This is a genomic window from Cupriavidus sp. F041, assembly GCF_057814235.1.
Genome location: NZ_JBVASY010000004.1, coordinates 56,172 through 285,781, shown reverse-complemented (window position 1 = coordinate 285,781; position 229,610 = coordinate 56,172). Strand labels below are relative to the sequence as shown.

The window sequence follows — 229,610 nt, the reverse complement described above, 5'->3', positions numbered from 1 at the left end:
CCAACCTCAAGCTCGGCAGTGTGCTTTCGGATGTGCTCGGGTGCAGCGGCCGTGCCATGCTCAAAGCCATCGTCGATGGCGAGGCCGACCCCGAGCGACTTGCCGCGCTCGCCCAAGGCAACGCCCGAAAAAAGCACGCCGAATTGCGCGAGGCCCTGAACGGACGCATTACCGAGCACCACCGCACGATGCTGAAACTGCACCTGGATATCATTGGCGCACTGGAGCACACGCTGGCCGAGCTCGACGTCGTCGTGGGAAAAGCGCTGGCGCCGATCCAACAGCGCGCCCGCCTGCTGACCACGATCCCCGGGGTTAGCGACCTGACCGCTCAGGTCCTGTTGGCGGAGATCGGCGTCGACATGACGCGCTTTGCCGATGCCGGCCATCTGGTGTCCTGGGCAGGCCTGTGCCCGCGCAATGACGAGAGTGCTGGCAAGCGGCGCAGCACCCGAGTGCGCAAGAGCGGCACCTGGCTCAAGACCGCCCTGGTGACGGCTGCCTGGGCGGCTGTGCGGGTCAAGACCAGCTATCTGCACGCCCAGTTCCTGCGCCTCAAGGCGCGCCGCGGCGCCAAGAAGGCCATCCTCGCGGTGGCTGCTTCCATGCTCACGGCCGCCTACCACATGCTCCGGGATGGCGCTGAGTATGCCGACCTTGGCCCCGATTACTTCGACCGTCACGACGTCAACAAAACCATCCGTCGCCTGCTCAAACGCCTCGCCGACCTCGGGTGTCAAGTGGATCCCATGGCTCATGCTGTCTAACGCTTCCTAGTAGGCCGTCACCAGGTGACCAGCAAGCGGTTCGTCAAACGCCAGCAGATGGCTTGGCGGCCGCGGCACGCGCACGCACTGCTACGAATCCGGACTGCCGTGCTCAATGACCAGCTCCGATCGCACGTTGAACGATGCTACCTGTTACGTCTCGGGCTGTATGAGGTTCGGTTTCGCGAGCTATTCGAGGTGAGACGGCGGAGGTCGTCGCGCGCTGCGGCAGGAGACGGGCAATCTTGTGCAGCGTGAGATGGAACGCGGCGGCGTCAGGAAGCCGTCGCGCGATGTAGGTGCCGGAGTGCAAACAGCCCCGGCGGTTTGGGCCGGGGCTGTCGATTAGAACGGATCGTCGATACGGTGTCGCGGCGGTACGTAGTGCCATGGTTCATAGTAGCGCCGGATCTGATCGCGGTACGTGGCGCTGAACCACAAGAACCACTCGGAGAGGAAGTGCTGGATCTGGGCCGCGGCTTCGTCCGAGAGTTCCGGCGGCACTGGTAGGTGAGGCATAGCAAGACGGACGGTGCTGGTCTTCTTTTTCTTCTTTGATCGCATACTGGAAGCCTCTTTGTGCGGGTTGGTGGTCATCGCAATTCCTCGATGGCCTGTTGCAGCAGTTCGTCAGGCAGGTGATTGAGACCTTTGGGAACAGCCAGTTGCATGGCGGTGCGCAGGATGCGCCCGGCCTGCCGGGGGAGGCCACGCGAGGCCTGCCGCAGCAGTTCGAGCCCGGAGTCGGCCAGCAGCGTGTGGGTGCAGCCGGCGCTCTTGAGCGCGTGCGCGATGAGTTGCGCGAAGCGTTCGCGCTCGATCACCGGTTTGAATTGCACGCGCGCTTGAATGCGTCCATACAAGGCGGCGTACGGCGCGCGCTCGAGCGTACTGGCCAGACTCGGATGACCGGCGAGCCAGACGGTGAGCAGGTCACGGGCATCGAAGGCGAAGTTCAGGAACGATGGGAAGTCACGGAAGAACTCGGGCGGCAGGTTCTGGGCTTCGTCGATGATCCATACGGGCAGCAATTGTTTGCTGTCGGCGAGCTCGGTGATGCGCAGCTTCAGGTCGCGCCACAGGTCGGCACGCCGATAGCTGGGTTCGAGGCCCAGCGCGCGGGCCAGCGCCCGGTACAGATCGACGCGGCCGAACTCGGTTTCGGCCAGATAGATGACCAGATAGCGATGCGGGTTGAGTGTGCTGGCGATGTGGCGTAGCGCGGCGGTCTTGCCCACGCCTGGCTCGCCAGTGAGCAGGCCGATGCCGGGGCTGCTCAGCAGCCACTGGAAGCGCTCGGCCAACTGGGCGAGCGCGCCATCGTCCCACAGTTCGGTCGAATCCTTGTCCAGCGGCGCGCGACGCAGGCCGAAGTGTTGTCGGTACATGTCATTCTCCCTGCTGATAGTGACGCTGGTGGACCATCTCGATCAGGTTGGGCCCCGGCGCGGCGGACTCGCCGGTAGACGGTTCCGGCTGGGGTCTGCGGCGTTGCCGCGTGCGGTTCGCGACGGCGTCGAGTTCGGTGGCGGCGCCCAGCGGCTGTCCGGATTCGTTCTCGACGCGCTTGACCGTCGCGGTGTGGGGATCGACGACGAGCATCACCGTCTTGCCGGTGAGTTCGTACGGGACCTCATAGCGCTTGCCCTGGTACGACACGGTGCCATCGCGGCGCACATGGCGCGCGACCCGATGGAGGAACAGCTCATCGAGTTGCGCGGCCAGCGCGCCCAGCAGGCGGATCCTGGGCAGGTCCTGCTGATAGCGGGCCAGCGGCGTCTGGTCGCCGAGCGCGCTGTGTTTGCTGCGGTGATAGACCTCCTCGACCCAGGCCCACAGACGGGCGTTTAGGTCGGCCAGGTCGTGCAGATGGGTGATGTCGAGCTCGCCGAGGAACTGGTCGCGTAGGGTCCGGTGCCAGCGTTCCAACTTACCCTTGCCTTCTGGCGCGTATGGCCTGCAATAAACCAGTCGGATCGACAGGCGTGCGCAGATGGCTTGCAGCGTCGAGGCGCGATAGGCCGCGCCGTTGTCGACGACGATCATCTTGGGGACGCCGCGTCTCAAGAGCGCCTGCTTGAGCACGCCCTCGATGTCCAGCGCGGTCTCCGACAGGCAGAACGCGCTATGGGCGATGAGCCGCGAGGCGTCGTCCATCAGCGAGACGAGATAGGTCTTCATACGCCGGCCGCCGAGCGACAGCGTGGGGCCGTGCATGACGTCGCCGTACCAGATGGAGCCGGCGTGTTCGGCGACAAAGCTGCGCTTCTCGTCAGGCACGACGGTTGGGCCGGCAATGCGCGACAGGTCGTGCGCCTGGAGCAGACGGTGCACCGCGCAGCGCGAGAGCGAGTCGCGCGGCACGACGCCGGCGGCCTCGAGCAGCAGGCGGATCTGGCGAATCGAGCGGCGCGGGTTCTCGCGCTTGGCGGCCAGCACTGCGGTTTGCACCGGCTCGGGGAGCTTGGAGCGGCCAGTATCGGCGCGGGGCTTATCGGCCAGGCCTGCCAGGCCCTCGCGTCGCCAGGCGTAATACCAGGCCTGTAGCGTCTTCTCGCCGATGTGGCGCCGTCGGCTGCCGGGAATGGCGTACTCCTGCTGGGCGAGTTGCCGCAGCATCTGCTGCAGCTCACCGCGGCCGAGCTTCTCTCGGCTGACCAGCGGGCCGAGCACGGATAGGCGAAACAAGGCCTTCGGATCGATGTCGTTCATGTACGTTCCTAGTCAAAGAAGGAGCCGATATGAGACCTGCAATCCGAATCTGGCGGCAGTGGGCAAACTGTGTGTAGCGCTGGCTACAGCGCGGATTGGCCTATCGCGCACCACGCTGGAGTCAGCGCATCATGGGACATCCAGGCCATCTTGCTCGAGCCAGGCCATGGCTTCGCACAACGGCATTCGCGCGAAGCAGGTAAGCCAGAACGCGGCGGTGTCGGTGGTGCGTCCCAGTTCGGCAAAGCGGCTGCGCAGATGGAACATGCTGGTCGCGCTGTGGGTCTGGAGCCAACGCCACCAGCGCTGCACGGTGTCAAAGCTCAGTGCGAACACGGCGCTGACACGGCGTAGCGGCGCGCCGATGAGCAGGAGCAGCAGGACTTGCTGCTGTAAGGCCCAGTCGTACCAGCGGCGTGGACAGATGCACAACGGCAAGCGCGAGCATGTGCGGCGACATGCCGGGCAACGAAAGCGCAGCACCGGCACTGGATTGAGCGTGGCGACGGCGCTGCGGTCGGCCTTGCGGTGATAGCAGCCGTGGCACCAGAGGCAGGTGCCACCGCAATGGCCGCAGGCCTGGGGCCGATACGACTGCGGCGTGGACCTGACGGCGCGAAGATGTTGTTCGAGCGTGGGGAATGCGAATACAATCCGATGCATGGGCCGGTCTGTTCTAATGTTCGTGTGAGGTTGGCAAACATCTCACGATATCAGAGGAGTACTGGCCCTCTTTACGTCCGTCGTGTCTCGCGTTACTCAAGGCGACGTTCCTGAACTTGCTCTCGCCGAAACCGCGATGAATCCCCCTTGCTAGGCCTCAAATTCTGCGGGACGTAACACTACCCCTCCATCGCCAGAGCAGAAAACCACCGCATTGCCGCTTAGTCAGCCCCCGCTTTGGCGCGGCCTCCTGAACCAGTGCAACTTCCAAACGAGCTGCAGACACAGCATTATTCGTAGCTTGCGTATTGGCGTTTTTCTGCAACAGGCACCGCGCGGCGCATAGGCACCATGCGATGCTGCGCAGGCGCGTGTTCGTCACACTGCAGCCCGTCTATACGTCGTAGCCGCCACATCCTGGAATTTGGGTTTTCCTAACCCGCTGCTTATTTGACTTTTGGTTAAGCGTTTGCTGACTTGCATGGCTAGAATCACGCGGTTGTACAACCTCTCGAATAATTTCTCCCGTCCGTATGAGCATTACCGACATCACGCTAGGCTCGATCCTGGCCGACCTACGCCTGACCTCGCGCTCGCTGACGACAGCCGAATACTCGTACCTTGCCGAGCTTCGGCTGCAAGTTGTGACGGGGGACGCGGATCTCTGGACTACGCTTGAGACCGCTGGGGTACCGTGCAATGAGCGGCGATTGTCGCCAGAGGTGTTGTTGGCATTGACGACTCTTGGACAGTTGCCGGTCCATTGATATTTGGATTTCCTGGTCGGAGGATTGGAGGCGTCGACCGACGTTTTCGGCACCGTTGCCGTCAGCGGCTCGATGTGTTAGCACGTTGACGATGTCGGGTAATTCGACCTTGGTGTGCGCCGCATCGGTTGCGAGCGCCTCCAGCCATTTCAGCGTGTTGGCGTCGACCGGCCGAATGTGGAGATACCCGCGTTCGTCAAACGCCAGCAGATGGCCTGGCGGCCGCTGCACGCGCACGCACTGCTACAAATCCGGACTGCCGTGCTCAATGACCAGCTCCGATCGCATGTTGAACGATGGTATCCCTCCATCGCCAGAGCAGAAAACCACCGCATTGCCGCTTAGTCAGCCCCCGCTTCGGCGCGGTCTCGCGGCGGCAGTTGCCCCGTGCCTGCAACCCACCCGGTGCGCCGCCTCCGCTACGCTAAAAATCCTCTGCATTATCACGATAGCGTTGTTGGTCCCCAAACCGCAACCGGCGATTTTCGGGGGACCGGGTGCGCTTCCTGCCGGCATGCACTACACTAGCTAGGTGAATTAGCTAGGGGGACGCATATGCTGACCATCAACATGCACGATGCCAAGAGCCAGCTCTCGAAGCTAGTGGAAGCGGCCTGCGCGGGTGAGGAAGTGATCATCGCGCGCAACGGCCATCCGGCCGTCAAGCTGGTCCCGATCAATGTGGTGGACGTGTCCAAGCGCATCGGCGGGGGCAGGGCCATCCTGGGGAGCCTCGACAGCATGTCGCTGGAGGAATTCAACGCCAGTGACGCCGAGATTGAGGCGTCGTTTTTCGAGGACGATAAGTGAAGCTGCTATTGGACACGCACATCGCGCTTTGGGCGGCCGCAGGGTCGTCCAAGCTACCCGCAAAGGCAGCGGAGCTGATCGCGGACGCCAAGAACGATATCTGGATCTCTGCAATCGTCCCGTGGGAAATCACCATCAAGCATGCCACCGGTAAGCTCGACACTAGCGGCTGGGAAGCGATGCAGGCGTTCAGGGATTGCGGCTACAAGGTGCTCGCGGTGAACGAGAACCACGCCAACGCGCTCTTCATGCTGCCCACGTATGCAGACCACAAAGACCCGTTCGACAGGATGATGATTGCCCAGGCGTCTCTGGAGGAAGCGCTACTGATCTCTGCTGACGAGAAGCTGGCCAGATTCACCCCCTACGTCGTCCACGTCTGAAAATAATTTACATGCGGCGAATTTTCAGGATAACTGCGATTCCGGGAAGTTCTCCCGCAGCAGGAGAGTCTCATAGGCAGAGTGGGCCGGTCTCTTGTTTAGAAAGACCGGCGTACGGCGTACCCAATTCTCGCCCGAGCGTGGAACTCGGCATGAGCAGGGGATATTGGTGCAGCGAACGGGCCGCTGTCTATAGCTCGGGAGTTCGATGGGCCGGCCGGAAGCTCGCACCTTTACCTTCCGCGCATGCGGACATCAGTGTCGGCGTGACCACCCATGCGATACCCGGGGTAAAAACATAGGGAGAACCGTTGTTGGCCTCGTCCTCTGAAAGCGCAAGAATTGGCCGATCGTGCAATATGCGCAACGAAGGCTGCCGCTGCCAGTTCCGCCGCCTTGGCGGTGCTGGGAGCTGCTGGCTCGTCGGACTCGGCGAGTCCGACGGCCAAGGCCAAGATCACCGCGTCGGCGAACGCGGCCTGCCGAGGTCCTTTGCCCGCTGGGCGTCGCCTAACGCCGACCATTCACTGGGCGGCGGTGTTCACAACCATGCCGTCGGCGGCCAGCTTGTCCCGCAGTGCCTGCGCCTTGAGCGGATCGCCCCCGATAATGACCACCTTGCCGACGTCCAGGCGGCGAATCTGAGTGGCCAATGCCTCCACGGGCGTGGTCGGACATTTTGTTAGCGGAAATATCAAGCTATTTGGCGGCATAACCAGTTCTCATCGTTGCAAGCGATTGTCCGGTCGCGCCATGGCGCGTCGGCGTACACACATCGATGATAGCGTCGCGCGGCCGCAAGATCACCCCACTGCCGGGGGGCTGGGAGTTTCGGTGCCGGTTGCCTGGGAGAAGCTGGCGCAATATTCTCGGAGCGCATTGAACCATCGTTACGGCTTCCAATCGCGCTGGGGAGACTGCGATTCGCGGCAGGATTTCCCGCAGCAGGGGAATATCATTGACGGAGTCGCCCAATTTGTTGTCCAGATAGACCTGCGTACCCATTTCTCGACTAAGGCTGGAGCCCGGCAAGCTGGTGAGGTTGGCGAAACGAAGGGACCGCTACCGTGGGCGTCAAAGGCAACACATGGGCGATTGTTAATTTCATGATCATGAAACTATGTTGGTGGCCGCGTAGAGACCAACAACACCGACGATGGGCATTGATGCAAAGAGGTCCGGAGGCAAGTCTTCCTGAGTGAGGGCGATGCTACGGCCCATCCGCTCCGCTCTGGAGGAGGAAATCCTGTCCGGAAAGCTGCCTGGCGGCGCACAGATCGACGAGCAGCAACTCGTGGAGCGGTTTGATGTATCGCGCACACCGGCGCGAGAGGCCTTGATCCATCTTGCCGCGGCCGGTCTGGTGACACTTGTGCCCCGGCAGGGGGCCGTCGTCTCGTCCATCACCTTGCGCGACTATGTCGCGTTGAGCGAAATCCTCGTGCAGCTGGAGGCCCTGGCAACGCAGCTTGCCACCCGGCGAATGTCGGGGGAGGAGCGCCAGGCCTTGCGCGATGCATTCGAGGCCGGCGAGGCTGCCGCCCAGCGTAGCGACGCGGACCAGTATCGCGTCGCCAATGACAATTTCCACGGCATCCTGTACGACGGCAGCCGCAATGAAATCCTGAGCCGCCAGATCCGCACCATGCGCGCTCGCATGCGCGGCATGCGTGATTTTCGCTTCGAACAGCCCACCCGTATCCGCGCGTCGCTCGAAGAGCATAGGGCTGTCCTCGATGCCGTGCTGCGTGGCGACGAAGAAGCCGCCGCGCAGGCCATGATCCGCCATATTTCCGCCGGCGGAAACGTCTATGCGGACATGATCGCGGCAATGCCCGGCGACGATGCCGGTGGCCGGGCCCGCGCCAAGCGCCCATGAATGCCGGGAGCGCCCCCGCGCGGGGGCGGGGCGATCCCCCGGTTAGGTTAGGCCACGGCGCCGGTTGCGTGAATGACGCTATTACGGTGTCGTGTGAGAGACAGAGATCCAGCGACTGCCCCTCGGGGTAATCGAATGCAAGCCCACAAGGCTTAGCTGCGCATACTTTGCGCGGGTAGTGACTCGAGGATTCACGTCCGGTGCTGGCGCCGCGGATATGGCTCACATGAGCAGCCGTGCCAATCGCTGTATGCACCAGCCCCCCTAATCTGCGCCGTGCGCTCCGTCATCGTCTCACCCCCGCTGTCGCACGCCTCGGGTTGACCACGTTGCCGCTATCCCAACCGGTGATCGGGGCGATGTGGAGTTTCCGAGGTCGACGGCCTCCCGGCTCGCCGGCCAGGGCCTTGCCTTGCGTGGCGACGTCGATCTGGTGGCGCGCTAGCATTTGCTGGGCGCTGGCGTGAATGTTTTCGAGAAGGATTGCGCTGGCCATGATGGCCTGCCGAGGATCGGAGCAGTTGGAATGCGGAAGGCGCGGGGCCAGTCCAGGCCGGCGCGCCGATGGACAAACCATAACACTGTCTGTAACCCGTGCTCGCGACCTGGGCATGGCGCGCCACGCGGGCCGCAGGGGCCGCAGGGGGGCCGTAACCCGGGATATTGTCTTCCGGGCAGGATCATGCCAGCATCGACCATGCGCTCCGGCGCTCTTCATACGACTGGAAGTGAGCATACATGGGTCATTCGCAGGCCGCCAAAGCATCCACCCGTCAACGTATTCTCGAGATCGCCGCGCGACGCTTTCGGGAACGCGGATTTTCTGGCGTCGGACTAGCGCAGATCGCACGCGAGGCGGGCATCACACCGGCCGCGTTTTACCGGCATTTCGCCTCGCGCGAGGCCATACTGGCCGAGGCGGTCCATGAGGCCGCGCGCAGCCTCGATACCTGGGCGGCCGCATCGCAGGATATTGCCAGTGCAGTGCGAAACTACCTTAGCGTGGCGCATCGCGACACGCCAGGCATTGGGTGTCCGCTCGTCGCACTGGTGCATGATGCCGCGCGCGCGGACGACGTGACCCGCGATGCCTATACCGCTGAGGTCAAGCGCGTGCTCGACTTCCTAGAAGGTTTGCTGGCCGCGCAGGGGCATGCCAACGCGCGCGCGATGGCCGTCCTGCAGCTCTGTGCGAGCGTCGGCGCGATGGGCCTGGCACGTGCCGCTGACGATCCCACGCTGTCACGCGACCTGCTGGACCAAGTGGCAGACGGTCTTGTCCGCCTGGGCACGCCACAGCCCTGAAGCCTAAAGCACCAGCTCGCGCGTTGCGGGGTCTTCGGGCACGGCCGTCCGACGCAGCGCTTCGCAGCCATCAACTGCCGCCATCCGCGGGCAGTCCTGGAAGATCTGCGCCACCCAATCGACAAAGACGCGTACCTTCGGCGCCAGATGCCGGCTTTGCGGATAAATGGCGGCGATTGGAATCGGGCGTGGCCGCCATTGCGGCAGCAGTTCCACCAGTGCGCCGGTATGTAGATATTCCTGCACCATGAAACGGGGCGGCTGGAAAATGGCGGCGCCGCTGAGGCCATAGGCCACGTAGGCATCGGCGTCGTTGAAACTGATATGGCCGCGCATGCCAACCTCGACCGGATTGCCATCGATGATGAAATTCAAGTCCAGCGTGCGCCCGGTGCGGTTGGAGAAGTAGTGGATCGCGGTGTGATGCTGGAGGTCCGCCAGTGTGCGCGGCAGGCCATGCCGCGCGATATAGGTCGGGCTGGCTACGGTGACCATGTGCATGTCGCCCAGGCCACGCGCGATCAGGCTTGAATCCTGTAGCGAGCCCGCGCGTATCGCGCAGTCCACACCGTCCTGGATCAAGTCCACCATCCTGTCGCCAAAGCCCACCACCAGTTCGATGTCGGGATAGCGCTCGTGGAACGCGTGGAGCCGGGGCATGAGAATGGTGCGCCCGATCGACGCCGGCATTTCCACGCGCAGCTTGCCGATCGGCCCCTGGCCCGAGCGCGTCAGCGCCACCTCGGTCTCGGCGATCTCCGCCAGGATCCGCATGCAACGCTCGTAGTAGTCGGCGCCTTCTGGCGTCAGCCGGAGCTGCCGCGTGGTCCGGTTGATGAGCCGCACGTGCAGATGCGCTTCGAGGCTCTGGATGATCGTGGTGGCGGAGGTGCGTGAAAGCCCCAGCGCCTCCGCCGCGCGCGAGAAGCTGTTCATCTCCACCACGCGGGTGAAGACTTCCATGGCCTGTACCTTGTCCATCGTACTGCCCTTCTTTAGTGCGCCGCGCGGAACCTGCAGCCTGTTTCGCGGCGGATTGTTTGGTGACGCCAAATTGTGTTCTGGATTATAGGCGTTTACCAGATGGCGGCAATGTACCAGACTTCGTGCATCACAGCATTTGCACGTCAGCGCAATCAGTCATGGCCCAGAAGGCATCCAAGGCATCCTCCTCCACGTCATCGGTCCACGTGGACTGCGTGAGCATCATTGGCCACGCGCAGCGCATTCCCCTGCACGTTCACGTCCCTGACGGGATCACCGAGGCGTTGCCCGTGATCCTTTACCTGCACGGCGGCGGCTTTGTCGAGGGCAACCTCGACTGGGCCGAGGTGGCTGCCTCGACCCTTGCACGCGCCACGCCGGCCGTGGTGGTGGCCGTGGGCTATTCGCTCTCGCCGCGCTTCCCGTTCCCGGTACCGCTCGAAGACGGCTATCTGGCCGCGCTCTGGACACAGGCCCACGCCAGGCAATATGGCATCGACGCGCGCCGCATGGGTATCGCCGGTCACGATGCTGGCGGGAACCTGGCCGCGGGCATTTCCGCCATGGCGCGTGACCGCAAGGACTTCACGCTGCGCGCGCAGGCCTTGCTGGCACCGTTGCTGGATCCCAGCATGACGCGGCTGGCCGATATCGCACGCCTGCATGACGTGGACCTGTCAGCCAGCGACTGCGCCATGGCGTACCGCGCCTACCTGCCCGACGTGCTGCAGCAACTGCATCCGTATGCGGCGCCACTTGAATCGCGCCGCTTGTCGCGCCTGCCGCCCACGCTGATCGTCAGCGCCGCGCAGGACGTCTGCCATATCGAAGCAGAAACCTATGCGAGCGAGTTGATCGCCGCGGGCGTCCCGACCGAGACCACGCGCTACGCGGAAGCCTCGCATTGCTCGATTGCCACCCACGCTCCCGCACTCGCCGACGTGGCGGTGTTCTTCGCGCGCAGGCTCGATGCATCGACGTCCGCGCCTGTCCCGCGCCGCCCCCAGCGCCCCCCCGAATCACGCTAATCCCACTAATCCCAGAGATCCCAGAGATCCCAAACAGGATCTTCGCAGGAGTGAAGTCATGGAACATCGCAGATCAATCTTCCGTCGCCCCTCGGTGGTGGCTGGCATCGGCGCCGCCGTGGTGGCGGCGGGCTTCACCGCAAGCGTGGTGCTGAACGACACGCGCGCGGCCGCGCCCACCGCGCCGCCGCCCACGCAGGTGACCGTCCAGTCGCTGCAACTGGAGGACGTGCGCGTCTGGACCAGTTTCTCGGGCCGGCTGAAGTCCGTGGACGAAGCACTGGTGCGGCCCGAGGTGGGCGGGCGCATTGTCGAGGTCAGGGTCCGCGATGGCCAGACCGTGCGGGCCGGCGACATCATGTTCGTGATCGACCCGCGTCCCTATGACGCGGCGGTGGCGCGCGCCAAGGCCGATCTGGCCGCCGCGAAGGCGCGGGCGGAGTTTTCCACCACCGAGTACGAGCGGGCGAAGGGGCTGATTGCGGATGATGCCATTCCCAAGAGCCTGCACGACCAGCGGGCCAACGAATACCGGACCGCGCAGGCCGCGGTGCTGGCCGCGGACGCCGCCTTGCGCCAGGCCGACATCAATCTGGACCATGCCTACGTCAAGGCGCCCATTCCGGGGCGTATCAGCCGCGCGGAAGTCACGCTCGGCAACCTGGTGCAGCCGGGGCCCAACGCGCCGGTGCTGACCCGCATTGTCTCGAATGACGGCATCTATGCCGACTTCGAGGTCGACGAGCAAAGCTACCTTCGCTCGATCCGCGCCAAGGCCGACACGCTGAGCAGGGAGCAGCAGATTCCCGTTGACATGAAGATCCAGGGCGATACCGATCACGTGTATCAGGGAAAGATCCACACGTTCGACAACAGCATCGACGTGAATACCGGCACGATCCGCGCCCGGGCCAAGTTCGCCAATCGGGATGGGGCGCTGCTGCCGGGCATGTCCGTGTCGATCAGCCTGGCCGGCAGTGCCGACACGCGCGCGCTGATGGTGCCGGACGTGGCGGTGGGCAGTGACCAGAGCAAGAAGTTCGTCTTCGTGGTGGGTCCCGACAACAAGGTCGCATATCGCGAGGTCACGCTGGGCGCCGGCATCGACGGCCGCCATATCGTGCTGGCCGGGCTCAACGCGGGGGACCGCGTGGTGACCAAGGGCGTGCAGTTCGTCCGCCCCGATGTGGTGGTCGCGCCCACCGAGGCGGCGTCGGAAACGATAAAAACCGTATCCGCGCGGCTCGCCGCACCGGCCCCGTTGGCGGAGTGACACCATGAATCTCTCGAAATTCTTTGTCGACCGGCCAAACTTCGCGGCCGTGATCTCCGTCATGATCTTCCTGGCCGGGCTGATCGCCATTCCGAAGCTGCCGGTCTCCGAGTATCCCGAGGTCGTGCCACCGTCCGTGGTCGTGCGTGCGCAGTTTCCGGGCGCCAATCCGAAAGTGATTGCCGAGACCGTCGCCACGCCGCTCGAGGAACAGATCAACGGCGTGGAGAACATGCTCTACATGTCGTCGCAGGCGGCCAGCGACGGGGTGATGACGCTGACGGTGACGTTCAAGCTCGGCACCGACCCGGACCTGGCCACGCAACTGGTGCAGAACCGCGTGAACGAGGCATTGCCCCGGCTACCGGACGTGACGCGCCAGCTCGGCGTCAGCACGATCAAGAGCTCGCCGAACCTGACCATGGTCGTTCACCTGGTCTCGCCGAACGACCAGTACGACAATCTGTACCTGCGCAACTACGCGCGCCTGAACGTGAAGGACGAACTGGCGAAGATCAGCGGTATCGGCCAGATCAACCTGTTCGGCTCGGGCAACTACGCGATGCGTGTCTGGCTCAATCCGCAGAAGGTGGCCGAGCGGCACATGAATCCCGAGGAGGTGGTGGCCGCCATCCGCAAGCAGAACATCCAGGTGGCCGCAGGCGTGATCGGCGGGGCGCCGTACAAGGACAACGTCGAGATCCAGCTGCCCGTGAACGTGCAGGGGCGGCTGGCCGATGTCGACCAGTTCGAGAACATCATCGTCAAGCGCGATGGCGGCGTGGTGACCTACCTGAAGGACGTGGCGCGGATTGAGATGGGGGCCAGCGATTATGCGTTGCGCGCCCAGCTCGATAATAAGCAGGCCCTGGCGCTGGTGATCTTCCAGTCGCCTGGCGCGAACGCCATCGAGATATCGAACAACGTGCGGGCCAAGATGGAGGTGTTGAGCAAGCGGTTTCCGAAGGGGCTCGAGTACCGCATCGCCTACGATCCGACCACATTCGTGCGCGATTCCATCAAGGCCGTTACCCACACGCTGCTCGAAGCCATCGTGCTGGTGGTGCTGGTCGTGATCCTGTTCCTGCAGACCTGGCGCGCCGCCATCATCCCGTTGCTGGCCGTGCCGGTCTCGGTTGTCGGCACGTTCGCGGTGATGCATGTGTTCGGCTTTTCGATCAACGCGCTGTCATTGTTCGGGCTGGTACTGGCGATCGGTATCGTCGTGGACGACGCCATCGTCGTGGTGGAGAACGTGGAGCGCAACATCGCCAGCGGCCTGGCGCCACGTGAAGCCACGATCAAGGCCATGAGGGAAGTGACCGGGCCGATCATCGCCATCGCGCTGGTGCTGTGCGCCGTTTTCGTGCCGATTGCGTTCATCAGCGGGCTGACCGGGCAGTTCTATCGGCAGTTCGCCCTGACCATCGCGTTCTCCACGGTCATCTCCGCGTTCAACTCGCTGACGCTGTCGCCGGCGCTGGCGGCGCTGCTGTTGCGCGGCCACGATGCGCCGAAAGACCAGTTGACCCGCGCAATGGACTGGCTGCTGGGCGGCTTCTTCACGCGCTTCAACCGGTTCTTCCAGCGAAGTTCCGACGCCTATAGCGGCGGCGTGAAGCGCGCGCTGCACCGCAAGCGCGGATCGATCCTGATCTACGTGGTCCTGCTGGGTGCCACGGTGCTCGGGTTCAGCAAGGTGCCCGGCGGCTTCGTGCCGATTCAGGACAAGGGGTATCTGGTGAACCTGATCCAGCTGCCCGATGGCGCCACGCTGGACCGCACCGAATCGGTCGTGCGACAGATGACCGAGATCGCCGCAAAGGAACCCGCCTTCCGCAACGCGGTACAGTTCCCTGGGCTGTCGTTGAACGGCTTCATCAACAGCTCGTCGTCGGCAACAGTGTTCCTGGGCGAAAAGTCTTTCGAGGAAATGCGCGAGATCGGCGCATCGGGACCCGCGATGGCGGGCAGCCTGCAGCAGAAGTTCGCGGGTATCAAGGATGCGTTCATTGCAGCGTTTCCGCCGCCCCCCGTGCAGGGGCTCGGCAATACCGGCGGTTTCAAGCTCCAGATCGAGGACCGCGGCGACGCGGGCTACGTGGAACTGAGCAAGACCGTCAGCGCCGTGCTAGACAAAGCGCACAAGGCGCCTGAACTGGCCAGGGTGTACAGCACCTACAACGTGACCACGCCGCAGCTGTTTGCCGATGTGGATCGCACCCGGGCGTCGCAGCTGGGCATCGACGTGGACGACATCTTCAAGACCATGCAGATCTACCTGGGGTCGCTCTATGTCAACGACTTCAACAAGTTCGGGCGCACGTACCAGGTGATCGCGCAGGGCGACAAAGACTTCCGCTCGTCGCGGGACGACATCCTGAAGCTGAAGGTACGCAACCACGAAGGCGAGATGGTGCCGCTGGGCGCGGTGGTCAGGATTAGCGATACGAGCGGGCCGGAGAGCGCGTCGCGCTACAACGGCTATCGCTCGGCGGACATCAACGGCGGTCCCGCACCGGGGTACTCCACGGGACAGGCCCAGGCGGCCATCACCCGGATCCTGGACGAGACGCTGAGCGGCGAGATGACGTTCGAATGGACCGAACTCGCCTACCAGCAGATCCTGGCCGGCAATACCGCGCTGATCGTGTTCCCGATCTGCATCCTGCTGGTGTTCCTGGTGCTGACGGCCCAGTACGAGAGCGTATTCCTGCCGCTGGCGATCATCATGATCGTGCCGATGTGCCTGTTCTCGGCCATCACAGGCGTGTGGCTGACCAAGGGCGACAACAACCTGTTCACACAGATCGGCTTCTTTGTGCTGATTGGACTCGCGTGCAAGAACGCCATCCTGATCGGCGAGTTTGCACGCGAACTGGAGATCCACGGCAAGTCGACGTTCGCCGCGGCGATAGAGGCCGCGCACCTGCGGCTGCGGCCGATCCTGATGACGTCCATCGCATTCATCATGGGCGTGCTGCCGCTGGTGCTGTCACATGGTGCCGGCGCGGAGATGCGGCACGCGATGGGTGTGGCGGTGTTCTTCGGGATGATCGGCGTGACGTTCTTCGGCCTGTTCCTGACACCGATTTTCTATGTGATTGCGCGTGCATTGGAGAAGCGCATCACCAAGACCGAGAAGGTACATCACCATGTTGAAGCTTGAGCGAATCATCGCGCTGGCCGCGGTGGCGCTGGTGGCGGCATGCACCGCGCCCGTGGGGCCGCAATCGTCGGGCATCGATGCCGCGCCGCAATGGGCGAAGCTGGCGGACGGGCAGGGCGGCGGCTATCTGGCCGGCGATGCCGGCGCCAGCGTGGACCAGACCTGGTGGGCGCGGTTCCGCGATCCCGCGCTCGACAGGCTGGTCGCCGAGGCGCTGGCCAACAACAAGTCGCTGGCGATTGCCAAGGCGAGGGTGGAGGAGGCGCGCGCGGGGCGCCTGCTGGCGCAGTCAGCATTGGCGCCCCAGGTTAATGCGACGGCCAGCAGCGAACGCAGCAACCGTGGCTTCTTGACCAACGACCATCCCGTCACGATCAACCAGGTTGCCATCTCAGCCGCGTGGGAGGTCGACCTGTTTGGGCGCAACCAGGCGCGCACCGCGCAGGCAACGGCAATCCTGCAATCGGCCGATGCCAGCCAGCAGGCGGTACGCGTGGCGCTGCTGGCCGAAGTGGCACGCACGTACTTCGATCTGCGCGACTATGCGCAACAGATCGACATCACGCAACGGAACCTGGACAGCCAGCGCCGCACACTGCAGCTGATCCAGGCGCAGATGCGTGGCGCGTTGGCCAGCAACTTCGACGTGCAGCGTGCCGCCGCGCAGGTATCGGCCACCGAGTCGCTGCTACCAGCATTGCGCACTGGGTACGACGGCGCAATGAACCGGCTGTCGAACCTGCTTGGCCGCACGCCCGGTACGCTGGCCCCGTCGCTGTCCGATGCCCATGCATGGCAGCCGATCGACCAGGACATCGTGGTGTCCGCGCCGGCAACGGTGCTGAGGGAGCGGCCCGACGTACGCGCGGCCGAGCGGCAGTTCGCGGCCAGCATCGCCGCGCGCAAGGCTGCCGTGGCGGAGCTGTTCCCCAATATCTCGCTGACGGCCTTCTTCGGCGCGCAGAATGCCACGCCGTTCTCGTCCACGCCATGGGGCATCGGGGCCGGGCTGATCCAGCCGGTGCTCAATTTCGGTCGTATCCGCTCGCAGATCGACGCGGCCGATCAACGACAGACCCAGGCATACCTGACCTATCAGCAGACCGTGCTCGATGCGCTGGAGGACATGGAGAACGCGTTATCCGGCTACATCAACGAGAATGCGCGCAATATCTCGCTGACCGCCGGCGTGGCGCAGAACCGCAAGGCCGCCGAGCTGGCGCAGAAGCAGTTCCGCCAAGGCTACGTTGGCCTGCTCGATGTCCTGGTGGCGGAGCGCGACCTGCTCGATGCCGAGTCACGCCAGGCCGCATCGGATGCGAACCTGCGCAAATCGCTGGTGCGGATCTTCGCCGCGGCCGGCGGCGGATGGCAGGCGCAATAACGAAAAGATCGGGGGAAACGGGGCGGGGCGAACGAGCGGCCTCAGGCGTCGGGAGGCGCGGTGTCGCGCGGTGCGACCAGCGCCATGAGCTGAGCGGCCACCGTGTTGAGCAGTTCGCGCGACAACTTCGGGTCCGACACCGCACGCGACATCGTCAGGGCACCGACGCAGGCGCTGTAGATCAGCATCGCCCGGGCGTCCCGGTCGCGAGCGTCGGGCGGCAGCCCCGAGGCGATCAGCGCGAGCAGGCGTCGTAGCCGCTCGGTGTAGAGCGCGCGGGCCTCGCTGCCGCTTGCGCCCGCCTCGTTGAGAAACGCCGCGATGCCGCAACTCGTTGCCGGCGCATCGCGATGCGACTCGCTCAGGTAGACGCGGATGGCCTGCCGCAAGTCGGCGCGGGCGCGTTGCGTCCAATGGTCGGTGTCGAGAAACGCCTCGGCCATCGCTTCGCGCACGAACGCCTCGCGCGTGGCGAAGTGCTTGTAGAAACCGCCCACGGTCAGCCCGGCTTCCTCCATGATGTCCGCCACGCCAATGCCGCGCAGACCGTGCATGCGCAGGCGCTGCGCGGCAATCGTGACGATGCGCGCGTGCGTGGCCTGCTTCGAGGCTTGTGAGTGTCCCATTGGCGTTGCGGGTCAAGGCAGCAATACACGTACTCTAACGGATATTCTGAAGGCCCAGTGCGATACCCGAGGCCGTTCGCGTGACGCGCGGCGCGCCACCCAGTGGCTCGACGCCCCGACATCGATCCCGGCCGCGTTCGGGAACACTTCGTCGTCTCGCTTGCGCGTGGACATGGCTTGCTCCATCATCGTTGATGAACGGCAGCGCCATGGGGAGCGTCGAATTCGACTCGATCTCCCAAACGGGATGTGGCTCGCGCCGCTCGCCACGGTCGCCGACGATTCCCGGACCAGGCTCAGAAGCGGGCTCACACTGTGGCGCTCAGTAATGCCATGGGCTCGCACCAATGACGTGTCGGTCATCGCGGCGCTGCCGTTCCGTTTATAGGGCAGAACCGTTTCTTTGCGAACGCCGGGCGCATCCATGGGCTTGGGAGGCTCAGAACGGCCCATCTCTGCCGCTAGCGAACTTCACAGTGAATGACTGATGTCGGCGCCGTTCCGCCGTAATGCACGTAGGAACGGTATCAGTCGATACCGGCGTTTCCCAGCCGGAATGTGTTGTATACGAATTGCCAAGTTCGGTCGCGCGGCATGACAGCACTGGTCTTGCGACGAAACGCATCGGGGTGTCTAATTCGCTGCAGGAAGTCCAGGAGGAGGCTCCCATGGTGCACTGCGCAAACTGCGGGTTCGAGAATGCCGTTGGAGCCAAATTCTGCGAGCAATGCGGCGCCAGGCTGGCGCGAATCTGTGCGCGTTGCGGCGAAGAACTGAGCCCGACGGCGCGCTTCTGCAGCGCATGCGGCGCACCCGTCAGCGAGTTGCTGCAGGCAGCATCCGCCGCTCCCGTTCATTACACCCCATCGCACCTCGCCGAACGCATCCGGGCCGAGCAGGCGGCCCTGGAAGCCCGTGGCGAAAACGCCGGCGAACGCAAGACCATCACCGCCCTGTTCGCCGATATGGCAGGCTCAACCGCCCTGATCCACGACCGCGACCCGGAAGACGCTCACCGCCTGATCACGCCGGTCATCGAACTGATGATGGAGGCCGTGCATTACTACGAGGGCTATGTGGCCAAGTCGTTGGGCGACGGGATCCTTGCGCTCTTCGGCGCGCCCATCGCCCATGAGGACCACCCCCAGCGCGCCTTGTACGCCGCGCTGCGCATGCAGGTAGCAATGCAGCGTCACAGTGACAGGCTTCGGCTGGAGCAAGGCATTTCCCTGCAGATCAGGGTAGGCATCCACACGGGCGAGGTGGTCGTGCGCTCAATCCGTAAGGACGACCTGCACACCGACTATGACCCAGTGGGGCACACGATTCACATTGCCTCGCGGATGGAGACCATGGCGGCGCTCTCTTCCATCCTCGTGAGCGAATCCACCCACAAGCTCGCGGAGGGCTATTTCGAGTTCAAGGCGCTGGGAATCGCGCAGGTCAAGGGCATCCCCAAGCCGCTCGCGGTCTATCAGCTGCTCGGGCTCGGCGCGCTGCGCACACGCTTGCAAGTGGCAGCACATCGCGGGCTGGCTCGCTTCGTGGGCCGCGAGGCCGAGCTGGAGGCGCTCCACCGCGCGCTGGAGCAGTCCACGGCCGGACACGGGAAAATCGTCGCGGTGGTGGGGGAGGCCGGTGTCGGCAAGTCGCGACTGTTTCACGAGTTCAAGGCGCGCGCGCCGCGCGGTTGCCTGGTGCTGGAGACCTTCTCGGTATCGCACGGCAAGGCCTTTGCCTACTTGCCGCTCATCGAACTCTTGCGGAACTATTTTCAGATCACTGCCCAGGACGACGAGCGGCATTGCCGCGAAAAGATCGCGGGCAAGGTGCTCACGTTGGACCGCAGCCTGGAAGACCACCTGCCCTACCTGCTCCATCTTCTGGGCATCAGCGATGTCGACGCGAAGCTGGTGGACATGGGCGCCAGCCTTCGGCGCGAGCGCACGTTCGATGCCATCACACGCCTGCTGGTGCACGAGAGCCGCAATCAGCCCGTGGAGGTCCTGTTCGAGGACCTGCAATGGCTGGATGGCGAGACTGAAGCGTTCCTCGCCTTCCTCATCGAACGCGTGGCGGATGCCCGGATCCTCCTGCTCCTGAACTACCGGCCAGAGTATCAGTCCGCATGGAGAGAAAAGGACAATGCCACCGAAATGCGGCTCGATCCCCTTGGCCCAGCCGAGGCGCAAGGCCTGCTCAGAGCGTTGTTGGGCGATGCCCCCGGGCTCGGGCCCCTCAAGCATCTCATCCTGCAAAAGACCGAGGGCAATCCCTTTTTCATGGAAGAGGTCGTCCAGACCCTGGTCGAGGAAAAGGCACTGCTCGGCGAACCTGGTCATTACCGCATCGAGACGACCCCGGCCGCGCTGCATATTCCGACCACGGTACAAGGCGTGCTCGCAGCACGCATGGACCGGCTGCCGCTGGCGCAAAAGGAACTGCTGCAGACCTTGGCGATCATCGGCAAGGAGTTTTCCTTGAGCCTGGTCCGGCAAGTCGCCGGGCAGTCCGATGAGCGCCTCTATCCCTTGCTGACCGGCCTGCAGGCGGGAGAATTCATCTACAGTCAGCCTGCCTTTCCGGAGGTGGAGTATGCGTTCAAGCACGCCCTGACCCAGGAAGTCGCCGGCAACTCCCTGCTCTCGGAACAGCGCGGCGCGCTGCATGAACGCACTGGCCGGGCCATCGAGGCTCTCTTCCATCACCAGTTGAAAGACCGCTGCAGCGAACTGGCACACCACTACAGTCTCAGCGGCAACATCCCCAAGGCGGTGGAGTACCTGCACTGCGCCGGGCGTCAGGCTGTTGACCGTTCGGCCCATCTTGATGGAGTCCGTCAGCTCAGTAAGGCTTTGGGACTGCTCACCGGGCTGCCTGACACGCCGCAACGCGCGCACCTGGAACTGACACTGCGCGTCACCCTTGGTCAAGCCCTGATTGCCGCGCGAGGCTATGCCGCGTCCGAGGTGGAGGCAAACTATGCGCGGGCGCTGACTTTGTGTGAAAAGGGTGGAGATAATTCGCAGCTCTTCCAGGTGAAGCTGGGATTGCGGATGTTTTTCCTGATTCGCGCACAGCACGTGACAGCGTATCAACTAGGTGAGGCGCTGCTCGGCCTCGCTGAGAACACGCAAGATCCGGTTTGGCTCGGACAGGCGCATATTGCACTGGGCGGAGCCGCACTCTTCATGGGCGATTTCGGCACCGCCAGGGAGCACCTGGAGCAGGGGATTGCCTGCTATAGGCCTGAACAGCATCCCACCCATGCCGCGCTTTACGGGCAGGACCCTGGGGTCCGCGGACTCAGCTTCCTGGCATGGGCCCGGTGGTATCTGGGCTTCCCGACTCAGGCCATCAAACGCAGCCAGGAGGCGCTGGCATTGGCCCGGGAGGTCTCTCACCCTTTCAGCATGGCATTAGCCTTAGTCTACGCGGCTCAGTTGCATCAGCTCCGGCATGAGGCGGAACTGACCCGCGAGCACGCCGAAGCAGCCATCGCGCTGTCGGTCGAGCAAGGGTTTCCGTTCTGGCTGGCATGGGGAACCATCCTGCGGGGTTGGGCAATGGCCGAGCAGGGAAGCCGTGAGGAGGGCATCGCTCAGATATGCCAGGGCGTCACCGCTTACCAGGCCACCGGCGCCGAGTTCGGACGGCCCTATTACCTGGCCCTGTTGGCCCAATCCTACATGAACGCGGGCCAAGCCCAGGCGGGACTGAACGTCCTAGCCGACTCGTTCGCCACCGTGGACATCACCAGGGAGCGCAACTATGAAGCGGAGTTGCATCGGCTCAAGGGAGAACTGCTCCTCCAACGTTCGAAGGTGCAGCCCGACCTGTCCTCCGAGCGCGAATCAGCGGAAGCGTGTTTTCATCGGGCAATCACGATTGCCAGGCAGCAAAGTGCGAAATCGCTTGAGCTGCGTGCCGCGGTGAGCCTCGCGCGGCTATGGCAGCTTCAGGGAAAGACGGAAGAGGCACGGCAGATGCTGGCCCGGGTCCATGGAGCCTTCGTGGAAGGGTTCGACACCGCTGACTGGCAGCAGGCAAGGAATCTGCTGGACACGTTAGATGCTACAGGAATTCCACCAACGGCTCCTGGAGATAGGGGCATCACCCACCCATAGCCGCCCAGGAGCGTCGAGGTTCGGCGCTTCGGCGATGCGCAGGCCGGTGACGCTGAGCAAGCTGGCAATCGACTCGTCTTCGCCTCCAGCTCGGCAGGTTGCGTGCGATCGGCTGTCTCCAGCGCGTTCAGACACCGCTGGATGCTTTCGTCGATTTGCCACTGACACTTGCCAATCTTTCCCGCCGTGAAATGGCGCGGTGTAGCACGCGGTCGATCAGCGCCCGCAGCCATAACTTCATGGCCGAACACATAGCCCCAGTTGCTTATGCGCTATTGGCGGGAGCGGTATGTCGCAAGCTTCGAAAGGTTGCCACATCGGCTCATGGAACACCACTTTCGCCTTAGACCTTGCGAGTCATCCAAAAATAATATCGGGCATTTCGGATTTGCGCGCGACTTCGATCGCGTAACTGCGGCCGGCGCTGGCCGCATGTTCCAAGCTCGGCGCTTATGCCGTGCTTGGCCGAGTTCCTGCATTCGGCATGGGAACGAACCCCGGCAAAGCTTCGATACGCTGGATCCAGGTTCGGATTGCCGGATACCCTTCGAGCGACAGACCGCCCTCCGGGGCATGGGCGATATAGGTGTACGCCGCGATATCCGCCAGCGAAAGACAATCCCCGATGGCAAACTTTCGCTTTGACAGAATGGACTCCACGACCGTGAATAGTCTTTGGCTGATATGGATTGCACTGGCCATTGGCACAAGTTCTTCGTCGTAGACAACGAGGCGGCGTGCCGCACATGGGCCAAATGCGATTTGTCCAGCAGCTAGCGAGAACCATTGCTGCACAAGTGCATTGCCTTCCGGATCTTCAGGGAGCCAAGAGGGCTCGCCATACTTCTTAGCCAAGTACACCAGAATCGCGTTTGAATCGTAGAGCGTCGTATCGCCATCAATGATGACGGGGACCTCCCCGAAAGGGCTCCGTACAAGAAATTCTGGCGTTTGCAGGTTGCCACTGTGCGGCTCGATATCGAACTTCTCGTAAGGCAGGCCGAGCAGCGACAATAGCAATTGAACGCGATGGCCGTGGCCCGAGTACGTCATCGAGTACAGTCGAATCGGAACCAAGTCTGTAGGTCTTTTGGTTGTCATGGTGTTCGTCCTCATCAGATCGCGGCGACGATCTTTCCCCATGCGTGGGCAAAACGGAGCAAGCCGGTGCCGGCGTGACAGTTCACGTACTCAAAAGACGGCGTCGTACCGAGAACGAAGACTTCGTGCCAGGTGACAACGCTGCGTGCGGCCCGATACTTCCGGCGCATCGCGAGCGCGTGCTTGAAGATGTCAAGATGACTCTTGTGTCCAGCAGCCCATTGTTCAAGTTGTCCAAGCGAAAGGAAGTATCCGTGCTTTGACGTTTCCTTCAGCTCGTTGCCCTCTTGATCCAACGTAACCAGTGCACGCAGTGACAAACAGCCTGTCGTTGCGGCATGGTCCTTAAGGTAGGCCATCCCCGTCTCAAGCTTGGGCTGAAGGTTGGTGTAGTAGTCGTCAAGTTGGTCGCCTTCTGCCTTCTCCCAGTACTGGCCAGAGCGAATGTTCACGACGTTGGGCGGAACATCAATCCGGATGCGGGCCCGCGAAGCGCCCAAGAACTCGCCCTGGGGGACTGATTCGCCGTAAGGAGACGCGAGAGGATCGATTGCAGAAATCGGCAGCCGGTCGCGCATCGCACCGAAATAGCCAGCGATATACATGGGTTCCAGTTCGCTGCCCTTTGTGCGAGCGATCCCGGCCCGATAGTACGGCTCTGAAAAGATGGTTTCGATCCGGTCATAAGGCACCGTAAGCGTTTCACGCCAGTAGCCTACATTCTCCTTTTCTCGCTCTGGAGAGGCGAACCAGGTGTTAAAGGCATCCTGGTGCTTCCAGATCGCGTACCGTGTAATGTCGGTCCAGTACGCAATAACAATCGAATTGGTAGACCCGGCCTCGTCGGTATGTCGCACCTCATCGAAGCAATCCGGGCCCCAGGCGCTTGCAAAGGCGTCGCGAGTCCTGTTGAAGAATGCGCGTTCCGTACCGAAGTCCGCCGGAGTACGTTGCACTGCGATGTAGTCCGACACAACGGTCGTATGGGGGGCGTTCCACCGGACGTGGAACTTCGGGGCGGCCGGTGCAAACTCTCCCGGCCGTTGGGCTGGGATCGTGCGCGGATACTCGATATGAAAGCTCATTTTGAATCGCTGGCAGGAAAGAGGGAGTAGCCACTATCGATTGACGGCTGGCTGTTTTCGTTTACCAGAAGACGGAAGACGTCTGGCCGTGAATAGTGGCCGACTGCGTCAAGGTCGTACTTTGCTCGAGGGATATCGTCTAGATCAATCTCGGCTACCAGGATCGTCTCTTCAGTAAAGTTGGGGCCCGCGATCACGTTGCCGAACGGGTCGACAATGCAACTACCTCCCACCGATACGATGCCGTCTTGTGGCTGGTCCTGGAACGCGGGGTAGTCCGCTGGATAATCAGAGCGGCGGGCGAACTGGTTGCTCGACAGAACGAAGCAACGGCCTTCGAGTGCGATGTGGCGCATGGTGGGTAGCCACGTATCTCGGCCGTCCGCCGTCGGCGCACAGTAGATCTCGACACCCTTGGCATACATGGCCGTGCGGAACAATGGCATGTAGTTTTCCCAGCAGATGGCGGCGCCAACGTTGCCAACCTCGGTCTTGTACACGGGCATGGTGGAACCGTCGCCACGTCCCCAGACGAGACGCTCTGCGCCGGTCGGACCTAGCTTGCGGTGCTTGCCCAGATAGCTACCGTCCGGGCCGAAAAACAGCGCCGTGCAGTACAAGGTGCCGCCATCGCGCTCGATTACGCCAATCACGATATGCAGTCGAGTCTCCCTGGCGATGTCTGACAGGGTGTCGACTGCGGGACCCGGGATATCCACCGAGCTGTCCCAATAGCGTCGGTACCATTCGCGGCCTTCCGGGCCACGATGGCCTACGACGGTATCGAAGCTCAGGCCGCGTGGATAGGCCGACAGGAACGCCTCAGGAAAGACGACGAGTTGTACGCCTTTGGCACTGGCCTCTTGAGCGAGGTCGTGTACCTTGGCGAGGCTGGCCTGCAGGTCAAACGACACGGGTGCCGCCTGAACAACCGCGACGGTCAATTTCTTTGCCATTTTTAGCTCCAAATTCATGTTACTCACGCGTGAGTGCGCGCAGCGTTTGCCGGGGAGGCCATCTCTTCATCCGTGCGGTTTTCACGCAGGAACAAGCCTCCGATCACTACAGTCAGAGCTGCGAAAATGACCGGATACCAGAGACCAAAGTAGATATCGCCGGTGAATGTCACCATTGCAAACGCGACAGCGGGGAAGAAGCCACCGAAGATCCCGTTTCCGACGTGATACGGGAACGACAGGGCGGTGTATCGAACACGCGCGGGGAACATTTCAACCAGTGCGGCGGCGAGCGGGGCGTACACCATCGCGAAGTAGACGCACAGGACGACCAGAAGGAGTATCACCATGCCGTGATTAATGCGGGAAGGATCCGCCTGGTTGGAATAGCCTGCCTGTTCCAGCGTTGTCTTCAGTGTGGCGGCATCAAAGCCGGTAAGCGTTGTGCTGCCGATTTGAGTAACCGGGCTCGTGGCGGCGGGATCAACGACATTGGCGTAAGGCACGCCGGATTTCGCGAGCACAGCCTTGACCTTGTCGCATTCCGTCGCTGGCGGATTCCTGCCGAGCAGGTCGATCTGGACGCTGCACGTGGAAGGCGCTGAGCGGACCGTCACCGGATTCGTGGCCGTGGCGACCTGGAGGCCAGGGTTGGCATATTGCGTGAGTGCCTTGAAGATGGGGAAGATCGTCAGCGCGGCCAGCAGGCAGCCCGTAAGGATTACCTTCCTGCGGCCAATCTTGTCGGAGACGGCAGCCGCGAGCCAAATCGCCGGCAGGCAGATGGCGAGCGCGACGGCATTAAGCAGACTCGCCGTGCCGATGTCCAGACGCAGCGTTTGCGTGAGGAAGAAGAACGAGTACGTTTGACCCGTGTACAGCACCGTCGTGACGCCCATGACCAGGCCGAAGAGGGCAATCAGCATGGCCTTGATGTTGGCCCAGCTACCGAAGGTCTCCTTGATCGGTTGCTTTGATGTTTTACCTTCCGCCTTCATCTTTGCATACACGGGCGACTCATGCAGAACAGTACGAATGTAGATGGAGACCGCCAGCATGAGTCCCGATAACAGGAACGGGATGCGCCAGGCCCACTGCTCGAATTCTTGGTCGAAGGTAGAGCGGCAGATATAGACAATGGCGAGCGAGAGGATGGAGCCGCCTGCGCCCGTCATCTGGATCCAGCTCGTATTGCGGCCCTTTCTGCCGGGGCTCGCGTGCTCGGCTACGTAAATGGCAGCGCCGCCATATTCACCACCCAGTCCAAGGCCTTGAACCACGCGAAGCAGCAGCAGAAGGATTGGAGCGAGAATCCCGACCTGTTCGTACGTCGGAAGCAGGCCAACGCAGAATGTGGCTCCCCCCATCAGGACGATCGTAATGAGGAAGGTGTACTTACGGCCGATCAGATCGCCCAAGCGGCCAAAGAGCAGTGCGCCCAGCGGACGTACGGCGAAGCCCACACCAAAAGCGATGAGGGCGAAGAGATAGGCACTGGACGGGGAAAGTGGGGCAAAGAAAAGTCTGGAGAATACCGACGCAACAGCACCGAACAGGAAAAAGTCGTACCACTCGAAGAGCGTCCCGAGGGTAGATCCGACGATCACAAGGCGCTCGTGCTTCTGCGACCGCTGAATAGTTGACGATTGTGTTGACATGGTCATCCTCTGCACAGTCCCAATGGATATTGGTGACTGAAGTCTAGAAGGCCGGTATTTTCACGTCAAAATTATGCGACCAAAATTTTCAAAAAACGTACTAAATAGATGATTTATAAGAAGAAATATTGTACTATCATAGCGAACGAAAGCGGTTTAAGTAATTCATGAGGCGCTTGATAACAAGCAACTTTCAGGTCGCTTCGGATTAAGCGCCTCTGCGTCCTCCGCAGAGTGCTCGTGTCGTCTTGGATAGTGGGACGTGTCTGATTTGACGATGAATCGTCCGATCCCTTAGTGACTATGGGCCAGGAGCGGCAGTGGGCTCCCGCCAAGTGCCTCGCTTGCGGCCGAGATTGCGCGGATCCACTGCCCTGTCAGGGCGGCGGCCGCTGCGGCAGGTGTAATGCACGCATCCCACGATGCGTGTTGCCGGAAGAGCGAGCGCTGGCTCGAGTCAAACCTTGGGCTTAGCTCGCACTAACTGGAGCGCTAACGCTCCAGAGTATTTCGAAGAGGCTCATCTGAAAAGCAAAGAACTCCGGGCTTTGGATCGACAGTGCATAGTGTTCGGCACGTGAGGAAATGATGGACACTTTGTCGTCGAATAGATAAGTTGTCACACCCATTTCAAAGTCCTCCGGTGCGCACCGAAGTTCTCGCCGGTCCTTTTTTGACGATCGCCATAAATCCCGAGAATCGCCCGGCCCAGTACGAATGACGCGCAGATTGATCCCTGCCTTCGCGCGACGGGCTATAAGATCATTGATGAAGTCAAAGCCTGGGGTACGGAACAGCTCGCTGTTAGACATGATCGCGCTGACTTCTTTCGATTGACATTCCAGCGTTTCACTCATGACAGTCTTGATGCCCTCCAATCCCGAGAAAAATCGGACTTTCGGTTTTCCTCCAGAGGAATTGTGAATGGAGCGGAGTTGAGGGAGAACCTCCTGAATGATTTGACGCTGAGATTCGATCTTGCGTAGCAGCATGATCGGATCCTGTGGAATTACATAAGAGCGTGCGCCTTTCTGGACCGTCGATACGAAGCCCGACGCTACGAGCCTGTCCAGCACTTCGTAGGCATTAGTTCGCCCGATACCCGCTTTTTGTGCGATCGCAGCAACAGTTGCTTCGCCCAGTTCCAGTGAGGCGAGGTAAAAGTCGGCCTTGTGGCCATCAATGCCCGCTGCTTGCAGCATTTCAACCATGTTCATGGATCGGATCCTCTTCTAGTCGATGCTCCAGATTTGAGGCGAATGGTACACGTGGCTCGCACGGGGTGCCGCGCCGACCCCAAGAGGGACTACTGCCATTACCGGATCGCAAGCTAGACAAAATGTTCACGTACCGTGGAAAGTGGCCCACTACCAGCCGTATTTTAGCTCCACCCCAACGTAGTCCGAATTGCGTCCGCCGATGTTACGAATCGAGTCGCCCACCTGGAAATGCACGGCTTCGACCGCTCCAGTCAGGTGCGCGGTAATGGCCCAGTCAGCACGCAGTTGCAGATAGGCGCCTGTCCATTTGCTGCCTCTTCCGGCCGTACCGGGCACAGGAACATTGGGCTGCTGGTACACGGCGTCCGCCGTCGTCTGACGCCACTGGAATCCGACTGCCCCCAGGATTGTCAGGTTACTCTTCGGTTTGACCCTGACCGATGGCTTGACGTGAAGGATGTTTGCATAGCCCGTATAGCCGGCAAGCGTGAAGTAGTAGCCATTGGGGAACAGGGGATTGAACGTGCCCAGGCTTCCGTCCCCTGGATGCTTGTCACCCGAAGCCCCATCGACCTGCAGCGCCAGGCGCGGTGACCATGGCATGTCAAGCGTGTAGCCGACGATGGAGCCCACGGCCCACGCATTGATGGATTTGTTTCCGACATGACCGGACTGGTACATCGTCTCGACATCCCAATCGATGCGGCCGGCCGTTCCAGAGTAGCGGAGATCGAAAACATTGCGATGCTCACCGCCCGCCGCATCCAGATAATTGGCGCTGGAGCGGTTATAGGCGGAGTAGTAGCCGGACAGGTCGCCGGGTCCGACATCCTTGCGTTCGAATCGCGCGCCACTAAAGGTCAGGCGACGGTTGGAGACATCGTCGAATCCCTCCGCATCGCGATATTGAACGGGCTGCGTCAGGTAGCCGATAAAGCGCCACTTTCCGTCTTCGTAGTCTGCCCAGACCGCATCGTAAGCCTGCCGTACATTCGGACCATCGCGCACGGAAATGAACCGCTGCAGATCGAACGCCATTTCCTGGCGTCCGACGCGAAACTTGAATGTGCCGGGACCCAACGGGCTGACCCATGCCACGAAGGCCTGCTCCAGGTCCACCGGATTCTTGTCGACGGGCGTGACCGCATCTTTGCCAAACGGCCTCGCATCTTCGATCTGGGCAAAAACCTGCAAATACGGACCAATACGCGCATCGGCGCTGATCTGCGCGCGTTGGATGACATAGGTGTCGTTGCGTGCCGTACCGAGTCCGAAGAGCGGCGCATTGTTGACCTCCATGCGCTCCCGCAAGTTCGCGCCCAGCGACAGATAGGATTTGGGATCCCCGCCAAGCGGGATGTACTTCAAGCCGTCGAGCGGCTCTCGTGGCACGCATGGATCCGCAAGCACCGACCAATCTTCCTGCCAGCGATTGAAAAGCACCTCGGGGCGCCTGGCGGAACAAGCAGGCACACTCTCTATGCTCGCTTCTTCGGCTTTCTCCGCATACGCATTTCCAGCGAATGCTAGCGTCAGAACAACACAGTTCATGACCAGGCACGAGAGAGCATTCAATTCGTAGAGGGGGCGGAACAATGCGCGAGCCATGGCGTTCACTCCTGTGTCACTTTTTGGTGCGCGCCAAGTGTTGGTCGCCGCAGGTAGTACTCGTTGCGAAGCTAGTGGCCGGCTGGGCTTGCCGTCCGACTTTGCTGGCTGCCGCCATCCATGAGGGTCTGAGGAGCGGTCACGACTTGTTGCCGTCTTGAAGCATTGAACGTCAGCCACAAGAGCGCGAGGACGGGCAGCAGTAGTGCCCAGAAGCCCACATTGCCGTAACCTATTGCGCCGCCCACAGCTCCGCATGCGAACGACGAGACCGCGGGGGCAGTTCTTTCCAGGCGTTCGCGCGAAGTGGTTTTCGTGTCGGATGAACTCGCTGGCGACAGCAGTTCAAATAGGTCCAGCACTATCTGCGTCACGTGTTCCGCCTTGACGGTGTTGGGCACATGTCCCTGCCGCGACATCAAACGGTCGCGTGCGTTTTGTACTCCCATCGCCGCCGCACCGAGCATCCCGCAAACGATGACCAGTGTGTCGTCGGGGTGAACGATGGGAGCGGCGGCAATGCCGGCGGCGCAAAAGGCAAGCATCAGCGCAGCCTGCATCGCGTAGACACGCCATGCCGCGTTTTGCGGTGCCACGGCTTCGCTACTCGCAACCAGACTCGTGATAACCACGCCGGCCAGGAAGGCGGGAATGGCCATCAGCTTCATCAGCACGAAGTCCTTGCCCATGGCGTGGGCAGTGAGCAGCCCGAAAAGTGCCACGACACTGAGGGTGTCGACGTAGCCAGCTATACACGCGAGCAGGGTGTCATCACATCTCATCATTCACCTTCCGTAATACGCCGTCCGTCACCGGACCGTTGCATGGATTTCTGCGATGTATCCGCCTGGGAACTGAACCAGCGCAGACTCGCGCCGGTCCGACGTAAACGGCCGCACCAGCACCGTTGCTCCGGCGCCTTTCGCCTTCGCCAGCGTGGCGGCGAGATTCTTGACTTCATAGCCGGTCATTTCGTAGCCGAAGGGGTACGGCAAATGCCCGTTGGTCACCAGTATCGTCATCTTGCCGAAGCCGGAGTCGAGTCTCACACGCCTATACGTGCCTGCCGGATTGCCGATCTCAACGCCGGCCGCATGCGGATCATCAGACACGACTTTACTGCGGGAGAAGGCAACAAAATCACGAATCAACGCATCGGCGCGCTCGGGTGACACATAGACGCGATTCTCCGGGACGGTTTCGAGGGCGTCATACTTGGGTGCCTGGCTGTGCCAGTAGAGTTGCATGTTGACGCCGCCAGGCCACGTAATGATGGCGTCGCGGCCGATCGGATCCGGGAACGTCGCAACCTTGACGTCCGCACCGTGCTCCCGGGCGGACCTGACGGCTGCGTCCATGTCTTTTACAAGATAGCCGGTTCGCTCGCTTCCGAAGGGATACGGGACGGGCGTCTTGAAGCCGAACACGGACACCGTGCCAACCGGGGTAAAGACGAGCTGCGACATCGTCTGACTGGGCGTCGGCGTAACCTGGAACACGCCCTGTTGTGACTTGTGGCCCCCAAAGGTTGCCACGAAGCTGTCCGTAAACTTGTCGAAATCTTCCGGCGCCACGTAGACGTGGGTCGTGTCGTACTGGGGGCCAACAGCGAGCGGTGGCGCGCTGGCGGACGCTGCCGACGCAACAGACGGCACAAGAGAGGACACAGCCAGGCCCGCGACGAGCGCCGCCGTGACAACGGCGGAACGAAGATTCAGGTTCATTGATGAAATTCCTTCCAGTTTTGGTGGAGGGCGGAATTGCCGATGAGGGGCGCCGCTCCAGCGAGGATGGTCGCCATGACCAGCGCGGCTATGAGGCCGAGGTGCTCGAAGAATCCATTCAACGCCATAAACCTCGCGTCTCCTGCCAGATTCCAGAAATCATTGGCCACGAGCATGGCGACCAACGTCAGCACGCCCAGCCCACCGGCGCCCAACCACAGCCATCGATTGAAGATTACGCAGACTGAGCCGCCAAGTTCGACAACGATGGTTGCCACGGCCCACAACCCCCCCGGGTGCAATCGGAAGTGTTCCATCTCGAGCGCGGCGGCGTGGAAGCCGAACAGCTTGGTCAGACCGCCTATGACGTAGGCGGAGACAAGCATGGCACGGGCAGCTGGCAGCAGCCTTGGCTGCGTGAGCAGGGCGGCAACCCAAGGCGGATTGACTTGCGCACGATAGTCCATGTCACACCGCCCAGCAGGCACAGCCCAGCGCACCCCAGAACGAGCGCAGGTTGGATGTCGGCGCATTGCTCGCCCAGGCGCGGGCATGGTCGTGCCCATGGACCGCACAGGTTTTTGCACACGCGCAGGACGCCGCGGCCACCTGCTGCAATGCGCGTTCGCGCTTGCCGTCCGAGTCCTTCCAGGCGCCAAAGCCACCGAATATGCGGACGGGAGACCAGTCAGGCATCGCCGGCGGTGGCGCATTGCGGTCAAGATGCTGGAAATCGCCGGCCCCGTAGACAACGCGGCCGCCAACGAGCGTCAGGTCCGACGTCGTGTTCACAATCTCGTCTTCAGGACAGGTGAAGAAGTCGCGGTCCGGAACGATCAGGTCAGCCAATTGACCGGCCATGACTTGACCCTTGGCGCCTTCCTCGTTCGAGAACCACGCCACCTTCTCTGTCCACATGCGCAGCGCGGTATCACGGTCAAGGAGATTCCGATGCGGATACAGGCGCAGGCCTCCGACGGTCTTGCCTGTCACCAGCCAGGCTAGAGACACCCAGGGGTTGTATGACGCCACGCGCGTCGCGTCGGTCCCGGCCGACGTTCGCACGCCTTTCTCCAGCATCCGCGCAACAGGCGGCGTCGCCTCCGCAGCCTTGGCGCCATATCGTTCGACGAAGTATTCACCTTGGTACGCCATGCGATGCTGCACCGCGATGCCGCCGCCGAGGGCGGCGATACGGTCCATCGATCGCTCCGAGATGGTCTCGGCATGATCGAAGAACCAGTTCAGTCCGCTCAGGGGAATGTCGCGATTCACCTTTTCGAACACATCCAGCGCTCTGCTGATGGTTTCATCGTAGGTGGCATGCATGCGCCATGGCCAGCGATTCTCGGCGAGCACGCGTACGACGTCTTCCAGATCCGCTTCCATCTGCGGCGGCATGTCCGGCCGCGGTACGCGAAAGTCTTCGAAATCTGCTGCTGAGTACACCAGCATTTCGCCGGCACCGTTATGACGGAAATACTCGTCGCCTTGCTTGTACTTGGACGATCTGGTCCAGTTCAGGAAGTCCTCTTTTTCCGCTTTCGGCTTCTGCGTGAACAGGTTGTAGGCCAGACGAATCGTCATTTGTCCCTCGTCTGCAAGCTTGCGGATGACTTCGTAGTCTTCGGGGTAGTTCTGCGATCCGCCGCCCGCATCGATGACGCTCGTCACGCCCAGCCTGTTCAGCTCGCGCATGAAATGACGGGTGGAATTGAGCTGGTACTCGAATGGCAGTTTTGGGCCCTTGGCCAGCGTAGCGTAGAGGACCGTCGCGTTTGGCTTGGCAAGAAGAAGGCCCGTTGGGTTGCCGTCGCCGTCTCGCATGATCTGCCCGCCCGGGGGCTCGGGCGTGTCCTTCGTGTAGCCCACGGCCCGCAGGGCGGCGCCATTCAGCAACGCGCGGTCGTAAAGATGAAGGATAAATACAGGCGTATCGGGCGCGACGGCATTGAGTTCGACGATGGTGGGAAGTCTCTTTTCGACGAACTGATTCTCCGTGAAGCCACCTACCACCCGAACCCATTGGGGTGGCGGCGTAATGGCAACCTGGCGCTTCAGCATGTTCATCGCATCGGCAAGCGAGCGCACGCCGTCCCACCGCAGTTCCATGTTGAAGTTCAGGCCACCGCGCACGACGTGCGTATGGTTGTCGATCAGCCCTGGCAAGGCGGACCGTCCCTTAAGGTCGATCACGTTCGTTGCCGGTCCTGCAAGAGACAGGATTTCGGCGTCGCCGCCAATAGCTGAAAATCGTCCGTCGTGGATGGCAACGGCAGTTGCGACTGGCTTCGCCTTGTCAAGCGTGGTAATCCGGCCGTTGTGCAGGATCAGGTCGGGGGTTTTGGCGGAGGTAATCATGAGCGGGTCTCCTCGTTCTTTGCAGTCTTGCGCACAGCCGTAGTGCCGGAGACGCCGTGCTGCAATGTGCCGGACGCTGCGGTTGCGTCATCTGATGCGCGCTTCACCGTTGAGTGGATGGCGCCACGGAAATATTGCTGACTGATCGGCATGAACTGCTCTCCGGCAAGAATGCCGAGCAGGCCGACCAGTGCAACGAGCGGCGGAGCCGGCGACCGCACGCCGATCAGGTAGTAGATGACGCCGACCAGAACGCCGGCACCTAATGAGAACAGATAGATCTTCATCGGGACATCTCTCTTGCAGCTTCTGGGCACGACAGTCCGGCCACACCGTTACGCCGTATGGGGCCGGACGCGGGCCACCAAATGAGACGGAGGGCCGCCGATTACTTTGCCGGAACCGGAGGCACGATCTCGTGAGAGCCGACCGCTCGCTGTGGGGCTTTGTGCACCATGGTGTAGGCGTAGTCGACGCCCATCCCGTATGCGCCGGAGTGTTCCCTGACCACACTCATGAGGGCGTCATACGTATCGCGACGCGCCCAGTCGCGCTGCCATTCGAGCACCACCTGTTGCCACGTCACGGGTACGACGCCGGCCTGGATCATGCGCTGCATGCCGAAATCATGTCCTTCCTTCGTAATGCCACCTGAGGCGTCGGCCACCATATAGATTTCGTACTCGGCATCGGCCATGGCGCTGAGTGCGAAGGTGTTGTTGCAAACCTCCGTCCACAAGCCCGAGACCACGATCTTCTTGCGACCGTTCGCTGCCAGCGCGTCACGAACCTTCTGGTCGTCCCACGAATTCATTGAAGTGCGATCGAGCAGGGGCTGGCCGGGGAAAACGTCGAGCAGTTCCGGGTAGGTGAATCCCGAGAAGCTTTGCGTTTCCACGGTCGTGATGGTGGTCGGGATGTTGAAGATCTTCGCTGCCTTGGCGAGGCCAACGACGTTGTTCTTCAGCACCTGCCGGTCCATGGACTGGACACCGAATGCCATCTGCGGCTGGTGGTCAATGAAAATCAGCTGGCTGTTTTGAGGGGTCAGTACTTCAAGCTTGGGATTGCTCATGATGGGATCCTGTCAGGGTGTAACGGTTAGGCTTGCTTCAGCGCGTCGATGGCATCCAGCACATGTGTGCTGTACGTAATGGCGGCGCCGGCGTTCAGGTTGATGGCGACGCCGAGCGCTTCTGCGATCTCTTGGTCGGACACGCCGAGCTTGACGGCCTCGGCTGCATGGAAGGCGATGCAACCATCGCAGCGCGTGGTGACTGCGACGGCAAGCGCGATGAGTTCACGCGTCTTCGCGCCGAGTTGCTCGGTTTTGGCGCCCGCACCAGCGATAAGCCCAAAACCGCGGAGGGTGTCCGGCGTGCGCGTGGACAGTTCTTTGAGGCGAGAACTGATGTCCTGGATTTCCTGTTTCCACTCAAGCATGAGATGGCTCCGTGAGATGACTTCGAAAGGAACGTATGTGGCCTGGTCCGGCAGCGCGCATCGCTGAGTGCAAAGCGCGCGACGGTCGCGTCGAGCTACTTGTCACGTTCAACGCTGGATGCAGAACGAGATCACGGGATCAATCCTAGGAGTCGGACATTTGACTGTCAAAGCTGCACGCATGAACAACCTTCAAAATCAATTAACCGTATGATTTATAAATATAAAATGTGTACTATAGTGGCGAACGAAACGGCCGGAAGTGCGTTCAGAGGCTTCGGGGGAAGAGCGATGCATGAGACCGGCGTCGACAAACTGCGGGTTGCACGCAAGCAGATCCCGCGACGACTGATACGGCCACGAAGGCGTAAGAATTGTTGAGCCTGGAGGGTTCTAGCTTGGTCGCGTGGGTATTGCGAGATGTGCAGAGCATCGATGGGCCGGACGCATTGACGTAGGACACTCGGTCATCGTCATCGCCGTACGCGAGACATAAGCAAAGCTGTGGCCAGCACCCTCATCTCGCATGGACTTGCCGACAATCACTTCAAACCGACCGTCCTGGTGGCGCTTGCGCCCCGCCAGCCGAAGGTAGCCGCCGTCAATGCCAATCGCGCGCACCGGACTGGGTTCCGCGATGTCGGGAGAACGAATGCTCGCCACCGTCTCCACCTGCTGCCGGGCATCGGTGGCCTGCTCCGCTTCCAGCCGGCGACCGAGCACGGTGACCTGGCGCCGGATCGAACTGGCCGCCAGCACATGATCAAGCGATGTTGGCCTTTGCAAGCCAGCCTTGCACCGCAGGCAGGGCAAACGCTGGTCCGGGCGATCGCGTCGGCAACCTGCGCCTCGATCAACGTGCGCTGCAGCCGGCCCAGCAATGACATGGCCTCCGCCAGGTGCATCCTACGACCAGCAGTGCATCCTTGCGGAAAAGGTCAGCAAGCTGTGCCGCGATGGCGCAGAGTGCCTGGCTTTGGGGGCCTGCAATGACATTGAAGACAAGCTGGGCGCCAGCATGCGATCATCGATGCCCCGGATTTCACGCAAAGCCACGTGCCATGCCGGCGGCAGACAGGAGTGTTCGCCCTGCTGCCGATCCCCAACGCCAGCGAAGGAAGACTCACGCTCATGACGCAACAAACCACTTTCAGCCTCGAACCCAACCCGAACGCGCTCGACGCGGCCACCCGGGATGCACTGATGCGCGACCCCGCGTTCGGCCGCGTCTTTACCGACCATATGGTGACGATCACCTGGCGTGAAGGACAGGGTTGGCAGGACGCCAAGGTCACCGCACGCAAGCCGTTCTCGATCGATCCGGCGTGCTCGGTGCTCCACTATGGCCAGGAGATCTTCGAAGGCATGAAGGCCTATCGCGGCGCGGATGGCGCAGTAACGCTGTTCCGCCCGCTCGAGAATGCGCGCCGCTTCCAGGCGTCGGCCAAGCGCATGGCCATGCCGGCGTTGCCCGAATCCCTCTTCCTGGAAGCGATCGAGCAGTTGGTGCGGGTCGACCAGGACTGGGTGCCGCGCGGCTCGGGCAGCCTCTACCTGCGTCCCTTCATGTTTGCGAACGAGGTGTTCCTCGGCATCAAGCCCGCCTCCGAGTTCATTTTCTGCGTGATCGCCTGCCCGGTGGGCCCGTACTTCAAGGGCGGCGACAAGGCCGTCTCCGTCTGGGTATCCGAGAACTACACGCGCGCCGCGCCCGGCGGCACCGGCGAGGCAAAGTGCGGCGGTAACTATGCCGGCAGCCTGGTCGCGCAGAGCGAGGCCACTGCGAACGGATGCGACCAGGTGGTCTTCCTGGATGCCGCCGAGCACCGCTGGGTGGAGGAACTCGGTGGCATGAACATCTTCTTCGTGATGGACGACGGCACCCTGGTCACGCCGCCCCTTAGCGGCTCGATTCTTCCGGGCATCACCCGGGCTTCGGTGATCGAACTGGCCAGGGAGATGGGCATGACGGTGGAAGAGCGCCGGTATTCATACCCCGAGTGGGAGGCGGATGCCCAAAGCGGACGCCTGGCCGAGGCCTTTGTTTGCGGAACGGCGGCGACGCTGGTGGCCATCGGCGAAGTGCGGTCCGCGCGGACACGCTTTGCGATCGGGAACGGCACCGCCGGCAACACCGTCAAGGTGCTAAGGGAGCGGCTGGTGGAGATTCAGCGCAACCAGGCCGCTGGCCCTGCCGGCTGGGTCCATCACGTCGGTTTGTAAGGGTGCGTGCAGGACGCTTAGGTTCGGGCCCGTCTGATCTGCCGCTTGGCAAACTGCGGGCCAAACCGGAAACCATCGCGCAGTTCGGATTCTCACCTCGCTGCGCCATGCCGGCCCCGTGCTAGCCGCCGGCCGCCATGCTTACTCCACGCCGTCCTCCACCCCGCATGACACGCTGATCTTCTCGATCAGACCGAGCAGCAGCGGCGCATAGCGCGCCACATCGCGCGGCTTTTCGCTGGGCTTGTGCGGGAAGCTGATATTGAGTCCGTACCATTGGTGGTCCGGCCCGCGGAACGCCGCGCCCACGGCGGTCAGGTGACCCGGCTGGTAGTTGGCGGTGCAATAGCCTTGCGTCTGGGCCTGGGCAATGCCGCGCGACAATTCCTTGTGCAAGACCGGCCATTCGTCGCCGGCCTTCTCCGCGATCCGCACGAGGAAATGGTCGCGTACGCCGGCCGGCACCGCGGCCAGCCACGCCATGCCGATCGAGGTCAGTTCCATTGGAACGCGCGTGCCGGGCGCTACACGCCGGGTGCGCGATACGCTGTCGCGGCTGTGGCGCACCGCGGCAAGGTAGACCATGGCTGTCTGGTCGGGCACGGCCAGGCCGACATTGACCTTTTCCGCCTCGGCGATCTTGCGCATCAGCGGCAGCGCGATATCGGGCACCGCGGTGGCGTGGTGGAAGGCGTCCGCCAGGCTCACCACCACGGCCGCCAGCCGGTAGGCGCGCTCGGTGGCGTCGTAGCGCAGGAAGCCGCTGTCCACCAGCGAGCGCGTGAGGCGGCTGACGGTGGGCCGCGGCAGGCCGGTGCGCGCTGCCAGGTCCGCATTGGTCAGGCTGGAAGAGCCGACGCGGAACGCGCGCAGCAGCATCAGGCCACGTTCGAGCGACTGACTGCCTCCAGTCTGCCGCGTGAACCGGCCGGTACTGTGCGTGAGTTCGCGGCTCGAAGGCGATTTGGCGCAGGAGTCCGGGTGGGAAACGGGGTCGGAACAGGGTTGCGGATCAGGCATGTAGTTGGCCGCAGGCCCGCCAATCCAGCGTCGGGGCACTGCAAGTAATTTCAGTATCCGAAATTGTAGTGTAGCGCGGGAATCCGCATCGGCGAATACTGGGTGCCTTTCCACTTCCCGGAGCCCTTCGCCATGACCGCGGCATCCACCCCCGAAATCGTCCTGACACGCGACCAGCATGTTGCGCAGATCGAGATCTCCCGCCCGCCCCATAACTTTGTCGACGCCGATGTCATGCGCCGGCTGGCTGAAGCGCTGCTGCAACTTGACGAGGACGACAGCTGTCGCGCCGTCGTGTTGTCGTCTGGCGTGGGCGCCTTCTGCGCCGGGGCCGATTTCAGCGGCGCCGACCAGGGCAGCGTCTCGCGCGATCCATCGGCCTTCTACGCGCAGGCCATGAAGCTGTACCGCAACCGCAAGCCCATCGTGGCGGCGGTGGAGGGTGCCGCGATCGGCGCGGGGCTGGGCCTGGCGCTGGTGGCGGATTTCCGCATCACATGCCGCGAAGCGCGCTTCAGCGCCAGCTTCAACCGGCTCGGCTTCCATCCCGGCTTTGGGATGAGCGTGACACTACCGCGCCTGGTCGGCGAGCAGCAGGCCGCGCTGCTGTTGTACACGGGCAAGCGTATCGACGGCGAAGAAGCGGTGCGCATCGGTTTGGCCGACGAACTGGTGGCGCAGGCCGAGGTGCGTGCCCGCGCGCTGGCGCTTGCGCACGATATTGCGGCCTCGGCACCACTGGCCGTGGAAAACACGCGCGAGACGCTGCGCCTGGGGCTGGCCGACCGCATCGTGGAGGCCAACCAGCGTGAGCTGACCATCCAGCGCGTGCAGTTCGCCACAGCGGATTTCCGCGAAGGCGTGGCGGCGATGGCCGAGCGCCGCGCGCCCGTCTTCCAGCGCCGCTGAGGGGGCCGCATGCAACATCAGAAAACCGTCTGCGCGGGCCCGCTCGAGGGAATTCGCGTACTCGATCTGACTTCGGTGGTGCTGGGCCCCTTGGCCACGCAATCGCTGGCCGACCTGGGCGCGGACGTCATCAAGATCGAAGGGCCGGAAGGCGACCTCATGCGCGCCAACGGCGTATCGCGCAACGCCGGCATGAGTTCGATCTACCTGGCGCTCAACCGCAACAAGCGCTCGGTGGTGCTGGACCTGAAGACGCCCGCGGGCGCGGCGGCGCTGCGCCGCCTGATCGCCGGCGCCGATGTGCTGATCCACAATATGCGCGTGGCCGCCATCGAGCGGCTGGGCTTTGACTACGCTGCGGTGGTAGCGTTGAACCCGCGCATCGTCTACTGCGTGGCCACCGGCTTTGGCCAGGACGGCCCGCACCGCGACAAACCGGCCTTCGACGACATCATCCAGGCCGCTTGCGGGCTGGTGTCGCTGGGCTCCGCCGCCGGCAGCCGGCCCGAGTACGTGCCTAGCCTGATCGCCGACAAGACCACCGGGATGGCGCTGGCCAACGCGGTGATGGCCGCGCTGCTGCATCGCGAGCGCCACGGCACCGGACAATCAGTGGAGGTACCGATGCTGGAAACCATGGCCAGCTTCGTGATGGCCGAGCACCTGGCGGGGTTGACCTTTGAGCCCGCCACCGGCGCGGCCGGCTATGCGCGCCTGCTGCAGGGCGGACGGCGGCCGGCGCAGACTGCGGACGGCTGGATCTGCGCGCTACCGTACACGGACCGCCACTGGAGAGCCTTTTTCCACGCCGTGGGCCGCGACGACCTGGCTGACAAGTACAACATCGCCAGCCGCGCGCAGCGCAACGCCCACATCCGCGTGCTGTACCAGCACCTCGCGGAGATCACGCCGACCCGCACTACGAAGGAGTGGATGGCGCTGTTCGAGACGCTGGATATCCCGGCCACGCCGATCTATACGCCGGACGAATTGCTGGCGCATCCACACCTGGAAGCGGTCGGGCTGTTCCAGCAGACCCAGCATCCCACCGAAGGCCCGTTGCGCGAGATGCGGCCCACGGCGCGCTTCTCCGCCACGCCGCTGTCGCTGCGCCGCCACGCGCCGACGCTGGGCGAGCACACCGATGAAGTGCTGCGCGAAGCCGGGCTAGCCCCTGAAGACATCGCCCATGCGACGGGCGGCCGGGACGCCGGCTGAAGCGGCACGCAAACAAGAAAGGAGACATTGCATGAACTTCGTACTGGAAGAAGAACACCAGATGCTCAAGGACCTGGTGGCGCGCTTCGTGCGCGAGCAGTTGATCCCGCTCGAAGCGGGCGTGCTGGCCCGCGAGGCAGAGGGCGGCCAACTCACGCTGCTGCCGCAGGAGCAGGGCAAACTGGACGGAATCTCGCGCGAGCTGGGCCTGTGGGGTCTGGACGCACCGGCCGAGATGGGCGGCGCCGATCTGCCGGTGGTGGCCATGGTCGGCGTCAACGAGGAGCTAGGCAAGACCGTCACGCCCTACGACCTGCCGCCCGATTCGCCGAACCTGCGCATGCTGCTCAAGACCGCCGACGCGTCCCAGCGTGCGCGCTACCTGGACCCGTACGCGCGCGGTGAGACCATCTCCGCCATCGCTATTTCCGAGCCCGGTGCCGGCGGCGACCCGGCCATGATGACCACCCGCGCTGAACGCGACGGCGACGACTGGGTGCTCAACGGCCGAAAGATCTGGATCAGTCGCGCCGCCCGGGCCGACTGGTCCATCGTGATGGCCGTGACCGACAAGACGCGCGGCGCTCGCGGCGGCATCTCCGCCTTTTTGGTCGACCGCGGTACGCCCGGCTTCAAGGTAGAACGGCGCATCCCCATGATCGGCGGCGCCTCCACCTACGAGGTGGTGCTGGACGACTGCCGCGTTCCGCACACGCAACTGCTCGGCGTGGAGGGCCAGGGCTTCGCGCCGATGCAGGCACGGCTGTCCAGCCGGCGCGTGCAGATGGCGGCCTGGTGCATTGGCCGCGCCCAGCGCGCGCTTGACATGCTGTGCGAGTACGCGCCGCAGCGACGCACCTTCGGCGCCGCGCTGGCGGATCGGCAGGCAATCCAGTGGTGGGTGGCCGATGCCGCCACCCGCATCCACGCCTGTCGTCTGATGACTTACGAGGCCGCGGCACGCATTGACGCCGGCGACGAGGCGCGTACCCAGGTCTCGATGATCAAGGTATTCGCCACCGAGATGGCCTGGGACGTGATCGACCACGCCATGCAGGCCTTTGGCGCGATGGGCATGACCAAGGAAATGCCGTTGCAGCAGATGGCCAACGAGACGCGGTTGATGCGCATCTACGAAGGCCCGTCCGAAGTGCACCGATGGGTTATCGCGCGGGATCTGCTTGGCCTCAAGCGTTAGCCCGTCGTAAAGGCGAATCACGGAATCACCGAACCACTGACACCCCCGCACTGGCGGAACCCACCGCCAGGCGGAAGACCAAGGAGACAGCATGAACCGAACCGTGAACTGTTCCCGGCGCCGCTTCGCCATCCTGACCGGCACCGCCGTCGCAGCGAGCCTGGCAGGCGCGCCGTTCGCCGCGCTGGCGCAGCCACAGGCATTTCCCAGCCGGCCGATCCGCTTTATCGTGCCGTTCCCGTCCGGCAGCGGTACCGACATGACCGCCCGCATGTTCGCCAAGAAGATCGGCGAGCTCACGGGGCAGGGCGTGGTGGTGGAGAACAAGCCGGGTGGCAACGGCTTTATCGGCGTGCAGACGCTGCTCAGCGCGCCGGCCGACGGATACACGGTGTTTATCGGCAGCAACTCCACGCTGTCCACCAATGCAGCCACCTTCCGCAAGCTGCCTTACGATCCGCTGACCGACTTCACGCCCATCACGCTGCTGTCGCGTGGGCCATGCCTGATCATCGTCCCGGCCAGCTCGCCGTACCACACGCTCAAGGCGCTGGTGGAGGATGCGCGCAGGCGGCCCGGCGCGCTCAACTACGGCACCGGCTCGGTGTCGTACACGCTTTACAGCGAATGGCTGAACGAGCAAAGCCGCATGAAGACGACTGCCGTGCCCTACAAGGGCGCGGGCGACGCGATCAACGGCGTGATGGCCGCCAACGTGGACTTCGCCGTGGTGGATGCCAGCGGCGCGATTGAGCTGGTCAAGGGCGGCAAAGTGCGCGCGCTGGCTTACACCGCGCCCCAGCGCTCGCCGCTACTGCCGGGCGTGCCTAGCGCGGCCGAAGCCGGCGTGCCGGACTTCCTGGCCTACAACTGGGTGGCGGCGGCGGTCTCCGCCAAGACACCTGCGCCCATCGCACAACGCCTTGGCGAACTGTTCGCCCAGGCCGGCGCCGCCGACGACGTCAAGGAGTATTACCAGCGCCAGTCCACCTCGCTGATCCTATCCACGCCGGCAGAACTTCGCGACTACCAGAAGGACGAGATAGCGCGCTGGAAACGGCTGGCAGCGATCGCGAAGATCGAGCTGCAGTAAAGAGAGAGCACAGGGCGGAGCGGAGGGGGATCATGCCCCATTACTCTTCCTCCCCGCGCGGCCCTCTCCTTCCGGACTCCGATGCAAATGCCTCAGCCTCCACAACTTTGAGGATGCGCGTAGCCCCGGGACGGCCCCCCCCCCAATAGAGGTCTTCACGAGGGGTGGCCGCCGGCGAGCTGGCCGCCTTGCGGGCCGAAGCGCGGTTGGAGGCGAGTGAGGCGGAAGCGCAGCGCGACCAAGCGCGGGTCGCGGTAGTCGTGGCCGAGCAAGAGACAGTCGCCGTACAGGCAGAGCTCGACGCCACCCAGCATCACTGCCGGCTTCTTGCCGGCTGGTCTTTCTTACTGCGACAAAACCGTTGCAATCGCCACTTGGGCGGGAGAGAAAAGGGCAAGGTCCAGAGGCGCAGGGCACGCCGCTTGAAGACCTGCGTACCCGATTCTCGACGGGGCTCCAACGCACGCGAGACAAGTCTCCGTGGTGCGGAAGCGTCAAATAGCGTAATCACCGGGCTCCACGCCACTCTGTTTGAGGTCGAGTGACGTAACCATCGCCATCCATTGCTCGTTGTCGAATTCCTCCCCAAAGGGTTCGGCCTCGTTGCGCTCTTCGTAATCAACAAACGTAACGAGGTAGTAGCCAGGCAGATAGTCGTCCTCGCCCATCTCGTCGTCTTCTGCTGGGTCAAACACGTCGAGGACGATGAATTTGTCTCCCTGCTCGTTTTGCCAGACAGAGTGCAATGCAGGTTTTTCGAGCGCCATGACGCATTCCTTCTTCGTTGATCGGATTGATCCGCACCAGAAAACGGGCCGTGGCGCGAGGCGGTGCTGCGCCCGTTGCCGATGCGGTGGAAACGCATCATAGCGCGTGGTGTCGCCCATCTGGATATCAAGCATCGGGGCACGCGGATATCAAGGAAGCAGCGTCGCGTCTGACCCGCTCACTGCGCGATGGCAGCCGTGTTTTCCGTGCCGGCGCGCCGCTGCGTTTCATCCGAGAAACATCCTTTTGTCCGACGGTCCTGGCGGCATCGACTAATGCAAATTCATTAGTCATTCAACGCTGTCAGCACCCAACTCCCGTTGGGCTTAACGGCATATTGCCAGGCGCTGAATAACGGCGGTCAGAGTGACGGCCGGCGTCACCCGGAACGATTGTCGATGTGCGCCAAAGCGTTATGGAGCAAGGCTTCGCGGGAAATGCATGACCCGCGAGAACCCGTCCGCCAATTCGAGCATTGCACTTCGGCATTCTCCTCCGCGCCCGTGGCGCAATGCGTTGTCATCATCCTGCAGGGCGTATTCCGCCCCTACACAGCCCGTCCATAAGGGCGATTCTCCATCCCCTTGATTCCGTCTAGATTGACCTCATCGCTGGCGCCTTACAAAACCATCAATTTCTGGCAGTTTGAAAACGTCCGGGGGGACCATCATGAAACGCTTCCGCATGAAACTGGCGGTATTGCCGCTCGCCTGTCTGGCTATCACAGTCGCCGGTTGCGGCGGAGGGGGAGGCGGGGGCGAAGCGACGCCGGCCAGCACCGCCGCGACCCCAGGCGCGGGAGCAGGATCCGGAACAGGAACGGTGGCAGGGGCTGGGGCGGGATCGGGCGCGGCAACGACGACGGCGCCTGCGAGCGGCGCCTTGCTGTCGGGCACCACCGATCCGGGGGCGGCTACCGGCAAGGACGGGGACTTCTACCTGAACACCGTGACCTGGATGTTCTTCGGGCCAAAGACCAACGGGGCCTGGCCGGCAGGCGTTTCGCTTGCAGGACCGACGGGCCCCAAGGGCGATGCGGGAGCCACCGGCAATACCGGCGCGAGCGGGAACACCATCCTGTCGGGCACGGTAGATCCGACCGACAGCGTCGGCAACAATGGCGACTACTATGTCAACACCACAACGTCGATGCTGTTCGGGCCCAAGGCGAACGGCACGTGGCCGGCCGGCGTTCCGCTGGGTGGTGGCGGGTCGCCGGGGTCCGGCGGTGGCATCGTCCTGGCGGGCACCGGGGCGCCCGGCAACGGTATCGGCAACAACGGCGATTACTACCTGGACACCAACACCTGGACGTTGTACGGACCCAAGGCCGACGACATGTGGCCGGCAGGTGTCTCGCTGACCAACCCGCCCGGCGGCAGCAGTGCCGGTACGGGCGGCTCAGGTGGCGGCAGCGGCGGCCACATCCTGTCCGGCAGCGGTGCGCCGAACGACAGTATCGGCGTCGATGGCGATTTCTACTTCGATGCCCTGACAGGGACGCTGTACGGGCCAAAGAAGGATGGCATGTGGCCGACTTCTGGCGTCACCATGACGACAGGCACGGTCTATAACGGCAACTTCAATGTGCCGGACTCGCTCAGCCGCGGCCAATATGTCATGACCGGCTCCGGCGGCGCCATTCCGCTGCCGTCGGATCTCGGCGTCTTGATTCCCTACGATTGCACGCGCGTCACGCTCACCGCCTCCACGCTCGGCAAGCCGCAAGGCACGCTAGACATTTCGGTACACAAAGTAACGGGGTCCGGCGCGTCTGCGATCATCACGCCGATCAGCGACCTGAGCTGCAAGATCAGCAACGGCAATCAGGACTGCAGCAAGGAGGTGCCGGCCGGAACCGTCAACCATGGAGACAAAGTGCAGGTGCAGGTAGACAACAACCAAGCCACGGATTGGGGCGGCCTCACGGTCAACCTTGCCTGTGCCAGATAGACCGGTTGGGTAGGGCGTGCGTCCTTACGTCCTTACGGGGGGCGGACGTGCGCCTGACCGGCGCTCCAGGCAGGGAAATGCAGGCTGACGCACGAAGCACTCTAATCGCCGTACTTCGGATCGACAGCTTGTATTTTCAGTCACGCCTGGCGGGGGCGCCTAGCGTCGCATCTTCGATGACCGTGCCCAACTGGTACCAGCAGGTATGCCAACTCGGCTGTTCGACTTTCCCGGATTGGGGCCCTATCTGACGGCGAATCAAATTGGCCTCGCGCCAACCGGCGACGATTGGACATCGAACGGCTAGCGCGGTCAGGCGACGGCGCGACACTGTGGCCATGCCGAGGTCTGAGAGGCCCTCACGGCTTTCGGCTCCTGAATCTCCCAACCGCGGGATTAGACATGATTGCCGGTTGTATCGCACGACCGGACCGCCGTCACCGCAAACCGTCCCGGTTTCCCCGAAGTGGAGCGAGGCTGAGCAGCGCGGCGCCGCAGACCGCCGTGCTCAATGACCAGCTCCGATCGCACGTTGAACGATGGTATCCGTCCATTGCCAGAGCCGAAAACCACCGCATTGCCGCTTAGTCAGCCCCCGCTTTGGCGCGGTCGCCCCATCGGGCGCGCCCGACCCCGAAGGATGAAACGGCGGGGACCAAGAGGCCTTCGTGACAGCGTTTCCTAGTAGTCGGCCAGCTTCTCGCCGTCGACTTCCACGAGCTGGTCCAGGCGCAGGGTTTCGCCAGTCTTGAGCGTCAGGTATTCAGCGCCACCGCGGCTGTACACATCGATAATGGTCGCGGTGCGTTGCTGTGGTGTGCCATCGGCGTCGCGATAGTGGATCTGCGCGGGCCTGCGCACGATGGCGAGGTCTTCCAGGCGGTCGTGGAACTCGCAGCCGATCGGGCTGTACTGGGCGGCATTGCTGGTCATGCAGGGGGTCCTGTGTGCTTGTTCATTCGCTGTCTTTCACCGACTGGATAAGGTTGTTGCGTAGCGACGCAACTGCCTTCTGCATCCGTGCGAACTCGTCCGGGGCCAGGCCGGTCGCGCCGGCGAGGCTGGATTCCAGGCGCCGTTCGCGCAGCTTGCGGCCGGTCTTGGTCAGGCTGACGCGTACCTGGCGCTCGTCTTCGGGGTCGCGCTGCCGCTCCACGTAGCCCATCGCCTCCAGCTTCTTCAGGATCGGCGTCAGGGTGTTCGATTCCAGGAACAGCTTCTCGCCCAGGCTGCCAACGGTCTGGTTGTCCTGCTCCCATAGCGCAACGATGGTGATGTATTGCGTATAGGTCAGCCCCAGCTGCTCAAGGATCGGCTTGTAGGCCTTGCCGAAGGCGAGGTTCGCGGAATAGACCGCGAAGCACAGGAAGTCGGAGAGCGTCGGGTTTGCTGCGGGCTTGTCGGTGGATTTCATTTGCTGCCTTGTTGGCCAAAGACGGATGGATCGCAAGCGTCGATTATAGATCGTATGCGATTTGATCGTAGGTGCTACAACTTTCCGCGGCGGTCACGGGAGCCCAAGGGGAGGGCGCCCGCGACCGGCAGCAAATCGTGCGCACCATCTGGCCTCCGCGGCGCTGCGCGGTCTCAGGCGCGCGCGCCGTCGAGGTAAGGGTCGACCTTGCCGCGGGCGCCGTCGGTGTAAGGGCTGCGCGTGCCGTGTACCGATCGCGCGCCGTCTGTGTACGGATCGGCTGCGCTGGTGACCGAGCGGGTGCCATCGGTGAAGGGGTCGCGCGCCGAACCGGCGGCTTGCGCGGCGGCAGCGGTCAGCAGGGCGGCTGCGACAACGGCGTAGCGGGCGATGGTGGTGATCGTGCCCATGGTATGCATCCTTTTTTCAGGTGAATTATTATCGTATACGCTTAGATCGCATACGACTATTTTGCGGTAATGAGAAGGTCAGGGAATTACGTCGTAAAGACGTTCAGCGCCACGTTGATATTGCCGCGCGTTGCCTTCGAGTAGGGGCAGATTGCATCGGCGGCGTGGGCCAGTTCCGTCGCGACATCCTGCGGCAGGCCCGGCACGCGCAGATTGAGGCGTGCCTGCAGGAAGTACTCCGCGCCGGTCTGGCCCAGGTCGACTTCGATGTCCACAGCCAGGTCGGACGGCAGCTCCAGCTTCATTTCCTTGGCCACCAGGCCGACCGCGGCGATGTAGCACGCCGACCAGGCGCCCGCGAACAGCTGTTCCGCGGTCGGGTGCGGCTGGATGGCCGGGAACACGTGCGCCGGGGTGGCGCTGTTGCCGGGCGACAGCGCGATGTCCAGCGTGCCGTTGTGGCCGCGCGAGGTAACGCCGGCGCCGCTGTGCGTGGTGTGGGTCTTGCCGGTGGCGAGGACTTTTTCGATCTTGCTCATGGAATGGATCTCTGGTGGTTGTCGGTTCTATATAAATCGCATACGTTTAAATCGTATGCGATGTAATTCATGTTGGAACATGCGTCGCGCCTTGTCAAGGAAAAATCTCGAGTGCCCGCAGCGGAGCGGGGGAAAGCGCCCGGGCGGACGCTTGCGCAGCGCTGTCGGGGGTCACGATGTGTAGACCGATGAGCAGGCGCTACGTGCAAAGTGCGGTGCCAAGGTTGATCGGGATGATCATGGAAGCGCCACACTGCTATGTGAAAGCTGTCGTTTCGATGAGCGGGTGTAGATCGAAAGGCCCGGAGATGTTCTTCGGGAGGGGCGACCTACAACCTCCGACGAAAATCATGCGGCGCTGGGGGCACTGCATCCGTTGGGGCGTATGGGTGAGATGAGCGAATTCGTGGACCGCGCCCCCTTTCCTCGTAACGTAGCCGAGTGCATTTGCTGGGTTCCGATCGCTCGCCGCGTAGATTGAGCCGGCATCTGGATGTTGCTTGACATCCTAACTGGATGATGATTAACATCCATAACCCGTTCAGGAACGGATACGCGACGCAGTTCATCCCACAGGCAAGATCGATCAGGAACCCCGTCATGTCCCTTCAGTTCGTTTTTGATTACCGCAGTCCCTATTCCTACTTGGCAGACACCCAGGTAAGGACCTGGGAGGCCGATATCGATTACCGCCCGGTCGACATCGGTGCCGTCATGAAGAAGGTCAACAACCAGCCCTCCCCCGCGTGCCCGCCGAAGGCGCGCTACGCCGTGGCCGACGCCCGGCGCTGGGCTGAGCACTACGGTGTCCCGTTTGCGCCCAATATGGCAATCATTCAAGCCATGAAAGAGGGCCGTTTCGATGGCGCGATGATGTCGCGAGCCGCCCTCGTCGCACAGGAGACCGGGGTATTCCAGCGGGTCCACGAGGCGCTCTACGAGGCGGTCTGGGCCGGGACCGATGACCTTTCGACCGCAGAGGGGCGCAGAGCATTTCTCGACACCCGCGGCATCGACGCGCACGACCTCTGGGAGCGCGCTTCCTCTCCGCCGATTCTGGAATCGATGGCGAGCCTCGTCGATGAGGTGGCCCAGCGCGGTGCCTTCGGCGTGCCGTTCTTCTTCGTCGGCGATCACATGTTCTTCGGTAACGACCGCCTGAATTTCGTCAAGGCGCAATTGCAGTGCCAGCCGCTGGAAGGAGCAAGAGCATGAGTGCGAAACGTGCGTTGGTGACAGGTGTCGGCCCCGGCACCGGTCTGTCCGTGGTCCGCCGCCTGGTGGAGGGCGGGTATGAAGTGGCGATGATCGCCAGGAATGCGGAACGGCTGCAGCAGATAGAGGCGCAACTGCCTGGCACCCGCGCCTTCCCTGTCGACGTCACCGACACCCCGCGCCTGCTGGCCACGCTGGACCGCGTCTGCGCGGAGTTCGGCACGCCCGAAGCGCTGATTCACAACGCGGTAGGTGGCGGCTGGGGTAACTTCCAGGAGATTGATCCGGCGTTCCTGGCCAGGAATTTCGAGACTAACGTCATGGCATTCCTGCACCTTGCGCAGCGATTGGCGCCGGCGATGATAGAAGCAGGCCGGGGCGTTATCATCGCCTCCGGGAATACTTCCGCGCTAAGGGGCAAGAGCAACTTCGCGGGATTTGCTCCGACCAAGGCTGCCCAACGGATCCTGGCCGAATCGATGGCTCGAGATCTCGGCCCCAAAGGCGTCCATGTCGCCTACGTGCTGATTGACGCCGTCATCGACCTGGCATGGACGCGAGAGAAATTGCCGCACCAGCCGGATGATTTCTTCATCAAGCCGGCAGACATCGCCGGGGAAATCTGGCATGTCATGCAGCAGCCGAGGAGCGCGTGGTCGTTCAACGTGGAGATTCGCCCGTTCAAGGAGAACTGGTGAGCGCAGGCGACAGTGCGTCGCGGATGACATCAGTCAGGACATACACAGCATGGGTTACTCGAAGGAAGACAAGGCCGCCAGTCACGAGCGCATCCTGGAGATTGCGTCGCAGGAGTTCAAGCAGCGCGGCATGCAAGGAATCGGGCTTGCCGAACTGATGCAAAAGGCCGGGCTAACGCATGGCGGCTTCTACAAGCACTTTGACTCCCGCGAGGCCATGGTTGCAGAGACGGTAGCCCATGCGTTCGACGAGGACGAGGTTCGGTTTGCGAGCGTCATTGCCAAGACGCGTGGCGATCCGATCGATGTCTTCATCGACGTGTACCTGAGCACCAAGCACCGGGAGCATCTGGCAAGCGGCTGCTGCATGAGCGCCCTGGGCGCTGAGATCGCGCGCGCAAGCGACGAAGTGAGAGCGGCCTTCACGGCACAGTACCTGCGACGCCGCGCTTGGGTCGCCGCCCAACTCGGCGGTTCGCAGGAACGGGCATCCGAGCACGCAGCAAACCTGATGAACGCCATGATCGGCTCGCTGACGGTAGCGCGTGCCATCAACGATTCCGCGCTCTCGGGTGAGATTCTCGCGTCCTCGCGGGCTCATCTGAAAACAATGGCAAAGGCGATGCAGGCTGAACTCAGCGGCAAGAGGCCATAGCGCCGCCCTGCCAATGCTGCACACTTCGAGGCTTGTGTGGCATGGTCCACGCTCGGAGTGACGACCCCGGTCGCCCCTCGCGACTTCCGGATTCATGGCCGGCTCATGGCGCTGAGCTCAAGACCACTACATTCTACCGAACGCTTACAGCGACAGATCCATTTCGTTTTCTTCATCGAGCCATCTTACGCCACTGATCAATCAACCTGACAACGCCCGCGGCTGCAAGTCACCAGCGCGAGCGCGCGTGCATCGGCAACGTGAAGGTCAGCGAGGCATATCGGTGCTGGGAGCAGCGACCGGCATGTGGGCCGCGACCTGATCGAGCACCACCTCGGGCTCGTCGGCCTCGGTGTCCGATTCGTTGTCCAGCCTGCGATGCATCCGTTCGACATCGAGGTCGCCGGTCCATTTCGCGACCACCACCGTGGCCACGCCATTGCCGATCAGGTTGGTCAGCGCGCGGGCCTCGGACATGAACCGGTCGATGCCGAGGATCAGGGCCAAACCGGCTACCGGCACATGCCCCACCGCCGACAGCGTGGCCGCGAGCACGATAAAGCCACTGCCGGTGACGCCGGCGGCGCCCTTTGAAGTGAGCAGCAGCACGGCCAGCAGCGTGATCTGCTGCATCAGGGTCATGTCCGTGTTGGTCGCCTGAGCGATGAATACTGCCGCCATGGTCAGGTAGATGGACGTCCCATCCAGGTTGAACGAGTATCCCGTGGGGATTACCAGGCCGACGACAGACTTGCGGGCGCCGAGGTTCTCCAGCTTGGCCATCATCCGCGGCAGCACGGATTCGGAGGAGGACGTGCCCAGCACGATCAGCAGTTCCTCTTTGATGTACTTGATGAACTTCCAGATCGAGAAGCCGTGCAGGCGTGCGATGGTACCAAGCACGACAAAGATGAACAGCAGGCAAGTCGCATAGAACGTCGCCATCAGCTGGCCAAGCTGCAGCAGCGAACCCACGCCGTACTTCCCAATGGTGAACGCCATGGCGCCGAACGCGCCGATGGGAGCGACCTTCATGATGTAGCCGACGATGGTAAACAGCACATGCGAGAACTTCTCGACGAAATCGAACACCAGCGTGCCGCGGCCGCCGAACTTGTGCAGCGCGAAGCCGAACATCACCGCAAACAGCAGCACCTGGAGAATCTCACCCTTGGCGAAGGCATCAACCACGGTACTCGGGATCACGTTCAGCAGGAAATCCACCGTACCCTGCATCTTTCCGGGCCCGGTGTAGGCGGCGATGCCCTTCGTGTCGAGGGTGGTTACGTCGACATTCATGCCGGCGCCGGGCTTGACGATATTGATGATGAACAAGCCCACCACCAGCGCAATGCTGCTCACGACTTCGAAGTACAGCAGCGCCAGCCCGCCGGTCTTGCCGACCTTCTTCATGTCCTCCATGCCGGCGATGCCCACCACGACCGTGCAGAAGATGATCGGGGCGATGATCATCTTGATCAGCTTAATAAAGCCATCGCCCAGAGGCTTCATCGCCTCGCCGGTGTGCGGATAGAAGTGGCCCAGGAGGACGCCGATGACGATCGCGGTGATGACCTGGAAGTAGAGGGATCTGTAGAACGGCTTCGGGTGATTGCTCTTATTCATGATTGTCTCCGTCATTGCTTCGCGATCACTGTCAGCGTCTAGATGCTTGCCGCGTACGCTTGTTGGCCGGCGGGTCAGCTTGAGCGCACTGGCAAGCCGGGGCAGCATGCGCAGCCCCCTTCTGTCTGGCCCGCTTCGCCGCCTCGAACGCGGCTGGGGCGACATTGGCGGCGCGCGGGCAGGTCGCCCGGATCGGGCCGCAGTTTTCGCATGCGCGGCGCGATCGCGTGTCATGGCCAGTACTGACTGGCCTATCCATCGCCGTGCCGCACCGCGTGGAGATGGGCGTGCGTCGGCATGGCTGTATCCTGATGATGGTCCATCCAGCGTTCATGGGATCCGCCAAGTGCGAAAACCGGTTACTGTCGCGCAAAATAGAACGCCCCTGATATAGCGTCAGCCAGTCGATCGAATTCCCCCATCGATTCGCATGGCGCGGACAAATGAAGGGGCGCCGCCTCGAGAGGAAACGGTGTCAGCCGTCCTGTCCCCAGCAACAATGTTGGGAAAACCGCCGTTCCAGTATTGGATAGGGGGTTTCGAAAGTCAAAGGAGCGCGCCGCGTTGCCGTCAAAGGAAGGACATTGCAATCCGGCCTGGACAGGTCTGAAACGGAATACGCCGGCGCAAGGTCACGAAACTCGTGGTCCCGCCATGCCGAAGTGGACGGACTTCCCAGGTGTCGGTGGCAATTGCGTACCGATGGCAGCGGCACTGACGCTCTGCCTGACATCTGGATCTGTACGTCAGCGCAGCCAGCATGCCCAGGCCACGAAGCCGCTGTCGAAATTGTGGATCGTGCCGATGCGCCCGCTGGTGATGCCGGAATCGTCTAGCCATGTGTCGACGCTGCGCAGGCGGTTGAGCGAAGCGCCGAGAACGGTTGGAGGATGGACTTCCACGGTTCGTGCCGCGGCCTTGAGAAGTGCTGCAACTAGCACCTATGACTTTGTCAACATAACCAAAATGGACAGTCGACAAGAGCCTACGAAGGCTCATGATGGAGACCGCGCCAAATGGGGTCCCCTTGTTTCCCTGCAAAAAGTAGCGTGACCGAGCGATTCAAGAAGAAAGTAGAAGCCAGTGGGCTCAAAGGGTTCGATTTCTCAAACGAGATCGAAGTTTCTTGAGTGAGGAACGAACAGATTGGAAAAGATGTGCTGCTGCGGGACACGCTTGCGCATTCCTTCGTTTATCGTAACGGTTACCGGAGCGCCGACCGTGCCGCCATCGAGGAACTCGAGCGCCATCACCTTGCGCAATTTGACGCTGGTCCTTCTTGCTTGCCATCGTACCGACGGCGTCCGCCTGACCTGGTGTCATGCGCTGCGGTTCTACGGGATACGGCGCAGTTCGCGTTCGAGCTCCGGGGTGGCCATCTCGGACAAAGGCCGAATGGCTTGCTCGAGGATGTTGATGAGTGCAGGTGTCGCTCCCTGCGCCTCAAAGATGATCTTCCAGCCTCGAACGGCGCCCCAGACCCGGCGGATGACACGAAGGGCTGCGGGCCGATCCGGCACGAAGGCTGCAAATTCGCTCATCGCATTGTCCAGCGTGGCAAGTTTCCCCTGGGTTCCGACACTCAAATGCAAGCGCCTCTCCTGCGATACCGACGGCCGCGGAACAACGTCGTACAAGGGGCTCAGCCGCCAGCCTTGCAGTAGCGAGTCATAGGAGAAGGCGTGATTCCTCAGGTGGTCGTCGTCATTGGTCACGAGGATATTGAGCACCATTCGAGCGAAAAGCTCCTCGTTGTCGCGCGCAATGCAATCGGGATGAACCTGATCGCGGATGGTTTGCGCGAGATCCTTGTAGCCCTTGGCGATCGATTCCATCTCCGGGCAGGCCATCAGCGTCAGAGCGCTGACCTGCGGAATTCGTCCTTCAGTGAATCCCTCTTGCGGCTCGGTGTCATAACCGCGCGCCATGGCTGGCAGCGGCTGGCCTGCGGGCGCCCAGTAACGATCAAACCGGCGGATCAACAGAACGGGACTGTCGCCGACGGCGAGCACCTGCACTGGGGGTACCGTCAGACCTGCAGCGCGTGCCAGATCCAGGGTACCTGCCTCAAGAATGGCCATATTGTAAGCGTCGTTCTTGGCGGGAAACTTGGCGAGCCACAGTACCCCTTTCTCATCGCGCACGGACGCTTTGGGGCGCGCGCCGCCAGCTGAAGGCGCGCCACCCAGGTAGGGGAGGAGATTCGCGGGGATCGGCTCTCCCTCTTCGACGACCGCCGCGGCTTGCAGCAGGTACGGCAGGCTCAGCATATTGCCTGCGGCCTGCCGAGGTGGTGCGTCCAGGCGTTCTCGCACATCAAGCGCGCCGACCCGATCGCTGCCGGCCTCCAGCAGATAGGTGAATTCATCCAGACTATTGGGTGCAGCGTTGAGCCGGGCCTCGATGACGCGCCGGCCCCATGCGTCAGGCGCGGCGTCGCGAATGCCGCCAAATTCACCGATGTCGGGCAGCGGATACCACCGCGTGCCAGGATTCTCGCGAGCCCGAGCCAGGCTCAGCGCCCGCGAGTCCACCTCGAATGCCTCTGGGCGTTTCACGTAGCGTGTGCCGTAGGCAAAACTGACCGTCTGTTGGTCGGCCGCGGCCTTCTCGCGGTCCAGCAGACCGGCTGGCACGAAGTGATGCAAGCCTTCGGCCTGGTCGGGAACATGGGCAAAAACTGCTACCCGTTCAGGGACGCGGCGGGTTGCCAAGGGATGGCTCCTTAAAAGTCAAGATCGCGAAGTTCAGCTTTGGTCACGCTGCGCACACGCTGCGGCAACTTGCGTGCGCGCAAGGCAACGAGGGCGGGAACCTCGCCGGCCAGCAATGCCTGCAAGGAGACATCCGGCGCCATGGCATGCACATAGCGAAGTACCTGCGTCAGCGTGCGACCGGGATCACCCTTTTCGATCAGAATGGCCGTGGAGCGGGAAAGTCCGGCCCGCGCAGCCGCGTCAGACTGGCGTAGCTTCAATCCCTGCCGTAGCTGGGTGATGCGCTCGCCCAGCACTTGCGCTTCGTTGAGACGAATGGGTGGCAGGAGAGGCGCTTCATTCCGTTTCATATTGTCTGCAATTGCAGTCCTAAAGTAGTTTAGGGATTGTGATTGCAAACATTCTATGTCGCCTCGACTTTTCGGTCAAGGCCGCAATATTGGACCTTAATTGGGTTAAAGGCTAGGATTGCGGTCATTTTTGGTTAGGAATGACGCCGGGGCCGAACGGCGTCGGCTGAGGCCGTTTTCTGTCGTCGCACACAGCGGCGCGGAGTTCATGCGATAGGCCGGGAAGAGGTTGAGACCGTCCTAGCAGGGGTAATCTATATGAACGCGAATGGAAGGGCCTTCCATTCGAATTACCCCGACGGGTCACCGAGCCGATAAACCCGATGCGCAGACGGCCGGCTTCGCCACTGGCGGTCGCACGCGCGGCTGCGCTTACTTCTTCGGCGTTTTGCAGGCAGTTCCTGGCTGCTTGCAGGGCAGCTTCGCCGGGGGCGGTCAGTCGTACCCCGCGGGCTCCCTTCGTGGCACTGCATCTGGTCCTTGGCAATCATATGCATGAGCTCGATGCCGCCCAGCAGGATGCGCGCGCAGCGAAAGTCCTTGAAGCCAAGCATCGGTCGAGTCAGGCGCTTGATGGCCCGATGGTCCTGCTCGACGATGTTGTTCAGGTATTTGCTCCGCCACGGCGGGGCCAAACGGGGAGCCATCGCGCAGCCCGGATTCTAGGGCCGTTCGCAAGACCCATGGGCGAAGACTGCGAACCATTGGCCTCATCCTCTGCAAGAGCAAAAATGGACTATTCGTCGAATATGCGCTGCGTGAGTCCGCGAAGCCAATCGGCGTTGGGGAGTACGTCGTCCGCCTGACGGAGACGCTTTCAGACAGTCTTCTCGGCATCTTGCTAACGGCACAGCAATTGGAGTTATCGCTCGACAATTCAGGCGTAGAAACTTCTCGAGTAATAGATACGCTGTACGTGAAAATTTCGACTTATCGCAGGGGGACCCCTGACGGCCTCGGTGATGTCAGGGCGTGCCAGCGCTATGGCAGCCCAAGCGAGATTCGGCTCGGCCGCCCCGGGGGCGACCGCCTCTACCTATAGCTGCGATTCCCGGGGGAGGTATCTCAATGACGGGTCGGCTAATTTGTTGTCTAGATAAACCTGCGTACCAAATTCTCGACCAAGCCTGAAGCCCGGCATGAGCAGGTGATGTTGGCGAAGTGAATGGACCGTACCGCAAGCACGAGCTTGCGCTAGGCATGCGGAAATCTGCCTTTAGCTTCCACGCACACGTCAACTCAAATTGCCAGCGTCTGGCGCTTGTCCGCAGCCCTGAGTTCGCCGCGCAGGCACTGCTGGATCACGACGCTACTGTGGCAAGGACTACGTTTATGGGCGACCCTGCCTTTCCTGGCCTCCCGGAATGCCTACGCCATGCGGGTCCAGGCAGCAGGGATCTGCGAACGCAGAGCATCAGGAGGCGGGCAAGAGCAAAGCCAAGACGCTCGAGTTGCCAACCGGGTCAACGGTTCGTGCGAATTCTGGCGGCAGTAGGGTGCAGAGTGGACAGCGCTGCGCCAATTTCTGGCTAGCTAACCGATACCAGAGAGATATCTAATTGGTAGCCATTGATCCTCACGGAAAATCGTTGGATGCTGAAGCGGGCTGATACTGGAAAAACAAAGTCTGCGGCAGCTCAAGCGTCGCCAATCCGGAGAAATACACGCCCATATACACCTTAGATTTAACATAATAACGATTGCGCGTCTTTTTGATTGTAGCGGCTAAGCGGTAATGTCTGCTTTTGGCTAAGCTCAAATGTCCGAGTTTGGCCAGCGTAAGCTTGACGGCTTCCAGCGCCACGGAGCCCGTCATGCCAGCAGGAGCCATTACCATGACGATGCGGCAGATTGACCGGCTCAAGGTCATCCAGGCGCTGGCCGACGCCTACCTAAAGACCGGGGTTGCGGCATCCAGGCTGGGACTGACCCCTCGCCAGACCTTGCGCCTGCTGCGCCGGTACCAACAGGACGGCGCCGCCGGCTTGCTGAATCGCCACCAGGGTCAATTGGCCAACAACCGGACACCGCCGGGCCTTGCAGCGCGGGCGCTCGGTCTGATCCGCGACAACTATGCCGACTTCGGTCCAACCCTGGCCTGCGAGAAGCTGCGCGAGCGCCACGGCATCGCGCTGGCCAAGGAGACCGTGCGCCGCCTCATGATTGACGCGGGTTTTTGGGTGCCGCGCCGGCTGCGCCCGCCCAAGGTCCACCAGCCAAGGAATCGGCGCGCCTGTTTGGGCGAACTGATCCAGATCGATGGCAGCGACCACGCCTGGTTCGAGGACCGCTCGTCGCCTTGCACGTTGCTGGTCTACGTCGACGACGCCACCAGCCAACTGATGACGTTGCGCTTCGTGCCGACCGAATCGGCCTTTGCATATTTCGAGGCGACACGGGCTTACCTTGAGTGCCACGGTAAGCCGGTGGCGTTCTACAGCGACAAGGCCAGTGTGTTCAGGGTCAATCAGCCAAATGCCGCCGGGGGTGATGGCTATACGCAGTTTGGGCGCGCGCTGTTCGAGCTGAACATCGACATCCTGTGCGCCAACACCAGCCAGGCCAAGGACTATGCATCACAATGCACCTCATGGGTCGAGTGGGATGATACTTACGCGGTGACTGCACGTTTACCGCGAGATTTGCATTGATGGCGATACTTCACTGGCGCATCCGCGCCAGGTTGTTCGAAGAGGCACTGCCCCTTGTCGTCGTAGCGGTGCGCCACGAGCAGGCCGGCACGGCGCCATATCTTGACGGTAGTCGGTGCGACATCGAGGCACTTTGCAATCTCGTCCAGCGTGAGCAAGCCACGCGCGCGCAGCCTGTCGTAGCGACTTTGCAGATCGTAGGAGAGCCGAATCCGGGTGACCATTACGTGGTGAAACGGTTTGCCCTGACCTGACGTGAGTCCCTGGCGATTGAGTAGCTCTGCCGTTTCACCGTCAGTGTGGTTTTCCAGGAGCCGGTCGATCTCAGCGACGACGGCTGGCGGGGTCTGCCGTAACATCCACGCGGGCTTGGATAGTGGCACGTGCAACGTGTGTGTTGCGCCGCCGTTGAAGCGTATCTGAGCGCTGACGTCCGTGCCTTTTAGCAGGGTCACGTCGCCGATGAGTAGGCGTGCCATGCGCTTGCGCTCACGATCTGGCGTGTGCGGATCGTTCCATAGGCGAGGAAAGTCCTTCGCAAGTGCCATGATGCTCTTGCGCTGTGTGTCGTCAACTCCGGCGCGATCGGCTTCGCGCTGCTTCTCGTAGCGTTCCTGGGCCTCACTGAGAGCGCGCAGCGCATGGTTCCATTCCGCTTCAAGCGAGTCCGCAACCAATCGATGCTCCGGATCGACTTGCATGTAACGACGGCGTGCCAGATCGGTCTCGTAGCGCGCTCGCTCGAGCTCTTGGCGGCGCAGTCGGTCGCTCGCCTCGGTACGGCTCTCAAGCTCGTTCTGCACGGCCAGAGCGACCTCAAGCGTTACCGGCGTGACCAACTCCACGAGCAACCTGCCAATTGCATCGTCAAGCTCACCACCATGGAGACTCTGGCACACAGGGTGCGCGTGCTGAATGCCCCGGCGCTGGCACATGTAATCCGGCACCCTACGCGTGCCTTGGATGTGATAGCGAACGGTCATTCGCTCGCCGCATTTGGCGCAGATCGCCAAGCCTTGCAGCAGCGCCGGCCCCTCGCGAGGCGCCCCTCTCTCACGGTCGAGGCCAAGTGCGTGGGCATTGTCGCGTAGGATTTGAACGTTCTGTTCGAACTCCTCCCAGCTCACGTAAGCCTCGTGCGCATCGCGAATCAGCGCGGTCCACTCCTCGGGCGGCAGTCGCAGGCAGACGTTCTGACCATTGGGATGCTTGCGTTGCCGCGTGCGCCCAAAGCAGAATGCACCGGCATAGCGCGGATGATGGAGAGCCCACAGCACGCGTGCGTGTTCGAGCTCGGTCCACAGCACATCGCCTTTGCGCTCTCCGCGGTGAATCCGGCGCGGGAACTGAAGACCCTGGTCACGAAAGGCCTTGACGGTCGCGGTGGCAGAGCCCGTGCGACGAAACGTGCGGAAGAGCTGACGAACACTCTCCTGGATACGTGCATCCGGGTCCAGGCGCACGCGCCCCTCGGTGTCGTAGACAAAGCCGATCGGCAGCCGCATCTCGAGTTCTCCGCGGCGCGCCTTGTTGAGGATGCCACCGCGTAGCCGTGCCCGCATGACGTGCAACTCTGCCTCGCTCATCGTGCCCTTCAGGCCGAGCAGCAACCGATCATTGAAATGCGCGGGGTCATAAATTCCATCTTCGTCAAGAATTAGGGAGTCGGCGAGTGCGCAGATCTCCAATAGCCGATGCCAGTCGGTTGAGTTGCGCGCCAGCCGAGACACCTCCAGACCCATTACGATCCCGGCCCGTCCCAGGCTCACCTCGGTGACGAGGCGCTGGAAGCCCTCGCGCTCGACCGCAGATGCACCGGATAAGCCGAGGTCCGAGTCGATGACCACGACTTGATCGTTGCGCCATCCGAGCGCGATGGCGCGCTGTCGCAGAGCATACTGGCGCTTGGTGCTCTCGGTATTCTCGAACATCTGCCGCAACGAGGACTGCCTCACGTACAGATAGGCGTTCCTCTTGAGGTGTCTTGCCTGTACTTTCGAGTGGGTCTCTGCAGTCATGTCATCCCCTCTAGCGCTGTCGCGATTGCCATGGTTGCCACGATGTCAACCAGATTCCGTTCGATACCTACAGGCAGGCTCAACCCGCTCCTCGCGGCCACGGGCACTGGGCGAGGCGAGCCGTCTTCGGCCGCACACTTCATCCAGGCGGCCATCCCCTTGAACATGACAAGTGCGCGACCGCGCATCATCGTGCGGCCGCATTCGCTTGGCTCGACGACATCTTTACGCAACGCCTCGTAGTATCTGGTCAGCACATGAACATCAAGCGTTGCCGCGGGGGCTTTTATGGCCGTTTTTTTTTCGACCGCGCCAAGGCGCGTTCCACGGTGCGTCGATGCACTGTCAAACCGAAGCGTTCCGCGATCCGTTCGACAAGAATTTGCACATCGAGACCATCCTCCACGGCACGTGCATCTTCGATGAAGCGCATCACGTCGTCGGTGATTTTGTGTGGCCCGTGGGGGCCTCGCTTGTCTGGCAGCAGCCCGACCAGGCCCTCTCGATCAAAGTCGGCCTGCGCCTTGTAGAACGTCGGTCGGCTGACCCCAAAGTGCGCAGCGGCATCGGCGATGGCCTGACCATCGACACGTACGCGACGCAGCATTTCATAGCGGGCCTGAACCAGATCGCGGGGGTCGAAGAAGTCGCTGGCGATAAAGGCGGGATCATCGATGCCCTGCGAGTGAGGATTCACCGTGCCGCTCTCTTCGAGCGCTGCAAGCTTAGGGTCGGGTTTTCGAATGCGAGTCATATGTAATCTAAATTATGCCCACGCATCACCTATGTCAAGGTTTTTTACTAGAAAAAAGTAGAGAATGCCCGCAGTAACTGTATAAACGAACCGCATTCAGTGTCATGGCGCCCATGGATAGGTAGATGCACGGGATACTAAATGGCATAAATATCTTTACATAAGCGGCATTATTCCCTTGACACCTTGCGCTTGCGCGCTTGCGGCCTTCCAGATCGCTTAGCCTCCCGCTGTCGGGCAATCAGCGCGACAAGTTGCAACAGGTCCTCTACTCGGAAATGCGATCGTCCGGCCGACGTTACCTCGAATACGTTTGGCGCCGCTGCGCTCGTCCAGGCCGCCGGCATGCGTCTGAGGTTGCCCATTTCGTCGTAGAAATAGATGCGGTCCTCTCCCCACGCATTGCGCCATTCCAGCAGCGCGAATTCTCGCCCGTAAAGCGGATGAAAGGGATGGGTAACCCGGAAGGATTGCATCCCACCGGTCAGATCACGTGTAGTTGACTGCTTTTGAGAAGGGCCGCGTGGAACGGATGAATAGCACGCTGCAGGACCGTCTGGTCAAGGAGCTGCGGCTGCGCGGTATCTCGTCTCAGGCGGACGCCAACGCCTTCGTACCAGCCTTCTTGGTCGACTTCAATGGGCGCTTTGCCAAGCCGCCCAGAAGCGACTTTGATGCGCATCGCGCAGTGCGAGCCGATGAGGACCTGGCGCGGATCTTTACCTGGCGCGAATGGCGCAAGGTATCGCAGAGCCTGACGCTGCAGTACGATAAGACGCTATATTTGCTGGCGGACCAGCCCGACCATCGCCGCCTGATTCATCGTTATATCGAAGTGGCAGAGTACCCGGACGGGCGCATCGAGATCTGGGCCGATGGCGCTACCCTGCCCTACACCACCTATGACCGTCTGTCAGAAATTGACCAAGGCGCGATCGTCGAGAACAAGCGTCTCGGTCACGTACTGCGCGTGGCGCAGGAGATGCAGGCAAAGCGGGATAGCCGACGCAGCGCCGGCGCTCCCGCCAGGACCAATTCAGGCACGCCGCCGCGGCCTCACAAGGCAGCTCCGGGCAAGAAACCTCAGCGACAGCTCAACGCCACTGACTTGCATGCTGTGCTCGAAACAGCTTTCAAAGCACCACTGCCTTACGGGAAACCCGAAAGAAACAAGCCAAGAAACCCCAAGACCACGCGCTCGGAATCGGACATTTCAACTTAGCCAAAGACCGGACATCTCAATTTAGCCTAGACATTTGATTGAACGTAAGCGCTTAATCCAGCACACCTTGAGGATTCCGGTTGTTACCCGGTAACGTTGCCGCACGGGGTGTTACCGGGTAACGATCATGAGGAGAGCAGGATGGCGCAGACGACAGCACAGCGGCAGGCCGCCTATCGGGCAAGGCGCGCGACGGCGGGCAAGGACGGCAACGGGGAGCGGCGGCTGGACATGTGGGTCAGTACGGAAGCCGACCTTGCTCTTGCACGGCTGGCGCACCGTTACGCGGTAACGAAGCGTCAGATGCTGGAGCGGCTGATCGCGCGAGCGGACGACGCGATCGTGCGCAGGCTCAATCCGGATTCGGAGCGGTGGGATCGCTATTTCAACGTCCCCCGCTAGCCCTAACTTTGGCCCCTGAACTCGCCGGAACCCGCGCCACCGTTGGGTTTCGGCTATTTTTTGGGGTGCATATGTACCCATGTAAATACATTACATTAGCCTTGTTTTTTGCTGAATATGTCCAATAATGGTGTTCATGTATATCGAACACGTCCCCAACCGCAATTCCCCGCCGGCGATCCTGCTGCGCGAGTCCTATCGCGAAGGCAACAAGGTCAAGAAACGCACCCTGGCGAATTTGTCCGCACTTCCGCCCGAGGTGATCGAGGGCTTGAAGGTCTTGCTGCGCGGCGGGGCGGCCGTGGCCTCGGCCGATGAGGCCCTGGTGATCGAGCGCAGTCTGCCGCACGGCCATGTGGCCGCCGCGCTCGGTACGGCCCGCGCCTGTGGCGCGCAACACTGGTTCGCGGCGGCGCCGGGCCGCGTGCCATCCCTGGTCATGGCGCTGCTGGTGGCACGCCTGATTTCGCCCGCCTCCAAGCTGGCCACGCACCGCATGCTGCAGCAAGAGACCGCGGCCCATTCGCTGTCGCGCATGCTCGGCATCGGCGATGTGGAGCCCGAGGAGTTGTACGCCGCGCTGGACTGGCTGGGAGAGGCCCAGGAAGCCATCGAGAAGCGCCTGGCGAAGCAGCATCTGGCTGGTGGCACCCTGGTGCTCTATGACCTCACTTCCACCTGGCTGACCGGGCGCTGCTGCGACCTGGCGGCCTACGGCTACAGCCGCGATGGCAAGCGTCACGAGCCGCAGATCGTGTTCGGTCTGGTCTGTACGCCGCAAGGGTGTCCGGTGGCGGTCGAAGTCTTCGCCGGCAACACTGCCGATCCGAGCACGGTGGCGTCTCAGGTGGAGAAGCTCAAAGACCGTTTCGGCATCGAGAAGCTCGCCTGGGTAGGGGACCGGGGGATGCTGACGCAAGCCCGTATCGACACGCTGTTGCGCCCGGCAGGACTGGACTGGGTGAGTAGCCTGCGCGCCCCGCAGGTAGCTGAACTCGCCCGCGAACAAGGCCCCTTTCAGCCCTCGCTGTTCGATGAACGCAACCTCATCGAACTCACCAGCGAAACGTTTCCTGGCGAGCGACTGGTGGTGTGCCGCAATCCGCTGCTGGCCGACGAACGGGCCAGGAAACGCGAGGCGCTGTTGCAGGCCACCGAACAGGAGCTCAACAAGATTGCCGAGGCCACCACGCGCGCGCGCAACCGGCTCAAGGGCACGGAGGCGATTGCCCTGCGCGTGGGCCGGGTCATCGAGCGCTTCAAGATGGCCAAGCACTTCGAGCTGACCATCACCGACACCAGCTTTGCCTGGGCGCGCAAGACGCTACAGATCGAGCAAGAGGCGGCACTCGATGGCCTGTATGTGGTGCGCACGAGTTTGCCGGCGGCGCAACTGTCAGCCGAGGCGGCCGTGTCGGCCTACAAGGGCTTGGCGGCGGTCGAGCGAGCGTTTCGTTCGCTCAAGACCATGGACTTGCACGTGCGCCCCGTGTTCCATTGGAATGCCGAGCGCGTGCGTGCTCATGTCTTTCTGTGCATGCTGGCCTACTACGTCGAATGGCACATGCGCGAAAAATTGAAGCCGATGCTGTTTGACGATGAATACATCGAGCTAGCGCGCGCTTCCCGTGCCTCGCCCGTGGCCAAGGCACGGCGTTCGGAACAGGCGAAAGCCAAGGACGCCACCAAGCGCACCGAGGATGATCTGCCCGTCCACAGCTTGCGCACGTTGCTCGGTGATCTGGCCACGCTCACCTACAACATCTGCCACACGCCGCTGAATCCGGAGGCCAAGATCATCATGACCACGCGGCCAACGCCCCTTCAGGACCGCGCCTTCCGCCTCCTGGGCATCAGCCCGGCAGCCCTGCCGTAGCACCTGTACCCAGTCAGCCCTCGCTACGCACTCGCATAACCGCGTGAAATCAACACCTTACGTTGGCCTGAACTCAAAGTTAGGGCTAGCGCTTCGCTGTTACCGGGTAACGAGAGGCTCTCTCTCAGTGTGATGGAGTCCCCGACTTGGCGGCAACGATCGACCCGCCGCTCAGGTAGGGTGCGGCGGCGCGGTTTGCTGCCGTGCGAAGTTGAACGGCAACAGGTCGCTGATGTCAGCGTTCGGCGCGCGCTGTGGCAGCTCTGTGAGCACGTGGAGCAGATAAGCATACGGCTCGACGTCACAGGCGCGGCACGTAAGCATCAGGCTGTAGATCATGGCGCTCGCCTTCGCTCCAGCGACGGTGTCTGCAAAGAGCCATGCCTTTCGCCCTGTGCAGAATGGGCGGATGTCACGCTCGACCGGGTTATGCCGACACCCGGATTATGCCGCTAGCGGCATGAACCCAGTTATTGTCGATCGGCAAATCCCCACGCTCGGTATAGCGCACCAGGCGCGACCAGTAGGTGTTCAGGTACCCCAGGGCCTTGCCCAGCGCGGTCTGCGGTGGGACCGCGGGCAGTGCCGCGTCGAGCCAGCTACGCAATTCGGCCAGCACCGGCAGGCTTTGCTGCTGACGGGCCTGCAGACGTTCCGCGTCGCTCGCCTGCCGGAACTCCGTAAGCGCGAAATTAAGCGCACCTAGCTTTTGCGGCTGAGAGTGGGCAGGCTTGCGTCCGCAACCACTATTTGCGGACGCAAGCATGATCGAAGCCGAATGTGAAGTTCCGCCGCTGAGGGTGATCCGGGTTCGCTCCAACGGAAAGCGAGACTTTGACCCGGGGGATAAGCGCCAACTGGTCGAGACGTGTCTGCGGCCAGGGGTATCGGTAGCGGGGATGGCGCTCAAGGTCGGCATCAATACGAACCAGTTGCGCAAGTGGATTCGGCTGCACCAATTGGCAACAGAAGCCGCGGCGGCCGGTAGTGCGGAACCTGTACTGCCAGCGTTCGTACCGGTCGTTGAGGTTAGCGGCGTAACGCGCGTTTCGGAATCGCCGGTGGCGCTGGAATGTTTGCCGGCCGAGGCGCCTGCTTCGCCCCAACCATCGCTGCGTCCATCTCTGCCACTCGCGGTACTCACGGCGCGGATGCCCAACGGCGTGACGGTGGAACTCCAATGCGGCGAGCAGGACGTCACGCTCGTGAAGGCGATGATCGAAGCGCTGGGGGCGCGTTGATGTTCCGGCTCGACGCTGACCTGCAGGTCTATCTGCACCGCAATGCGGTGGACTTCCGCCTCGGGATCAATGGGTTGGTTGCCCTGGTCGAGCAGTCGATGCAGCTTGATCCGTTTGCCCGCGCCGTCTACGCCTTTCATAACCGTCGGCGCAACCGCATCAAGCTGTTACTGTGGGACCGAAACGGCTTCTGGATGCTTTTGAAGCGATTGGAGGAAGACCGTTTTGTGTGGCCGCGGCGTGAGCACGCGGTGATCGAGCTCACGACCGAGCAGTTGCACTGGCTACTGGACGGTATCGACGTGGACGCCGTGAAGCGGCACCCGTCGCGCAAATATCAGCACACGGCTTGATGGTCGTTCGGTGTGACGTATACCAGATTGGGCGGAGGCTGCACTATCGTGTTCAGCATGAACGAACACGACCTCTCCCAATTGCCGCCGGCCGCCCAGGCCTATATCCGCGAACTTGAAGCGCGGGCTGCTGCCAACGTTCAGCACATCGCCGAGCTGAACGAGCGCATCAAGCTCCTTGAGGAACAGTTCCGCCTCGCGCAGTCCAAACGCTTCGCACCAAGCAGCGAGAAGCTCAAGGACCGTGTGTTCGATGAAGCCGAACAAATGGCCGCTGCGGAGCCGGCCGACGACGATGAGGATGACGCGCTCGCGCCGCCGGACACGGGGCTGCCAGAGCCTGATAAGCCCGCAGGCCGCAAACGTGGCCGCAAGCCGCTGCCGGCGGAGTTGCCGCGCCAACGTATCGAGTACGACCTGACCGAAGACGAGAAGATCTGCCCGTGCTGCCAGGGCGCAATGCACCGCTTGGGCGAGGAAGTCAGCGAGCAGTTGCACATCGAAGCAAAGGTCTCCGTACTGCAGCACGTCCGCTTCAAATACGCGTGCCGGCACTGCGAGCGCAATGCCGAACGCACGCCGGTGGTGACCGCGCCGATGCCAGCGCAACCACTGCCGGGCAGCAACGCAAGCCCAGCGATGCTGGCGACGGTGACCACCGCCAAGTACGTGGATGGAACGCCGCTGTACCGCATGGAAGACGCGCTGGGTCGCGCCGGCATTGCAGTTGGCCGTGGCACGCTGGCCAACTGGATCATCCGGCCCGCGCAACTGCACTACAGCCGACTGTACCAGGCGCTGCGCCGCACGCTGCTGACGCAGCCACTAATCCATGGCGACGAGACGACGGTACAGGTGCTCAAGGAGGAAGGCAAAGCCGCGCAGAGCAAATCGTACATGTGGGTCTACCGCAGCGCGGAGGACTGCGAGCATCCCGTGGTGCTGTTTGACTACCAGCCGGGGCGCGGGCAGGAGTATCCGCAGGCGTTTCTCGCAGGCTACGAGGGCATGCTTATGACCGACGGCTACAGTGCCTGGCGTACCCTCGAAGGCGTCACGCACTTCGGTTGTCTTGCGCATTCCAGACGGATGTTCGTTGATGCGCAAAAGGGGCAGAAGAAGCCCAGCGCGCGAGTGCTAAAAGCGCTCGAGTACTTCAAAGCCCTGTATCAGGTCGAGACGCTCGCCAAGGAAGAGCTGCCCGAAGGCGAAACGCGCGTCAACTACACGTACCGGCTGCGTCAACAGCACAGTGTGCCGCTGCTGGAAGCCCTCAAGGCATGGCTGGACCAGCAGGCACCGCTGGTACTGCCGGAGAGCCTGCTGGGCAAGGCCATCGCCTACGCGCGCAACCAGTGGGAATACCTGAGCCGATACGTTATCGATGGGCGTGCGCCCATCGATAACAACCCGGTCGAGCGTGACATCCGCCCATTCTGCACAGGGCGAAAGGCATGGCTCTTTGCAGACACCGTCGCTGGAGCGAAGGCGAGCGCCATGATCTACAGCCTGATGCTTACGTGCCGCGCCTGTGACGTCGAGCCGTATGCTTATCTGCTCCACGTGCTCACAGAGCTGCCACAGCGCGCGCCGAACGCTGACATCAGCGACCTGTTGCCGTTCAACTTTGCACGGCAGCAAACCGCGCCGCCGCACCCTACCTGAGCAGCGGGTCGATCGTTGCCCCCAAGTCGGGAACTCCATCACACTGAGAGAAGCCTCTCGTTACCCGGTAACAGCGAGGCGCTAGCGGGGGACGTTGAAATAGCGATCCCACCGCTCCGAATCCGGATTGAGCCTGCGCACGATCGCGTCGTCCGCTCGCGCGATCAGCCGCTCCAGCATCTGACGCTTCGTTACCGCGTAACGGTGCGCCAGCCGTGCAAGAGCAAGGTCGGCTTCCGTACTGACCCACATGTCCAGCCGCCGCTCTCCGTTGCCGTCCTTGCCCGCCGTCGCGCGCCTTGCCCGATAGGCGGCCTGCCGCTGTGCTGTCGTCTGCGCCATCCTGCTCTCCTCATGATCGTTACCCGGTAACACCCCGTGCGGCAACGTTACCCGGTAACAACTGGAATCCTCAAGGTGTGCTGGATTTAGCGCTTACGGAACTCCCGCTCGATGCCGTAGAGTCTGCCGATGAACTCGATGGCCTGGTCGGCGCGGCCTCGCTTGCCTTTGGGCTGCACGCGCGTGGCCTCGACAAAATACCGGCGCGCATGGGCGAGACAAGCAAGATGCTCGATCCCGTCCTGCTGAGCGAGCGCGTTGTACCCGTCGTAGCCATCGGTCATCAGATAGCCCTGGTAGCCCTCAAGCAGACGCACCGGCACCTTGCCGGAGCGACTCGGGTCGTAGTCGTAGAGCACCACCGGGTGTTCCGGTGGGCCGCCGGTCTGTACCCACATATAGCTTTGCGAGGTCGGCTTCTTGCCCGGCTCCTTGAGCACCTGCACCACCGTTTCATCGACGTGGATCACCGCTGCTTCGAGCAGGGTATCGCGCATCAGGTTGTGCAGCGGCTGCAAGACGCCTGCTGCGCCGATGACCCAGCGGGCCAGTGTCTGTCGCGGTACCGTGACCCCGGCGCGCGCCAGGACGTGTTCAAAGCGCGCCAGCGGCAGGCCATCGGCGTACTTCACGGTCAGCAGCATCGCCAGCAGATCGCTACTGGCGTTGCTCTTGGGCAGCGGCTGCGGCGGCAGCGCCGCCGTCACCGGTGCGTGTTCGCTACCAGGGCAGCCATAGCGCTTGCGGATATGGCGCAGCACCCGCACCTGCATCGGCACGAGGTCGAGTTGCTCGCTGACATCCTCGCCAATCTCCACCATCGGGGTGCCGCACGGGCAGGTGCGTTCGGCCTCGGGCACATCGTGCACCACGTCCACGCGCGGCAACCCGACCGGCAGCGGTGCCCGCTTGCCACGGGCAGGCTTGCCGCGATCCGCTGTGCTCCCTGATGGGAGCGTGTCCGCCGCGGAATCGGGGATGGGGGCGGTGTCCTGAGCCGGGGAGCTGGCGGCGGCCAGCGCCTCGGCCTCATCGAACAGGCGGGCCTGCGCTGGCAACTGCTCTGTGCTCGCCCCGAAGTGCCGGTGACGATATAGCACGATCTGCTCGTACAGGTAATTGATGTGGCGCATCGCCTGCGCGAGCGCCTGTTCCTGCGTCTGCCGGATCGCTTGCTGATGTGCCGCCTGCTGCGTGCGCAGCAGTGCCTTGAGCGCGTCCACATCGTCGGGCAGAACGCTGGGCAGGGTCGCGACCGCGACGTCGGAATAATCGAATTCGACGTGGACAGGTAGCGGTTTGGCGGCGGCAACGGGCATGCCACATTTTACCGTGAAGCCACGGCAAAATGACCGCAAAACCCCTATGAAACCGCCTCAAAATGCAAAGTCTGATGCGGTCGGTTGGTCCACAGATCGAAGCCTTCGAGCAGCCATTCGAACTCCTGCAGCGTCACCGTCTGCGTTGCAGCAGAGCCCTCGAGCGGCCAGGCAAACTTATCTTTCTCCAAGCGCTTGTACCAAAGGCAAAAGCCGTTGCGATGCCAGTACAGCGCCTTGATCTTGTCGCGCTGGCGATTGATGAAAACGTACAGCGTTCGCGCGAACGGGTTCATCTCCAGTTCCTGCTCGATCAGTACGCTCAGCCCCCCCAATTGACTTGCGAAAGTCCACGGGCGTGCGGCACAGATACACCGCGTCAATCTGGCTGCCCGGATGCATTACGCCATTCCCTGCATGGCACGCCCCAGTACCGCCAGCCAGGTCGGCTCGGGCAGCGCCGCCAGCTCCAGCCGCACGCCGGGCGCCAACACCAGCGTGCAACTGTTGTTGCCTGCCGGTGCAGCGACACGCAACGCGACAAAAGCGCTCGCCGATGCCGCAACCTCATCCACCGCCGATACTGCCTCCGTCTTCAGCTTGCTGCGCCAGTAATATAGGCTGTGCAGGGCCAGCCCTTCACGCTTGGCATAGGCGCTGATCGGCATCGACTCACGCTGTATCGACTCCAGGTGCGCCGCCCAGAACTCCTTCCCTTGTTCCATCCTCGATCCTTGTTCGTTTCGGAATCGGTAGCATGATCGGGAGCTTCCAGTCTGGTAAGGCTGGGTTTTATGGAGCGCTTACGGTGGTGCGCAAGGGCTGAGTTCCGATGTGCTGCTCGACGCGCTAGGCACCTTTTTGGCGAAGTGGCTTCTCCCGACGGATTTTCCGCCCTGCTTGGGCGTAGCCGAGGAGCCTTCCGCTGCGCAGCCCGCTGGTAAGGCCTTGCCGGCAAGTGAGGGGCTCGCATTGAACGAAGCGTGCTTATCCGGTTGTCTCCCAAGCCCTCTACCGATAGTATGTTGGGCATCTGTGCCAACCCGGGGCAGCCATGGTTATTGATGTGCTTGACCGAGGCGATCTGCCGTTTCCGGGCTCGCTGCCGGAGTTTCAGCGGATGTTTCCAGACGAAGCGGCATGCATGGCCTACCTTGAGCGCGCTCGATGGAGCGATGGGTTCATTTGTGACCACTGTGGCTTGCTTGGTGAGCCGTACCGCTTTGCCAATCGCCCCGGCGTTTTCCGTTGTCGCCATTGCACACGCGACACGAGCCTCACTGCTGGCACCGTCATGGAGCGCACGCACACACCGCTGTCGGTTTGGTTCTGGGCGGCGTATCTGGTCGCCAGTCAGACGCCTGGCATGTCGGCAGTTCAGTTCCAGCGCCAACTCGGCCTGTCGCGTTACGAGACCGCCTTCCAGATACTCCACAAGTTGCGCGCCGGCATGGTGCGCCCCGACCAGGATCGGATTGGTGGCAAGCCTGAGGAACACGTCGAGGCCGATGAGGCCTACGTCGGTGGGCGTACTCGCGGCAAAGGCAGGGGCGTGCACCACATGGTTCTTGTGGCCGGCGCTGTCGAGGTTCGGCAACGCAAGCTTTCCGGCAGCCGCAACAAACGCAAGAGCGGACGGTATGCCGGACGAGTTCGGCTCGCTCTGGTTCCTGACCGAAGTGCCCGGTCGCTGGGCGGATTCATCGAGCGTACCGTTGCACCCGGGGCAACCATCATCACCGACGACTGGGGCGGTTATGCCAAGCTGGGCGAGCGCGGCTATGGCCATATCGCCATCGCGCAGCGCGGTGACATGCAAGTGGCCGAAACCTTCCTGCCGATCATTCACCTTGTGTTCTCCAATCTCAAGACCTGGCTGCGCGGTATTCATCACGGTGTCAGCCCGCAGCACCTACAAGCCTATCTCAACGAATTCACCTTCCGCTTCAACCGCCGTTTCTATCCCTTCAACGCGTTTCGCTCCCTGCTCGGCATCGCTGGTGACGTCACCGCGCCGACCTATGCCGAGCTCTATGGAAAAAAATCGCTACCCACTACATCTAGTAGGTTTGGGAGCTAACCGGATAAGCACGGAACGAAGCATGGGTGCCCGTCTGAAAATGGCTTGGTAATTCTTTGATCAGAAATTGTACGAGAGCTTGCCCTTGGCCTCTACAATCAGCTTCGTGGCAAGCATCTCGTCAATGACACCTGAGATATCCTTGTCCTTCAGCTTCAAGTGCTCCATCGCCTTGAGATGCTTGATCAAGGTCGCGCGCTTGCCCGGCCGTGCTGTCTTTGGTGACCGGCCCAAGATCTCGCGTACCTTGATAGTCGCGGCGAAGGCCGCGCCAATATCAATGCCATCAGAGGCTTGCACGGAAACACTGTTCTTCGTCTTCGCAGGCGGTGGGACTTCCGAAAGCGATTCAATCCGCTTGCAAGGCATGCCGCCGCTGGCGATATGAACAATGAGCGGGTCGTAACCCTTGTCCTTCGACAGGACGAAAACGGGGCCGCGCTCGCCACGCTCGGCAAGTCGTCCCAGCTCGAAGGCGATGTGGAAATCCAGTGCATTGCGACCGCTGCCGCTGGCTCGGATCCATTGTGCCGGCGGCTCAAGTGCCTGGCCTGCGATCACCAGATCCAGAGAAATGGACTTTTGGCTGGCGCCGGCGAAGACAATCAGGCGGGCTCCCCCAGGCACCGCAGCCGGTGCGAGCTGCTGGATGTTCTCCATGTCGACGAGAATGATCGCGCCGGGCATCTTTCTGTCCGTTTCGTTAGCGCGGGTCACGGATCACCACAAATCCGGGATCGCAGTGATCGCGGCCGGCGTCCTTGGCTTCCCCTTCGGTGTCGAACGTGCCGGCATCGACCAAGTTAGCCGTGTAGCCAACGTCGCCATCCTTTGGGCAGAGATAGTCGTCTCCGCTGCGGACAATCCAGCCGCGCTGTTTGCTTGTCGTTTTCATCTTTTCCTAGATGTGGAGCATTGAAAGGACAGCCAGCACACCGCCAATCGCGCCTACCCCGTACGATGCCACCTGCAACCATCGGCGCCGCGTGAGCAGCGTGATTGCCGCCAAGGCTATAGAAACCTGAACTGCTACGACGGCTTGTGCCCAGCGGTGATGATGGTGGACAGCATTCTCACTGGCCTCGTCAGCGTCCCTAGCCGCCCGCTCTTGCGCCTCTGCCTTCTGCCGGATTTGCTCCTTCTCCGACCCGTAGCGCAGCGCCTCCCGATTGGCGGCGGCTTGATCCACGCCGGGCAGCTGTGCCGTCAGTTCAGCAATCGCTTGCTTCTGTCCCTTCGCTTGGTAGTAGGCCCATTGGTTGGCTGCTTCGGTCTTGTGAATAGCGGCTTCATTCTTCAGAAGCAGCGCTTCGTTTTGGGTCGCCCCGCCCTGATAGCCGAAAACCGCGCCAGCCGTCGACAGGATCGCTGTCATCACCGCAATACGACCCGAAAAACTGTCGGCATGACCGATTTCCGCCGCGTGCTCAAGCGCGTGGTCGTGGGCACCGTGTACGTGAAATCCCTCTGACATTGCTATTCCGCTTCAAAAGAGCTGCTTGACGGCCCAAACGCCCAAGATGAGCACGATGGCGATGACAATGACGCCTACCAAACCGTGACCACGCATCAGAGCGCCGACCGTGTGGTTGGTCGCGCTGCTTACCACGGCGCCGGCTACCTGGTCCACAATAGACGTATGGCTATGTGCAAGAATTTTCATGCTTTTCCTACATGAGATCGATGTTCAGTTGGAATCCAATCTTTCCAACATCAGGACCAAATGCCGGCTTGGCATACCTGTTGAGAATGGGAGCGAACATCACCCCATTCTCAGTACGCAGCTCTACCGCGCCGTGCTTCAGCAGGTATGCAAACTCGGCCGCCGAAACGACGTTCTCGTCCGTAACATATTGAACACCAGCCTTGTTCCAGCCGTTGCTAACCAACTTGGCAAGAATCGCCTTTGAGGCGGCATCAAGCGGCGCAGATGAAATCTGCAGACTCATCGTTCTTCCTTTCTAGTCGATCACTGCCGCACAGCCGTCTGCTGGGGCGCCAGCTACTCCATCACGGGGATCACTTTTCCGTTATCTAGTGCGCGAGCACCGCGCCGAGATTGAGTTCATCGGCAACTTTCTTCAATCGCTTGTCGCGCGTCCAGATGGTGATGCCTGGTTGTAGGCGCGCGGACGCCAACAGTGACGTGTCGACATATCCGATTCCACGATTGAACAAACCTTCGCGCTCGATCAGATAAAAGGTCTCCTCCGGCGTTGCAACTGGCGCGCGCGGCAGATCGAGCAACGCGCCAAGCACGACGTCACGGTCACGCAGACTACCGAGCGAAATCTCGCCTATCACATATGGATGAGCCAGCACACGCTCCTCGGCAAGCAGGCTAATCAGCATAGGATCAGAAGCGTTGATGTGGTCAATCCAGACCGACGTGTCGACAAGAATCATTCGACGTCCTGCCGGCGACGCGGCGCCCCCTTGATGCCCGGTTGACTACCGCCAAGATTCGCGAGTCGTTTCGCGGCTTCACGCTGGATCAAGGCCTTTAGTGCTTCGCGCACAAGTGCCGTTTTTTCCTCCAGGCCCGTATAGGCTTGAGCCTTGGCGATCAAGTCGTCATCAAGCGCAATAGTCGTACGCATGGGAACCTCCGTAAGTATCAGCACAAATTATAGCATCGTTTGATGCTTGTAATAGTGCATTTTGTCATCTCGTAATGAGCGCATTTTGCAGCAATATTCCGATGCAGTTGCACGCGAGAACAGCGAAAACCGGCCGCAAGCACAGACGAGATATCGCGTCCTCGGAAAAATCTGCGCCGCTTCGATTGGGGCCGGCAACCTAGCAGAAATTGCGGCTGCTTGTGGCAAGGCTGCCCAACAGCGGTGACAGGTCGAGGACGTGCTGTGCCACGAGAGCGCGCCAAAGCGGGGGCTGAAATCAGCCTTCACGCAAGAGCATAATGAGCCACCTACAATGTGCTTCGATCCTCAACCGGCGATCTCCGTCCTCCAGTTGCGAATCAGCCTGCGAGGCTTGAGCCCGCCGGTTTGGCGGCGCGTCCTCGTTCCCGAGCGCTTGACGCTCGCGCAATTGCACAATGTCATCCAGGTAGTCATGGGGGTGGATGGACGAACACCTGCACTAGTTCACCATTCGTGGCACGCGCTACGGCGAAGCCCACGAAGGCGTCCTGCAATTCTCCACGGTGGCAAACGAGCTGACGCTGGCCGCGTTTCGTCTGCGCGAACACGAAGGCTTCGTCTATGTGTACGACTTCAACGCGTGGTGGCGTCACGATGTACAAATGGAGCGGCGCATGCTGCGGCAGCGTCCTGGCCGGCTGCCACGTTGCGTGGCCGGTTGCGGGCTTTGCCTGCCAGAGGACATCGGCGGGATCGAGCGTTATCTGGAGACCAGGGACGAACGTAGTGAGTATGAGTTCCTCGATTGGCTTGAGTCGCTGCGCGAGGACCCAATCGTGCTGGACGAGTTACGCGACGAGGTCGACCAATGGCCGGTTTGGCTGGATCGGCGCTTCGACCGCCGGACCGCCAACGATCGCTTGCAAGAGATCCTGGCATAGACTGGCTGCCCGGACATGCGTGGGAGGCCGCCATGCGGATCAGTTTGCAAGTCGTTGTGGATACCGAGGGTGACACGCCAGCCACCGTGACCGAGATCGCGCGTTGGTTAACGGCACCCTGCAAAGCCTGCCTGGTAAGGGCTGGCGGGAGATTTTCAGTTTTCGGGGGATGGGCAAAAATTGCCAAATTTTAATCAAAACCGCAGCGACCGTTGGCCAGCCCTCCCCGTGCGGCTTGTCCACAGGCCGATCCCGTGGCGCAGTGGACCAATCCCGCCCGCCGCCGGCCACACCCGCAGGTCAGCCCTCAGGCCGGCGTCTGGAGCGACACAGGTTACTGGTTAGCGCGCTGGCGGCGTCCTGGAGTGGCCTTTCCTTGTGTCGACTGGTCGGCACAAATCGCGTTACGAACATTTCGGACATGCTCGCTGCCGGCCTTGTCAGCAGCATTGGCATCGCCGGCCATGACTGCCGCCGCCATGCGGCCGTAGTCGCGCAGTCGCAATTTCTGCAGCGTTGGAAGGCGGTACTGCGCATGGACAATAGGCATGTGTATGGCTGGGAAAAGCCGCCTAAGTTCGCGATTGCCACCCATATCCAGCAACGCGCGATAGAAGCGCCGGCGAGCCGCCGAGAAGGCGGTGCTGTCGCGCGCATCGTCGGCGGCCTCCAGATCTTGCATGGCCGTTTTCAAGGTGAGCACCAGGGCGGGCGCCGCGTTGCCGCGCACCGCTGTACGAGCCAGCAGGCCAGTCATGCGTTCGGCAACGTCCAGAACGTCCAGCGTGTCCTGAAGACTCAGCGACCGGATGGCCGCTCCTTTGTGTCGGAGCAGTTCGACGATGCCCTCTGCCGCCAGGCGCTGAAGTGCCTCCCGTACCGAATTGCGGCCAACGCTGAACTGGCTTGCAAGGTCGACTTCCACGAGTCGCTGACCTGGTACGAAGGTTAGCGCTTCGAGGCCTCTGAGTATGCCGAGAAAAACAAGATCGGATGCGCCGGTGCCAATGGATTCCGGGTCGGCCGCGGCGTCCGGTCCTGCTGAGAGAGGAGGGCGAAGAATCATGCACAAATTCTAACGGAAGTCTTGCAACAAGATTTCGTAGGATATAATTGTCCTACAATATGAGGTGACAACATGAATAGGAGGCAAGAAATGTTGGCAGGATCGGCGCAGCTGGCAGGCAAGCGCGCGCTTGTGACGGGCGCATCAAGCGGTTTGGGCGAGCATTTTGCTGCGCTGCTGGCCGCGCATGGGGCGGAAGTAATCATTGCTGCGCGCAGGCTGAGCGCACTGGAGGCGGTGGCCGCACGACTTAAGTCCTGTGGCGCTGTCCAATGCGTTGCATTGGACGTCACCGACGCTGTGTCCCGTGCCGCGCTGGCAGAGGCAGTAGGGCCGGTCGATATCCTGGTCAACAATGCTGGTGTCGTGCGTGAAGGCGCCGCGCTTGAGCATACCGAAAGGGACTGGGACGCCGTGGTCGATACCAATCTCAAGGGCATGTTCCTTCTCGCCCAGGCACTTGCACCTGGTATGAGGCAGCGCGGCGGCGGCAATATCATCAATGTGGCTTCTATCCTCGGGCTACGCCAGGCCGGCGGTGTGCTGTCCTATGCGGTATCCAAGGCAGGCGTGATCCAACTCACCAAGACATTAGCGCTCGAATGGGCGCGCTATGGGATCCGTGTAAACGCACTGGCGCCTGGTTATGTCGAGACCGAACTCAATCAGGCGTTCTGGCAGACCGATGCGGGCCAGGCGCTCATCAAGCGTATTCCCCAACGGCGGCTCGGCCAGTTGCAGGACCTCGATGGGCCGATGCTGCTGCTGGCGTCCGACGCATCCCGCTACATGACCGGATCTGTGGTGACCGTCGACGGCGGGCATCTCGTCAATACCCTTTAAAGGAGAGCGTTTCCTATGTTCACTCCCTGTCCTACCGAACGGAGTCGCGTCATTGCTGATCGCGTCGAGACATTCGTGCGCGAGGTCGTCACTCGCTATGAACGCGATTCTCGCAATGGCTCGCACGGCCCGTCAGCGGATCTGGTGGACGAACTGCGCGCAAAGGCCCGCGATGCAGGCATTATGACGCCCCACATCCTGCCAGACGGTAGTCACATGACGCAGTTGGAGACGGCGGCGGTGCTCAAGCGCTCAGGGCTGTCGCCGCTAGGGCCGGTGGCCGTCAATACGATGGCCCCCGACGAAGGAAACATGTTCCTGCTCGGCAAAGTTGCCACGCAGGAACAGAAACATCGCTTCCTGGAAAAACTCGTCCGCGGCGAAGCGCGCTCGGCGTTTTTCATGACCGAGCCAGCCGAAGATGGTGGCGCGGGCTCCGACCCTTCGATGCTGCAGACCACCGCCGTCGAGGAGGGCTCCGAGTGGGTCATCAATGGCCGCAAGATGTTCATTACCGGTGCAGAAGGGGCGTCTGTTGGCATCGTGATGGCGCGCACCGGAAGCGGCGAACGGGCCCAGGCCACCATGTTCCTCGTGGACCTGCCGGATCCCGCGATCCGGATCGAGCGGGTGCTAGACACCATCGATAACTCAATGCCGGGCGGCCATGCGCTCATCGTCATCGAAAACCTTCGGGTGCCGGCGAGCCAAGTGCTCGGGGCGGTCCATGAAGGCTTCCGCTATGCACAGGTGCGACTCTCACCGGCCCGTCTTTCTCATTGCATGCGCTGGCTCGGCAGCGCCACGCGCGCGCACGAGATCGCCACGGCCTACGCCACAACGCGCAAGGCCTTTGGCAAGCTGCTGGTCGATCATGAAGGCGTGGGCTTTATGCTCGCGGAGAATTTGATCGACCTGCAGCAGGCGGCGCTCATGATCGACTGGTGCGCTCGCGTGCTCGATAGCGGTTCCCAGGGCACCAGCGAGAGTTCGATGACCAAGGTGGCGGTGTCGGATGCGCTGTTTCGCGTAGCCGATCGCTGCGTCCAGGTTATGGGAGGTTCCGGCGTATTGCGCGATTCGATCGTCGAACAGGTCTTCCGCGAAGTGCGCGCGTTCCGCATCTATGATGGTCCGACGGAAGTTCACAAATGGTCGCTGGCAAAGATGATCAAGCGTAATGCGCTCGGCGGCGAGGCAAAACATGGCTAGCGGGCGTAACTTTGCCGGCACGGTACCGGTACGCGAGCAGCACCGGTTCGACCAAACTGCTTTGGAGCGCTGGATGGCACAGAACGTGGCCGGATATGCCGGGCCACTCACTGTCGACCAGTTCAAGGGCGGGCAGTCTAATCCCACATACCGCCTGCGCACACCCGGGCGCAGCTATGTGCTGCGGCGAAAGCCGCCCGGTACGTTGCCGAAAGGCGCTCATGCCATGGAGCGCGAGGCGCGGGTGATGGCGGCACTGGGACAAGAGGGTTTCCCGGTGCCTCAAATTCATGGGCTTTGTACCGACGATTCGGTGATCGGCAGCTGGTTCTTCGTCATGGACCTTGTCGATGGCCGGATATTCTGGAATGCCAGCTTTTCCGATTTGACCCGGCACGATCGCGCGGCGCATATGGACGCCATGAACGCGACGCTGGCGACGCTGGCTGCGCTGCATACGATCGATCCCGCCACGATCGGGCTCGGCGATTACGGCAAGGCTGGCGATTACGTGGCTCGCCACGTGGCCCGTTGGTCGGGCCAGTATGTAAGCGACGATCTGGCCGGCCGGCATCCGGCCATGGATCAGCTGCGGTCAGCACGAGGTTGGGCGCGGCCGCCTGGCAGTCTTGTGGCAACGCCGAGGGCTCAATTCGATTGGGTCCGATTTGCGCTGCGCGGTAATTCGACAAAATCCGCCGTCTTGTCCAAAGCCATCATCGCATCAAGCAGGGCGGGAGGCGGGCAGGTTAGCTTGCGCTTTTTCAGATCGAGCCAACCACCCGTTGAAGTCACGCGGGCTACCAGCTTGCCGTCGCGCAGGAACTCATTGCGCAGCAGCATGCGACTTCCATGGTTCAAGCCGGGAGCATCCCCTGCTCCCGGCGCTCGCTCGCTTACGCGGGCTGGTTCTTCATCCCCAGAACAGTAATCGGTTCAATTGACGGCGGGTTCGCCAGCAACTCGGCCGCCGCCGACATCAAGGCCTGGGCAATCGGGCCGTTCAGGTGTGCCTGTCGGCCAGACTCGTCGGTGAAGGCATCAAATATGCCGAAGGTTGACAGCCCCAGTTGCAAGGCAAACCAGATGGGTGTGGTGGCCTCCTTGTTTGCCATGGCGAGACCCGCCTCAAGAAAGTCTGCGACGCCCTTTTCCTTGCCGGCCTTCGCTTCCAGGCGGACGAACAGTGCAAGTTTGATCATGATGGTCTCCAGGTGAGGGGTGGAGATCGCAATTTACAAGTCGCGGCAGGCGAGGCATATTGGCGGAAATGACATCTTTGATGCTGATCCTGCCATGAATATCACGGTACTCGCCCTGGATGATGTATTCGACACCGGACTCGCGTCCATATTGGACACATTTGGGACAGCAAACGAACTGGCCCCGGCCGCGGGCATCTCAATACCGGACTTTCGCGTCAGCGTCGTCGGCATGCGTTCGCGGGTGAAGACTGCCAATGGCATGCGAGTGCCGGCTCTCGTCGCCGAGCGGGCACCCCGACCAGATTGGGTGATCGTGCCCGCGCTGGGCTACAAGATGCCCGAGACCTTGGTGCCGGCACTAGCGCGGCCGGATGTCAGGGACGGGGTTGCCTGGCTATGCGACTGCGCTAGGGCGGGTGCCCACACCGCTGCAGCCTGCATCGGCACGTTCGTGCTGGGAGAAGCCGGCCTGCTCGACGGGCGCGAGGCCACCACCACGTGGTGGCTGAGCCCCCTCTTCCGCCAGCGCTACCCGGGCGTGCACCTGTCCCCGGATCGAATTCTCGTATCCTCCGGACCGGTGCTGACTGCCGGCGCGGGATTCAGCCACGTCGATCTTGCGCTCTGGCTGCTACGGCAACGCAGCCCGGAACTGGCGGCAATTGTGGTGCGCTACCTGATCGTCGACTCGCGCACTTCGCAATCGGTCTACATGATTGCCGACCATCTTGCCCATGCGGATCCGCTGATCGAGCGGTTCGACCGCTGGGCACGCGATCACATCGACCGGGCCGTAAACCTCGATGAGGCCGCAGCCACTCTCGCGACCAGCAAGCGCACGCTGGCGCGCAGACTGCATGACGTGCTCGGCAAGACGCCAGTCGAATACATCCAGGATCTGCGCGTGGAGCGCGCGGTGTATTTGCTCAAGGCGAGCGATGAGAGCGTCGACCGCATCGCTGCGAAGGTTGGCTATGCAGATGGCGTTACCCTGCGCACCCTGCTACGCCGCCGCACTGGCAAAGGTGTGCGGGAGCTGCGTGGCATCAAGGCCCAGGGATAGCGGTATGGCCTGAGCCTTGTGCGGGCAGAGTGGCCTGGGCAGCCAGTCCCAGCCTTTCATGGCTCGTTCATTTGACGGCCAAGTCGGCCGATACGCTGACGCTGGGGGGACCGCTCATCCCCCCAGCGCGCCGGTGTGCGACTGGGTGCTCTCGGCGGCGAAACAGGTTGGCTGCTGTCAGACATCCCAACGCCTTGAGTTGGACTACGCTGAAAGCGCATCGGAGCACTTCGCATCAGCAATTTGCAATGCAATGAGCCAATATGATTAATGCGCGTACCGGTAGACCTCTTACTACTGACCGTCCAGAAGCTGCCGAACGGTATCGGCTCGCTGTCGATCGCATCCTCGGTTCCGAGGCGGGCGCCGCGGAGGCCCTGGATCAGGCTTTGGCGCTGGACGGCAATCTCGCCCTGGCCCTGGCTGCGCGCCATATGCTTGCCAAAGACTCCAATGCTGCGGACGCCGATTTTTTCAAAGAGCGTGCGCTACTGGCAGCACGAACTGCGCTGCCATGGGAGCGTGCGCATATCTCCGCGCTCTTTGCCCTGCTTGAAAACCCTTACACCAATCTTGCGGCTACCGAGGCCTACATCGCTGCCAATCCCGGTGACCTGCTAGTCATCTCGCAACTTTGTGGTTATCTGATCTTCTATGGAGGTGCGCACAAGCTTGAGCGCGTTCTCGATATCATGGAATCGGTCGATCCCAGTTTGCATGATGATTGGGCCTGGCTCGCGCGTCTGGGGTTCGCAGCCAGTGAGGCCGGTGATCACAACCGTGGTCGTGCACTTGTCGAGCGAGCCCTGCAGCAGCGCCCGCAGGCTCTCTACGTGATCCATAGCTATGCGCATGTGCTACACGATCAGGGTGAGCCTGGAGAGTCATTGAAATTGCTGGGTGACTGGCTAAATGAACACCGCCCGTCAGCGGAGGGCGGCGCTATGTATGGTCATGTGCAGTGGCACCTGGCCCTGGCAGAGTGGCAGTTGGGGTTAACCGAGCAGGCATGGCAGCGCTATGAGCGCTACTGTGCACCAGAAGCCACTCGCTGTGGTCCGATGCTGACTCTGGCCGATTGTGGCGGCTTCTTGTTGCGTGAATACCTGCGCACAGGAACTACACGTCCAATTTCAGCCGCGGTTTCCACCCTGTCCGAGCGCTTCAACTCTATGCTGTCGCATCCGTTTATAGCGCTGCATCTTGCTGGAATTCAGGCATCGGCGGGCGACATTGCCGCGCTTGAGCAAAGCAAGGCGGCTATTGCGGCTCGGGAACCCAGCGACCAGGCGCGGCTCTCGCTCCGGTTGGTTGATGCCGTCAGTCAGTTTGCCAGAGGGCAGTACGCTGAGGCAGCCGATACATTAAAGCTGATATCTGCAGATCAGCGCGTTGGCGTCGGTGGAAGTCGTGTTGAGCGCATACTAATCGATCTGCTTGAAACAAGAGCAGTTGAGCTCGCTGCCTAGTTCGCATATTCCTCTGTTTGCAACTTCACAAGACCCCGATGTGCGGGCCACCGTCATTAAGGCGGCTGCCCTTCGGCGGCAACGAACAGCCGGTATGGGCCGGTTCTTGAATGCACAGCCCAGATGGCAGGAATGGCGGCTGAACGGCGAAGGCAGCTATAGCCGCCTTCGCGCTACACTCGTTGCAATGGCGCACGCCGATCTGGAACCCTTGCGAGAGGATCGCCATGCTGGAACCAGCAGCGCTGGCCGCAGGCATGTCCTGGGCGAGCGGCTTTCGCCTCTACCTGGCTGTTCTGACCGCAGGCACGCTGGACCGGCTGAATCGAGCGGTATTGTCGCCAGCGAACCCGCAGAGCCCTTCTCTAGGTCTTTTGCGCGGCGCCTGCGTGCCAGGTTCAAGCCTGTTTCAGAATGAGGCAGGCGAAATGCAATCTCGATGCGGCCAATGTCTATGTGCCGGCCTTCATGACCGACTTCAACGCGCGCTTTGCCAAGGTACCTAGAAGGGAGTTCGATGCGCACCAGCAGCTGCGCGGCGACGAGGTGGGTGTCGGCAAGCCTCACGCTGCAGTACGCCAAGGACCTGGCGCGCACTTCGCGTGGCGCGAGTGGCGCAAGCCCGCGTGCCTGCCTTGGTCACGTGCGCGGTGCCCGCCAGCGTGCCCCCCACCAGTCCGGCGGCAGCCACCCGGTACCTGCTGGCCGACCAACCGGAATTCCGGCGGCTGAGCCACCGCATCGAGGTGTTCGAGTATCCGGACGGGCGCGTCGAGCTGTGGGCCGATGGCACTGCCCTGCCCTACACCACCTACGACAGGGTGGCGTCATCGATCAGGGCGCGATCGTCGAGAACAGCGGCTCGGGCGGGTGCTGGCGCTGGCCGTGCAGGTCCAAGCGCGGCGCGACAGCCGGCGCTGGCCGGGGCGCCACGCACGCTGGCGGGCGAGCCGCCGCGCCCGCTGCACGCGGCGCCGGGCACCAAGCGGCAGCGGCGGATCAACCGTAACCGCGCAATTCAGCACACTGTATTGAGAGTCGTTCTCGGCGAACAGGCGGGCTCGGCCCTATTGCGACGCTCGAGCAGGATCGGCAATGTCCGATGGAGGTACCAGGAATCGCGCGCCGGGGCAGTGCCGGCGCCCTGTCATGTCATCAACCGGGGTTCGTCATTGCGCTCTGCTGGCTGGCGTAGTTGAACGGCAGCAGGTCGCTGATGTCGGCGTCCGCCGCACGCTGCGGCAGCTCGGTGAGAACGTGAAGCAGATACGCATACGGCTCGACGTTGCAGGCGCGGCACGTGAGCATCAGGCTGTAGATCGTCGCGCTCGCCTTCGCACCGGCAACCGTGTCTGCAAAGAGCCATGCCTTTCGCGCGGTTGCAAAGGGTCTCACGTCGCGCTCTATCACGTTGTTATCGAGGGGTGCACGCCCATCGATAACATAGCGGCTGAGGTATTCCCACTGATTGCGCGTGTAGCTGATCGCCTTGCCCAGCAGACTTTCAGGCAGAACCTGCGGTGCCAGTTCGTCCAGCCATTTCCTGAGCGCCTCCAGTAGCGGTACGCTGTGTTCCTGCCGCAGTCGGTAGGTGTAGCCGGCCCGTGTCTCGCCCTCTGGCAGTTCTCTGCGAGCAAGTGTCTCGACCTGATACAGCGCCTTGAAGTACTCGAGCGCCTGCTGTGCGCGACCGCCGGGCTTCTTCTGGCCCTTGTGCGCGTCGACGAACAGTCGTCTCGAATGTGCAAGACACCCGAAGTGCGTGACGGCTTTGAGCGTGCGCCAGGCGCTGTAGCCGTCGGTCATCAGCATGCCTTCGTAGCCGGCGAGAAACGCCTGCGGATATTGCTGACCACGCCCCGGCTGGTAGTCGAACAGCACCACAGGCTGTTCGCAGTCCTGTGCGCTTCTGTAGAGCCACATGTAACTCTTGCTCTGCGCGGTCTTGCCTTCTTCCTTGAGCACTTGCACCGTCGTCTCGTCGCCGTGGATCAGCGGCTGCGACAGCAGCGTCTGGCGCATCGCCTCGTACAACCGGCTGTAGTGCAGTTCGGCAGGCCTGATGATCCAGTTCGCCAGCGTGCCGCGGCCCGCCGGAATGCCCGCACGGGCCAGCGCGTCTTCCATCCGGTATAGCGGCGTGCCATCCACGTACTTGCCGGTCGTCACCGTCGCGATCATCGCCGGACTCGCGTTGCTACCTGGCAGCGGTTGTACTGGCATCGGCGCGACCACGATCGGCGTGCGCTCCGCGTTGCGCTCGCAATGGCGGCACGCGTATTTGAACCGTACGTGCTGCAACACCGAGGCCTTTACCTCGATGTGCAACTGCTCGCTCGTCTCCTCGCCCATGCGATGCAGCGGGCTCTGGCAGCATGGACAGATTTTCTGTTCCTCGGGCAGGTCGTACTCGATGCGCTGGCGCGGCAACGACGCCGGCAGCGGCTTGCGTCCCCGCTTGCGGTGTGCAGACTCATCGACTTCCGGAAGTCCCGTATCGGGCAGCGTGAACGCGTCATCGGGATCGTCGCCAGCAGGTTCTGTCGCGGCGATCTGCTCGGCTTCGTCAAACACCCGATCCTTGAGCTTCTCGCTGCTCGGCGCGTAGCGTTTGAGCTGCGCGAGGCGGAACTGCTCTTCGAGCTGCTCGATACGCTGCGAGAGTTGCTGGGCTAGCGACTCGAGATCCAGATTCTTCTTCTCGAGTTCTCGGATATAGGCCTGGACGTCAGGCGGCAGATCAGGGATGAGGTCATGTGCAGGCATGCCATTCACGATAGCGCAATCGCATCGCCAACAGGTTTACGTCGAATCCATATCAATGGTATCGGCCAATCCCCTGGCGAGCAGCCGCCTCGCGAAGCCTATGGCCAGAGCCCGCACCCTGGCCTCCCTCACGCTGACTCAGCTCGCGTGCCGGTAGCGCCGCGAAGGGTGTCGGCGAACGGCTTCGATGTCGATACCTTCAAGCAGCCAGTGCAGTTGCTCGGTGGTGAGTTCCATCACCGCCTGCTGGCGGCGTGGCCAGGCGAAGTGGTCTGCTTCCAAACGCTTCATCAGGAGCCAGAATCCGGAGCGGTCATAGAGCAGAAGCTTGACCCGATTGCGGCCGCGGTTATGGAACGCGAAGACGGCCCGGGCGAACGGATCGAGTTGCATCGACTGCTCGACCAACGTCACCAGACTGTTCAGGCCGGCCCGGAAGTCGATAGGCTCGCGGTGCAGATAGACCCGCAGGTCAGCGTCGAGGCGGAACATCAGGTGTCCCCCAGCGCCGCGATCATCGCCTTCACGAGCGTCCCATCTTTCGGTGTGCATTCGAGCTCGATGGTTACGCCGTTTGGCAGCCGTGCCGACAGGCGTGCCAATTGTGGCGAAGATGAAGATTGCGGCACGGGAACAGATGTCGATTCCGGCGATGCCGGCCGTGACCGCTGGGCTTGAGGAGGTACGCCGCGAACCTCTACTACCGGAACGAAGGCCGATGGCGCGCCTTCGACGGCGCTATCCATGTCAATACCACCTTGTCTTTCTGCTTTGTACTGCTTGACCCAGCGCCACAATTGGTTCGTGTTCACCCGGGCTCGGATCGCCATGCTGGCAACCGATACGCCGGGTTCAAGGCAAGCCTCGATCAATCTTCGCTTGCCCTGCCTGTCGTAGCTGCGTTTCCCGTTGGCGCCGACATTGGTCACTCGCAGCGGCAGGAAGTCAAAATCGCTATCGTCCATGAATTGTGCCCACGAAAAAAATCGTGGGCACAATCCTGCGCCTTTCGGGGCGTCAACGCTACGTGCGGAGAAAATCGCGCTTACGATCAACCGGCCGGACCTCGCGCGGGCCATCGTTGCTTCGACCGCCCCACCCTGAGCCGGACTCTGCCGCTTCCGGTTAGCGCCACCGCCCGATGGACCAACCATCAAAAAGTTAAATACCACACACAAAACGCACGACCGTGCCGACATTTGAATTTGGCTGGGGCGGCGACACTTCAAAGCCGGCTGGACAGTTGGTGTTCGCGCGACCCGGCGACCCCGGCCCTCCTGATATATTACATATTTGATAGGATTGTGAAGATCGACGTGGACAACCGGTGTGCGATTCAGGGAACGGCGCCGGTTGAAACTGAGTACAGCCGAACATGACAATTACGATTATTTATACCCACACCGCGTGTCTCGAACACCGCCCCGGGCCGCACCATCCGGAGTCGCCCGAACGGCTAAGAGCCGTCGTGCAGGCGTTGCGGACGCCGGAGTTCACTTCGCTGGAATGGCGCGATGCGCCGATGGGCACCGTCGAGCTGTTGCAATTGATCCACGATTCGTACTACATCGACAAGATCGCGCAAAGCGCCCCCACCCACGGATACGTGCCGCTGGACGCTGGCGATACGGTCATGGCGCCGGGCTCGTGGGAAGCCGTCATGCGCTGCGTCGGTGCTGCTTGCGCGGGTGTCGATGCGGTGATGGACGGCCACGCGCGTAACGTGTTCTGCGCGACGCGGCCGTGCGGCCATCACGCTGAACCGGCGAAGGCGATGGGCTTTTGCATTTTCAACCAGGCGGCGATCGCGGCAGCCTACGCCTATGAGGTCCACAAACTCGAGCGCGTCGCTGTGGTCGATTTCGATGTGCATCACGGCAATGGAACCCAGGCAGCTTTCTTCGACCGCCCGGAGCTGTTCTATGCGTCCAGCCACCAGTCGCCTTTCTATCCCGGTACCGGAGCCCGGTCCGAGACAGGGGGTGAACCACAATATCGTCAACGTTCCGTTGCCTCGCGGCTGTGAGTCGGCGCAGTTCCGTGCCGCGATTTCTGCCCTCGTGCTTCCCTCGCTAAGGGCGTTCGCCCCCGAAATCCTCATTGTCCCCGCGGGATTCGACGCGCACCGCCTGGATCCCCTCGCTGCATGAACCTTAAAGTGGACCCATGATTTGAGGCAGTGATCAGGCGGTAGTTTAAGCTGTCGTCCTTGACGGGGTGATGGCGAATGAGTGAAGGCAAGAAACGCAAGGTGCACACGGCGGAATTCAAGGCCAAGGTTGGTCTGGAGGCGGTGCGCGGGGTGAAGACGATCAGCGAGATTGCGCAGACATACGGCGTGCATCCGGTGTTGGTTGGGCAGTGGAAGAAAGAAATTCTTGAGCGGGCCGGCGCCCTGTTCGAAGCCAGGCGCGGCCCGAAGCCGGCCGAGGACAAGAGCGGCGAGGATCGCCTGTACGGCGAGATCGGGCGGCTGAAGATGGAGGTGGACTGGCTCAAAAAAAAGTTGGGGGAATGAGCCGGGAAGCCCGGATGGGATGGATCGATGGCGCGGAGGAATTGCCCTTGAGCCGGCAGTGCGACCTGGCGGAAGTGTCGCGCGCAACGGTGTATCGGCGGCTGGGGAAGAGCGCGACGAGGATCTGCGGCTGTGCCGGCTGATCGACGAGGAATATACGAACCGGCCGTTCTACGGCAGCCGGCGCATGGTGGTGTTCCTGCGCGGCCAGGGCTGCGTGGTGAACCGCAAGCGTGTGCAGCGCCTGATGCGCGAGATGGGGTTGGCGGGCATGGCGCCAGGGCCGGCGACGAGCGCCAAGCATCCGAAGCACAAGGTCTATCCCTACCTGCTGCGCGGCGTGGCGGTGACGCGGCCGAACCACGTGTGGTCGACCGATGTGACCTACATCCGGCTGGCGCGCGGCTTTGCCTACCTGGTGGCGATTATCGATTGGTACAGCCGGAAGGTGCTGTCCTGGCGCCTGAGCAACAGCATGGACGCGTCGTTCTGCGTGGACTGCCTGGAGGATGCGCTGCGCGAGTATGGAAGGCCGCAGATGTTCAACAGCGACCAGGGCTCCCAGTTCACGAGCCACGTCTTCACGGGCGTGCTCAAGCGCGAGGGCATCGCCATCAGCATGGACGGTCGCGGCCGGGCGCTGGACAACATCTTCGTCGAACGGCTGTGGCGCAACGTGAAGCACGAGGATGTGTACCTGAAGGGGTACGCCAACATGGCGGAGCTGATGATCGGGCTGGCGCAGTACTTCTCGTTTTACAACGAGGAACGACCGCACCAGTCGCTGGGCTACAAAACGCCGGATGCCGTCTATGCCAGCGGCGAGGGCGGTGGGGCAATGATTGTCGATAAGTTCGGCGGTGCGCGGGGAGAATCCCCTGCTCCGCTACGCTGCGCAGGGGATTCTCCCCGCGCACAACCAGGGCAGCGCTGTTCCGCTGCATGTGAAGAAATGGATGCAGCTTAAATTCGGTTGAAAGCTGTCTTGACTGAGGGGTCCACTTTACCTGGAGGACAGCGACTTCCATTGGATCACCAAGGAACTGATGCAGATTGCCGACGAGACGTGCGACGGTCGCATCGTATCGATCCTGGAAGGGGGCTAAATCCTTGAGGAACTCGAGGCCTTCACTGAGTCGAAGTCTTTACCCGCCACGTCCTTGAGATACGTGACGTGCTGTGCGAGCAGCAGCTCCATTAGGCACTGACGAACCTCTGGGGAAAAACCGGACAGAAATACGGCGGGGAACATCCAGACACATCCAGACGGCAAAATCGCCTGTCTCTTTCCATTGGATCGCGAGCGTCGCTAGGCCGCGGCCAGGTCGCGCAATTGAACGTTGTGGAGTCCTGCCGCTGTGGCTGCTGCGGGATGGCGCTCAAAAGGGCTTTCACGGATCTTTGGCAGGGAACCATTATTTGCTGGCTGGCTGAGTGGCGGCAATGCGCAGGCGATTCCGCGAATGTCGGATGAGGGATTTTCTGGGATGTGGTCAATGCGGACGCGTCGCCCGGAGACTGCGGGGCCCGCGCAGTTCGCTGCGCGGGCTGTTTGTTCTGGGCGCCTCGGCGTAAGTGCTACGCGTAATCGCCAAACCTATCTGGGTCGTCCGGCATCGTCCATTTGACGGCCTTTTCTTCGACGTCTTTTGCCTGTTTCGGGACTACGGGCAATGTCGTGTGGGGTGCGAACTCCGAGATTAGCTGAGATTTTGGTACGTTGATGACTTCCTCGCCGTCTTCGGACCAACATTTGAACCTGACGGTCATATGTGACTCCGGTTAGTGACTCAATCGCTCTGCATTGGAATGCACAGGGTCCGACTATCATGATAGGTCGGATATATGAGAGTTGACTGACGTCAATAGCGACAGGCAACTGGGGCAGTCCGATTCTGTCGGCGCGTTGTCGGACCGTTGCTCAAGGCAGAGATTCCTAAGAATCCGCCACCGTCGTTGCAGGTGCGTCTGGGCACGCCTCGCAAGCCATTATCAGCAGCGGAAGCCGTCTCTTCAGGAACCGGCAGTCGCGGCCGAGACGTAAGCCTAGTCCGGTGGCAATAGAATATATTCCATTTTCATATCCAGCGGAGATGACGCAGAAAATCGCCGTGCTCCTCTATGCCGACCCCGCCTCTGCCATATAGCAGGGTCTTAACCTTATCCTTCTCGGAAGATTTGCAGCCCACAATCATGAGAATCTCGCCTTGCGACAATAAGGCCGCATGCCGGGCTAATCGAGGCCGCGATAGCCTGCTTCCACTCAAGGCGCCGAGGAACCAGCCACCGAAGCCGCCGATCATAAAGCCAAGGCCATAGGCGGTGAGACTACTCAGCGGGTCAGAATGGTCGCCGTAGTATCCGGCGAGAGCTATACTCAGTACCGCGCAGATAATATATCCAGCCATCGAAACTTCGGGTCGGAAGGTGGTATGGCTGCTATCGGCAACCGGAAAGCCTTCGATAGGCTTGAGGCCTCTCCCCAGGAACCACGGGCCCGTTACGTAAGTGGGCGCCCTTGATAGGGCAAGCACCTGAGTCCAGCCATTTCGGGCCGAAGCAGCATCTGTGAAACGAAAATAGAGAAGGGTACGCATAGCGGCACCTCGGTTATCCGGGCACAACTGCGCTCGGAGGGTTGAGACCCATGGTGTCAACGTTGATTGGTACAGCCGGACAGGAATGCCGCGATGGCAGCGTCAGAAATCCGTTTGTAGGCGCGATAGCACTACAAGTGATGTTGATGAAGCATTGGATTGCTGCTTCGACGCGAACTAGCTCAAATCTGCAATCTGCTTGCTTTGCGGATCGAATTGACCGGGTTGCGCAGTCTTGCGACCTTCATCTGGTTGTTCACTCTGGCGCTTTCTCGATGTTGTCGAGCGCTTTGTCTGGGCCAGAGGTATTGGGGCGTACTTCATGAGCGCCTTGTCATTGCTTATGGGCTGTTGTTATGTTACTTCCTAAGAACACGCTCTTGTGACTTGATTCCCAACAAGAGTTACTCAATTGGGTGGGCGCCAGACAGCTTTCCTCAAGGAGGCCGTGGACCCGATCAAGGCCATGGAAGAGCGGAATTGAAAATGCCCCTCCCGGTACTCCGATGCGCTCACTTGTCGCCGCGACACCATGTTGCCGATAAGGATCCATAATACAAAATCAGTATTCCTGGGCTGAAGGCACATGAGCCGATTAACGCAGGTGTTGCTTGAATATCACGAGCGCAGCAAGCACCGTGTCAACAGCTACGCTCCCGGCCCCAGAGGGCTCGACTGGACAACCCAGCCAGATCCGTTCCGGGTGTTTCAAGGCACACCGCGGATTGCTCTGCCATTGGTCGCGGACACCTTGGCCGCACGCTACAACGAGCTGCGCTGTGGCACTCTGCCGCCCGCGCAAAGATTCTGTCTGCGTACCCTGGCAATCCTGTTTGAACTTTCACTCGGCCTCTCAGCGTGCAAGTCCTATGGTGCTCAGCGGTGGTCACTGCGCTGCAATCCTTCGAGCGGGAATCTGCATCCGACCGAGGGCTATCTTCTGTGTCCGGCTCTGCCTGGCTTGTCTGGCGGGGTCTACCATTACCTGAGCCGCGACCATGTACTTGAACGGCGTGCTGAAGTGGACGATCCGCGATGGACCGAGGCGTTTTCGGGCGGCGGTATCCTGGTCGGCATAAGCTCGATCCACTGGCGCGAGGCGTGGAAATACGGAATGCGCGCCTGGCGCTACTGCCAGCATGACTGCGGCCATGCTATCGCTGCAGTGAGTTACGCCGCGGCAGCACTCGGCTGGCAGACGCGGCTGGTGGAGGCTGCCGCGGATGATGCGTTGGCCGCAGCGCTTGGACTGGACCGCCGCGAGGATTTTGGGGCGGCCGAACCAGAGGTGCCGGATGCCCTGCTTTGGATCGGCAATCCTGAAGCACAGCCGGACCCTGAGTGCCTGCGGGCTGCTTTGAATAAGGCGCACTGGTACGGATACGCGAATCAACTGAGCGCGGGACATGAGAGTTGGCCAGACATCGATTCGATCCATCGCGCCACGCACAAGTCTCGTACTCGCGAGCCGAGTTCGCTAAACCCGGAGCCGCACCTGTGGTCCGGGACGCCCGCCCTTGATCTTAGCTTTGCCCGAATTGCTCGGCAGCGCCGCAGCGCGATGAGTTTCGATGGTACGACGCGCATCACCACCGCGGCTTTTTTCGCCATGCTGGCATGCCTGTTGGTACGCAGCGACACGCCACCGTGGAATACGCTGATGTCTCCTGTCGCAGTGCATCCGGCGCTATTGGTGCACCGCGTGGACGATCTGGAGCCGGGCCTGTATGTGCTAGTGAGACATTCCGGGGCGCTGCCTAGCCTCAAGCATGCTTTGCGTCCGGAATGGCTGTGGCAAAAGACTGGGCCGGACTATTTGCCTCTCTATTTTCTGCTGCCTTACGATTTACGCGCGGTGGCAAAGATGATTTGTTGTCACCAGGACATCGCCGCCGATTCCTGCTTTGCGCTGGGAATGCTTGCAAATTTCGAAATCGCCCTGAAGCAACCGTGGCGTTATCGCCATCTTTTCTGGGAATGCGGCATCCTCGGCCAGGCGCTCTATCTTGAAGCCGAAGCCTCCGGAGCGCGCGCTACGGGAATTGGCTGTTTTTTCGATGATGAAATGCACGCCATGCTGGGAATCAAAGATCACGCTTGGCAAAGCCTGTATCACTTTACCATCGGTGGCGGCATGGTCGATCAGCGCTTGTCTACATTCGCACCGTATGAGGTTCAGCCTTGACTCGAAAGTGCTACGTTCCGATTCGTGGGACAGGAACCTTGGCAAACTGAAAGTATCGCCGTCCAGACAGCGAGCACGGTGGTATCTTTCTGCCGCCACTTGCTCGGGAGTCAGCCATGCATCTTCCATCAAGCTGCCGATCAGAATGTCGTCATCAAGCTTGGATCAGGCACTCCTATCAGGGCGCGGCTTAAAGGCCAATTCCCGCGCCATGGTTTCATAAAGCTCCCGCGCTTTAGGGGTATTTGCCGGTGGCAACACCACTTGGAGGTCCAGCAGCAGATCACCCGGTGGATTCGCGGGGATGCCCTTGCCGCGCACGCGTAGCTCATTGCCGCTCTGCGCGCCGGGGGGAATGCGCACCTTCAGTTCTCCCCCAGGCAAATGGATGGGCACCACCGCCCCCAGCGCCGCCTCCCATGGCGCCACCGGCAGGGTGAGGTGTAGATTGCGTCCCTTCACTTTCAATTGGTCGTGCGGTTTGAAGTGCACTTCCAGAAAAAGATCCCCCGCCGGCGCACCACCGATCCCCGGCGCACCCTGCCCGCCCAGACGGATGAGCTGACCTTCGCGCACGCCTTTGGGAATTTTCACGCTGAGGGTCCGGCTCCTGAGTTGCACCCCGCCCTGGGCGTCCACGCTTGGCACCTGCAGCGAAAGCTGACGGGTGGCGCCGGTAAAGGTGTCTTCCAGGTCCAGCAGCACCTTGGCGTGGTGATCGCCACCGCGCGACGGGGACTTGCCACCATGTGTATGGAAACTGCGGTGTCCGCCCCCCACGTGGCCAAACAACTCAGCAAAGAAGTCGCTGAAATCGGCCTCTTTCCGGGGCGAGAAGCCCCGACTGGAGAACTCGAAGCCGGTGTCCCAGTCCGGCGGCGGATGGAACTTCTGGCCGGGCTGATGGCCTCGTCCCAATTGCTCGTACGCTGCGCGCTTTTCCGGGTCGGAGAGCACGGCATAGGCCTCGTTGAGCTCCCTCATGCGCAGTTCGGCATCCGACTCCTTGGAAACGTCGGGATGGAACTTGCGCGCGAGCTTGCGGAACGCCTTCTTGATGTCCTCCGCGGTGGCGTCGCGCGCCACTCCCAGTGTTTTGTAGTAGTCCTGGAATTCCATGCGTGTTCTCCTTTTCACGTCTCTAGCACTGCTCTTCCGCTCGAAAGAATGATGGCGAATATCAGTCAAATCAAGAACTTGATATCCTCGGGGGAAGCCTTACCATTGCAACCGGGGACGCCAGAATATGGCGCCCGCGCCAAAGCGAATGGAGGCAAACATGATGTATCGATCCCTGTTTCCCCGTGACGTATTCTCAGAACTGGAACGCCTGCAGCGCGAGCTGCACCAGCCGTTCGAGCTGTCTCCCAGCATTCGCGGTCGGGTCAGTTTTCCGGCCATGAATGTAGGCGGCACACCGCACTCGGTGGAAATCTATGCTTTCGCCCCCGGCATCGATCCGGCCAGCCTCGACGTCCAACTGGTGAAGGGCGTACTGACTATTGTCGGCGAACGCAAGCCCGATCTCTCTGACAAGGACGAGCAAACCTCCCTGCATATCGATGAACGCTTCGCCGGCCGCTTCCGCCGTGTGGTGAGCCTACCAGACGACGTGAATCCCAATGCGGTGGAAGCCAAGTACCGCGACGGCGTGCTGCACATCAGCATCCAGCGCCTCGAAGCCGCGCAGCGGCGCCAAATCAGCATCCAGTGATGCGAGGAGGATCTGGCCATGAGCGAAAATACTGCTGTTACCAAACAAGCCGACACAGCCAGCGCTGAAGCGGCCCTGATACCGCCAGTGAATGTGTACGAGGACGTCGCAGGCATCACCCTGTACGCCGATCTGCCGGGTGTGCCCAAGGACAAGCTGGTCGTGCAGGTGGAAGGCGACATCCTGACCATCAAGGGCGACGTCGTCCTGGATCAGCCGGAGGGCATGGACGCCAGTTACGTGGAGGTTTCCCTGCCGCGTTACCGGCGCGTGTTCACGCTCTCCAAGGAACTAGATGCCGAGAAAGTGGTCGCCGAGTTCAACCACGGCGTGCTCAAGCTGCGCATCCCCAAAGCCGAATACGCGCAACCGAGCCGCATTGAGGTCAAGATCGCGTGATGTAATCCGAGCGGGCCGTGGGCATCGCCCATGGCTGCCCACACGTAGGCGGGCTGACATGAAACCGGAATCCTTGAAAGAGGGTTTCGGTTCTTTGTGATACAACGTGGTCGAAGGCTGGCACCATCCGACGCAGACTGCTGCTGGCGCGCTGACCCGGTTCAACCCAGGTGAAGATGCCAATCTGCCGGGCAAGAGCGAAATTGAAAACAGCTTTTATCTGCCGACCCAGGGCTGGCCCATGCGGGGTAGCGACGTATTCGAAGACGAAAAACGCGTGGTGGTGCTCCGGGAGGTGCCTGCGGATGTCCGGATGTCCTTTAAGCTGGTTTTTATTTCCCTCCTTTTCGGCGGCGCGGGCCGCACGGTTCATATCGCATCACGTAGGGGATTGGGTTCACTCGCCCGCGTCGAAACTGCTCGGCAATGATTCCAATATCCTATTTGTCAATTCAAGGATAAGAAATTCTGCATGGTTTGCCGTGCATGGAAATGGGGCAAGGTCAAGGATGACTCTGGAGTCTTCCGCTTGCGATCACCCGGGGTAAGTCAGCGAACGCTTCGTCGCTTGCGTTTCCATCTCTTTCTTGTAGTCATCAACCCACTCGCCAAACTGCGGATGGATATAAAAGTCGAGAACGTCTCCCACTTTGATAGAGAGTGGATTTCTTCCCAGGAGCATCGATAGTGCAATGCGCGCAATCTGAAACGGCGCCAAGTCAATCGCATCCACTAAAAGACCATTGGGACGGTGGCTAACCGTGAGCATATCCGTCGCTTGGTCGTGGGCGTCCACTACCAGCCCTTCCATGCTCCCGAGTAGCGGCTTATGTTCTATCTCTGGCGAGACCGGGTAGATGCTGACCGTGCCAGCACTGATTCGGTGTTCTTTATGCCACCTGCCCAACGCCCAGGTTTCCGTCGGGTTCTCTCCCCAGATTTCCAGGGTGCCTTCATCAATCTGCGCCCTCATGGTTCTATCTCCACTGACAATGTGCAGTATGCCTCTGCCGGTTTCGGGCACGCTCCAACCACCTTCGAGTTGGGCTGCCTTCCAGCCTAATATCCCTATCTGCCAGGTGGCGGGTTTTCCTACCCCCGTGCCTCATGGCCTGGGGTATCTCATTCCAGCTTATCGAATGCGCAGGCTCCCAGATCTTTACTGAAGCGCTGCACCCAATCTGTCTCGTAGCCGATGGGGTATTCCCGCGTAACTCGAGTTGATCGTCTGGTTACTGCGACATATCCCTGCAGACCAAAGTTTTCGTCGCCCTTTGGGTCCGTCGTATCGGTCTCGGCAAGCTCGAAATCATCTTCTGCCAGACCGTTATGCTGCAAAGCAACAAGAAATGCCCGATATTCGTCCGACTCAATCAATTTCATTGTCGGCTCCTCGCCCGTCCAACGCAGATGTGGTGGCTTCCATCCTGTTGGTGAGTGGCGGACAAGCCTCAGGTTCACTGGCACCGCCTCATCTTCCAAAGGGCGTCGCTCTCGGGCGCGTTCTTCTGGCGTCACGGCGCAGTGCCTGGAAGCATCATGGCTGCGGACTGTGGGGTTAAAAGTGAATCACCACGCCTTCATCGTAGACCTATTTTTTGGCCTCTGGCAGTAAGTGACTCTCATCCTCACAATAGCGCCACGCTTTAAGGTAGACAAATGCCGGAGCGGCAAAATGGAGGGCATTGACTCAGAAAGCGACGAGCCGGCCGGCCCGTCATTGCGCGCAGCGACACGGGCCAGGGTGCCTATGCGGTGGCTGACCCGCGTCCAGGCATGCGGCGCGAGCGCGGCGACCACTACCTGACCGGTGGGCACTATGGCGTTATCGGATGGGACCAACCCAGCGGCGCTGTGTCAGCAGCTGCTGGCCACGACAACGGCCGCTGGTCGGTTGCTGACCCGCGGCTGCCGGCGGAGAACGACAAGCTGATCGCGATCATCCGCGCGCTGGACGGCACCTGGCACCGCCCTTTCACCACGCTGGAGCTGGCGGCGCTGCACTCGCTGAGTGAGCCCGAGGAATACCTCGAACTGGACGGCCGAGCGATCAGGTATGGCGCGAGCGCATCGGCAACGCTGTGCCGCCGGACGCCGCGCGCGCGATCGCCGAGGCAATGGGCACCACCCTGCTACTGGCCGAGTCGGGCGAGACGTTCATGTTGTCGGCCACGCCGGTCTGGGTGCGGCCAGTGGCGGTGGCGTTGTCGGTGGCACAGCCTGCGGAGGTGATGTAATGGGCTATTTGCCGGATAACAAGCCGACCACTGTCACAAATGCGGAAACGATAGCTATCCCGAGGGCCCATTTGGAAATGCGGAGCGCCTGTCGCGCACTCTCGGCTTGGTTCAGCGCTGCTCCCGCCGCCTGTTCCGTCGCCAGAATCGCTCGTTCCTCGCGTATCCCCGCTCGCTGGCCGTCGATCCTATCGAGATACACCCGGGCATTCTCTAAACGCCCGTTGCCGAACGTGTGGTGCTCTACGTTCTGCCGGAATTCGGCCTCACTGTGTTTAGCAATCCAATCAAGTATTTCGTCATCGCTTTCGAAGTTCGCCATGGCTTGCCCCCCGTCGTCCCGGAGGATCGTAGCATGCGAAGGAAGCGAGGCGGACGGGGATGGCGGGGTGAGATCAACCAAGCGCAAGAAGCACGTCGATCGCTCGCTTGCCGTAGTGCAATGCGGCCTGCTCGGCAGCTGCCTTGGTGAAGTAATCGCTATGGTCCGACGCGGGGCCGTAGATGGCGTCGTCATCAGGCTCGGCTGTGTATCGGATTTCGACTACATACCCCCATTTCTGGCCAGGCGGCGGCCTGGCGCCTGGGATGCCAACAATCCAGAAGGTCATGACATGGACGTACATCCCACGGTATTCCTCGGATACCCATGCCATGCGCTCGCCCAAGGTCGCCTCCCTGGTTGGTTTCGCAGAATTCTAGCGAATGAGGGGGGCGGGGTGAGTTCAACTGCCCGCCGGAACGTAAAACAACGACTGGCAGTTCGGGCACTTAACAGGCTCTTCGCCATCGTCCTCTGGGAGCGACTTAAGAGCATGCGTCTCGTTCTTGTCCAGGAAACAAACCGGACACGTAAACCCGCTGTGTGGTCCAAGAGCTTGCCAGTGCTGCTCAAACCGCCTTATTTCCTCTTCCGGGCGCCCCTCATCTCTGAGCGATGCAACGAGCACCTTATACAGGGCAGCATTCCGCATGGCAGTCCCCCATCGTTTCCGAGGATCGTAGCATGCGATGGAAGAAAGCCGGATGTGGCTCGCAGCATGAGCCTATTCCTCGACGCCAAGAATAACGTCCACCGCGGCCCTGCCTGCTACTTCGGCGACGAGATGTGCCCAGCGGCGCGAGAACGGACCGCCGTGAACTTTGATTCGCTTGCCGAGTGCTGCGGCGCCCGGCGGCTTCATCGGACCTTCGATCTGGAACCAGACATCGAACATGTCCTCGGAGGTGTTAACCAGATCAGCATTGATCGCGAACCCACGGTATTCGGTAAGGCGATTCATGACCATCTCCCAAGGCTGACAAGGATCCTAGCATGACCAAAGAGCGTCCACTCCTCTTTAGACGTCAATGGTGCGCGCCATCCTGGACGGCCGGAAGACGCAGACGCGTCGGATCGTCAAGGCGGACAACCTGGCGTGGCATGGCGCCGACGGCGTCGAGTTGTGGACCGGCTTCATGGGCTGGCAGCCGGCCGAGACCATTTTCGCTGACCAGTCGCTGTCGACGAACCGGGAAACCCGGTGCCCGTATGGCCCACCAGGTGACCGCCTGTACGTCGGCGAGACGTTCTATGCCTGGGGTCGTTGGGAGACACGGTTCTCGGCCACGAAGGGCCATGATGAGTGGCACTTCGTCAACATGACGCTCGATGCTGGCCGGGAATATCGATACGCCGCCACGAGAGCAGCGCCCCTGCGCGCGCGATGGGTCACGTGCGTTGATGGAAACGACCGGCCATCCACATGCCGCGCGCGGCCTCGCGCATCCTGCTGGGCGTGGCCGGCATGCGCGTCGAGCAGCTGAACAACTGCACCGAAGCCGATGCGATTGCCGAGGGCTTGCTTCCGCATGGCGATGGCTGCGCGAGGGGCTGGCAACCTTGGGCCAACGCGTCGATTCACTCGACTGCCGTATCCGCCTACAGAACGCTGTTGGACAGCATCAATGGGACAGGCGCGTGGGGAGCGAACCCGTGGGAGCGGGTGGCCGAGTTCATGAGGACTTCACCATGATAGGACTACAACCCGATCGTGCCGTCGTCGATGTTCGTTTTGATGCATCGCTCCGCTCCCCTTGTCGCGGCGCCGAGGTCATCAAAGCCGTCTGGATGCCAGTGGGCCTCCCGTGAGTCGAACACGGCACCAACGGATTATGGGTCGGAGATCACGAGAAATCAGGGGCAATAGAGGTACAAAAAGCGCAATTGAATCAGGCACTTAGAAATCTCCATGACTCTCTGTTTTTCTTGCCTTCTCCCGATGAGTGTCCCACCAGTGTCCCATCTGCGCTACCCGCGCCGAATCGCGATGGTTGGACCCGCCGCGGGCCAATGCCGCGCTGTTGATCGCCATGCGACATGCAAAACATGCGTCACAATGAGACAATATTGTCCCATTTTTCTGGGGGGCAAAAAAAGACGCCATTTTTTGGCGCCTCGAACTTGGGTCTCACCCCAAACTACCGGTAATCTAGGCCTCGCAGCCACCGTTTTAGCCCGTTTCCAGCCGCCGTTCGGCAAACTGGCTCGGCCCGCAGCCCGCGGTGCATTCAGGTTTCGTCGTTCCGGTCTTTGCCGCGCGAAATCCGCGCCGGCTGGCCGGCTGCAACCATCCTTGCTCTCCTTGTCATGACCTGGTCGACGCCGCCGCACTGCGTCCGCTCTCGCCCAAGTCGAATCGGTTCGCCCGAACCAGGTCGGACTGCGCAGTCTGGCCCGGTTCGGACTGGCTTGCCACTTATGTGGAAGCCGATCACGCCGTCCACTCCCCAATCTCAGTGAGGCTGAGGATGGTACGCGCCCTATCACCGCGCGCACCGAGACGGTGGATTTTCAGTATAGCCCTCGGGCGCCGCCCCACCAAGGCGGCTGGCCCGACTGCCGGCCGCGTGGCTCGCCTTGGTCCGTGAGAGTTGTTGGAGCAGCCATGCTATGCCGCTGGGAGCTATTCGAGTGGTTTAGGCTAACGACCAGATTAGACACAAGACGGAACTAGAGGGATGGCGAAACCCCCGCCGGGATTGGGTGTGCGGCAAATTCTCGACAATGAATCGAGTGAGACGCATCCGTCTAGCGGGAGTGGGATGCAGTCCACTTGGGCACGGCTGCATAGCTTTGAGGGGTAAGGGTTAGCCTGCGGCAGGAGCCCAGGCATCTCCTGGCGCGTATTTCGACCGTCTCCGTAAAATATCCGAGACGGTCATCGGTAAACTCGGCAACCAGCGCGCTCGATTCCCCGCCTGTCCCGCTCTTCGGCAATGCTATCTCGTGCGATTGCTTCGGCCGCCCCGAACACTACGCATTGCCTAGAATTGAGTTCCCCCAGCATATGACGGCGCAGGCCATCGGGAACCGCGTTGCCTTTGAGATCTCGCGTACCTTTGGGCGCCCTGCCGACATAGTGGACAAAGCGCGCGAGGCCAGCGTGGATCTCCCATCTCCGCTCAGGGCCGAATCCAGGCTTCCTTGATTACCGCCTCAGCACTTTCGCGCCTCCATTCCTGCAACTTGTCGAAGTCATCCACGCGAAAATACCCGTCTAGCAGATCTTGCGGGTCCATCAGATGCAACAGATTGTGCCGAGTAACGAATAGCTCGTTCTGGAGGTCGTCGATCTTCCTCTGGAGTTCCCCAATTTGCGACGGGGCTCGGTACGTTGGTGCGGTTGGTGACTTTACTTTCGGCGGCATGATGGCAACATCCGGATAGTTGCGGCGCCAAGCGATAGCCGCCGCTGGCCATGTTACGGCGGCCAGGTGCCACCAGGAACTATCGGTGACGCCCAACTGTGGATTCAACCGTGGAACCGGTGAATTCTCACTATTCCGCCACAGAACACGGAGCGTCGCAGGGCGCCCATACTGCTGACTAATCTCGGACGGGGTGATCCAGATCCACAGTTCTTGCTGACTCTCCCTCCCGGCGCTGAGTAGGCTGACTCGCCACTCTCAGAACTTTCGACGGTCATTCCCCTTGGAGTGAAAGCAGAGCGCGGCTCAGCTCGCGGCTTGGGTGCCCTCCGCTCGTGGGGTGAACAGTCACTGGCTTTTGCCCGATGATCCAGGTGCCACCCGGCAAACCATAATGGAGAGAGAGACATGACAGACAACCTGCATCTGCGCGGCCCTGCGGACAAATCTCGCATTAACGTGAACGAGCGCTGGGAAGTGGACTACTGGACAAAGCACTTTGGCGTAACGGAAGCAAAATTGCGTGAAGCCGTGGCAAAGGTCGGCGTGATGGCCGAAGCGGTCCGCAAACACTTGGGCAAGTAAGCCGCCCGGCCTCCCAGCAAGGGGGGCCTTCTCACGCTTCACTTTGCTCGAGGAAAAGTATGCATCAGATTCTGGTATGGCGCTGTCAACTTGCCGATAACGAGACGAGGCAGTGGCACGCGGGACCACTGCTCACAAAGCAGTTGACGGATTTTGGGCCAATTCGGTGAATTCGTGCCAGGCAGCGAATCTCGCAGCGAGGTGTTTGCGATAGAGCGAAGCACGCAGCAGATGCCGTTTCAGCGCGAAGTGTTGCCGAATCGGACCGAAGCTCGACAGGAAAGCCTGCGTACGTTTGCAGTCGCGACACCCACGCATGCGTCGCTCGCGTTCTCGGGTCTTCATAGCGCCATCTTACGCGACCGAGCCGGCAACCTGACAATGCCGCAAGGAGAAATGCTGCTGGTCGCCAGCTGCAACAGGGCGGCGAAAGAATCCGTCAATCTCATGATCCATGAAATGGGCGGCGAGAGCGTCGAGGAACGGCATGAAGTCTTGCCGAGCTACCGATGGGCATGAAGCTCTGCCAGCGCAGCCTGAACGCGGCGCTTTCCTCCGCAACGCTGGAGCCCTCGGCCAACATACCGGGGGCTTTTTCCTTGGTCCCGGCCAAATCGCGCACCTCGAGTGATTCGTAGCGCCCGGCCTTTATCTACCCGCCCTGTCCCATAGCGTACGGACGCGCAGCATTCGGCGGCGCCATGATGGCTAGTCACGATGGTGACGCCCCGTCATGGAACACCGCTGCCTTGCAATGGCGGACGGTACCGCCGATACGGCCCGGTCATCCGCGTGGCGCTTGGTTTCGACAGGAGCACGACATGCGAACTTCCCGCTGGCTTTGTATTGTGGCGTTTTCACTGGCGCAGATGGGGTGCCTTTGGGTACCGGGTGGAAGCGGCGGAGATGGCCACAACGACGACTACCGCCGCGGTGCGAATGACCGGTACGAGAGCGGTGCCAACCGTTCGGAATACCGCCCCGGCGATCGCGAACGAATGAGCGGTCCGGTGACGAGAGGACGCGGGAATCCGGAATGAGGAATGGATGGATGCAATAGGTAATCAGCAATGGCAACAAGCCAAGCCGCGGCGGCCGCCCGCCTCCGCCGCTCCGGGAGCAATAGCGCCGGCTCCTATGTCGCCGCGGGCGCAAGGCATAGTAGCAGCGTGTGCCGGCCGTCATCCAGCGGCACGCGCACCCCGCCGGACGCAACGGCGTAAGGCAGGCCATCGAGGAGCGCATGCGTGCCGGCCGCCGTGCCTGCTGTGCCAATCGCTGCCTGGACCCGGATCGCGTAGTGGCAGGCGCCCAGGCGTACCGTTGCCTCGAATCCCGGCCACGTGGCCGGGATGGTGGGGGCGACGATCAGCCAGGCCCCTTCCCGGCGAATGCCAAGAATGCCCTCCACGCCCGCGCGATACATCCATCCGGCCGCGCCGGTGTACCAGGTCCACCCGCCCCGCCCGATATGGGGCGCCACCGAATAGACGTCGGCCGCAACCACGTAGGGCTCCACCTTGTAGCGCTCGACGGCAGCGGCCGTCCTGGCGTGATTGATCGGGTTCAGCATCGCAAACAGCTCGGCGGCTTTTGCACCCTCGCCGAGCCTGGCGAACGCAAGCGCGGACCACATCGCCGCATGGCTGTACTGGCCGCCGTTCTCCCGTACGCCCGGCGGGTAGGCTTCGATGTAGCCGGGGTCAGGCCCCGTCAGGGCGAAGGGCGGTGAAAAGAGCAGTGCCAGTCCATCCTGGCGGCGCCACAGGTGCTGCTCCACCGACGCCATGGCAGCTGCCGCGCGCGCGGGATCGCTGGCGCCGGACAACACCGCCCACGACTGCGTAATGGCATCGATCCGGCAAGCCGCGCTGGCCTTCGAACCCAGCCAGCTTCCATCATCGAAGGTGGCGCGGCGGTACCAGCCGCCGTCCCAGCCATGCCGCTCCAGCGCTTCGTCAAGCCATACAGCGCGTGCGCGCCAGCCAGTGGCGCGGGCGGGGTCGCGCGCCTCGGCCATCGGCGCGAACAGCGAGAGGGTACGCAGCAGCAGCCAGCCCAGCCATACGCTCTCGCCTTTGCCGGCCATCCCGACCCGGTTCATGCCGTCGTTCCAGTCGCCGCCGCCGATCAGCGGGAGCCCGTGCTGCCCCGTGAGCGCCAGGCACCGGTCGAGCCCGCGCGCGCAATGCTCGAACAGCGAAGCCGACGCCTCCCCGATCATCGGCTGGAAGAACGCGTCGTGCTCATCGGCCTGCAGCAGCGGGCCATCGAGGAACGGCACGCGCTCGTCGAGCACGGCGGCATCGCCAGAGGCGACGATATAGCTCGCCGCCGCGAAGGCGAGCCAGACGCAGTCGTCGGAGATCCGGGTCCGCACGCCCTGCCCGCTATGCGGCAACCACCAATGCTGGACATCGCCTTCGGGGAACTGGCGCGCCGCGGCGCACAGCAGATGGCGCCGTGTCGCGGCGGGCCTGGCGAATGTGAGCGCCATGGTGTCCTGCAACTGATCGCGAAAGCCATAGGCACCGCTGGCCTGGTAGAACGCGGAGCGCGCCCAGATGCGGCAGGCAAGCGTCTGGTACAGCAGCCAGCCATTGAGCATGATGTCCATGGACCGGTCAGGCGTACTGACCTGTACCGCGCCGAGCAAGCCATCCCAGTGCCCCGTCACGGCATCGAGAACGGCGTCGAGGTCGGCCGCGCGATAGCGGGCCACCAGGGCGCTCGCTTCGTCGGCCGAGCCGCACTGCCCCAGGAATGCCACGATTTCCACCGTCTCGCCGGCGGCAAGCTCCACCAGGCACTGCAATGCCGTGCAAGGATCGAGCCCCGCGCCGACGGCACCGGACAACGGCATCGCGCCGAGCAGGGCCGCCGGCGCGGCCGCCGCGCCGTGGCGGCCAAGGAACTCCGTGCGGTCGCCGGTCCAGGCCACCTGCCTGCCGCCGAGATCGGCGAAGGCCACCCGGCCGGGGAACGCCGTGCTCCAGGGATTGCGGGCCAGCATGGCGCCGGTGGCGGCATCGATCGAGGTGGCAATGAACGGTGCCGAGGCGCCGCGGGCGGTGCCTAGCACCCATTCAGCGAACGCCGTGACGGAAAGACGGCGGCGACCCGGCGACAGGTTGCGCAGCGTGAGGCGGGAGATCTTGATCGGGTCTTCCATTGGCACGTACTGCAGCAATTCCGCCGCGATACCGTTGGCCTCGTGCGCAAAGCGGCTGTAGCCGTGGCCATGACGGGCCGTGTAGCCGCCGCCGTCGCGCACCGGCCGTGCCGTTGGCGTCCAGAGATCCCGCGTGTCTTCGTCGCGGATATAGGTCGCCTCCCCGGCCGGGTCCAGCACCGGATCGTTGGACCAGGGCGTCAACTGGTTCTCCCGGCTGTTCTCCGCCCAGGTATAGCCGCTGCCCAGCGCGGAGACCTGGAAGCCGAAGCCCGGATTGGCAATCACATTGAGCCACGGCGCCGGCGTCGAGGCCTCGCCGGCGAGTTCGATCACATACTCCCGCCCGTCCTTGTCGAAACCGCCAAGCCCGTTGAAGAACTCCAGCGGAGCCGTGGCCGGCCCACGCGCACCGGCGACCGATGGGACGAAACCGGGCCAGGCCGCCCGGCGCGCGAACCGCTTGCGGCGGTCCGGCGCGGTGCGGACCGGCGGCTGGGGCAGGCGGGCAAGCTGCTCGGCGATGGACCCGCGGCGTGCGACCAGCGCAACGCGGGCGACCGACTGGAGCAGCGCGCTCTTCGATCCGCATCAGGTCGGCACGCAAGGTGTAGACCGAGCCCCGTCCAAGCTCTTCGCCAAGGCGGGGGCGCGAATGGCTACTGCGCACCGCCGTCTCGATCGCGATCTGCAGATCCTGCGCGTACGAGGCAGCGCGCTCGTTGACGATGACCAGGTCGACGCCAAGCCGCTTCAGCCGCCAGTACTCGTGGGCTCGCAGCAGCTGGCTGACCTGGGCCATGTCCTCGATATCGTCAATGCGCAGCAGCACGATGGGCAAATCGCCGGAGATGGCGTACGGCCAGAGCCCGGACTGCGGGCCGGCGCCACGCAGGACGGCGTCCGGCGGGCTTCTGAAACGGGCATCCGCATAGAGGATCGGTGCTGCCAGGCGCTGGAAATCCGCCGCTTCATCGGCCTTGGCATCGAGATAGCGCAACTGCACCTGGGCCTGCGTCCACGCCAAGGTCTTGGCCCGTTCGAAGGCGCTGCGGTCGCGATGCTTGTCGATCAGCACCAGCAATTCGCCTCGCGAGGGCGCCACCAGGGTCCAGAACGCAACCCGGGCGACACCGCCCGGCGCAACGCGCACGCGCTGCCTGAGCGAGAAAATCGCGTCGAGCACAACCCCGGTGGTGTTCGATAGCGGCTGCCCGCGCCGCACGCCGCTGGGTACTCCGCCCGCAGCGCCGCGCCAGAGAAAGCGCGCACGATCGGTTTCATGCTGGAGATCCGAAATCACATCGCCTTCGGCCACCGTGAAATGCGCCGCCCATATATGCGGCTCCGAGGCGGAGCGAGGGCGGCGCGTGGCAATGAGCGCGCCGGACTCGGCCAGGTACTCGGTCTCGATAAACAGCTTGGAGAAGGCGGGGTGCGCATCGTCGGCGGCCGGCGTGGCCAGGACCAGTTCCGCGTAGGAGGTCAGTTCGATCTCGCGCGAGCGGCGGCCGCTGTTGGCCAGCGACACGCGCCGCACTTCCCCGTCATCCTCGCCGGATACCAGCACATCGAGGGTAGTGGTCAGGCTGCCATCGTGGCGGACGAACTCAGCGTGGTCCTCCGCGAAGACGACATCGCTACCTGCGTCGTCATCGTTCGGATCGTCTTCCCCGAGCCTAGGGCCGGCAGACCATACCTTGGCGCTTTGCGTGTCCCGCAGGAACACAAAGGAGCCGGCATCATCGCGTGTCGCGTCCTCTCTCCACCGGGTCACGGCAAGGTCGCGCCAGCGGCTATAGCCCGCTCCGGCGGCAGTCAGCATCACGGCGTAGCGGCCGTTCGACAGCAGATGCGTGACCACGGCGCCGGCTGTCACACCCGAGTACCGGCGCACGGTTGAGTCCTCGTGATTCGCCTCGACCCTGGACGCCTTCACCTCTTCGGCCCGCGGGTGGGAGATAGCGACATTGCGCGGCATGCGCTCCTGGAGCAGGAGTTCGGTGGCCTGGATCATCGGTTCGCGATGAAAGCGATCGCGCATCTGCCCGGCATGGAGCGTGTTGGCGATCGCGACGATGGTCATGCCCTGGTGATGCGCCATGTAGCTGCGGATGATCGCGAAATCTTCGTCGTCCGGCAGGCGGGACCGCGTGAAATCGAGCGCTTCGTAGAAGCCGTGCCGCCCCTTGGCCCCCATGCCGGCAAGCCGGATATAGTTGCGCTGCGCGCCCTGCGGATCCACCATGGCGGCAAGCGCGGTGGCATAAGGGGCGATGACGACGTTGTCGGAGAGGCCGCGTTTCAGGCCAAGCCCCGGCACACCGAAGTTGGAGTACTGGTAAGTGAACTCCATATCCCTTGCGTTGTAGGCGGACTCGGACACGCCCCACGGAACGCCCCGCAGCCGGCCGTAAGCCTGCTGGCGTTCCACCACCAGGCGATTGGTCTGCTCGAGCAGGCTGCCGGCGGGCGCGCGCATCACCAGCGACGGCATCAGGTACTCGAACATCGACCCGGACCAGGAGATCAGCGCCGAGCCGTTACCGAGCGGCGTGGCGGTGCGGCCGAGGTGGAACCAGTGGCGCGTTGCCACATCCCCCTTGGCGATGGCGAAGAGGCTGGCCAGCCGCGCTTCCGACGCGAGCAGGTCATAGCAGCTCACATCGAGGCGGTTGTCCTCCTGCGAATAGCCGATCGACAGCAATTTGCGTTCTTCGTCGAACAGAAACCCGAAATCCATCGCCAGGGCCATCTCGCGTGCCTCGGTGGCCAGCGCGTTCAGGCGGGCCGCGAGCGCGCCGGGTGCGGTCGCGATCTGAAGCTGGTCCTGTTCATGCTCGGCCACGGTCCTACGCAGCGCCTCGACCCAGAATGCGAGGTCCTCCAGTGCCGCCCGGCTGTCGCCGCCCGCCGCCGGTTGTATCTTGCCGGCCATCCCGGTGGCGTCCTCGGTCAGGCGTTTGAGCGCGGGCGACAGCGTGGCCATGGGCTCCGCGCCGTCCAGCCGGGATGCGATCTCTTCGATCAGCTGGCCAAGGGCACCACCCCGCTCGCCGCCGGACGTGGCCAGGCTGAAAAGGGCTTCGCGTGCCAGCCTGACCGTGTCCACCATGCCGAGCCGGGCATCCGGCGCGGCCGGCGTATCGGTCCACTCCTCGCACGCATTGGCCAACGCGATCAGGTGGCCGGCAAGGTTGCCGCTGTCCACCGACGAGACGTAAGCCGGCGTCAGCGCGCGCAGGTCCTGGGTGTCATACCAGTTGTAGAAATGGCCTTTGCAGCGCTCCAGCTTGCGCATGGCGGCGAACGCCGCCTCCAGCCGCTCGACGGTCGCCGCCGTTGCGCTCCAGCCAAAATCGCGCGCGGCAACGGCGGAGAGCAGATAGAGGCCAATATTGGTGGGCGACGTGCGGCGCGCGACCACCGGCCGCGGGCGCTCCTGGAAATTGTCGGGCGGCAGCATATTGTCCGCCAGCGTGACAAAGGTCTCGAAATATCGCCAGGTACGGCGCGCTGTCAGGCGCAGATCGTTCGTGTCCGGCGCGGTCACGAGCAGGCGCCGCGCGACCTTCGGGGCGCGGCTGGCTAGCATGGCAAGCGCCGGCGCCATCAGCCAGAGCAGCCCGAATGGCAGCGCAAGCGGCCAGGACGGTTGCGCAAACGCCAGCGCGCCCGACACCATAACCAGTGTCAGCGATACGCCGCCCGCCATCTTCCGGTAGAAGCCGGCAAGATCCAGCCGCGGACTGCTCAGCGCCTGCGCGGCCGTGGTCCACTCAAGCAGGTGGCGCCGCGTGAAGTGCAGCCTTACCAGGGTTCTCACGATGGCGTCGGCCATCCGCCAGGCCTGGTCCGGCAGGAAGGCCAGCGTCAGCAATACCTGCGTGGCGGCGACGTGTAGGTCGGTCGCCAGCATCCGGAGGTGGTTGCGCAACTGGAAGCCCGCACGATGGGGAATCAGCGAAAACAGGCCTGGCAAAAACGCCGGGAACGCAATGGCGGCAAGCAACAGCGCTGTGCATGCGATGCCGGTTGCCAGCGGCAGCAGCCAGCACAGGCCAAATGCCAGCAGCAGGAACGGCGCCAGGAGCGCGCGCCGCAGGTTGTCCAGCATCTTCCAGCGGCCGAGCAGCGGCACCGCCTCGCTGCCGGTGCGGCCCTTGAAGATCCAGCCGAGCAGTTGCCAGTCACCGCGCGTCCAGCGATGCTGGCGCTTGGCGGCGACATCGTAGCGCGACGGAAAATCCTCGACGACCTCGACATCCGAGGCCAGGCCTGCGCGCGCGAACATGCCTTCGAACAGATCATGGCTGAGCACCGCGTTGTGCGGAATGCGGCCGTGCAGCGCGCGCTCGAAGGCATCGATGTCATAGATGCCCTTGCCCGTATAGGAACCCTCCCCGAACAGGTCCTGGTAGACGTCGGACGCGGCCGCCGCATAGGGATCGATCCCGCCGGGCGCCGAGAAGATCCGCTGGAAGAACGATCCCTCGCTGCCGACCGGAAGCGAGGGCGTCACGCGCGGCTGAAGGATGGCATAGCCGCCGACGACGCGTTGCAGCGCCTCGTCGAAGCGGGGCCGGTTCAGCGGATGGGCCATCTTGCCGATCAGCCGGAGGGCCGCGTCGCGCGGCAATCGCGTGTCCGCGTCGAGCGTGATGACGTATCGCACGTCAGCGGGTACCGGCGGCGGCCCGCCGCCGGCGCCGACATAGCTGGTGTCGGTGGCGCCGCGCAGCAGCCGGTTGAGCTCATGGAGCTTGCCGCGCTTGCGCTCCCAGCCCATCCATATCTTTTCGCTGGCGTTATAGACGCGGCGCCGATGCAGCAGCAGGAAGCGGTTGCCGGCCGGGCCTGGCCCGTGGCGGCGATTCAGCTCATCGATGACCTCTTCGGCCATCGCCAGCAGCGCGGCATCGGCCGCCACCACTTCCTGGTCCGCATCGACGCCGTCGGTCAGCAGGGCGAAGGTCAGGTCACCGCCCGCGCCGGCAAGGTGGTGCACCTCCAGGCGCTCGATCTGCTCGCGCAGACTGGCTTCGCTGGCCAGCAGCGTCGGGACGGCGACGAGCGTGCGCAACGATTGCGGAACGCCGGCCATGAGTTCGAGACCGGGCAGGATAGAAGCGCCGAAGCTCCAGGCAATCACGCGGTTGACCAGCGTGGTGGCCACCTCGGTGGCGGGTACGAAGCAGATCGCGCCGATCAGTACCCGCCACGCGCCTGCGAGCCCGGGATCAGAAACCCAGGCCAGCATCAAGAGCAAGCCGGCAAGCATACCGGCGGTGGTGAGCAGGATCGCCCCCACATAGCCGCCGATGCCGAAGCCGATATTGATGCGGCTGAGGCGAAGGCGCGGGGGGGGACGGAACCGGATCATCCGCTCGAAGGCCAGCCGCCCCTCGGCGATCAGGTGATAGCCAGGATCTCCCATGCGCTCCGCCTGCGCGGCACTGGACGTGCCCGCCGCCGCAGTACGCGCGGCCGACAGGGCGAGGTCGGCGATCTCGAGCTCCGACGACGGCGAGCCCCGCGCCAGTTGTTCGATGGCGCAGCGGTAGAGATTGCGGGTGGGAAAGTCCATCGCGGCAAACGCGCTTCCCTCCCGCAGTTGCTGGTCGACAAGGCTCACGCTCTCAAACAGTTCGGCCCAGTCGATATCGGAGATCAGGCGCATGCTGGTGATGACGTTGCGCACGGTCACGTTGGCGGCGCCTTGCCGCTGCTGTGCGCGCCGCACCACGTCGTCGATCGACGCGCCCTGCAGGCCCAGCCGCTGCTCCAGCCAGCCAAGTGTCGGCGTGATTCGCGGGTCCTGGTCCCTGAGCCGCTTCGCCAGTTGCGCGGCGAACAGCTCGGACAGAGGCAGCACCGAACGCGCGGCGATATCGGTTTCGAGCGCCGAGCCGGCACAGCCCGACATCAGCAATCGCCTTGAAAGTTCGTCCGCGTCCGCGCGCGCAGCGCGTCCGGCGGTGATCTGCTCCGCCAGTCGGCGCAGGTTCTCGACCAGGACGATGCGCAAGGTGATGGCTACCGCCCACAACTCACCGATGGTGAGCGGTTGAACACGCTGATAGGCGGCAATGAAGCGGCGCAACGTGTCCGGGTCGATGTGGCTATCGGTATGCGCCACGAAAGCCCACGCCAGCCCGAATATCCTGGGATAGCCGGCGAATGGCCCGTCGCTCAGTTTGGGCAACTGGCGATAGTATCCGGGCGGCAGGTCGTCACGGATCTCGCGGATCTGCGCCTCCACCAGATGATAGTTGTCGAGCAGCCATTCCGCGGCGGGCTCCACGCCCCTGCCGCTCTCCAGTTCCGCCGCGCTTGCCCGGTACGCTGCGAGCAGGACCACGGCATTGTCGTCGAGGCGATTGCGCAAAGGCGGTACGCGCGGCGGCGTCGGCGTGACCGGCTGCGCAGCGGCGAGGCTCTGCGCGTGCTGCTCCAGCCGTTCGACGCCGAACAACTCCTCGCGCACAGGTGCCGTGTCGTTCCATGGCGTGGCGGATGAGGAAGAATCGAACGTGCGGAGCAATGCTGAGTACATGAGCGCCTTCGTTACCTGCATTGGATCAAGAGGCGAATGCACCCTCGATCAGGATCGGCGACGGCCCCGGCGCACGGACCGCCCCGAATATTGACTGCCGTCCCCGGGGGGGGGGGACGCCGCCGCAGACGGCATCGCCGCCCGCAGGGCACCGCATCGAAGCTCGACTTCGCAGCGCGGTACGCCAATCGGCTACGGCTGCTTGCGCTAGCTCCTTCGCATCGCCGTAGGCGGCCTGCGCCTCGCCGACGATCTGTTCTGCCTTGCCTTTCAGCTCGGTCGTCTTGCGCCACATGGTCTTGCCGACGATCTCGCGCAGTTTCCCCTTCGCCTTTTCAAAGCGGCCTCTCACCTGGCTTTCGTTCATGACATTGCTCCTTGAAGAAGGCGGCTGGCCGTCTGGCCTGCCGCACGCCAGCCATCGCGCGCCCTCACTACGCCGGCTCCGCGCTCAAGCCGGGCTTCTGCCGCCTAAAAGCGGCCCGTCAGCACCAGCACGAGCACCACGATCAGCAGCACGCCCAGCACGCCGCTGGGCATATAGCCCCAGGAGCGGCTGTGCGGCCACGTCGGCATGGCGCCGAGCAGCACAAGCACAAGCACGACCAGCAATACGGTTCCTAGCATGGAACACCCCTTCCCGACCCCGCGTTTTGGCCAGGTCGCCGCTGCTGTCTCGCCAAGGGACCGGAGTCCTCGAGCCCGATACGAAGGCGGCCGCGCCACCTGGAATGGACCCGACCGATAGCGCTACCCTGCCATCGTTCCGGCTGCTTGTCGGTACGATGGCGGACATCGGCAGCGGCAGGCAAGCGGGGGGCCAAGGCAGCCAGTCCCGCGCACTTGTGCATGCCAGGGATCACCGCGCGGGCGGCGCAGAGACATGAAGATACCTGCTCCCCTGCCATTCAGCGGCCAGGGCCGGATCGCAGGCGGTGGTGCCTGGATTGCGGGATTGCCCGGGAAAAGGTGTCGATTCTGCACGACGGGCCGGGCACCATGCTTCACTATAGAGCGGAGCCGCCGAACGCATGAACCACATCAGATGCACCACAGCCGCTGGAGATGCCAGGTTCAATGGACGGATGTGGAGTGTGTCGAAGAAGAAAAATAGCCAGGAAAAAACCAACGCGCGGAAAGTGATGTGTATGCATCGGGAACCCGGTTCAGGTGTAGCATGCAGCGCGTTGTCGCCCGCTATTGTGCTCTCATTCTCCCACCTTGGTCGCCAATATTTCTAGAAACAACGCGTTTTCCATGAGGCGCAAGTCTTTGCGGATCGGGCGCTGACGCGCCAGCTATATCACTCGGCCGATTTTGGAGACGTGACATGAGTGCTTTGCATGACCCGAAGGCAAACCGGCTGCTTGCAGTGCTGCCTGAAGCAAACTGGTTGCGCATTGAACCGCACCTCGTCCTGACTGAACTGCCCTTGGGAAACGTGGTTTACGAGTCGGGCAATCAGTTAGCGCATGTGTACTTTCCCACTACGGCGATCGTATCGTTGCTCTATGTCATGGAAGGTGGCGCATCCGCGGAGATCTCCATCGTCGGCAATGAGGGCATCGTCGGTATCGCGCTGTTCATGGGCGGTGAAACCACGCCGAGCCGCGCCATCGTGCAAAGTGCGGGCTACGGATTCAAGCTGAACGCCAAGCCGCTGAAGCAGGAATTCGCGCGCGGCGGTGAGCGCCCGTTGCCGGTTTGTTGCGATCAAGAGCCAGCAGCAACAGACCATTCTGGCGCTGCACCGCAAAAAATCTATTGACGCCAAGACTGGCGTGAAGAACGACAAGCGGTTTCTACTCGATTTCGTTTACCCAGATCCCGCTGCAGCTATATCGCTCAAGCCTGCATCCATCGAGCAAATGAAGTGAGAATCAATTGTCTTCTTGGATACTAACGTGCTGCTGTTGCCCTACAGTACAGGGAAAGATAGTCTGGCTGACATATCAGTGATCTATTCAAAATTGGCTGAAGATAATAGGCTCATCGTTCCCGGTAGGGTGATGCAAGAGTTTTTGAAAAATTCGCCAGAAAAGATAAAATAGGTTTTTCAAAAGTTGTCGCGGCAGAAAAGCATCAATGTGAATGCCGAGACTTACCCATTGCTAGAAAACGTCGGGCAATATACTGAACTGGTTAAAGCTCCGCAGCCTTCAGCCCGAACAGGTTGAGATCTTCGTCAAGCGTCTGGTTGAATCCCCGGACGAAGTCGCTAAACTGATCCAGCCCGAACAACGTTGCAATCAGCTGACGCTGGTCCGCCGGAGTTCTCGCCGCGATGCGCCCGAAATCGTCGAGACGATTCTTCTCAATGAAGCAGAATCGGTAGGCGTCCTCGTTTGGCACTACTGGCCTGGTCGCGGCGTCATCGCCGACGATCGTTAGCGCTGGCGGGACGTGGCGCTCCAGCCTGACATTGTTGCAGTACACCCGATAGTCGATGCGCTTGGCCTCGGCTTCACTGATGGCCCCCAAGCATCGCCGCTTCCAGCGCTTCACAGAAACTGCTTTTCCCGGTGCCGTTCGCACCGTATATCAGCGTGGTGTCTCGACTGAGGTCGAAAGTCTCCGGCCGCATAAAGCCCCGGAACGGCCCGACGGTCAGGCCATGCAGCCGGCGAAACGCATTGGCTGCCCCCGGCGCGACGGCGACAAAAGGTGGCTCGATCGGAGTAGCCAGGAGTTCCCTGATCGCGAGCGGCGCCAATCGCGTCGACCTGGCTCTCCGGACTGCCCCGACCTGGGACAAGTGCCCGAGGTGATGCCAGACCAGATTAGCCATTCGGCGGCTATTGTCTGCCACCTGCTGCGTGGCCAGAAACGTAAGAAAACGCTGGTATTCCGCCGCGATTGGGGTCATTGATGTTATTTCGTGTTATCGCAGGCGACAGTATCCCATTGTCATGGGCTAGACTGCACCCGCGAGCTTTCAGGTCTTGCCACCGCAACTGTGAAGCGCGCTAAACGTTGAACCGGTCCCTGGCGCGCCGCAGCCAGCCTCGGGTTCAGGCGCAGTCCACAAATTGAACTGCCCCATGGCTTGCCCAACTAGCCTGCCCCAGCCTGTAGAGCATCCAGTCGCCGCCGCATCTCGCCGGCCCGGTTCTGCAACTCCACCATCTCCGGTTGCAACAGCTTCTCCAGCGGGGTCGCGCCGTCCTGCCCGCGGCTGCCGAGGTGCCGCGCCACGAACTCGATCGCGGCCTCGGTCTGCGCGAGGCGGCGGCCATAGACCGGCTCGTGGTGGGCGATGCGGTTGCGGGTCTGGTAGATCGATTCGAGATGGCTAGCCACGGCCGCCCGCGAAACCGACTTGTCCGGGAAGACGCGCTTGAGCGGTAACCGCGCAATTCAGCACACTGTATTGAGAGTCGTTCTCGGCGAACAGGCGGGCTCGGCCCTATTGCGACGCTCGAGCAGGATCGGCAATGTCCGATGGAGGTACCAGGAATCGCGCGCCGGGGCAGTGCCGGCGCCCTGTCATGTCATCAACCGGGGTTCGTCATTGCGCTCTGCTGGCTGGCGTAGTTGAACGGCAGCAGGTCGCTGATGTCGGCGTCCGCCGCACGCTGCGGCAGCTCGGTGAGAACGTGAAGCAGATACGCATACGGCTCGACGTTGCAGGCGCGGCACGTGAGCATCAGGCTGTAGATCGTCGCGCTCGCCTTCGCACCGGCAACCGTGTCTGCAAAGAGCCATGCCTTTCGCGCGGTTGCAAAGGGTCTCACGTCGCGCTCTATCACGTTGTTATCGAGGGGTGCACGCCCATCGATAACATAGCGGCTGAGGTATTCCCACTGATTGCGCGTGTAGCTGATCGCCTTGCCCAGCAGACTTTCAGGCAGAACCTGCGGTGCCAGTTCGTCCAGCCATTTCCTGAGCGCCTCCAGTAGCGGTACGCTGTGTTCCTGCCGCAGTCGGTAGGTGTAGCCGGCCCGTGTCTCGCCCTCTGGCAGTTCTCTGCGAGCAAGTGTCTCGACCTGATACAGCGCCTTGAAGTACTCGAGCGCCTGCTGTGCGCGACCGCCGGGCTTCTTCTGGCCCTTGTGCGCGTCGACGAACAGTCGTCTCGAATGTGCAAGACACCCGAAGTGCGTGACGGCTTTGAGCGTGCGCCAGGCGCTGTAGCCGTCGGTCATCAGCATGCCTTCGTAGCCGGCGAGAAACGCCTGCGGATATTGCTGACCACGCCCCGGCTGGTAGTCGAACAGCACCACAGGCTGTTCGCAGTCCTGTGCGCTTCTGTAGAGCCACATGTAACTCTTGCTCTGCGCGGTCTTGCCTTCTTCCTTGAGCACTTGCACCGTCGTCTCGTCGCCGTGGATCAGCGGCTGCGACAGCAGCGTCTGGCGCATCGCCTCGTACAACCGGCTGTAGTGCAGTTCGGCAGGCCTGATGATCCAGTTCGCCAGCGTGCCGCGGCCCGCCGGAATGCCCGCACGGGCCAGCGCGTCTTCCATCCGGTATAGCGGCGTGCCATCCACGTACTTGCCGGTCGTCACCGTCGCGATCATCGCCGGACTCGCGTTGCTACCTGGCAGCGGTTGTACTGGCATCGGCGCGACCACGATCGGCGTGCGCTCCGCGTTGCGCTCGCAATGGCGGCACGCGTATTTGAACCGTACGTGCTGCAACACCGAGGCCTTTACCTCGATGTGCAACTGCTCGCTCGTCTCCTCGCCCATGCGATGCAGCGGGCTCTGGCAGCATGGACAGATTTTCTGTTCCTCGGGCAGGTCGTACTCGATGCGCTGGCGCGGCAACGACGCCGGCAGCGGCTTGCGTCCCCGCTTGCGGTGTGCAGACTCATCGACTTCCGGAAGTCCCGTATCGGGCAGCGTGAACGCGTCATCGGGATCGTCGCCAGCAGGTTCTGTCGCGGCGATCTGCTCGGCTTCGTCAAACACCCGATCCTTGAGCTTCTCGCTGCTCGGCGCGTAGCGTTTGAGCTGCGCGAGGCGGAACTGCTCTTCGAGCTGCTCGATACGCTGCGAGAGTTGCTGGGCTAGCGACTCGAGATCCAGATTCTTCTTCTCGAGTTCTCGGATATAGGCCTGGACGTCAGGCGGCAGATCAGGGATGAGGTCATGTGCAGGCATGCCATTCACGATAGTGCAATCGCATCGCCAACAGGTTTACGTCGAATCCATATCAATGGTATCGGCCAATCCCCTGGCGAGCAGCCGCCTCGCGAAGCCTATGGCCAGAGCCCGCACCCTGGCCTCCCTCACGCTGACTCAGCTCGCGTGCCGGTAGCGCCGCGAAGGGTGTCGGCGAACGGCTTCGATGTCGATACCTTCAAGCAGCCAGTGCAGTTGCTCGGTGGTGAGTTCCATCACCGCCTGCTGGCGGCGTGGCCAGGCGAAGTGGTCTGCTTCCAAACGCTTCATCAGGAGCCAGAATCCGGAGCGGTCATAGAGCAGAAGCTTGACCCGATTGCGGCCGCGGTTATGGAACGCGAAGACGGCCCGGGCGAACGGATCGAGTTGCATCGACTGCTCGACCAACGTCACCAGACTGTTCAGGCCGGCCCGGAAGTCGATAGGCTCGCGGTGCAGATAGACCCGCAGGTCAGCGTCGAGGCGGAACATCAGGTGTCCCCCAGCGCCGCGATCATCGCCTTCACGAGCGTCCCATCTTTCGGTGTGCATTCGAGCTCGATGGTTACGCCGTTTGGCAGCCGTGCCGACAGGCGTGCCAATTGTGGCGAAGATGAAGATTGCGGCACGGGAACAGATGTCGATTCCGGCGATGCCGGCCGTGACCGCTGGGCTTGAGGAGGTACGCCGCGAACCTCTACTACCGGAACGAAGGCCGATGGCGCGCCTTCGACGGCGCTATCCATGTCAATACCACCTTGTCTTTCTGCTTTGTACTGCTTGACCCAGCGCCACAATTGGTTCGTGTTCACCCGGGCTCGGATCGCCATGCTGGCAACCGATACGCCGGGTTCAAGGCAAGCCTCGATCAATCTTCGCTTGCCCTGCCTGTCGTAGCTGCGTTTCCCGTTGGCGCCGACATTGGTCACTCGCAGCGGCAGGAAGTCAAAATCGCTATCGTCCATGAATTGTGCCCACGAAAAAAATCGTGGGCACAATCCTGCGCCTTTCGGGGCGTCAACGCTACGTGCGGAGAAAATCGCGCTTACCTTGAGCGGCGGCTTCCACAGCGCGTGGTCGTAGTCGCCTGAGAAAAGGCGCTTCCAGAAATACATAGTCAACTGCGCCTCCACCTGCCCCATGGGGACCGGGATCGTGGCCTGCCTGACCTTGGACAGTTGCTCGTGGGGAATGCCGTTGGGCGCGACGCCGCCCCGGCTACGGAAGGCAGCCGCGTCGAGTTGGCGCTTTTGCTCTTGGGTGAGCTTGGCGTAGGCCGCCTTCTGTGCGCTTTTCTCGGCCTGGATGATCTTGTCCCGCTCTTCCGCCCCCCAGTTGAAGGGACCTGTCGGGCCGCGCAGCCAGTCGGCGACGCCGAAATAATCGGTCAGCCGGTCACAGACCGCGTTGCGTAGCGCGATCTCGACGACCGCCGTGACGGTCATCAGCGAGGCGGCGAGCCGCAACATCTCCTGGTGCAGGGGTGATCGTACTTTCCGTGCATTTTCTGGCGGTTTGTCTCGGAAAGTGCCGATATATCAAGGACTTACAAATACACCGATCGTGAGAGACTCGGTGTGGCGAAAAGCCTTGCTGCAGGCGACTCTGCACCCTGCTACCGCCTTTTTTTACACGGAAAGTACGATCACCCCATGAACGGCAAACACGTTTTTGGCCAGATCGATACCCACGGTAACAATGGACATGGGGCTTCCCCTCCTGTGGTCGTGATGGCGTTTCGACACGCCATCATGGCACCGCGATGCCGACTTGCGGCTTCCGCAGCAGCCTCGGGACGGGAAGCCCCTTCCATTCGATTACCCAAAATTCCGATCGGTCTGCCCATTGTGGCGGGGGCCATGACCTCTCTCGGTGGCCCGCAGTCTATTGGTTTTCAAACCTATTTCTTGGCGACTACAAGAGCGCGCCAAAGCGGGGGCTGACTAAGCGGCAATGCGGTGGTTTTCTGCTCTGGCGATGGAGGGATACCATATTCAACGTGCGATCGGAGCTGGTCATTGAGCACGGCAGTCCGGACTTGTAGCAGTGCGTGCGCGTGCCGCGACCGCCAGGCCATCTGTTGGCGTTTGACGAACCGCTTGCTAATCACCTGGTTGACAGCCGACTCGACGAAGCCCGATGCAATGGGCTCCCCGTGGCGATAGCGGTCACCGTAGTTCACGATGAAGCCCCTGTTGTTATCCAGATAGGTAATCAACTCCTTGAGCTTGCCAAGAAGCTTCGCCTCCTCGAGGCTAGCCTCGGCGTCGAGATCCCAGCCCAGGTTTTCCAGCCGCCGTAACGCTGGATAGGGGCAACCGTGCCACAAGTGCCACTTGGCACCTTGCAGCGCCTTGATCAATGTCGCATTGCTCGGGCCATCGTTGTCTGCTGGCCGGCCCTTGATTATCTGTTCGAGGATCTGTACCCGCATGGCGATGTGAAACCAATCGAGGATGCACTCACCGTGATCACCAAAGCCGAACTGGGCTGCCCTCGTCGTGGCGCCTGCGCGGCCGCGTGGGCCTGGCGCTCAGCCTCCAGCCCGCCTTGTAGCGCCGCACACGCGCGCTGGGCTTCGGCCCACAGCCGGGCCAGCTCACTGCTAGCGGCCTCGTTGATGCTGCCGCTGCCGCTGCCGCTGCCGCTGCCGCTGCCGCTGCCGCTGCCGCGAAAGAGTGTCGAGCCGATGACGGCATGCGTCGACTCGCTGCACGCCAGCGCCGGCATCAATCGCTGCATTACTTCGTCTCCAAATCCGATTGGTCGGATCCGGCATTACTGCGGCGGGTCCGCGAATGGGTCGAGCCTTTGCTGCGCGCCAATATTGCGGATAAGCGCCTCACAAGAAGTATCTCTATACTGTCGGGCCGAACAAGAACCGCGACATAGACGATGGCCGTATTGAAGCCGCTGGAACTGACGAAGGAAGAACGTACCGAGCTTGAGGTTCTGGCGAGAAGCCGCCGTGATTGGAGAACACGAGACAGGTCTCGGACGATTCTGATGTTTAGCAACGGCGTGCCAGCCAAGGAGATAGCCAGGCGGCAGGAGTTGACGTTGGAGGCGGTGTACGAGAGGCGCTATCGTTGGTTGGACAAAGGCATGGCAGGGCTGTCGGACGCGCCGCGTAGCGGTGCGCCGTCGAAGCTGTCGCCGGCGCAGGTTGAGCAGTTGAAGATGTGGGCGACGCAGGAGGCGCTGACGGCCGCGGAACTGCTGGCACGACTCGAAGAGAAGTTCGGGATTCGAGTTCATGTGCGACCTGAAAGTCGCTTGAGTTTCTGTTTCACTGGAGCAGGTATTACCTGATGAAACCGGTTGTTCCATCAACCGTTCCCTACCCGGGCATGCGGAGCCGGTAACAGCTCGGTGTGAAGCTCTGGGGACAACGTAGCCGCCGGATAACCGGTACGCCGAGCCGCGAGGTAAGGCCGAATCTGCCAGCACAGAGGCGGAGAGGAGCAAGGGATGAGTGGGTACGATCAACATATGTGAACTTCCGATAAACGTCGTCAGAATCAACAAGCCAAACGTGCTGACAGGCTTGGACCAAAACGGTACGCGGTGTGGAGTGGCCTTCGTGAACTGGGCCACCATGGACGACAAGCCGCCGGCGAAGAGGAAGGGTCCGCCCCGCTCGGAAATTCATGCGGAACAGGGTAAGCCCATCGCGGCGCCGGCAACGGCAGGCGAACCGCGAGGAACGCTGTTGGCGCGGTGGGTAAAGGAATGCGGAGAAAGCGAACGCCCGGCTGTAATGGACGGGATACGGGCTGAGACATCGCCCGACGCGAAAGCGGGCAGACTTCCGCGTGGTCATTCATGGCGAGATAACCTTGAACAATCGTTATACGGGGGAAAGCAGATGACGGCAACGGACGCGAAAGCTCCTGACGCTGGTGCACTCTCGAGCGCTGCGCAGATGTGGGACCATGCAAACTGGTCGCACATCGAAGCAGAGGTGAAGCGACTTCAGATGCGTATCGCCAAGGCCGCTCAGGAAGGCCGATGGGGCAAGGTGAAAGCATTGCAACGTCTGCTAACCCGCTCGCATGGCGGCAAGATGCTCGCCGTCAAGCGTGTGACGGAGAATCGCGGTAAGAGAACGCCGGGGGTGGACGGCAAGATATGGTCATCCCCGGCGGCCAGATGGAACGGAATGCTGTCGCTACGACATCGCGGCTATCGTGCGATGCCGTTGCGGCGTGTCTACATTCCCAAGAGTAATGGGAAGAAGCGTCCGTTAGGAATCCCGTGTATGCGGTGCAGGGCGATGCAGGCCTTATGGAAGCTCGCTCTGGAACCCGTCGCGGAGACCCTTGCAGACGCCAATTCCTACGGCTTTCGGCCCGAGCGCTCGACCGCCGATGCCATCGAACAGTGCTTCAACGTTCTGGCCAAGCGTGCCTCGTCAGAATGGATTCTGGAGGGTGACATTCGGGGCTGTTTCGACAACTTCAGTCATTCCTGGTTTCTGGAGAACGTACCGATGGATAAGGAGGTTCTGCGCAAGTGGCTTCGAGCCGGATATATCGATGAAGGAACCTTGTTCGAGTCACAAGCGGGCACACCCCAAGGGGGTGTGATCTCGCCTGTGATCGCGAATATGGCGTTGGACGGACTTGAAGCAGCAGTTCATGCAAGTGTGGGCACATCCACACTTGAGTGCAGAAAGGCGCAGCTCAACGTCGTCCGCTATGCCGATGACTTTGTGGTGACTGGCGTATCGAAAGATGTGCTGGAATCCCGGGTACTTCCGGCAGTCAGGCAGTTCATGGCGGCTCGGGGTCTGGAGCTCTCGGAAGAGAAAACCCGGATCACGAACATAGCGGCGGGTTTCGATTTCCTTGGCCAGAACGTGCGCAAGTACGACGGCAAGTTGCTGATCAAGCCAGCGAACAAGAGCATCAAGTCGCTGCTTGACAAGGTCAGGGGAATCATCAAGGAAAACGCGAGCGCCACGCAGGAGGCGTTGATACGACAGCTCAACCCTGTGATCCGGGGATGGGCCCAGTATCACCGTCACGTCGTGTCGAAAGCGATCTTCTCCTCAATCGACTCCCACATCTGGCAACGGCTCTGGAGATGGGCGAAGCGTCGTCACCCCCATGAAAGGAGCCCGATGGGTCCGGCAACGGTACTTCCGGCGCGACGGATACCGGTCCTGGGATTTTGCAACAGAGGGTTCAACCGAGGGTGACACCTGCGGCCTGCAACTCTTCCGCGCAACGACCGTCGCGATCCAGCGACACGTCAAAATCCGGGGACTGGCCAATCCGTTTGACCCGGCATGGGCCGCCTACTTTGCCCGCCGTCGAACCGCGAAACGTTCCGCTGGTCTGCCCGGTGCCACACAATGGTGCTGAACGAATGGCTTGAGCCGGATGCGGGGCGACTCGCACGTCCGGTTCTTAGGGGGCGGCGACGTAGTAATGCGTCGCTGCTACCCGACCGCAATACGCTGACAGGGATTCTCAAACGGGCGGGGCTGGTATGGAAGCGAACCCGGCATAGCTTAAAAAAAAGCGGGACGAACAGCGGTTCCGACAAGCCCAATCCGAAATTGGGGAGTTGGTCCAGCAAGCCCAGCGTGGCGAAATCGAACTCGCCTACGTAGACGAAGTTGGCTTCGCGCAAGCGCAGCCGAATCGAAGTGCGTGGACACCTGTCGGGGAGCAACACATGATTGAAGCCCGGCGTGGTAAGCGTCTGAACGTGGTCGGAGCACTGCTGTCCTCGGGAGAACTGTTTGCAGCGAAGTTGTGGGAGACGATGACCTCGATGCTGTTCGCTGGATTTCTCGGCCTGCTGGTCGAACACGTCGGCAAGCCGCTGACCGTGATTCTCGACAATGCTTCGGTCCACACGGCCCGCGCACTGCGGCCTTATCTCCGGCTGCTACAAACGAAAGGCTTGACGTTGTATTTCCTGCCACCGTACAGCCCGGAGCTCAATCGCATCGAGAAGCTCTGGCACAAGATGAAATACGAGTGGCTGGCCTTCAAGGCCCGCGACACCAAAACCCTTGAAGCTGATGTCGATGTAATCCTTCAGGGATTTGGGGCAGACTACAGATTCACTTTTTGTTGAAAGCTTAGCGGCGCTTGCGGCCCGCCAGCCGAAGGTAGCCGCCGTCAATGCCAATCGTGCGCACCGGACTGGATTCCGGGATGTCGGGAGAAAACGAATGCTCGCCGCCATCTCCACCTGCTGCCGGGCATCGGGCTTCAAGCCGGCGACCGAGCAAGGCGACCTGGTGCCGGACCTTCGTGCCGAGCGTTAAGACATTGAGGAAGCGATCCGTGATTCAATCTATTGATCTATATCAGCACTGTCCGTGGACTGAAGAGTATTGTGGGCTTGAGTTCGATATGGCTTCGAACGCAACCCTGAACTTAACCCGTTTCCATGGAGCGCGCCATGGCCAACTCACTTGCCATATGGCATGCCGATCACATCAATTTCGCTCGGCTGCTCGACCTTCTGGAAGAGCAGGTAGACATCTTTCATCGAGGAGAGCGGCCGAATTACAATTTGATGGGGACTATCGTCTATTACATGCGGAGTTTTGGCGATTGCGTTCACCATCCCCGCGAGGATGTCGCGTACGCACGGCTCGTTGAGCGAGATCCCGGCATGCAGGTTTTGGTTAACCGGCTCCTGCAAGAGCATCGTGTGATTGCCACTGTGGGCGAAGCGCTTTTAAACCGCCTTAATGAAGCCGAGGGAGATGTTATAAGTTCGCGCGCGGCTCTGGAGGCAGCCGCAGCCATGTACCTTGTGTACTACCGAAATCATCTCTCGACTGAGGAGCGACACGTAATGCCGCGCGCTGCTCAGCTGTTGACACAAGAGGATTGGGCAGCCGTTGCCGCCTCCGTTCCAGCGAGCTCCGATCCACTCTTCGGGGAGAACGTACAAGAGCGTTTCGCGAAGCTACACAAGCAAATCTGTGAGGAGAGACTTTCCAGCCAGGACTAGGCACATTGGCATTGGTTCCCCCCTGACTGGCCACCTCTATCTGGATGGCTTCGGCGTAAGTCCCCCCAAAGGGATCGGGGGCTTGGTATAGCGCGATAGGTACCCCGCTATGTACGCCGCCCTTTTTTCCGGCTGCTGAGGGTCGAGGCTGGATCGATGAGCCGATTGCATTGGACCAGCTCACAGGCGCGCGAGGCATCTACCGGAATTTGGTGTTGGCACTTGCCTAGTGCGGCTAGTGGCGCAACTCCGCGAGACGGATACCTCGACGGTAAAGAGAGTCGCCCGAAGGCAGCGGCCTACCGGCGGACAGGAAGCCGACGAATCAATTCAGCCTCCCAGCGAGCCAGACCACGGCGAGGTAGGTCAGCACGTGCGCGTACTGGTCCACGCCAAATGCCCACCAGAACTGAGGCAAGTTCGGCGTCAAATTGGCGCTTCGGCCGAGGCGCACCTTCCAGCGATCGACCATGTAGTGGACGACGGCGTCGAAGATCCCCAGCCAGAGCCAATGGGCCACACCGAAGCCGCCGAGCAGCCCAGCGGTGCACAGGCCATGTAGCCCCGCGTGGGCGTAGCCACCTGCGCTCCGGAAGTCGCCCTTGCCGGCCAGCATCCAGCTCGGCTGCCACAGGAAGTCGCACACGAGATGCTTGGTGAACAGTGCGAATAGCAGCAGCAATGCCATGGCCAGCTCTCCACCCAAAGTCATGCCAGACCGCACGCAGCCGCCGGCGACAGGGTGGACATCATGCTGTTCGACGGCCTGCAGTAAGGCCTTTCAGCCCTACTGCACCAAGGGCGTATCGGCCCCGTCGAGATCCACCCCCTCGATCACCGCCTGCCCGGCCAGCAGGCTCAGGTACTGGCGCAGCGCGGTGACATAGGCTTGCTGGCGCAGTTGCAGTGCCACAGCCGAGCGCACTGTCTCGAACGGTTGCACTTCGCCGCTATCACGCGCGCACACCTCCACCACGTGCAGGCCAAAGCGGCTGTGCACCAGCCGCGGAAGCACCCCGACTTCCTGATGACCGAACAGCTCGCGGGCGAACTCCGGCGCGCAATCGCCCGCCTCCAGCCAGCCCAGGTCTCCCCCCTGGGCGCCGCTCGGGCAGTTTGAAAACTCGCCCGCCACGCGCGCAAAGTGTTCGCTCGCGGACGCCGGGTCGTCGTGGCAGCGCACTTCCACCAGCATGCGTTCGGCGCGCTGGCGCAGTGCATTGACATCCAGGCCGGGCGTCACGGCAAACAGGATGTGGCGGGCCAGCACGCGCTCGCCGCGGCTATATCGGGCGAGATTGGCCGCGTGATGGCGCCGGCATGCCTCTTCGCCCGGCTCGGGTATCTGCAGTTCGCGTTCCAGCAAGGTTTCGATTGCCGTGCTGGCGGCCTCGCTGATCACGCCGTCGGGTGCGCCGGCATCGGCCTGATCGAGCAGCCCGGCGCGCTGTGCCGCCTGGCGCAGCAACTCGATGCAGGCGCGCTGGCGCAGCGCTTCCGCCGCAAGCGTTTCATGGTCGGCGTGCAGGGCCTGGCCGTTGACGGATGCGGCGCGGGTAGATACGGGATAACGCATGGCACGCTCCTCAACGCGATTGTTCAGGCTGCGGACGCTTGGCGCGTTCGTGCCCCGCCGGCAAGTTCAAGCGACGGCTGCGTACCACCTGGTAGGGACGGAACAGGTAAGTCACCGAGGCAAAGCCGCTCCAGACATGGACCAGGCGGGTGAAGGGAAACACCAGGAACACTGTCATGCCCAGCACCATGTGCAGCTTGAACACCCAGCCCACTCCTTGCATCAACTCCGCCGCGCCGCCTCGCAGCGTCACGATGCGCTGCGCCCATTCGGCCAGCACCAGCATCATGCTGCCGTCCAGGTGTTGCCCGGACAGCGGTATGGTGCCCAGCCCCAGCGCCAGTTGCACCCACAGCAGCCAGAGGATGGCGATATCCCCGGGCCGCGAGGTGGCGCGAATACGCGGGTCGCCCAGGCGGCGATGCAGCAGCAGGCTCACCCCGATGAAGCCAAGCACGCCGGCCACGCCGCCCGAGATCATCGCCAGGAGCTGCTTGGCGCCGGCGCTAATGAAATGGCCGTAGACCGCATGGGGCGTGAGCATGCCGAACAGATGCCCGAAGAACAGGAATAACACGCCGACGTGGAACAGGTTGCTGGCCCAGCGTAACTGTCCGGAGCGCAGCATCTGCGAGGAATCGCTCTTCCAGGTGTACTGGTCCCGGTCGAAGCGGATCAGGCTCCCGACCAGGAATACGACCAGGCAGATGTACGGGTAGAGGCCGAAGAAGAAGGTGTCGAGGGCGGCAGTCATGATCGCACTCCGGTGACGGGTCCGTCGCGGCGGACGAAATGGATAGGCTGGGGCTCGCCGGGCTTGCTCTGGCCGCGCGTGGCGCAGCCGTCGAATGCAGGCGGCTCGGCCCAGGCCTCGTCGAGCGATTCCTCAGGCGGTAGCCGTACCGGCTCGACGCGCTCGCCCGCCAGTTCCAGCACGGCCGCGATAGCCGCGTGATACGCGCTGCGGCGCTCGGCCAGCGCGGTATGCACGGCATTGAGGATGTGCGCCATCTCGGCCAGGAACTCGCGCGCGGTCTGACCTGGCTGCGTGGCGGCGAACTCCAGTACTACCGGCAGATAGTCGGGCAGTTCGCCCGGCCCCAGGAACAGGCCGGCAGCCTCATAGGTCTGCAGCAAATCCACCAGCGCCTGGCCGCGCTCGCGCGAGTCGCCATGCACATGCTCGAACAGGTGCAGCGCGGTGGCGCGGCCGCGGTCGAAGGTGTCGACGTAGCGGGCCTCGAGTTCATAGGGGTCGCGGCCCTGCATGTCGTCAATCAGCGCCAGCAGGCTTTCCCGCCCGGCATCGCTGAGCGAGCGGCTTGCCGCCACCAGATCCCGCATCGGCACCAGGGAAGCACGCAGTTCCTCCCGCGGATAGGCCAGCAGCCGTGCCAGCACCAGGCAAATTCGCGCATCGAAGGGTTTCATGGCTGCGTCCTTTATAGTGTCGCCTTGATCGGAATGGTCCGCCGCTTCTTGCCGCCGAACAGGCTGGTCTCGCTGGTGCCGTCCGAGCAGCCGTTGCCGAACGAGAAGCCACAGCCGCCGCGCAGGTCGAAGGCGTCCTCCGCATACTCCCGGTGCGCCGTGGGAATGACGAAGCGATCCTCGTAGTTGGCGATCGCCATTACCTGGTACATCTGCTCGACCTGCGCCACGCTCAGCCCGGCCTGTTGCAGCGCAGCCAGGTTCTGGCGCCCCTCCACATGCTTTTCGCGCTGATACGCCCGCATGGCCAGCATTCGCTCCAGCGCACGAACCACGGGTGTGGTGTCGCCGGCGGTGAGCAGGTTGGCGAGGTACTTGACCGGAATGCGCAACTGCTTCACGTCGGGAATCTCGCCGTTGATGCCGACTTCGCCGGCATTGGCCGCGGCCGTGATGGGCGAGAGTGGCGGCACGTACCAGACCATCGGCAGGGTGCGGTACTCCGGGTGCAGCGGCAGCGCCACCTTCCAGTCCACCGCCATCTGGTAGACCGGGCTGCGGCGCGCGCCCTCCAGCCATGACTCGGGCACACCGTCCGCGCGGGCCTGCTCGATGACCTTGGGGTCGTTGGGGTCGAGGAAGATGTCGAGCTGCGCCTGGTAGAGATCGCGGTCGTGCTCCACGCTGGCCGCCGCCTGGATCCGGTCCGCATCGTAGAGCAGCACGCCAAGGTAGCGGATGCGGCCGACACAGGTTTCCGAGCAGACGGTCGGCTGGCCGGCTTCGATGCGCGGATAGCAGAAGATGCACTTTTCCGCCTTGCCGCTCTGCCAGTTGTAATAGATCTTCTTGTAGGGACAGCCGGACACGCACATGCGCCAGCCACGGCACTTGTCCTGGTCGATCAGCACGATGCCGTCCTCTTCCCGCTTGTAGATCGAACCGGACGGGCAACTGGCCACACAGGTCGGGTTCAGGCAGTGCTCGCACAGGCGCGGCAGGTACATCATGAAAGTGTTCTCGTACTGCCCGTAGATCTCCTTCTGGATGTCGTCGAAGTTGCGGTCCTTGGAGCGCTTGGCAAACTCGCCGCCCAGGATCTCCTCCCAGTTCGGCCCCCATTCGATCTTCTCCATGCGCTTGCCGGTGATCAGGCTGCGCGGGCGCGCGGTCGGGGCCGTGCGGGACTCGGGCGCGGACTGCAGGTGGTCGTAGTCGAAAGTGAACGGCTCGTAGTAATCGTCGATCTGCGGCAGGTTGGGATTGGAGAAGATGCGCATCAGCAGCTTCCACTTGCCGCCCTGGCGGGGCTCGATGCGGCCGTCGGCCTTGCGCACCCAGCCACCGTTCCAGCGCTCCTGGTTTTCCCATTCCTTGGGATAGCCAATGCCGGGCTTGGTCTCCACATTGTTAAACCAGGCGTACTCCATGCCGGGGCGGTTGGTCCAGACGTTCTTGCAGGTCACCGAGCAGGTATGGCAGCCGATGCACTTGTCCAGGTTGAGAACCATGCCAATCTGTGCGCGGACTTTCATCGTCGCTCTCCTTCTTCTCAGGCGGCGCCGGGGGCGTCGGCGTTGGCGGGCTCATCGAGCCAGTCGACCCGGTCCATCTTGCGCACCACCACGAATTCGTCGCGATTGGTGCCGATGGTCCCGTAGTAATTGAAGCCGTAGCTGTATTGCGCATAGCCGCCGATCATATGGGTGGGCTTGAGCACAATGCGCGTGACCGAGTTATGGATGCCGCCGCGCAGGCCGGTGATCTCCGAACCGGGCGTGTTGATGATTTTCTCCTGCGCGTGGTACATCATCACCATGCCTGGCTTGATGCGCTGGCTCACCACGGCGCGCGCGGCGATGGCGCCGTTGGCGTTGAAGAGCTCGACCCAGTCGTTATCGACGATGCCGGCCCGCCCCGCATCGTCCTCGGAGAGCCAGATCACCGGCCCGCCGCGATTCAGCGTAAGCATGATCAGGTTGTCGGTGTAGGTCGAATGGATGCCCCATTTCTGATGCGGCGTGATGAAGTTCAGCGCGATCTCCGGGTGGCCGTTGGGCTTCTTGCCCAGCATCTCGTCGACATTCTTCAGGTTGATTGGCGGCCGGTAGCTGACGAAGCCTTCGCCGAAATCGCGCATCCACGGATGGTCCTGGTAGAACTGCTGCCGCCCGCTCAGGGTGCGCCACGGGATCAGTTCGTGCACGTTGGTATAGCCCGCGTTGTAGCTCACCTTCTCGCTCTCCAGCCCGCTCCAGGTCGGCGAGGAGATGATCTTGCGCGGCTGCGCCTGGATATCGCGGAAGCGGATCTTCTCGTCCTCGCGGTGGAGCGCCAGGTGGGCATGCTCGCGCCCCGTGATGCGGCTGAGTGCCTGCCATGCCTTGACCGCCACGTGGCCGTTGGTTTCCGGCGCCAGCATCATAACGACTTCGGCCGCGTCGATATCGGTGTCGATACGTGGCAAGCCCTGGCTGACGCCCGCCTCGCTTACCGTGCCATTGAGTTCCCCGAGTGCATGCACCTCGCTTTCCGTGTTCCAGCCGATCCCTTTCCCCCCGTTGCCGATGCGCGTCATCAGGGGCCCGAGCGCGGTGAAGCGCTGATAGGTGTTGGGATAATCGCGCTCCACCACGTTGATCTGCGGGGCGGTCTGGCCAGGCACCAGGTCGCACTCGCCCTTCTTCCAGTCCCGCACGCCAAAGGGCTGCGCCAGTTCGCCGGGCGTGTCGTGCATCAGCGGGGTGAGCACCACTTCCTTCTCCGCCCCGAGATGACCCACGCAGACCTCGCTGAAAGTCTTGGCAAAGCCCTTGTAGATCTCCCAGTCGCTGCGCGCCTGCCAGGCCGGATCGACGGCGGTGGAGAGCGGATGGATAAACGGATGCATGTCGCTGGTATTGAGATCGTTCTTCTCGTACCACGTCGCCGTGGGCAGCACGACGTCGGAGTACATGCAGGTGGTACTCATGCGGAAGTCGAGCGTGACCAGCAGGTCCAGCTTGCCCTCTGGCGCCTGCTCATGCCAGCGCACTTCCTCGGGCTTGGCATGGTCGGGACCGAGGTCCTTGCCCTGCACGCCGTGGCTGGTGCCCAGCAGGTGCTTGAGGAAATATTCATGCCCCTTGCCCGAGGAGCCGAGCAGGTTGGAGCGCCACACAAACATATTGCGCGGCCAGTTGGCCGGGTGATCGGGGTCCTCGCAGCTCATCTTCAGCGAGCCGTCCTTGAGGGACTGGACCACATAGTCCCGCGTGTCCAGCCCGCGCTCCTGCGCGTCGCGCTGCACCTGCAGCGGATTGGTCTGCAGTTGCGGCGCCGATGGCAGCCAGCCCATGCGCTCCGCGCGCACGTTGTAGTCGATCATCGCGCCGCCGTATCGCGCCGGATCGGCCAGCGGCGAGAGGATCTCGTCCACGCCGAGTTTCTCGTAGCGCCACTGGTCCGTATGGGCATAGAAGAAGCTGGTCGAGTTCATCTGGCGCGGCGGTCGGATCCAGTCCAGCGCGAAGGCGAGCGCGGTCCAGCCGGTCTGCGGCCGCAGCTTTTCCTGGCCCACGTAGTGCGCCCAGCCGCCGCCGCTCTGGCCGATGCAGCCGCACAGCATCAGCATATTGATGATGCCGCGGTAGTTCATGTCGCAGTGGTACCAGTGGTTCATCGCCGCGCCGATGATCACCATGGACTTGCCATGGGTCTTGTCGGCGTTGTCGGCGAACTGCCGCGCCACCGCGATGACCTGCTGGCGCGGCACGCCGGTAATGCGCTCCTGCCAGGCGGGCGTGTAGGGAACCTCGTCATCGTAGCCTCCCGTGGCGGCGCCGCCCTGCCGTTCGCCCGGCAGCCCGCGCGCCACGCCGTAGTTGGCCGCCAGCAGGTCGAATACCGTGGCCACCAGCGTCTCGCGCTGGCCGCCCGCTTCTTGCAACGCCATGCGCACCGCCGGCACGCGCCGTACGATCACGTCCCCGGCGGTCTTGCTCGAGGTGAAATGCGGCGTGTCGATGCCGCCGAAGTACGGGAAGCCGACATCGACGATTTCATGCGGCTGGGCGCCATCCTCCACCACCGACAGCTTGAGCTTCACGGCTTCGCCCTGCCTCGCCTCCTTGCTTTCGAGGTTCCATTTGCCGGCGTCGGGCCTGCCGTCCGGCCCCCAGCGGAAGCCGATCGAGCCGTGCGGCAAGGCGACCTTGCCCTGCTCGTCGAAGCCGACCGTCTTCCACTCGGGATGGTTCGCCTGCCCGAGTGCATCGGTGAAGTCGCTCGCGCGCACATAGCGATCGGGCACCAGGGTCTTGCTGCCGTCGGGCAGCGTGTGTTCCTTGAGCGCAACCAGCAAAGGCAGGTCCGTATACCGGCGCGCATAGTCGTCAAAATAGGCGCTGCGCCGGTCGAAGTAGAACTCCTTGAGGATGACGTGGCCCATCGCCATCGCCAGCGCCGCATCGGTGCCCTGCTTCGGGTGCAGCCACAGGTCGGCCAGCTTGGAAACCTCGGCGTAGTCCGGGGTCACGGCTACCACCTTGGCGCCCTTGTAGCGCACCTCGGTAAAGAAATGGGCATCTGGCGTGCGCGTCTGCGGCACGTTCGACCCCCAGGCGATCAGGAAGGTGGAGTTGTACCAGTCCGCACTTTCCGGCACATCAGTCTGTTCGCCCCAGGTCTGCGGGCTGGCGGGCGGCAGGTCACAGTACCAGTCGTAGAAACTCATGCAGACCCCGCCGATCAGGCTGAGGTAGCGGCTGCCTGCCGCGTAGCTCACCATGCTCATGGCCGGGATCGGCGAGAAGCCGATCACCCGGTCCGGGCCGTGCTTCTTGATGGTGTAAACGTTGGCCGCGGCAATCAGCTCGTTGACCTCGTCCCAGCTGCTGCGCACGAAGCCGCCCAGCCCGCGCTGCTGCTGGTACTCGCGGCGGGCCGCGTCGTTTTCGATCACGGCCGCCCAGGCGTCCACGGCGCTCTTGGCCACGGCCCGCGCCGCCCGCCAGTGCCTGAGCAAGCGCCCCCGCACCATCGGGTACTTGACCCGGTTGGCGCTGTAGAGATACCAGGAGTAGCTGGCTCCGCGCGCGCAGCCGCGCGGCTCGTGGTTCGGCAGGTCGGCACGTGTGCGGGGATAATCGGTCTGCTGGGTTTCCCAGGTCACGATGCCGCCCTTCACGTAGATCTTCCACGAGCACGAGCCGGTGCAGTTCGTGCCATGGGTGGAACGCACGATCTTGTCGTGCTGCCAGCGGTTGCGGTAGGCGTCCTCCCAGGTTCGGTCCTCGCCCGTGGTCTGGCCGTGGCCGTCGGAGAAATTTTCGCGCGGCTGGCTGAAGTAAGTGAGGCGATCGAGAAAATGGCTCATTGCGGGACTCCGGTATCGTTTGCGCGGATCGCGATCGTGCTCAGCACGGCATCTCGGCGCCGCGGCGCCCGTAGTACCACCAGGTGATCACCACGCAAAGGAGATAGAAGACGATGAAGATCCATAGCGCGGCCTCCGGGCCGCCTGTCGCGGCAATGGCGGTGCCATAGCTCTTGGGGATGAAAAAGCCGCCGTAGGCACCCAGCGCCCCGGCGAAGCCCAGCGCGGCTGCCCCCTCGGTATTGCCCTCCTTGATCGCCCGGGCCTGCGCCTCTTCGCCGACGCCTTCCGCCTCGCGCAGCTTCTGGTTGAGGAAGATCACCGGGATCATGCGGAAGGTCGAGCCATTGCCGATGCCCGTGGTCAGGAACAGCACCAGGAACATCAGGAAGAAGCCGGTGAAGCTGCCTTGCGCCGGACCAGCGGAGAGCGCATAGCCGCCCGCGCCCTTGGGCAGGAAATACAGCACCCCGACCACCGCCAGCGCCATCACCACGAAATTCCACAGCGTGACGGACGCGCCGCCAAGCCGGTCAGCCAGCCAGCCGCCGACGGGCCGGATCAGCGCGCCGAGCAGCGGCCCCAGCCAGGCATACGCAAGCGGGTTGACGTCGGGAAACTGGTTCTTGATCAGCAGCGGGAACCCCGCGGCAAAGCCTATGAACGAACCGAAGGTGCCAAGGTAGAGCAAGCACATCAGCCAGTTGTGCTTGCGCTTGAAGATGGCCGCTTGCGCGGCGAGCGAGGCGCGCGCGTCGGCAATATCGTTCATGAAGAACCAGGCCGCCACCGACGCCAGCGCGATCCAGGGAATCCAGATATAGGCAGCGTTCTGCGCCCACACCTGGCTCACCTGGCCGGTCTTGCCGACGATCGTCTGCGGATCGCCGCCAAAGATGCCGAGGATACCTACCGTGACGATCAGCGGACTAAGGAACTGCACCACCGAAACGCCAAGATTGCCCAGCCCCGCATTCACGCCCAGCGCCGAGCCCTTGTGCTCCTTGGGGAAAAAGAAACTGATATTGGCCATGCTGGAACTGAAGTTGCCGCCCCCCATGCCGCACAGCAGCGCCAGCAGCAACATGGTGGGATAGCTGGTGGTCGGATCCTGCACCGCAATGCCGATCCCGATGGCGGGAATCAACAAGGACGCCGTGGAGATCGCAGTCCAGCGGCGCCCGCCGAACAGGGGCACCATGAAGGAATAGAAGATGCGCAGCGTCGCTCCCGATAGCGCAGGCGCGGCCGCCAGCCAGAAGAGCTGGTTGGTCGAGTACTTGAAGCCGAGTTGCGGCAGGTTGACGGCCACCACGCTCCACAATTGCCAGATCGCAAATGCCAGGAACAGCGCGGGCACCGATATCCACAGATTCAGCTTGGCGATCGCCTCGCCCTCCCGCTCCCAGAATGCGCGGTCTTCAGGGGTCCAGATGGTCAGCACCCGGCCACTGCCGGACGGCTTCGGTGTATCTGCTACGGTTCGGCTCATTTCAGTCTCCAGGCGCACTCAGGACTGCGCCGCGTTGCCGGCGCGCACCCCGTGCGGGCCCATCATCTCGGTGCGGCGCACCTCGGTGAAATACATCCAGATCAGGGATACCCACACCACGCCGTACATCAGCATGAAGGCGCTGGATCGCACGCCGGTGATATCCAGCAGCACGCCGAACAGGATCGGCAGCACAAAGCCGCCCAGTGCGCCGGCCAGGCCGACAATGCCGCTGATGGCACCGATGTTGTCCGGATAGTCGTCGCTGATGTACTTGAATACGCTCGCCTTGCCAAAAGCGAAGGCAACACCCAGCACCGCCAGCAACGCGGTGAAGGCATAGATGTTCAGGCCCAGCCGGAAGCGGCGGATACCGTCGACGGCGGCCACCGTGAACTCCGTCTGCGGGTAGCTCAGCAGGAACAGGCAGATCCAGCACACCCACAGTACCCACCAGGTCATGCTGTGCGCGCCGTGCCGGTCGGAGAGCCAGCCGCCCACGGCGCGCAGGACGCCGCCAGGCAAGGAGAAGCAGGCTGCCAGCAACGCCGCCGTGGGGAGTTCCAGCCCGTACTCACCTACGTAGTACTGCACCATCCAGAGGCTCAGCGCGACATAGCCGCCGAAGACGATGGAGTAGTACTGGCAATACTTGAGCACACGTGGATCCTTGAGCGTGCGCAGCTGGTCCCGCAGCGAGGCGCCGCCCGCGGTGACGTGGGCCGTGTCATGCGCGCTCAGCAGCCAGAACAGCAAGGCCGTGCCAAGCAGGATGGCTGCGTAGGCGCGCGGCACCATGGCCCAGCCGAAGCTCACCACCAGCGCCGGCGCGATGAACTTGTTGACCGCCGCCCCCGAGTTGCCAGCACCGAAAACGCCCATGGCAAAGCCCTGGCGGCTTTTCGGGAACCAGCGCGCAACGTATGGCGTACCGACCGAGAACGAGCCACCGGCCAGGCCGATGAACATGCCGGCGAGCAGGAAGTGCCAGTATTGCGTCGCGTATGACATCAGCCAGATCGGCGGTATGCAGGCCAGCATCAGCACGAAGAAGACGATTCGTCCGCCATAACGGTCGGTCATGAGACCCAGCGGCACCCGGATCAGCGAGCCGGTCAGCACGGGTATGGCTGTCAGCAGGCCGAACTCCGTGGCGTTGAGTCCTAGCGTCTTGCGGATCGGGATGCCGATGACACCGAACATCATCCAGACCATGAAACACACGGTAAACGCAAGCGTGCTGACGACCAGCACGCGAATTGCCTGGCCCGTGACTCGATCGTTCGGCGAAGCCGCCATGCCGGTCGCTCCTTGGTCTCTTGCTGAGTTCCAATCTAGGCGCCCGATGCAAGGTGCGACATCCCTCGACCGGGCAGGCCGGCATGTCCATAAGGAGGATGATTTCGCGCGGCCAGACGCCCCGGCATAGTTCGAAAGAACTATGCCGGACCGGGTTCAGGCGCTGCCGCGTCCGGCGAGGAAGACGGCCGCCTGGACCCTTGAACTGAGGTTGAGCTTGCGCAGGATATGCTGGACATGGATCTTCACCGTTGTCTCCGCGATGTCCAGCTGGCGCGCGATGGCCTTGTTGCTTAAGCCGCCGGCGATACCGTGCAGGATCTCCAGTTCGCGGGGCGACAGCACGGCAAGCGGATCGGTGGGTGCGGGCGGCGCGCAGGCACCTTTCGGACCGGCATGCACGGCCTGGAACGCGGCGACCAGCTTGCCGGTCATCTCGGGACTGATGGCAGACTGCCCTTTCAGGGTCTGGTGGATGGCCGCGACCAGGGCAGCACCATCGATGTTCTTGAGTACATACCCGTCGGCACCAGCCTTGAGTGCGGCGCCCAGGTCGCGCTCGTCCTCGCTGACCGTCAACATCAGCACGCGTGCGTGCGGCGCGACCTCCCTGAGTCCGGGCAGCGCATCAATGCCCGTCACACCGGGCAAATGGTTGTCGAGCAGGATGACGTCCGGCTGCAAGGCCTCGGCGCGATACTGAGCCTCGCCGGCGTCGCCGGCCTCGCCAACCACCTGCAACGCCGGTTCCTGCGCCAGCAAGGCGATCAGCCCGCGGCGGAACAAGGTATGGTCATCCACGACCAGAAGGCGGACCGGATCAGTAGCGCGCATCGGTTTCTCCCATCAGTGGCTCTGCATGGTGTTGGCCATCCGAGCAGGCCGGGACGACGCATCGCGCTGCGTAGGCCGGCGCGGCGGCAGCGTCAGCGTCACCCGCGTGCCATCTCCGCTGCCCGAGGTCAGCGTTACCGTAGCGCCGATGCGCTGCGCGCGCTCGTGCATGATGCGCAAGCCCACATGCAACTGGGCGGATGACGGCGATTGCGCAACGTTGAAGCCGAGGCCATCGTCACGTACCTCGAAACGCCACACCTCCGCCTGCCGCACGTCGATCCAGACCTGTGTCGCATGCGCGTGCTTGCGTATGTTGGACAGCGCCTCCTGAATGACATGCAGTACCTGAACCTGCACGTCGGGCATCAGGGGCACATCATGTCCTTCAATGCGCAGATGCGTGCGCAAGCCTGTCTGGTGCTCGAATTTCTGCAACGTGGTGCGCAACGCGGGTTCGATATCTTCATGGTTGGTGCGCGTGCGGAAATGCACCAGCAGTTCACGCACGTCGCTATAGGTCTCGTGCACGCCGGTCTCGATCTCTCCGAGCACCCTGTCGACCGCTGGCGCGTCACAGCGGCCAAGCGCGGCCCTCATCAACTCCACCTGGATCCGCAGGAAAGCCAGCGACTGGGCGATCGAGTCGTGGAGTTCCTGTGCCAGCAGGCCCCTCTCCTGGGCCACAGTGGCCTCTTTCTCCAGCGCTCCCGCGCGCAGCCCCTCCATCGCGCTGGCAAGGTGGGCCGCAAGGGCCTCGAGCAGGGAGCGGTCCTCTGCCGTCAGCACGGTTTCCTCGAAAAAGAACAGATCGATTTCGCCAAGTACCCGCTGCTGCAGTTTCACCGGTAGGGAAACCAGTGTCCGGTAACCGGCCCGCGCGCATCGGATCGACGGATCGTCTGGCATCCCCCGGATGGGGATAACCCGCAGTTGCGCGGTGGCGCCGGCCTGACCGCAATGGCAAGCACCCGGGTGCAGGCAGCGCTCCTGCTCAAACATCACCTGCGGCAGGCAGTCGCCCGCCAGCAAGAGATAGCGCTGGTTGGCTGCATCGGACCAGCGGATCGCAACGGCATCGGCATGGGCAATAGCGCGAACCTTGCGTGCAAATCCTTTTGCAAGCTCGTCGAGCGTAGCCGCCTGCGCGATTTGCCCGCTCATCTCATACAAGGCGGCAAGGCGCATGCGTTCGCGTTCCAGCCGTGCGGTCTTTTCATTGACGCGTTGCTCAAGGTCGCCATACAACGCCTCCAGCTTTGCGGCCATATGATTGAAGCCCTCAGCCAGTTCGCCAAACTCATCCTGAGAGGTCACCGCCACGCGTGCGCCGAGGTCCGCAGCCTCAACGCGCTGCAAACCGCGCCGCAGGCGCGTCAAGGGCTCAAAAACGATCAGGTAGCCGGCATAGAGGAGCGTCACCGCGCTGGCAATGACAAGGGCCATCATTGCGAGCTGGAACATATGCAGCCGTGCCGTCCATTGGGAGAGCTGCAGTTCGATGCCGGATACCAGCGCGTCGACGGCTGCCGCGAAGCGGTCCAACTCGCCCGTGGGGGCAGGCGCGCCCGATAGCCAGCGCGCGCGAAGCGAGGCCCAGCCTTGTTGCACCGCGGCAAACTGCGCACGGGTCTCGGCGTTCCAGGGGACAAAGAGAGGGCGTGAGGGATCGCCGCTTGCCAATATCTCCAGGCCCTGGTCAGACTCGCGCAACTGGGATGTCACCGATTCCATTGACGCGCCCTGTTCCATGGCCAACGCGAGCCGATAGCCCTGCATGCGCATACGGCCAGCTTCGTTGACGGCTGCCGCTCCGCCTTCGATTTGCCAGGTGACCCAGAGCGTGAGGCCGATCGAAGTCAGGGCAAGACACAATACCGTGGCACCGATCGCCAGCAGTTTAGTCAACAGACTCCAGCTCGGCCGGCGCATCGCGTGACTCCAGGTTGAGCGTTCCTCGTGCCTCTATTGCCGGAACTAGAGGACTGCATGCTGCGCCGCACGATTCTGCCGCCGCTGCCATTGGCCGTCCCTGCCAGCGATCCGTCGGCAACGCCGTATCAGTACGCACAAAGAGGCACTTAATCGTGCAGGCGTTTCACTCGGATATGCGCGAGCGCCGCCAACGGATATGCGTCTCCCCAATGGAACTGAATATATCCAAGACCTCGTACCGATGTTTGATTCATCGCAAATCTGGTGCTTACCAATCCTGAAAATGTGCAATAAAGGCCAATTTTTCCGACATTTTTCTCGATCCAGGCGAGCGTTCATGGAAATGCGTTCCAACTACGCTTTTCCCTGTCAGGATCAGAATGTCCGGTTTTCCTTCGATCGGAAAGCCGAGGCGGCAGCCCGCCGGCGGCCATGGTGCGGTGGAGGCAGCGAACGGCGCGCAACAGTTGCAGGCCGAGCCAGACGTTGGCCGCCGCAAATAGCACGCCACCAGGCAAAGCCAGCCATCGCGGCGCTAGCGGCAGCGCCAGCAGCAGGACATAGGCCAGCAACAGCAGGTTGAGGGTCGGCCGGGATTCGCGAAAAATCCGCCACATCCCTGACAACCCATTGATTTATCGAGAGAATTCAGCCTTTCCAGCACCCGGATGGCATCGCCTGCCCCCAGGAGACCGCGCCAAACCGGGGGCTGACTAAGCGGCAAGCGATGGTTTTCTTCTCCGGCGATGGAGGGATACCATCGTTCAACGTAAGACCGGAGCTGGTCATTGAGCACGGCCGTCCGGATTTGCAGCAGGTTGTGCGCGTGCCGAGGCCGCCAGGCCATCTGCTGCCGTTTGACGAACCGCTTGCTGACCACTTGGTTGACGGCTGACTCGACAAAACCCGATGCAATGGGCTCCCCATGCCGATAGCGGTCACCGTAGTTCACGATGAAGTGCCGGTTGTTGTCCAGGTAGACGATGAACTCCTCGAGTTTGCCGAGGAGTTTGGCCTCTTCGGGGCTGGCCTCAGCTTCCAGATCCCAGCCGAGACTTTCCAATCGGCGCAACGCTGGATAGGGGCAGCCGTGCCACAGGTGCCACTTGGCGCCATGCAGCGCCTTGATCAATGTCGCGTTGCTCGGGCCGTCGCTGTGTGCCGGGCGGGCCTTGATCATCTGTTCGAGGTTCTGTATCCGCATGGCGATGTGGAACCAATCGAGAACGTACTCACCGCGGTCACCAAAGCCGAGCTGCGCAAACCGTACGGTATCGCCTCCATCCGACAGAAAGGTCACCGGTTGACTAGGTTGCACACCTTCACGTAGCAGGAAATTCAACATACGATCGGCCGGCCGGTGCTCCAGCTTGTGCACGTAGGCAAAACTATGGCCGGCATCCTGATCGCGCATTGACTTCCCGACGATCACTTCAAACCAGCCGTCCTGCCGGCGCCGGTGGCCGGCCAGCCGAAGGTAGCCGCCGTCAATGCCGACGGCGCGGACCGGACTGGGCTCCGGGATGTCGGGCGAACCGACGCTCGCGGCCACCTCCGCGTGCTGCCGGGCGTCGGTGGCCTGTTCCGCTTCCAGCCGGCGACCGAGCCCGGTGACCTGGCGCCGGATCGAGCTGGCTGCCAGCACATGATCGAGCGGCAACACCTCTTGCAGGACGTTGACGGTCAGACCATACGACATCAGCGCTGCGAACTTGACCTCGAGATACTGCAGTTCTGGACTGACCCGCTCAGGCAAGCAGTTGGCGACCGGACTGCAGGTGGGGGCGTCGCCCTGGCATTGCCGACAGGGATACAGCCTGGGACTGTCAATCGACAGTCGCCCGAACGCGCTACGGAAGACCAAGTGATGGTGGCCCTTGCAAGCCAACTGCGCACCGCACGTGGGACAAACGCTGGTCCGGGCAACTGCCTCGGCAACCTGTGCCGCGACCATCGTGCGCTGCAGCCGACCCAGCAATGATTTCGCCTCCTCCAGATGCAGGCCCAGCGAGCCCACATCAAGGCTGTCTCTCTCGAACTGGGCAATTTCGGTGACGGTGGCTGGCACCTCTCCCTCGTCCTGCACTACGAGTTGCAAGCTGATACGCATGGCCGCCCTCCTCCCTTGGAAGCTGCGGCGACCAGTCTACCCCTCGAGGTGTCGCAACCGATCATTGACGATCTGACGGTCAAAGCGACGATCCAGCCAAGTCAGACATCGGTCGACCTCATCGCGTAAGTCTGCCAGCACGATTGGACCCTCGCGCAGCGACTCGAGCCATTCGAGGAACTCGTACTCACTGCGTTCGTCCCTGGCCTCCAGATACCTCTCGATCCCGCCAACGTCCTCTAGCGGGCAAGGCCCGCTACCCGCCACGCAATGTGGCAGCCGGCCAGGATGTTGCCGCAGCATACGCCGCTCCACCCGTATCTCGTGGCGCCACCACGCGTTGAAGTCATACACATAGACGAAGCCTTCGTGTTCGCGGAGACGAAACGCGGTCAGCGGCAGTTCGTTTGCCACTGTGGAGAACTGCAAGACGTCCTCATGAGCTTCACCGTAATGCCTGCCACGAATGCTGAACTGGTGCAGATGTTCGTCCGCCCAGCCCATGACTACCTGGATGACATTGTGCAATTGTGGGAGCGTCAAATGCTCGGGAACGAGGACGCGTCGCCAAACCGGCGGGCTCAGGCCGCGCAGAGCAATTCGAAGTTGAAGGATGGAGGTCGCCGCCCCAGGATCGGAAGCCATGCGCGCATTGTAGGTGCCTCATTGGCCTCTCGGCGGTGGTCCGGTCGTTCGCCCCCGTTTTGGCGCGGTCTCCGAATACGAAAACACCCACGGCACGACGTGCGCGAGCTCGGCGCCAGGTAGCGCTGCAGAGAACACGTGCAAACCGCCACTCTGAACTCGGTCGGAAGGTGGCCGCAAACAGTACTTGACCTTCCCTCCATGGGAACGTCCATATTAGGAATATGGAATCGGGCAAGTCATTTGGGAGTGGGGACTCGTCGCTGGAAGAACCCGCCGAGTCAGACCCCCAAGCATAGCGGTGGCCCATGTCGAAGACGGACAAAATAAGTACCATTAAGCACTCCTTACATGAGCAGGTGTTTGCAGCGTTCGAACGAGCTTGCCGGGAGAAGGAATTCGAGTTGGCCGACGACATACTCCTTGCTCTTGAAGCCATTGCGCGCCGACGGAGGGATGTGCAGCAGCTCGACCTTGCGTACCTATTGCTCGCAGCCTCCTGCGAGGCAGGTGACTTGGCTCAAGAAGCGGCGCCATCGTGCGAGGAAGAATCGGGAGAACCGATACTCAGAACGGTGAAGGAGAGTTCGATAGTCATACCATCTCGGATGGAAGGGCACGAGACGGACGATGCAGAAGAAAAATGAAACGACTTTGGTGTGTGATTCTCCTTACGATACTTGCAGCTGCGCTGCCGCTGCGTGTGCTCGCCATGCCATTTTCTGCATGCTACGCTGTTGGCATGACCGATTCGCCCTCCTACGCCGTTCAGAACCCGGCGTCACACGTCAATTCAAGCCATAGCTGCGATGGCAGCAGCGATTGTTCCGCCACAAGCAATCCAACCAAGATGTCTCGCGCCTCGTGCGCTGCGATATGCGCTGCCGTCGCGGCATCTCCCATGCCCATTGGCCTCGCTGGCGACTCTTGGACGAGCGTCCTCATAGCCCACCCCGAGTCCAAGTTCCTCTCGGCAGTTTTGGCGCTCCTCGAGCGTCCACCTAAAGCACTCTCCGCCTGAAGCTGGACTCAGCAAGCCAGCTACCACTTGGCTTGCTGAGGCATGGCTTGTCTATCACAACGACTATGCAGCGAGGTTGCCCCAAGGGACGACCTTGCATTCGACAGTGCTGGCCACCCTTTTGAACGAAAGGTGTTCGGAACCGCACTGTTCGAAGTGAGCGGAGAACTACCATGAAAACGATTATCCTTGCCGCAGTTGGCACAGCGGCACTCATCACATCCTTGTCCGTCCTCGCGGGGCCAGACTGGTACGTCATTGAGAAAGCACGCGCCGCCAAACAGGCGGAGATGCAGCAGAAGGCAGGTGACCAGGCAGCCATGACGAAGGCCTGCCGGGAGATGATGACGCAGCCCATTATGATGCAGCCCAAGTAGGCAGCGCCTGAGGTCCGGGCGGGGCGTCTCTTGCCTCAAAGACGTCTCGCCTGGGGTTCACCAGTCCCATGCCATCGGCTGGCGGGCGACCGACAAATGTGCGACAACCTGCCACGGTGAGCCCATCCCAATCATGGCTAAACGCTGGTACTATTCTTGCAAAAATAGGCAACAGTTCTCGTGCGCACGTCTCTTCGCCGGCTATGGCTTGCCGGGTTCCTCATCACCGCCTTCCTGACAGTGCAACTGGCAGCGGCGGCTTACGCCTGTACGGGAAGCCGCTATTCGCTTGAGCAGATGGACGATATGGCCGGCATGATGGAGTCCTGTCCTGAGATGGCGAAGAATGCCCAGGACACGGGGGCGCATGACGGACTTTGCCTTGAGCACTGCCAGCTGGGTTCAAAATCTGTCGACCACACATCACCCCAAGTTCCGGCATTTCTGCCTGTCCTGCTGAGCGTGGTGGAGCCACCGCCTGCGCCGACTGCTGACCACTTCGCTCTGGTGTATGGCGACGCCATTCCACGCGCGCCACCACGACCGCTCTCCATCCTCCACTGTTGTTATCGCACGTAGCCTCCTGAGCAACGCAATTCGGGTGCTGTCTCGCTAGACGGGGACAGCTGTCGTTGCTCTTGGAGGCTTTATGCTTTTCCCTCGCCACCTGCTGCAGGCGCTACTTGTTGCGCCTGTGCTTGGCATGGCCATGCCGTTCATCGTGCATGCCCAGCCGGCCCCCCCTCTTTCCATCGAAGAAGCCGTTGCGCTAGCCACTACTCGCGCTGGCAATGCCGAGACCTCTCACGGTGCTGTCGAGGCGTCCATCCAAATGGCGGTCGCGGCCGGTCAACTGCCAGACCCCGTGCTCAAGCTCGGGCTCAACAACGTCCCAGTAACCGGCCCTGACCAGTTCTCCCTTAGCCGGGACTTCATGACTCAGCGCTCTGTCAGCGTTATTCAGGAGTTCACTCGCTCCGCCAAGCGCCGAGCGCGTACGGAGCGCTATGAAGCGGAAGCCGCCGCCGCAGAGGCACAGAGAGCCGTCAGCCTTGCCAATGTTCAGCGCAATGTGGCCACTGCCTGGCTCGACCTCTGGTATGCCGAGCAGACCGGTATGCTCCTCGGCCACCACGGCCACCCCCTCGACCTTGAGCTCCAAGCAGCGACAGCCACCTATCGGAGCGGGCGTGGCACGCGAACGGACGTGCTCGCAGCCGAGATAGAAATTCAGAAGCTGCATGACCGGCTTGATGAAAGCCGGGCGGCCGTGGACGCAGCCAAGGTCAACCTGGAGCGCTGGGTCGGCCAAGCGGCAAGTCGCCCGCTTTCTGCGCGGCCAAGTTTGGCAGTTCCCCAGCGCGGGCAGGAGCTTGCCCAAGACGAACTGGATGCCGTTCCGGAGATGGCGGCCTCCCAACGCGACATCGCCTTGGCGGAAGCAGATATTCGGGCGGTAGCCGAAACCAAAAAGCCAGACGTAACCGTCGAACTGATGTACAGCCAGCGCGGCTCCGCCTTCTCCAATATGGGTTCTCTCAACGTCAGCTTTCCCGTGCCTTGGGACCAGGGCAATCGGCAGGACCGCGAGGTTGCCGCCAAGTTGGCACAGGCGCAGGAGGCGCGAGCCAAGTCGGAAGTCATCGCACGTAATACCAGGGCCATGGTCGCGGCCAAGCTCGCCGAGCTGCAGCGCAATCTCAACCGGCTCAAACGCTACGACGAGAACATCTTGCCGTTGGCAAACGCCCAGGCAGACGCGGCACTGACGGCATACCGGGCCAACACTGGGCCCCTGGTCGCTGTTGCCGAGGCCAACCACCGAGCCATCGACACGGCGCTCGAGCGGCTAACACTTGAATCCAAGACGGCAAAGTTGTGGGCCGAATTGACCTTCCTAGTTCCGCTGCCGACCGCGCAAACCGAGCCTGCCACAAAGGAATCCAAATGAAGAAGCAAGCCATCTCCATCGTGGCAGGTCTGGTGGTCGCTGGGGGCGCGCTCTATGGAGCCTATCGCCTTGGCGCAGCGCAAGGCGGAAACTCCGCGCATTCACCGGCGGTGGCCACCGCCAATTCTGGCGACAGCGCCCCCAAGACCGGCAAGAAGATTCTGTATTGGCACGACCCCATGGTGCCCGGACAGCGCTTTGACAAGCCCGGCAAATCGCCCTTCATGGACATGCAGTTGGTGCCGGTTTACGAGGACGCTGGCGGCGGCTCGGCAGCAGTCACCATTGACAGCCGCATCACCCAGAACCTTGGCATCCGCACGGTAGAAGTCAAGTCGGGTCGGATGGAATCGGTGCTGGAGGTGCCCGGCAACGTCGCCATCAATGAGCGCGGCATCGAAGTCATCCAGGCGCGCACCGCTGGATTTGTCGAGCATGCCTATGCCAAGACCACGCTGGACCCAGTCAAGCGGGGACAGGCGTTAGTGGTCATCTATTCACCAGACTGGGTGGCCGCGCAGGAAGAGTATCTTGCCGTCGCGCGGATGAACTCAAGCCTGCCGGGCGACCTGCGTGGCGCGGCCATCGCACGGATGCGGCAAGCCGGCATGACCGAGAGCCAGATTCGACTAGTCGAAACCACCGGCAAGCTTCAAGCCCGGCTCAGCATCTCCAGTTCGGTCGATGGCGTCATCACCGAAGTCGGCGCCCGTGATGGCATGACAGTAACGCCGGGTATGACGCTGTTCCGCGTGGCGGACCTCTCTACTGTCTGGGTACTAGCTGAAGTGCCGGAGAGTCAGGCCTCAGCCGCCAGGCCCGGACAACAAGTTACGGCTACGGCTGCGGGTCTCCCCGGGCAAACGCTGACTGGCAAGGTCGACGCCATCCTGCCGGACGTCAACCCAAGTACGCGCACCCTGAAAGTCCGCGTTGAACTGCAGAACAAGAATCGCTTGCTGGTACCGGGCATGTTCGTCAGTGTCCGCTTTGGCGCGCAGGGCGGGGCCGACACGATTCTGGTGCCGACCGAAGCCCTTATCCGCACTGGCACCCGCACGATTGCCATGGTCGAGGTTGCCAACGGCGGATTCAGCCCGGTCGAGGTGAAGACTGGTGCCGAGGCGGACGGACAGACAGAGGTCACGGCGGGCCTGAAGGTCGGCCAGAAGGTTGTCACTTCGGGCCAGTTCCTGCTTGACTCGGAGGCGAGCCTGCGCGGTACCGCGACGCGCATGGAGAGCGCATCCACATCGGCTGCGGCAGTAGTGGCGGGACCGGAGCACGAAGGCATCGGGCGCATCGAGGCCATGTCCCCGGAAGCGCTGACCATCTCCCACCGGCCCATACCAACTATCCATTGGGGTGCCATGACGATGGATTTCAAGGCGCCGCCAACCGGGATGCCGAAGGGCCTGAAGGAGGGCCAACAAGTTCGATTCAAGTTCCACATGGAGGCAGACGAGACGCCGGTGCTCTCCTCAGTGCAGCCGGCCTCCGCCGCTGGGGGGACCAAGCCATGATTGCTCGACTCATCCGCGCGTCCATCCATAACCGCTTTCTCGTCCTGATGGTGACCGCCATGCTGACCGCATGGGGACTGTGGGCCGTGCGCAGCACGCCGCTCGATGCGCTGCCCGACCTGTCGGACGTCCAGGTCATTATCCGTACGCCATTTCCCGGCCAGGCACCACAGATTGTCGAGAATCAGATCACCTATCCGCTAACCACCACCATGTTGTCGGTGCCTGGCGCCAAGACCGTGCGGGGCTATTCATTCTTCGGTGACTCCTTTGTCTACGTGCTGTTCGAGGATGGCACCGACCTCTACTGGGCGCGGTCGCGCGTGCTGGAGTACCTCAACCAGGTGCAATCCCGCCTGCCGGCTGCTGCCAAGCCGGCACTGGGCCCGGATGCCACCGGCGTTGGCTGGGTCTACGAGTACACACTGGTGGACAAGACCGGCAAGCATGACGTGAGTCAGCTGCGCGCGCTGCAGGACTGGTTCCTGCGCTTCGAGTTGAAATCGCTGCCGAATGTCGCCGAAGTCGCCTCCATCGGCGGCATGGTCAAGCAGTTTCAGGTCGTACTGAAGCCGGACCGGCTGCGCGCCTATAACCTGTCCCAAGCCAAAGTCCTCGCGGCACTCAAGGGAGCCAACCAGGAAGCCGGTGGTTCGGTGCTGGAACTGGGCGAAGCGGAATACATAGTGCGCGCCTCCGGCTACCTGAAGACGCTTGACGATTTCCGGCAGATACCGCTGGTGACAAGCAACGCCGGTATCCCGGTGCGGCTAGGAGACGTCGCCACCGTGCAGCTCGGCCCCGAAATACGGCGCGGCATCGCCGAACTGGACGGCCAGGGCGAGGTGGCCGGCGGCGTTATCGTGATGCGGTCGGGCAAGAACGCCTTGGAAACCATCGAGGCGGTGAAAGCCAAGCTGGCCTCGTTGCAGAAGAGCCTGCCAGCCGGCGTCGAGATTGTCCCGACTTATGACCGGTCGGCGCTCATCAACCGCGCGGTTGAGAACCTGACGCACAAGCTCATCGAGGAATTCATCGTCGTCGCGCTGGTATGCCTGGTGTTCCTCTTCCACTTGCGCTCGGCCCTGGTTTCCATCGTCTCCCTGCCACTCGGCGTCCTTGCGGCATTCCTGGTCATGCGATACCAGGGCGTCAACGCCAACATCATGTCGCTTGGCGGGATTGCTATCGCCATCGGCGCCATGGTCGATGCCGCCGTGGTCATGATTGAGAATGCGCACAAGCATCTGGAGCGATGGCATGAAGAGAATCCCAGAAGAGACCTCAAGGGCCATGAGCACTGGACCGTCATTGGTGAGTCAGCCGCCGAGGTCGGGCCGGCGCTGTTCTTCTCCTTGCTGATAATCACGCTGTCATTCATTCCCGTGTTCACCCTGGAGGCACAGGAAGGCAGGCTCTTCTCGCCGCTCGCCTTCACCAAGACCTATTCGATGGCAGCAGCGGCAGGACTTTCGGTCACGTTGGTCCCAGTCCTGATGGGCTACATGATTCGCGGCAAGATTCCCACGGAGCAGGCCAACCCGCTGAGTCGATGGCTGATTCGCGCCTATCAGCCTGTCCTGGCGAAGGTGCTTACCTATCCCAAGACGACTGTGGCCATCGCTTTCATACTGCTTGTTGCGACAGCATGGCCAGCCATGCGAATTGGCGGTGAATTCATGCCACCACTTGACGAGGGGGACCTGCTCTACATGCCGTCGGCCCTGCCGGGGCTCTCAGCCGGTAAGGCTGCCCAGCTACTGCAGCAGACCGACCGTCTCATCAAGACAGTTCCTGAGGTAGCGTCTGTGTTCGGCAAAGCCGGCCGAGCGGATACCGCGACCGACCCGGCACCCATGGAGATGTTCGAGACAACGATTCAGTTCAAGCCGCGCGACCAGTGGAGGCCCGGCATGACGACCGACAAATTGGTGGAGGAACTGGACCGGGTGGTGAAAGTGCCGGGTCTGTCCAACATCTGGGTGCCGCCTATTCGCAATCGTATCGACATGCTCGCGACCGGCATCAAGAGCCCGGTCGGCATCAAGGTCGCAGGAACCGACCTACAGGAAATCGACCGCTTGTCGACGCGGATTGAGGAGGTAGTAAAGACGGTGCCTGGCGTCACCTCAGCGCTGGCTGAAAGACTGTCCGGCGGACGATACGTCGACGTCAACATTGACCGCATGGCCGCCGGTCGTTATGGACTCAACATCGAGGATGTCCAGGGCATCGTCTCGTCTGCCATCGGCGGTGACAACGTGGGTGAAGTCGTAGACGGCCTGGCACGCTATCCCATCAATGTTCGCTATCCGCGCGACTACCGTGACTCGGTGGAGCAACTGCGCAGCCTTCCCATCGTCACAGACAGAGGTCAGCAGATTGTTCTGTCCGATGTAGCCACCATTCGGGTGGTCCAAGGCCCACCCATGTTACGCAGCGAGAATGCCCGCCTATCGGGCTGGATATATGTGGACATTCGTGGACGGGACCTGCGCTCAGCGGTACAGGATATGCAAGCTGCGGTGGCCAAGGCCGTGCCGATGCCGGCGGGCTACTCACTTAGCTGGTCCGGGCAGTTTGAGTATCTGGAACGCGCGACCGCGAAGCTGAAAGTGGTTGTGCCATTCACGCTGCTCATCATCTTTGTGCTGCTCTACCTGGTTTTCGGCCGTATCGACGAAGCGATTCTCATCATGGGCACCTTACCGTTGGCGCTCATTGGCGGCTTCTGGCTGCTCTACCTGCTGGGCTACAACCTCTCCGTCGCTGGCGTGGTTGGCTTCATAGCCCTCGCCGGGGTAGCTGCCGAATTCGGCGTCATCATGCTGCTGTACCTGAAGCAGGCATGGGGAGAACGTGAACAGAACGGGAGAAATACCACCGACGCGTTGCTGGAGGCCATCCAGGAAGGTGCAGTTTTGCGCGTGCGGCCCAAGGCGATGACCGTCGCCGTGATTCTCGCAGGCCTGATTCCCATCATGTGGTCAAGCGGCACTGGCTCAGAGGTGATGCAGCGCATCGCCGCACCGATGGTCGGTGGCATGGTCACCGCGCCTTTGCTCTCCTTGTTTGTCGTGCCGGCTGTTTATTTGCTGATGCGCAGACGCCGAACCAGCGCACACACCATTTCCCCTCAACCCTCTCTTCACGAGGAATCACGATGAAACTCGCCTCTACTCTCTCCGTTATTCTTGCGCTTGCTGCAGCACCCGCTTCATTCGCGGCGACTCCGATGGATGGCATGGACATGAAGCCAACGGCTCAGTCGAAGCAGGCGGTGCAGCCTGTCGCAGCAGAAATCAAGAAAATTGACCTGCAAGCCGGCAAGGTGACGCTCAAGCATGGTCCTATCGACAACCTTGGGATGGGCGCAATGACCATGTCGTTCCCGGTGAAGGACCGGGCAGCGCTAAAGAACTTCAAGGAAGGCGACAAGGTTTCCGCCACCTTCGACGCGGTGGACGGCACGCCAACGGTGGTGGACATGCGTCGCCCCTAATTCTTGGTTTCAGCACCGCTGGATGCGGTGCTGAAGACTTGCGAAGTGCTCATGCCCGTTACCGGCGATGAAGGAGGATACATGCCAGGTTGTGCTTAACCGACACACCATCGGTGTGCCGATTTCTATCCATATTTTGAAGGAGACATGCCATGCGAAAGTACATTCTTCCCCTGCTGATGCTGTTGTCCCTATCTGCCCTCGCGGCCGAAGAGCAGACCATCGAGCTCAAAGATGGGGGCAAGGTCGTGGTCAAGAAGGATGGCACCATGTCTCCGACATGTACATCGCGCTCTTCAGCAACTTCATTCCGTGCGGCGTGCATGAGGCGGTGTACATCCTGGACGGGCTCATCAAGAATGGCTCTGAGATTCAGCCGGATACCATCCACGGTGACACGCAGGCGCAGAGCGGACCGGTGTTTGGTCTGTCCTACCTGCTGGGTATCAACCTGATGCCGCGCATGCGCAATATCAAAGATCTGGTGCTGTACAAGGCGGACCGGCGACGCAGATACGACCATATCGAGCGGCTGTGCCGCCAGTCCATCGACTGGGACCTGAAGCAACTACACTATCCCGACATGATGCGCGTTGCCGTCTCGATCAAGGCCGGCAAGATGACGCCGTCGACCATCCTGCGCCGGCTGGGTTCAGAGAGCACGAAGAATAAGCTTTACTTTGCGTTCCGGGAACTGGGCCGCGTCATCCGCACGCTGTTCTTGCTGAAGTACCTGAACGACCCGGAGCTCCGGCGCACCATTCATGCCGCGACGAACAAGAGCGAGCAGTTCAATGACTTCGCGCAGTGGTTGATGTTTGGTGGCGACGGCGTCATCGCCGAAAATCTACGGCACGAACAGCGCAAGGTGATCAAGTACAACCAGTTGGTCGCCAACATGGTCATCCTCCACAACGTTCAGTGGATGTCGCGCAAGCTGAAGGATTTGCAGGAACGCGGGCACCCGGTGAATGCCGAAGTGCTCAAGGCGCTGTCGCCATACCGCCGCGAGCATATCAACCGGTTCGGAGATTACCTACTCGACTTGCAGCGGCGTGTGCCGCCACTCGATCCATCGATCGATTTCCTAGTCAAATCAGCGGCTTAGCGGAGATGTGGCGGATTTTTTGCGAATCCCGGCCAACCCTCTAGCACCCTGTGGCCCGTCCCTGCTGCTGCCGCTCCCCAGTGCTTTTTAATCATATTTGTGCTTCATGAGGCACGGCCTCCTTCCACTAGTGCACGATATGCGTTGACCTAGGCCTTATTGCAAATGATAATGCGTCGCATTTGAATATTTATTACAACGCATTACAGGGAAAATGAGCCTAAATCTCCACCCGTTGCAGCGCGCCGTTCTTGCCGTATTCGCCTGCCAGCCGATGCTTGTCGGCATCGCCCACTCACAAGAAGCCAGCCAGGACAGCGCTGCCCGCAGCCTGCCGGAGGTCACCGTCAAGGCCGACGTCAGCCGCGAACTGGGCGAGGGCTATAACCCGCCTAACGCCGTCAGCGCGACCAAGACCGAGGCGCCGCTGCGCGATGTTCCCCAGACCGTGAACGTGGTGACGGCCGACGTCATGCGCGACCAGCACGCCAGTTCAATGCAGGACGCGCTGAAGAACGTGCCCGGCGTGTCGTTCTCCACGGGCGACGGCCAGCGCGACCAGGTGTCGATCCGCGGTTTTTCGGCGATTGCTGACCAGTTCGTCGACGGCATTCGCGATGACGCGCTTTACTTCCGTGACTTGTCGAACGTCGACCGCATCGAGGTCGTCAAGGGTCCGGCGGCCGTGCTCTACGGCCGCGGCTCGTCGGGCGGCCTGATCAACCGCGTGACCAAGAAGCCGGGGCTAGACGTTACCGACTTCGCACTGAGCTACGGCATGTGGGCCGACCGCCGCGCCGAGGCCGACGTGGGCCGCGTGTTTGCCGACGGCGCCGCCGCCTTCCGTGTGACGGGTGCCATGGAAAAGGCCAACAGCTACCGCTCGCAGCAGTTCCTGGACCGCTCCGCCGTGGCGCCGTCGCTGGAGCTGCGTATCGCGCCGCAGACAACGGTGCTGTTGCAGGCCGACTATCTGGAAGACCGCCGCGTGACTGACTTCGGCATCCCGGCATACAACGGCCGGCCCGTCGATGTGCCGGCGTCCCGCTACTACGGCGCGGCCAATGCGCGCGACGCCGACTACTCCCAATCGCGCGTGTACTCGGGCACGGCCACGATCAACCATCGCTTCAACGACAACTGGTCGCTTCGCAACGCCACGCGGTACTACCACTACTCGCTGGACCGCAACAACACGCTGACCAGCTCGGTCAACGAGGCGACGAAGACGCTGACGATGTCGCACTCCAACGTCTATCGCGAAGAGCATGGCTGGTTCAACCAGACCGACCTGACGCAGAAGGCGACGATCTTCGGCACCATGCATGAAATCCTGTACGGCATGGAGATCGGCCAGCAGAACAAGGATTTGGTGAACTTCACCCGCGCTGTGCCGGGCCGCTTTGACCTCTTCAACCCGGTGCTGCCGACACTGCCGCGCCTGGTCGGCGGCACGCCGGCCACGAGCAACCTGGCCACCGCCAAGACGCTGGCGTTCTACACGCAGGACATGATCAGCTTCACCGAGCAGTGGAAGGCGCTGCTGGGCGTGCGGTACGACAATTTCCAGCAGGACACGTTCCAGCGCCTGGCCGGCCAGAAGAACCTGTCGCGTACCGACAATGCCTGGAGCCCGCGTGCGGGCCTGGTCTGGCAGCCGTCGAAGGCGCAGTCGTATTACGTGTCGTGGAGCCGGTCGTTCCAGCCGTCGGGCGAGGCCTTCGCGCTGGCTGCGAACAACGCCGAACTGGCGCCCGAGACGACCAACAACACCGAGGTGGGCGCTAAGTACGACTGGCTCGACGGCAAGGCGAGCACGACGATTTCAGTGTTCCGGCTGGAGCGGAACAATATGAAGATCGCCAACGCCACCGGCACGGCGTTGATTCCGGTCGGCGAACAGCGCACGGATGGCGTGGAACTCAGCGCCGCCGCGGAACTCGGCAGCGGCTGGCGCGTGTTGGCCGGCTACGCCTACCTGGATGCGGTGGTCACCAAGTCGACCCCCGCGTTCCAGGACAAGCGTGCCACGCTGACGCCGCGCCATTCCGGCAACTTCTGGCTGACCAAGACGCTGGGCTACGGCTTTGGCATCGGCGGTGGCCTGAACCTGGTGGGCGCTCGGATGGCCGACCAGGCCAATACGGTGACGCTGCCAGGCTATGTCACGGCGGACATGATGGCCTGGTATCGCCACGGGCCGTTCGAGGGGCAACTGAACCTGTACAACCTGTTCAACACGAACTACATCGTGTCGGCGCACGGTTCGAACGCAAACTTGAATATGCCGGGCGCGCCACGCAGCGTGATGGCGACGATCCGGTATCGGATGTAAGCGTCGCGACAACCTACCCAGGGCGGTGCCTTCGCCCTGAGACCGCAAGCAGCCATTGGGTCGCCTGTACAGGCGACCCAATGGCTCGACACCAGCTGACGATCAGGTAGCTGGAGCCGCGCTGCGCCGCGCGGCCCATGTCGGCGCACGTGGACTGTATCGTCCGCTGACCCCGTTCCCCTCGCTAGGGGTGTATTTACATTTAGTAATACGAATCATTATAGTTATCGCTTTCGTTATCTTCTAAAGTACTACACGAGCATACCCATTCAACGTAACCCTTAACTTCCAAGGCACGAGGAACATCATGCAAGACATCTTCATCCTGGCGCATGTACCCACCGCCCCCGTCAATGAAGGCTTTCTGCCCGCTGCGACGGCACTGGGGTTCTCCGTTGTACTGCTGACCGATTGCGCCGATGCCCACCGCGCGCACTTCGCCAACGCCGGGCTGGCAGCCTATCCAAATGAAATCGTTGCATGCGACGTCTTCAATCCGGTGGCAGTGATCGATGCCATCACGCGGCGCGGCAGCAAGCCCGCTGCCGTGTTCTCCAATAGCGACCATCTGCAAACTGCCACCGCCATTGCCGCCGCCTATTTCGGCATGCCGGGCAAGGACTGGCGCGTTGCTTACGCCGCCAAGAACAAGGCCGAGATGCGCCGCCGCCTGGCGAACCTGGGCATCGACACGCTGTGGCACGCCGTGGTGTGCGATCCCATCGCATTGACAGCACTCGCTGACGTCCCGATGCCGTGCATCGTCAAGCCGCGCGAAGGCGTAGCGAGCCAGCAGGTCAGTCTGGCGCGCAGCCAGGCTGACCTTGCCGAGCAATGCGGGGCGATCTGGGCTCAGCACCCGGGCCAGGCGTTGCTGCTGGAGGAATACCTGGAAGGCCCGCTCTATACACTGGAAACGCTCGGCGACGGCAAGCAGATTCGCGCGCTGGGAGGATTTCGCGTGGCGCTGTCCCCGCCGCCCTACTTCGTTGAACTCGAAGCGGTATGGGGTGCGGGCCTGCCCGCGTCGATCGAGGCGGAAGTGCTGGATATCATCAGCCGTTTCGGCATCGGCTTCGGCGCCTGCCATACCGAGTACGTGCTGACGCCGAAAGGCCCGCGGCTTATCGAGATCAACTATCGCAGCATCGGCGACTACCGCGAGTTCCTGCTGTCCGACACCCTCCAGTTTCCGCTGTTCGAACAGGTCCTGCACCTTCATCTTGGCGAGACGCTGCCGGAGTTCGACATGCCCAAGCGGGCAGCATGGATCCGCTATTTCACGGCACAGGCCGAAGGCTTGCTGCGGCAGGCGCCTCCCCCCAGCAAGCATGAAAGCGACGGCGTGCGCCTGACCTACCAGCCGCTGCGCAAGGTAGGCGATGCCATCCAGCTCACGAACTCCAACAAGGATTATGTGGGCGTGCTGCGCGGCAGCGGTCCGGATTCCGCTGGCCTTGCTGCCGCGGTGGAACTGGCCAGCAGCAAGCTGGCGTGGGAGATCGCACAATGACCGTCCGCTTGCCTGTCCAGTCGAGCCTGTCGCCTGCGGTGCCGGTGACCGATCCGGATGCCGCATATATCTGCATCCGTGTCGTCGATACACTGCTCCGGGAAGATGTCCGCGCGTGTGCCAGCCGCGGTGAACTAAGCAACGGCGACGCCCTGCAGGCCAGCGCGGCCTATGGCTTCGATGCCAGCCAGCAATGGCTGCGCGTCGACCATCTTGGCGCCGGCACGCTCTGGATTCCGGTAACCGCCACCCGATACATGCAGGACTGGCGCCTGACGCGCCTGCCGCTGTTGCAGGAACACGCCGGCGAATTGTCGGCGCTGCATGATGTCGACGCGATTCTGGCGGCGTTTGCCGGCGACCTGCCCGCCGAAGCCGCGCGCCTGTTCACCGCGTACGGCGATGAATGCCGCGCGGCCAGAGCGCATCGCGAAACGTCGATGGCCGAACGCGCGCGCTGGTTCGCGCAACCTGGCAGCTCAGACGGGCACACGTTACCGGCATGGCACCAGCGCATGCTGCACTACGACCGGCTCGCCGGGTTTCTCGACCATCCCTACTATCCTACTGCCCGCGCCAAGCTGGGATTCGCTACCGCCGATCTGGCACAGTACGCGCCCGAATTCCAGCCTGCATTCGCGCTAAACTGGCTGGCCGTACCGTGCGCGCGCCATCATCCCAGCGGTGGCACGCTACCGTCGAACTGGCCGGCGTTCGCTGATGTCGGCCTCGACCCAATGCTGGCCCGGACGCACGCACTGGTACCGGTGCATCCGTTCGTGTGGCAGCATCATCTGGAAGCCTTCCTGATTGAGGCCGGACTTGAGGGCGAGGTGATTCGCGCCCCACGCGCGTACCTGCGTGTCTCCCCTACCCTGTCGGTTCGCTCGCTGATCCTGCTCGACGCGCCCGAATGGCACGTCAAGCTGCCGCTTACCATTCGGACACTCGGCACCAAGAATATCCGCACCATCAAGCCCAGCACCATCGGCGACGGGCATCGCATCCAGTCCATGCTTGGCGATATCGTCCGGCGTGAGCCGGGCCTCAGCGGACAGGTGCTGCTCACCGACGAGGCCAATGGCGCCCACGTTGACCAGCGCCCATTCCTCGGCTACATCCTGCGCCGCTACCCCGCACAGCAATTGGCGGACGCGACGGTGGTGTCCGTTGCCGGCCTGCTGGCCGAGTCCGCCGGTGGCAATTGCGTGGCCGAAGAACTTGCCGGCCGCTACCATGGTGGCGACCTCGATGTGTGGTTTGACGCCTATCTGGCGCTCACGCTGCGCCTGCACCTGACGCTGTGGCTACGCTATGGCATTGCGCTGGAATCGAACCAGCAGAACTCGATGCTGGTCTACAGCAATGACGGGCTGCGGCTGCTGCTGAAGGACAACGATGCCGCTCGCATCGACCGCGGCGTGCTGGCCCGACGGTGGCCAGAACTGACGGCCCGCCTCGACGGGTTGGAAGACCAGCGTATCGGCGTCGCCGATGCGCTGCCGCTGGCCCAAATGTTCGTCACTATCACGCTGCAGCTGAATATTGCCGCACTAGTGGAGGGCCTGGCACTGCGTCGTGTAACCGATCGCGCAACAGGATACGCACGCGTGCGCCGCCACGTGGAGGCCACCCTTGCCGAACTGGCCGCGGCCGGGGAGGACACGACCTTCGCGCGCCAGTTGCTGCTCGGCGACGACAGGCTCCACCTCAAGTACCTGCTGACCGCCGCATCGCTGGCGGAAAAAGCGCAGACCGGCGCCACCGATGTCAACAAGTTCTATGGCAAGCGCGCGCCCAACTTCCTGAAGGTGGCCTTATGACCACTGGCACGCGACAGGTGGTCGCGGTGGTCATGCTGTGCCATTTCATCGCCGCCTTCGCGGCGCTGGGCATGCCGCCGTTCTTCGCACTGATTCTGCAGCGCTCGCTGCACAACGACGTGCCATGGCTCGCGGGCGCGTTCTATGTGGTGCCAACTCTGCTGGCGGCGGTGTCGGCACCATGGTGGGGCCGGCTTGCAGACCGCTTCGGCAAGAAGCCGCTGCTGCTGCGCGCGCAACTGGGGCTGGCAGCAAGTTTCCTGCTTGCCAGCTACGCGACCAGTTCGTTTTCCTTCCTGGCAGCGCTCGTGCTGCAGGGCGTGTTGGGCGGTACGTTCTCTGCGTCCAACGCCTATCTGGCAACTGTCGCCAGTGGCACCACGCTTACACGCAGCCTGACGGCGATGCAGTGGTCGGCGCGCGCCGCGCTGGTGGCGGCCCCCGCCTGTCTCGGCCTCTGGATCGGCGAGGCATCCCCGATCGAGCTGTACCGGTGGCTTGCGTTGCTGCCATTGGCCGCCGCAGTTCTGATCGCATGGTTGCCCGAGGGCGATGCCGCCAGCGGCGCCACGAAGCGACCGCCGAAACGTGCGGCCGGCGCAACTGCCGCTGCACCTGCCACGCCGCGGCAAATCTATGTGCTGCAGTTCGCGTTTGTGTTCGCGACCGTTGTGACGTTCCCATACTTCATCCCGGACATGCAACAGCGCATGCCTGAGATATCCGCGGCGACTGCCGGCCTGCTCTTCGGCCTTCCACACCTGGTGTACCTGGCTGCGGCACCGCTGCTGTCACGGCGGCTGGGGCTGGCGCCATCGCTGGGGCTTCTTGCGACCGCCTACGGCACGCTGGTGGTCACCCTGGCGGCACAGGCGGCACCGCTCGGCCTGCCTGCCCTGGTGGCCTGGCGACTGCTGATGGGCACCGCCATGACCGTCGGATTCATCGCGCTGCACGCGCTCGTGGCGAGCGTAGTGCACGCCAGCAACGCAGGGCGCACCTTCGGCTGGTTCGAAAGCAGCTCGAAGTGGGGCGGCGTCGCGGCCGGGCTTGCCGCCGGCGCGGCAGTCAGCATCGCCAGCCCACGCGCGCCATACCTGCTTGGTGCCGCGCTGCTGGCCATCACTGTCGGCTACCTGCTTCTTACCGCCCGACAGCGGATGAGCACACTTTGATCCCTCCTGGACACGAGGCTACAAAAAACATGCGATCGCAAACCAACACGGAACACCCTGGCACCCTCCGACTATCGGCGGAAATCGCTGCCGGGCGGCGCTGCCAGGAAACACTGCTGAATTGCTACTGCCGCGAAGTGGCAGCGCCCAACGGCCAACTGCGCGTCGCCCCCCCTGTGGGCCAGCATGATTGGCCAGCGGCTATCACGATGACGCTGCAGCGCGAGCAAGGCCAGGTTCTGCAGGTACAACTGCCGCACATTCACGATCGCCTGCTGACCGTGGTCGGCGGTGCCTGGCTCACAGGCAACTATCGGTACTTGTCTCCTGTCTTCCACAAGGCTGAGAACAAGCCCTGGGCACTGCTGGACTGGGAATCGCTTGCAGCGCTGCTGTTGCGCGAGATGGCACTGCATCACGAACTGCCGCCCAACACCGAGCTGATGGAGCAAATCCGCAACAGCGTGGCCGTCAGCACGGAGGTGCTGTCCCTGCTGGTGCCTTCGACTATTCCTGCCGATCCGCAGGAGGCCTACATCGATTCCGAGCAATCGCTGACTTTCGGTCATCCGTTCCACCCGACGCCCAAGAGCCGGCAAGGCTTCTCCGACGACGACCTCTTGCGATACTCGCCGGAGCTGCGTACGCGCTTTGCACTCGCATGGTTTGCCGTGCCGCGCGAAGACATTGCGCAGCAGTCGCTGCTCGACGCTAGCTGCGACCAGCTGATCGCGGCAAATGCCCCGCCAGTGCCGGCCGACCGCGTCGCAGTGCCGGTCCATCCTTGGCAGGCCGGCTATCTGCGAGAGCATCCGCTCGTGGACCATGCACTGTCCAGTGGACGGATACAAGACCTCGGCCCGCAGGGCGGGGATTTCTTCCCCACCTCGTCGATCCGCACGCTGTACCAGCCCGGCAACCTGTACTTCTATAAGCTGTCCCTGAACATCCGCATCACCAATTGCGTGCGCAAGAACGCCTGGTATGAGCTGGAAAGCGCCACGCACGTCAATCGCGTGCTGCGCCCATTGCTGCCCGATCTCGGGCGCCTGTTCCCCGGCCTGACGCTGATGGAGGAGCCGGCATTCCTGTCGGTCGACCTCAAGGATGCCGATGCCGAAAAGAACCGCCAGGTCATCGAGGGATTTGGGCTGATCCTGCGCCAGAGTGTCGACACGCTGCGCGCGCCAGACTGCGTTCCCCTGCTCGCCGGCTCGCTGTTCGGGAACCACTACTACGGCGAAGCCCGCATGCGCCGGCTACTGGCAGGGCTGGCCGAACAGGCAGGAACCCATGCGGATGCGATGACCGAGCGCTGGTTCTCCGACTACGTCTCGCAACTTGTTTATCCGGTTTTTCACCTGTTTTTCGCCCACGGTATCATCTTCGAACCGCACTTGCAGAATGTGGTGCTCGGTCTGCGGCAGGGCATGCCCGCGCAGATGTTCCTGCGCGACTTCGAAGGCGTAAAGCTGACGCCCTCGCGCCATCCCGCCGCAAGCATGCCGGAGCTCAGCGCGCGCGCGCAGGCCTCGCTCTGGTACGACGAAGACCAGGGCTGGAATCGCATCGCCTATTGCCTGTTCGTCAACAACTTGTGCGAAGTCATCGCGCAGCTGGGCGGCGGCAGGCAGGCGATGACCGCGCGGCTGTGGTCCGTCGTGCGTCATCACTTGCACACCTACCAGCATCGCCATGGCAATGCTGCGTCCGCCCGGCGTGTCAACGGGCTGCTGGCCGGCAGCCCCTTCCCGGCCAAGACCAACTTCAGCAACCGCTTCTTCCAGCGCGCCGACCGCGCTTCAACCTACGTGCCCGTTACCAATCCCATTCCGCTCGCCGGCCTGGAGGCCGCATGGCAATGACTGCCCCTGAACTGCGCTGGACGCGCGTTGCCGCACACCTCCACGACGCGCTTGCCGATGCCAGCGCCCCCCTGTGCGCGTACGTCTATGACCTGGAGGCGCTGAGGCAGCATGCCGCGGCAACGGTGCGCAGCCTGCCGCCCGGGTTCGAGCTGTTCTACGCGATCAAGGCCAACTCGGACCTGCCGATCCTGCAGACGCTGGCGCCGCTCACGCACGGGTTCGAGATCTCTTCCGGCGGCGAGCTGGCCTGGGTGCGCGAGCACTTCGCCGAAGTGCCGCTGATCTTCAGCGGCCCTGGCAAGACCGATGCGGAACTGGCCAGCGCGCTCGACCTCGGCGTCGACGCACTGCATGTGGAAAGCCAGCATGAACTTGAGCGGCTGGCATGGCTTGCGCGGGAGCGCGGCGTCGCCGCGCCGGTGCTGCTGCGGGTCAATCTCGCGATCGATGGCTTGCAAGCCACCACGCTGATGATGGGCGGCAAGCCCACGCCGTTCGGCATTGCCGGCGACCAACTGCCGGGCTGCCTGGCGTGGCTGCGCACGCATCCGGAGATCCGGCTGCGAGGCTTTCATTTCCACCTGATGTCCCACCAGCTCGATGCTGCCGCCCACCTGCGCCTGCTCGACGCCTACCTACAGCAAGTACGGCTCTGGCGCGAACAGTATGCGCTGGACACGCTGGACCAGATCAACGTTGGCGGCGGCATTGGCGTCAACTATCGCGAACCCGAGCGGCAATTCGACTGGGCCACCTTTGCCCAGGGGCTGTTGGCGTTGTCGGCGCGCCGCGACGGGCTGACCGTGCGCTTCGAGTGCGGGCGCTATATCACCGCCTTCTGCGGATACTACGCGATGGAGGTGATCGATGTGAAGCACGCGTTCGACCGCCCCTTTGTGGTGGCCAGCGGCGGCACGCACCACTTCCGCACGCCTTATGCACAGGGGCACAGCCACCCCTTCCGGGTGCTGCCCGTGGAGGTTTGGCGCTATCCATTCCCCCGGCCCGGCATCCGCGACGCACGCGTCAGCGTGGTCGGCCAGCTCTGCACGCCGAAGGACATCCTTGCCCAGGACACGCAGGTGGACAGCGTGCGCGCCGGCGACCTGGTGGTCTTTCCGTACGCCGGCGCCTACGCATGGCATATCTCGCACCACGACTTCCTGCGCCACCCGCACCCTTCACACTGGTATTTGCCCACGGAGAACGCCTATGCTGCAGCCTAACATACTTAAGGATAAGATCGCTGCCGGGCGCGCCGTGTTCGGACTGATCAACTCGCTGCCGTTGCCGCTAATGACAGAGATGATCGGCTACGCAGGGTTCGACTTCGTGATCCTGGACCTGGAGCACGTGGGTGTGAACCCGCAGACGCTGGAGAACATGATCCGTGCGGCGGAATGCGCCGGCACGACCGCACTGGTACGCGTGCCGGGCGCCGCGCCTGACATCATCCTGCGCGTGCTGGACGCCGGCGCGCAGGGCATTGTGGTGCCACACGTGCGCAACCGGGCAGAGGCCGAGTTGGCAGTATCTAGCACGCGCTATCACCCGCTTGGTACGCGCGGCATCACGGGCGGCCGGACCACCGGCTTCGGCACGCTGACCCTGCCGGCCTACTTCGAACAGGCAAACAGCGAGCTGATGGTCGTGGCCATGATCGAGGACCGGGAAGGCGTTGACGCCATCGAAGAGATCGTTGCCGTGACAGGCATAGACATGGTGCTGGAAGGCGCGACCGACCTGTCGCAGAGCCTTGGTGTACCAGCCGACGCGCAGCACCCCTCGGTCCAGGCCGCCATCCGCCGGATCGCCCACGCCTGCCGGGCACGCGGTGTGCCGTTCTGCGCTATTCCACGTGCGCCCGGTCAGTGCGAGCAATGGCGGGAACAGGGCGTTCACACATTCCTGCTCGGCGACGACCGTGCTACGGCTTTCCGGGCCATGAAACGGATGTTGGGCGACTATCGTGACTGAGATGCAAGCATATCGCGCGGTCGTTCGAGGCCAAGCAAGGTTGAATGTAAATTAAAAGGTATGAACAGGTTTTGAATGATCTACGTTCTACCTTAAGAACAACTATGTGGCGGCCACGCAAGACACACTACTGGAAGCGATCGCCGAGGAAGTCGACGCGCTGGGCGGCGCTTTCATCGCTGAAGTAAGCCGCGCGACCGAGCTGCCGGCAGCACGGCTTGAAGGCGAGCGGAAGCGCACCAGCAATCAGATGCGCATTTTGCCCACACAGGCCGAATGACTTTGCGTTGGAGCGTGTATCGACCGTGCACAGCCAGAGCGTGAGCCCTGTAGTAGTGAAAGCGCATCCTGGGCATATGGTCACGTCCGAATACGCTCCTGCATGCGAAGCTTCCCCTTCGGCTGCTCTGGTAGTACCAATCGACACCCGGCACCAATCACCTGAAAACAGATTTTGATACAAGATCCTTAGATGACGCCGTCAACGAGCGTACCGCTCGTCTCGTTCCTGTTGATAGCTACCTCCTGCTTTTTTCCCGCGACCCCTTCGGAGGCTGTGGAGCTGTGAGGTAGGCAGCATTGAGCAATCTTTGGGGATAAGTAAGCGTGAGAAAAACTATTTCGCTGGCCATCATGGCGGCAGTCGCCGCTGTTGCATCCGGCAGTACACAAGCTCATGTGAATGTCGGTGTCGGCATCGGCGTCCCGCTACCCTTCGTAGCTGCGCCCGTGTATGCTCCCGCTCCTGTCTATGCTCCGTCGCCAGTGTTCGTGGAGCCGCGACCAGTCATCGTTGCTCCAGGATACTACGACGACTGGCGCGAACGTGCCTGGCGAGAGCGCCAATGGCGTGAACAACGCTGGAGAGAGCATGAGTGGAGAAGGCGCCAGCGTGAGTGGCATCGCTGGCAGGATGACGACGATGATTGAAGCAGCGCGCATCATGTGTCAGCGACATTACCGCTAATTAGCGCCCAAAGGCCTGACGCCAGCGTTGGCGGCTGTCCTCTTGATTCCCGTGAATCGCCAGGGCCTCCCCCACATCCAACCAAGGTCGATATCCTGCGCTGGCGGTCTTTGCCACGGGAGGGCTGCGTCACTAGGATCGATGGTCGGCTTTGTGACCGTGCGCGGCATCACACTGCGCAACTCCATCATGCCCATTTCGCACTAACAGCACTTGGTACAGGTCGAAGACCACACGTCGGACCTAGATGGCGACGCTTGGGGCAACTGTGCGGCTGGCGCCCATTCTGATGACTGCGCTGGTTACCCGGCTGGGCCTATTGCCGCTGGTGCTGGAATCCGGTGCGCCTGGCAACTGTGATTCTGGGCGGCCTCCTCGCGTCGAACGTGCTGAACCTGCTGATGCTAGCCAACGCTAGCGCTGCGCTGCGGCCAGTTTGACCGTGGCACGCACAGCGGAGCAGTGCATTTACTCCCTTCGCGGCCATTCCTAGACGGAAGCCACAGGCGTCCCGCTTACTATTTGAAATGGCTACGTATATAGTGGCGGCCTCATCAGCGGCCAGCACATTCACCCTGTTACAGGTCGTAACGCCTGTATTAGTTCTCAAATACGCGCGTCCCTACTAGGGAAATGCTGATCAATTCAGCCACAAGTCATCCGACGGAAAGTGTGGCGCGTTGAAGGGTGAGGCATGGGAAACAAAGACGAGCATGAAACAAACGAGCTTTGCAGATGTTGAGTTCGCGAAGAAGAAGCGCGTGACACGGCGCGAGAAGTTTCTCGGAGAGATGGATCGGATCGTGCCGTGGGCACGGTGGACGGCGTTGATCGAGCCGCTGTATCCGACGAGCGGCCGTGTTGGGCGGCAGCCGATTGGCGTGGAGAGGATGTTGCGGATGTACTGTCTGCAACAGTGGTTCAGTCTTAGTGATGAGGCCGTGGAGGACGCGCTCTACGACAGCCAGGCGTTGCGTCAATTCGTGGGGGTGGATCTGTCGCAAGAGTCGGCGCCGGATGCGACCACGCTGCTCAAGTTTCGCCGGCTGCTCGAGAAGCACGCGTTGACTGCCGCGATGTTCGACGAGGTCAAGGCGGTGCTCAGTGAACGCGGGCTGCTGATGCGAGAAGGCACGATGGTGGATGCGACGCTGCTCGCGGCACCGAGCTCGACCAAGAATAAAGACAAGTCGCGTGATCCGGAGATGCACCAGACGAAGAAGGGAAACGAGTGGCATTTTGGAATGAAGGCGCACATCGGTGCCGACGCGGACTCAGGACTGGTGCACAGCTTGCACACGACGGCGGCGAACGAAAGCGATATCGCTCACACCCATCACCTGCTGCATGGCGAGGAAAGCCAAGTGCATCTTGATGCGGGTTACACGGGTGTGGAGCGCAGGGATGAGATCAAACAAGCCCAAGGGCAAGGGACGATCCGCGCTGACATAAACTGGAACGTAGCGGCAAAGCGCAGCAAGATTGAAAAGATGCCGGCAGGTCGGTGGAAGGACCTGACGAAGGCAGTGGAACGCAAGAAGGCCCAGATTCGGGCGCGGGTGGAACATCCCTTTCACGTGGTGAAGAACTTGTTTGGCCACAAGAAGACCCGCTACAAGGGCTTGGCCAAGAACAAGGCACAGATGTTCAGCCTGTTTGGCCTGGCAAATCTGGTGATCGCCAAAAAGTCGTTACTGGCGTTTCAGGGGGGCAATCCGTCTTGATTACGCAAATCGGGCCCGAAAGGGCGCGAGATGGGGGGCATGCGGCTCGAAAACGGCCTCAGACCCCTCCCGTCTTCCGCATGGTGAAAATCAGACGCCAAACAGCCGCCGACCTCCAGCGCGACTGTTATTGATCAGCAATTCCCTAGAGGACCAGGATCGATACCTGGCGGAGACGGCCAAGATCGCGCGACGGCTCGGGGCGACCGAAGTGCCCGAGACACGGATATCGCTCGAAGTCTGTATGCGCGCCGAGCGCACCGCCCTGGTTGCCAGCGACCGCATACACGAAGCCATTTCTCAGCTTGTCACGCATACCGGGGCCAGCGGCGCCGAGCGACTCGCGATGCGGGTCTTCGTGGGCGCCGCCATCCGCCTCCTGCCGCCCTGGGCCCGCGCCATGCTGGGGCAAGAATTGACGCGATTCGTTCACGGGTGGACCAACCCGGCTATGCGCGCTGCGTGCGTGCTGCTGCGATGGTCGATCCGAAACAGCGCGGCAAAGCGCGTACACGCGCGCGTCGCATCACCGCAGATCATTTCACACCACAGGAGACCCTGATGATTCGACCTCAACGCACCACACGCCGCCCCCGCTCGTGGCCAACACTTCTGGCCGCTGCCACCACGACCCTGGCGGCCACTGCTTGCGCACCCTCTGCCACCGCGCCTGCCGCCTCCGCGTCGTCCCCGGCTCAGGCCGCGCAGAGCAATTCGAAGTTGAAGGATGGAGGTCGCCGCCCCAGGATCGGAAGCCATGCGCGCATTGTAGGTGCCTCATTGGCCTCTGGGCGGTGGTCCGGTCGTTCGCCCCCGGTTTGGCGCGGTCTCCCTACTGGGCCACGCCACGCGCGCCCTTCCCGCTGGACGGTCCCAATGGCCATGATAAGGTCTTCCCCGGCGCCCAATGCCTCAGCGACGGCAAATGGTCACCTTCTATAAGGACGGGGAAGAAGTATGGGCGTGCAATGCCGTGTATGCTGCCGCCCATTTCGCCTTTGCACCGGTTCCAATCAACCGCTCGCCGACAGACAACTGAGGGACGGACGGCTCCCCAGGCCGTGGGGTACGTTTCGCCCCCTACAAACAGTCGAGTCCATTTTTCGTGGATCGTGCATTTCGCCAACGCGATACCATCGGGTAGACTCCCTCGCGCGGCGTGTTTGCGCAGAATAGCGAGATCTTCGCGCTGACGAAGATTTGCTTGCTACCTGCGACGCGCTTCGGGGCCCGCATGTGCACTACCTCCCGCAGTGAAGTACATAGAATGCAAGGATACCTACCCAGTGTTGTGTTGACCGGAGCTGCTCCTCTGCTCGAGGTACTCGGCGTTCAACCCGAGTTGGTTGCGACCGGAGCCGAGCTGCCGGAGCTTGCGCTCCGTTCCGCCGACGTGCCGATCCGGGGTGCGCAAGTGCTTCGATTCCTTTCGCTGGCTGCTGAAGTTACGCAATGCCGGAACTTTGGACTAAGACTCGCCGAATATCAGGGCCTGGCGGTCCTGGGGCCGATCCTTGTGATGATGCATGGCGCGCGTACCATCGAGGAGGCAATGGATACGCTTGCCGAGTTCTACGTGCTACATACATCGATGTCTTCTGTACGTGCAGTGCGGAACGAACAGGGGATGGTTTTGACTTACGACATTGAAAACGCTTCCGGTCCCGGAGAAGTTCAGGCAGTTGAACTGGGTCTCGCCAACGGTATGCAGTACTTGCGTACCATCTGTGGTACCGCCTGGCAGCCGGCCGTTGTGCAATTCCGTCATTCGGCGCCTGCGGACTGCACAATGCACAGGCGCACGTTCGGACCGTCCCTCAACTTCGATCAGGACAGAAATGCGATTGTCCTCGATCGCGATATGGTGACGCGTCCGGTAACGCAACGTCGCCGTAACGCGCATCGTGTGCTCGAAGCACACTTGCGGCGAGAAAGGGCTCAGGTGGAGGCGCTATGGACGGTACGCACGCAAACGATGATTCGCACGCTTTTGCCGTTCACTGACAGTTCGCTCAACGCCATAGCGCGAGCGCTCGCAACGTCCCCGCGGTCCTTGCAACGTCGCCTCGCTGAGGCCCGCACGACGTTCGATGAACTGCGGGAACAAGTTCGTGAAGATCTCGCCCTGAAGTATGTGCAGCAGTCAAATCTGCGTCTCGCCGAGATCTCTGAACTGCTCGGCTATTCGCAGCAAAGCGCGTTTAGCCGTGCGTTCAAGCGACTGCGGGGCGTCACGCCCCGGCAGTTTCGAGCCATGCGTCACGGGGACCACCCTGGACGTCCTGCTAGGTAGCAATAGCCTACCTTGGGTTTCACGTGGCGACGAACGTGGGATTCAGGAACTCCGGATCAGGATATTGATAGAAGCCGCGTCCCACTGACTCGCCGACACACCCGGTATCGATGAAATGCGCTTTCACGTATTCTGCAATGCGCCGATGCGTCGAATCGCCCGTACGTTCCGCAAGAGCGCGCGTGACGTTATAGACGGTCGTCATGCCGATTCCGTCGAGAATGCCGAATGGGCCAATCCGATCCGCCTTCGCAATCATCCACGCCTTGTCGATCGTCTGGACGTCGGCGACGTCGTTGACCAGCAGACCCAGCGCGGCGATCAGCATCGGGACGAGCATGGTATTGAGCAGGTAGCCGGGCTGCTCCTTGCGCAGCGGTAAAGGCACCATGCCAATACGGCGTGCGAACTGAACTATGCGCGCGAATACGGCGGGGTCGGTGCCCGGATGGCCCATGATTTCGGCGAAGTTGTGCTTCCACTGGGCGGCGACAATCATTTTGTCCGGTCGGCAAAGATGTTTGTCGGTAAACCGGACATCCTGCTTGACGCTATCCAGCTTCCACACTTCGTGGGCGAAATGCAGGCTCAGCACGCGCTCGGGCCGGTCAGTGAACATGGCAAACTGGCTTGGCACCAGCGTCGACGAGTTGCTCGCAAAGATGGTGCCGGCCGGCGCCACAGCTGACAGTGAACGGTAGAAAGACTGCTTGATTGCCAGATCCTCGGGGATGGCTTCGATGACGAGGTCCATGTCGGCAACGGCCGAACCGAGGTCGGTATTGCCCTCGATACGTGCCAGCGTGGCTTCGATCTGCTCGCGAGGGGCGCGCAAGTCGGCAGCGTAGACGCGCCCTAGCGCTACTTTCGCAAAGCAAGGGGCCGGATCGACGGTTCTTGCCAGTCAATCGTGGCTGAACGGGCGCCCATGTCATACATGAAACAACGTTGGTCCCCACCGCTGCAGTTCGAAAACCTTCACGGCGCGGCGCTGCTCGGCCGTGAGCTCCGGCGCCAGCATTGCCGTTGGCCGTCGTCCCGCCGCCCCGGTCTTCGTCCTCACCAACGTCACCTTGATCTCGGCCAGTCCTTCCATCATGCGACGGGCCGAAGCGTCGGTCCGCAGGGCAATCTTCGCCAAGCTCACGAGCATCAGGCCGAGCACGGTCGCGAAGGTGTGCAGGCGCAACGATCCATCGGCCCACTGGTGTGACGGTCCCCAGGGAACCACGCCGCCTTTCTTGGCCCTGCGGAACAGCTCCTCGACGTTCCACTGTCCTCGGAAGGCGGAAACGATTCGCCCGGTGCTCCAGTTGTGCCGATCCGTACACAGCACCCGCCTGCCCAGCCGCGTTCTCTCCAGTTCGCGGCGCAACGTGGCATCGACGTGCCAATGCAAGGTCGGTACCGCTTCGCTGCCGGCGATGGTGGTCACGACGAAGCTCGACAGGTGTTCCCGAGCGAGCGCCTTCTTGACCCGCAGCTCCAGCCGGCTGCGCGTGATGCGGCCCTTTTGGACCAACTCCTCCAGCGTGCTCAGTTCCACCTTCGCCTTGCGCAGTGCCGTCGCGATCCCGCGTTTCTGGCCCGCCAGCAACTCCTGGCTCTCCACCACGACGAGCGTGCGATCCAACTCGCCGACCGTGGTCCGAACCCGCGCCGCCCGCACGTCGCTGAGCTTGCCCGACAGCGGCTTCATGGCACCGCGCTGCGCCGCCATCTGCAGCGCCTCCTCTGCGGCCTTGTGCCCCAGTGGCAACGAGATGAGGCTGTAGTAGCCGGCGGCATCGAGATCGAGTTCCAGTTGCGGGCTCCAAAACCCGCCGTCCCGTACCACCGTGCGCTGCGCCGGCCGCGCGCGGCCCTCACCGCTGTCGAGTGCCTCGTGCAACTGCGCCAACCCACCCAGGCACGCCGCGAGCACGGCCTGGTCCGAGCCGTTGCCGGGATACGTCCGATACAACAGCGGCACATGCCCGGTCTCGCTGACCAGGACGCCAAGCCCTACGACACGCAGGTCGCTTCTCTTGCTCTTGGCGTGGCCTCGCCGGGCCAGTTCGCCGGGCGTCTGCGTGTCGATGTGGGTATCGAAGTTCGTCGTATCGAACGCGAGCACGTCGGCGGACAGCTCGAAGCGGGCCACCGCGGCCTTCGCGATGGCCACCTGAGCCTGCTCCAACTGCTCATCGGTCACCTGCTGCGCGACGCGATGAAAGGCCTGACCGGTGAACGCGGACCCCGGCAAACACGACAGCCGCGGCAAACTCGCGTCCAGAAAATCACCCAGCTCGCACTTGGGTCCCGGCGCACACGCACGCTGAATCGCCACAGCCACCGCCAACTCACCCACCGACGGGCCATCCTTGGCGCCAACCCCTGCGCACGCGCGATCAATCTGCCCGACCAAGTCCAGCTGCTCGGCCACCCAGATCAAGGCTCCGACGTCGCCGACCCCGCGCGTGCCCACCGTCTGGGTCGCGCTCAGATCCGCCACTCGCGGCGGCTCGGCCGGTCCCAGCACGACCTGGCGTGCGACGGAACGGCCCCGCTCGGCGTCCCACACCGACTGCGCGGCAATACGGTAGCGATGGCCGTTGACTTCTCGTTCGAAGATGTGCATGTTCTTTCATGTAGCATCTCAGAGCCAAAGAATCAAGCGAAATCCAGTATCTACGCGGCATTCCGACTCGGTGCCGCCGCGGAACAACACCGAGCTTGCGAAGGTAGGGCTAGCGCATCAAAACGGGCGTTCGCGCGATCCAGGCAGGCGGTATCGACGTCGTAGGCTACGACGTCGACACCGGAAAACGCGCACTGAAAGGCGATCTGCGCGCCCAGCACGCCGGTGCCAGCCACCATGACGCGTGCGATCGGTTGATTGTCGTTTAGGGAATGAGAAGGCATGAGTGACGGGTGCGGTGCGTATCGTATATCGGATGGGTCGGACCGTTTGCCGGTACGAGGATTCACGCCAACGGTGATGCGGCCAGAATCTTGCGCCAGCAGTCGGCGAATTCCGGCCACCCTCCGGCCACCCATGCGGCAGGAGGACGTAGCTCCCCTGCTCCGCGACCCCGCGGCTGGAGCTGTGTGGGTATGTGGCCCACAGGCGAGCGTCAGCGCCTCCAGGGATGGAAGCGGTGCGCAGGGTGCAAGGTGGGTCATCGGCGTGACCTCCGTGAGCCAGATGCCTGGCTCACGTCCGTTGCCGTCGCTTAGCGTCCGCCCTGGCAGCCGATCAGGTCGATCTCGGGCAACTCATTGGCTTTGCAGTAGTCCTGGTAGCGGCTCAAAGCCGTCCGCCACGTCTCGACGAACGTGACCTTGCCGTTTTCGTCGAGGAAGTGGAGCTCACCGGTCGACACCACGAGCGCCATACCATTGTCGTCGTCGGAGAGATTCGTAAACGAGTGTGACGACTCCGACGGCTCAAAAACAAAATCGCCGGCTTGCGCGATCCAATCGTGCTGGTCGTATTTCCATCGACCGCTGAGTGTGTAGACCATCACCGTGCCCGTATGGCGATGAATATGCGCGCCTTCGCCTTTGGCAGCCTTTATGAGCAATACCACTTCGCCCGTGACCGGGTTGATTTTGAAGTACTTGAGTAGAATTTTGTCGTTAATAGGGGCGAAGGGAATCCACGGGGTGGCGTTTCCGCCGATATGGACCGTGTCGATCGCGGAAACATCGTTGAGGGCTTGCGTAGCTTCTGTGTTCATGGAATGCGTCTCCGATTGAGTTGAGGGCTGGGCGTGCGCAGCGAACCGTGCGCAATCTCCAGTCCCTATTCAATCGCAAGTCACCCGTGGGAACTTGACCTGTGACGCCCTAATTTGTACTTTACGCGCCAAGTGTGTTTTGTAAGCTGATCTCATTCAGGACAAGGCTGACCCGCGGCACCCCACATCGCCACGTCCTTCACATGCGACTCGAATGTGCCAGGCGGTGTGCTGCGCCCCCCACCCGGATTCCAGCTCCAGGGGATAAAGCCATGCATAAAGGCATCGTGACGCAGATGCTCCGCCAACCCCGCTGCATCCCGACCACCATTGCGCTTGGGGTCGCGCAACTGCTGACAGATCTCCGCGCCGCTCTTACCGAACCACTGGAATTGCACAGAGGCCAATTGCCAGGCAATGCCGACATGTGGTGGCGCATGCGGTACATCATTCGGCGCGGTCGAGGTCACATGGCAAGTTGTGCACGTTTGTCCCGGGATACCCGCGCGACCGAAACCGGCATTGATGTTCATACCGTGCAGTCGGGTCCTGCTCTCCCCGACAACATTCCACCTCGGAACATTGTCTGCACCAACGTGGCAATTGGCACAGCGCGGATGGGTGACAACGGCCTGGATGCGCTGCCAAGCCTTCAGGCCATCGTCCTTGCTGACGCTGCCCGGAGGCGGCATGTCGCTGGCGGTCTTCTGGTGGTCGGTGGCTGAGATCGCGAACGGGGCGGCAATGGCCACGGCGGCGGCAACCAGGCATCTCAACAGAATGCGTTTCACGTTTGCCCCCTCAAACGAATTCGACGAACTTGTTGAACGGCATTTCGCGCAGGCGCTTGCCCGTGGCAGCGAAAATCGCATTGGCTAGCGCCGGCGCGGCTGGGGGCACAGGCGGCTCGCCAATCCCCCGTATCGGGCCGGCTTCGATTCCGCGCACTTCTATCCTGGGGTGATCGTCCTTTTGCTGCAAATTGATACGGTCGCGCTCCCAAACCCTTTGTGAATTAACGAGTTACGAAAGAGGCGACGTTTCGATAAAAGCAAAATCGGAAAGCCTTGCTGCGAGCGGCTTTCCGGGCGGTCACCGTATCATTCTGCGGCGATAGTACGAATTGAAATGAACGCGTCCCACCTGTGAGCGGCGGCCAACGGTATCGAAGTGGCCAAGTGGGAAGATGTACACCTTTCCCGACAATCGGAGGATCCGGAAATGAATTGTACGGCCGTGGTTGTGGATATCGCGAAGACGGTGTTTCAGGTGCACTACATCGACTAGGCGACGGGCGAGATCGTGAACAAGCAGATCAAGCGGGCCAAATTTCTTGAGCACTTTGCGAATCGTGCTCCCTGTCTGATTGGAATGGAGGCATGCGGCGGTGCGCATCATTGGGCAAGGCAGCTGACGAAGATGGGCCACCAGGTGAGGCTGATGCCAGCACAGTTCGTGAAGGCATTCAACATCCGCAATAAGAATGATGCGGCCGATGCCCGGGCGATCTGGCTGGCGGTCCAGCAACCAAGTAAGGCGGTTGCGGTGAAGACCGAGATGCAGCAGGCCATGCTGGCACTGCACCGTATGCGAGAGCAATTGGTGAAGTTCCGCACCATGCAGATCAACGCATTGCGCGGCCTGCTGACAGAGTACGGCGAAGTGATGGGCAAAGGCCGGACAGCCTTGGATAAGACGATACCGGAAGTACTCGCGCGGGTTGCGGAGCGCTTGCCAGCAGCGCTGATCGACACACCGCGCGAGCAGTGGAACGGGCTCGCAAGGCTGGACGAGCAGATCGCCGACATCGAGCGGCGGATGCGCGACTGGATCAAGGAGGACAAGGCCGTGAAGGCGATCAGCGAGATCCCTGGCGTAGGACTGCTGACGGCAACAGCAACGGTCGCGATGAGGGGCGATGCGAAGACATTCCGGTCAGGTCGGGAGTTTGCCGCGTGGGCCGGCCTTGTGCCGAAGCAGACCGGATCAGGCGGTAAGGTGAACCTGCACGGGATCAGCAAGAGAGGAGATACGTATCTGCGCTCGCTCTTGATCCACGGTGCGCGCAAAGCGTCGTGACGCGTGGGAAGGATCCCGGTCCCTGGGTGGAGCAAATGAAAAAGCGGCGGCCTCCGAATGTGGTGGTCGTTGCGCTGGCCAACAAAATGGCGCGCATGATATGGGCGGTACTGGCCCATGACCGGCCATACCAGAAGGATTACGTGAGCGTGAAGCCGGTTTGAACGGTGAGCACCACGTTGGAGATTAACGTCTTTGCAGGGTGAAACGTCGAAGGTTGCGTTGGTAATCGAGTGTGATGACAAGTCAGGTAGGACCGGGACCTGCTAAGCCTGCGGGGTAATACGAGCCTTGAGCTCGCAGTACGAATGAGGCGCGGGTCAGCGTATTTCATAGGGGCCAGCAGCGGTGTTACCGGCTGCAAGAAGGCCGGATATAGAGCTGCAGCCCATCCTGTCAGTGTCTGAACAAGCGAAAACCTGGCGCAAACGGGACGCGTTCATATAGATTACCCCGGCATGGTCGCGCCGAGGATTTCCGCCAGCGCGTGTGTGCCGCGATCACACAGTATCGGCAAGTTGCAAAAGACGTGCGAATTAAGCTGGATTAGACTCCCCCTATCTACCACTCTGGACCGTTTCAGCTCACGCCCATTGTGTGCGTCAAGGGCCGGCAGCGTACCTGCAGACTAGCCAGTCCCCGATAGACGGGGTTCCCGTTCCAATGCGGCCTGGCATCCAGGGTCTCTAGCCCGGGCCAGCGGGCCGACAGCGCCCGAAACGCAATCTCCGCCTCCATCAACGTCAGCGCGGCGCCAATGCAAAAATGCGGGCCATGCCCGAACGACAAGTGCGAGCCCTCCCGCCGGGTGATCTCTAGGCTGTCCGGGTTGTTGTAGCGCGCCGGATCGCGATTGGCAGCGCCGATCAGGGGAACCACCAACTCCCCGCGCCGCAGCCGGCGCCCATGCAGGACCACGTCCGTGGTGACCCGCCGCCCTGTGTATTGGACCGGACTCTCGTAGCGCAACAACTCGCGCAAGGCGTTCGGCAGCAACTCGGGGGCCCGCTGCAGGCGCCGCCATTGGTCCGGATGGCTCAGCAAAGCATACAGTCCATTGCCGAGCAGATTGCGCGTCGTCTCATGTCCCGCGAACAGCAGCATGGCGCATTGCGCCAATAGTTCGGCCCCGGACTCCACCTCGCCGCCGGCCTCGGCTCGCAGCAGGTGTCCGATCAGATCGTCGCCTGCTGCGTCCGGCACCTTTGCCCCTTGCGCCCGGCGTCGCTCGAGCGTTGCCTCGAAGGCGGCACACATCTTGAGTAAGCTAACCTGCGCTCGTCGTTTTAGCGCCGGATCAGGGTCCAGTGCGCCGATGAAGGCGGCCAGATCCTCGGACCAGGCCAGGAATTCGGGCTGGTCGTCCGCGTCCATGCCGAGCAGGCGTGCAATCACCATTGCCGGGAGCGGTCTGGCAATCCTCTCCATGAAATCAAACTGCCCCGCTTCGTCAATGCCATTCATCAATCCGGCCACCATGTGCTCGATCGCGCCTGCGCTGGCGCGTAGGGCTGACGGCCGGAAGCCGGCACTGAGCACATGCCTCAGCCGCGTGTGATCCGGTGCGTCGAGGAACAGCATCGCCCGGCTGAACAGGCGCTGGAAGGGACAGAGCGCCTGGCGCGATTCCTCGCTGCCACGCATCACCCAGCCACCCGTGCGCCGCGCCGAGTAGAGGGGGTCGCGCAGCACGGCCTCGACGTCCTCGTGCCTGGTCAGCAACCAGGCACCGCCAAAGAACTCCTCGCTCCAATGGATGGGGCCAGCCTCGCGTAGCTCACGGTAGAGAGGATAGGGATCGTGCAGAAATGCGGCGTTAACGAATGGGCGACAGGGAACTGGCTTCTCGATCACCGCTTCCGCATGCTCCACGGCCTCCGTGCTTAGCATTGTCGTACTCATTCTGATGGTCCTTGGGAGCGCATTCCGAGCCTGGCGAGTGTGGCGAAGTGGGCTGGCGCGCTCATGCCGCCTCCCGCTGCGCCGGCACGGCAGACAGGCTGTTCAGCAAGCGCGCTATGTCGCCCGCGGTGTGCGCTGCTGAGAGCGCGATACGCAGGCGCGCCGTGCCTTCGGGCACCGTTGGCGGCCGGATGGCCGTGACGCGGATGCCATCGGCTTCCAGCGCGGCGGATAGTGCCATGGCAGCGGCATTGCCTCCCACGATCAGTGGCTGGATGGGCGTGCGGCTATCGACCAGCCGCCAGCCCGCCTCCGCATGGCAAGCCTGTAGTGTTTCCAGGCCTGCTCGCAGCTGTCCGATAAGTTGTGCCACATGGGCGCGGCGCCGGCGCCCCTCCTCGCCCGCGATCAGCGCCAGGCTGGCCAGCAGCGCATGCGCCGCGGCCGGCGGCGCGGCCGTAGTGTAGATATAGGGCCGCGCCACGTTGACCAAATGCTCCACGATGGTTGCGTGCGCCGCCACGAAGGCGCCCGCTACGCCGGCGGCCTTGCCCAGCGTGCCGATGTAGATGAAGCGTTCGGAGGCCAGTCCCAGATGCTCCAGCACGCCGCGACCGCTCTCCCCCAGCACGCCAAAGCCGTGGGCGTCGTCGACCACGATCCAGGCATCGTGGCATTCGGCTAATGCCAGCAATTCGACCAGCGGGGCAAGGTCGCCATCCATGCTGAATACGCTGTCGGTTACGATCAGCTTGAGGGGGCTGTCGCTACCGGCCAGCAGTCTCGCCAGTGCAGTGGTGTTGCCGTGTGGGTAGCGTTTTACATGGGCGCGTGCCAGAAGCGCCCCGTCGATCAGCGAGGCATGGTTGAGCTTGTCGCAGAACAGGGTAGCGCCGGCCGTGCCCAACGCGCTCAGCACCGCCATGTTTGCCATGTAGCCGCTACAGAAATAGAGCGCCTGCGCCTTGGGGATATGTGAATCCAGCCACCGCGCCAGCTCGTTCTCCAGATGGTCGTGGGCCAGAGAGTGCCCGTTAACCACGTGGGACGCACCGCTGCCCGCGCCATAGCGATAAGCGCCCTCGGCAAAGGCGGAGATAACCGTGGGATGGTTGGCCAGCCCAAGGTAGTCGTTGCTGCAAAAACTCAACAGTGCGCGCGGCTCGCCGCATTCATTGCTGACAGCCTGATGTGGCGCGCAGGCTGTCCGTGTGACGCGCCGCCTGCGCGTCATGGCGCGTTCGGCGGCGGCCTGGGTGAGTCGGTCAAGCAGCATGGCAGCATTGGCGGACGATTGGGGAAATGCATCTTAGATGCGGATCCGCGCTAATGGCAAACTGGGCTGTCGGCCAATTTTGCGAACATGTTGTACGAAGAAGCCAGCCAAATTGCGTAAAGTGTCGCTCTTTGTGCTGAATGACACCCATCAGCGTGTACGCTCTAGAAGCGGCACTACCCTCGCTTCGCCAAAACACGGAATCCGCATCCAATGCCAGGGAGGCAACCCGCCCCCTTTTTAGCGTGTATCCGAAACGCGCATAGCGCCGCCTCGCGAGACGAATAAGGTTCAAGTGAAGAGCGCGCTGGCGGCCCTGTGGCGCCAGCAGCCGACCTTTGCGTGGAAATCGTGGAGGACACCAGCGCCCGCCTGCCCGACTTGCTGGACGAGGATCGCATCGATGTGGCGATGTCGCAGCAACGTGAGCCGGCGGCGAGACGTGGCCTTGATGCCAGCATTGGCGAGTTCGCGCTCCAGCGCCAGGCACATCCTCGGCCACGGTGCGTTCGTGATCGATCCCGCGCAGCGCGCGCCGCTCAGTGGCGCTGGCCGCTCCTGCGCCAATGCGACCTGCTCGCGGGTGCGTTCCAAGTCCGTCGAGAATTGGGTACTCTCCCGCCCGTGCCGCCGAGATGCGCGCATTCATTGCGACGATGTTCGCCTGCATCGAAATACCGCTGAGGCGCTCGACGAGGTCGGTGTGGCGTTTGCGCACAGCGACCTCGCAACGGCGCATCTCCTCCTGGTAGGCCTGCGTGACGGTCTGCAGCATTTCAAGTATTGGCGTGGCCTGCGCCACCAGCACGTCGAGGGATGGCGCTCGCCGGCTGGTGTCGGCGAGTGGTGCGTCTATCGCTGTTTTGACCTGGGCGATGAATTCACGGACACGCGCGTCAGCGCGCGGACTACCAAAGTACAGTTGCTGCAAAGCGCCGGAGAATGCGCCGGGCAAACGCTCATTGCCCGTCACGAGATCCGAATGCGCCGACTCGAACATTGACAGGCACTTGCGTGCGATATCGAGCGCGGCAGTGTCCCCCCGCGAAGCGAGCAATATCTGGAGGACGATCCGTTGCGACAGCATGCGCTGCCTTCCGGAAAGGTTGATCAATCCGCCGATGGTTTCGGCGGACACTTCGGCCTCGGGTGACTGAGTAGAGAAAGCGTTCATGCCATGCCTTGCAGGTAGTGTCGACGCAGACGCGCACCGCGCTGACCGGCAAAGAAAAAGCGCCCCGAAGCGAGATGCCTGCAAACCGGTTGTTCGGTTCGTGATCATTTCGCTTCGGGGCGCCGTTGCCCGGGATGCTCCTTTTTGGAGCGTGTCATCGCGACTTGCCAGATTGTTTCAAGGCCGCCGTTGGCCTGTGTGTCGCCTACGCAATATCTATGCCATAGCTCACGGAAGTTGCATCAGGCTGAGGGCGCAGGAAAATGGCACGGCGGGACCGACCCGCGCACCGATCCCGTGCCAGATGCCTCATCACGACGCGTGCGTTGGAGCATGGCCAACTGATCACGGGTAACTCTCGGCTTGACGAGAAGTGCTTTGCCTGCCGCATCGACCCCATGAACGGCAAACACGTCTTTGGCCAGATCAATACCCACGGTAACAATGGACATGGGGCCTCCCCTCCTGTGGTCGTGATGGCGTTCGCGGGTGCGCTCCAGCTCCGCCGAGAATTGGGTACGCAGCTCCTGCAACTGCCGCTCGAGCGCCTAGACTTGGCGCTTGCCCTCCTCGTGACGCGCCTGCGCGGCCGCGTGGGCCCTGGCGCTCGGTCTCCAACTCTCCCTGTAGAAGACCGCGCCGCAATCGTTGCCCTGGTGCCCGAGCAGGTCGATTCCCTGGTGAAAAATGCCGCATGCATCACTCTCTCGGAGGTGGCGCGACGCGCCGGCCGCCGAAACCGCCGAGCTGCTCGAACGCCTGGCAGCAGGATGGGGTCAAATGGGTAGGATCCTCGCCAAATCCGTCACAATCCATTGACAGGAAAGGGTTTTCAGCGCAAAAATAAGACTCAAATGTCGTATTTTTGGAGACTCATCATGCTCAAAATGAGCATTCAGGATCGCATCGAGTCGAGCCTGGCTCGCTCGGGCGATGAGGTGTTCGTCCGCAAGGAGTTCAACAAGTTCGGCGGCTACGACCAGGTGAGCCGCGCGCTGCGCACGCTGCTGGCCAAGGGGCTGCTCGTCAAGGCCGGCTATGGGGTGTATGTGAAGGCCCGCAAGTCGAGCCTCTCCGGCAATCTCGTGCCCGTCTTGCCTCTGAGCGAGATTGGCCGCAAGGCCCTCGCCAAGCTCGGCGTCGAGGTTGAGCTCGGGTCGGCCGCGAAGGCCTACATGGAAGGCAGGACCACCCAGATGCCCATGTCGACCGTGGTCAAGGTAGGCCGCTCGCGCGTGTCACGCAAGATCGGCGTCGGCAAGCAGACGCTGCAATACGAACGATGAAGCGCCTTCCCCAGGCGGCGATTGACCGCATCGTCGATTTCTCCGCCGAAGCGGCGGTCTCGCTCCCGCCCTACGCGCTGGAGAAGGACCATCATGTGGTCGACGCGATGCGGATCATCGCGCAGATGCCTCCGAATGAGTTCTTCCGCCCGGTGTTCTGCGGCGGCACGTGCCTGTCGAAAGCTTACGGCGTGTTGGAGCGCATGTCCGAGGACGTCGACTTCAAGATCGCGCCCACGCCCGCGGCGAAGAATCTGAGCCGGACGCGCCTGCGCGAAGAGCTGGGCGCCTACGGCCGCGCCATTGAGGCCGCCCTGGTGGACGGCGGGTTCGGCGAGGGCGCCATCGAACGCAACGCCCGCGACTCCAACAGCTACATCTCGCTGCAGGTCGCATACGAGTCGGCGTTCGACAAGCCGCACGCCCTTCGCAGCCACCTGCTCATTGAGCTCACGCACACCAAGCTCGCCGGCGACACGCAGCGCATGCCCGTGGGGCTCCTGATGGACAAGCTCGCCACCGGCGCCTACCCCGACCCGCTGCTGATCGAATGCGTCTCGCCGAGAAGCTCGTCTCTTTCCCCCGGCGCCTAGCGTTGCAGCTGAGCCGGCATCCGGATCCCCGCGTTGCCCTCAGGCCAGAAAATCGCTGGGACAGCGCCTTGGTCCGCCACCTCTATGACGTCGAGCAGCTGATCGCTGCTCGCCCCGAGCTGGCGGCCGACGCGGAGGCTCTCGCAAAGCTGGTTCAATCGGCGATCGCCAAGGACCGCGCCGACTTCGCCAACCAACACCCGCAGTTCGTGGCCGACCCCGGCGGCGAACTGCGCCGCGCGCTGGAGTTCGCCAAAGCGAGCGAGGAGTTGGCCGACCAATACGCACGCTTCGTCGGCGACATGGTCTACGCCGACCCCGCCCGCGTCCCGGCCTACACGCAAGCCCTTGGGGCATTCAAAGCGACCCTCGCCAGGACTCTGGATCTGGTAGCGCCAGCGGCCGCAACGACGCCAGAGTCCGAGCCAGTGCCCAAGAAGCCCCCGCGCGCGGCCCAGAGGGCTGAGGGAAAGCCTTGAAGGCACGTTCGCTCCTGCCGCTAGGGCTGCTGAGATGTCTCTTAGCGGGTTTCAGCTCCGCCTCAAGAGGGATCCGGACGCTAAGGCGGCAATGGCTCACGGCTTGGCGCGGCATTGCGGGGCGCGATCGCAAGAAAGAGGGCTTTAGCGCGACATAGCAGCAGGGGATGTCATCCGGGTACTGGGCGGGCTAGATTGCCTCGATAAATCAACGGGTTGCCAGGGATGTGGCGGATTTTGCGAATCCCGGCCGACCCTCGATTTGGCGCGGTCTGTAGGCATCGAGGGTGTGCGCCGTCATGCAGATAAAGCCGACATGAACAGCGCAGGCCAAGCGGTAAAGGTGGCTGCGCCGGGCGTCGATCAGGACTCGCTCCTTGGCGATGGGAGATGGGCAGCCGATTCAGATTGATACCGTGCTCGCGTCAACCACCTTTTCGATACTCTGGCGCTGCTTCACTTTGCGGCATTGCCGCATATATCTGACTTGATGCCGGCGATAAAGAAGTCTATTGTGGCCGTTCGGTGCACGCTCCCAGCTCCTCGCACCGATGACCCACTGCCGTCGCCACCGTCCACTGTGGAATCGAGCTCGGGGCAGCAGTCGTAGTTCTTTTTTCCAACCACGACAAAGGAGGGCGACATGCTAAGCCCGCATGAAATCGCCGCGCTACTGCTGCTTGGCGACACGCAGGAGATCGACGACCTCGAGCCCGAGCAATTGGACACCTTGTTGGTTCACAAGCTGGTCACGTTGGAGCATGGTCATGATAGCGGCGATGCCTACCCCCGCCTGACAAGTCAGGGGCATTCCATGCTCGAAGCCGTGCGCCGCATTCGTTAAGAGTCAGTCAGCTTGTGCCGAAGGCCAAACGGAGTGCTCTCGGCACAGCGGCCGTAATATTTGTAGCTGGTTGTCCATCGAGGAATGGCGGGGGGGGGCGTGACTCTGTAGCGTTCCACAGCGCGCGCCCCTCTTGACCCACGCCGGAACCCGCTGCGAGCCACAGTTTTGTACCGTTATGCATCAAGCGCACCGGAGGTACGTGTCCTGACAGAAATGGGGTTCACGCGCTATAGGAAAGCTACACTAGCAAGCTCAGGCTCTATCTAACTCACGTTTGGAGAAACCGCGATGGCAAAGCTAGTGGTGTTATACAAGAAGCCTGCGGACACGGCCGCGTTCGATTCATATTACTCCTCGACCCATGTTCCGATCGCCAAGAAGATCGCCGGCCTGCGACGCTACGAGGTCAGCAGCGGCCCGGTTACAAGCCCGGCCGGCGACTCGCCATTTCACCTGGTTGCGGTGCTGAGCTTCGATTCGCTGGCGGCGCTCCAGCAGGCAATGGCTTCGCCTGAGGGCGCCGCCGCAGCAGCTGACGTGGCCAATTTTGCCCAGGCCGGTGTTGACATGCTCATATTCGACACGAAGGAAGTTTAGGCCGGCAGTTCACGGCCCATTTTCTGCGCGAAGGGGATATGCTGACGCGTTATCTTGAGGACGGGGACGTGCCCGTGGACAACAACTGGGTCGAGAATCAGATCCGCCCGTGGGCGATAGGCAGGGCGAACTGGCTGTTCGCCGGCTCCTTGCGTGCCGGACAGCGTGCCGCGGCAATCATGAGTTTGATTCGGTCAGTGCAGCTCAATGGTCACGATCCGTACGCCTATCTGAAAGACGTGATCACACGGTTACCAACCCACCGCGCCAGCAGCATCGCCGAATTGCTACCACATCGCTGGAAGCCGGCTACCAGCGTCACCTAGCCCTACCTTCGCAAGCTCGGTGTTGTTCCGCGGCGGCACCGAGTCGGAATGCCGCGTAGATACTGGATTTCGCTTGATTCTTTGGCTCTGAGATGCTACATGAAAGAACATGCACATCTTCGAACGAGAAGTCAACGGCCATCGCTACCGTATTGCCGCGCAGTCGGTGTGGGACGCCGAGCGGGGCCGTTCCGTCGCACGCCAGGTCGTGCTGGGACCGGCCGAGCCGCCGCGAGTGGCGGATCTGAGCGCGACCCAGACGGTGGGCACGCGCGGGGTCGGCGACGTCGGAGCCTTGATCTGGGTGGCCGAGCAGCTGGACTTGGTCGGGCAGATTGATCGCGCGTGCGCAGGGGTTGGCGCCAAGGATGGCCCGTCGGTGGGTGAGTTGGCGGTGGCTGTGGCGATTCAGCGTGCGTGTGCGCCGGGACCCAAGTGCGAGCTGGGTGATTTTCTGGACGCGAGTTTGCCGCGGCTGTCGTGTTTGCCGGGGTCCGCGTTCACCGGTCAGGCCTTTCATCGCGTCGCGCAGCAGGTGACCGATGAGCAGTTGGAGCAGGCTCAGGTGGCCATCGCGAAGGCCGCGGTGGCCCGCTTCGAGCTGTCCGCCGACGTGCTCGCGTTCGATACGACGAACTTCGATACCCACATCGACACGCAGACGCCCGGCGAACTGGCCCGGCGAGGCCACGCCAAGAGCAAGAGAAGTGACCTGCGTGTCGTAGGGCTTGGCGTCCTGGTCAGCGAGACCGGGCATGTGCCGCTGTTGTATCGGACGTATCCCGGCAACGGCTCGGACCAGGCCGTGCTCGCGGCGTGCCTGGGTGGGTTGGCGCAGTTGCACGAGGCACTCGACAGCGGTGAGGGCCGCGCGCGGCCGGCGCAGCGCACGGTGGTACGGGACGGCGGGTTTTGGAGCCCGCAACTGGAACTCGATCTCGATGCCGCCGGCTACTACAGCCTCATCTCGTTGCCACTGGGGCACAAGGCCGCAGAGGAGGCGCTGCAGATGGCGGCGCAGCGCGGTGCCATGAAGCCGCTGTCGGGCAAGCTCAGCGACGTGCGGGCGGCGCGGGTTCGGACCACCGTCGGCGAGTTGGACCGCACGCTCGTCGTGGTGGAGAGCCAGGAGTTGCTGGCGGGCCAGAAACGCGGGATCGCGACGGCACTGCGCAAGGCGAAGGTGGAACTGAGCACGCTGGAGGAGTTGGTCCAAAAGGGCCGCATCACGCGCAGCCGGCTGGAGCTGCGGGTCAAGAAGGCGCTCGCTCGGGAACACCTATCGAGCTTCGTCGTGACCACCATCGCCGGCAGCGAAGCGGTACCGACCTTGCATTGGCACGTCGATGCCACGTTGCGCCGCGAACTGGAGAGAACACGGCTGGGCAGGCGGGTGCTGTGTACGGATCGGCACAACTGGAGCACCGGGCGAATCGTTTCCGCCTTCCGAGGACAGTGGAACGTCGAGGAGCTGTTCCGCAGGGCCAAGAAAGGCGGCGTGGTTCCCTGGGGACCGTCACACCAGTGGGCCGATGGATCGTTGCGTCTGCACACCTTCGCGACCGTGCTCGGCCTGATGCTCGTGAGCTTGGCGAAGATTGCCCTGCGGACCGACGCTTCGGCCCGTCGCATGATGGAAGGACTGGCCGAGATCAAGGTGACGTTGGTGAGGACGAAGACCGGGGCAGCGGGACGACGGCCAACGGCAATGCTGGCGCCGAAGCTCACGGCCGAGCAGCGCCGCGCCGTGAAGGTTTTCGAACTGCAGCGGTGGGGACCAACGTTATTTCATGTATGACCTGGGCGCCCGTTCAGCCACGATTGACGGGCAAGAACCGTCGATCCGGCCCCTTGCTTTGCGAAAGTAGCGCTAGCCGCTGCGATCGTCACAGTCAAGACGGGTTCGCTGGCCGCTTACCTTCGGCGTGCCGCTCGAGTAGTTGCTGCCGTAGCCTGGTGCTTGCAGCCATCGAACTTATGCGGCTATAGCATTCGCACGCGTAAGCAAACGTCTCGCGCCTGAAGTAGTCGACGTTAAGCAGGTACTCCTGGCGACGGCTCTCGCCCAGCCCAATGGTGGTTCGTTTGCAGTTGTGCAAGACATGGGCTGCCTCGTGGACGACGAAGTCCGCAAACGGGTCGGTTTCGTCGAAGTAGGACATCGCTGGACAATGCCAGCATGATTTGCAGCATCGAGGGGCTGTTTACGGTCAGTTCGTCGTCCGCGCCGCGGGCCAGGGAATACGTGAGCGTGAATTTTTGCGGTGCCGCAGGTTTCCGGACGACCAGGCCAGCGAGGCCGCTAGTGCTGCATTCTTTCAAACAGGCATGACGGCTCCAGACGGTGTCGTAGCTAACCGGTGATCGAGGGCGGCAGCCTTATGGCGCGCCGACATGCGTCGGCGATGCCTGATACCTGACGACTGCCTGCTCCAGGTCGAGAAACATCCGTTCCCGCCCCAGTGCCTCGCCCAGCGGCGATCGCTGGACCAGGGTCAGCACGCCGGGGTTCATACCGACGAGCCACAGCATTCCACCGCTTTCGCGGTATGTCTTTTCGGCCTCCGTCAGCATCTTGAGTGCCGTGTACTCAAGGTCGAACACAGCGCCAAGATCCAGCGCGATAACGCGCGCATCGGCATCAGCCATAAGCGGACGCATCTTTTGCGCGATGCGCCCGGCATTGGCGAAGAAGATACGGCCCTCCGGGCGCAATAACAGCAAGCCGGGAAAGCTCTCGTCTTCCGGATGCTCAGGACCCACCGGCCGGAACAAATGCGTGCCCGGCTTGCGCCTGAGCACATGGACCGGCGGATCCGATACCTGGTGCGCCAGCGCCAAAAGCGAGACTACGATGGCCACCACAATGCCCTGCAGCGTGCCGAGGAGCACGACGCCGACCATCGCCGTCACCGCCCAGATAAACTCCGTGCGGCGTACCTGGCGGATCGCGCGAAACTCGACTGGATCGATCAGTCCGACCGAGTACACAATGACCACGGCAGCCAGCGTGGCGTGCGGCATCTTTGCGATAAACGGTCCGAGCAGCAACATTGTGCCCAGCGCCAGCGCCGCGGTAACCAGTGCAGCCAGCTGTGTGCATGCACCGGCCAGCCGGTTCACCGCGGTCTGCGACGTCCCGCCACCCGCCGGCATGGCGCCCAGCAGGGCTCCCCCAATATTTGCGGCGCCGATCGCCAGCAATTCCCGGTTTGCCACGGGTGCAGGTTCCCCCCTCCTGGCAAACGCACGGCCCGCCGCGATGGACTCGGTAAAGCTCATCAACGCAATGCCAACGGCAGGCGACCAGAGTTCCGCAATCAACGAAAAATCCGGCAGGACAGGCGTCGGCAGGCCCGTTGGCACATGGCCGACGGTCTCCACGCCGTGAGCCTGCAAGCCGAGCAAGCTCACGGCGGCGATCCCGGCTGCCACCGCGATCAGCGGTGCGGGCGCCTTGGGCGAGACATGCTCCATGGCCAGCAGCATGCCAATGGTGATGACGCCGACAGCCAGCGTGGTGAGCGATACATGCGGCAGCCCGGTGACGATGGCCAGCAAATTGTGGAAGAACGAACCCTTGGCAAAGTGTATGCCCAGCAGCTTCGGCACCTGATCGAGCACGATCACGATGGCGATCCCGGCCTTGAACCCGGTCAGGACAGGGTCCGAGATGAAGTTGGCAACGAAGCCAAGCCGCAGCAGCGAAGCCAGCACAAGGATGGCGCCGACGAGCAGGGTAAGCGTCGCCGAGGCCGCCAGCAGGCTGGCCGGATCCCCGCCCGGCGCCACCCGACCCAGCGCCGCCGCACCGAGAATGGCTAGCGTTGCCGTAGTACTGACGCTAAGCGGGCGCGACGTTCCGAGGATGGCATAGATCACCATCGGCAGGAACGCCGTATAGAGCCCGACCTGGATCGGCAAGCCCGCCACAGTTGCATAGGCCAGCGCCTTCGGAATGACAACGGCACCGGCTGTGAGCCCGGCGACGACATCCGGCTTGAACCAGTCCTTCTGGTACGCACGAATCCACTCTGGCACAGCGAGGTGAAAGTGGCCGTCTGCTGATCCTGACGATTCCTGGTTCATGGGATTGCTCCTCCTGTCATAACAACGTGCGCCCGCCAAGCCTGCTAGCGGGGGCATTCAGCAGATGCAGGTAGCGCCCGAGAACTGTGGCGCGCCAGCCTACTTCTTGGCGGACGACCCCAGGGATATGGCGACGGCCTCGGTGTAAACAGCCGCCACCTGGTCGCCCTTCTTGATGCTCTTCAACTGCTCCGCGTCCTCGATCGTCAGGTCCAGCATGTTGCCCTGGCCCTTTCAATGCGATCATGGTCTTGGCGTTGACCGCGACGACATCGGCCATACAGCAAGCGCGTGGAGCTTTCAGCAGCGTCCTTGCCTAATCCTCGACCTCCGCCTTGACTCGCCCTTCCCTGATCGCACTGATGAACGCCCGATAGTCTCTTCGGTTTTGGGAACTGTATTCCGTCGCAAACTCGCCGATCGCTTGGTCGAATATCTGCCCGGAACCCATATAACCGGCGATCATCGCCGCATCGCCGGAGCGGGCATGCGCGCGAGCCAGGGCCTGCGCACACATCCGCGCATATTGCCGCAACATCCCCATATCCCAGTCCTCGATGATCACGGACATCTTCATGTCGCGAAGCTGACGGATATAGAAGTCGCGACCGTCCTTCCCACGGGTCCATCCGAGGAACATGTCGCTAGCCGCCTGCATGAGGTGATGACCGGCGATGACACGCTGGCCATGATTGAGATACAGGCTCTTCCCTGCGTACGGCTCGAGCACTGAGGCCCGCGCTTCCTTCACTTGCAGGAACAGCGGGTCATTGTCCGACGCCATGAATAGGCCCACGCAGCACATCGTGCCGACGCTGCCCACGCCGACGACCTTGATGGCCAAATCGATGAAGTGGTAGCGTCCGGACGTGCTCAGGCAAGGTCTCCCGATACGAGGCAATGGCTTCGGTGTACTCCGGCTCAAGACCGCTAGCAAGTGCCGCCGTAGGATGGAGAATCAGGGGCGGCTCGTCTTTGATCCTTGGCTTGCCCCCTTCCTGCGAGACTAGCTTCGGATACAGGTAATCAGGCGCCGTCTTGCGCCTTGTTACTTCGATCCGTTCCGTTAGCAGCTTGCGCGCCTCTGCCACGATAACCGGATCGCCCGCTCGATCTTGATACGCCTGGAGGTCTATCCTGTCGTACCAGACATCGATCCCCCGCATCCATGCGTAATCGACCATCCGTTCGCGGTATTCGCGGACGAGATCCGTGGCCACGCGGGCCACCTCACTGTGGGGAAACTCCAGATGTTGCGCCGCGATCACCACGCTCGCCGCAAGCCGCTTCAGGTCCCATTCAAAAGGGGCCGGCAGCGTCTCGTCGAGATCGTTGATGTCGAAGATCACATTGCGCTCCGGCGTCGCGAAGCCGCCGAAGTTCATCAGATGCGCGTCGCCGCATGCCTGCACCCGGATTCCGCTCGTGGGCGTTGTCGCGAGGTCGGCGGCCATCAGTGCGGCCGCACCGCGATAGAACGCGAACGGCGACGCGGACATGCGCCCAAAACGGATCGGAATCAGATCCGGGATACGACCTTCATTGGATTCGTTCAGGAGTTCGACCGGGTCACGACGACGCTTGGGTGGGCCCCACCCCTCCTGTGCCTCACGCGACACTTTTTTGCGTAGCGCCCGCCCTTTGGCGGCACGGTCATCGGGCAACACGTAAGGCATCTCGGCCCGCGGCACGGCGCTCGCGCTCTTTCGCTTATCGGCCTTGGACATGCCCATTCCCCTGTTCAGTCGGTGCTACCGCCCCGCATTCGACTGGCTATCTCGGCGGTATGTGACGCAACGGCGCATGGATCCATTGCGAAGCAGCGGGATCTGAGGCCTGAGCCATCGCAACGAATTCACTTGCAACCTGTACGCCAAGTCGCCGTCGCAGGTGACCTACCTAACGGTAATTTCAGCACTGCGCGGCCATGTCCCAATGCCCCGTGGAGCCTACTATCGACTATATCGATGCACTCGGGACGCTAGTTGATCTGAAACAAGTCTGCGACGCTACAAACGCTACCAATGAGCCGACGCCCAACACCATGCATGCGGAAGAAAAACTGGACCGGACGGCGGTATGGATTGCAAGGATCTGTCGGTCGGAGCACCGTCGCTGATTACTCCCTCATCCCGCTGCTTTACATGGTCCAGGAGATCACTGTTGGCGGCCCTAGCGGACGCCCGAGTTGTCTGCTCGTTTTCTCTTCCGCATACATGAATGAGCGTCGGCGCACGGGTAGCGCTCCACGCTTCGTAAACTTGCGCTTGATCAACTAGCATGCTGATTGCATCCCTATAGTGGACAGAAGGCTCCACGCGGCATTAGAAATTCGGTCGCGCAGTGCCGCACTGGCCGTCAGGCAGGTTGCGGTGTTGCCAGGTAGCGTACAAGTTGTAAATATGCTCGTTGCAATGACTCAGGCCTCGGATCGCGCCGCCCCACAATGGGTCCATGGGCTTCTTGGCAGGTAAATGGCCAACCCAATGCAAGGCGAAATTATGAGCAAATTGTTCCCAGTAACAGTGCCATTGGAAAACGTTGCCGGCAACCAACTAGATGCCGCCGCCGTGAATCCAGCGCCTGACACCAAAGCTGGCTTCCACACGACCACTTAGAAGAGCGCCGACATCTTGGGGGCACTGAGAAAACGTCTGCCTCGGGTCTGAGGCTGAACATTATCAATCGAGGGCGAGCGTTGGGCGCCTGGGCGCGGCATTCTGTGAATTGGAGGCGAAGCCATGAGAGGGGCACGATTCGTTGGTCGGCTCGGTGCCACTACCAGGAATTCTCACCGGCGCCACGACGACCGACATGTATCCCGAAATGAAGGTACACCTCTGCAGCCTCCAGGCTGAGTTGGGCAGACGGATCCTAGGAATGCGATTGCATCCAGCCCACGCTCTGCTACCGCATAGCTGTGGGCAATCTGCTCCGACGCGCCATCGGGGCAACGCGCGTGCGCAGCCATTCGCGGAGGGCCCGCCTTCCTCCAATTGTATGCGGACCCGCGTGAGGCCGGCACGACTAGCGGCTATAGCGAAAGGCGCTGGCATCCGGACCAGCCTCGCCGATCTTCGCTTTCCTAGCTGTTCAGCGACGATTCGGCGCAGGCCGCAAAGCAGCACATAGCGAGGATGCTACTTCCGGTAAGTAAAGCCTGTCGACTGGGTGAGCAGGACGATCCGCTCAATGATAAGGCTGTGATGGCACCCCCGCGAATGTCGCGAACAAGGGGGCGCGTCAGTCCAAGGCAATGGCTGGTTGCACCGGCACGTTACGAATCGTTACGCTCTGAGCCAGACGGGAGGGTGTCAATTTGCTACCCTGGGAGCCTCAAGTTCCCGCGCATCTGCCATGTTCCTCCGCCCCTTCCTGCCCCTTGCCTCACTGTCAGTGTTGCTTGCTGCCGCGCCCCTTGCTCATGCCGATTCCTGGAAAGACGGCGATGGCGGCAAGTACAAGCACGGTGATTACAGGGAGAAGTATTGGGATGGTCCTTGCAAGGTCGAGCGCAAGTGGAAGGAGAACGGCGAATACAAAGAGAAGCGCAAATGCAAGGATGGCTATGCCGTTGCGCCACCTCCCGCTTTCTACCAGCCTCAGCCAGCGGTGGTGATTAGCCCGCAGGTGGTGATACGGCCATAGCCCACGCTTACGCGGGCCCGGGCTTGAACTTCGTGCGCGCCGCGGACCTCCTGACCACCTGCCCGCTCGCTAACGCCTGCTCCGACGACGCCAACTACCGGCCTGAACGTGTCGCGCTTCGCGTGCAGCCGCGCCCGGTTATCCCCGCTGGCCACAGCGGTGCCTTGCGCCCTCGCCTGCCGGCCACCAATTCGATGCGCAAATCCGACACCGCCTCCTCGCCCTACTGGCGCAGCGCGCGCCGCGCGGTGGTGGCGGCCCGCTCGCGGCTGGGTTCCAGCTCAATCGAGAATTGGGTACGCTGCACGCCCAGTTGTCGCATGAGCGACTCATCCTACCCGCGGCGTGGCCCTGGTGTGGCGCAGCAAGGAGAGCCGGACGCGGAGCCGCACCTGCCTGCATTCCTTGAGTTTGGTTTGCTCCGCCGTCGTCTCTTGCTGGAGACCGCGCCAAACCGGGGGCTGACTAAGCGGCAAGGCGATGGTTTTCTTCTCCGGCGATGGAGGGATACCATCGTTCAACGTAAGACCGGAGCTGGTCATTGAGCACGGCCGTCCGGATTTGCAGCAGGTTGTGCGCGTGCTGAGGCCGCCAGGCCATCTGCTGCCGTTTGACGAACCGCTTGCTGACCACTTGGTTGACGGCTGACTCGACAAAACCCGATGCAATGGGCTCCCCATGCCGATAGCGGTCACCGTAGTTCACGATGAAGTGCCGGTTGGCGACCGGACTGAAGGTGGGGGCGTCGCCCTGGCATTGCCGACAGGGATACAGCCTGGGACTGTCAATCGACAGTCGCCCGATCGCGCTACGGAAGACCAAGTGATGGTGGCCCTTGCAAGCCAACTGCGCACCGCACGTGGGACAAACGCTGGTCCGGGCAACTGCCTCGGCAACCTGTGCCGCGACCATCGTGCGCTGCAGCCGACCCAGCAATGATTTCGCCTCCTCCAGATGCAGGCCCAGCGAGCCCACATCAAGGCTGTCTCTCGAACTGGGCAATTTCGGTGACGGTGGCTGGCACCCCTCCCTCGTCCTGCACTACGAGTTGCAAGCTGATACGCATGGCCGCCCTCCTCCCTTGGAAGCTGCGGCGACCAGTCTACCCCTCGAGGTGTCGCAACCGATCATTGACGATCTGACGGTCAAAGCGACGATCCAGCCAAGTCAGCCATCGGTCGACCTCATCGCGTAAGTCTTCCAGCACGATTGGACCCTCGCGCAGCGACTCGAGCCATTCGAGGAACTCGTACTCACTGCGTTCGTCCCTGGCCTCCAGATACCTCTCGATCCCGCCAACGTCCTCTGGCGGGCAAGGCCCGCTACCCGCCACGCAATGTGGCAGCCGGCCAGGATGTTGCCGCAGCATACGCCGCTCCACCCGTATCTCGTGGCGCCACCACGCGTTGAAGTCATACACATAGACGAAGCCTTCGTGTTCGCGGAGACGAAACGCGGTCAGCGGCAGTTCGTTTGCCACTGTGGAGAACTGCAAGACATCCTCATGAGCTTCGCCGTAATGCCTGCCACGAATGCTGAACTGGTGCAGATGTTCGTCCGCCCAGCCCATGACTACCTGGATGACATTGTGCAATTGTGGGAGCGTCAAATGCTCGGGAACGAGGACGCGTCGCCAAACCGGCGGGCTCAGGCCGCGCAGAGCAATTCGAAGTTGAAGGATGGAGGTCGCCGCCCCAGGATCGGAAGCCATGCGCGCATTGTAGGTGCCTCATTGGCCTCTCGGCGGTGGTCCGGTCGTTCGCCCCCGTTTTGGCGCGGTCTCCTCCAAGCCGCGCGCCGGTGCTCAGAGTTCGCGACGGGGACAAGATCTCGACGGGCCAGCCAGCATCACAGTGCTGGACAGCCAACCGGAAAATGCGGGCAAGTTCGGCGGCGAGGTCAACGAGGCTCGCCATCCGGGCAAGATCACCCTCGTGCCCTTGACTTTTACCGGCGTGAGCGGTATACACCTGCGGCGGCCCCTGTCCGGCCCGCAGTGTCTGCGGTTCACGGTCGGCGTGGCGCAGCGCGTACGCGCCGCCGTCCCGCGCCCTCAGATGCGCATCGACGATGTCTCCACATCGATCCGCGCGTGGCCACCCTGGCGCTCCAATTCCATCCAACGGGGCTGACCCGCGCAACCAAATGACTGCCACCATCGTCACCATCTTTCTCATCGTTTACCTGGGAATGATTCTCGGTGGACTCCCATTCCTGCAACTGGACCGGACGGGAGTGGCACTGCTTGGTGCGATTGCCTTGATCAGCGTCGATGCTGTGAGTCTGGAAGAGGCAGCGGGCTCCATCCATCTGCCGACGGTGATCCTGCTGTTCTCCTTCATGGTGGTGTCAGCTCAGATGCGGCTGGGTGGCTTCTACGACTGGGTCACGCACCGGTTCGTCTCATTGTCATTCAGCCCGCCCGGCCTGCTCGGGGCGCTTATCTTTGGCGTCGCGGCGCTGTCGGCCATCTTCAGCAACGATATCGTCTGCCTGGCCGTCGCCCCAGTGTTGATCGATGCCTGCCAACGGCGGCGCCTCGAGCCAATGCCCTATCTGCTGGCGCTTGCCTGTGCCTCCAATATTGGCTCCGCCGCCACATTGATCGGGAACCCACAGAACATGCTGATCGGCCAGACGTTGCACATGCCGTTTTTCGCCTATGTTGGCGAGGCGATGGTGCCAGTCACCTTTGGTCTGTTGGCAACATGGGCATTGATTACCTGGCAGGTAAAGGGGCGCTGGTCGGCTCCCGCAAGCGTTGCGGGCACGTTCGATGAGGCGGCACGGCGTACCGACGAGGTGCCGCTGGACCGCTGGCAGACTACCAAGGGCCTCACAGTTGCGGCAGTGCTACTTGTAGCGTTCCTTGTCGGGCCCTCGCCGCGCGAGCACGTGGCGCTCATCGGCGCGGGCGTGTTGTTGATGAGCCGCAAAATGCACTCCACTCGGACGCTTGGCCTCGTCGACTGGGAACTCCTGATCCTATTCATGGCGCTCTTCGTCGTCAATCATGCGCTACAGCAATCCGGTGTCACCGCCGCCGTCATCGCCGACCTCGCCGCTGCCGGTCTTCACCTCGACCAGCTTGCGCCGCTATTCGGGGCCACCTTTGTTCTGTCGAACCTCGTATCGAATGTGCCGGCCGTGATGCTGCTACTGCCGCTGGCGCATCACGAGATGGCTGGACCGCTCCTTGCCTTGGTCAGTTCGCTGTCCGGCAACCTGTTCATTGTCGGTAGCATCGCGAACATCATCGTCGTGGATGCCGCGGCCCGGCGCAACATCCGAATCGATTGGCGTCGCCATGCGACAGTGGGTGTACCGGTCACACTCGTGACCCTGGCGATATCCGCTGTCTACCTGGCCCTTCGCGTGCATTTCGGCGCTTCGGGAGGATAGCCGCATGCGGCAAGGTGCGGGCGAGTTTGGCGCTGAGGTAACGAAGGCCCGCCATCTCGGCGAGATCATCTTGGCGACGCTCTTCCTTACCGCCGTGCCGGGTGCGCAACTGATGCTGAGGTTGTCCGGGCCGCAGCGTGCCGAATTCACCGCTGGCGCCACGCTCGGCGTCAAGCTGAACCTCGACCTCATCCACGTCATGCCGCGACGGCAGCACTGAATTCATGACTAGCATCCACGTCCAAGGCCATCGCCGGCTCGCCTCTGCCTTCCTTGCTGGGGCGCTTGTCGGTCTACTCGGCGGCCTGATGGGCCTTGGCGGTGCAGAATTCCGGCTCCCTCTGCTGCTGGTGATGTTCGGCTTTGCAGCGCTGCAGGCTGTGGTTCTGAACAAGGCCATGAGCCTGGTGGTGGTCACTGCCGCATTCATTTTCCGCAGCGCCGCCGTGCCGCTGAGTGAGGTCGCCGCGCACTGGTCGATTGTGGCCAACCTGCTGGCTGGCAGCTTGGTCGGCGCATGGTCGGCGGCCGGCTGGGCGACACGCTGGCAGGGCGCGACGCTCCAGCGGGTAATTGCCGTCCTGCTGGTCGTGATCGCCATCGTGCTGCTGGCTGGCCACGGGTATGGACCGCGCCGCCCGCCCCTGGACGGCATCAGGCTATTTCTCGCCGGTGCCGCGGCGGGGCTGCTTATGCGGTCGCCTCCCTGCTGGGGGTGGCCGGCGGCGAGTTGTTAATCCCGACCCTGGTGCTGCTGTTCGGCGTCGACATCAAGCTTGCCGGCAGCCTGTCCCTGGCCGTCAGCTTGCCGATCATGCTGGTGGGCTTCGCACGCTAAAGCCGGGATCGCAGCTTCGCGGCACCCCGCGCGAATCGCGCCTTTGTGCTGTCCATGGCGGCCGGCTAGCCGTTGGTGAAGTTCAAAACCTCAAGCAACAGCCGACGGGTACATCAAGAATAGCGACGGCTCTCATGTTCGGCCGGCGACAAGTCGCCCCATTGATGCCGCGGTGCGAATTACATCGGAGTCTTTTTGGACAAACCGTAGAATTCGAAATAAACAACGTAAATCAGCATGACAAAGTTCAGAAGATCGACCCAGGTGAGCGGATCGCCGCCAAAGCCCGGCACGATTTCCGCCTCATGAAGTACCGCGCTGGCAAACCATCGCGTATGGACTTGAAAAGAGATCACGCCCAGGCTCCAGCACAATGCAGCGCGTATCATTCGGTTTGTCCCCGCACCGAATCGGCTCGGGCAATTTCCCGCGACGTTTGCCCAGAAAATCAACCAGAAGGCAATCCATACGCCGAGCTGCGCAGGCCAGCTTGGCAGCATCGCGCCGATTTTCCCGATGGCGTCGGCAGGAATGAGAATCCATTTGAGCAACGCAAGATGTACCACATAAATCGCCGTCCCCAGGAGAAAATTGCCGGCTAGCGAGGCAATCGCCACGTAGCTCTTTCGTCGCAGCAAGGCCCACGGCCAATTGTCGAAGATGAGAAAGGTCGTCAACCAAGCGACGATGACGGAATAAAACCAGCCGATGGCCACGGGTAACGGAAGCAGGATCGAATGCGGTGCGGCCGCGGTCGACACGTTCGGATAGATCAGCAGGAAATAGCCGAGCCCGGTGATGCAGCAACCGCTCGCCAGTTGCGCAAGACCGCTGACTGCCGGGCTCAGCCCGCTATCGGACCAAGGCCATCCCGCCATGCCTGTCGCCAATATGCCGAAGCCGTAGAAGCCGATCAACACAATCAGCCCGACAGCGCCATAGCCGGCGCCGCCGGCTGCGCTAAATGCTGGATCCAGTTGCCCGTAGCAGTGGACAAGCACGGCGGGGATGACAAGGCCGAGCGCAAGCGTCAGCGCCGCGGCGAAGCAGCCCCGGATGGGTTGTTTCAAAGCCGAAAACCCGGCCATGCCGAAGTTGAAGCCGATAAAGACGAGAACGAGGATTCCCCAGAATAAATACATGCCAAAGGGCTGCGGCGCGGATTTCCAGACGGCCAGGCTGGGGTCGACGAACAATCGCCACACTCCCAGGCTGATGCCATGCACGACCAGAAACACGGCGGCGGAAAACGCAAATGGCTTGAGCGCGAATCCCGCTGACGTGAGCCCGCGCTTCTCTTGCACATCGATGTTGGAGCTGATGGGTTCCATGGCTGGCATATCCAGTGCTATATCGATCCGGGCGCGAATGCCGGACGCGCGATGGCGCCGTGCGCGTGCATACCGGAACAAAGGAAGGCAGCCGCGTCGATCGACGCGGCGCATTGGAGCGGTCTTGCGTCAATCCGTCAGCCGGTGACAGGCTGGACGATAATCTTGACGTTACCATCCTTGTTGTTGACCAGCTCCTCGAACCCGCACGACACAATGTCGTCGAGAGAGATCCGGCCTGTGATAAGGGGCTGGACATCGATTCGCCCGTCGGCGATGAACCGGATCACGTCGGCAAATTCTCCGTTATAAGCGAGCGAACCGATGATTTCCTTCTCGGTCGAGACGATCTCGAAAAAGTTGAAAGCGCTCGCCTCTTCGAAGATGCCCACCATCACTGACTTTCCGGCTTTGCGGATCACGTCAATTGCGAGCTTCGCGGTGGCTTTGTTACCGATGCACTCGAACGACACGTCTGCGCCATAGCCACCGGTCAGCGCCTTGACCTCCGCGATCGCGTCGCACTCTTTGGGATCGATGACGACGCTAGCGCCGACTTCCAGCGCCTTGTTCTTGCGCGCCGATGACATTTCGAGTGCGATGATGCGCCCTGCGCCGGCGGCTCTCGCGCACATGATGGTGCAAAGACCGATAGTACCCGCGCCGACCACGACCACGGTTTTCCCGACAATGTTGCCGGCCTTCTTGACGGCGTGAAGCCCGACCGCTAGTGGTTCGATCAGCGCGCCTGCCTCTGTCGGGAAATTCTCGGGGAGCTTGTACAGCAGTTCCGCGGGGACATTGACGTATTCGGCGAATGCGCCATTGTTCATCAGGCCGGTGAAGGCCAGGTTCTCGCAGATGTTGTAGAGGCCATGCGTGCAGTAATAGCATTTACCGCAATGCTGGCAGGCGTCGGCGGTGACACGCTCCCCTACCGAGAAACCTGTCACGCCAGTCCCCAGTTCCGCAATCTCGCCACTGAATTCATGGCCAAGAATACACTGCCCCTTTAGGCCGGTGAGAGGGTGCGGAGTGTCGACCGGGATAAACACCGGGCCTGCGACATACTCATGCAGATCCGAGCCGCAGATGCCGCACCAATGCACACGGATCTTTACCCACCCTTCGGCCGGCTTGTCCGGAACGCTGACCTCTTCCACACGTATATCCTGGCGGCCACGCCATACGGCGGCCTTCATCTTTGGCTGGTGTACCCACGCTACGTTGCTCACAGTTGAGTCTCCTTCGTTGTTTTGGGGGGATCGACGAAGGAGATGCGCGTGCCAGGTGGTCACTCACCGCACCGCCTTCGTACGGGAGGTATACGCATGAACAATGCCCGCCATGACGGCGGGTGAGAGACGGCGACGGATGCGCTAACTACGCTGCAGCGCAGAATTGGCGCAGTACCAGCAGCGGTAACACGGACGCGGAAGAAAAGTGAGTTTATTGTTGCAGCACGGGGGTGGTTGGTAGGACGGCCGGACGAATGACTTCACCGGTGGACTGAGACACCCAGCCTCGATGGCATGAGACAGCATGTCTCATGCCGATCCCGGGTAGACAATCTTGTACCTGGACATCTTCCTGTAGATGGTGGCGCGACTCATACCCAGCGCCTTGGCTGTCTCCTTGACCCGCCAGTGGTGGGAAAGGAGCATGTGGACGATGTGCTGCCGCTCGAGCCGTTCGCCGGGTGCGAGTGCGGCGTCGTCGAATGCAGGTGTCACGGTCAAAGGAGACACCTGCGGCAGCGCCCGCGCAACTGCCTCGGCCGAGCAATGCAGATAGTCAGGAAGGTCCTCGACGCGGATGCTGCTTTGAGCGTGGGACAATGCGCACGCATACCGCAACGCCGTGCGTAGTTGCCGCACGTTTCCGGGCCATCGATAGCGCCGGATGCATGCCAGTGCCTCGTCGCCTAGCACCAGGCGGATGCCATGCGCTTCAGCCTCTTCCTCCAGGAAGAAATCGATCAGTTCGTCGATGTCGGTGCGCTCGCGCAGGGGCGGAAGCCGGAGCACGGCGCCGCTCAGGCGGTAATAGAGGTCTTCCCGGAACGTACGGGCGCCGACCATGCCGGCGAGGTCCCGGTGCGTTGCACAGATTAGGTTGACATCCACCTGCACCGACTGCTCGGAGCCCAGTGGCACCAGTTCATCCTCAGCCAGCACGCGAAGCAGCCTCGTTTGCAACTGCAACGGCATATCGCCGATTTCATCGAGGAACAGTGTCCCACCGTTTGCCTGGGCAATCTTCCCCTTTAGGCCCTTGCGCTTCGCGCCGGTAAATGCACCCTCGGCGTAGCCGAATAGCTCGCTTTCGATCAGGGTATCCGGAATAGCCGCGCAGTTGACGGCGACAAATGGCTGTGCGGCGCGAAGCGAGCCACGATGAATAGCCAGTGCGAAGGCTTCTTTTCCCGTTCCGGTCTCGCCTTGCAGGAGCAAGGGGATGCGCCGGTCGACTATCTTGAGCGCACGGGCGAGGTGCGAAGCCACTTGCGGATCGCCAGCGACCAGGCGATCGCTTGCCGCGCAGCGCGGCTGTGTCCCGGCGTAGCCGCAGGCCGGGCGCTCCAGCGCGGGCGGCGCCGTGTAAGTGGCATTGCGGGGCGGGCGCAGCCTCGCGAAGAAGCGGTCTCCTCCGCGCGTAACGTGCAATGGAAACAAGTCCTGGCCGTTCGTCAAATCGATGACCTGCCCCGCATTCAGATCGAACAGGTGCTGGACGTGTTCTGGAACAGACGGGTACAACGTCGCCAGCAGCCCGGCCATCTTCCGGTTCATCGATACGATGGCTCCGGTATCGTCGAATGCGATCAGCCATTCCGGATGCAGGCTCAGATAGTCCGGGTTGCGGTGCAGGTACAACGTCCACAGCTGGCTGGTATCGTGCAGCATGTAGGCGTTCTCGATCATTTCCGCCGCCTGGCATACGGAATTGTAGATCAGTACCTGCGAGTCACGATTTTCTATGCTTCTTACCGCCGAAACGTCCAGCACGCCAATCAGCTCCCCGGATGACGAGAGAATGGGGGCGGCAGTGCAGGTCAGGCATGTGAATGCTGCCCTGAAGTGATCAACGGTATGGACTGTGATTGGCTCCTTGTCGGCAAGTACGCAGCCTACCCCGCTCGTTCCCTCCGAGTCTTCCGTGAAATAGCGGCCGTGATACAGCCCGTGCTGGCGATATTCCTTGCGACGTATTTCCTCGCCCCGAAAATCGATCAGGACACCATCGGCATCCGCCACCAGGACGCAGTATCCCGCATCGCCGACAACGGCGTGCAGCCGCTCCACGACAGGGCGCGAAAAACGCAGCAGCGTTTCAGCGCTGGTGCGTCTGTCTTTGAGCTCGTTGGCGCTGATCACTCGCGGGCCGGACGTATTTCCCGGGTCCAGCTGGAAGGTGTTCAGTGAGCGGCTCCACGAGCGAAACAGCCGTGACTGCGCTGCGGCCTCCTGGAAGGACGCATTGTCGACCACGGACGAAACGCGTTTGGCGTGTTGCAGGGCATAGGATTGCGTCATATCGATCTCCCCAGCATGCGTGACTCCCATTGATCAAGTGCCTACGCGCTCATTGGGCGCCCTGACAAAACACGCCCCGCGTCATTGCGGCACACCGCAACTCCAGTGCGGTAGCGACGGCAGCTTCGAATGCCTTCCCTTCTGCCGGTCCAGCACGGCTGGCTGGCGTACCGTTCACTGGAGATGTCGCGGCGAGCGCCCAGTCGACCGGACCCCTGCCAAGTTCAGCACCGCTGAGCCTGCCACGAATCCGAAAATCGCGAAAGCCCCCGGGTGCCTGCACTATCCACTGAAAATTCGCTTCAAGTGCTTCCGCCGCCCCTGCATGCTTCGCGGCGACATCAAGCCGTTGCACCAATTCGCTGGGGCGCAGCGACGTCTTGCTGTGGCGACAGATGTTCCGCCCAGTGCGACATCTGTCTCGCGGGCTCGCGAGACAGCAGCATCGGACGCGCCGGGCGGAACACCGGCTGTCGCCGTCCGCCGTCCGGCCTCCAGCAAGGCCTGGCCAGCCGCTAGGCGCATTGCGTGCCACGCACGGATGGAGCTGGCACCGCTCTTGCAGTAGAAGCTTGCCCGGCCCTGCGGCCGGCCGCTGAAATGAAAGCAAGAGGAGACCCCGAATGGAACCCACCCCAAGCCATCTTCTGTGGATGTACGAGAAGATGATCGAGATCCGGCAATACGAAGAGACCATGGCTAAGGTCTACCTGGAAGGCAAACTGCCGCCGAAGATCCAGAAAGGCCTGGCCTTCGACATCGGCGCCGGGCCGGTGCCCGGCGAGATGCACCTCTCGGCCGGGCAGGAACCGGTGGCGGTGGGTGTGTGCGCGCATTTGCGACCCGAGGACACCGTGGTTGGCGCGCATCGCTCGCACCATTTCGCCATTGCCAAGGGCGTACCGCTCGATGCCATGACCGCCGAGATGTTCGGCAAGGCCACGGGGCTCGGGCGCGGCAAGGGCGGTCATATGCACCTGTTCCACCTGCAGACCAAGTTCTCCTGCAGCGGCATCGTCGGTGCGAGTTCACCGCAGGCCTGCGGCGCCGCGTTGGCGGCGCGCAAGCTGGGCAAGGACTGGGTTGCCGTGTCGTTCTTCGGCGAAGGCGCTGCCAACCAGGGCTCCTTCCATGAGTCGCTCAATCTCGCCGCGCTGTGGAAGCTGCCGGTGGTGTTCGTCTGCGAGGACAACAAGTACGGCATCTCGGTGGAGAAATCCGCCTCCACCTCGGTATCCTCCAATGACGTGCGCGCCGCCGGCTACGGCATGCCCGGCGTGCTGGTTGATCGCAACGACGCCGTCGCGGTGTATCGCGCCGCAGGAGAGGCGGTGGCCAAGGCGCGGCGCGGCGAAGGCCCCACCCTGATCGAGGTCAAGACCGACCGCTATCTCGGCCATTTCCAGGGCGACCCGGAAACCTATCGCCCGCGCGACGAGGCCAAGACCTTGCGCAACGCCGATCCGATCCCCGCCCTGGAGGCCACGCTGCGCGCCAGCGGCCTGCTCGATGACGCGGCCGAAGCCGCGCTGCGCGCGGCAATCACGTCCCGCATCGAGGCCGCCTACGCCTTTGGCCGGAACAGCCCCTACCCGGCACCGAGCGAAGCCCTGCAACACGTCTTCGTCCAGTAAGACCCGCACCAGCATAAACAGGAGACCAGTATGCATACCGCACAAAGCGCGGCCCAGGGCACGCGCACGCTCACCATGGCCCAGGCCATCGCCGAGGCCATCGGCCAGGAAATGGAGCGCGACTCGCGCGTCTTCGTTATGGGCGAAGACATCGGTAAGTACGGCGGCATCTTCAGTGCCACCACCGGCTTGCTGGATCGCTTCGGTTCCGAGCGCATCATGGAAACCCCGATTTCCGAAACGGCCTTTATGGGCGCAGCCATTGGCGCCGCGGCCGAGGGTCTGCGCCCCATTGCGGAACTGATGTTCGTGGATTTCTTTGGAGTCTGCTTCGATCAGATCTACAACCACCTGGCCAAGAACACGTATATGTCCGGCGGGCGGGTGGGCCTGCCGGCGGTGGTGATGACCGGTATCGGCGGCGGCTATAACGATGCCGCCCAGCATTCGCAGTGCCTGTATGCCAGTTTTGCCCACATGCCGGGCCTGAAGGTGGTGGTGCCGTCCAATGCCTACGATGCCAAGGGCCTGATGACGCAAGCCATCCGCGACGACAACCCGGTGGTGTTCTGCTACCACAAGGGCATCATGGGCCTGTCGTGGATGTCCTACTTCGAAGGTAGCACCAACGCGGTTCCCGAGGAGGCCTACACCATTCCCTTCGGCCAGGCGCGGGTGGCGCGCTCCGGGCGCGACGTGACCATCGTCACGCTCTCGCAGATGGTGCAGAAGTCCTTGCTGGCGGCCGAGCAGCTCGCGGCGCAAGGCATCGAAGTCGAAGTGATCGACCTGCGCACCATCGTTCCGCTGGACCGTGACGCGGTGCTGCGCTCGGTGGCCAAGACCGGCCGGCTGCTGGTGGCCGACGAGGATTACCTGAGCTTTGGCCTTTCCGGCGAGATCGCCGCCGTCGTGGCCGAAAACCTCGATACCGTGGCCCTGCGGGCGCCGGTGCGGCGCCTGGCCGTGCCCGACGTGCCGATTCCCTTCTCGCGCCCGCTGGAGCAATTCGTGATTCCGCAGGTCGACACCATCGCTGCCCAGGTGCGCGACCTGGTGCTAGACCGCCCTCTTTCCTTTCAACTCAAGCGAGAAGCAGCATGACCGACGTAACGATGGCCGACGCCGTCTGGCAAGACGTGGAGGACGGCACGGAAGCCCTGTTGCAGGAGTGGCTGGTGAAACCCGGCGATGCTGTCAGCGCGGGCCAGCCGCTGGGCGTGGCCGAGCTGGTCAAGACCACCCATGAGATCACCGCGCCGGTCGACGGCATCGTCGCCACCCTCAATATCGAGGCGCAGGATACATTCGGGCGCGGCGCCGTGCTCGCCCGGCTGGAGCCGAAATCATGAGCCACAGCCTAGCTTCCGTGCTGAGCGGTCCGGCAACGGTCGCAGCGGATGAGCGCCGCACCGTGCCGCTGACCGGCATGCGCGCCGCCATTGCCCGCAACATGAGCGCCGGCTGGCAGGTGCCGCGGGTGGCACACTCGCTCGAGGTCGACGTGACCCTGCTGGAGCTGGCGCGCCACACCCTGCAGCAAAGCCTTGGCCCCCAATGCAAGGTCACGCTGACGGCCTTCGTGCTGCGCGCCGTGGCGCTGACCCTGCGCCAGCATCCGCGCCTGAATGCGCGGGTGCTGGAGAAGGAAATCGAGCTGATGCCGAACATCAACCTCGGCCTAGCGGTGAGCCTCGAAGAGGGGCTGATGGTACCCGTGTTGCGCGACGTGGACACCAAATCAGTGGCCGAGATCGCGGCGGAAAGCCGCACCCTTGCCGAAAGCTCCCGCACCGGCGCGCTCCCGGCCGGCGCCTACCAACGCGGCACCTTCACCGTGACCAACCTCGGCATGACAGGCATCGACAGCTTCACGCCCATCCTCAACGTGCCACAGGCCGCCATCCTGGGCGTAACGCGAGTGGTCAAGCGGCCGGTAGTCAAGGACGACTGGATCGCGGTGGCACCGATGATGGGGCTACACCTGGTATTCGATCACCGCGCGGTGGACGGCTACCCGGCGGCACGCTTCCTGACCGACCTCAAGACGCGGCTGGAAACCGTGGAAGGCTTGTGATGCTCGCCCCCGCCTTCCTCGCCAGCAGCGTGGGCTGCGCCGAAGAGCAAGCCTGGAACCGGGCCCGGCTGGCGCATCCGGTGCTGCGCCCTGCCGTCCGACTGTGGACCTACGCCGCACCGGGTATCGTGCTGGGCTGCGCCCAGGCCGGCATGCGCGAGCGCCTGGCCGGCAGCGCCACGCCGGTCGCGCAGCGCGACTCGGGCGGTGGTGCAGTGCTGACCGGGCCGTGGATGCTGTCGGCCTCCATCGTGTTGCCGGCCGGCCACGCGCTGGTGGACTCCGGTACGGTATCGAGCTACCGCTGGCTGGGCGTGCTGCATGCCGGCCTGCTGCGCGATCTCGGCATTGCCGCCTATGCGGTACCGCCCGAGGAAGTGCGGCTGGCTCCGCCGGCGGATGCGCTGAAGTGGGCGTGCTTTGGCGGCCTCTCGCCCTGGGAGGTTGTGGTTGGGCAGCGCAAGATCGTCGGCCTGGCGCAGGTGCGCCGGCGTACGGGCGTGCTGCTGACTTCGGGCACGCTGATCGCGCCACCCGAATGGCCGCTACTGTGCGACGCGCTCGGCGGCGATCCCGCCGACGCCGCGCGCCTGCGCGCCAGCACGACCTCCTGCGCCGAACAGCTCGGCACGCCACTGATGGCCACGGTGCTGGCCGAGCGGCTGCATCACATGCTCACCGACGTACTGGGCGAGCCGGGCGAACCAGACGCCCCGCCGCGCAGGCCGGGCCAGGCTCCGGCATCCGGCCCGCTGCAAGCCATGCCAAGCCCTTACTGAGTGGCGCCGCCACGCCGGGCTGCCTGCTGGCCGTCGGGCAAAGAGACAACAACCCAAACGCAAGGAGCGGACCACGCTCGCACAACAAATGGAGACAAGCCAGATGACATCCTCACAGCCTGCCGGCGCCACCATGCGCATCCTGCCCAGGCAACCCACCGTGACGCGCCGCGGCTTCCTGCGCGGCGGCGGTCTCGCCGCCATCGGCGTCACCGTGGTGGCGCCGATGGCGCTGGCCCAGCCGCCGCGCGACGCCATGACCGCCTCGTTCCATGCCATCGGCCCGGCCAACGCGAGCACGCTGGTTGCCATGTCGCGCGATATCTTTCCGCACGACAAGCTGTCCGACCGCTACTACGTCGACGCCATCGCTCCGCTGGAAAAGGCCGCCACCATCGACAAGGCCACCCGTACCCTGCTACAGCAAGGTGTTGCCGCGCTGGATGCGGCGGCGCGCGAGCGCTCCGGCAGCCCCTACTCCAAGCTCGCAAAGGAGTCCGAACGCGTAGCGCTGCTGCAGGCCATCGAGGCCACGCCCTTCTTCCAGAAAGTGCGGGGCGAGCTAGTCACGGGCCTCTACAACAACAAGGTCGTTTGGCCCCTCCTGGGCTACGAGGGTTCGTCCTGGGAGAAAGGTGGCTACCTGCAACGCGGCTTCAACGATATCGACTGGCTCTGAGCCGCCGGCATCGGCATTCCCCCTGACAAGAGGCCGCCCGGGCCACTGCCCCCCCCCGGAGCGGCGCACGGAGATAAGCATGGCAACGAAGTTCAACCTCAAGGACGACGGCGTGGTCGTCATCATCGGTTCCGGCGCGGGCGGCGGCACGCTCGCCAACGAACTGGCCCAGCGCGGCGTGCGCAGCGTGATTCTCGAAGCGGGCAAGCACTATACGCAAGCCGATATCGAGAATGACGAGTGGGCGATGTTCAACAAGATCTCCTGGCTGGACAAGCGCATCTCGGCCGGCGGCTGGCATCACACCAAGACTTACCCTAACCTGCCGGCCTGGATCGTCAAGGGCGTGGGCGGCTCCACGGTGCACTGGGCCGGCCTGGCCCTGCGTTTCATGCCGCACGATTTCCGCAACCGTAGCGTCTACGGCGCGGTCAAGGACGCCAACCTGATCGACTGGCCCATCACCTACGACGAACTGGCGCCGTTCTATGCGCGCGCCGAGAAAAAGATGGGAGTGGCCACCACCGCGGCCTCCGGCCTGCCTGCGCTGCCCGAGAACAACCACTACAAGGTGCTGGCGGCCGGCGCGCGCAAAATCGGCTACAAGGAGATCGTGCGCCCGATGGCGATCAATTCGCAGGCCTACGACGGCCGCCCGGGCTGCATGCAGATCGGCTTTTGCATGCAGGGATGCAAGATCGGCGCGAAATGGTCCACCCTCTACACGGAAGTGCCGCGCGCCGTGGCCACCGGCAAGGCAGAGTTGCGGCCGCAGTCCATGGCGCTGCGGATCGAGCACGACGCCGCCGGCAAGGTCACCGGCGTGCTCTATGTTGACGATCGCGGCCGGCGCCAGTTCCAGCGCGCGCGCATCGTCTGCGTGGCCGGCAATTCGATCGAATCGCCGCGCCTGCTGCTGAACTCGGCCAGCAGCAAGTTCCCGCAGGGCCTGGCAAATTCCTCCGGACAGGTCGGCCGCAATTACCTCAACCACACAACCGCCGCAGCAGTGGCGATCCACCGCAAGCCGGTCTACATGTACCGCGGCACCGCGCTGGCGGCGGTAGTCTCGGACGAGGCCAACCTCAATATCAAGCGCGGTTTTTACGGCGGCTATCACCTGGAAGGACTCTCGCTCGGGCTGCCCTTCACCGCAGCCTTCATGAAGCCGGGCGGCTGGGGCCGCGATGTCACCTCGGCGCTGGAAATGTACGACCATATGAGTTGCGTCTGGGTCTGCGGCGAAGACCTGGCGCAGGAACGCAATAGCATCACCCTGCACGCTACGGAAAAAGACCAGTACGGCCTGCCGGTACCCATCGTGAGCAAGACCGACCACCCCAACGATGCCGCCATGCGAGTCCATGGGCTGGCTCAGTTCCGCAAGATGTCGGAAGCGGTCGGTGCCACCCGCGTGATCGACATGCCGCCCTATCCCGCCAGCCATAATATGGGCACCAACCGCATGAGCGCCAAGGCAAGCGACGGCGTGGTCAACCGCTGGGGCCAGAGCCACGACATCCCCAACCTGTTCGTCTCGGACGGCAGCCAGTTCGCCTCCAGCTCGGCGGCCAATCCCACCTTGACCATCGTGGCGCTGGCGATACGCCAGGCCGAGTACATCGCCGGCGCGCTGCAACGGCGCGAACTCTGAGCCGGGTGGCAGGCCGCTCGCCGCATTGTGGCGGGAGGCCAAATGGACTAGCGTTGCACAGGCGGTGCGTCGGCATTAAGCTTGCCCCAGCCAGCCCCCACATCAACCGGCCAAGGAGACAATCGTGCTGCAAAAAGCACATCGGGCACATATTGAGCGTCTGCTCGCGTTTTCGCAGCAGCCCGGCACGGCCGGCAGCGCGATCGAGCGTTCGTGGCTGCGCTGCCTGAACGACTATGGCCTCGACCCTAGCCGGCCGGTGCCCGCCCATATCGTGGAAGCGCACCGCCTGCGCGAACACAAGGACCAGATCGAAGACTTCCTCGGCGTGGCGCGTACCGGCATGGAGCAGCTCTACAAGCGCGTGTGCGGCCTTGACTGCGTGCTGCTGCTGACCGACGCGCACGGCGTCACGGTAGACTTCATCGGCAACGACCATTGGGACCACGAACTCAAGCGCGCCGGCCTCTACCTCGGCGCGGACTGGAGCGAGCCACGCGCCGGCACTTGCGCGGTTGGCACCTGTATCGTCGAACAGGCCCCGGTGACCTGCCACCAGACCGACCACTTCGATGTATCCCACATCACGCTCACCTGCAACAGCGCACCACTGTTCGACCCCACCGGCTGCTTCCTGGGCGTGCTTGACGTCTCCGCGCTGAGCGCCCCGGCGCCGCGCGAAGGTCAGCATCTGGCGCTGCAGATGACCACCATGTATGCGCAGATGATCGAGGATGCCAACTTCCTGCGCTATTTCCGCGATCAGTGGATCCTCCGGCTGGGTTCAACCTGGTCCCTGCTCGATGTGGACAGCGAGATCATGGTCGCGTTCGACGCCGATGGCGTGATCCGCGGCATCAACAGCGGCGGCCGGCGCCGGCTGCGGCTGGCCGCGGCCGGCGAGGATATCGAGGGCCGCGATGTGCCCCAGGATTTGCGCGGCCACCTGCTGACTGAAGTCTTCCGCGAGAACATGAGCGAGCTGTGGCGCATCGCCCGGGCCGGCATGTCGTCCGAGCGCACCGCCGTCCGTACCCATGACCATGGCCTTTACTACGCCACAGCGATCGCTCCGCGCGGCGCCCCCAGCCGCCCTTCCATGCGTAGCGCCCAGTCCACGCTGCCAAGCGCCGAGGCCAGTGCTGAGCTGGACGCGCTCGGCGCCGACGATCCACAGATGCAGCGGCTGATCCTGCAGGCCAGGCGGCTTGCCAACAAGCCGCTCAATATCCTGGTGCATGGCGAAACCGGCACCGGCAAGGAAGTCCTGGCCAAGGCCCTGCACGCCGCCAGCGAGCGCCGCGGCAAGGCTTTCGTGGCAGTCAATTGCGCTGCCATTCCCGAATCGCTGATCGAAAGCGAGCTATTCGGCTACACGCCCGGCACCTTCACCGGCGCGCGCAACAAGGGAATGCGTGGCCTGATTGCGCAATCCGATGGCGGTACGTTGTTCCTCGACGAAATCGGCGATATGCCGCTGCACCTGCAGAGCCGGCTGCTGCGCGTGCTGTCCGAACGCGAGGTGATGCCGCTGGGCGCGGACAAGCCGATCCCGGTCGACCTGCGAGTGGTTGCCGCCTCGCACCGTGACCTGCGCCAGCTGATCGCCGAGCAGTGCTTCCGCGAGGATCTCTACTACCGCCTGTGCGGTGCCACCCTGCACCTGCCGCCACTACGCGAGCGGCGCGATATGGCTTACCTGATCGCGCGCATCCTGGAGGAAGAAGGGCGGCAGCTCGATATGCGTGCCGAACTGGCACCCGCGGCGCTGGCCCTGCTGCGCGCCTACTCCTGGCATGGCAACGTTCGGCAGTTGCGCAATGTGCTGCGCTTCGCGCTGGCCATGAGCGACAACGGTTACGTCGACACCGACACGCTGCCGCCCGAAATCCTCGAGGGCGCCCTGGAATGCCAGGCGGATGCCGCCCCGGCAGCCGCGCATCCAGCGCCCGGCAACGAGCGTGAAATCCTGCTCGCGGCCTTGCGCCGGCACAAATGGCGAATCACCCAGGTCGCCCTGGACCTGGGCATCGCGCGCGCAACCGTCTATCGCCAGATGGGGCGATATGGCATCGTCGCACCCAATCAGCAATAGGGCACCGGCGGTGGCAAGACAATGCCGGGCGTCAAGAACAAACGATCACGGCGCAAGCGTGTGTAGTACCGCGGGATAGCTCCCATGGCGTCGCCAAGTCCGGGGGCACCTACTATGACGCGGGGGTAGCAGGCGTATATCCATCGAATCGCCTGTCAGGCGGCTACCAACACTTCAAATAGCGTATGTCTTGGCGGTTGAGAACAGCACATCTCACCTGCAGCAAGGCATTGGCTCCCGCCATCGCCCCGCGCATGTGCCCGCTCCTCAGCATGCGCAGGCCAATCACGCAGTCGACCACAGGCTCGGCGCCTGTTCCCGCTCAAAAATAGCAGCAATACCCTGCCCGCCCCCGATGCACATGGTCACCAGCGCATAGCGGCCTTGCACCCGTTGCAGCTCGTACAGCGCCTTGACGGTGATCAGCGCGCCGGTGGCGCCGATCGGGTGGCCCAGTGAGATGCCCGAACCGTTCGGATTGACCTTGGCCGGATCCAGCCCGAGCGCCTTGGTAACAGCGCAGGCTTGCGCGGCAAAGGCTTCGTTGGCTTCGATCACGTCGAGGTCCGCCACGGTCAGACCGGCACGCTCCAGCGCCTTCTTCGTGGCCGGCACGGGGCCGATGCCCATGCTCTTGGGATCGACGCCGGCATGGGCGTAGGAAACCAGGCGGGCCAGCGGCTTGAGGCCGCGCTTCTCGGCCTCGGCACGCTCCATCAGCACCACGGCGGCAGCGGCGTCGTTCAGGCCCGAGGCGTTGCCCGCGGTGACTGTGCCGTTTTCCTTCACGAAGACCGGCTTGAGCTTGGTCATGTCTTCCAGGACCGCGTCGTGGCGCACGTGCTCGTCGGTGTCGAAGGTGACGTCGCCCTTGCGGCCCTTCAGCGTGACCGGCAGGATCTGGTCCTTGAAGTGGCCGGCACGGATGGCTGCCGAGGCGCGGCGATGGGACTCCAGCGCGGCCTCGTCCTGCTGGCCGCGGCTGATGTCGTATTCCTTGGCCACGTTCTCGGCGGTGACGCCCATGTGGATCCCGTGGAAGGGATCGTGGAGCGCGCCCAGCATCATGTCGAGCATCTTGGCGTCGCCCATGCGCGCGCCCCAGCGGGCCGATTGCGCCAGGTAGGGAGCACGGCTCATGCTCTCCGCCCCGCCGCCGATGGCCACATCGGTATCGCCCAACATAATGGTCTGCGCCGCGCTGACAATGGCCTGTAGGCCCGAGCCGCACAGGCGGTTGACGGTCAGTGCCGGCGCGTCGATCGTGACGCCGCCCTCCACTGCCGCCACGCGGCCCAGGTACATGTCCCTGGGCTCGGTTTGGATGACGTTGCCGAACACCACGTGGCCTACGTCGTCGCCGCTGACCTGCGCGCGGGCCAGTGCCTCGCGCACGACCATGGCGCCCATCTGGGTCGGGGAAAGATCCTTCAGGCTGCCGCCAAAGGTACCGATCGCGGTCCGGACGCCGCTCACCACCACCACTTCACGTGTCATCTCTCACCTCCACAATTTCAGTTGCCAGGCGCAGTCCAGTTTCACGTACCGGTGCGCAGTGTTGTTCCAAGCGAGGAGCGGCAGGCGCGGCTCTGCCTGATGCAGACCGCATCGGCCTCGGCGGCAAATGCACGCCAGCCCTTAGACTGCCACTTGACCTGGATAATCAGCGACTCCATCTCATCCTCGCCCAAACTGCGGACCGGACACGGTCCACTGTCCTCGATAGATACACCCATGCTGTTCCCTTCAGCGGTCGTTGGTCAGGGTACGGAAGTGCCGTGGCTGGATGAGCCATGCGTCGTGCTGCACCGTCGAAGATGCAATCATTGGCACGCGCTGCGAGAGCCAGCAGCGTGTCGGCAGCTCCCAGTCGGCGACACTTGCGCGTAGCGCGGCGATGTCACTGGGCAGGTCGGCGAGCGTGGCACGGATCGCCTCAATCTGCGCCGAAGCGAGATTCCGGACGATGAAGACTAGCCGCCCGCGACCATCCTCAAACGGCCCTTCGTGCGGCCAGGCCCGCAAGCGCACCGGCGGATAGGCCACGTCCTGCACGCACTGTACGACCCGGGGGTGCGCATCGCCTGCCACGCACATCAAGCCTTTGGCACGCAGCAACGCAGCACCATGCCGGCGCAGGATCTGCCCCATCGAGACCGCGAAGCCGAACCACGGCACTGGCTGGTCGAAAGTGATGACGAAGCTGTGAACATGGGCGCTATGGCGTCCGCGCTTGTGCGCTTTGGGCAGATAGCGTCCTGATCCGGCCACCTCACCGCCACTGCTACCCCCTGCGGCCTCGTTCTGGCGCGCAATCTCGGTGCCCAACCACGCCTGCAAACTAGGTGCCAGGTCGGTGCGACCGTAGACACCAGTGGATGACAGTAACACGCCAAGATCGGCAACACCGTGACGCACCTGAACACGGCTCGCCTGTGGGTTTAGCGACTGCAACTCCTCCTCAAGCCGACCCAGTTGCGCCGTAGACGCCTGGTCGCATTTGGTGATCAGCACCCGGTCGGCTGCCATGATCTGTCGCCGACTCTCGGCGTATTCGTGCAACTGCTCCAGCCCATGGGTCGCCGAGATCGCCGTGATCACCTCAGCGCACACATAACGCGCACAGACAAAGGATTCTTCCATCAGTGTGTAGAGCACCGGCACCGGGTCCGCGAGACCGGTGGTCTCGATCACTACACGCGTGATCGGCGCAATCTCGCGGCGCGCGACACGCATGAACAGGCTCTTCAGCGCGGCGACCAGATCGCCCTGCATATTGCAACATAGGCAGCCCGAGTCGAGCAGCAACATCCGGTCGCTGACGGTGTCGACAAGGTGATGATCGATGCCGACCTCGCCGAACTCGTTGACCAGCACAGCCACGCCAGCCATGCCTGGCTGGTGGACCCAGTGGTTCAGCAAAGTGGTCTTGCCCGCGCCCAGGAAGCCGGTGAGCAGGCTGACCGGAATGCGATCGACAGGGACCTTGCCCGCTACGGGCGGCGTGGCGGAAATGAGATTCATCGAAAAACCTCCTGAAAAACGGATGTCATTGCAGGTACGATCCTTGGCTGGCGTAACGTCTTAGACAGGGGGATTAGCCCCCCGCCAAATAGATCAATCGGACCGTGGCCAGCGTCGGGCAGACCGGCACATCCCCATCCACCAACGGCTGTCCAGTTCAGGCCAGGACTGCCGCCAGTGTCATCGCCAGAATCGACAGCATGCCGCCGACTATGGCACGCCTGCGGATGCAGCCCGAGTGCATTCGCAGGACGAAGTCGCCCGGTTCCTGCGGGCGCCTTCGTTGACAACTGGCACGGCATGAGCAGCATCACGCCGAAAGGGCTCGCAGACGCGCCAACATCTCAAGCACCGCCTCGGGTCGCAGCCCCGGCGCGATCTCAACGAATTGGAACTGTCCGGTCGGGGGTGATGCAATGGCCTGACCGGCCGCGAACGCCGCACTGATATCGCTTCCGAACGGAAGTGAGCCGTCATAGCTCCCGCCCTCGGCGATCACCGCGTCGAGCCCGGCCATCGCCTCGGCCGGCACCTGGGCAAAAACGGGCAGCCGCAGCGCCACCGACCAGCGATAGTGCCGCGCAACGTTGATCACCGACCGGTAAGGCTCGACAAAGTCCGCCCCGAGGTCTCTGTCATCCGCCTGCTCCTCCAGCAGCAGGCCCGAAATCGGGAAGATCGAAACCGAACGGATCAGGTCGGCTACGTACATCGCTGCATCCTCAACAGAATCGGCGTCGATGTCTTCGCCGGCGCCACCGGCCAGCCGGTTGGCGTGCATCAGCCACGCGCGCGGCGATGGCATCGCCAACACGAGCGGCGTCTGACCACGCAAGTGCGCCAGCACCGCCTCTACCACCTCAGCCAGCACTGCCTTGGGTGCCGCGGGCTCCAGCAGCTTGCGCAGCGCCGTCGCCGGCCGGCGACGGGTTCCAAGTCGAGCCTCCAGCCCGCCCTCGCGCCTGCTCCAGGCTTCGAAGAGATCACCGACCTCGACAACCGCCACGTCCGGCTTCAGCAGGCCGTGTGCTTGTGAGAAGTAGGCAAGGAAGCCCGCGGCACTTCCCCACGGGTCCGCATCGTCCGCGCCGAGCAGCAGGCGCTTCGTGTAGGCCGAGGATTTCAGCCACACACGGATCGCGCTACTGCCCGCCGAGCGCGGCAACAACTCGGCGAATGGCGTGCTCATTGCTTCGCGTCCTTCAGCACGCCGGCAACGGCCAGCCGGGTTTCCAACTCCTCGATGCGCACGTCCTTGGGATTGCGCATGTAGTTAGGCTTGGGCTCCCTTGCGCTGCGAGTGTTATCTGCGCTGCCAACGTAGAGCGTGTCCACGTCATCGCCCCAACAGCCGAAATACTGCATGTGCGACGGCGGCTTGGGCTGGTTCCACGTCTTGACGAACTCCTTGAACGGCACGCTGCGAGCGATGCGCGCCTTGCGCTCAGCATCGCGCGCGGCCTGAGTTGCCTCGTGATTGATAGCCAGTGTCACCGGGTCGAACTTCACCTTGTAGAGCCGCTCGGCTACGCCGGGGGAGATCAGGCCATCCTCAATGTCCTTGATGACACCAGCCGGGTCACGCTCCAGCAGGTCGCCATAGCCGGCGCCTGCTCCTTGCGAGATCATGAAAAGCTCTCCTCGCTTGGAGATCTCGAATCCCATGCCCATGTGGTGGGTGGTATAGCTTGCGCCCTCGAACGGCTGCTCGTTCATGAGCTCCTCGATCGAGTGCTTGAACTTCTCCGGCTCGTTCATCAGCACGTCGTACACATCGACGTCCTTCACCTTGCACAATGGATATGCGCCGCAGGCGTAGCCACCAAACAGCCCCTGGATGGGCGGGATCTTGGCACCCTGGCAAACTGTCATGAAGCCCCACTGATCGCTGTCCTTGGTGGCTACCATCATGGTGTAGCCCTGACCACCGCGGTACTTGCCGGGGGCGATGGCGTCCCGCGTCATCTTTTTCGAGACAAGTTGAAGGAACGGCACTTCCTCCTCATTCAATTCCTGCTCACCGATGTCTGCCATGGTCGCGAAGATCGGCGCCAACGCATGCTCGCCGTCGCGATCGATCGTCGCACCCGCGCCCATGCCATTCAGGTCCGCGCACAGATTGCCCAGCGTCTCGCCGTGCTGGCTGACCCCACCCCAGATGAAGGTGTTGATCATGTTGAAGGTTGGCGCATGAACCTTGGTGTACTTCTCCGGGCAGCTGTAGAGGAACTTGGCCACCGCATGCTGACCGGCGGTGAAGCCGGTAAAGATCGACATCAGGCTCTGCGAGTTCGGCGCTGCATACGAGCAGTTGACGATCGAATGCGGATCGGTGATGACCTCGATTGGCGCGAACGCCGCCTGGCCGCGCGGCAGATCCGGCCAGACATAGCACAGGAAGACCTGTGCCAGCATGCCCTTGAGCCCGGCGACGATCGTGTTGGTGGCGCGATTGGTGAATTCCGGGCTGGATCCTCGGAAGTCGAAGATCAGCCTATCGCCAGTTTTGGTGAGCTGGCAATTGATTCTCACCACGCAGTTCTCGCGCAGCGTCGAGTCCTGGATGATATAGGTGCGCACCGTCATGTCAGGCCACTCGCTGATGCGGCGCTTGACCTCGGCACGGACATTCTCCATTGTCAGGCGCAGCGTTGAAACCAGAGCCTGCGGGCCATCGGTATTCAATGTCTCCTCGAGGCGCTGCTTAATGCGCAGGCAGGCAAAGAGCTTGACTTTCATATCCTCGTACTGCAGCTTGGGCTCGCGCACAGAGTTCTGCAGGAAGGTCAGGATGTCGCGCTTGATCTGATAGTTTTCAACCACCTTAAAGGGCGACATCTTGAGCCCCTCGTCGCAAGGGCTCTCGGCCATCGAGGGCATGCCGCCGGGCTCAATGGCGCCGTTCTCACCCTCATGCACCGTGGACGCGACCCAGCATACCAGCTTCCCTTCGTGGAAGATGGGCAGGATCATACTCTGGTCGGTATTGTGGACGTTTCCGTAGCGTGAGTCGTTGTGGATGAATCCGTCGCCCTCGCGCACGCCCACAGTCGGGTCGTTCATCCAGTTCTTGACGATGAACTTGATCGGATGGTGCACCAGCGCCGAGAAGATCAGCACCCCGCCCGCACTGGCAATCGCCAGATCGCCCGAGGCGGAATACACACCGGTGATCACGTCGCCCCACTTGGCGCCGGGTGCTGCGCCCATCTGCTCGACCATCTCGTAGCCCTCGTCGCAGCCAGCCTGGATGCGGTCGCGGATCTTGGCGACAGTGTGGGCGTCGCTGACCTGGTGGATGGCTACGTCCTCGTCCGCCGTGCGCGGCATTAGGTCGTGGTTCTGCATAATCTCGGGGTCGGGTCCGAGGAACAGCGTTGTGTCGTTGAGAAATTTCTTGATCAGCGCCACTTCCTCGGCGCTGGGCGTCTTTGCCTTGACCGGCACATTAAGTTCGCTCATGTTCAGTCCTGCAATTGTGAGTGTTGGATGACGTTGCGGCCGCGCTCAGGCACGCAGAAACCAGGAGGCGCCCTGGCGCGCTGCGACGAAGTTCCATCCCGGGTTGACCAAGAAGGTAGTCACCTCGGAAGCGACAACGGCCGGCCCCGAGATCTGCACACCCGGCTTGATGTCGGCGCGGTTCCACACCGGGGTGTCTAGCGAACCCTGATGGCCCACGAAGTAGCACTTTCGCGAGCTACCCGGAGGCGGCGGCACCATGCGCTGCTCGGGAGGTAGTGGTTTGATGTCCTCGAATTGCACCGTTTCATGCCGTACGAAGGCCGCCACGCGGATGGTGTTGATGCGAATGCCCGCCTCGGGTGCCTGCGAACCCTCGCCGAAGCGCTTGCCATAATCATTTGAGAACTGCGAAATCAGTGCCAGCACGTCGCCAGGACCATGCACCTCATGATTGGGAATCACCGCCGTGGTCTGCACCAGCTGATTGCCATATCGCATGTCCAGTTCCAGGTTGTGGCAAATATCCTCGCGCGAAGCGCCTTGGCGTAGCAAGTCCTGCGTGCCTAATTCCTTTAACTCGGTGACGATGCTGTTGAAGCGGTCGTAGTCATCGAACAGGTGACGGGTGTTTGAGTCGTACAAGACCATGTACAGCGACTGCTCGTGGATATGCAGTTGATGCATATTGCCGGCGCCCACCGCCGAGAACACTGAACTGAGCGGCGGCGCCAGGATCTTGTCGATAGCCAGATTCTGTGCAATGCCGCAGCAGTGCAGAGGGCCATTGCCGCCGTAGGCCAGCATCGTGAAGTCTTTCGGGTTGTAGCCACGTGCGCGCAACTCGGTAAACAACCCGTTTGCCATGTTATCGTCCACCTTCTCACGGACTAACAGCGCCGCTTCGATGACCGAGCAGTCGAGGTCGTCACAGAGCGTGTCTTCGATTGCCGCCTTGGCGCGGCGCGGGTTTAGCGGGATCGATCCGCCTGCGTAGTTCTTCGGGTCCAGATAGCCCAACACAAGGTCTGCGTCCGTCACCGTCGGCCGCATGCCGCCGCGATCATAGCAAGCGGGACCGGGGTCGGAGCCAGCCGATTCCGGACCACACTTGACTGTGTTGTACATGCGGTCATAGCTGGCAATCGAGCCACCGCCGGCGCCCAGCGTCACCAGGTGCACCATGGGCACCGACACCAGCCAACGGTCGATCACCGGGTTGAAGTCGTAGTGCTTGATGCCGCCGTCAACGACGATGCCGATGTCGTAGCTCGTGCCGCCCATGTCGGTGGCCACGACGTTGCCCAGACCGGCCTGCATCGCAAGGTGCTCGGACGCGCCTATGCCAGAGACGGGGCCGGAGTGGATGGTCTGCAGCGCATCGGTCGAGTTCAACTGCGCCATACCGCCGGAATTGTGGATCACCAGCATCGGCTTCTCGTAGCGGTGCGCGCGCAGGTTCTGCTCCAACGCCGACAACGCGTGGTACATCGTCGAGTGCAGGTAGCCATCGACAATTGCCGAGGTGGCGCGCACGTACTCACCCTTGCGTCCCGCCACCTGATGCGACAAGATCACAGGGATCGCGCCTAGCAGGTGCGATGGGTATTCCTCCAGCAAGATTTCCTCGATACGCTGCTCGTGTGTCGGGCTCACCACCGCATTGACCAGGGCGACAACGATGATCTCGGCACCCCTGTCCACCAGCAAGCGGATCTGCGTGCGTACATCGTCTTCGTCCAGCGGCATCACCAGCTTGCCCTGAAAATCTACCCGTTCGCGCACACCGCAGATCATATGCGGCAGCACCAGCGGGTCCGGACGCTGCGCGTTGGGCATGTCCTGTTGGCCGAGGTTATCCAAACCTTCGCCATAGCCGCGTGCCCGGCTAAGGGGCACCGTGGCTTCAAAGCCGGCCGTCACCAGCATTCCGATCTTTGGGCCCTTATGCTCGATCAGCGCATTCGTGCCCAGCGTGGTGGCGTAGCGTACCGAGTCGACCTGCGACAGAATCTGCTCCAATTGCAGATCCAGCACGTTGCAGGCCTTGCCCAGCGCCTCGTTGAATCCCAACGCCAGATTGTGATGGGTGGTCAGGGCCTTGGCTTCAATGTACTCGCCATCCCAGACTACGAAACAATCGGTGAACGTCCCACCGATGTCGACAGAAACTCGCCTCATGCTATCTCCTCAATTCATGGGTACCGGCGTGCGCCGACCCGGCGGCGGCGGGTGCGTACACCCTCCTCCGCATCGGCTCGCCGAGCCGGTTCAGGTAGTCAGTTCAGCAGGGGTTCAGTGGTTGTGTCCCTGGTCGGGCACGACGGCCGGACCGACCACGGCCTCGCCAATTTCCCCGCGGCGCGCCCACTGTGCTTTCAGGGCGGGTAGGTCCGGCTGCATGTCGTGCAGCGGCGGGTGGCCAGGAATCGCATATTCGACTTCCGCCTGCGTGCCGCAGCCCGGGCAGCAATATTCAAGAATCCGCACCCACTCCGGATCGGGGCTGAAAGTGAAACGGTACTTCTCGGGATCGATGATCGGCGGGTGGATCTCGCGCGGATCCCGGTTATGCACCAGGAGCCCTTCCTTGTAGCTTTCGCTGGCCGGTCCGATCACATGCCCACAGACGCGGCATTCCCATTTCTCGGTCTCCAGATCGATCTGGAGATACTCTGTCATTAGCACTTTCATGGCTTCAGCCTTTCCTGTTAAGCAGAATATCGCCGGCATCGCTGATGGCGAATGCCCAGCCATCGAGCACCCGACAGGTGAAATAGTCTTCTTCGAGAATCGCCGGGCCGGTCGCCCAGTCCCCGGCTTTCAATTGCGCCAACTTGTAGACCGGTACATCGATGCGGCCCCTATCTCGCGTGAGGACGTTGCGCACCCCGTCGGACGGTGCAGGATTGGCCTTAGCGAAGGAGGCAGTCCTGGACGCGTTGGTGCGCAGCGCCTTGACCGCCCTGAATTCCAGCTCAACCGAGCGGGCTCTGGCGAATGCAGTCGGAAAGACCGGCGACCCATCGAGCGACTGCACTGCCTCCTCCCCATCTCCCAAATCGGCCACCAGCTTCGCCTCGACCATGTAGGATCCCGCAGCGCAGCCTTCGGCAAACATGTCACGCGATGCCTTAACCTCCAGTGCGTTGAGCACCTCCTTCAGGCGAGCCGTGCTGTGCTCCCCCAGCGTCACCGTGTAACGCTGCGAGATATCGCAGGCGCCGATGCCGTAGGCGCTGAACACCGCTGCCATCTGCGGAATCGCCACCTGATCAATACCAGCCTTCTCCGCCACACCGCAGGCGTTTAGCGGACCAGCACCACCGAAGGCGAGCATCACAGTGTCCTTCGAGATCGTTGTGAACCGATGCAATTCGACGGCGATCTTCTCTTCGTAGGCGTGCTCCATCTGCAGAATTGCCTCGTCAGGGCTAACCTGCAGCGGCTCGGCGATGTTGATGTAAATGGCAGTCGCAGCCCGATCCAGATCGAGCGCCATATCGCCGCCGAAGTATGACTTCGGGTCCAGCAACCCGCACAGCAAACCGGCGTCGGTGATCGTCGCCTCTTTGCCGCCACGACCGAAGCAGGCCGGGCCGGGCACCGCGCCGACGCTTTCGGGGCCGATGGTGATGCGGCCGTTGACCACCTTGAAAATTGAGCTCCCGCCCGCCCCTGCACTCAGGATCTCGCACAGTGGGAACGAAACACTGATCCCCTCCACGTGGCCGCAGCGCACCTCGGCAACCGCGCCATTCAGGTACTGGCCGATGTCAGTGGTCGTCCCGCCGACGTCGATTGAAACGGTGTCATTGAAGCCGTAGAGCTTTGAGAAAGCCTTAACGCCTTCCATGCCACCGCGCGGGCCGGAACTGTAGGTCTTGATCGCTACCGTTTTGGCGACTCGCGAGGCGTCGCCGTCATTGCGGAAGATCAGCAGCGGATTCTTCGTCCGATAGGCGCGCAGGCGGTTTTCGGCGTTGAACAGGAACGCCTCCATCGCCGGATGGAGAAACGAGTTGATCAGCGCCGTCCAGGTGCGGCGCACCACGTCACGGTCGGAGGTCAGATCGCTACCGTACAGAATCGGTACGGCACCCAGCAGGTGCCGGGGATACTTGCGCAACGCAATCTTCTTGAAGCGGTCTTCCACCGTCAGGAAATTGCTGCCGCCAAAACTCGCCACCAGGCGGTTCGCGCCGTTCGCGGTGAGGTGGTTAATTGCCTTGACCACGTCGATCTCGGCTTGGTCGCCCATCACGACCGAGGAATCGAGAAAAGCCACGCGGTCGCCGACCAGCGCCTCGAATACATCCGGGTCATGCTCGGCCAAGCGCACCGGCAGATCGCGCGCTTTCGCGTCGACAATTAACCCCAGCCGCGGCCCTTTGCGTTCGCAGATGGCGTTGGTGCCCTGCGTCGTCGAATAACGGATCAGGTCCACCTCTTCCAGCAGACGCTTTACGTCCGGCTTTCCGTAGACAATGCCCGATGCCTTTTCCAGCCCCTCAAAAAAACACTTGCTCAAGTCGTATGGGGTGGTCAGGACTTTGGTCTTCCTGACCGTCGAGTCATCCAATATGCAGATATCGGTGAGCGTCCCACCGTTATCGATGTTGATTTGCAACGTCATGTCGTGCCGTCTCCTAGCGTTGATCTCGCAGTCATTGCCCCCGATGTCCGGGTAGCGTCGGTTGAGTTCCGCAGTCCCTATAATGCGAAACCCGTGCCAGATCTGAAGAGGCCGACAAAAAAAGCTATCTGCTTGATTTCACTGGATTTTTATTCCATTCAGAAAAGACCGCCTCAGATTTGCTGTCCGATTCCCGGACAGACATCAGGAGCCTCGCTGGACATTCTGCGACGCAACATCGGGAGACTGAAAGTGCAGTTATCGAAAAACTCGGTAAATACCCTGGTGAGGTAATGAATAGGATGCAACGTCATTCGGAAAATTCATTGCGATCTTGTTCAGTGCCGGGTAGTGGTTGGATTTCCCCGGACAGGTCGATAGGAGCACAACCTCAATCGACGAGGCAAACAGATGAAAAAACACCCCCGACAATCCGGTGACAGCCGAAAGCGAGAAGTCGTGTGGATTTTCAAGACCCTAGCCCTGTCGGTTAAGGAGATATACCGATGGATATAGGCGGAATCGTGCGCTGCGTTCTGCCGGGACGCGCTAGTTTTAGACGGCGACCCATGGTAAACACGATCAACCATTCACGGAGAATGTAATTGATCGGCAGTGCTATTGGCCCGAGCAATACAGAGCCCGAGTATCGGATGTCGCGTAGATCTGCGCCGCCCAGGGCTGGATGTACCAGGCGGTGGCAGTCCATTGCCTGCACTGAGTACCAGGCGATGCAAGCGCGCCGCGCGATCGTTTGCAGTATGAACTGTAAGGGGTGCTGGACCTTCCGTTATTGAACGCTGCTTGCTGAATCTGAAGATGGAGAGGCAGCGGCAGTATGCGAATTACTCATAAGTCAGAAATATAGCGGACAGATGGATGCCTGAAGAACGAGCGTACGAGCTTCGGATTGCGTCCAATTTGTGCAAGCTGTTCGTGAATTCGCGGGCCCAGTTTTTCGCCTTTTTGCAAAGGGCGCCGCGCGACGCCGTTGCGCTTGACGTGACTCCATACCAACTCATCTGGATTGAGGTCAGGGGCGTAACCGGGCAGGAAATGCAAGGTCAATTTGCCCTGCGTGCTGACAACGTAGTCCTTGACGATGGTCTTCTTGTGCGCTGGCAATCCGTCGACGATCAGATGTACCGCCTTCTTTCGGTTGAACATCAGCTTCTTGAGCAGCGTGACGAACAACTCGCCGCTGAGCCCGCCTTCATACGTTGCAAACCAGAAGGCACCCTTCGAACTGACGGCGGACGCCGCGCTCATGCTTTGCCGCTGGCCCGGCCGCTCGACAACGGGCGTTTCTCCGCGCGGCGCCCACGTCTTGCCATGCACCGAGTCAGCTCGAAAGCCCGATTCGTCCCAGAAGAAGATATCCGCCTTCTGCTCACGAGCCTGCCTGGCAATGGCCGGAAACGTGTCGCGCCGCCAGCGATCGATCGCCTCCGGATCGCGCTGGTAAGCGCGCTGCAGCGGCTTTTGCGGCGTCAGGTTCAGGCGTGCCAGCATCGCGCCGATCGAGGCCAGACTCAGCGTCACGCCGAATTTTATCTGCACCAGTTCGCGAACCAGATTGCGCGTCCACAGCCCGAAATCGAACCCATACTGCATCGGATTCTTGCCATTGATCCATCGCAGCACCCGCTGCTCCTGCGCAAGCGTGAGCGTGCGCGGGCGACCCGTGCCCTTGGTCGAGCGCAGCGCTCGTACACCACGGCCATGCGCCTGGGCGCGAATCTTGTATGCCCACGACCGATTCATTCCGAACGACGCCGCGACATCATCCGGATGGTCCCCCTCGGCCATGCGTTGCACCGCCAGGATGCGCATTTCTTCAAGCGTGTTGTGAGCCAGACTGCGGCCGTCCCGTTTCATGAGCGTGCCTCTCAATGACTATCGCTCAAGCATAGACTATATGTCCGCTAAATTTCTGACTTATGAGTAAGCCGACGCCCGGCGCGATATTACCTGGTACATTGCCGGGCATCTATAATCCGGTGCGTTTGCATGCACGCCCATGCGATCGATCGCCCCAAGCCTACGAGGCGAAGCTGGCCGCAAAGCAACCTGGTGGCTTATCCGGAATGACTTGACCACCGGACGAGCTGCTGCGCAACTCATCAACTACGGCGTCAAGACCGAAGCGCTCGAGCTTGAGGTATAGGGTGCTCCTGGCGATCCCCAGGTGACGCGCCACGGCGGTCATGTTGCCCTGGCATTGCCGGATGGCCTCGCACAGCGCCCCCCGCTCGGCTGCCTCTAGACGCGTCAGAACACGCGGCCGACGGCCGTTATTGACAGCCATTCGCTCACGATCGCCAGCCTGGGGTTGAAAAAGCTCCACCGGCAGATCTGCCTCGGTGATCAGGGTATTGCCCGACGTCAACAACATGTTCTCGATCACATTCCTGAACTCGCGCACATTTCCGGGCCAAGCATAATGCTGAAGCAGCTCGAGCACGCCAGGCGTCACCTGCACAGACTCGAGTCCGTGTTGCCGCGACAGTAGTTTCAGGTAGTGGTCGACCAGCAAGGGAATATCATCGGCGCGTTCACGCAATGGCGGGATGTTGATGCTGGTGACCGCAATACGATAGAACAGGTCCATCCGGAAGTTGCCATCGCTGATCTGCCTGCGCAGATCACGGTGCGTGGCCGCGATCAGGCGGAAGCTGACCTTGCGAGCCTTGTTCTCGCCGAGGCGATAAACCTCGCTCTCCTCCAGCACGCGTAAAAAATGCGGCTGCAGGTCGATCGGCATCTCGCCGATCTCATCGAGAAACAGCGTGCCTCCGTCAGCTGCTTCGATCTTGCCAATCATCCCACCACGCTTTGCGCCAGTGAACGAACCCTCGGCATGGCCGAACAGCTCACTGCTAAGTAGCTCGCGTGAGAGGCCGCCACAGTTCAGTGCCACGAATGGAGCGCTCTTGTCCGCATTTGCTTCGTGAATGCCGCGCGCAAACACCTCTTTGCCGACTCCGGTTTCGCCGAGCAGCAGCACCGGCACGCGTGATTTTCCCAGATGCCTTGCTCGGGAGATGGTCTGCTGAATCGCCACGGAGTGGCCGATAACGCGCTCAAATGAGCGGTCTGACGACGCAGCCACCGGCTCAGGAACCGACCAGGCCGTGCCGCGCGCGCGCTGGCGGAAGGGCAGTGTCAGCAGCGCCCCGACCTGTCTCCCGCCAACCATCACCGGCTCCAGCCAGTCACGACTCGCCCACGCCGGCAGCGTGATCGGCACACCGTTGCCACCGATCGTGATCTCGGTCAGCCGCGGTCCTGCGGCGCGACCATCTGTGCGCCCCAACTCGGTCAGCATCTGCGTGGCGAGGCCGTTGGCCTTGATTGCCCTGCCTCTGCGATCAAACAGAATAACGCCATCGCTCATATTGTCCGTAACGCGCTCGACGCAAGCCTCAAGCAGGCTGCAGCGGATGTCCAACTCGGTCTGCGCCAGCCTTCCCTCGATGCGCGCCGCCGTCGATACCACCAGCGCCAGCGCGTGGCGGCTGTAGGACGTGGTGAGACCCGACACATCGAGCACCCCCAGCGTGCTGTTGTCGAGCGGATCGCGGATCACCGTGGCGGAACACGACCAGCGCTTGATGCCCTCGCAATAGTGTTCTGCCGAATGTATCTGCACGGGCTGCCCGATCTCCAGCGTTGTGCCGATCGCGTTGGTGCCGCAGGCCGGCTCGCTCCAGTTGGCCCCCGAGATCAGATGGACGTTCTCCGCAGCGCCCAGCGTTGAGGTATCGCCCTCCAGATTCAGAACCGTGCCGCGGGCATCGGTCAGGACCATCACCGTACCAGTCTCGGTCAGGAAATCTCTCGCCAGCGCCATCACCGGCGTGCTGGCGCCGAGCAATTCGGCGCATTGATCCCGCAGTAGATGCAGCTTGTCCTCGGACATCGGTAGCGGTGCGTTGGCGCGGTCCGGGTTGACGCTGGCTTGCTGGCAGCGGCGCCATGAGTCGTCGATCAGCTGCCGGAGGGTGCTCGAGTCGGCTTCGCGACCGCACTGGAATCGTTCCCAAGCGGACATGACGCGCCCGTCATTCTCCGGTCGCGAGAACATCTGCTCTAAAGCTCTGGTGGGCATTCTGGTTGTCTCCTGCGTGTGTCGTTCACTTCTCATCGACCAGAGTCTGATACTTCAGCCGGACAACTGTAGGTTAGATCTGGCGGCGGATTGGATCACCACCTAAAAGAGTGGTACAGCGGGATACATTGGGTAGTATTGGTGCTGCGGGCATCACACCCGCCTCCTGAGGCTTGGGCAACGGCTACAAGTCGGCGAGGAATTCACCGGGTCCTCCCGCCTATCCGCGATGGTCTGCATTCAAAATCTGCGCGCTACTAGCCTGCCAACAGCAAGAATGGGAGTGCGATGGAGAAACTACAGGGGAACCCCATCCGACAGCGAATATCTGTAGGTTGAGCGCGCGCTCCGGCGAGCCGCGCTTTGATATGGGGTCACGTTCGTTCTACTGCTTCTCGACAGGGTACTAACCGGCTACGCCCCTCTCGTCAGCCAGCATCAGCAGCCGGCTCCGCCATCCGCCCGCTGCTGGCCAGCACCCCTTTGAACATGGCCATCGCCGTCCGCCAGGCAGCGCCAGGATGAGCAAGACACCCTTGCACTTGAACGCTGCGGCTTTCATCATAGAGACACCATACACAGAAGTGCTCACAATTGTTGGTCAGAAGCCGGTAGCAATTCTCACCAAGCCTGGAACGCGCCCGCCGGACAGCCTGCTCACCGTAATACTTGGCGGCAGGACTAGGCTGGATCCAAATGTCGTAGCCAATGGCAAAGCGCTCGATGGAAACTTCCTCCACCGATCCGCGGCGCAGAGTCGCAGACAGTCCTGCGTAATGAACCACCTTCCCCTGACCTACGTAGATGCCATGATGACGGTAGCCCTGGCGAGGCGTGATCAGATGGGCGCCCAGGGGCGGCTCAGACTGAGTCGCAACGTCCCACCTCACTGGCGTCACCTCATTGATTACGCATCGCCGTGCAGCGCTATGATTGAGCCCGATTCTCATGGTCCAGCCTCTTGCTATCGAAAAATTCGCCTGCTTAAACCTGGGATTTTTTATTTTTAGACATGGTTTATTCCCGTTACTATTGCTGCATAACGCCAACCAGGTTCTCTGTCCTTATGGTATTCAGGGACGATCAATGCCTCACCGCCCATGCGGGTAGAAATGATGAGAAATAGGGGTGGAATGGAAGCGGCCTCGGATATCCAAATTCTGGAACTGGCGCGCGCCTCCTCCGGCAGAGCCGGGTCAGGTATCCAGCAGCGCGGCGGCAACCTCCTCAAGACTGCCGACGGCAGGTCTCAATTGGATTTGTGCGCTCCGTGGAGCGCCAAACATGGTAGCTGGCGCCAGCACGGCGCATCAACTTCAGCCTGCAAGGTGCTTGTATATTCGAAGCGTCCGTGCCAGAACGCACCATTTCCGCGGGGCCGTTCTAACTTCCGGGCGCACAGTATGTGCTCTATGCGGCACAACAAAAGTGTTCAGGCCAGTCCATCGTCAACGCGAGCAAATGGTAGGTTTCGCCACCGAGGAGGACTTCACCACTCACACGGGTAACGGCGGCGTAAGGTGGTCAAGCAGCGTTGGGTATGAGGGCGGCAGCCTGGGGTTTTGCGGACTCTGGGGGTGATTTATAGTTAGGGTACCAGGGCCGGAAATGCCGTATCGCAGCATGGCCCCAAAAAAAATTTCTACATCGGAGACAAGTTGAATGTCAGCGCCCCGCTCAAGGCCCGCCAGTCCGTCGGCAATGTGCACGTTAGAGCTCACATCTCTCCTGCAGCATCAACAATGACACGTCAGTCGCCGGTCGATTTCCCTCGCATGCAAGACAGAAGACAGACCTCATGACTGAACGTGTACTCAAGTTTCCGCCCACGACGACGGGTGTGGAAAATCCCAGTCAGGAAGAGAAAGTCGGAATCCGCCAAAGCCCACTGGTTACAACAAAGCTAAAACCGCCCTTCAACAAGGCGAAGCTGATTGAACGCGCGCGTCTTGTGGAGATTCTCGGGCAAACACTAGCCCATAAGCTGGTACTGATCCACGGCCCCGCCGGCTTTGGCAAGACAACGCTAGCAGCACAATGGTACGCACGGCTTTCACAAGAAGGCGCAGTGGTTGCCTGGCTCTCTGTAGACGCGTCGGACAACGACCTTGAGCGCCTTCTTGCCTATGTCGTCGAAGCCATCCGCACCGTTGAGCCGGATATCGGCTCCGGTCTGGCACAAGTGATTGAATCGAATCCTGGCAATGCCACAGAATTCGTCCTGGGTAGTCTCATTAATGAATTCGAGCTTTACGACCAGGAATTTGTGCTGTTTTTGGATGATTGGCACCTAATCAGCGAGCCAAAGATTCATGAGGCATTGGAACTCTTCCTCTCACGCGTTCCACCGAACTTCCATCTGATCGTCGCAAGTCGGACTCGGATTGGCTTACCGCTAGCGAGGCTCAGAGTACAAAACGAACTCATCGAAATCAATGCCACGGATCTGAGATTCGACTATGAAGAATCGAGCATGTTTCTGTCCAATACCAAGGCGCTTGAACTTAGCCCGGTGGATTTAGCCACGTTGTGGCGCAGCACCGAGGGATGGGTCGCAGCACTTCAACTGGCGGCAATATCGTTGCGACGTGTCGGGAACCGAGAGAGCCTCCTACACTGGGCCTCCGGCACACCTCGCGATATCGGTGAATATCTCGCCGAAAATGTGCTGGCCAGCCTCCCCAATGACATGGTCGACTTCCTGCTCAAGACTTCATTGCTAGGGCGACTATCTCCTGGGCTGTGCAACGCAGTCACCGGGCGGCAGGACAGCGCGCACATTCTGGATGTACTTGAACGACAGGATCTCTTTCTGCTGCCCTTGGATGAAGATAGGCAGTGGTTCCGCTATCACCACTTGTTCGCCAGGTTCCTGCAGCGAAAACTGGAGAGAGACTTTCCCACACTCATCCCGTCCCTTCATCTTGCCGCCTCAGCCTGGTTTTCTCTGCATGGGCAGACCATGGAGTCTCTGAGTCATGCATTGGCCGCAGGTGAGAAACATCGTGCGATCGAACTGGTTGAAAGAGATGCGATGTCGCTGGTGCAGAACAGTTATATGGGCTCCCTCCTCGGCCTCGTGAGCCAACTGCCGAAAGACCTGCTTGTCGACAGACCTCTACTCCAGACAGCGATAGCGTGGGCTAACTGCCTCACACATCATCCTGACGCGGCAGAGGAGGCACTATCGCATGTTACGCGAATTGCAGCCAATGCTACTCCCTCAGAAAAAAAACTTCTGACTCATGAAGCTGATGTCATTCGCGCCTGCATTGCCATATATGCGGACAAAATTGATGATGTGGAGCTAATGGTCCAACCATGCCTTGACTCCAGCTCCGAATACCCACCCTGGGTCGTTGGGGTCGCAGCCAATATATTGACTTACCGATACATCCATACGTTCCAGTTTGACAAGGTTCCGCCATTGCAAACTTGGGCGCGCGATTTCCAGGACCGTGCCCAGGGGCTATTCAGTGCGGTATATGGTCGCTGTTTCTCCGGTATCGCAGCCTACTGGTCCGGAAACCTCCCCCTAGGCAAGAAGCATTTTCTTGACGCATTTGTACTGGCTCAAAACACCGCCGGAAAAGAATCACATGCCGCCCATCTTTCAGGTTCCCTCTTAGGTCAAGTGAAATACGAGATGAATGAGCTTGAAGAAGCGGAACAGCTCCTTCAAGACAGCCGAGTACTTGGATTCGAAGGCGGAGTTGTTGACTTCTATATGGCGACTTTCATTTCTTCTGCCAGGTTGATGGTTCTGAAGGGTGATCGCGGCGCCGCAAGCATTATCCTCAAGGAAGGTCAGGAAACAGCCAAGCATGTGGGGCTCACTCGCCTCGGTGTGGCCGTTGCCTGCGAGCAGGCACGGATCAGCCTCTTGGCTGGAGACATTCATACAGCCGAGCAAATACTAGACAGCTCGCACCTCCAGCAATACGCCGGTGAGCCGCCGGCTGCAGGGATAGAGGGGCAAATTTGGGATACCCTCCAAGTTGCGAGAGCTCGTCTACTCTGTGAGCAGGGTCATCCGGAACAGGCAATCGCGATCCTGCGCATCCAATCTGAGCGCGCCAGGGCAACTGGACGTATGTATCACGAGATCGTAGTGAGTGTCTTGCTGACTATTGCGCTCAGTCTCTCTGGAAAGGAATCGGAAGCGGAAGACGTGTTGACAAGAGCGGTAACAGAAGGGGTTTCGCTCGGCTTCGTTCGAATCTTCTTGGACGAGGGACAGCGCGTCATCGGGCTTCTAGAACGGCTACGCGAGAAAGAACGCCGTCACCAAGGGTCATCCGACGCGCTCTCCGAAGTCGGCGCGGCAGCAAATCAATTAATAGCGGCTAGTAGAGCCCCTGCTCGAGGTCTGCCGCTACAGTTGCCAATGCAGCAGCCAACTCCTAGGCTAAATGCTGGAAGCGATCCAAAGCTACCCTTCGATGATCGCTTGAAAGGTCGTGAAATTGAAATTCTAAAACTTATTGATCAAGGTCACTCAAACAAAGAGATCGCGCGGGCGCTGAGCATTAGCGTTGATACGGTCAAGTGGTACCTTAAGTCGATATTCAATAAGCTGTGTGTTGCGCGCCGCGGGCAAGCGATTGCTGAGGCGAGAAGGCTACGGTTGCTTGACAAGGCGTGACACGGATCCCCGCAGCAGTCGATCCTCCCGCGAGAGTCCGATCCGACCACTGGCGCCGACTTGGAACCTGATCCGTTCCGCCGGACCTATGTCGGCCCGGCGGGGCCTTCAGCCACGCGAGAACGGTCATGTCGGAAGCATCGTGTTGGCCCGACAGGGATGCATTGGCCCGCACCAGATGCGTCTTAGGGATGGTCGCCTCGATCAGCGCGAGAGTCTCGCGCTCGATCTCAGCCCAGACCGAGCGCCCGAGATCCCGCAACGTTCGCTCGGCTGGAATGTATCCGTCAGCAGAACCCATGTTGACCTGGGAATACTGCTCCGGCAGGTCATTGGCATTGTGGAGGGCGTCGGATGCTATGGCTTCACGGCTTGATGTCAGAACTGATAGCCACGGTCCCGCCAGTACTGCCAATCAGCAATGGCCTGCTGCGTCATCTCGTCGCTCACCAGTGGCAGGAGTTGCGCTAGTGGTACAGCAAGCTTGCGCTTGTCCCATCGTATCCACACGAAGACTTCAGACTCGCACACGTCCTCCGGCGCCATTGCGATTACCTGAACCCGGTCGCCGGGGATGAGCGGCGAGGTTGGCGCTCTCTTGCGAACCTCAGCTTCAAACGGGACGGTGAGTTGTTCCTCGATGTAGTAATACCATGCCATCGCCCGCTCCTCTGAACTGTAAGCGTCGACGACTATCTCCATCGTGATTCGGTGTTCACGATCTGGATCGGACTTGGGTCTAGGCATTTTTATTGTGCAAATGGCGAAGCATACTCAGAGATCGACGACCTTGCACAGTAGGCCTTGGCAACACCAACCCTCAAGGAACGATTCGCCCAGTTGGGCGCCGAGCCGGCTCCTTTGCACAAAGAAAGCCTTTCGCGAGTTGCTGGCCGACGAGGGCAAGAGGCTGTCGACTCTCATCAGGGACCGCAAAATCGTCGTCGAGTAAGTGGAGCTTGACCATCCCCGCGGTTATCCCCCAAGACCCGCGCCCGGTTTGCGTTGTTGCGTTGAGCCGGCTGGCGCTTTGGCCGGATGCGCACGATGGCATGGAAGCTTGGCTCGAAAAGCGCTGAGCCGTCTTCAACACCCTGAACTTGCTACGAAGATCCGCGCCGGCGGGAGGACAAGGTGGCCTGCCTGCTTAAATTTCAATCAAATCCATGCGAGAACTGGCGCTTCCCCCTCTCCTACATGGCTGGCGCCACAGCCAATAATCGTCGAAGGGATGCTCCTTGATTTCCATCCCATCCCCTTGGAAGCTCGCCGCTTCGAGCAGCATCTCTTGGTACCGCTGGACGGGAAAGCTTAGCGTTCCTCGGAAATTCACATGCGCGAAATGTGCGGGCCCCACACGGCGTAGCCAGTCGTCGTCAACCTGTTGCCCCTTGTGACGCCAACGCTCGACCGTCTCCTGCATGCGCTGCGTGTTCCACGCGATCACCAAGTTCGTCAGAAAAGTCAAAGAGCCAGATCTCACGATCATCTCGTCGCAGCGCCGTCCGCGCCCGGGTCGGCCTTGGCGTGTTCGATCGCCTTAAGTGTTTCTAAGTCGAGCACTGCCTGGGCGTCGGACGGAATGGCAAACAGTTTGCCGTCGATGTCATGGACGTGTAACTGCTCATGGGTGACAGCATCCGTCACCAGCGCGCGGCCTGTCAGGCGCAGGGCGGCTTGTAGATGTGATTGTCCCGAGACGATTCGGTAATTACGTCCTTCTGATCGTCTCACCACCGTGTCAGTGGGGATCTCGCTAAGCTCGATAGCGCCGAATCCGGGGAGCGACATTTCCTCGATGCGATTCTTGATGCAGGCGACCATCACAGCGGCGCCGGGGCGCTCGGTTGCCGCAAGCCGTTCATATTGACCGAGGAGTATGTTGGCCTTCTCGATTGAGGGCGTTGTATAGACAAAGGATTGGATGGCGGTCGGCGGGCGAGTCAACCGGGTCGCCATGATTGCGAATGCCCAGTCCCTTTTGTAGTTGCAGTGTGGGCAAATCCAGCCGTACTTGGTGGCAATCAAGATGCCAGGGGCGCCACCTTCGACTCCGTGGCGATGGTCGGCGCTGTTCCTGCAGGTGAAGGCGCGCAGAACCGGGCCGCCGAGGCCGACCTGGTTCTCGTTGAGCTTCTGGACCTGATCGTCGGTGAACGGTGCGCGAATGTAACTCATGGCATTTGAGAAGGCAGCTTCGGCGTGGCGTGGCTATCGCCGCAGCCGGCACCTGCCACGCTCGGGAGTCTGCCTGGCGGCTAACAGAAACTCTGGGCGCCAGGACACACTGCGCCTGCGCCTTCTTCCAGTCTATGCCCGGGAGAAGGTCTATGTTGCTTTGGCCGGGCCCGATCCAGCCGGCCATCGACTTCGTGCACGTGCAGCATTTTCCCGGTGCCTGCAGCTTTGACGAGTCCGCGCCCGTTTTTCAGTTGGGTTGCGGCCTTTAAACGTGCGTTGCAGGAGACGATCATGTAGCTTCCGTCGGGCGATTTGGTCATCAGCGCTTCAGACGCGGAAATGTTCCACCGTCTGCCCGGCGTTGACCGCCCGCTGCAGCCAGTCCGGCATGACACTGCGGCCATCCCAGCCCTGCCCGTGCGCGTTGCGGTAGCGCACCGCCCCAGGCAATGACGCCGGCGGCGGCTCGGTAAAGCAGCCGGCGGCCTGCAGGTCGGCCAGGGGCAGGCCGAGGTTCGGCAAAGGACAGATTCCAAAAAGATATCAAATAAGCACAAATCATTCGCTGCAAATTTGTCTTTGACACTGAAGTTTCATGAGTATACATTTATGAAACTACTGTTTCAGAGAGCGCGACCTGATGGCCTCCCCCCTGCAAGACAAGATCCTCGAACTGCATGACCAGTTGACGGAGAGCGAGCGACGGCTCGCGGAGGTAACCCTTGAATGCATCGGCAACCTCGCCGCTTACTCGGCCACCGAGCTAGCGCAGAAGGCAGGCGTTTCCAAGGCAACTGCGGGGCGTTTCTTCCGTCGATTGGGATATGAGAATTTCAACGAAGTGCGTGCGCTGGTACGCGACGAAAGCGATCGTGGCTCGCCCCTGTACGAGCTTGCGGGCGTGCAACCGCCTGCGTCCTCGGACGCACCCTTTGCGGCCCACCTTGCCAATGATCTACAGAACCTGGCGCAGACTTTCGATCGCTTGGACCCGGCCGATGTCGAGCGCGCGATCTCCCTCCTAGTTGGCGCCAGCCGCATTTGCGTCGCGGGTTTTCGCAATGGCCGCGTGCTGGCGCAGTATGCGTGGGCGCTGCTGACGCAACTGCGCGGCGGCATCACCCTGGTGCCCGGTGCCGGGCTGAATCTAGCCGAAGATCTCGCCGACCTTGGCAACAGTGATGTGCTTCTGGTCATGGACTTCCGTCGCCGCGTAACGCTGCTGCGGCCAATGGTGGAGCACGCAAATCGCGTCGGCGCGAAGGTCATCATCCTGACCGATCCCAGCGCTACGGAACTGCCCGCCCGCTCCGACGTCGTCCTGCGCTGCGTCAACCATGGCGCCGCCGGATTCGACTCCTATGTCGCGGCGATCAGCCTGATCAACCATCTCGGCACCAGCCTTGCGCTGGCATTGGGAGACGCCGCGCGTCACAGGCTGGAGGAGATCGAATCCCTGCATGACCACTACGGCGACCTCCACCGCTAAAGCACCGATCGTATCTACACGTCCGTTCCTTTTCCCATGTGAACGGGCTCCCACTCTTTTTGAGGAGACTGTCTTGAATTCCCTGCTTCCCAACCTTCGCCTGCAATGCGCTGCGAATCCATCGGCGCAACCGGATGCCAAATATAGCGAGCGACAGCAAGCGATACTCGGCGGGCAAGCTTATCTGCGTGCGGAACAGCAGATCAAGCGCTGGCCGGCGTATGCGCCCACGCCGCTGTGCGACCTCAAGGGCCTGGCCAAGGCTGCCGGCGTCGCGCAGGTCCTGTACAAGGACGAGGCCGACCGCTTCGGCCTCGGCAGTTTCAAGGCGCTGGGCGGCGCCTACGCCGTCAGCCGCCTGCTGATCCGCGAAATCGAAGCGCGCACCGGCCGTGCCGATGTTTCTGTCGAGGACCTGCTCTCGGGCCGTTATCGCGATATCGCACGCAATATCACCGTGACCTGCGCAACGGACGGCAATCACGGTCGCTCGGTGGCGTGGGGCGCCCAGCGCTTCGGCTGCCAGTGTGTGATTTACATCCACGCGACCGTGAGCGAAGGACGCAAGCAGGCCATCGAACACTATGGCGCGCAGGTGGTGCGCGCAAGCGGGAACTATGACGATTCCATACGGCAAGCCGCCGACGATGCCGCGCGGCTGGGCCGCTTCGTTGTTTCCGACACGTCCTATGAAGGCTATATGGATGTGCCGAAGGATGTGATGCAAGGCTACGCCCTGATGGCTGATGAGGCGCTGCAACAACTTCCGGCCGGGCAAATTCCGACGCACGTATTCCTGCAGGGCGGCGTGGGCGGTCTGGCGGCGGCGGTCTGCGCGCATTTCTGGGAGCAGCTCGGTGCATCCCGTCCGCGTTTTGTCGTGGTGGAACCCGACAAGGCTGCCTGCCTGTACGAGAGTGCCCGTGCCGGCAAGCCAGTTGCCGTGCATGGCAATCTCGACACCGTCATGGCCGGCCTGGCCTGTGGCGAGGTGTCGTTGCTGGCATGGGAAATCCTGCATCCTGGCGCGCACGCCTTCCTGACCATCGACGATGAATCGGCGCTGGAGACGGTACGGCTGCTGGCCGCCGGCCGCTACGGCGACGCGCCGCTGGTCGCGGGTGAATCCGCCGTCGCCGGCCTGGCTGGTTGCCTCGGCGCGCTTGGCGATGCACAAGTGCGCGCCCAGCTTGGCCTCGACGCCGGCAGCCGCATCCTGGTATTCGGCAGCGAGGGCGCCACCGATGCGGAGCTTTACCAGCGCATCGTCGGGAAGTCGCCCGAGCAAGTCAGGATGGCGGCTTGAAGATGCGCACGACAACTAATCGGACTGTCGCGCCGCGCATCGATTTGCCCCGCTTGCTGGGCCGGATCGCAGCGCTGGCGGAGGTCGGCGCGATCGACGGCGGTGGTGTCAGCCGGCTCGCGCTGACTGACGAGGACGGCCTGGGGCGCGACCTGGTAGTGCGCTGGATGCGCGAGCTCGGGCTGGCGGTGAGCATCGACGCGATCGGAAATGTGGTCGGTGTGCGGCGCGGGCGAGAGGATCTCGCACCGGTCATGACGGGTTCGCACATCGATACGGTCCGTACCGGCGGACGCTATGACGGCAACCTCGGCGTGCTCGCGGGCCTTGAGGTGGTGGCCGCCTTGAACGATGCCGGCATCGCCACGCGACGGCCCCTGGCGGTCGCCTTCTTCACCAACGAGGAGGGTGCGCGTTTCGCGCCGGACATGATGGGCAGCCTGGTATTCCAGGGCGATCTGCCGCTGCAGCAAGCGCTCGATACAAAGGGCATCGACAGTAGCACGGTCGGCGAGAACCTAAGGCGGATCGGCTACGCCGGCACGCATCCGGTCGGCACGAACCAACTGCACGCCTTTGTTGAACTGCATGTGGAACAGGGGCCGGTGCTGGAGCATGAGGGCGTCACGATTGGCGCTGTCACCGGCGTGCAGGGGATTCATTGGACGGAATTCACGGTCGAAGGCACGTCAAATCACGCCGGCACCACGCCGATGCGCCTGCGGCACGACGCTGGCCTGGTTGCGGCACGCATCGCCTGCTTCGCGCGGGACGTGGCGCGCGAGCTCGGCGGCGGCCAGTTGGCAACGGTGGGGCAGGTCAGGCTCTCGCCGAACCTGGTCAATGTGATCCCGAACCTGGCCGTGTTCACGCTGGACCTGCGCAATACCGATCATGCGATCCTGGCCGAAGCGGTGCGCCGCACCTTCGATTTTGCGCACGAGCTGGCGCGAGACGAGGGGGTAAAGCTGTCCCATCGCTCGCTTGCCGACTTTGCCCCCGTTGC

Annotated in this window: 192 protein-coding genes and 26 pseudogenes (2 of these 218 cut by a window edge); 100 read left to right on the top strand and 118 right to left on the bottom strand. The window is 62.3% G+C overall.

Annotated elements, in window-relative coordinates:
- Positions 1–767, top strand: the 3' portion of a protein-coding gene (locus ACZY0R_RS42580) for an IS110 family RNA-guided transposase (RefSeq protein ID WP_488867735.1). 460 nt of this gene lie to the left of the window's left edge; only the last 767 of its 1,227 coding nucleotides appear in the window; the start codon falls outside the window, past its left edge; it ends in the stop codon at positions 765–767.
- A gap of 345 nt (positions 768–1,112) precedes the next feature.
- Here ACZY0R_RS42580 and ACZY0R_RS42575 read toward each other — a convergent pair whose 3' ends face one another.
- The 4 genes from ACZY0R_RS42575 to ACZY0R_RS42560 all read right to left on the bottom strand — a co-directional run bounded on the left by ACZY0R_RS42575 (position 1,113) and on the right by ACZY0R_RS42560 (position 4,142).
- Positions 1,113–1,364 (bottom strand): hypothetical protein, encoded by a 252-nt coding sequence (locus ACZY0R_RS42575; protein WP_488858372.1) that lies wholly within the window; start codon positions 1,362–1,364, stop codon positions 1,113–1,115.
- The gene (locus tag ACZY0R_RS42570; protein WP_488858371.1) at positions 1,361–2,155 is read right to left on the bottom strand and encodes an ExeA family protein; all 795 of its coding nucleotides are present in this window, start codon (positions 2,153–2,155) and stop codon (positions 1,361–1,363) included. Before ACZY0R_RS42570 ends, ACZY0R_RS42575 begins: the two co-directional genes overlap by 4 nt.
- Position 2,156: 1 nt before the next feature.
- The gene (locus ACZY0R_RS42565) at positions 2,157–3,479 is read right to left on the bottom strand and encodes a DDE-type integrase/transposase/recombinase (protein WP_488858370.1); all 1,323 of its coding nucleotides are present in this window, start codon (positions 3,477–3,479) and stop codon (positions 2,157–2,159) included.
- Between the two features lie 129 nt (positions 3,480–3,608).
- Complete coding sequence (locus tag ACZY0R_RS42560; RefSeq protein ID WP_488858368.1) at positions 3,609–4,142, bottom strand: DUF6431 domain-containing protein; 534 nt, start codon at positions 4,140–4,142, stop codon at positions 3,609–3,611.
- A 959-nt stretch (positions 4,143–5,101) separates the two neighbouring features.
- Between ACZY0R_RS42560 and ACZY0R_RS42555 the strand changes: the two are divergent.
- The 3 genes and pseudogenes from ACZY0R_RS42555 to ACZY0R_RS42545 all read left to right on the top strand — a co-directional run.
- Positions 5,102–5,254, top strand: a pseudogene (locus ACZY0R_RS42555) (ISKra4-like element ISBte1 family transposase); the annotation flags it as partial.
- A gap of 210 nt (positions 5,255–5,464) precedes the next feature.
- Positions 5,465–5,719 carry a type II toxin-antitoxin system Phd/YefM family antitoxin gene (locus tag ACZY0R_RS42550; protein WP_477122315.1) on the top strand — a complete coding sequence of 85 codons (255 nt, stop codon included), beginning with the start codon at positions 5,465–5,467 and terminating at the stop codon, positions 5,717–5,719.
- Entirely contained in the window at positions 5,716–6,102 is a 387-nt protein-coding gene (locus tag ACZY0R_RS42545) for a type II toxin-antitoxin system VapC family toxin (protein WP_488867733.1), read from the top strand. The genes ACZY0R_RS42550 and ACZY0R_RS42545 overlap by 4 nt, the downstream gene beginning before the upstream one ends.
- Positions 6,103–6,626: 524 nt before the next feature.
- Here the strand turns inward: ACZY0R_RS42545 and ACZY0R_RS42540 are convergent.
- Entirely contained in the window at positions 6,627–6,755 is a 129-nt protein-coding gene (locus ACZY0R_RS42540; RefSeq protein ID WP_488867731.1) for a hypothetical protein, read from the bottom strand.
- 554 nt (positions 6,756–7,309) lie between these two features.
- On the opposite strand from ACZY0R_RS42540, the gene ACZY0R_RS42535 reads away from it, so the two are divergent.
- A complete protein-coding gene (locus ACZY0R_RS42535; protein WP_488867729.1) occupies positions 7,310–7,981 on the top strand; it encodes a GntR family transcriptional regulator in 672 nt (223 codons plus the stop codon).
- 738 nt (positions 7,982–8,719) lie between these two features.
- Complete coding sequence (locus ACZY0R_RS42530; RefSeq protein ID WP_488867727.1) at positions 8,720–9,286, top strand: TetR/AcrR family transcriptional regulator; 567 nt, start codon at positions 8,720–8,722, stop codon at positions 9,284–9,286.
- 3 nt (positions 9,287–9,289) lie between these two features.
- On the opposite strand, the gene ACZY0R_RS42525 is transcribed toward ACZY0R_RS42530, so the two are convergent.
- Positions 9,290–10,267, bottom strand: a complete 978-nt coding sequence (locus ACZY0R_RS42525; protein WP_488867725.1) for a LysR family transcriptional regulator — start codon at positions 10,265–10,267, stop codon at positions 9,290–9,292.
- 161 nt (positions 10,268–10,428) lie between these two features.
- Here ACZY0R_RS42525 and ACZY0R_RS42520 point away from each other — a divergent pair, with 161 nt between their 5' ends.
- From ACZY0R_RS42520 to ACZY0R_RS42505, 4 genes are read left to right on the top strand one after another with little or no spacing between them, the layout of a single operon-like run.
- Positions 10,429–11,298: an alpha/beta hydrolase gene (locus ACZY0R_RS42520; RefSeq protein WP_488867723.1), complete on the top strand. Its 870-nt coding sequence runs from the start codon at positions 10,429–10,431 to the stop codon at positions 11,296–11,298.
- Between the two features lie 58 nt (positions 11,299–11,356).
- Entirely contained in the window at positions 11,357–12,571 is a 1,215-nt protein-coding gene (locus ACZY0R_RS42515) for an efflux RND transporter periplasmic adaptor subunit (protein WP_488867721.1), read from the top strand.
- A 4-nt stretch (positions 12,572–12,575) separates the two neighbouring features.
- Positions 12,576–15,740 carry an efflux RND transporter permease subunit gene (locus ACZY0R_RS42510; RefSeq protein ID WP_488867719.1) on the top strand — a complete coding sequence of 1,055 codons (3,165 nt, stop codon included), beginning with the start codon at positions 12,576–12,578 and terminating at the stop codon, positions 15,738–15,740.
- Entirely contained in the window at positions 15,727–17,124 is a 1,398-nt protein-coding gene (locus tag ACZY0R_RS42505) for an efflux transporter outer membrane subunit (RefSeq protein WP_488867717.1), read from the top strand. The genes ACZY0R_RS42510 and ACZY0R_RS42505 overlap by 14 nt, the downstream gene beginning before the upstream one ends.
- 41 nt (positions 17,125–17,165) lie before the next feature.
- Here the strand turns inward: ACZY0R_RS42505 and ACZY0R_RS42500 are convergent, their stop codons facing one another.
- Positions 17,166–17,750 carry a TetR/AcrR family transcriptional regulator gene (locus ACZY0R_RS42500; protein WP_488867715.1) on the bottom strand — a complete coding sequence of 195 codons (585 nt, stop codon included), beginning with the start codon at positions 17,748–17,750 and terminating at the stop codon, positions 17,166–17,168.
- A gap of 668 nt (positions 17,751–18,418) precedes the next feature.
- On the opposite strand from ACZY0R_RS42500, the gene ACZY0R_RS42495 reads away from it, so the two are divergent.
- Positions 18,419–21,877, top strand: coding sequence for an adenylate/guanylate cyclase domain-containing protein (locus tag ACZY0R_RS42495; protein WP_488867713.1), 3,459 nt, complete (start codon positions 18,419–18,421; stop codon positions 21,875–21,877).
- A gap of 272 nt (positions 21,878–22,149) precedes the next feature.
- Here the strand turns inward: ACZY0R_RS42495 and ACZY0R_RS42490 are convergent, their stop codons facing one another.
- The 15 genes from ACZY0R_RS42490 to ACZY0R_RS42420 all read right to left on the bottom strand — a co-directional run bounded on the left by ACZY0R_RS42490 (position 22,150) and on the right by ACZY0R_RS42420 (position 35,819).
- On the bottom strand, positions 22,150–22,311 hold the full coding sequence (locus ACZY0R_RS42490) for a CGNR zinc finger domain-containing protein (RefSeq protein ID WP_488867711.1): 162 nt from the start codon (positions 22,309–22,311) through the stop codon (positions 22,150–22,152).
- Positions 22,312–22,327: 16 nt separating this feature from the next.
- A complete protein-coding gene (locus tag ACZY0R_RS42485; RefSeq protein WP_488867709.1) occupies positions 22,328–22,978 on the bottom strand; it encodes a glutathione S-transferase family protein in 651 nt (216 codons plus the stop codon).
- A gap of 14 nt (positions 22,979–22,992) precedes the next feature.
- Entirely contained in the window at positions 22,993–24,063 is a 1,071-nt protein-coding gene (locus ACZY0R_RS42480) for a phenylacetaldoxime dehydratase family protein (RefSeq protein ID WP_488867707.1), read from the bottom strand.
- Positions 24,060–25,019 (bottom strand): carbon-nitrogen hydrolase family protein, encoded by a 960-nt coding sequence (locus ACZY0R_RS42475; protein WP_488867705.1) that lies wholly within the window; start codon positions 25,017–25,019, stop codon positions 24,060–24,062. The genes ACZY0R_RS42480 and ACZY0R_RS42475 overlap by 4 nt, the downstream gene beginning before the upstream one ends.
- A 23-nt stretch (positions 25,020–25,042) precedes the next feature.
- Positions 25,043–26,677, bottom strand: a complete 1,635-nt coding sequence (locus ACZY0R_RS42470; protein ID WP_488867703.1) for an MFS transporter — start codon at positions 26,675–26,677, stop codon at positions 25,043–25,045.
- 470 nt (positions 26,678–27,147) lie between these two features.
- Positions 27,148–27,894 carry a TrmB family transcriptional regulator gene (locus ACZY0R_RS42465; RefSeq protein WP_488867701.1) on the bottom strand — a complete coding sequence of 249 codons (747 nt, stop codon included), beginning with the start codon at positions 27,892–27,894 and terminating at the stop codon, positions 27,148–27,150.
- Positions 27,895–28,044: 150 nt separating this feature from the next.
- A complete protein-coding gene (locus tag ACZY0R_RS42460; RefSeq protein WP_488867817.1) occupies positions 28,045–29,448 on the bottom strand; it encodes an alginate export family protein in 1,404 nt (467 codons plus the stop codon).
- Between the two features lie 128 nt (positions 29,449–29,576).
- Entirely contained in the window at positions 29,577–30,290 is a 714-nt protein-coding gene (locus ACZY0R_RS42455; RefSeq protein WP_488867699.1) for a YoaK family protein, read from the bottom strand.
- A gap of 24 nt (positions 30,291–30,314) precedes the next feature.
- Positions 30,315–31,229 carry a glyoxalase gene (locus tag ACZY0R_RS42450; RefSeq protein WP_488867697.1) on the bottom strand — a complete coding sequence of 305 codons (915 nt, stop codon included), beginning with the start codon at positions 31,227–31,229 and terminating at the stop codon, positions 30,315–30,317.
- A complete protein-coding gene (locus ACZY0R_RS42445; RefSeq protein ID WP_488867695.1) occupies positions 31,226–31,696 on the bottom strand; it encodes a DoxX family protein in 471 nt (156 codons plus the stop codon). The genes ACZY0R_RS42450 and ACZY0R_RS42445 overlap by 4 nt, the downstream gene beginning before the upstream one ends.
- A gap of 1 nt (position 31,697) precedes the next feature.
- A complete protein-coding gene (locus tag ACZY0R_RS42440; RefSeq protein WP_488867693.1) occupies positions 31,698–33,590 on the bottom strand; it encodes an amidohydrolase in 1,893 nt (630 codons plus the stop codon).
- On the bottom strand, positions 33,587–33,877 hold the full coding sequence (locus tag ACZY0R_RS42435; protein WP_488867691.1) for a DUF1427 family protein: 291 nt from the start codon (positions 33,875–33,877) through the stop codon (positions 33,587–33,589). The genes ACZY0R_RS42440 and ACZY0R_RS42435 overlap by 4 nt, the downstream gene beginning before the upstream one ends.
- Positions 33,878–33,978: 101 nt before the next feature.
- Positions 33,979–34,665, bottom strand: a complete 687-nt coding sequence (locus ACZY0R_RS42430) for a hydrolase (protein WP_488867689.1) — start codon at positions 34,663–34,665, stop codon at positions 33,979–33,981.
- A gap of 26 nt (positions 34,666–34,691) precedes the next feature.
- The gene (locus ACZY0R_RS42425) at positions 34,692–35,033 is read right to left on the bottom strand and encodes a carboxymuconolactone decarboxylase family protein (protein WP_488867687.1); all 342 of its coding nucleotides are present in this window, start codon (positions 35,031–35,033) and stop codon (positions 34,692–34,694) included.
- 393 nt (positions 35,034–35,426) lie between these two features.
- Complete coding sequence (locus ACZY0R_RS42420) at positions 35,427–35,819, bottom strand: hypothetical protein (protein WP_488867685.1); 393 nt, start codon at positions 35,817–35,819, stop codon at positions 35,427–35,429.
- A 345-nt stretch (positions 35,820–36,164) separates the two neighbouring features.
- Here ACZY0R_RS42420 and ACZY0R_RS42415 point away from each other — a divergent pair, with 345 nt between their 5' ends.
- A complete protein-coding gene (locus tag ACZY0R_RS42415) occupies positions 36,165–37,256 on the top strand; it encodes a branched-chain amino acid aminotransferase (protein WP_488867683.1) in 1,092 nt (363 codons plus the stop codon).
- A gap of 141 nt (positions 37,257–37,397) precedes the next feature.
- Here the strand turns inward: ACZY0R_RS42415 and ACZY0R_RS42410 are convergent, their stop codons facing one another.
- The gene (locus tag ACZY0R_RS42410; RefSeq protein WP_488867681.1) at positions 37,398–38,276 is read right to left on the bottom strand and encodes an IclR family transcriptional regulator; all 879 of its coding nucleotides are present in this window, start codon (positions 38,274–38,276) and stop codon (positions 37,398–37,400) included.
- A 132-nt stretch (positions 38,277–38,408) separates the two neighbouring features.
- Here ACZY0R_RS42410 and ACZY0R_RS42405 point away from each other — a divergent pair, with 132 nt between their 5' ends.
- The 4 genes from ACZY0R_RS42405 (at position 38,409) to ACZY0R_RS42390 (ending at position 42,694) form a co-directional block, all read left to right on the top strand.
- Positions 38,409–39,185 carry an enoyl-CoA hydratase/isomerase family protein gene (locus ACZY0R_RS42405; RefSeq protein ID WP_488867679.1) on the top strand — a complete coding sequence of 259 codons (777 nt, stop codon included), beginning with the start codon at positions 38,409–38,411 and terminating at the stop codon, positions 39,183–39,185.
- A gap of 9 nt (positions 39,186–39,194) precedes the next feature.
- Positions 39,195–40,403: a CaiB/BaiF CoA transferase family protein gene (locus ACZY0R_RS42400; RefSeq protein ID WP_488867677.1), complete on the top strand. Its 1,209-nt coding sequence runs from the start codon at positions 39,195–39,197 to the stop codon at positions 40,401–40,403.
- A gap of 31 nt (positions 40,404–40,434) precedes the next feature.
- A complete protein-coding gene (locus ACZY0R_RS42395; protein WP_488867675.1) occupies positions 40,435–41,601 on the top strand; it encodes an acyl-CoA dehydrogenase family protein in 1,167 nt (388 codons plus the stop codon).
- Positions 41,602–41,692: 91 nt separating this feature from the next.
- The gene (locus ACZY0R_RS42390) at positions 41,693–42,694 is read left to right on the top strand and encodes a Bug family tripartite tricarboxylate transporter substrate binding protein (RefSeq protein ID WP_488867673.1); all 1,002 of its coding nucleotides are present in this window, start codon (positions 41,693–41,695) and stop codon (positions 42,692–42,694) included.
- 494 nt (positions 42,695–43,188) lie between these two features.
- Here ACZY0R_RS42390 and ACZY0R_RS42385 read toward each other — a convergent pair whose 3' ends face one another.
- Entirely contained in the window at positions 43,189–43,596 is a 408-nt protein-coding gene (locus tag ACZY0R_RS42385; protein WP_488867671.1) for a hypothetical protein, read from the bottom strand.
- A 535-nt stretch (positions 43,597–44,131) separates the two neighbouring features.
- On the opposite strand from ACZY0R_RS42385, the gene ACZY0R_RS42380 reads away from it, so the two are divergent.
- Positions 44,132–45,415 carry a hypothetical protein gene (locus ACZY0R_RS42380; protein ID WP_488867669.1) on the top strand — a complete coding sequence of 428 codons (1,284 nt, stop codon included), beginning with the start codon at positions 44,132–44,134 and terminating at the stop codon, positions 45,413–45,415.
- A 681-nt stretch (positions 45,416–46,096) separates the two neighbouring features.
- Here ACZY0R_RS42380 and ACZY0R_RS42375 read toward each other — a convergent pair.
- The 4 genes from ACZY0R_RS42375 to ACZY0R_RS42360 all read right to left on the bottom strand — a co-directional run bounded on the left by ACZY0R_RS42375 (position 46,097) and on the right by ACZY0R_RS42360 (position 47,778).
- Complete coding sequence (locus tag ACZY0R_RS42375; protein ID WP_488867667.1) at positions 46,097–46,348, bottom strand: hypothetical protein; 252 nt, start codon at positions 46,346–46,348, stop codon at positions 46,097–46,099.
- A gap of 22 nt (positions 46,349–46,370) precedes the next feature.
- A complete protein-coding gene (locus tag ACZY0R_RS42370) occupies positions 46,371–46,829 on the bottom strand; it encodes a MarR family winged helix-turn-helix transcriptional regulator (protein WP_488867665.1) in 459 nt (152 codons plus the stop codon).
- A 173-nt stretch (positions 46,830–47,002) separates the two neighbouring features.
- Complete coding sequence (locus tag ACZY0R_RS42365) at positions 47,003–47,248, bottom strand: hypothetical protein (RefSeq protein WP_488867663.1); 246 nt, start codon at positions 47,246–47,248, stop codon at positions 47,003–47,005.
- Between the two features lie 77 nt (positions 47,249–47,325).
- A complete protein-coding gene (locus tag ACZY0R_RS42360; protein ID WP_488867661.1) occupies positions 47,326–47,778 on the bottom strand; it encodes an Ohr family peroxiredoxin in 453 nt (150 codons plus the stop codon).
- A 600-nt stretch (positions 47,779–48,378) separates the two neighbouring features.
- On the opposite strand from ACZY0R_RS42360, the gene ACZY0R_RS42355 reads away from it, so the two are divergent.
- Genes ACZY0R_RS42355 through ACZY0R_RS42345 form a run of 3 tightly spaced genes read left to right on the top strand, consistent with a single transcriptional unit; the run spans position 48,379 to position 50,346 of the window.
- A complete protein-coding gene (locus tag ACZY0R_RS42355) occupies positions 48,379–48,993 on the top strand; it encodes a 2-hydroxychromene-2-carboxylate isomerase (RefSeq protein ID WP_488867659.1) in 615 nt (204 codons plus the stop codon).
- Positions 48,990–49,691 carry an SDR family NAD(P)-dependent oxidoreductase gene (locus ACZY0R_RS42350; protein ID WP_045240232.1) on the top strand — a complete coding sequence of 234 codons (702 nt, stop codon included), beginning with the start codon at positions 48,990–48,992 and terminating at the stop codon, positions 49,689–49,691. Before ACZY0R_RS42355 ends, ACZY0R_RS42350 begins: the two co-directional genes overlap by 4 nt.
- 49 nt (positions 49,692–49,740) lie before the next feature.
- A complete protein-coding gene (locus ACZY0R_RS42345) occupies positions 49,741–50,346 on the top strand; it encodes a TetR/AcrR family transcriptional regulator (protein WP_488867657.1) in 606 nt (201 codons plus the stop codon).
- Between the two features lie 267 nt (positions 50,347–50,613).
- Here ACZY0R_RS42345 and ACZY0R_RS42340 read toward each other — a convergent pair whose 3' ends face one another.
- The 6 genes and pseudogenes from ACZY0R_RS42340 to ACZY0R_RS42315 all read right to left on the bottom strand — a co-directional run.
- Positions 50,614–51,972, bottom strand: a complete 1,359-nt coding sequence (locus tag ACZY0R_RS42340; protein ID WP_488867655.1) for a dicarboxylate/amino acid:cation symporter — start codon at positions 51,970–51,972, stop codon at positions 50,614–50,616.
- Between the two features lie 746 nt (positions 51,973–52,718).
- A complete protein-coding gene (locus tag ACZY0R_RS42335; RefSeq protein WP_488867653.1) occupies positions 52,719–52,874 on the bottom strand; it encodes a hypothetical protein in 156 nt (51 codons plus the stop codon).
- Between the two features lie 204 nt (positions 52,875–53,078).
- Positions 53,079–53,234 (bottom strand): hypothetical protein, encoded by a 156-nt coding sequence (locus ACZY0R_RS42330; protein WP_488867651.1) that lies wholly within the window; start codon positions 53,232–53,234, stop codon positions 53,079–53,081.
- A 72-nt stretch (positions 53,235–53,306) separates the two neighbouring features.
- On the bottom strand, positions 53,307–54,686 hold the full coding sequence (locus ACZY0R_RS42325; RefSeq protein WP_488867649.1) for a type II toxin-antitoxin system HipA family toxin: 1,380 nt from the start codon (positions 54,684–54,686) through the stop codon (positions 53,307–53,309).
- Positions 54,687–54,697: 11 nt separating this feature from the next.
- The gene (locus ACZY0R_RS42320; protein ID WP_488867647.1) at positions 54,698–55,087 is read right to left on the bottom strand and encodes a helix-turn-helix domain-containing protein; all 390 of its coding nucleotides are present in this window, start codon (positions 55,085–55,087) and stop codon (positions 54,698–54,700) included.
- A gap of 419 nt (positions 55,088–55,506) precedes the next feature.
- Positions 55,507–55,659 (bottom strand): annotated as a pseudogene (locus tag ACZY0R_RS42315) (DDE-type integrase/transposase/recombinase); the annotation flags it as partial.
- Between ACZY0R_RS42315 and ACZY0R_RS42310 the strand changes: the two are divergent.
- A complete protein-coding gene (locus tag ACZY0R_RS42310; protein WP_488867815.1) occupies positions 55,650–56,081 on the top strand; it encodes a PDDEXK nuclease domain-containing protein in 432 nt (143 codons plus the stop codon). The pseudogene ACZY0R_RS42315 and the gene ACZY0R_RS42310 sit on opposite strands and share 10 nt — an antisense overlap.
- A 534-nt stretch (positions 56,082–56,615) precedes the next feature.
- Here ACZY0R_RS42310 and ACZY0R_RS42305 read toward each other — a convergent pair.
- Positions 56,616–56,843, bottom strand: a complete 228-nt coding sequence (locus ACZY0R_RS42305) for a hypothetical protein (protein ID WP_488867646.1) — start codon at positions 56,841–56,843, stop codon at positions 56,616–56,618.
- A 10-nt stretch (positions 56,844–56,853) separates the two neighbouring features.
- Between ACZY0R_RS42305 and ACZY0R_RS42300 the strand changes: the two are divergent.
- Positions 56,854–57,606, top strand: a pseudogene (locus tag ACZY0R_RS42300) (ISNCY family transposase); the annotation flags it as partial.
- Positions 57,607–57,650: 44 nt separating this feature from the next.
- Here the strand turns inward: ACZY0R_RS42300 and ACZY0R_RS42295 are convergent.
- The 3 genes from ACZY0R_RS42295 to ACZY0R_RS42285 all read right to left on the bottom strand — a co-directional run bounded on the left by ACZY0R_RS42295 (position 57,651) and on the right by ACZY0R_RS42285 (position 60,938).
- The gene (locus tag ACZY0R_RS42295) at positions 57,651–59,708 is read right to left on the bottom strand and encodes a recombinase family protein (protein ID WP_488856674.1); all 2,058 of its coding nucleotides are present in this window, start codon (positions 59,706–59,708) and stop codon (positions 57,651–57,653) included.
- A 286-nt stretch (positions 59,709–59,994) separates the two neighbouring features.
- Positions 59,995–60,462: a helix-turn-helix domain-containing protein gene (locus tag ACZY0R_RS42290; RefSeq protein WP_488856673.1), complete on the bottom strand. Its 468-nt coding sequence runs from the start codon at positions 60,460–60,462 to the stop codon at positions 59,995–59,997.
- 170 nt (positions 60,463–60,632) lie between these two features.
- Entirely contained in the window at positions 60,633–60,938 is a 306-nt protein-coding gene (locus ACZY0R_RS42285; RefSeq protein ID WP_488856672.1) for a DUF5372 family protein, read from the bottom strand.
- Positions 60,939–60,994: 56 nt separating this feature from the next.
- On the opposite strand from ACZY0R_RS42285, the gene ACZY0R_RS42280 reads away from it, so the two are divergent.
- From ACZY0R_RS42280 to ACZY0R_RS42270, 3 genes are all read left to right on the top strand, one after another.
- Positions 60,995–61,684 (top strand): hypothetical protein, encoded by a 690-nt coding sequence (locus ACZY0R_RS42280; RefSeq protein WP_488867644.1) that lies wholly within the window; start codon positions 60,995–60,997, stop codon positions 61,682–61,684.
- A 141-nt stretch (positions 61,685–61,825) separates the two neighbouring features.
- Complete coding sequence (locus ACZY0R_RS42275; protein WP_488865254.1) at positions 61,826–62,086, top strand: hypothetical protein; 261 nt, start codon at positions 61,826–61,828, stop codon at positions 62,084–62,086.
- 136 nt (positions 62,087–62,222) lie between these two features.
- Entirely contained in the window at positions 62,223–63,962 is a 1,740-nt protein-coding gene (locus ACZY0R_RS42270) for an IS1634 family transposase (RefSeq protein WP_488857696.1), read from the top strand.
- A 171-nt stretch (positions 63,963–64,133) separates the two neighbouring features.
- Here ACZY0R_RS42270 and ACZY0R_RS42265 read toward each other — a convergent pair.
- Positions 64,134–64,632 (bottom strand): annotated as a pseudogene (locus ACZY0R_RS42265) (IS66 family transposase); the annotation flags it as partial.
- Positions 64,633–64,726: 94 nt separating this feature from the next.
- Between ACZY0R_RS42265 and tnpA (ACZY0R_RS42260) the strand changes: the two are divergent.
- The 3 genes from tnpA (ACZY0R_RS42260) to tnpC (ACZY0R_RS42250) are packed head-to-tail and all read left to right on the top strand — an operon-like array spanning position 64,727 to position 67,221.
- Positions 64,727–65,203 (top strand): IS66-like element accessory protein TnpA, encoded by a 477-nt coding sequence (gene tnpA / locus ACZY0R_RS42260; protein WP_488865250.1) that lies wholly within the window; start codon positions 64,727–64,729, stop codon positions 65,201–65,203.
- The gene (gene tnpB / locus ACZY0R_RS42255; protein WP_376990061.1) at positions 65,203–65,556 is read left to right on the top strand and encodes an IS66 family insertion sequence element accessory protein TnpB; all 354 of its coding nucleotides are present in this window, start codon (positions 65,203–65,205) and stop codon (positions 65,554–65,556) included. The genes tnpA (ACZY0R_RS42260) and tnpB (ACZY0R_RS42255) overlap by 1 nt, the downstream gene beginning before the upstream one ends.
- A 57-nt stretch (positions 65,557–65,613) precedes the next feature.
- Positions 65,614–67,221 (top strand): IS66 family transposase, encoded by a 1,608-nt coding sequence (gene tnpC, locus ACZY0R_RS42250; protein WP_488865252.1) that lies wholly within the window; start codon positions 65,614–65,616, stop codon positions 67,219–67,221.
- 81 nt (positions 67,222–67,302) lie between these two features.
- On the opposite strand, the gene ACZY0R_RS42245 is transcribed toward tnpC (ACZY0R_RS42250), so the two are convergent.
- From ACZY0R_RS42245 to tnpA (ACZY0R_RS42230), 4 genes and pseudogenes are all read right to left on the bottom strand, one after another.
- Positions 67,303–67,563 carry a hypothetical protein gene (locus tag ACZY0R_RS42245; protein WP_488865254.1) on the bottom strand — a complete coding sequence of 87 codons (261 nt, stop codon included), beginning with the start codon at positions 67,561–67,563 and terminating at the stop codon, positions 67,303–67,305.
- Positions 67,564–67,658: 95 nt separating this feature from the next.
- A pseudogene (tnpC, locus tag ACZY0R_RS42240) lies at positions 67,659–68,687 on the bottom strand (IS66 family transposase); the annotation flags it as partial.
- Positions 68,688–68,926: 239 nt separating this feature from the next.
- The gene (gene tnpB / locus ACZY0R_RS42235) at positions 68,927–69,265 is read right to left on the bottom strand and encodes an IS66 family insertion sequence element accessory protein TnpB (RefSeq protein WP_488867642.1); all 339 of its coding nucleotides are present in this window, start codon (positions 69,263–69,265) and stop codon (positions 68,927–68,929) included.
- Positions 69,266–69,283: 18 nt separating this feature from the next.
- Positions 69,284–69,607 carry an IS66 family insertion sequence element accessory protein TnpA gene (gene tnpA / locus ACZY0R_RS42230; protein ID WP_488867640.1) on the bottom strand — a complete coding sequence of 108 codons (324 nt, stop codon included), beginning with the start codon at positions 69,605–69,607 and terminating at the stop codon, positions 69,284–69,286.
- A gap of 329 nt (positions 69,608–69,936) precedes the next feature.
- On the opposite strand from tnpA (ACZY0R_RS42230), the gene ACZY0R_RS42225 reads away from it, so the two are divergent.
- Positions 69,937–70,962 (top strand): IS1595 family transposase, encoded by a 1,026-nt coding sequence (locus tag ACZY0R_RS42225; RefSeq protein ID WP_488861174.1) that lies wholly within the window; start codon positions 69,937–69,939, stop codon positions 70,960–70,962.
- A 60-nt stretch (positions 70,963–71,022) separates the two neighbouring features.
- Here the strand turns inward: ACZY0R_RS42225 and ACZY0R_RS42220 are convergent, their stop codons facing one another.
- The 7 genes from ACZY0R_RS42220 to ACZY0R_RS42190 form a co-directional block, all read right to left on the bottom strand.
- Positions 71,023–71,649, bottom strand: a complete 627-nt coding sequence (locus ACZY0R_RS42220; RefSeq protein WP_488867638.1) for a PIN domain-containing protein — start codon at positions 71,647–71,649, stop codon at positions 71,023–71,025.
- A gap of 16 nt (positions 71,650–71,665) precedes the next feature.
- Entirely contained in the window at positions 71,666–71,857 is a 192-nt protein-coding gene (locus ACZY0R_RS42215; protein ID WP_488867636.1) for a hypothetical protein, read from the bottom strand.
- A gap of 6 nt (positions 71,858–71,863) precedes the next feature.
- Positions 71,864–72,436, bottom strand: coding sequence for a DUF4337 domain-containing protein (locus ACZY0R_RS42210; RefSeq protein WP_488867634.1), 573 nt, complete (start codon positions 72,434–72,436; stop codon positions 71,864–71,866).
- 12 nt (positions 72,437–72,448) lie between these two features.
- A complete protein-coding gene (locus tag ACZY0R_RS42205) occupies positions 72,449–72,625 on the bottom strand; it encodes a hypothetical protein (protein WP_488867632.1) in 177 nt (58 codons plus the stop codon).
- A 7-nt stretch (positions 72,626–72,632) separates the two neighbouring features.
- Entirely contained in the window at positions 72,633–72,911 is a 279-nt protein-coding gene (locus tag ACZY0R_RS42200) for a hypothetical protein (protein ID WP_488867630.1), read from the bottom strand.
- An 85-nt stretch (positions 72,912–72,996) separates the two neighbouring features.
- On the bottom strand, positions 72,997–73,368 hold the full coding sequence (locus ACZY0R_RS42195; protein WP_455289285.1) for a type II toxin-antitoxin system VapC family toxin: 372 nt from the start codon (positions 73,366–73,368) through the stop codon (positions 72,997–72,999).
- Positions 73,365–73,562: a type II toxin-antitoxin system VapB family antitoxin gene (locus tag ACZY0R_RS42190; RefSeq protein ID WP_006159576.1), complete on the bottom strand. Its 198-nt coding sequence runs from the start codon at positions 73,560–73,562 to the stop codon at positions 73,365–73,367. Before ACZY0R_RS42190 ends, ACZY0R_RS42195 begins: the two co-directional genes overlap by 4 nt.
- A gap of 334 nt (positions 73,563–73,896) precedes the next feature.
- On the opposite strand from ACZY0R_RS42190, the pseudogene ACZY0R_RS42185 reads away from it, so the two are divergent.
- Positions 73,897–73,992 (top strand): annotated as a pseudogene (locus tag ACZY0R_RS42185) (hypothetical protein); the annotation flags it as partial.
- A gap of 82 nt (positions 73,993–74,074) precedes the next feature.
- Positions 74,075–74,506, top strand: coding sequence for an IS1096 element passenger TnpR family protein (locus tag ACZY0R_RS42180; protein ID WP_488867813.1), 432 nt, complete (start codon positions 74,075–74,077; stop codon positions 74,504–74,506).
- Between the two features lie 334 nt (positions 74,507–74,840).
- On the opposite strand, the gene ACZY0R_RS42175 is transcribed toward ACZY0R_RS42180, so the two are convergent.
- On the bottom strand, positions 74,841–75,572 hold the full coding sequence (locus ACZY0R_RS42175; protein WP_488867627.1) for a GntR family transcriptional regulator: 732 nt from the start codon (positions 75,570–75,572) through the stop codon (positions 74,841–74,843).
- A 90-nt stretch (positions 75,573–75,662) separates the two neighbouring features.
- On the opposite strand from ACZY0R_RS42175, the gene ACZY0R_RS42170 reads away from it, so the two are divergent.
- From ACZY0R_RS42170 to ACZY0R_RS42160, 3 genes are all read left to right on the top strand, one after another.
- Positions 75,663–76,415, top strand: a complete 753-nt coding sequence (locus ACZY0R_RS42170) for an SDR family NAD(P)-dependent oxidoreductase (RefSeq protein ID WP_488867625.1) — start codon at positions 75,663–75,665, stop codon at positions 76,413–76,415.
- A gap of 15 nt (positions 76,416–76,430) precedes the next feature.
- Positions 76,431–77,627 (top strand): acyl-CoA dehydrogenase family protein, encoded by a 1,197-nt coding sequence (locus ACZY0R_RS42165; RefSeq protein ID WP_488867623.1) that lies wholly within the window; start codon positions 76,431–76,433, stop codon positions 77,625–77,627.
- Between the two features lie 73 nt (positions 77,628–77,700).
- Entirely contained in the window at positions 77,701–78,558 is an 858-nt protein-coding gene (locus tag ACZY0R_RS42160) for a phosphotransferase family protein (protein ID WP_488867621.1), read from the top strand.
- Here the strand turns inward: ACZY0R_RS42160 and ACZY0R_RS42155 are convergent.
- On the bottom strand, positions 78,524–78,829 hold the full coding sequence (locus ACZY0R_RS42155) for a putative quinol monooxygenase (RefSeq protein ID WP_488867619.1): 306 nt from the start codon (positions 78,827–78,829) through the stop codon (positions 78,524–78,526). The genes ACZY0R_RS42160 and ACZY0R_RS42155 overlap by 35 nt on opposite strands.
- A gap of 94 nt (positions 78,830–78,923) precedes the next feature.
- On the opposite strand from ACZY0R_RS42155, the gene ACZY0R_RS42150 reads away from it, so the two are divergent.
- From ACZY0R_RS42150 to ACZY0R_RS42140, 3 genes and pseudogenes are all read left to right on the top strand, one after another.
- Complete coding sequence (locus tag ACZY0R_RS42150; RefSeq protein WP_488867811.1) at positions 78,924–79,895, top strand: GlxA family transcriptional regulator; 972 nt, start codon at positions 78,924–78,926, stop codon at positions 79,893–79,895.
- A 263-nt stretch (positions 79,896–80,158) separates the two neighbouring features.
- Positions 80,159–81,364: a tetratricopeptide repeat protein gene (locus ACZY0R_RS42145; RefSeq protein ID WP_488867617.1), complete on the top strand. Its 1,206-nt coding sequence runs from the start codon at positions 80,159–80,161 to the stop codon at positions 81,362–81,364.
- A gap of 227 nt (positions 81,365–81,591) precedes the next feature.
- A pseudogene (locus tag ACZY0R_RS42140) lies at positions 81,592–81,708 on the top strand (DUF4126 family protein); the annotation flags it as partial.
- Between the two features lie 811 nt (positions 81,709–82,519).
- Here ACZY0R_RS42140 and tnpC (ACZY0R_RS42135) read toward each other — a convergent pair.
- From tnpC (ACZY0R_RS42135) to tnpA (ACZY0R_RS42125), 3 genes are all read right to left on the bottom strand, one after another.
- Entirely contained in the window at positions 82,520–84,130 is a 1,611-nt protein-coding gene (gene tnpC / locus ACZY0R_RS42135; protein WP_488856669.1) for an IS66 family transposase, read from the bottom strand.
- A 138-nt stretch (positions 84,131–84,268) separates the two neighbouring features.
- Positions 84,269–84,622, bottom strand: a complete 354-nt coding sequence (gene tnpB, locus ACZY0R_RS42130; RefSeq protein WP_488856668.1) for an IS66 family insertion sequence element accessory protein TnpB — start codon at positions 84,620–84,622, stop codon at positions 84,269–84,271.
- Entirely contained in the window at positions 84,622–85,095 is a 474-nt protein-coding gene (tnpA, locus tag ACZY0R_RS42125; RefSeq protein WP_488856667.1) for an IS66-like element accessory protein TnpA, read from the bottom strand. The genes tnpB (ACZY0R_RS42130) and tnpA (ACZY0R_RS42125) overlap by 1 nt, the downstream gene beginning before the upstream one ends.
- 410 nt (positions 85,096–85,505) lie before the next feature.
- Between tnpA (ACZY0R_RS42125) and ACZY0R_RS42120 the strand changes: the two are divergent.
- The 3 pseudogenes from ACZY0R_RS42120 to ACZY0R_RS42110 form a co-directional block, all read left to right on the top strand.
- A pseudogene (locus ACZY0R_RS42120) lies at positions 85,506–86,274 on the top strand (histone deacetylase family protein); the annotation flags it as partial.
- Between the two features lie 83 nt (positions 86,275–86,357).
- Positions 86,358–87,531 (top strand): annotated as a pseudogene (locus ACZY0R_RS42115) (IS3 family transposase); the annotation flags it as partial.
- Positions 87,532–87,655: 124 nt separating this feature from the next.
- Positions 87,656–87,754, top strand: a pseudogene (locus ACZY0R_RS42110) (histone deacetylase family protein); the annotation flags it as partial.
- Positions 87,755–88,726: 972 nt separating this feature from the next.
- Here the strand turns inward: ACZY0R_RS42110 and ACZY0R_RS42105 are convergent.
- The gene (locus ACZY0R_RS42105; RefSeq protein WP_488867615.1) at positions 88,727–89,245 is read right to left on the bottom strand and encodes a hypothetical protein; all 519 of its coding nucleotides are present in this window, start codon (positions 89,243–89,245) and stop codon (positions 88,727–88,729) included.
- A 586-nt stretch (positions 89,246–89,831) separates the two neighbouring features.
- Between ACZY0R_RS42105 and ACZY0R_RS42100 the strand changes: the two genes are divergently transcribed.
- Positions 89,832–91,430 carry a SagB/ThcOx family dehydrogenase gene (locus tag ACZY0R_RS42100; protein ID WP_488867613.1) on the top strand — a complete coding sequence of 533 codons (1,599 nt, stop codon included), beginning with the start codon at positions 89,832–89,834 and terminating at the stop codon, positions 91,428–91,430.
- A 165-nt stretch (positions 91,431–91,595) separates the two neighbouring features.
- On the opposite strand, the gene ACZY0R_RS42095 is transcribed toward ACZY0R_RS42100, so the two are convergent.
- Positions 91,596–92,549, bottom strand: a complete 954-nt coding sequence (locus tag ACZY0R_RS42095) for a DnaJ C-terminal domain-containing protein (protein ID WP_488867611.1) — start codon at positions 92,547–92,549, stop codon at positions 91,596–91,598.
- 160 nt (positions 92,550–92,709) lie between these two features.
- Between ACZY0R_RS42095 and ACZY0R_RS42090 the strand changes: the two genes are divergently transcribed.
- From ACZY0R_RS42090 to ACZY0R_RS42080, 3 genes are all read left to right on the top strand, one after another.
- Positions 92,710–93,144: an Hsp20/alpha crystallin family protein gene (locus ACZY0R_RS42090; protein ID WP_488867609.1), complete on the top strand. Its 435-nt coding sequence runs from the start codon at positions 92,710–92,712 to the stop codon at positions 93,142–93,144.
- 18 nt (positions 93,145–93,162) lie between these two features.
- Positions 93,163–93,543 carry an Hsp20/alpha crystallin family protein gene (locus ACZY0R_RS42085; protein ID WP_488867607.1) on the top strand — a complete coding sequence of 127 codons (381 nt, stop codon included), beginning with the start codon at positions 93,163–93,165 and terminating at the stop codon, positions 93,541–93,543.
- Positions 93,544–93,649: 106 nt separating this feature from the next.
- Complete coding sequence (locus tag ACZY0R_RS42080) at positions 93,650–93,973, top strand: hypothetical protein (protein WP_488867605.1); 324 nt, start codon at positions 93,650–93,652, stop codon at positions 93,971–93,973.
- A 105-nt stretch (positions 93,974–94,078) separates the two neighbouring features.
- Here ACZY0R_RS42080 and ACZY0R_RS42075 read toward each other — a convergent pair whose 3' ends face one another.
- The gene (locus ACZY0R_RS42075; RefSeq protein WP_488867603.1) at positions 94,079–94,516 is read right to left on the bottom strand and encodes a hypothetical protein; all 438 of its coding nucleotides are present in this window, start codon (positions 94,514–94,516) and stop codon (positions 94,079–94,081) included.
- A gap of 149 nt (positions 94,517–94,665) precedes the next feature.
- On the bottom strand, positions 94,666–94,926 hold the full coding sequence (locus ACZY0R_RS42070; protein ID WP_488867601.1) for a transcriptional regulator: 261 nt from the start codon (positions 94,924–94,926) through the stop codon (positions 94,666–94,668).
- A 333-nt stretch (positions 94,927–95,259) separates the two neighbouring features.
- Here ACZY0R_RS42070 and ACZY0R_RS42065 point away from each other — a divergent pair.
- Positions 95,260–95,780 (top strand): annotated as a pseudogene (locus ACZY0R_RS42065) (DNA cytosine methyltransferase); the annotation flags it as partial.
- Positions 95,781–95,784: 4 nt separating this feature from the next.
- Here ACZY0R_RS42065 and ACZY0R_RS42060 read toward each other — a convergent pair.
- The 3 genes from ACZY0R_RS42060 to ACZY0R_RS42050 all read right to left on the bottom strand — a co-directional run bounded on the left by ACZY0R_RS42060 (position 95,785) and on the right by ACZY0R_RS42050 (position 97,063).
- Complete coding sequence (locus tag ACZY0R_RS42060) at positions 95,785–96,102, bottom strand: hypothetical protein (RefSeq protein ID WP_488867599.1); 318 nt, start codon at positions 96,100–96,102, stop codon at positions 95,785–95,787.
- A gap of 73 nt (positions 96,103–96,175) precedes the next feature.
- Positions 96,176–96,436 carry a hypothetical protein gene (locus ACZY0R_RS42055; protein ID WP_488867597.1) on the bottom strand — a complete coding sequence of 87 codons (261 nt, stop codon included), beginning with the start codon at positions 96,434–96,436 and terminating at the stop codon, positions 96,176–96,178.
- Between the two features lie 390 nt (positions 96,437–96,826).
- Positions 96,827–97,063 (bottom strand): hypothetical protein, encoded by a 237-nt coding sequence (locus ACZY0R_RS42050; protein WP_488867596.1) that lies wholly within the window; start codon positions 97,061–97,063, stop codon positions 96,827–96,829.
- A gap of 67 nt (positions 97,064–97,130) precedes the next feature.
- Here ACZY0R_RS42050 and ACZY0R_RS42045 point away from each other — a divergent pair, with 67 nt between their 5' ends.
- Both ACZY0R_RS42045 and ACZY0R_RS42040 read left to right on the top strand, forming a co-directional pair.
- Entirely contained in the window at positions 97,131–97,586 is a 456-nt protein-coding gene (locus tag ACZY0R_RS42045) for a hypothetical protein (protein WP_488867594.1), read from the top strand.
- 2,292 nt (positions 97,587–99,878) lie between these two features.
- Positions 99,879–100,055 carry a DUF3606 domain-containing protein gene (locus tag ACZY0R_RS42040; RefSeq protein WP_488867592.1) on the top strand — a complete coding sequence of 59 codons (177 nt, stop codon included), beginning with the start codon at positions 99,879–99,881 and terminating at the stop codon, positions 100,053–100,055.
- Between the two features lie 132 nt (positions 100,056–100,187).
- On the opposite strand, the pseudogene ACZY0R_RS42035 reads toward ACZY0R_RS42040, so the two are convergent.
- The 5 genes and pseudogenes from ACZY0R_RS42035 to ACZY0R_RS42015 form a co-directional block, all read right to left on the bottom strand.
- Positions 100,188–100,394, bottom strand: a pseudogene (locus ACZY0R_RS42035) (IS6 family transposase); the annotation flags it as partial.
- A gap of 15 nt (positions 100,395–100,409) precedes the next feature.
- Positions 100,410–100,544, bottom strand: coding sequence for a hypothetical protein (locus tag ACZY0R_RS42030; protein ID WP_488867590.1), 135 nt, complete (start codon positions 100,542–100,544; stop codon positions 100,410–100,412).
- Between the two features lie 646 nt (positions 100,545–101,190).
- Positions 101,191–109,783 (bottom strand): annotated as a pseudogene (locus tag ACZY0R_RS42025) (GH36-type glycosyl hydrolase domain-containing protein).
- A 25-nt stretch (positions 109,784–109,808) separates the two neighbouring features.
- A complete protein-coding gene (locus tag ACZY0R_RS42020; protein ID WP_488867588.1) occupies positions 109,809–110,150 on the bottom strand; it encodes a CsbD family protein in 342 nt (113 codons plus the stop codon).
- A gap of 104 nt (positions 110,151–110,254) precedes the next feature.
- Entirely contained in the window at positions 110,255–110,410 is a 156-nt protein-coding gene (locus ACZY0R_RS42015; RefSeq protein WP_420992445.1) for a DUF3309 family protein, read from the bottom strand.
- A gap of 703 nt (positions 110,411–111,113) precedes the next feature.
- Between ACZY0R_RS42015 and ACZY0R_RS42010 the strand changes: the two are divergent.
- Positions 111,114–111,470 (top strand): annotated as a pseudogene (locus tag ACZY0R_RS42010) (Crp/Fnr family transcriptional regulator); the annotation flags it as partial.
- Positions 111,471–111,675: 205 nt separating this feature from the next.
- Positions 111,676–111,834: a PIN-like domain-containing protein gene (locus ACZY0R_RS42005; protein ID WP_488867586.1), complete on the top strand. Its 159-nt coding sequence runs from the start codon at positions 111,676–111,678 to the stop codon at positions 111,832–111,834.
- Positions 111,835–111,925: 91 nt separating this feature from the next.
- Here ACZY0R_RS42005 and ACZY0R_RS42000 read toward each other — a convergent pair whose 3' ends face one another.
- The 7 genes and pseudogenes from ACZY0R_RS42000 to ACZY0R_RS41970 form a co-directional block, all read right to left on the bottom strand.
- Entirely contained in the window at positions 111,926–112,288 is a 363-nt protein-coding gene (locus tag ACZY0R_RS42000; RefSeq protein ID WP_488867583.1) for a hypothetical protein, read from the bottom strand.
- Positions 112,248–112,649, bottom strand: coding sequence for an AAA family ATPase (locus ACZY0R_RS41995; RefSeq protein WP_488867581.1), 402 nt, complete (start codon positions 112,647–112,649; stop codon positions 112,248–112,250). The genes ACZY0R_RS42000 and ACZY0R_RS41995 overlap by 41 nt, the downstream gene beginning before the upstream one ends.
- Positions 112,650–112,837: 188 nt before the next feature.
- Positions 112,838–113,083, bottom strand: coding sequence for a hypothetical protein (locus tag ACZY0R_RS41990; RefSeq protein WP_488867579.1), 246 nt, complete (start codon positions 113,081–113,083; stop codon positions 112,838–112,840).
- 194 nt (positions 113,084–113,277) lie between these two features.
- Positions 113,278–114,888, bottom strand: coding sequence for an IS66 family transposase (tnpC, locus tag ACZY0R_RS41985; protein ID WP_488856669.1), 1,611 nt, complete (start codon positions 114,886–114,888; stop codon positions 113,278–113,280).
- Positions 114,889–115,026: 138 nt separating this feature from the next.
- Positions 115,027–115,380, bottom strand: coding sequence for an IS66 family insertion sequence element accessory protein TnpB (gene tnpB / locus ACZY0R_RS41980; RefSeq protein WP_488856668.1), 354 nt, complete (start codon positions 115,378–115,380; stop codon positions 115,027–115,029).
- Positions 115,380–116,357, bottom strand: coding sequence for an IS66-like element accessory protein TnpA (gene tnpA, locus ACZY0R_RS41975; RefSeq protein WP_488867577.1), 978 nt, complete (start codon positions 116,355–116,357; stop codon positions 115,380–115,382). The genes tnpB (ACZY0R_RS41980) and tnpA (ACZY0R_RS41975) overlap by 1 nt, the downstream gene beginning before the upstream one ends.
- Before the next feature lie 474 nt (positions 116,358–116,831).
- Positions 116,832–117,397, bottom strand: a pseudogene (locus ACZY0R_RS41970) (ISKra4-like element ISBte1 family transposase); the annotation flags it as partial.
- Between the two features lie 144 nt (positions 117,398–117,541).
- Between ACZY0R_RS41970 and ACZY0R_RS41965 the strand changes: the two are divergent.
- The 5 genes and pseudogenes from ACZY0R_RS41965 to ACZY0R_RS41945 form a co-directional block, all read left to right on the top strand.
- Positions 117,542–117,705 (top strand): annotated as a pseudogene (locus ACZY0R_RS41965) (transposase); the annotation flags it as partial.
- Between the two features lie 78 nt (positions 117,706–117,783).
- Entirely contained in the window at positions 117,784–118,200 is a 417-nt protein-coding gene (locus tag ACZY0R_RS41960) for a helix-turn-helix domain-containing protein (RefSeq protein WP_488858095.1), read from the top strand.
- Between the two features lie 271 nt (positions 118,201–118,471).
- On the top strand, positions 118,472–120,091 hold the full coding sequence (gene ltrA, locus ACZY0R_RS41955) for a group II intron reverse transcriptase/maturase (protein WP_488866916.1): 1,620 nt from the start codon (positions 118,472–118,474) through the stop codon (positions 120,089–120,091).
- 332 nt (positions 120,092–120,423) lie between these two features.
- Positions 120,424–120,981 (top strand): annotated as a pseudogene (locus tag ACZY0R_RS41950) (IS630 family transposase); the annotation flags it as partial.
- A 330-nt stretch (positions 120,982–121,311) separates the two neighbouring features.
- Positions 121,312–121,872 (top strand): hemerythrin domain-containing protein, encoded by a 561-nt coding sequence (locus ACZY0R_RS41945; protein ID WP_488867576.1) that lies wholly within the window; start codon positions 121,312–121,314, stop codon positions 121,870–121,872.
- A gap of 325 nt (positions 121,873–122,197) precedes the next feature.
- Here the strand turns inward: ACZY0R_RS41945 and ACZY0R_RS41940 are convergent, their stop codons facing one another.
- From ACZY0R_RS41940 to ACZY0R_RS41885, 12 genes and pseudogenes are all read right to left on the bottom strand, one after another.
- The gene (locus ACZY0R_RS41940) at positions 122,198–122,560 is read right to left on the bottom strand and encodes a DUF3307 domain-containing protein (protein ID WP_488867575.1); all 363 of its coding nucleotides are present in this window, start codon (positions 122,558–122,560) and stop codon (positions 122,198–122,200) included.
- 99 nt (positions 122,561–122,659) lie between these two features.
- Positions 122,660–123,448, bottom strand: coding sequence for a peptidylprolyl isomerase (locus ACZY0R_RS41935; RefSeq protein ID WP_488867573.1), 789 nt, complete (start codon positions 123,446–123,448; stop codon positions 122,660–122,662).
- 10 nt (positions 123,449–123,458) lie between these two features.
- Entirely contained in the window at positions 123,459–124,202 is a 744-nt protein-coding gene (narI, locus tag ACZY0R_RS41930) for a respiratory nitrate reductase subunit gamma (protein ID WP_488867571.1), read from the bottom strand.
- Positions 124,199–124,879, bottom strand: coding sequence for a nitrate reductase molybdenum cofactor assembly chaperone (gene narJ / locus ACZY0R_RS41925; RefSeq protein ID WP_488867569.1), 681 nt, complete (start codon positions 124,877–124,879; stop codon positions 124,199–124,201). The genes narI and narJ overlap by 4 nt, the downstream gene beginning before the upstream one ends.
- A gap of 11 nt (positions 124,880–124,890) precedes the next feature.
- Positions 124,891–126,414 carry a nitrate reductase subunit beta gene (gene narH, locus ACZY0R_RS41920; RefSeq protein ID WP_488867567.1) on the bottom strand — a complete coding sequence of 508 codons (1,524 nt, stop codon included), beginning with the start codon at positions 126,412–126,414 and terminating at the stop codon, positions 124,891–124,893.
- Between the two features lie 17 nt (positions 126,415–126,431).
- Positions 126,432–130,235, bottom strand: a complete 3,804-nt coding sequence (locus ACZY0R_RS41915) for a nitrate reductase subunit alpha (RefSeq protein WP_488867565.1) — start codon at positions 130,233–130,235, stop codon at positions 126,432–126,434.
- A gap of 40 nt (positions 130,236–130,275) precedes the next feature.
- Entirely contained in the window at positions 130,276–131,727 is a 1,452-nt protein-coding gene (locus ACZY0R_RS41910) for a NarK family nitrate/nitrite MFS transporter (protein ID WP_488867563.1), read from the bottom strand.
- Positions 131,728–131,745: 18 nt separating this feature from the next.
- Positions 131,746–133,026, bottom strand: coding sequence for an MFS transporter (locus ACZY0R_RS41905; protein WP_488867561.1), 1,281 nt, complete (start codon positions 133,024–133,026; stop codon positions 131,746–131,748).
- 156 nt (positions 133,027–133,182) lie between these two features.
- The gene (locus ACZY0R_RS41900; RefSeq protein ID WP_488867559.1) at positions 133,183–133,860 is read right to left on the bottom strand and encodes a response regulator; all 678 of its coding nucleotides are present in this window, start codon (positions 133,858–133,860) and stop codon (positions 133,183–133,185) included.
- Between the two features lie 12 nt (positions 133,861–133,872).
- The gene (locus ACZY0R_RS41895; protein ID WP_488867557.1) at positions 133,873–135,768 is read right to left on the bottom strand and encodes a type IV pili methyl-accepting chemotaxis transducer N-terminal domain-containing protein; all 1,896 of its coding nucleotides are present in this window, start codon (positions 135,766–135,768) and stop codon (positions 133,873–133,875) included.
- A 757-nt stretch (positions 135,769–136,525) separates the two neighbouring features.
- Positions 136,526–137,905 (bottom strand): annotated as a pseudogene (locus ACZY0R_RS41890) (ISKra4 family transposase); the annotation flags it as partial.
- Between the two features lie 36 nt (positions 137,906–137,941).
- Positions 137,942–138,550 (bottom strand): plasmid pRiA4b ORF-3 family protein, encoded by a 609-nt coding sequence (locus ACZY0R_RS41885; RefSeq protein WP_488867555.1) that lies wholly within the window; start codon positions 138,548–138,550, stop codon positions 137,942–137,944.
- Positions 138,551–138,858: 308 nt separating this feature from the next.
- Here ACZY0R_RS41885 and ACZY0R_RS41880 point away from each other — a divergent pair, with 308 nt between their 5' ends.
- The 21 genes and pseudogenes from ACZY0R_RS41880 (at position 138,859) to ACZY0R_RS41780 (ending at position 163,707) form a co-directional block, all read left to right on the top strand.
- Positions 138,859–139,197: a hypothetical protein gene (locus ACZY0R_RS41880; protein WP_488867553.1), complete on the top strand. Its 339-nt coding sequence runs from the start codon at positions 138,859–138,861 to the stop codon at positions 139,195–139,197.
- A 547-nt stretch (positions 139,198–139,744) separates the two neighbouring features.
- Positions 139,745–139,948: a hypothetical protein gene (locus ACZY0R_RS41875; protein ID WP_488867551.1), complete on the top strand. Its 204-nt coding sequence runs from the start codon at positions 139,745–139,747 to the stop codon at positions 139,946–139,948.
- 180 nt (positions 139,949–140,128) lie between these two features.
- Entirely contained in the window at positions 140,129–140,527 is a 399-nt protein-coding gene (locus tag ACZY0R_RS41870) for a copper resistance protein (RefSeq protein WP_488867549.1), read from the top strand.
- A 70-nt stretch (positions 140,528–140,597) separates the two neighbouring features.
- Positions 140,598–141,899 (top strand): TolC family protein, encoded by a 1,302-nt coding sequence (locus ACZY0R_RS41865; protein ID WP_488867547.1) that lies wholly within the window; start codon positions 140,598–140,600, stop codon positions 141,897–141,899.
- The gene (locus ACZY0R_RS41860) at positions 141,896–143,422 is read left to right on the top strand and encodes an efflux RND transporter periplasmic adaptor subunit (protein ID WP_488867545.1); all 1,527 of its coding nucleotides are present in this window, start codon (positions 141,896–141,898) and stop codon (positions 143,420–143,422) included. Before ACZY0R_RS41865 ends, ACZY0R_RS41860 begins: the two co-directional genes overlap by 4 nt.
- Positions 143,419–146,589 (top strand): efflux RND transporter permease subunit, encoded by a 3,171-nt coding sequence (locus ACZY0R_RS41855; RefSeq protein ID WP_488867543.1) that lies wholly within the window; start codon positions 143,419–143,421, stop codon positions 146,587–146,589. Before ACZY0R_RS41860 ends, ACZY0R_RS41855 begins: the two co-directional genes overlap by 4 nt.
- Positions 146,586–146,924, top strand: coding sequence for a copper-binding protein (locus ACZY0R_RS41850; protein WP_488867541.1), 339 nt, complete (start codon positions 146,586–146,588; stop codon positions 146,922–146,924). Before ACZY0R_RS41855 ends, ACZY0R_RS41850 begins: the two co-directional genes overlap by 4 nt.
- A gap of 67 nt (positions 146,925–146,991) precedes the next feature.
- Positions 146,992–148,032, top strand: a complete 1,041-nt coding sequence (locus ACZY0R_RS41845; protein ID WP_488867539.1) for a Tn3 family transposase — start codon at positions 146,992–146,994, stop codon at positions 148,030–148,032.
- A gap of 214 nt (positions 148,033–148,246) precedes the next feature.
- Positions 148,247–150,367 (top strand): TonB-dependent receptor, encoded by a 2,121-nt coding sequence (locus ACZY0R_RS41840; RefSeq protein WP_488867537.1) that lies wholly within the window; start codon positions 148,247–148,249, stop codon positions 150,365–150,367.
- Positions 150,368–150,674: 307 nt separating this feature from the next.
- Positions 150,675–151,880 carry an ATP-grasp domain-containing protein gene (locus ACZY0R_RS41835; protein ID WP_488867535.1) on the top strand — a complete coding sequence of 402 codons (1,206 nt, stop codon included), beginning with the start codon at positions 150,675–150,677 and terminating at the stop codon, positions 151,878–151,880.
- Positions 151,877–153,703 carry an IucA/IucC family protein gene (locus tag ACZY0R_RS41830; RefSeq protein ID WP_488867533.1) on the top strand — a complete coding sequence of 609 codons (1,827 nt, stop codon included), beginning with the start codon at positions 151,877–151,879 and terminating at the stop codon, positions 153,701–153,703. The genes ACZY0R_RS41835 and ACZY0R_RS41830 overlap by 4 nt, the downstream gene beginning before the upstream one ends.
- Positions 153,700–154,878 carry an MFS transporter gene (locus ACZY0R_RS41825; RefSeq protein WP_488867531.1) on the top strand — a complete coding sequence of 393 codons (1,179 nt, stop codon included), beginning with the start codon at positions 153,700–153,702 and terminating at the stop codon, positions 154,876–154,878. Before ACZY0R_RS41830 ends, ACZY0R_RS41825 begins: the two co-directional genes overlap by 4 nt.
- A 29-nt stretch (positions 154,879–154,907) precedes the next feature.
- Complete coding sequence (locus tag ACZY0R_RS41820; protein WP_488867529.1) at positions 154,908–156,743, top strand: IucA/IucC family protein; 1,836 nt, start codon at positions 154,908–154,910, stop codon at positions 156,741–156,743.
- Positions 156,740–157,972, top strand: coding sequence for a type III PLP-dependent enzyme (locus ACZY0R_RS41815; RefSeq protein WP_488867809.1), 1,233 nt, complete (start codon positions 156,740–156,742; stop codon positions 157,970–157,972). Before ACZY0R_RS41820 ends, ACZY0R_RS41815 begins: the two co-directional genes overlap by 4 nt.
- Entirely contained in the window at positions 157,959–158,723 is a 765-nt protein-coding gene (locus ACZY0R_RS41810) for an HpcH/HpaI aldolase family protein (RefSeq protein ID WP_488867527.1), read from the top strand. Before ACZY0R_RS41815 ends, ACZY0R_RS41810 begins: the two co-directional genes overlap by 14 nt.
- Before the next feature lie 106 nt (positions 158,724–158,829).
- Entirely contained in the window at positions 158,830–159,003 is a 174-nt protein-coding gene (locus tag ACZY0R_RS41805; protein WP_488867823.1) for a hypothetical protein, read from the top strand.
- Positions 159,004–159,329: 326 nt separating this feature from the next.
- Positions 159,330–159,653: a hypothetical protein gene (locus tag ACZY0R_RS41800; RefSeq protein WP_488867525.1), complete on the top strand. Its 324-nt coding sequence runs from the start codon at positions 159,330–159,332 to the stop codon at positions 159,651–159,653.
- 154 nt (positions 159,654–159,807) lie between these two features.
- Positions 159,808–160,233 (top strand): annotated as a pseudogene (locus ACZY0R_RS41795) (efflux RND transporter permease subunit); the annotation flags it as partial.
- A gap of 170 nt (positions 160,234–160,403) precedes the next feature.
- Positions 160,404–161,414: an IS5 family transposase gene (locus ACZY0R_RS41790; protein WP_488857598.1), complete on the top strand. Its 1,011-nt coding sequence runs from the start codon at positions 160,404–160,406 to the stop codon at positions 161,412–161,414.
- 130 nt (positions 161,415–161,544) lie between these two features.
- Positions 161,545–161,976, top strand: coding sequence for an oxygenase MpaB family protein (locus tag ACZY0R_RS41785; protein WP_488867523.1), 432 nt, complete (start codon positions 161,545–161,547; stop codon positions 161,974–161,976).
- 705 nt (positions 161,977–162,681) lie between these two features.
- On the top strand, positions 162,682–163,707 hold the full coding sequence (locus tag ACZY0R_RS41780; protein ID WP_488867521.1) for an AraC family transcriptional regulator: 1,026 nt from the start codon (positions 162,682–162,684) through the stop codon (positions 163,705–163,707).
- A 19-nt stretch (positions 163,708–163,726) separates the two neighbouring features.
- Here ACZY0R_RS41780 and ACZY0R_RS41775 read toward each other — a convergent pair whose 3' ends face one another.
- From ACZY0R_RS41775 to ACZY0R_RS41750, 6 genes are all read right to left on the bottom strand, one after another.
- Positions 163,727–164,542, bottom strand: a complete 816-nt coding sequence (locus tag ACZY0R_RS41775; RefSeq protein WP_488867519.1) for a 3-hydroxyacyl-CoA dehydrogenase NAD-binding domain-containing protein — start codon at positions 164,540–164,542, stop codon at positions 163,727–163,729.
- Between the two features lie 96 nt (positions 164,543–164,638).
- Positions 164,639–166,327 (bottom strand): IS1634 family transposase, encoded by a 1,689-nt coding sequence (locus ACZY0R_RS41770; RefSeq protein ID WP_488867517.1) that lies wholly within the window; start codon positions 166,325–166,327, stop codon positions 164,639–164,641.
- 50 nt (positions 166,328–166,377) lie between these two features.
- A complete protein-coding gene (locus ACZY0R_RS41765) occupies positions 166,378–166,566 on the bottom strand; it encodes a 3-hydroxyacyl-CoA dehydrogenase NAD-binding domain-containing protein (protein WP_488867515.1) in 189 nt (62 codons plus the stop codon).
- Between the two features lie 356 nt (positions 166,567–166,922).
- Complete coding sequence (locus tag ACZY0R_RS41760; RefSeq protein ID WP_488867513.1) at positions 166,923–167,429, bottom strand: 2,4'-dihydroxyacetophenone dioxygenase family protein; 507 nt, start codon at positions 167,427–167,429, stop codon at positions 166,923–166,925.
- 152 nt (positions 167,430–167,581) lie between these two features.
- Positions 167,582–168,220: a hypothetical protein gene (locus tag ACZY0R_RS41755; protein WP_488867511.1), complete on the bottom strand. Its 639-nt coding sequence runs from the start codon at positions 168,218–168,220 to the stop codon at positions 167,582–167,584.
- 10 nt (positions 168,221–168,230) lie between these two features.
- Positions 168,231–168,377 (bottom strand): hypothetical protein, encoded by a 147-nt coding sequence (locus ACZY0R_RS41750; RefSeq protein WP_488867821.1) that lies wholly within the window; start codon positions 168,375–168,377, stop codon positions 168,231–168,233.
- Between the two features lie 273 nt (positions 168,378–168,650).
- Here ACZY0R_RS41750 and ACZY0R_RS41745 point away from each other — a divergent pair.
- A pseudogene (locus ACZY0R_RS41745) lies at positions 168,651–169,672 on the top strand (IS110 family RNA-guided transposase).
- Between the two features lie 415 nt (positions 169,673–170,087).
- Here the strand turns inward: ACZY0R_RS41745 and ACZY0R_RS41740 are convergent.
- The 4 genes and pseudogenes from ACZY0R_RS41740 to ACZY0R_RS41725 form a co-directional block, all read right to left on the bottom strand.
- A complete protein-coding gene (locus ACZY0R_RS41740) occupies positions 170,088–171,410 on the bottom strand; it encodes a cytochrome P450 (RefSeq protein WP_488867509.1) in 1,323 nt (440 codons plus the stop codon).
- A 61-nt stretch (positions 171,411–171,471) separates the two neighbouring features.
- Complete coding sequence (bioF, locus tag ACZY0R_RS41735; protein WP_488867507.1) at positions 171,472–172,686, bottom strand: 8-amino-7-oxononanoate synthase; 1,215 nt, start codon at positions 172,684–172,686, stop codon at positions 171,472–171,474.
- A gap of 610 nt (positions 172,687–173,296) precedes the next feature.
- Positions 173,297–173,860 (bottom strand): annotated as a pseudogene (locus ACZY0R_RS41730) (type IV pili methyl-accepting chemotaxis transducer N-terminal domain-containing protein); the annotation flags it as partial.
- Between the two features lie 329 nt (positions 173,861–174,189).
- Positions 174,190–174,312: pseudogene (locus ACZY0R_RS41725) on the bottom strand (IS110 family transposase); the annotation flags it as partial.
- A gap of 426 nt (positions 174,313–174,738) precedes the next feature.
- Here ACZY0R_RS41725 and ACZY0R_RS41720 point away from each other — a divergent pair.
- The 7 genes and pseudogenes from ACZY0R_RS41720 to ACZY0R_RS41690 all read left to right on the top strand — a co-directional run bounded on the left by ACZY0R_RS41720 (position 174,739) and on the right by ACZY0R_RS41690 (position 179,786).
- Positions 174,739–175,146, top strand: coding sequence for a DUF6088 family protein (locus tag ACZY0R_RS41720; protein WP_267600524.1), 408 nt, complete (start codon positions 174,739–174,741; stop codon positions 175,144–175,146).
- On the top strand, positions 175,143–175,739 hold the full coding sequence (locus ACZY0R_RS41715) for a nucleotidyl transferase AbiEii/AbiGii toxin family protein (protein WP_488867504.1): 597 nt from the start codon (positions 175,143–175,145) through the stop codon (positions 175,737–175,739). The genes ACZY0R_RS41720 and ACZY0R_RS41715 overlap by 4 nt, the downstream gene beginning before the upstream one ends.
- A complete protein-coding gene (locus ACZY0R_RS41710; protein WP_488867502.1) occupies positions 175,697–176,218 on the top strand; it encodes a nucleotidyl transferase AbiEii/AbiGii toxin family protein in 522 nt (173 codons plus the stop codon). The genes ACZY0R_RS41715 and ACZY0R_RS41710 overlap by 43 nt, the downstream gene beginning before the upstream one ends.
- Before the next feature lie 643 nt (positions 176,219–176,861).
- Positions 176,862–177,062 (top strand): hypothetical protein, encoded by a 201-nt coding sequence (locus ACZY0R_RS41705; RefSeq protein WP_045237738.1) that lies wholly within the window; start codon positions 176,862–176,864, stop codon positions 177,060–177,062.
- A gap of 291 nt (positions 177,063–177,353) precedes the next feature.
- Positions 177,354–177,662, top strand: coding sequence for an EthD family reductase (locus ACZY0R_RS41700; RefSeq protein WP_488867500.1), 309 nt, complete (start codon positions 177,354–177,356; stop codon positions 177,660–177,662).
- Positions 177,663–177,700: 38 nt separating this feature from the next.
- Positions 177,701–177,988 (top strand): annotated as a pseudogene (locus tag ACZY0R_RS41695) (transposase domain-containing protein); the annotation flags it as partial.
- A 109-nt stretch (positions 177,989–178,097) separates the two neighbouring features.
- On the top strand, positions 178,098–179,786 hold the full coding sequence (locus ACZY0R_RS41690; protein WP_488856948.1) for an IS1634 family transposase: 1,689 nt from the start codon (positions 178,098–178,100) through the stop codon (positions 179,784–179,786).
- A 581-nt stretch (positions 179,787–180,367) separates the two neighbouring features.
- Here the strand turns inward: ACZY0R_RS41690 and ACZY0R_RS41685 are convergent.
- Both ACZY0R_RS41685 and ACZY0R_RS41680 read right to left on the bottom strand, forming a co-directional pair.
- Complete coding sequence (locus ACZY0R_RS41685) at positions 180,368–182,077, bottom strand: SulP family inorganic anion transporter (RefSeq protein WP_488867498.1); 1,710 nt, start codon at positions 182,075–182,077, stop codon at positions 180,368–180,370.
- Positions 182,078–182,393: 316 nt separating this feature from the next.
- A pseudogene (locus ACZY0R_RS41680) lies at positions 182,394–183,804 on the bottom strand (DUF2252 domain-containing protein).
- A gap of 1,630 nt (positions 183,805–185,434) precedes the next feature.
- Between ACZY0R_RS41680 and ACZY0R_RS41675 the strand changes: the two are divergent.
- A complete protein-coding gene (locus ACZY0R_RS41675) occupies positions 185,435–185,725 on the top strand; it encodes a hypothetical protein (protein WP_488867496.1) in 291 nt (96 codons plus the stop codon).
- 465 nt (positions 185,726–186,190) lie between these two features.
- Here the strand turns inward: ACZY0R_RS41675 and ACZY0R_RS41670 are convergent.
- Both ACZY0R_RS41670 and ACZY0R_RS41665 read right to left on the bottom strand, forming a co-directional pair.
- A pseudogene (locus ACZY0R_RS41670) lies at positions 186,191–186,445 on the bottom strand (ISKra4-like element ISBte1 family transposase); the annotation flags it as partial.
- A gap of 382 nt (positions 186,446–186,827) precedes the next feature.
- On the bottom strand, positions 186,828–187,436 hold the full coding sequence (locus tag ACZY0R_RS41665) for a plasmid pRiA4b ORF-3 family protein (RefSeq protein WP_488867494.1): 609 nt from the start codon (positions 187,434–187,436) through the stop codon (positions 186,828–186,830).
- 142 nt (positions 187,437–187,578) lie between these two features.
- Between ACZY0R_RS41665 and ACZY0R_RS41660 the strand changes: the two genes are divergently transcribed.
- Genes ACZY0R_RS41660 through ACZY0R_RS41645 form a run of 4 tightly spaced genes read left to right on the top strand, consistent with a single transcriptional unit; the run spans position 187,579 to position 189,864 of the window.
- A complete protein-coding gene (locus ACZY0R_RS41660; protein WP_488867492.1) occupies positions 187,579–187,857 on the top strand; it encodes a hypothetical protein in 279 nt (92 codons plus the stop codon).
- A 13-nt stretch (positions 187,858–187,870) separates the two neighbouring features.
- The gene (locus tag ACZY0R_RS41655) at positions 187,871–189,127 is read left to right on the top strand and encodes an anion transporter (RefSeq protein WP_488867490.1); all 1,257 of its coding nucleotides are present in this window, start codon (positions 187,871–187,873) and stop codon (positions 189,125–189,127) included.
- A gap of 4 nt (positions 189,128–189,131) precedes the next feature.
- Positions 189,132–189,347 (top strand): hypothetical protein, encoded by a 216-nt coding sequence (locus ACZY0R_RS41650; RefSeq protein ID WP_488867488.1) that lies wholly within the window; start codon positions 189,132–189,134, stop codon positions 189,345–189,347.
- A gap of 4 nt (positions 189,348–189,351) precedes the next feature.
- Positions 189,352–189,864, top strand: a complete 513-nt coding sequence (locus ACZY0R_RS41645) for a TSUP family transporter (protein WP_488867486.1) — start codon at positions 189,352–189,354, stop codon at positions 189,862–189,864.
- A 280-nt stretch (positions 189,865–190,144) separates the two neighbouring features.
- On the opposite strand, the gene ACZY0R_RS41640 is transcribed toward ACZY0R_RS41645, so the two are convergent.
- From ACZY0R_RS41640 to ACZY0R_RS41630, 3 genes are all read right to left on the bottom strand, one after another.
- The gene (locus tag ACZY0R_RS41640) at positions 190,145–191,296 is read right to left on the bottom strand and encodes a hypothetical protein (protein WP_488867484.1); all 1,152 of its coding nucleotides are present in this window, start codon (positions 191,294–191,296) and stop codon (positions 190,145–190,147) included.
- Positions 191,297–191,433: 137 nt separating this feature from the next.
- The gene (locus tag ACZY0R_RS41635; RefSeq protein WP_488867807.1) at positions 191,434–192,498 is read right to left on the bottom strand and encodes a 2,3-butanediol dehydrogenase; all 1,065 of its coding nucleotides are present in this window, start codon (positions 192,496–192,498) and stop codon (positions 191,434–191,436) included.
- A 345-nt stretch (positions 192,499–192,843) separates the two neighbouring features.
- Positions 192,844–194,832 (bottom strand): sigma-54-dependent Fis family transcriptional regulator, encoded by a 1,989-nt coding sequence (locus ACZY0R_RS41630; RefSeq protein ID WP_488867482.1) that lies wholly within the window; start codon positions 194,830–194,832, stop codon positions 192,844–192,846.
- 623 nt (positions 194,833–195,455) lie between these two features.
- Between ACZY0R_RS41630 and ACZY0R_RS41625 the strand changes: the two genes are divergently transcribed.
- The 8 genes from ACZY0R_RS41625 to ACZY0R_RS41590 all read left to right on the top strand — a co-directional run bounded on the left by ACZY0R_RS41625 (position 195,456) and on the right by ACZY0R_RS41590 (position 203,750).
- Positions 195,456–196,466: a thiamine pyrophosphate-dependent dehydrogenase E1 component subunit alpha gene (locus tag ACZY0R_RS41625; protein WP_488867480.1), complete on the top strand. Its 1,011-nt coding sequence runs from the start codon at positions 195,456–195,458 to the stop codon at positions 196,464–196,466.
- A 30-nt stretch (positions 196,467–196,496) separates the two neighbouring features.
- Positions 196,497–197,570: an alpha-ketoacid dehydrogenase subunit beta gene (locus ACZY0R_RS41620; protein ID WP_488867478.1), complete on the top strand. Its 1,074-nt coding sequence runs from the start codon at positions 196,497–196,499 to the stop codon at positions 197,568–197,570.
- On the top strand, positions 197,567–197,818 hold the full coding sequence (locus ACZY0R_RS41615; RefSeq protein ID WP_488867476.1) for a lipoyl domain-containing protein: 252 nt from the start codon (positions 197,567–197,569) through the stop codon (positions 197,816–197,818). Before ACZY0R_RS41620 ends, ACZY0R_RS41615 begins: the two co-directional genes overlap by 4 nt.
- On the top strand, positions 197,815–198,543 hold the full coding sequence (locus tag ACZY0R_RS41610) for a dihydrolipoamide acetyltransferase family protein (protein ID WP_488867474.1): 729 nt from the start codon (positions 197,815–197,817) through the stop codon (positions 198,541–198,543). Before ACZY0R_RS41615 ends, ACZY0R_RS41610 begins: the two co-directional genes overlap by 4 nt.
- On the top strand, positions 198,543–199,322 hold the full coding sequence (locus ACZY0R_RS41605; RefSeq protein ID WP_488867805.1) for a lipoate--protein ligase family protein: 780 nt from the start codon (positions 198,543–198,545) through the stop codon (positions 199,320–199,322). The genes ACZY0R_RS41610 and ACZY0R_RS41605 overlap by 1 nt, the downstream gene beginning before the upstream one ends.
- 103 nt (positions 199,323–199,425) lie before the next feature.
- Complete coding sequence (locus ACZY0R_RS41600; protein WP_488867472.1) at positions 199,426–200,001, top strand: gluconate 2-dehydrogenase subunit 3 family protein; 576 nt, start codon at positions 199,426–199,428, stop codon at positions 199,999–200,001.
- A gap of 79 nt (positions 200,002–200,080) precedes the next feature.
- Positions 200,081–201,655 carry a GMC family oxidoreductase gene (locus ACZY0R_RS41595; protein ID WP_488867470.1) on the top strand — a complete coding sequence of 525 codons (1,575 nt, stop codon included), beginning with the start codon at positions 200,081–200,083 and terminating at the stop codon, positions 201,653–201,655.
- Positions 201,656–201,779: 124 nt separating this feature from the next.
- Entirely contained in the window at positions 201,780–203,750 is a 1,971-nt protein-coding gene (locus ACZY0R_RS41590) for a sigma-54-dependent Fis family transcriptional regulator (RefSeq protein ID WP_488867468.1), read from the top strand.
- A gap of 285 nt (positions 203,751–204,035) precedes the next feature.
- Here ACZY0R_RS41590 and bktB read toward each other — a convergent pair whose 3' ends face one another.
- From bktB to ACZY0R_RS41535, 11 genes are all read right to left on the bottom strand, one after another.
- The gene (gene bktB, locus ACZY0R_RS41585; protein WP_488867466.1) at positions 204,036–205,247 is read right to left on the bottom strand and encodes a beta-ketothiolase BktB; all 1,212 of its coding nucleotides are present in this window, start codon (positions 205,245–205,247) and stop codon (positions 204,036–204,038) included.
- A 41-nt stretch (positions 205,248–205,288) separates the two neighbouring features.
- Complete coding sequence (locus tag ACZY0R_RS41580; RefSeq protein WP_488867464.1) at positions 205,289–205,426, bottom strand: hypothetical protein; 138 nt, start codon at positions 205,424–205,426, stop codon at positions 205,289–205,291.
- A gap of 70 nt (positions 205,427–205,496) precedes the next feature.
- Complete coding sequence (locus ACZY0R_RS41575) at positions 205,497–206,774, bottom strand: CobW family GTP-binding protein (protein ID WP_488867462.1); 1,278 nt, start codon at positions 206,772–206,774, stop codon at positions 205,497–205,499.
- Between the two features lie 310 nt (positions 206,775–207,084).
- Positions 207,085–207,963: a hypothetical protein gene (locus ACZY0R_RS41570; RefSeq protein ID WP_488867460.1), complete on the bottom strand. Its 879-nt coding sequence runs from the start codon at positions 207,961–207,963 to the stop codon at positions 207,085–207,087.
- Positions 207,960–210,236: a hydantoinase B/oxoprolinase family protein gene (locus tag ACZY0R_RS41565; protein ID WP_488867458.1), complete on the bottom strand. Its 2,277-nt coding sequence runs from the start codon at positions 210,234–210,236 to the stop codon at positions 207,960–207,962. Before ACZY0R_RS41565 ends, ACZY0R_RS41570 begins: the two co-directional genes overlap by 4 nt.
- Before the next feature lie 45 nt (positions 210,237–210,281).
- A complete protein-coding gene (locus ACZY0R_RS41560) occupies positions 210,282–212,417 on the bottom strand; it encodes a hydantoinase/oxoprolinase family protein (RefSeq protein WP_488867456.1) in 2,136 nt (711 codons plus the stop codon).
- 114 nt (positions 212,418–212,531) lie between these two features.
- Positions 212,532–212,930, bottom strand: a complete 399-nt coding sequence (locus tag ACZY0R_RS41555) for an acetone carboxylase subunit gamma (protein ID WP_488867454.1) — start codon at positions 212,928–212,930, stop codon at positions 212,532–212,534.
- Positions 212,931–212,934: 4 nt separating this feature from the next.
- Complete coding sequence (locus ACZY0R_RS41550; protein WP_488867452.1) at positions 212,935–214,872, bottom strand: hydantoinase/oxoprolinase family protein; 1,938 nt, start codon at positions 214,870–214,872, stop codon at positions 212,935–212,937.
- Positions 214,873–215,721: 849 nt separating this feature from the next.
- Positions 215,722–216,750, bottom strand: coding sequence for an IS630 family transposase (locus ACZY0R_RS41545; protein ID WP_488857245.1), 1,029 nt, complete (start codon positions 216,748–216,750; stop codon positions 215,722–215,724).
- Positions 216,751–216,913: 163 nt separating this feature from the next.
- Positions 216,914–218,983 carry a sigma-54-dependent Fis family transcriptional regulator gene (locus tag ACZY0R_RS41540; protein WP_488867450.1) on the bottom strand — a complete coding sequence of 690 codons (2,070 nt, stop codon included), beginning with the start codon at positions 218,981–218,983 and terminating at the stop codon, positions 216,914–216,916.
- A 428-nt stretch (positions 218,984–219,411) separates the two neighbouring features.
- Entirely contained in the window at positions 219,412–219,873 is a 462-nt protein-coding gene (locus ACZY0R_RS41535) for a lecithin retinol acyltransferase family protein (protein WP_488867448.1), read from the bottom strand.
- Positions 219,874–220,781: 908 nt separating this feature from the next.
- On the opposite strand from ACZY0R_RS41535, the gene ACZY0R_RS41530 reads away from it, so the two are divergent.
- A complete protein-coding gene (locus tag ACZY0R_RS41530) occupies positions 220,782–223,628 on the top strand; it encodes a winged helix-turn-helix domain-containing protein (protein ID WP_488867446.1) in 2,847 nt (948 codons plus the stop codon).
- Between the two features lie 378 nt (positions 223,629–224,006).
- On the opposite strand, the gene ACZY0R_RS41525 is transcribed toward ACZY0R_RS41530, so the two are convergent.
- The 4 genes and pseudogenes from ACZY0R_RS41525 to ACZY0R_RS41510 all read right to left on the bottom strand — a co-directional run bounded on the left by ACZY0R_RS41525 (position 224,007) and on the right by ACZY0R_RS41510 (position 226,340).
- A complete protein-coding gene (locus ACZY0R_RS41525) occupies positions 224,007–224,330 on the bottom strand; it encodes a calcium-binding protein (RefSeq protein WP_488867444.1) in 324 nt (107 codons plus the stop codon).
- A gap of 565 nt (positions 224,331–224,895) precedes the next feature.
- Positions 224,896–225,138, bottom strand: a pseudogene (locus ACZY0R_RS41520) (Tn3 family transposase); the annotation flags it as partial.
- Positions 225,114–225,806 carry a hypothetical protein gene (locus ACZY0R_RS41515; protein WP_488867442.1) on the bottom strand — a complete coding sequence of 231 codons (693 nt, stop codon included), beginning with the start codon at positions 225,804–225,806 and terminating at the stop codon, positions 225,114–225,116. The gene ACZY0R_RS41515 and the pseudogene ACZY0R_RS41520, both read right to left, overlap by 25 nt.
- Before the next feature lie 330 nt (positions 225,807–226,136).
- Positions 226,137–226,340 carry an H-NS family nucleoid-associated regulatory protein gene (locus ACZY0R_RS41510; protein ID WP_488867803.1) on the bottom strand — a complete coding sequence of 68 codons (204 nt, stop codon included), beginning with the start codon at positions 226,338–226,340 and terminating at the stop codon, positions 226,137–226,139.
- A 154-nt stretch (positions 226,341–226,494) separates the two neighbouring features.
- On the opposite strand from ACZY0R_RS41510, the gene ACZY0R_RS41505 reads away from it, so the two are divergent.
- The 3 genes from ACZY0R_RS41505 to ACZY0R_RS41495 all read left to right on the top strand — a co-directional run.
- Positions 226,495–227,298: a MurR/RpiR family transcriptional regulator gene (locus ACZY0R_RS41505; protein ID WP_488867440.1), complete on the top strand. Its 804-nt coding sequence runs from the start codon at positions 226,495–226,497 to the stop codon at positions 227,296–227,298.
- Positions 227,299–227,371: 73 nt separating this feature from the next.
- Positions 227,372–228,604: a diaminopropionate ammonia-lyase gene (locus ACZY0R_RS41500; protein ID WP_488867438.1), complete on the top strand. Its 1,233-nt coding sequence runs from the start codon at positions 227,372–227,374 to the stop codon at positions 228,602–228,604.
- Between the two features lie 2 nt (positions 228,605–228,606).
- A protein-coding gene (locus tag ACZY0R_RS41495; protein WP_488867436.1) for a Zn-dependent hydrolase crosses the window boundary here: on the top strand, positions 228,607–229,610 show its 5' portion. The gene runs 253 nt beyond the window's last position; 1,004 of the gene's 1,257 nt are visible here — the first part of the coding sequence; its start codon is at positions 228,607–228,609; the stop codon falls past the right edge of the window.

What these genes read in the sequence shown, in the direction of transcription:
- ACZY0R_RS42575 (WP_488858372.1), bottom strand. Translation starts at nt 1,364, where the DNA reads ATGACCACCAACCCGCACAAAGAGGCTTCCAGTATGCGATCAAAGAAG.
- ACZY0R_RS42570 (WP_488858371.1), bottom strand. Translation starts at nt 2,155, where the DNA reads ATGTACCGACAACACTTCGGCCTGCGTCGCGCGCCGCTGGACAAGGAT.
- ACZY0R_RS42565 (WP_488858370.1), bottom strand. Translation starts at nt 3,479, where the DNA reads ATGAACGACATCGATCCGAAGGCCTTGTTTCGCCTATCCGTGCTCGGC.
- ACZY0R_RS42560 (WP_488858368.1), bottom strand. Translation starts at nt 4,142, where the DNA reads ATGCATCGGATTGTATTCGCATTCCCCACGCTCGAACAACATCTTCGC.
- ACZY0R_RS42550 (WP_477122315.1), top strand. Translation starts at nt 5,465, where the DNA reads ATGCTGACCATCAACATGCACGATGCCAAGAGCCAGCTCTCGAAGCTA.
- ACZY0R_RS42535 (WP_488867729.1), top strand. Translation starts at nt 7,310, where the DNA reads ATGCTACGGCCCATCCGCTCCGCTCTGGAGGAGGAAATCCTGTCCGGA.
- ACZY0R_RS42530 (WP_488867727.1), top strand. Translation starts at nt 8,720, where the DNA reads ATGGGTCATTCGCAGGCCGCCAAAGCATCCACCCGTCAACGTATTCTC.
- ACZY0R_RS42525 (WP_488867725.1), bottom strand. Translation starts at nt 10,267, where the DNA reads ATGGACAAGGTACAGGCCATGGAAGTCTTCACCCGCGTGGTGGAGATG.
- ACZY0R_RS42520 (WP_488867723.1), top strand. Translation starts at nt 10,429, where the DNA reads ATGGCCCAGAAGGCATCCAAGGCATCCTCCTCCACGTCATCGGTCCAC.
- ACZY0R_RS42515 (WP_488867721.1), top strand. Translation starts at nt 11,357, where the DNA reads ATGGAACATCGCAGATCAATCTTCCGTCGCCCCTCGGTGGTGGCTGGC.
- ACZY0R_RS42510 (WP_488867719.1), top strand. Translation starts at nt 12,576, where the DNA reads ATGAATCTCTCGAAATTCTTTGTCGACCGGCCAAACTTCGCGGCCGTG.
- ACZY0R_RS42505 (WP_488867717.1), top strand. Translation starts at nt 15,727, where the DNA reads ATGTTGAAGCTTGAGCGAATCATCGCGCTGGCCGCGGTGGCGCTGGTG.
- ACZY0R_RS42500 (WP_488867715.1), bottom strand. Translation starts at nt 17,750, where the DNA reads ATGGGACACTCACAAGCCTCGAAGCAGGCCACGCACGCGCGCATCGTC.
- ACZY0R_RS42495 (WP_488867713.1), top strand. Translation starts at nt 18,419, where the DNA reads ATGGTGCACTGCGCAAACTGCGGGTTCGAGAATGCCGTTGGAGCCAAA.
- ACZY0R_RS42490 (WP_488867711.1), bottom strand. Translation starts at nt 22,311, where the DNA reads ATGCGGCCAGCGCCGGCCGCAGTTACGCGATCGAAGTCGCGCGCAAAT.
- ACZY0R_RS42485 (WP_488867709.1), bottom strand. Translation starts at nt 22,978, where the DNA reads ATGACAACCAAAAGACCTACAGACTTGGTTCCGATTCGACTGTACTCG.
- ACZY0R_RS42480 (WP_488867707.1), bottom strand. Translation starts at nt 24,063, where the DNA reads ATGAGCTTTCATATCGAGTATCCGCGCACGATCCCAGCCCAACGGCCG.
- ACZY0R_RS42475 (WP_488867705.1), bottom strand. Translation starts at nt 25,019, where the DNA reads ATGGCAAAGAAATTGACCGTCGCGGTTGTTCAGGCGGCACCCGTGTCG.
- ACZY0R_RS42470 (WP_488867703.1), bottom strand. Translation starts at nt 26,677, where the DNA reads ATGTCAACACAATCGTCAACTATTCAGCGGTCGCAGAAGCACGAGCGC.
- ACZY0R_RS42465 (WP_488867701.1), bottom strand. Translation starts at nt 27,894, where the DNA reads ATGAACATGGTTGAAATGCTGCAAGCAGCGGGCATTGATGGCCACAAG.
- ACZY0R_RS42460 (WP_488867817.1), bottom strand. Translation starts at nt 29,448, where the DNA reads ATGAACTGTGTTGTTCTGACGCTAGCATTCGCTGGAAATGCGTATGCG.
- ACZY0R_RS42455 (WP_488867699.1), bottom strand. Translation starts at nt 30,290, where the DNA reads ATGATGAGATGTGATGACACCCTGCTCGCGTGTATAGCTGGCTACGTC.
- ACZY0R_RS42450 (WP_488867697.1), bottom strand. Translation starts at nt 31,229, where the DNA reads ATGAACCTGAATCTTCGTTCCGCCGTTGTCACGGCGGCGCTCGTCGCG.
- ACZY0R_RS42445 (WP_488867695.1), bottom strand. Translation starts at nt 31,696, where the DNA reads ATGGACTATCGTGCGCAAGTCAATCCGCCTTGGGTTGCCGCCCTGCTC.
- ACZY0R_RS42440 (WP_488867693.1), bottom strand. Translation starts at nt 33,590, where the DNA reads ATGATTACCTCCGCCAAAACCCCCGACCTGATCCTGCACAACGGCCGG.
- ACZY0R_RS42435 (WP_488867691.1), bottom strand. Translation starts at nt 33,877, where the DNA reads ATGAAGATCTATCTGTTCTCATTAGGTGCCGGCGTTCTGGTCGGCGTC.
- ACZY0R_RS42430 (WP_488867689.1), bottom strand. Translation starts at nt 34,665, where the DNA reads ATGAGCAATCCCAAGCTTGAAGTACTGACCCCTCAAAACAGCCAGCTG.
- ACZY0R_RS42425 (WP_488867687.1), bottom strand. Translation starts at nt 35,033, where the DNA reads ATGCTTGAGTGGAAACAGGAAATCCAGGACATCAGTTCTCGCCTCAAA.
- ACZY0R_RS42415 (WP_488867683.1), top strand. Translation starts at nt 36,165, where the DNA reads ATGACGCAACAAACCACTTTCAGCCTCGAACCCAACCCGAACGCGCTC.
- ACZY0R_RS42410 (WP_488867681.1), bottom strand. Translation starts at nt 38,276, where the DNA reads ATGCCTGATCCGCAACCCTGTTCCGACCCCGTTTCCCACCCGGACTCC.
- ACZY0R_RS42405 (WP_488867679.1), top strand. Translation starts at nt 38,409, where the DNA reads ATGACCGCGGCATCCACCCCCGAAATCGTCCTGACACGCGACCAGCAT.
- ACZY0R_RS42400 (WP_488867677.1), top strand. Translation starts at nt 39,195, where the DNA reads ATGCAACATCAGAAAACCGTCTGCGCGGGCCCGCTCGAGGGAATTCGC.
- ACZY0R_RS42395 (WP_488867675.1), top strand. Translation starts at nt 40,435, where the DNA reads ATGAACTTCGTACTGGAAGAAGAACACCAGATGCTCAAGGACCTGGTG.
- ACZY0R_RS42390 (WP_488867673.1), top strand. Translation starts at nt 41,693, where the DNA reads ATGAACCGAACCGTGAACTGTTCCCGGCGCCGCTTCGCCATCCTGACC.
- ACZY0R_RS42385 (WP_488867671.1), bottom strand. Translation starts at nt 43,596, where the DNA reads ATGCTTGATATCCAGATGGGCGACACCACGCGCTATGATGCGTTTCCA.
- ACZY0R_RS42380 (WP_488867669.1), top strand. Translation starts at nt 44,132, where the DNA reads ATGAAACGCTTCCGCATGAAACTGGCGGTATTGCCGCTCGCCTGTCTG.
- ACZY0R_RS42375 (WP_488867667.1), bottom strand. Translation starts at nt 46,348, where the DNA reads ATGACCAGCAATGCCGCCCAGTACAGCCCGATCGGCTGCGAGTTCCAC.
- ACZY0R_RS42370 (WP_488867665.1), bottom strand. Translation starts at nt 46,829, where the DNA reads ATGAAATCCACCGACAAGCCCGCAGCAAACCCGACGCTCTCCGACTTC.
- ACZY0R_RS42365 (WP_488867663.1), bottom strand. Translation starts at nt 47,248, where the DNA reads ATGCATACCATGGGCACGATCACCACCATCGCCCGCTACGCCGTTGTC.
- ACZY0R_RS42360 (WP_488867661.1), bottom strand. Translation starts at nt 47,778, where the DNA reads ATGAGCAAGATCGAAAAAGTCCTCGCCACCGGCAAGACCCACACCACG.
- ACZY0R_RS42355 (WP_488867659.1), top strand. Translation starts at nt 48,379, where the DNA reads ATGTCCCTTCAGTTCGTTTTTGATTACCGCAGTCCCTATTCCTACTTG.
- ACZY0R_RS42350 (WP_045240232.1), top strand. Translation starts at nt 48,990, where the DNA reads ATGAGTGCGAAACGTGCGTTGGTGACAGGTGTCGGCCCCGGCACCGGT.
- ACZY0R_RS42345 (WP_488867657.1), top strand. Translation starts at nt 49,741, where the DNA reads ATGGGTTACTCGAAGGAAGACAAGGCCGCCAGTCACGAGCGCATCCTG.
- ACZY0R_RS42340 (WP_488867655.1), bottom strand. Translation starts at nt 51,972, where the DNA reads ATGAATAAGAGCAATCACCCGAAGCCGTTCTACAGATCCCTCTACTTC.
- ACZY0R_RS42295 (WP_488856674.1), bottom strand. Translation starts at nt 59,708, where the DNA reads ATGACTGCAGAGACCCACTCGAAAGTACAGGCAAGACACCTCAAGAGG.
- ACZY0R_RS42290 (WP_488856673.1), bottom strand. Translation starts at nt 60,462, where the DNA reads ATGACTCGCATTCGAAAACCCGACCCTAAGCTTGCAGCGCTCGAAGAG.
- ACZY0R_RS42285 (WP_488856672.1), bottom strand. Translation starts at nt 60,938, where the DNA reads ATGCAATCCTTCCGGGTTACCCATCCCTTTCATCCGCTTTACGGGCGA.
- ACZY0R_RS42280 (WP_488867644.1), top strand. Translation starts at nt 60,995, where the DNA reads ATGAATAGCACGCTGCAGGACCGTCTGGTCAAGGAGCTGCGGCTGCGC.
- ACZY0R_RS42275 (WP_488865254.1), top strand. Translation starts at nt 61,826, where the DNA reads ATGGCGCAGACGACAGCACAGCGGCAGGCCGCCTATCGGGCAAGGCGC.
- ACZY0R_RS42270 (WP_488857696.1), top strand. Translation starts at nt 62,223, where the DNA reads ATGTATATCGAACACGTCCCCAACCGCAATTCCCCGCCGGCGATCCTG.
- tnpA (WP_488865250.1), top strand. Translation starts at nt 64,727, where the DNA reads ATGATCGAAGCCGAATGTGAAGTTCCGCCGCTGAGGGTGATCCGGGTT.
- tnpB (WP_376990061.1), top strand. Translation starts at nt 65,203, where the DNA reads ATGTTCCGGCTCGACGCTGACCTGCAGGTCTATCTGCACCGCAATGCG.
- tnpC (WP_488865252.1), top strand. Translation starts at nt 65,614, where the DNA reads ATGAACGAACACGACCTCTCCCAATTGCCGCCGGCCGCCCAGGCCTAT.
- ACZY0R_RS42245 (WP_488865254.1), bottom strand. Translation starts at nt 67,563, where the DNA reads ATGGCGCAGACGACAGCACAGCGGCAGGCCGCCTATCGGGCAAGGCGC.
- tnpA (WP_488867640.1), bottom strand. Translation starts at nt 69,607, where the DNA reads ATGGAACAAGGGAAGGAGTTCTGGGCGGCGCACCTGGAGTCGATACAG.
- ACZY0R_RS42225 (WP_488861174.1), top strand. Translation starts at nt 69,937, where the DNA reads ATGGTTATTGATGTGCTTGACCGAGGCGATCTGCCGTTTCCGGGCTCG.
- ACZY0R_RS42220 (WP_488867638.1), bottom strand. Translation starts at nt 71,649, where the DNA reads ATGCCCGGCGCGATCATTCTCGTCGACATGGAGAACATCCAGCAGCTC.
- ACZY0R_RS42215 (WP_488867636.1), bottom strand. Translation starts at nt 71,857, where the DNA reads ATGAAAACGACAAGCAAACAGCGCGGCTGGATTGTCCGCAGCGGAGAC.
- ACZY0R_RS42210 (WP_488867634.1), bottom strand. Translation starts at nt 72,436, where the DNA reads ATGTCAGAGGGATTTCACGTACACGGTGCCCACGACCACGCGCTTGAG.
- ACZY0R_RS42205 (WP_488867632.1), bottom strand. Translation starts at nt 72,625, where the DNA reads ATGAAAATTCTTGCACATAGCCATACGTCTATTGTGGACCAGGTAGCC.
- ACZY0R_RS42200 (WP_488867630.1), bottom strand. Translation starts at nt 72,911, where the DNA reads ATGAGTCTGCAGATTTCATCTGCGCCGCTTGATGCCGCCTCAAAGGCG.
- ACZY0R_RS42195 (WP_455289285.1), bottom strand. Translation starts at nt 73,368, where the DNA reads ATGATTCTTGTCGACACGTCGGTCTGGATTGACCACATCAACGCTTCT.
- ACZY0R_RS42190 (WP_006159576.1), bottom strand. Translation starts at nt 73,562, where the DNA reads ATGCGTACGACTATTGCGCTTGATGACGACTTGATCGCCAAGGCTCAA.
- ACZY0R_RS42175 (WP_488867627.1), bottom strand. Translation starts at nt 75,572, where the DNA reads ATGATTCTTCGCCCTCCTCTCTCAGCAGGACCGGACGCCGCGGCCGAC.
- ACZY0R_RS42170 (WP_488867625.1), top strand. Translation starts at nt 75,663, where the DNA reads ATGTTGGCAGGATCGGCGCAGCTGGCAGGCAAGCGCGCGCTTGTGACG.
- ACZY0R_RS42165 (WP_488867623.1), top strand. Translation starts at nt 76,431, where the DNA reads ATGTTCACTCCCTGTCCTACCGAACGGAGTCGCGTCATTGCTGATCGC.
- ACZY0R_RS42160 (WP_488867621.1), top strand. Translation starts at nt 77,701, where the DNA reads ATGGCACAGAACGTGGCCGGATATGCCGGGCCACTCACTGTCGACCAG.
- ACZY0R_RS42155 (WP_488867619.1), bottom strand. Translation starts at nt 78,829, where the DNA reads ATGATCAAACTTGCACTGTTCGTCCGCCTGGAAGCGAAGGCCGGCAAG.
- ACZY0R_RS42150 (WP_488867811.1), top strand. Translation starts at nt 78,924, where the DNA reads ATGAATATCACGGTACTCGCCCTGGATGATGTATTCGACACCGGACTC.
- ACZY0R_RS42145 (WP_488867617.1), top strand. Translation starts at nt 80,159, where the DNA reads ATGATTAATGCGCGTACCGGTAGACCTCTTACTACTGACCGTCCAGAA.
- tnpC (WP_488856669.1), bottom strand. Translation starts at nt 84,130, where the DNA reads ATGCCTGCACATGACCTCATCCCTGATCTGCCGCCTGACGTCCAGGCC.
- tnpB (WP_488856668.1), bottom strand. Translation starts at nt 84,622, where the DNA reads ATGTTCCGCCTCGACGCTGACCTGCGGGTCTATCTGCACCGCGAGCCT.
- tnpA (WP_488856667.1), bottom strand. Translation starts at nt 85,095, where the DNA reads ATGGACGATAGCGATTTTGACTTCCTGCCGCTGCGAGTGACCAATGTC.
- ACZY0R_RS42105 (WP_488867615.1), bottom strand. Translation starts at nt 89,245, where the DNA reads ATGCGTACCCTTCTCTATTTTCGTTTCACAGATGCTGCTTCGGCCCGA.
- ACZY0R_RS42100 (WP_488867613.1), top strand. Translation starts at nt 89,832, where the DNA reads ATGAGCCGATTAACGCAGGTGTTGCTTGAATATCACGAGCGCAGCAAG.
- ACZY0R_RS42095 (WP_488867611.1), bottom strand. Translation starts at nt 92,549, where the DNA reads ATGGAATTCCAGGACTACTACAAAACACTGGGAGTGGCGCGCGACGCC.
- ACZY0R_RS42090 (WP_488867609.1), top strand. Translation starts at nt 92,710, where the DNA reads ATGATGTATCGATCCCTGTTTCCCCGTGACGTATTCTCAGAACTGGAA.
- ACZY0R_RS42085 (WP_488867607.1), top strand. Translation starts at nt 93,163, where the DNA reads ATGAGCGAAAATACTGCTGTTACCAAACAAGCCGACACAGCCAGCGCT.
- ACZY0R_RS42075 (WP_488867603.1), bottom strand. Translation starts at nt 94,516, where the DNA reads ATGAGGGCGCAGATTGATGAAGGCACCCTGGAAATCTGGGGAGAGAAC.
- ACZY0R_RS42070 (WP_488867601.1), bottom strand. Translation starts at nt 94,926, where the DNA reads ATGAAATTGATTGAGTCGGACGAATATCGGGCATTTCTTGTTGCTTTG.
- ACZY0R_RS42060 (WP_488867599.1), bottom strand. Translation starts at nt 96,102, where the DNA reads ATGGCGAACTTCGAAAGCGATGACGAAATACTTGATTGGATTGCTAAA.
- ACZY0R_RS42055 (WP_488867597.1), bottom strand. Translation starts at nt 96,436, where the DNA reads ATGGCATGGGTATCCGAGGAATACCGTGGGATGTACGTCCATGTCATG.
- ACZY0R_RS42050 (WP_488867596.1), bottom strand. Translation starts at nt 97,063, where the DNA reads ATGAATCGCCTTACCGAATACCGTGGGTTCGCGATCAATGCTGATCTG.
- ACZY0R_RS42045 (WP_488867594.1), top strand. Translation starts at nt 97,131, where the DNA reads ATGGTGCGCGCCATCCTGGACGGCCGGAAGACGCAGACGCGTCGGATC.
- ACZY0R_RS42040 (WP_488867592.1), top strand. Translation starts at nt 99,879, where the DNA reads ATGACAGACAACCTGCATCTGCGCGGCCCTGCGGACAAATCTCGCATT.
- ACZY0R_RS42030 (WP_488867590.1), bottom strand. Translation starts at nt 100,544, where the DNA reads ATGCCGTTCCTCGACGCTCTCGCCGCCCATTTCATGGATCATGAGATT.
- ACZY0R_RS42020 (WP_488867588.1), bottom strand. Translation starts at nt 110,150, where the DNA reads ATGAACGAAAGCCAGGTGAGAGGCCGCTTTGAAAAGGCGAAGGGGAAA.
- ACZY0R_RS42015 (WP_420992445.1), bottom strand. Translation starts at nt 110,410, where the DNA reads ATGCTAGGAACCGTATTGCTGGTCGTGCTTGTGCTTGTGCTGCTCGGC.
- ACZY0R_RS41995 (WP_488867581.1), bottom strand. Translation starts at nt 112,649, where the DNA reads ATGACCCCAATCGCGGCGGAATACCAGCGTTTTCTTACGTTTCTGGCC.
- tnpC (WP_488856669.1), bottom strand. Translation starts at nt 114,888, where the DNA reads ATGCCTGCACATGACCTCATCCCTGATCTGCCGCCTGACGTCCAGGCC.
- tnpB (WP_488856668.1), bottom strand. Translation starts at nt 115,380, where the DNA reads ATGTTCCGCCTCGACGCTGACCTGCGGGTCTATCTGCACCGCGAGCCT.
- tnpA (WP_488867577.1), bottom strand. Translation starts at nt 116,357, where the DNA reads ATGTTGCGGCTCGCCGCCTCGCTGATGACCGTCACGGCGGTCGTCGAG.
- ACZY0R_RS41960 (WP_488858095.1), top strand. Translation starts at nt 117,784, where the DNA reads ATGGCCGTATTGAAGCCGCTGGAACTGACGAAGGAAGAACGTACCGAG.
- ACZY0R_RS41945 (WP_488867576.1), top strand. Translation starts at nt 121,312, where the DNA reads ATGGCCAACTCACTTGCCATATGGCATGCCGATCACATCAATTTCGCT.
- ACZY0R_RS41940 (WP_488867575.1), bottom strand. Translation starts at nt 122,560, where the DNA reads ATGGCATTGCTGCTGCTATTCGCACTGTTCACCAAGCATCTCGTGTGC.
- ACZY0R_RS41935 (WP_488867573.1), bottom strand. Translation starts at nt 123,448, where the DNA reads ATGCGTTATCCCGTATCTACCCGCGCCGCATCCGTCAACGGCCAGGCC.
- narI (WP_488867571.1), bottom strand. Translation starts at nt 124,202, where the DNA reads ATGACTGCCGCCCTCGACACCTTCTTCTTCGGCCTCTACCCGTACATC.
- narJ (WP_488867569.1), bottom strand. Translation starts at nt 124,879, where the DNA reads ATGAAACCCTTCGATGCGCGAATTTGCCTGGTGCTGGCACGGCTGCTG.
- narH (WP_488867567.1), bottom strand. Translation starts at nt 126,414, where the DNA reads ATGAAAGTCCGCGCACAGATTGGCATGGTTCTCAACCTGGACAAGTGC.
- ACZY0R_RS41915 (WP_488867565.1), bottom strand. Translation starts at nt 130,235, where the DNA reads ATGAGCCATTTTCTCGATCGCCTCACTTACTTCAGCCAGCCGCGCGAA.
- ACZY0R_RS41910 (WP_488867563.1), bottom strand. Translation starts at nt 131,727, where the DNA reads ATGAGCCGAACCGTAGCAGATACACCGAAGCCGTCCGGCAGTGGCCGG.
- ACZY0R_RS41905 (WP_488867561.1), bottom strand. Translation starts at nt 133,026, where the DNA reads ATGGCGGCTTCGCCGAACGATCGAGTCACGGGCCAGGCAATTCGCGTG.
- ACZY0R_RS41900 (WP_488867559.1), bottom strand. Translation starts at nt 133,860, where the DNA reads ATGCGCGCTACTGATCCGGTCCGCCTTCTGGTCGTGGATGACCATACC.
- ACZY0R_RS41885 (WP_488867555.1), bottom strand. Translation starts at nt 138,550, where the DNA reads ATGGCTTCCGATCCTGGGGCGGCGACCTCCATCCTTCAACTTCGAATT.
- ACZY0R_RS41880 (WP_488867553.1), top strand. Translation starts at nt 138,859, where the DNA reads ATGTCGAAGACGGACAAAATAAGTACCATTAAGCACTCCTTACATGAG.
- ACZY0R_RS41875 (WP_488867551.1), top strand. Translation starts at nt 139,745, where the DNA reads ATGAAAACGATTATCCTTGCCGCAGTTGGCACAGCGGCACTCATCACA.
- ACZY0R_RS41865 (WP_488867547.1), top strand. Translation starts at nt 140,598, where the DNA reads ATGCTTTTCCCTCGCCACCTGCTGCAGGCGCTACTTGTTGCGCCTGTG.
- ACZY0R_RS41860 (WP_488867545.1), top strand. Translation starts at nt 141,896, where the DNA reads ATGAAGAAGCAAGCCATCTCCATCGTGGCAGGTCTGGTGGTCGCTGGG.
- ACZY0R_RS41855 (WP_488867543.1), top strand. Translation starts at nt 143,419, where the DNA reads ATGATTGCTCGACTCATCCGCGCGTCCATCCATAACCGCTTTCTCGTC.
- ACZY0R_RS41850 (WP_488867541.1), top strand. Translation starts at nt 146,586, where the DNA reads ATGAAACTCGCCTCTACTCTCTCCGTTATTCTTGCGCTTGCTGCAGCA.
- ACZY0R_RS41845 (WP_488867539.1), top strand. Translation starts at nt 146,992, where the DNA reads ATGAAGGAGGATACATGCCAGGTTGTGCTTAACCGACACACCATCGGT.
- ACZY0R_RS41840 (WP_488867537.1), top strand. Translation starts at nt 148,247, where the DNA reads ATGAGCCTAAATCTCCACCCGTTGCAGCGCGCCGTTCTTGCCGTATTC.
- ACZY0R_RS41835 (WP_488867535.1), top strand. Translation starts at nt 150,675, where the DNA reads ATGCAAGACATCTTCATCCTGGCGCATGTACCCACCGCCCCCGTCAAT.
- ACZY0R_RS41830 (WP_488867533.1), top strand. Translation starts at nt 151,877, where the DNA reads ATGACCGTCCGCTTGCCTGTCCAGTCGAGCCTGTCGCCTGCGGTGCCG.
- ACZY0R_RS41825 (WP_488867531.1), top strand. Translation starts at nt 153,700, where the DNA reads ATGACCACTGGCACGCGACAGGTGGTCGCGGTGGTCATGCTGTGCCAT.
- ACZY0R_RS41820 (WP_488867529.1), top strand. Translation starts at nt 154,908, where the DNA reads ATGCGATCGCAAACCAACACGGAACACCCTGGCACCCTCCGACTATCG.
- ACZY0R_RS41815 (WP_488867809.1), top strand. Translation starts at nt 156,740, where the DNA reads ATGACTGCCCCTGAACTGCGCTGGACGCGCGTTGCCGCACACCTCCAC.
- ACZY0R_RS41810 (WP_488867527.1), top strand. Translation starts at nt 157,959, where the DNA reads ATGCTGCAGCCTAACATACTTAAGGATAAGATCGCTGCCGGGCGCGCC.
- ACZY0R_RS41790 (WP_488857598.1), top strand. Translation starts at nt 160,404, where the DNA reads ATGAAACAAACGAGCTTTGCAGATGTTGAGTTCGCGAAGAAGAAGCGC.
- ACZY0R_RS41780 (WP_488867521.1), top strand. Translation starts at nt 162,682, where the DNA reads ATGCAAGGATACCTACCCAGTGTTGTGTTGACCGGAGCTGCTCCTCTG.
- ACZY0R_RS41770 (WP_488867517.1), bottom strand. Translation starts at nt 166,327, where the DNA reads ATGCACATCTTCGAACGAGAAGTCAACGGCCATCGCTACCGTATTGCC.
- ACZY0R_RS41765 (WP_488867515.1), bottom strand. Translation starts at nt 166,566, where the DNA reads ATGGTGGCTGGCACCGGCGTGCTGGGCGCGCAGATCGCCTTTCAGTGC.
- ACZY0R_RS41760 (WP_488867513.1), bottom strand. Translation starts at nt 167,429, where the DNA reads ATGAACACAGAAGCTACGCAAGCCCTCAACGATGTTTCCGCGATCGAC.
- ACZY0R_RS41740 (WP_488867509.1), bottom strand. Translation starts at nt 171,410, where the DNA reads ATGAGTACGACAATGCTAAGCACGGAGGCCGTGGAGCATGCGGAAGCG.
- bioF (WP_488867507.1), bottom strand. Translation starts at nt 172,686, where the DNA reads ATGCTGCTTGACCGACTCACCCAGGCCGCCGCCGAACGCGCCATGACG.
- ACZY0R_RS41720 (WP_267600524.1), top strand. Translation starts at nt 174,739, where the DNA reads ATGCTCAAAATGAGCATTCAGGATCGCATCGAGTCGAGCCTGGCTCGC.
- ACZY0R_RS41715 (WP_488867504.1), top strand. Translation starts at nt 175,143, where the DNA reads ATGAAGCGCCTTCCCCAGGCGGCGATTGACCGCATCGTCGATTTCTCC.
- ACZY0R_RS41710 (WP_488867502.1), top strand. Translation starts at nt 175,697, where the DNA reads ATGCGTCTCGCCGAGAAGCTCGTCTCTTTCCCCCGGCGCCTAGCGTTG.
- ACZY0R_RS41705 (WP_045237738.1), top strand. Translation starts at nt 176,862, where the DNA reads ATGCTAAGCCCGCATGAAATCGCCGCGCTACTGCTGCTTGGCGACACG.
- ACZY0R_RS41700 (WP_488867500.1), top strand. Translation starts at nt 177,354, where the DNA reads ATGGCAAAGCTAGTGGTGTTATACAAGAAGCCTGCGGACACGGCCGCG.
- ACZY0R_RS41690 (WP_488856948.1), top strand. Translation starts at nt 178,098, where the DNA reads ATGCACATCTTCGAACGAGAAGTCAACGGCCATCGCTACCGTATTGCC.
- ACZY0R_RS41685 (WP_488867498.1), bottom strand. Translation starts at nt 182,077, where the DNA reads ATGAACCAGGAATCGTCAGGATCAGCAGACGGCCACTTTCACCTCGCT.
- ACZY0R_RS41675 (WP_488867496.1), top strand. Translation starts at nt 185,435, where the DNA reads ATGTTCCTCCGCCCCTTCCTGCCCCTTGCCTCACTGTCAGTGTTGCTT.
- ACZY0R_RS41665 (WP_488867494.1), bottom strand. Translation starts at nt 187,436, where the DNA reads ATGGCTTCCGATCCTGGGGCGGCGACCTCCATCCTTCAACTTCGAATT.
- ACZY0R_RS41655 (WP_488867490.1), top strand. Translation starts at nt 187,871, where the DNA reads ATGACTGCCACCATCGTCACCATCTTTCTCATCGTTTACCTGGGAATG.
- ACZY0R_RS41650 (WP_488867488.1), top strand. Translation starts at nt 189,132, where the DNA reads ATGCGGCAAGGTGCGGGCGAGTTTGGCGCTGAGGTAACGAAGGCCCGC.
- ACZY0R_RS41645 (WP_488867486.1), top strand. Translation starts at nt 189,352, where the DNA reads ATGACTAGCATCCACGTCCAAGGCCATCGCCGGCTCGCCTCTGCCTTC.
- ACZY0R_RS41640 (WP_488867484.1), bottom strand. Translation starts at nt 191,296, where the DNA reads ATGGAACCCATCAGCTCCAACATCGATGTGCAAGAGAAGCGCGGGCTC.
- ACZY0R_RS41635 (WP_488867807.1), bottom strand. Translation starts at nt 192,498, where the DNA reads ATGAAGGCCGCCGTATGGCGTGGCCGCCAGGATATACGTGTGGAAGAG.
- ACZY0R_RS41630 (WP_488867482.1), bottom strand. Translation starts at nt 194,832, where the DNA reads ATGACGCAATCCTATGCCCTGCAACACGCCAAACGCGTTTCGTCCGTG.
- ACZY0R_RS41625 (WP_488867480.1), top strand. Translation starts at nt 195,456, where the DNA reads ATGGAACCCACCCCAAGCCATCTTCTGTGGATGTACGAGAAGATGATC.
- ACZY0R_RS41620 (WP_488867478.1), top strand. Translation starts at nt 196,497, where the DNA reads ATGCATACCGCACAAAGCGCGGCCCAGGGCACGCGCACGCTCACCATG.
- ACZY0R_RS41615 (WP_488867476.1), top strand. Translation starts at nt 197,567, where the DNA reads ATGACCGACGTAACGATGGCCGACGCCGTCTGGCAAGACGTGGAGGAC.
- ACZY0R_RS41610 (WP_488867474.1), top strand. Translation starts at nt 197,815, where the DNA reads ATGAGCCACAGCCTAGCTTCCGTGCTGAGCGGTCCGGCAACGGTCGCA.
- ACZY0R_RS41605 (WP_488867805.1), top strand. Translation starts at nt 198,543, where the DNA reads ATGCTCGCCCCCGCCTTCCTCGCCAGCAGCGTGGGCTGCGCCGAAGAG.
- ACZY0R_RS41600 (WP_488867472.1), top strand. Translation starts at nt 199,426, where the DNA reads ATGACATCCTCACAGCCTGCCGGCGCCACCATGCGCATCCTGCCCAGG.
- ACZY0R_RS41595 (WP_488867470.1), top strand. Translation starts at nt 200,081, where the DNA reads ATGGCAACGAAGTTCAACCTCAAGGACGACGGCGTGGTCGTCATCATC.
- bktB (WP_488867466.1), bottom strand. Translation starts at nt 205,247, where the DNA reads ATGACACGTGAAGTGGTGGTGGTGAGCGGCGTCCGGACCGCGATCGGT.
- ACZY0R_RS41580 (WP_488867464.1), bottom strand. Translation starts at nt 205,426, where the DNA reads ATGGAGTCGCTGATTATCCAGGTCAAGTGGCAGTCTAAGGGCTGGCGT.
- ACZY0R_RS41575 (WP_488867462.1), bottom strand. Translation starts at nt 206,774, where the DNA reads ATGAATCTCATTTCCGCCACGCCGCCCGTAGCGGGCAAGGTCCCTGTC.
- ACZY0R_RS41570 (WP_488867460.1), bottom strand. Translation starts at nt 207,963, where the DNA reads ATGAGCACGCCATTCGCCGAGTTGTTGCCGCGCTCGGCGGGCAGTAGC.
- ACZY0R_RS41565 (WP_488867458.1), bottom strand. Translation starts at nt 210,236, where the DNA reads ATGAGCGAACTTAATGTGCCGGTCAAGGCAAAGACGCCCAGCGCCGAG.
- ACZY0R_RS41560 (WP_488867456.1), bottom strand. Translation starts at nt 212,417, where the DNA reads ATGAGGCGAGTTTCTGTCGACATCGGTGGGACGTTCACCGATTGTTTC.
- ACZY0R_RS41555 (WP_488867454.1), bottom strand. Translation starts at nt 212,930, where the DNA reads ATGAAAGTGCTAATGACAGAGTATCTCCAGATCGATCTGGAGACCGAG.
- ACZY0R_RS41550 (WP_488867452.1), bottom strand. Translation starts at nt 214,872, where the DNA reads ATGACGTTGCAAATCAACATCGATAACGGTGGGACGCTCACCGATATC.
- ACZY0R_RS41545 (WP_488857245.1), bottom strand. Translation starts at nt 216,750, where the DNA reads ATGAAACGGGACGGCCGCAGTCTGGCTCACAACACGCTTGAAGAAATG.
- ACZY0R_RS41540 (WP_488867450.1), bottom strand. Translation starts at nt 218,983, where the DNA reads ATGCCCACCAGAGCTTTAGAGCAGATGTTCTCGCGACCGGAGAATGAC.
- ACZY0R_RS41530 (WP_488867446.1), top strand. Translation starts at nt 220,782, where the DNA reads ATGACTGAACGTGTACTCAAGTTTCCGCCCACGACGACGGGTGTGGAA.
- ACZY0R_RS41525 (WP_488867444.1), bottom strand. Translation starts at nt 224,330, where the DNA reads ATGGAGATAGTCGTCGACGCTTACAGTTCAGAGGAGCGGGCGATGGCA.
- ACZY0R_RS41515 (WP_488867442.1), bottom strand. Translation starts at nt 225,806, where the DNA reads ATGAGTTACATTCGCGCACCGTTCACCGACGATCAGGTCCAGAAGCTC.